We start from the raw sequence: 221,194 nt of genomic DNA, 5'->3' as shown, positions 1-221,194 counted from the left end.
AGTCCGGGGTATAAATCATAATTGGCACTGGCTTTACAAGCACCCTGTTGAGTTCTCAAAGAACAACCACACACCGACCAGAAGCCCCACCTCAGTGGAACCCCAACCGGGGCTTTTCGTACCGTGTCCCCGTTGCTCTCGCGCCGGGCACTTTTACTACGTTACCTCACCGTCTTCGCCGTGTCAAACCGTGTGTCCCGGTCTGTCATGCTTCGTACGGGTCAGCGCCGGCGCACTCACGCAGCAGCGAACCGCTGCGTCAGGTCGTCGGATTCGGCAAGCCGGCCGCTGCGATCTCCCGCAGTCTCGCCCGGTTCCCTGCCGGTCGTGAACCTTACCCGGTCGGCTTCGCCGCACCAAATCCGCCTCGCGGCCGATCCGGCGAGCCCCGCCCGGACCGCGTCTCCCAGGAGCGAACCCCTGCTTGACCCGGTTGCCATCCCGTTTCGGTGCTTCAGGACCTTCGTCCCGTTTGCCCCGTTCCGCGCTGGCAGAGAGAAAGTTACGCGTCTGCGGGTTTGATCGTCAAATCCACGGGTAGCGGCGCGCGTCACATTCGCGCTTCCGAGCGGTTTCCGCAGGTCAGGCCCGTTCGGCGGCAACGAGGGCTCGGTGACTGACCGCGACACGGGCACCGACGGCCTGATCTCCCACGGCGGCGGCGGCGATCACGACGTACGCCGGGCGGCGAGCCAGGCCCGGATGCCGAGGACGCCCGCGGTGGTGCCGATCGCCAGGGACGCCGCGATCAGCAGCGCGTGCACCCACAGGAAGCTGGTGGCCCCGCCGTCGCCCACCGTGCCGGACGCCCAGGACCGCGGGTCCTGCCAGATGGCCACCGCGAACCTCGGCCAGATCACCCAGGTCCAGACGCCGACTCCGACCAGGAAGAGACTCCACCCTCGCGACAGCACCATGGCAGCCGAGTATGCCAGCGCACCTGCTCAGCTGGCCGGCGGCGCGAACGCGAACGCACTGCCACACCTGGATCGGAACTGTTTCCGGCGGCAGCGGGATGGGCACTGCGAAGGGGGACAGCTGAGGACCGTCCCCTTGGAGGTGCCCCATGCAACCCTCGATCTTCAACCCCTGGGCCTGGCGTGACCCGTCCGCCCTGGCCGGCGGTTACACACAGGCCACGCCCTCGGTCACCCCGCCGGACGGTCAGGAGGGTGGGCACGACGGCCCGGACGCCCCCGGCCCGGGCACTCCCGTCGACCTGGTGGGTTATCAGGTGCAGGCGAGCGACGGGCGCATCGGCAGCATCGACGAGGCGAGCGACGAGGCGGACGCCGGGCACCTGGTGGTGGATACCGGGCCGTGGATCTTCGGCCAGAAGGTGCTGTTACCGGCCGGGACGGTGGCCCGGGTGGATCACCAGGAACGCGTCGTGCACGTCGACCGGACCAGACAGCAGATCAAGGACGCGCCACCGTTCGATCCGGATTCGACCGACCCGGAGTACCGGGACCGCATCGGTGCCTACTACGCCGACAGCTACCTCCCCCCTCCTGGCGCGATGCCGCGGGTAATCTGAGGCGGTGATCCGGACGGGCAACTGCGCACCGGAGGCGGTCGACCTGGTCGACGGCCTCCCCCACGGTGCGGTGCCCGAGATCCCGACCAGCTCCGGCGACGGCCGTGAGCAAATTCTGAACGTCCTCCGTGCCGATGGTCTGCGGTTCCGCGCCGGCGCGCGATGGCGGACGGCTCGCTGAGCCGATCCCGCTGACCGATCAGGGCTGAGCAAGCCCTGATCGGCGCGCGCCCACGCGTGACCCACCTTCGGATAACGAGAGGCACCACCATGTCCGTCGCACGAATGCTCACCGGCGACCGGCCCACCGGCCGCCTGCACCTCGGCCACTACGTCGGCAGCATCGCCAACCGGGTGAAGCTGCACCGGCGCTACGAGAGTTTCTTCATCATCGCCGACCTGCACATGCTCACCACTCGCAACCGCCGCGAGGACATCGACCAGGTTGCCGGCAACGCTCGCGAGATGGTGACCGACATCCTCGCCGCCGGGGTCGACCCGGACCGGGCCACCTTCTATCTCCAGTCGGCCATTCCCGAGGTCGGCGACCTCAACACCCTCCTGCAGAACCTGGTGACCGTTCCCCGGCTGGAACGGGTGCCCTCGCTCAAGGACATGGCCCGCGACGCCGGCAAGGAGGAGATGCCGTACGGGTTGCTGGGTTACCCGGTGCTCCAGGCCGCGGACATCCTCTGCGTCAAGGGGGAGGTGGTCCCGGTCGGCCGGGACAACGCCGCGCACGTCGAGGTGACCAGGGAGATCGCCCGACGGTTCAACCACCTGTACGGCCCGGTCTTCCCGGTGCCCGAGCTGATCCCGGCGGACACGCCGAGCCTGGTCGGCACCGACGGCGCCGCCAAGATGAGCAAGAGCCGGGGCAACTCGATCGCGCTCTCCGACGACGCGGCGACTGTGCGTCGCAAGGTGCTCGGCATGTACACCGACCCCAACCGGGTGCGGGCCGACGTGCCGGGCACGGTGGAGGGCAACCCGGTGTTCGCGTACCACGAGGTTTTCAATCCGGACCGCGACGAGGTGGCCGACCTGGCCCGGCGTTACCGGGCCGGGCGGGTGGGCGACGTGGAGGTCAAGGAACGGCTGGTCGTCGCGCTGGAGGGGTTCCTGGCGCCGATCCGGCAGCGTCGCGCCGAGATCGAAGCCGATCGGGGTCTGGTCGACCGGCTGATCGTCGAGGGCACGGAACGGACCCGCCAGGAGGTACGGCAGACCGTGCTTGAGGTACGCCGGGCGATGGGGCTGACCGGCGCGTACCAGCAGGTGCGGCGGCGGGCCGAGCGGAGTCGGCGCCGACCGGGCGCCTCGACCTGAGGCCGGGGCACCCGGTCGGCGACGTGGCGGTTCTTCCTGCTCTTCGCGGCGGCGCCGGGCGAGTAGACCGGATGAACCGCCGACCGTTATAGCGCAGAATGCGAGGATGAGGAGGATTCTCGACATTCATCCGGTGCCGGCGGGGGTGACGCACCGGACCACGATGTTCGAGATCTTCTTTGATCTGGTGTTCGTCTTCGCACTCACCCGGGTCATCACGTTCATGGCGGGGTCGCCGAGTGCGCTCACCCTGGCCCAGGGGCTACTCCTCCTGCTCCTGCTGCTCTACTCCTGGGGCCCGTACACCTGGGTGGGGAACCTGGTCCGTCCGGACGTCGGTCTCGTTCGCGCGGCCACCCTGGTCGCGATGGCGGCGATCTTCGTGGCCGCGCTGGTGCTGCCGGACGCCTGGAAACAGAGCCCGGGGTTGCTCGACGCGCCACTCACCGTGGCCCTGGCCTACGTGGTCGGCCGGGCGGTGCAGCTCGTGATCCTGTTCTGGGTGAGCGCGACGAACCCACCACTGCGCGCGACGCTGCGCTTCTTCAGCGTGCCGGTGATCCTGGCGTGGCTCCCGCTGATCATCGGTGCGCTGCTCGGCGGCGCAGGCCAGACGGCGCTCTGGACGGCCGCGTTGCTCGTGGACATCGGCGGCGCGCGGATCGCATCCGCCTTCCGGCCGTGGCAACTGGGCAGCGTGGACCACTTCACCGAGCGGTTCGGCCTGGTGCTCATCATCGCGCTGGGCGAGTCCTTGATCTCCGCTGGAGAAGGGCCACGGACGATCGCACCAGTCGGTGCGGCAGTGCTGGCCGCGCTGCTCGGCCTCACCAGCACGGTCTGCCTGTGGTGGCTCTACTTCGACCGGCTGGCGCCCGCCGCGCGGGAGGCCGTCAGCAACGTGCCGGGTGAGCGACGGGCCAGCGTGGCCGGCGACGCGTACGGGATCGGACACTCCCCGCTGATCATCGGCGCCATCTACGTGGCGCTCGGCATCGAGGAGGTGATCGCCCAGCTCACCGAGGAGTCGGCGCACCCCGGTCGGCTGGGCTGGGAGGCCGCTACCGCACTCTACGGCGGCACCGCCCTCTACCTGCTCAGCAGGTTGGCCTTCCGGCGGCTGACCGTTCGCGCGGTGTCCCCGGCGCAGGTCGTCGCCGCGCTGCTGCCGCTGCCCCTGCTGCCGATCGGCCGATCCCTGCCGCCACTGGCGGCGCTCATCCTGCTGACCGTCTTCCTGATCGGGGTGACCTGGTTCGAGCGACGGATGGACCAGCGTGACGAACGACCCGGGTCGGCACGGCCGGGTCGTTCGTGAGCGCCAGCCGCGCCTTCGGTGCCGCCCGGCCCCGAAAAACCTGCCAGGCCGTGTCGATATCCCCGACCCGTGTTCGTCGTCATGCTGTACGGCGACACGCCGCACCGAGAGGAGCCGGAACGTGAAGTACATGCTGCTGTTCATGAGTCCCATGGTCGACGGGGAGGCAGTCGGCAACGGGTGCAGCTTCGAGGACTGGATCCGCTACGACCGGGAGATGAAGGACGCCGGGGTCTGGGTCTCCGGGCATCCCTTGCAGGACCTGACCACCTGCACGACAGTGCAGGTCGGCCCCGGCGGGGAGCGCACGATCACCGACGGGCCGTTCGCCGAGACCCGTGAACTCCTCGGCGGGTACGACGTCATCGACGTGCCGGACCTCGACGCCGCGCTGGAGTGGGCCGCCCGCAGTCCCGGGGCCATCGGCACCGGATCGGTCCAGGTCCGCCCGATCGCCGAGATCGACATTCAGGTCTGACCGTGCCGGGTGAGAGGGCGGCTGTCGGGTCGTCGGTGGAGGCCGTGTTCCGGGAAGAACGCGGCCGCCTGCTCGCCTCGCTGGTGCGCCGCTTCGGCGACCTCGACCTGGCCGAGGAGGTCGCGTCCGAGGCCATCGAGGCGGCGCTGACGCACTGGCCGACCGACGGCGTCCCGAGTCGACCGGGCGCCTGGCTGCTCACCACGGCTCGGCGTCGAGCGGTGGACCGGCTGCGCCGCGACCGGGTGCTGGCGACCCGGCTCGCCGTACTCCGGGCGGAGGCCGAGCGGGCCGATCACGCGCCGCCCGCCGACGCGGATCGTGACCTGCCCGACGACCGGTTGGCGCTCTTCTTCACCTGTGCGCACCCGGCCCTGGCCGCGCAGGACCGTGGCGCCCTCACGCTGCGGTTCCTGGCCGGCCTCACCACGGCCGAGGTAGCGCGGGCCTTCCTGGTGCCGCCCGCCACCATGGCCCAGCGACTCGTCCGCGCCAAGCGGAAGATCCGCGACGCACGCATCCCGTTCCGGGTGCCGGGCCCCGACGAGCTGCCCGGTCGTCTGCCCACCGTGCTCCAGGCCGTCTACTCGGTCTTCACCGAGGGGTACGCGGCCAGCTCCGGCCCGGATCTGCAACGGATCGACCTGGCCGAGGAGGCCATCCGGCTGGGCCGGATCCTGCGCCGGCTGCTGACCGCCGAACGGGAGGTCGCCGGGCTACTCGGCCTGATGTTGCTGGTCCACGCCCGCCGCGGCGCGCGTACCGGACCGGACGGCGCCATGATCCTCCTCGACGACCAGGATCGCGGACGCTGGGACCGTCAGATGATCGACGAGGGGCGCGACCTGGTGGTTGTCGCGCTGACCGGCCGGGCGCCCGGCCCGTACGGTCTGCAGGCCGCGATCGCCGCGCTGCACGACGAGGCCGTCGACGTGGCCAGCACCGACTGGCCGCAGGTGGTGGCGCTCTACGACGTGCTGCTCGGCCTGGTGCCCTCACCTGTCGTCGCGCTGAACCGGGCCGCCGCCGTGGCCATGCGGGACGGGCCGGAGGCCGGGCTCGCGCTGCTCGACGGGTTGGCCGACGACCCGCGTCTGCGCGGGCACCATCCCTATCCGGCGGCGCGGGCCGACCTGCTGCGCCGGCTCGGCCGGTACGACGAGGCCGCAGCCGCGTACCGCAGCGCGTTGACGCTTGTCGGCACCGAACCGGAGCGCGCGTACCTGCTCAGACAGCTGAAGGCCGTCACGAGCGAGTGAGCTGTACCCTTCCCGGGTGAGTCTGCCTCTGCCTCCCGGCCCGTTCGCCGCGTACCTGTTCGACTGCGACGGCACCATCGTCGACTCGATGCCGCTGCACTACCTGGCCTGGCAGCGGGCCCTGCAGGAGTGGGGCTGCGAGTTCCCGGAGGACCTCTTCTACGCCTGGGGCGGCCGACCCACCGCCGACATCATCGTCGCCCTGAACGAGCAGCAGGGTCTGGCCATGCCGGTGGCGGCCGTCGTCGAGCGCCGGGAGAGCTACTACCAGGAGTTGCTACCGCAGCTCGCGGCCGTGCCCGAGGTGCTGGCGCACATCCACGACGCGCACCGGCGGGTCCCGTTCGCCGTCGTCTCCGGCAGCACCCGCGCGTCGGTCACCGCCTCCCTGGACGCGCTCGGCCTGCTGGACCGTTTCGACGTGCTGGTCTGCGCCGACGACTACACCCGGGCCAAGCCCGACCCGCAGGCGTTCCTGCTCGCGGCGGAGCAGCTCGGCGTACCCCCGGAGGCCTGTCTGGTCTTCGAGGACACCGACCTGGGCATCCAGGCCGCGACGGCGGCCGGCATGGCTTCGGTACGCGTGCCGCAACAGCGCACGCCCTGACGTCTCAGGCGACCGTCAGTAGGAGTTTGCCGGCGTAGGACGTCTGTAGGCGCTGGTGCGCGTCCCGCACCTTGCCCAGCGGGAACTTCTCCGCGACGTGCACCACGAACGGCCCGGCCTCGATGAGTTCGTTGAGGCGCTGCAATTGTCGTGGGTTCGATTCGCCGTCGTACGCGCGGACGACGACGCCCGGCCGTTCCTTCGGCTCCGGCTGCACCCCGTGGGCGTACGCGACCACCCCGCCATCGGCCAGCGCCTCGCTGAGCCGGTCCAGCGTCGCGCCACCGGCCATCGCCAGGATGGCGTTCACCCCGCCCGGCGCGGCATCCCGGACCCGGGCCAGCACGTCGGTCATGTCGCCGTGGCCGTCGAGGGACACGTCGGCTCCGAGCCGGGTCACCAGCGCGACGCCGTCCGCCCCGGATGCCACGGCGATCACGTTCAGCCCCTGCCGCTTCGCCAGCTGCACGGCCAGGTGGCCCTGACCGCCGCTCGCACCGAAGATGAGCAGCCACGCGCCGGCCGACAGGCTGAGCGCGTCGAGCCCGGCCAGCGCGGTCAGCGCGTCGGTGGGCATGGCACCGGCGTGTTCGGGGGGCACGCCGTCGGGCACCTTCGCCGCGTACTCCGCCTTGACCGACGCGTACTCGGCGTAGAAGCCGCCCTTCGGGCGGGTCGTGGCAGAGACGTAGACCAGGTCGCCCACGGCCAGGCTGGTCACCTTGCCGCCGGCCGCGATGACGGTTCCGGCGCCGTCGGAGCCGGGCACGATCGGGAGCGCCGAGCCCTCCGGCACCAGCACACCCTCGCGCTCGTACACGTCCCACACCCCCACGCCGGCGCTCAAGACCTTGATCAGCACCTCGTCGTCGGCGACCTGCGGGATCGGCAGCTTCCGCAGGGTGATCACCTCCGGGCCGCCGAACTCGTCCAAGGCCGCGGCCTGCATCCGCTCTGGCACATCCCCGTCAACCATGTGGATTCCCTCTCCGTGCCGGCGTCACCGTCGCAGCATGCCGGCTGGGGAACAGCTGTGGCCCGGAGCTGAGCACCGTTCACCCACAAGGACGAACGCCAGGCTCGGCAGGCGTAGCCGGGCCGGCGGCGGTGCTGGTGGTCGCCGTGATCGCGTTCGCGATCGGCCTGACCCAGCGGGCGAGAACCGCCGCCGGCCGAAGCCGGCCGAGTTGACCGGAGCCGCGATCAGGAGGTCTGCGGCTCCGGGCCACGAAGCGCCTGCTCGACGGCGTCGCGTACGCGGGCGTCCTCGCGCGCCTTGCTCTGCGCCCGGTTGCGGCGTCGGTACAGGTACGCCCCGACGAGCACGGCGATCAGCACGACGAGCACCAGCACGAGCATCCAGGGCAGGGCCCAGCCGTGCGCGGTGACCTGGACCGGCTTGAGCGAGGTGGTGGAGCCCGAGGCGTCGGTGAGCAGGGGTGTCAGGGTCGCGGTCGCGGCCAGCGAGATGGCGGGAGCCACCCCGCGTACGGGCACCGATACGTTCCAGCTCTCACCGGGAAGCAGCTCCGGTGGCGCGGCGACGTCCTCGGCCCGCACCCGCAGCAGGCCGAACGGGCCCGAGACAGTCACCGCCTGCTTACCGGACAGGGCCGCGTTGCCGACGTTGTGGACCTTGTAGGTGATGGTGGCGTCACCCTTGCTGAACGGATTGGTCGGTCCGGCGTACGTCACGTGCAGGTTCTCGATCGCGAGGTTCGGCTTCAGCTCGCCGCCCACCCGCAACTTGATCCGGATGCCGAGACGCCGGTCGACGTTGATCCCCTCAGCCTGGTCGGCCTGGGTCAGCGTGGTCAGGATGCCACCGACGTAGTCCCCGGGCGTGGCGTTCTCCGGGACACTGACCTTGAAGGGAACCTGGGCGGTCTTCCCGGGCTGGATCACGACGCTGCCGGCGTTGGGCTTCACCCAGGCGCCGATCGCGACGGACTTCTTGTCCTTGGTGAGCAGGTCGAGCTGGCCGGCGTCGGTGGTGAAGCCGTCGGCCGCGTACACGGTGAGGGTCAGTGGCGCGGGGCCGCGGTTGGCCACGACCATGGCGTCCTCGACGGCACCACCCGGGTTGACGTTGTAGCTGTAGCTGGACCGGGCCTCGCCGTAGCCGTTGGAGGCCGTCCGGACCGTCCAGGCGACGTTGCCGTCAGCGGCCAGGGCGGGACCGGCACCGACACCGACGGCCGCGACGACGGCGAGCAGGGAGAGTGCGGTCGTACGGAGGCGTGCGGCGGTCGTGCTCTTCCAGCGAGTTACGGACGGTTGCATCTCAAGTCCTCGTGGTGATCTTGGTAGTGGGTGAACCGGTGGCGGGGTAGGCCCCGAAGGTGCCTACCCCGCCGAATGGAACAGTCCGGTCAGCTGCTCAGAGCAGTGATCGTGAGGGTGGTGCGGTAGCTGCCCTTCGCGATGCTGTCCGGGATCTTCAGGTCCAGGTCGGCGCCGAGCTTGGCACCGCCGCGCGGGTGACCCTGCGCGGCCGCGGCGAGCGCGCTGGAGACCGAGAGGCCCTTGCCCTGGTCGTCGAGGGACGACAGGACCTGGGCACCGGCCTCGGCGCCCGCGCCGGCGTCGAGCACGTACGGGTTCCAACCGAGGTAGGAGCCGGAGAACTTCTTGTCGGCGTCCTGGAAGTCGCCGACGTTGGCCGAGATCGACCACGGGGCGAGCGAACGGCGGCTGTCCGACACGAGGATCGGGTTGATCTTGCCGTTGGCCTGGAAGTAGGTGCCGTTGCGCTCCTGCGCGGTACCCAGGTCGACCAGACCGTTGTAGCCGTCGATCGTCCAGCCGAACTCGCCCGGGGCCGGGTTCGGCACGTTGACCTGGATGGCCTGGCCGTCACCGTGGAACGGGTGCACGGTCACGTTGTCGACGATCGAGCCGACCGGCTGACCGTCCGGGGTGTTGACGCAGGAGAGGCCCTTCTCGACTGCCGCGTTCGGCGCCGCGCAGGTGCCGCTGCGGACGTTCGCGAGAACCAGCTTGTCGCCGCGAACCTGCACCTTGACGTAGCTGCGGACGTGCTCCTGGTTCTGCACGGAGTTGTACCAGTACTTGCCCGGGTCGAGCGGGTCCGGGCCGTTGCCGCGGATGCCCGTGCCGCTGTCGTCCGGCTTCTTGATGTCGTAGTACTTCGAGCCGGAGGCCGAGTTGGCCGTCACGTAGATGACGCCACCCGGGCCGGGGAACACGTCGGCAGCACCCGGCTTCTCGGCCGGGTTCTCCTTCTGGCCGTTCTTGATGGAGTAGCTGCGGGTGTAGCTGTGGTCGTGGCCCTGCAGCACCATGTCGACGCCGAGGTTGGAGAACGCGGTGGTGAAGTCCTCCCGCCGCTGCTTGTTGTCCGCGTCGGTCGCGTGGCTGGCCGGCGAGTAGATGGAGTGGTGGTAGACCAGCACCTTCCACTTGGCCTCGGAGCCGTGCTTGTTGATGACGTCGGTGACGTACGCGACGTGCGCCGCGTCGCCACCGGCCGAGCCGTCAGCCGGGTTGGCGTAGCTGTTGCTGTTCAGGTCGATGAACAGCACATCCTTGTGGATGAACCAGTAGTCGCCGCCGGACCGGGTCGCCTGGTCCCCGTTGTAGTACTGGGACGAGCGGTCGGTGTTCGGGGTGAAGTGGTGCTGCTCGTAGGACTTGCCGCCGACGTCGTGGTTACCGATGGTGGCGACGAAGGGGACCTGACGCAGCTGGTCGGGGGCCAGGAACGAGGTCCACTGACCCTCGTCGTTGGCGCTCTCGACGTGGTCGCCGGCGGACACCAGCAGCTCGGCGTTCGGGTTGGCCGCGGTCGCGACCTTCAGGGTGTCCTCCCAGCCGGCCTGGTCCTTCAGCCGGTCACCTGAGGAGCCGATCTGCGGGTCGCCGAAGAACAGGAAGTCGTAGTCGCCCTCGAAGTCGTGCGTCTGGAAGGCGTACGCCGGGGACCAGCTGCCCTCGGCGCCGACCCGGTACGAGTACGCCGTGTTCTCGCGCAGGTTGCTGATCGTGGCGTGCCGGTTGAACCCGGTGGTGGAGGTGTTCGCCGCGCCAACGGCGTCGAAGCTGACCGCGCCGGCCGGGAACTCGCCGTTGACGATCTCGGCGGTCGGGGCGAGCTGGATCTTCTGCGCGGTGTCGGCGGAGGAGTACCAGCTCACGATGCGCTGGGTCTCGTTGGCGCCGACGCCGAGGACCACACCGGTGATCGTGGTGGACTCGGCTGCGCTCGCGGTGGCCATCAGGCCACTGCCGAGGGCCGCGCCCATTCCGAGGAGCCCGGCTGCGACCCCGGCGACCAGGCGCCGCCGCACGAGCGCGGAGGCCCGTGTCGAGGTGCTCAATGTCATCGACATTGTTCCCTTTTCAAATAGAGAAATGGATTGTGCCTTCACCCGACGCTGGGGAAGCAATTCCACGCTTTCTCCGCCCGATGAACCAACCGTGAACGTGATCTTGCGAAAGACTGCACTTCACGAACTACTTAGCCCTACTCATGATCCAGAAATGCGCTGCACGAACCAGATCAACCCCATAATGGACACGCCCGCAGAAACAGCCCCGGTCACCCATAGGCCAGCTTTCGGCGCACGACGGCGCAGCACGAACAGCAGCGGGAAGACGACCGCGATAATCGTCAACTGAACGGTTTCGATGCCGACGTTGAACACCAGCAGCGACCACAGCAGGGTCCACGACCACGCCTCGTCGATGCCCAGCGCGCCCGCGAAGCCCAGGCCGTGCACGAGGCCGAAGCAGAACACCACGCCGAGGCGGATCCAGCCGGCCCGGTCGAGGCTGAAGTGTCCCCGCCCGGCCGTCTCCAGGTCGGTCGCGTGCTCGCCGCGCCGCCAGATCCCCCACAGGTGCCAGCCGGCGACCACGGCGATCGACATCGCGATGATCGGCTCCACGATCGCCCCCGGCACCTCCACCAGGCCGAGCGCGGCGAGCATGAACGTCACCGAGTGCGCCAAGGTGAAGCTGGTGGCCGCGAGCACGATCTCCCGAAGCCGCCGCGACCCGGCGATGAGCGCCAGCAGGAACAGGATGTGGTCGATCCCGGTCAGCAGATGCTCGGCGCCCAGGAGGAAGAACTCGCCGAACCGCTGGTACCAGGCCTGCGCTGTCGAGAAGGACGGGTTGGCGGCGTCGAGCGCCGCGCTGCCCGAACGGCCGTCGATCTCGTAGGTGACGATCGTCTTCGTGCCCTTGACGTACCCCTCGCCGTCCGGGAAGAGGCCGCTGCGCACCACGTGCTCGTCGGCCCGCTCCGAGCAGGTCCAGTCGAGCAGCAGGTCCGCGTACGGCACGCCCTCGCGCTCGCCGATCGTCGCGTCACCCACCTGGGTCGGCCGGCAGGCCGCACCCCGGGAGCTCACCGAGAACCGGTCGGAGACGTACCCGAGGACCGCCGTCGCGTGACTCCTCAGGGCGGCGGCCTGGGCAGTTGCGTCGCCCGCCTCGAACGCGGCAGTTCCCGCCTGGAAGAGCGGGTCGTCGTCACCGGCGTCCGCGGCGGACACGACGAGGAGGTCGTATTCGAGTTCCAACCCCGTCCGAATGTGACCCTCATCTCCCGGCGCAATTTTCGTGTACACAGTCGACGAGAACCCGTGCGCGGAGGCCGATTCGACACCCAGAAACGGAACCACCGCTGCGGCGAACCCGACAGCGGCGACGATAACGGTACGGCGGATGCGGCCTGACATTCCACTCCCTCAGTTGGCCAGTGCACGTTGCATGGCGTGGGTGAACACCAACCCGCACACCGGCGAACCGCCGGAGAACAAAATCCGCGAACGGCCGCCCACCGATTGCCGGTGACCGGAACTGAGATAGGAATACGAAGAAGTACGCGCACTTTCCGCCACCACCCGGAGGACGATCACCTTGCGCCCCCCGCTTCGGGCCGTAGCCATGCTGGCCGCGACCGCCGCGCTGGTCACCGCCTGCAACTCCAGCGACGACTGGTCCGAGCCACGTCCGGCGCCCAGCGCCATCGGTGCGCTCGGCCCGGGGTTCGTCGACCCCTCCACGAAGCCCGCGCCGGAGGCGACCATCACGCCGCAGCCCGGCTCGTGGGCCGACGTCCACCCGCCGAAGGACTACCGGGTCGTCCTGCTGACCAGCGGTACGGACAACCCGACCAAGGCCCTCGTGACGGCGGTCAAGGAGTGGGCCGACGACGAGCACGTCGACATCAGGACGATCGTCGTCGGCAACGCGCACGACGCCGTTCCCAACATCGCCAAGGCGATGGAGATGGGCCCGGACCTCATCGTCAGCGCGGGCAACGACCTCATCGACGGGCTCGCGCTGGTCACCCCCAACCACCTGGACGAGAAGTTCCTCGTGGTGGGCGCGGAACTGGCCGAGCCCACCCACAACGTGACGGCTGTCGACTGGGACGGCGCGTCGTTCCGCGGTGAGGGGCTCGGCATGTCCTCGACGTACGACCCGAACTCGTTCACCAAGGACCGATGCGCGGCCGCCATCCGGGCGGGCGTTGCCGCAGTTCTCAACGACCTGACCGGGCTCGTGATTTGGCTCTGACGACCGGGCTCCGCCTCGGAGTCGACGCGACAGGGTCGGGAGTGCCCGGCCGCGAGGATCGGGACGGAATTTTTGATGATCGACAGCTAGAGTGCGGCCGACACCCCCCTCATCGGAGATGACGTGAACCGCATACCGTCGAAATTCTCGCGCCTCGCCGCGGCGACAGCGCTGCTGGCAACGGCCACCCTCTTCAGCGCCCCACACGCGGCCGTCGCCGCCGAGCCGCTGCCAGACTTGTTCGTGTCGTTCCAGAACGAACCCGTTGCCGAGATCGACAACAACGGCAGCACCATCGGCATGTACGTCTACAACTACGGCGAGGCCCCGGCGACGGCGGTGACCGTCACCCTGGACCTGAGCAAGGTCTCCGACGCGGTCACCGCGTCCGTGCCGGACTACAGCGACTGCAAGCTCGCCGACACCACCGTCACCTGCAAGGTCGGAGCGCTCAACGCCGGCCAGGTCGAGTCCGTCTACCCCCTGACGCTCACCAGCCGCCAGGGCGCCGCCCCCGGCGACGCCGGTTCGGTCACCGTCACCATCGACGGCGCCGAGGACGACATGGCACCGGGCAACGACACCACCTCGTTCCCGGTCACGGTGCTCGCGTCCGGCCCCGATCTGGTCGCCGCCGCACAGGACCTGAACGACAAGAAGACGCCTGTCGGCCCGGGGAACACCGTCCCGCTGTATGCGGGCGTCGGCAACGAGGGCGACACCGCCGCCAAGAACTTCACGGTACGCGTGGGTGTTCCCACCGGCGCCACGTTCGCCGAGCGGTACAGCGACTGCACCTACACCGACTACTACCCGGACGACATCGGCGAGCCTTACGTGTACGGGCCGAGCGAGGTCAGTTGCGTGGTCCCGACCACCCTCGAACCCGGTGACGGTCTGCTCTTCTTCGACGACAAGACCGGGAAGTCCCTCTTCAACATCGAGTTTGGCCGCAACCTGGACGGCCCGAGCGAGAACTACGGCTCGGTGGATGTCGCCCTCGCCGGGCAGGAGCGCTCCGCCAAGGGCAACGCGGGCACCAAGGGCACCGGGCCGTCGTTCGCCGAGGCTGTTCGTAAGCTCGCCGCGAAGGGCGCGAAGGGCGACCTCGCGCGGCAGCGCGCGGCGGAGGGCGAGCTCGACGAGTCCGACAACTACGCCTGGTTCGGGTTCTGGAGCAAGCCGAACACCCTCGACATCTCGGTGGCCGCGCCGGCCGTGAAGGGTGCCGTCGGTCAGACGGTCAACGTCGCCTACGAGGTCGTCAACAACGGTCCCTCCGACGGCGGCGGCCCGTCAGTGATCATCACGGCGCCGACCGGCACGGTCCTGCTGCCCAGCGACTGGTGCTACACCGACGGCACCGAGCACGAGACGTTGCCGGAATCGGCCAAGCTCCGGTGCAATTTCGAGAGCGAGTTCCCGGCCACGGCTTCCGGTTGGGGCCGGATCAAGTCCACTGTCCAGGTGAAGATCAAGTCCGCTCCGGGCACCGACGGCACGATCGTGGCCCGCAGCGTCACCGCGGCGTCCGAGTCCAAGCCGGAGAACAACACCGCCCGGATCGTCATCACCAGCGGCAGTGCCGGCGGCGGCACTGGCGGCGGTGACGACGAGGGCGGCTCGGGCGGCGGCCTGCCCGTCACCGGCGCACCGGCGGCCATGCTCGCCGGCGGCGGTGTGGCGGTGCTCGCGCTCGGTGCCGCGCTGCTCGTGCTGTTCCGCCGTCGCCGCGTGGTGTTGCAGATCCCGCGCGACTGACTAAGCAACAGGTGACAGCGGGGGTGGGCCATTCTGGCCCACCCCCGCTGTGTTGCCGGTGTGCAGGCCGCTCACCTCGGTCCGCGGTCCAGGAACTCGTACGTGGTGGTGAGGCCCTCGGGCAGGTCGGGGACCAGGGCGTTGGTGCCGTCGACAACCTGGACGTAGCGCTTGCCCTGGAAGATCGAGTAGCTGCCGTCGGGCACCTGATCGATCCGGAAGAGCTGCGTCGAGGCGGCGGCATCACATGCCCGGCCGCGTACGCTGCCCGGCGCGGCGTCGTGCACGACGGTCATGCAGACCGCGTCGGCACCTGACGCCAGGAGGATGCGGTACCTGTCGCCCTCGGGGCGCAGAACCCACAGCGCCCGGTCGTCGATGCCCGGTTCGGTGGTCGCCCGCACCTGATCGCCGGCGCGGTCGAGCGCCAGCGCGGCTCCGCCCATGCCGGGCAGCACGATCTGGACCTGCCGCCGGCCGCCGAGGATCTCCTGCGGTCCCGCCGAGGCGGTCACGGACGGGACCACTGGCGGCGCGACAGGGGTGGCCGGGCCGGCACCCGGCGTCTCGACGTTGTTCCGCGCCGACAACAGGGTGGTGCCAGCGGCGATGGCCACCACGGCCAGCCCCGCCGCGCCGACGGCCGCCCGACGTCGTCGACGACTGTCGCTGCGACGCCGCAACGTCTGCGCCCCCGGCAGCGTGGCGACTCGCCGGACCTCGTCCACGATCGCGGTGAGATCGTCGCGCGGATCAGCCATGGGAGGTCTCCTCCTGGTGCGGATCGGTCAGCAACCCGGCCATCGCTCTCCGACCACGGGCGAGGTACGTCTTCACGGTTCCGACGGGGGCCTGCATCTCGGCTGCCACCTCCGCGACGCTGAGATCGTTGAGGTGGTGCAGCACGACGGCCCGCCGCTCGTTGGCGCTCAGCCGTTGCAGCGCCTGCAACAGCGCGACGTGGTCCTCGTTCAGTCCGGGCACGCCCTGGTCGACAGCTGCCCGGCGGTGCGCGCGTACCCGGTTGAACGCCTTGCGCCAGCTGCTCACCGCGATCCGGGAGGCCACCCGGCGGACCCACGCCTCCGGACTGTCCGTCTCCCGGACCGTCCGCCACCGCTGCCAGGCCCGCATGAACGCCTCGGCGACGGCGTCCTCGGCCTCGGCGCGGTTGCCGGTGAGCGCGTACACGTGACCCACGACCCGACCCGCACAGGCCGCGTAGAGGGCGTCGAACTCTTCGGCGTCACGCATCCGACAGGTGCCCTCCCATGCCTCGTCCGCTGGTCACCGCCGCATGGAACTCGCCCCGGTTCACCTGTCGAGTCGGCGCGGGGCGTAATTGTGGCCTCTGTCACACGGTAGTGATCAACCTAACGACCTGGCCGGGCGTCATCGTGCCGACCCGGGAGACGCCCGTGGCGGAGAGGACGATGTGCGACGACGGCAACGACGCGCCCTGACAGCCGGCGTACTCGCGACCGCGCTGGTTGCGGCGGGCCTGACCGCCCAACCGGCGAACGCGCAGGAGACGCCGGCGGCCACCGCTCCCGGCACCACCGGGACCTTCACCCTGATCACCGGGGACCGGGTCTCGCTCGACGCGGCGGGTCGCCCGCAGATCCAGCGCGGGCCGGGTCGGGCCGCCATGCGGTTCGTGAGCAGCCGGGAGGACGGTCACCAGTACGTCGTCCCGGTGGACGCGATGCCACTGGTGCGTGACGGGCGGCTCGATCGACGCCTGTTCGACCTCACCACGCTCGGCGAGTTCGGCTACGACGACCGGGCGGCCGAGTTGCCGCTGCTTGTCGCGTACCCCGAGAACATGGCGGCGCCGGCACGGACCGCAACCACCGGGGGTGCCGGCCGCGTGCGGGCCGACCTCCCGGCCGCGCACGCGCTCGCGGTCCGGGCGGACCGGGACGACCGGGCGACGCTCTGGGCGTCGCTCACCCGGGGTACGCCGTCCGCGCGCACCCTCACCGCCGGGGTCACCCACATCTGGCTGGACGGCAAGCGCAAGGTCTCCCTCGATCGCAGCGTGCCGCAGATCGGTGCCCCGGCGGCGTGGCGGGCCGGTTTCGACGGCACCGGGGTCACCGTCGGGGTGCTGGACACCGGGATCGACGCCAGCCATCCCGACTTCGCCGGCCACCTCGCCGAGGTCCGGGACTTCACCGGCGGCGGCGACCCGAGCGACGCGGTCGGCCACGGCACCCACGTGGCGTCGACGATCGTCGGCAGCGGCGCGGCCTCCGGTGGCAGGTACCGAGGTGTGGCGCCGGGGGCGAAGCTGCTCGTCGGCAAGGTCTGCGCCACCACCGAATGCCAGGACTCGGACATCATCACCGGCATGCAGTGGCTCGCGCCGCAGACCCGGGTGGTCAACCTGAGCGTCGGCGGCGACGACGCGCCCGGCCTCGACCCGCTGGAGACCGCGGTCCAGGAGCTGAGCCACAGGTACGGCACCCTCTTCGTGGTCGCGGCCGGCAACGAGGGGAAGCCGAAGTCGGTCTCCTCGCCGGCCTCCGCCGACGACGCCCTCGCCGTCGCCGCGGTGGACGCCGACGACCAGCGGGCCTACTTCTCCAGCCGGGGCCCACGCGTCGGCGACAACCACATCAAGCCCGAGATCAGCGCCCCGGGTGTCGACATCGTGGCCGCCGCCCCCGGCGGCGACTACGCCACCATGTCGGGTACGTCGATGGCGACTCCGCACGTGGCCGGAACCGCCGCGATCCTCGCCGGGCAGCACGCGGACTGGACCGGCCCGCAGCTCAAGGCCGCCCTGATGGACTCGGCCAAGCCGACCGGGGCGGACACCATCTACGAGCAGGGCGCCGGCCGGGTGGACATCGCCCGCGCGGTCGCCCAGCCGGTCGCGACCGACATCGCCGCCATCGACTTTCCGGTGCAGCGTTGGCCGCACGCCGACGACCGCCCGATCACCCAGGTCGTCGGTTACCGCAACACGGGCACCGCGCCGGTCACCCTGACGTTGGCCATCGCCCCGGCCCCGGCCGGCATGCTCACCGTCAGCCCGGCCACGCTCGTGGTGCCGGCCGGTGGTCGCGCCGAGGCGACGATCACTGTGGACACCCGAGTGGACGCCCCGGACGGCGTCTACCAGGGCGCGTTGACCGCGACCGGTGCCGGCGACCTGCGGGTACGGACGCCGTTCGTGCTGAACCGTGAGATCGAGAGCTACGACGTACGGCTCGACCACACCGGACGCGACGGCAAGCCGGCCACCGAGTACACGACCGTGGCGGCGAACCTGACCACCGGTGAGTTCAGCACCCTCGCCGCGGCACCGGGTGGCGGCGTCCTGCGGCTGCCCAAGGGTCGGTACGCGTTGTACAGCACCATCCACGAGGGCGACGTGTCGACCCTGCTCGCACAGCCGGTCCTGGACGTCCGCGGCCCGGTCACCGAGGCGGTCGACGCCCGTAGCGCCAAGCCTGTCGCGTTGACCCTTCCCCAGCGCGACGCCGCGCCGACCTCGATCAACGTGAGCGCCAACTGGGACGACGGCATGCGCTACCCGGGCGTACAACTGAGCGGAGTGTCGTTCGCTGACGTCTTCTTCGGCCGGATCGGGCCCGCCGTCGCGGCTCCCGAGTTCACCGCGACGCTGGGCATCGGGCTCGCGCGACCGGGCAAGGACCGCACCTTCCGGAACAGCCCCTACACCTACGACCTGGCGTACGTCGGCAAGGGCGACATGTTCACCGGACTGACCAGGAAGCTGTCGCCGAACAACCTCGCCACGGTCAAGACGACCTACCGCAGCCAGTCCACGACGACGACGGCCACCCGGTTCCACCGCGCCTCGGCACCCGGAGGATCGGGTCCGATCGGGTCGAACACGCCGATCGACCTGCCGTTCAGGGGCACCGAGTACTACAACACCGATGGCGGCATCGTCTGGACGTCCACCTTCGCCGAGGGGGACAACCTGACGGCACAGGAGTCCACCTTCAGGCCCGGGCGCACGTACACCCAGACCTGGAACGTGGCGCCGTTCGGGCCCACGGTGACCCAGGCACCGACCCTGTCACCTCTGGGGTACGCGGGCCGCGACGGCGACACCATCTCGATCGCGTCGGTGCCCCTGTTCGGCGACGCGGCAGGTCGCCCCGCGAGCCGCGACGACCAGCCGGTGCGGTTCCGGCTGCTTCGCGACGGTAAGGAGATCGGCACCTCGGACAGCGCGTGGGCCGATTTCGCGGTGCCCGCCGGGAAGGCCACCTACCGTCTGGAGGCGACCGCCACCCGAGGTGCCCCGGACACCCTGTCGACGTCCGTCTCGGTGGCCTGGACCTTCACCTCGGCGCACACGACGTCGCCGGAGCGGTTGCCCCTGACGACGGCCCGCCCGACACCCGTGCTCGACGACACCAACACGGCACGGACCGGCCGGATCATGGCGATCCCGGTGGCGTTGGACCGGCAGGCCGGCTCGAAGGCCGCGCCCAACCGCTCGCTCGGCGTGGCGGCGTCGTTCGACGACGGCCGGACGTGGGTCGCGTTGCCGGTGCTCCGGAACGTCGCTCTCATCGGTCACCCGCGGCGGGCCGGATACGTCTCGCTGCGACTGACGGCCACCGACACCGCCGGCAACACGGTCACGCAGACGATCCAGCGGGCCTATCGGATCGGCTGACGCCCTACCCGGTCCGGGGCGGCGCTGCGTGAGCCGCCGCCCCGGACCGAACCGCGGTGCCTCAGGCGGTGAGGGCGCCGTCGACCGCGATGGCTGCGCCGCTGATGAAGGTGGCCTCGTCGCTGAGCAGGAACGCGGTGAGCGCGGCGACCTCGTCGGAGGTGCCGGCTCGCCCGGTCGGCTGCGCCGAGAGGTAGCGCTCCGCGATCTCCGGGGCCTGGCTGACCACGCCCTGCCAGAGCGGCGTGTCGATCAGCCCGGTGACCAGGGCGTTGACCCGCACCCCGGAGCGCGCCACGTCGAGGGCCGCCGAACGCGTCAGACCGATGACCCCGTGCTTCGACGCGTTGTAGGCGGCCTGCGTCGCGTCCCCCTTCACACCGGAGACGGAGGCGTTGTTGACGATCGCGCCACCACCGGAGGCGATGATCGCCGGGAGCTCGTACTTGAGGCCGTAGAAGACGCTCGTCAGGTTGAGGGCGAGCGACAGGTGCCAGTTGTCGCTGTCGGTCTCACGCACGCTGGCCATCGGGCCACCACCAGCGTTGTTGAACGCACCGTCGAGCCGCCCGTACTCCGTCACCGCGGCGTCGACGAGCCGCGCCATGTCCTCCTCGACAGTCACGTCGGTGGGCACGAAGAGGGCGCTGCCGCCCGCGTCCCTGATCTGCGCGACAACCTCCTCGCCCCGGTCCTTGTCCCGGGCGCCGATGACCACACGAGCCCCTTCCGTGGCCGCCCGCTGGGCGAACGCCAGGCCCATGCCCTGCGTACCGCCGGTCACGACCAGCACCTTTGATTCCAACCGTCCAGACATCTCGTCTCACATCCATATCGACTGGTGGCCGCCACGGGACCCGCGGGGCTTAGCGAGACGGAACGCTAACCTTTTCTGGAACGTTCGACAAAGTAACGCCACTCACAGTAGTCGGGTCGCTGAGGCCCAAGTTCTCCAAGAGTGGCGGCAAGTCGCCCCAAATGATCCTGTAACCACCCGCACATTCTGTGGTGGTCGTTCCACAACGTCGTTAACGTTGGGCGGGTCGCGTAAATCCGTGCAAATCACTCTTAGGGAACAGTCATGCCCACAGGTCGTACCGCCCCGGCGTCCCAGCGGTGGAGGGCCCTGTTGTTCATCTCCATCGCCCAACTGATGGTGGTGCTCGACGGGGCGGTCATGAACATCGCGCTCCCCTCGGCGCAACAGGCGTTGCACTTCACGGACGGGAGCAGGCAGTGGGTGGTGACCGCGTACGGCCTGGCCTTCGGCGGTCTGCTGCTGGTCGGTGGCCGGATCGGTGACATGGTCGGACGCAAGCGCACCTTCCTGATCGCGCTGGCCGGCTTCGCCATCGCCTCGGCGATCGGCGGCCTGGCCGTCAACGCCGCGATGCTGCTGCTCGCGCGGGCACTGCAGGGTGTGTTCGCGGCCCTGCTCGCGCCGGCCGCGCTCTCGTTGCTCTCCCTGTCCTTCACGCAACCGAGGGAACGCGCGAAGGCATTCGGCGTGTTCAGCGCGGTCTCGATCGCCGGCGGCGCCGTCGGCCTGATCGTGGGCGGGCTGCTCACCCAGTACCTGAACTGGCGTTTCGCGATGTTCGTCCTCGTGCCGATCGCGGTCATCGGCATCCTGGGCGCCAGTCGCACCGTGCACGACGACGGCGAGCGACACCGTGCCCGGCTCGATGTCCCCGGCGTCCTGCTGGCCAGTTCCGGACTGGTCGGCCTGGTCTACGGGTTCAGCGTCGCCGAGAGCCACGGATGGTCGGCTGGTGTGACCATCGGATCGTTCACCGCCGGGGTCCTGTTGTTGGCGACCTTCGTCGTGGTGCAGGCGCGGGTCACCTCCCCGCTGCTGCCACTGCGCGTCCTGACCGAACGCAACCGGGCCGCCGCGTACCTCTCGGTTGGCCTTGCGATCGTCAGCATGTTCGGGATGTTCCTCCTGCTCAGCTACTACTTCCAGCAGGTCAAGGGATGGTCGCCGGTGATGGCCGGCCTGGCGTTCATGCCGATGGCCGTGCCGCAGGCCATCGGGGCCACGCAGATCGGCGCCCGACTCGCGCACCGGATCGCCCCCCGGCCGATCATGGTCGGTGGTTACCTCGTCACCGCGGTCGGTCTGGTGCTGCTCGCCTCGCTCGACACGGGCAGTGGCTTCCTGGAGATCGCGTTCGCCGAAGCCGTGATCGGGCTCGGCATCGGCACCGCGTTCATGCCCGCGATGAGCATCTCCACCCACGGCGTCGAACCCAGGGACGCGGGTGTCGCCTCCGCGATGATCAGCTCGTCACAGCAGGTCGGCGGGTCGATCGGTACCGCGCTGCTGAACACCATCGCGACCAGTTCGGCCGCGACCTACCTGGTCTCGCACGGCGGCCCGGCGGCGCGAGCCCAGCAGCGGAACGAGGCACTGATGCACGGCTACTCGGTCGCCTACTGGGTCGCCGTCGGATTTGTGGTCGCGGCGGCCCTGGTCTCGGTAGCCATGGTGAACGCCGGCGCGCCGAAGCACGTCCCGGCCCCGACGGACGCCCTCGGGGACGTCACGCCGGTGCCCGTGCACTGATCCCTCTCGCGCTCGTCGATCCGGCGCGGTGACCGAGGACACGGTGCACTGACTCCGCGGAGAGGGTGGAATCAGGGGTGTGAGCAGAGAAGGCACCGGCGAGTGACGTCGTGAGGTCCACCTTTTCGACAGGCGATCCGGGTTCGTCCAACGCCGGCACGACGCCCGCGGCGAACGAGCCGGTCCGACTGACGGCCGCTCACCGGCAGCGCTGGGCGGTGGAGACCATGGCCGTCGCGCCCGACGACCAGGTGCTGGAGATCGGCTGCGGTCGGGGAGCTGCCGTCTCCCTGGTCGCCGGCCACCTCACGACCGGCCGGATCGTCGCCATCGACCGCGCCGCGACGATGGTGCGGCTCGCGACCCAACGGAACCTGAGCCACATCGACGCCGGCAGAGCCGAGATCCGGCGAGCCGGGTTCGAGTCGGCCGACCTTCCGACCGACCACTTCACCAAGATCTTCGCGGTGAACGTCAGCCTCTTCTGGTTGGGTGACGCGGCGCAGCAGATCGCTCGGATACGCAGCCTGCTGGCGCCGGGAGGCCGCCTCTACGTCTTCGGCGAGCGACCCACCGACGCGCACGCCACCGCGAACCTCACCGCGACCGAGTTGCTGCTCGAAACCCACGGTTTCGCCACGACCACATCGAGCGCCACCCGTGGCCAGGGCCAGGTGCTGACCTGCGTCACCGGCACGCCTGTCGAATGATCTCGGGTGTGACCACACCGGCAAAAATGAGCCGGGCGGGCTCGGCGTGACGCCGAGCCCGCCCGTTCCGGGTCAGTCGAGCTTGATCAAATCGTGTCAGCGCTGCAGGGTCAGCAGACCCGGCCGGTACGGCAGGAGGCCGTAGTCCACGCCGTCAGAGCTGGGGGAACGGCCCTGGTACAGCAGCTGCAGGTTGCAGGCGTCGACGGTCATCGTCTGGTCGGCGTTGGTGCGCAGCAGCTCACCGTGGCTGATGTCGTTGGTCCAGGTCGCGCCGCTGTTGACCTTGCCCGCGAACGGGTTGCTCTGCGACGCGGCCTGCGGCGTCCACGAACCGTTCAGGCTGGTGGCCGTGAACGAGCGGAAGTAGCGGCCCGTCGAGCCGATCGCCTCGACGATCATGAGGTACTTGTTCAGACCCTGCAGCTTGTAGACCTGAACGGCCTCGAACAGGTTGTTCTGCGTGTCGCTCATGATGGTCGTGTAGCTGCTGCCGAAGTTGCCCGGGAAGTTCCCGATCGGCATGCTGGCCCGGTAGATCTTGCCGTTGTCGCCGGCGAAGAAGAGGTACATGTTCGTACCGTCACCGATGACCGTCTGATCGATCGGACCGGTACCCGAACCCGTGATGCTTCCGGTGAACAGCGGCTGCGCCGCGGACCAACCGTTCGGGTTGGTGGGGTTGGTCGAGGTCCGGTAGGAGAACGCCGTGCCACCCCACTGGTAGGTGAGCACCCAGATGTTCTTCGGCGCGAAGTAGAACAGCGACGGCGCGACGGTCCCCGAGTTCATCCCGGTCTGGGTGGCCGAGGCCATCTGCGAGTAGTTCGAGAAGAGGCTGAAGTTCATCGAACCCCAGCTGCTACCGAAGTCGTGCGTGGTCGCGTAGACCAACTGCTGGCCGTTGTACGGGGCGACCGTGAAGTCCTTCAGCGACACCCAGCCGGACTTCGGGGTCGCCAACACCCCGGTGGAGGACCACCGGTACGTCGAGGGAAGGTCGCACGTGCCGCCCGGCGGCGGAGTCGTCGTCGGCGGCGTGGTTCCGTCGACGCGAACGAACTGCCACTGCTGGTTGGTGCCGTTCCAGTCGTCGTACTGCACGATGTTTCCGCCGTCGGCGGTCGAGGCGCCCTGCACCTCCATCACCTTGTTGCTGTTCCGGTTGATCAACCGGACGTAGCCGCTGTCCGAGTCGGCCAGCCGGAACTGCTGGTTGGTGCCGTTGAGGTCACTCCACTGCACGATGCTGCCGCCGTTGGCGGTCGAGAAGCCCGAGACGTCCAGCACCTTGCCGGACAGCCGCGACTTCACCCGGTAGTAGCCACCACCGGAGTCGACGAACTGCCACTGCTGCTGGTTGCCGTTGTTGCGGGCCCACTGGGTGATCCGGGCGCCGTCGTTCGTGGCCAGGTTGTAGACGTCCAGGGCCTTGCCGCTGTTGCGGTTGACCAACACGTACCACGCGTTCGTGTCGACCGACGCCGCGGCGGCGGGTGACGACACCACCGCTACGGCTGCGCCACCGACCATCAACGCTGCCGCGCTGGCGGCGATGAGGCGGGGCAACCACCAACGTCGCTGCCGCGAGGGCGTTGCGATAGATGGAGACCTATCGAGGGCAGACATGATCCTCCTCCAGTGACCAAGAGCCAAACGGCCTGCCCGAGGGTGGGCGTACCGCGACGCGTGGCCGAGCGCGCAGGCGTCAAAAGTTAGCGTTAACAAGATGCCCACGAGCGCTAGCGCACGCCTGATTCGAGATCGACGAGGCAGGGCTTGCCCGGAAAGCCAAGGTGTCGTCGTCCTTAGGCATCGACTGTGAGCGATAACATGCCGTTCGTCAAGACGTAACTTGCTGGGAACATCAGCCGGAGACGGGCCGCGGATCTTGACGCCGGGCGTCTTCAGCCGACTTCCCGCAGGCACCGCTCCGGATCCCCGGCGCAGACCACTGATGCGCCCTTGAGGACGCGTCAGGCGCGCGTTAACATCGACGTTTGCGCATTGCTCGTAGTGCCGACAAACTCGGCCCGACGCGTCCCCGGCCGGAGCGTCGACGACGTCGACGGCCGGTCCCTTGGACCACGTCCATCGCCCTCAGGCGACGGGGTACGCCCGAGTCAGACCGCGCCTCGGTCGACCAGACTGAACGTGGTGTCGAGCGGGGCGTCGCCGAGAAACTCGACGTAGATCTCCCTCTTGGTCGGGCTCCACTGCACCGGGCCGTACTCCTCGTTGATGATGGAGTAGGAGGGGCGCCCCTTATCGTCCCGGCCCTCACGGAAGATCGTGAACAGGGTTGCCTTGGTGGGCCGACAATCGACTCCCACAAGCGACTTGTTTCCCTCTGAATCGACCTTGACCCCGAGGCACGGTCGGTGGGCGATCTCCGGGTTGGTGGACTTGATCATGTAGTCGACACCTACCGGTTCGAGCACGAAGAGAGCATCCTTGCCGGTTCCCTTGCCGACCTCGACTTCACCGTGTGACGGAAGCGCCAGGTCACGGTCGATCTCCACCGCGTGCAGCAGGAATCGCCGCTGACCGGCCAGCATGGCCCGGGTCGGGTCCACGCTTGTCGACGGTGACGCGGTCGGCGTACCCGATGCGGGCGCGGACGCGGTGACCGGCGGCCCGCTCGTCGCCGGGCTACCGCTCGACGTTGAGCCGGCCCGGTCCGGTGTGGACTTCCCACCCAGCAGTTGCGGGCCGAACAGGAAGGCGGGCACCAGCACCGCGATCACCGCAGCCGTCGCCCCCAACGCGGTGAGCCAGCCACGCCGGCGCGAGGCCGCCCGACCGGCCGTGGCCAGACCCGATGACATCGACGGCTGGCCCTGGCCACCACCGGCAGCAGGCGACACACTCGCCATCGGCGTCGCGCCCAGGAGTTGGGCCGGCCCGGCCGCACCCCCGGGAGACGCCGCGGTCAACAGGGCGTCGAGCAACTCCCGAGCGGTGGGCCGTGCAGCGGGATCCTTCTCCAACGCCCGGGAGACCAACTCCCGCAACGGCCCGCCGAGCCCGGTCAGGTCCGGCGGTTGGGTGAGGATCCGCATCGCGGTGGCGGTAACGGAATCACCCCCGAACGGGCTGCGGCCGGTCGCGGCGTGGGCGACCAGGGCACCCCAGGCGAAAATGTCAGCGGCCGGGCCCACCGGACGGCCGGACGTCGTATCGAATCGCTCCGGAGCCATGTACGAGACGGTCCCGACCATGTGGTTGGTCCGGGTGTGCTGGCTCGTCGCCTCGAACGCACGGGCGATGCCGAAGTCGATGACCTTGGTCCCACCAGGTGCGACCAGGACGTTCGCCGGCTTCAGGTCGCGGTGGATCACCCCGGCACCGTGGATGGCGGTGAGCGCGGTGGCCACCCCGACCGCGATGCTGTGCAGTTGCGCCGCCCCCAGCGGCCCGTGCTCCCGGACCACCTGGGCCAGGCTGGGACCGTCGACGTACTCCACCACCAGGTACGGCGGGTCATGGTCCGGGTCGGCGTCCAGGACCTCGGCTGTGCAGAACGGTGGAACCTGGCGGGCGCGGTTCACCTCACTACGGAACCGACCCCGGAACTCCTCGTCGTGCGAGAGCTCCGGACGGACGACCTTGACCGCCACCCGCCGCCCCTGCGGCGAGCGGGCCAGAAAGACGGTGCCCATGCCGCCGTCGCCGAGCCGGTCGAGCACCTCGTACCCACCGAGGCGTGCCGGGTCACCGGGACGCAAGCCGACGCTCACGCCGCGACCACCGCGCGAACCGATCCGCCCATCACCGTTCCCCTTAGGTCACTCCGATGCCGGCCGCAGCCTATCGCCCGCTCACCGAGGCCCGTCGATGCCCGTCCAGGAGTGGGCAACGACCGGAGCTCTGGGCACGTTCCACCACGGCGCGCTGCCGGCCAGCTCGGGTCCGGTGGTCGGACCATCTGCGATCCGACCACCGGACGCGACCGCACGAGCTATCGGCGGCTCCACTGCTGGTTGGTCTGGCCGGTGCAGGTCCAGAGAACGAGCTTCGTGCCGTTGGCCGTACCCACGTTGTAGGGGTCGAGGCAGAGGCCGGACTGCACCCCGGTGATGGTGCCGTTGGCGTTGACGTTCCACTGCTGGTTCGTTCCGCCGTGGCAGTCGTAGATGGTGACCAGGGTGCCCGGGGAGGTCCCATAGCCCGCGGCGTCGAGGCACTTGTTGCCGTACACGGTCAGCGCCTTGCCGCTCGTGTAGGTCCACTGCTGATTGGTGCGGCCGTGACAGTCCCACAACTGCACCTGGGTGCCGTTGGTGGTGGAAGAACCGGGGACGTCGACGCAGCGACCGGACAGGGCGCCCACGATGGCGGTGGTGGTCTGCCCGCCGCCGCTGCCCGGGTCGCCGATGCTGCCGGGCACCGACTGCAACGCGCTGTACCAACGGGCAGCCATCTTGTCGTAGCCGCCGGACGTGGGGTGGACGCCGTCGATCAGGTCGGCGGTGGTGAGGGCGCTGTGCATGTCGACCAGGCGTACCCGCTTGCCGGCGTTCACCTTGCTCTGCACGATGCCGGGGATCGCCGCGTTGAAGGTACGGGCGGCCGCCTCCTGGTTGCTGTTGGAGAGCGGGATGATCTGCGCGACGAACACTTCCGCGTTGGGAGCCGTGGCGGTGATCCGGTCGATCAGGGTGGAGAGCCGGTTCGGCGCGGTGCTCACGTTGTAGTTCTGCAGGATGTCGTTGGTGCCGATGTGCAGCAGGACGGTCTGCGGCCGTTGGGTGTTCAACCAGCCGACGATGTTGGCGTCGATCTGGTCGATGCGCCAGCCGGGATGGCCCTGGTGGTCGTGGTCGCCCAGGCTGGCCGGCCCGTTGAACTGCGACCCGACGAAGTCCACTGTGTATCGGCCGTTGACGAGGCGCTGCCAGAGCCCGATGCGGTACCCGCCCGGCACCTGGGTGCCCTCGGTGATGGAGTCGCCGATAGGCATCACCCGCACGCCGCCGTTGGATTCCGCGTTGGCCGGACCGGTCGAGGTCAGCACCCCGGCGAGGACGACACCGAGTGCGGCGGTGGCCGCGAGCCATCTTGCCCTCGTACGCATAGATTTCTCCCCTGCAGTGGTAGTGCTGACCGAGGAGTCAGGCCGTCGCGACCGCCGCGACATCGGCATGACGATGCCGTCGCAGCACTGGGACGGATTGTTAACGCTAACAGCGATTCATGTAAATTCTTGTCGCTGATTTGGCCTACGTCAAGCAAGCGAAGCGCGTCCCGTGCCGTCGAGCCAGTGGGCGGGGGTGATGGGCGCCCTGGCCGGGAGGGCGGATGGGCATGGTGGGGCGGCTGGGACGCTAGAGGCAGGCACCCCGAATATAGGGTTTTTTCGCATAAGGCCGGTTATCGCGAGGAATGCTCGACTACGTTCGCCTTGGTGGCGACAACCCATTTGTCACCTTCTGCACGGACTGTGACGTGCGGAGACATGGTGTACGAGAAGGGCTAGGTAGCTCGATGTCCAACTATCTACACCCGAACATGAGCGAAGTAGCGACAGGTCAGGCCCCGCCGCCGAAGAGGCGTCGGGCGCGCTGGCTCGTCGCCGGCGTGGCCGGGTTGACCGGAGTGGTCGGCCTGGCCGCCTTCACCCCGGCGGGAGTGAGCGGGGCGACCGGAAAAAGCGGCAGCAACACGGGTACGCAGCTCCTCGCCGACGGCAGTCGGGGCAGCGGCGACGATCACGGCGGCCAGGACCCGGGCGGCCAGGACGGCAAGGACCACAAGAAGGGCGACGACCATCGGGACGGCAGGGGCGACGACTTCCGGTCCGTACCCTGCAACGCGGACGAACTGATCGCGGCGATCGTCCGCGCCAACGCCGACTCCGGGGCGAAGCTCCGGCTCGCCGAGAAGTGCACCTACACGCTCAACAGGTCCGCACCCCAGCCGCCGGTGCCCTTCGGTGCGGTCGGCCTGCCGATCATCACCCAGCACGTCGTGATCGACGCAAACGGATCCACAATCGTCCGCGCGGCCAACGCCACCCCCTTCCGGATCCTCGAAGTTGGAGCCGGCGGCGACCTGACGCTGCGCGACGCGACCATCAAGGGCGGCCTGGCCGAGGGTGGGATTGGCGCCGGCGGCGGTGGCATCCGCGTCGACATCGGCGGCAGGGCCACCATCGAGAACACCGACGTGGTCTACAACCACACAAACGGCACGGGCGGTGGTATCGCCAACTTCGGCGTCACGAAGATCCTCGGCGGGAACGACCACGACAAGGACAAGAAGAAGGACGGCGGCAGCAACATCAGCAACAACAGCGCCCTGTACGACGGCGGAGGTGTCTACAACAACGGCAACCTCACAGTGCAGAACACCCGGCTGAGCTACAACAACACGATCGGGGTCTTCAGCATCACGCCCATCGGCGGTGCGGGTGGCGGGCTGTCCAACAGCAGCGTCGCCGTCCTCGACAAGGTCCACCTGGACAACAACACCGCGGGCTTCCGCGGCGGTGGCATCCGCGGCGGCATCAACTCCACCACCGAGGCCAGGAACGTCGAAGTCAACGACAACCGAGCCAGCAGCGAGGGCGGCGGAATCTTCTCCGACGGCGTCTTCCAACTCAAGCACGGCAAGATCCACCACAACGAGGCCGGCCAACGCGGCGGCGGCGTCTTCAACCAGATCGGCCAGTTCGTGGCCGAAGAGACCCGGATCAGCGAGAACACCGCCAGCACGAACAGCACAATCGAACACGGTGGCGGCGTCTACAACGGCAGCGGCACCGTCGTACTGCGGCGCAGCCACGTCGACCGGAACCGGGCCATCGGCTCCAACTCCCAGGGCGGCGGCATCTACAACAACGCCACGCTCACCCTCACCGAAAGCAAGGTCACCGACAACATCTCCATCCTGGCACCCGGCGGGATCTTCAACGACGGCGGCCAGGTCACCGTGGACCAGAAGACGGCGATCACCGGCAACCGGCCCACCAACTGCGTACCCAGCTCGCCCCCGGTGCCCAACTGCTTCGGCTGACCATCTGATCACCCCGGCAGTCGGCTCGGCTCGGCTCGTAAAAGTAGGGCCATCCGGTCCCGCACAGGTTCGGTCACGAAGATCGCACCTGGGGCGGGACCGGATGCCGTCAGGTCTCGACGATGTTGTTGTTCTCGTCGATACCGTGGCTGCGCCAGTAGACGTCCCACTCGTCGTCGACGTGCTGCGGGACCTTGCCCTCCGGGTAGCGGACGTACGGCGGGGTCGGCTCCTGCCCGTCCGGGAAGCAGGCGCTGCCTCCCTGCCCTCCCACCGCGATGGCCGGATACTCGCCGCCGGCGCAGATGCTCTCCTGGAACGAGCACCCGGTGGTGGCCAGCAGCCCACCCAGGCCAACCGCCGCCAGGGCGATCACAATTCGCGTTCGCATGGGAGAGATTCTGGTCGCCCCGGCCGCGCCTGCCATCCGCACGCGTACTCACCTCGCGCCGCCAGCACCGGCCTTTCCTCGTCTAGGGCTGGACGTCGTTGGAAAGGTTGATCCGGATCTCCGTTTTGCGGTATCCGGCGCGACCGAAAGCGGCCGCCATAGGCGCGTTGCCCATGTCGGTGGTGGCGGTGATGCGCGACTCCCCGTTGGTCGCGTGAAGGCGTGTGATTTCGGCGAGCACCTCGTCCACGTAGCCGCGCCCACGGAACTCCGGCACCACCCCGAGATAGCCGACGTTCACGTTGTACGGGGTCGCTGAGGGAATCGCCATGCCCGCCACCTCGCCCTCGCGCGTGTAGGCGATCCGCCACCACTCCCGCTTGCCCGGCGCCGAGAGATAGAAATCCATCTCCTCGCGCGCGGTTGCGTCCACGCCCTTGGCGGCCAGGTTCGCACGTGTCTGGGCATCCAGGCTGCCCTCGGCGATTCTCCTGAACACCGCGAGGAACTCCTCGTCGGAGGCCTCGGTGAACCGCAGCCTGCCAGCGGCGGGGGGCACCCCGTCGGCGGGCGCCCACTCGAACTGCAGCCGCTCCACCTCGCGGGTGAGGCCCGCCGCATGCGCCGCCGCCCGTCGCCACTCCACGGCCGCCAAGGTGGCCGGATCGTCACGCCAGCCACCGGTGACCTTGATCGAGTACTCCACCGGCTCCGGGAACCCGGCCAGCGCGGCCCTGATCAGCTCGGCGGCGACGGCGGCACGGTCGCCCACGGCTGGATCCACGTCGAGACAGTCGAGCGCGACCGGATGCGGGCTGTCCTTCGGCCCCCACCACAATGCCCGTCCCACGACCTGGCCGTCGTGCTCGGCGATCCATGTCCATTCCGGCCGGTACATGTCCTCGGCCAGTTCGGCCAGGTAACGGTCGGCGGGGATCCACCCAACGGGCTCGGTCACGATCCACCGGGTCACGTGGTCGAGGTCCGCGGGGGCGGTAGCGCGGTAGGAGATCACGTGCAGAGGCTAGCGAAGCTCAGCACCGTGATTCGCGGGCCCAGGGGACCGGCTCCCTCACGGAACTCCGGTCGTACTTCTTGCGCTTCTGGAGGTTGTCGGTCCTGATTGTCGACGTCGCTAGCCTCAGGAGAGGCCCCTCGGCGGATTGAAGACGGAGGAGGCCATGGCGTTGCGGTTCGAGCATCGCGACACCGAGATCGACGTGAGCCTCGTCGACCGCGTGTGGCGCACCCGCTCTGACGCGGCGGAGACGATGACGTCCGCGGCACGCACCTGCTGGCATCTGATCCTCTCGCGGGCGCAGGGACGCCTACTCGACAGCCTGCGCGGGCCGGAAACGAGGGCGTGATCAGCAGGCTCGACGGTGACGCCCCCGGGCGGTAGATGGACCATCTCCAGAGGTCACCCTCGGCGACTCTCCGTAACCGTCAGCCAGCGTCAGCGGCCGGGTTCGCGCATCCATGGGTGCACGAAAAACGCCCCTCTGGTCGACTTCCGTCGATGGCCAAAGAGGCGTTTTGCCTGCTCAACTGCTGTGCGCCCGAAGGGACTCGAACCCCTAACCTTCTGATCCGTAGTCAGATGCTCTATCCATTGAGCTACGGGCGCTTGTGCTCAGCCAGTGTACACACCCGGCTTTCGCGCGGAGACTCCGGGATTCGAACCCGGGAGGGGCTTTAAGACCCCAACCGCATTAGCAGTGCGGCGCCATAGACCAGACTAGGCGAAGTCTCCCCGGTGATCCTCAGACCACCGCGCCCGAGGATACAGGTCGCCACCCACCGGGGGCAAAACGACTTCCTGGGTACGCCCAGCAGAGCCCGTCCGCCCCGGTGATTCTCCGCTGTGCGTGGGCGTGATCGGGACTACGCTCCATCGATATGCAGGAGCAGCCGCCCAGCGAGTCGACCCGTCGAGAGCCTGCTGAGCGAGCGCGTCAGCGCTCCCCTCGGGCCACCTTCAGGCCGCCGACCGTCGCCGAGGAGCCCACCGGGACGGTGGAACCTGAGAAGGCGGCACCGCCGGCAGCCCCGGCGAGCCAGCGTCCTCGACGGGCCAAGGCCGCCCCGGCGGTGCTCTTCCAGCCTCCCGAGCCGGACCGCCCCCTGCCTCGACAGCCTCGGCGCGCACCGACCGAGTTGAGCTCCGAGGCGAGCGCGGAGCAGCCGGAACAGCCCGGCGGCGGCCAACCGGGCCCCGCAACAGGCGTCGCACCGACACCGCCGAAGGCCCGGCGCACACCCGTCCGCAAGGCTGCCCCCGGGACGGCAGTCGAGACGCCCACCGAGGTGACCCCGGCCACGCCGGCACCCCGCAAGCGTGCCGCCAACCCCACCAAAGCCGCAAAACCGACAGCCGCGAGCGCCGCCGAAGCGCAGAGCACCACCAAAGCCGCGAGCGCCGCCGGCGAGGCGAGCACCACCACGCCAGCGGTCCCGGCCAAAGCGCCAAAGACCACCAAGCGCGCGGCCACCCCACGCAAGAGCACCACACCAACCAAGAGCACCACGCCAACCAAGAGCACCACGCCGACAAAACCCGCCCCCGAACCCGTGGCCGCACAGCAGACGGAACCCAGGGCCGCGCAGCAGACGGCGCCCGCCGAGCAGCAGACGGCGCCCGCCGAGCAGCAGCTGGCCCCGGCAGAACCCGCCGTGCGGCAGGTTGAGCCCGCTCTGGGGCGTACCTCGGAATCGGAGCTGCGCGCGGTCGCCGCGCGCGTGCTCGACCACCCCGGCTTCGCGCCGGAGTTGTTGGCCTTGGCCGCGGTGCGGGCGCTCGGGCCCGGCGCGGCCGGATGGGCCCTGGGTTTGCGCACCCGGTATCCGGACGCCTCCGCGGACGGCCTGGCCCGGTTGGCCACCCGGCGGTTCGTCCGCTCGGCGGGTGCGGGTGGGGCGACCGCCGCGTTGGCCGGTTTCTTCGCGCCGCTGGCCGAGTTGGTGGCGGTGCTGTGGACGAGCTCGGAGCTGGTGCTGCACCTGGCCGCGGCGTACGGCAAGGATCCGACGCATCCCGACCGGGCCGTCGACCTGCTGGTGCTGACGCAGGTGCACCCGGATCGGCCGAGCGCCGAGGCGGCCCTGGCCGCCGCCGAGACGGCGGGTGACCCGGTGGAGGGGGCGTGGCCGCGGGCGGCGGAGGCGGCCTGGCGGTTGGCCGCGCCGCTCACCGCGCAGGCCGGCGGTTGGGTCGCGTTGCGGCTGGTGGCCCGGTTGCTGCCGGGTGCGGCGGTGCTCGCGGCGGCGTTGGGTGACGCGGCCGCGGCGGACCGGCTCGCGGCCCGAACGGTGGCCGTCTACCGACCCGACCGGCGTTGACCTGTCAGAGCCAGTCGAACCACTCCCGGGGCAGCAACGAGTAGCCGACGAAGGCGAACACGTCGAGCACTGTGTGCGCGATGACCAGCGGCATCACCCGCCGGGTGCGCAGGTAGAAGAGGCTGAACACCACGCCCATGATCGCGTTGCCGACGAACGCGCCGAGGCCCTGGTAGAGGTGGTACGAGCCGCGCAGCAGCGCGCTGGCCGCGATGATCGCGGCCAGCCGCCACTGGAGCTGGCGCAGCCGGGTGACCAGGTAACCGACCACGATCACCTCTTCCAGCACGGCGTTCTGCACGGCGGCGAGGATCAGCACCGGAACCGCCCACCAGACCGACGGCAGCGCGGCCGGCACCAGCGTGGCGTTGAGGCCCAGGTGGGCCGCCACCCAGAACAGCGCCAGCCCGGGTAGCCCGATCAGCGCGGCCAGGCCGGCTCCGCGCGCCACGTCCTGACCGGGCCGCCGGACGTCCAGGCCGAGGGTCCGTGCCGGGTCGCCGGGGTCACGGCTGAGCAGGTGTACGGCGAGGAGCACCGGCAGCAGCGCGAACACGATGCCGAGCAGCTGGTACGTGAGGTCCAGCCAGGGGCGGGCCGACGCCGAGGTGTTCAGCGAGGCGGTCTGCTTGGAGAGCGGACCGTCGGCGGTCAACTTCGCGATGATCGACACCATTGCGTAGATCGCGGACTGGCCGAGGGAGAGGCCGAGGACCAGCAGCGTCTCGGTGCCCAGCAGTCGGCGGGACACCGGGCGGGTCAGCTCAACGGTCACCGCACCACTCTGCCCGACGTGGGGTGCCGGTGACATGGCCGACCGGCCACCGTGAGCCGATCGCACATTCTGTGCGACCACTCGACACTCTCCGTGGAGATTCTATGGGGGCCCGATCTGCTGCCGTTTGGAGTAGGAGCCCCCGTGGACGACCTCGCGCGGTTGCTGAAGGAGAGCTGGACCCTGGTCGAGGACGACAGGGCCCCGCTGACCGACCACTTCTACGCCCGAGTGTTCCTGCTCGACCCCGCCCTGCGGCAACTCTTCCCGGTGCAGATGGCCGGCCAGGGCGACCGCCTGCTGGAGGCGATCATCGCGGCGATCCACACGGTCGACGACCCGGAGAGCTTCGACGAGTTCCTCCGGGCGTTGGGCCGCGACCACCGCAAGTACCACGTCGACGACCGGCACTACGCCACGATGGGGGTCGCGCTGTTGGACGCGTTGCGCAGCACCGCCGGCGACGGTTGGAACCTGGAGTACGACCAGGCGTGGCGCGAGGCGTACGCCGCGATCGCCGCCCTGATGGTGGCCGGGGCGGCGGCCGACGACGACCCGCCGTTCTGGCACGCCGAGGTGCTCACCCACCAGCGGTACGGCCCGGACACCGCCGTGCTGACCTGCCGGGCGTTGCAGCATCCGCTGCGGTGGCAGGCCGGCCAGTACATCAGCCTCGAGGCGCCGCGCCACCACCCCCGGGTGTGGCGGAACTACTCGGTGGCCAACGCCCCGAACGACGACAACGTGCTGGAGTTCCACGTGCGGTCGCCGGGTGCCGGCTGGCTGTCCGGCGCGCTGGTACGTCGGGTGCGGCCGGGCGAACTGCTCCGCCTCGCGGCGCCGATGGGGTCGATGACCCTGGACCGCTCGTCGGAACGGGACATCCTCTGCGTAGCCGGCGGGGTCGGCCTGGCGCCGATCAAGGCGCTGGTGGAGGAGTTGGCAAGCTTCAACCGGACCCGGTGGGTGCACGTCTTCTACGGTGCTCGGCAGGCGGCGGACCTGTACGGCCTGACCGGGTTGCAGGAGCTGGTCGCCGCACACCCGTGGTTGTCGGTCACCCCGGCATGCAGCGAAGATCCGGACTTCGACGGCGAGTCGGGCGACATCGCGGACGTGGTGGCCCGGTACGGCCCCTGGACCACCCACGACTGCTTCGTCTCCGGCTCGGCCCGGATGGTCCGCTCCACCCTGCGGGTGCTCGCCGCGGACGAGGTGCCGCAGCCGCAGATCCGCTACGACACCTTCGGTGACCTCTAGACGTTCCTCCCCCCACACCGGGGCGCGTGCCCCTGCCCCCTGGGGCACGCGCCCCGGTCCCTCGTTGGTCAGTAGCGCCAGGGATGCCCGGTCTCGCGGTACTCCTCCACCGGCACCAACGGCACGCCGGGCGCCATCCGGTCGACGTAGAGCCGGCCCTCCAGGTGGTCGATCTCGTGTGCGACCAGCCGGGCCATGCCGAACTCGAACGACGTGATGATCTGGCTGCCGTCCCACTGGGCGTGCTCCACGTCCAGGCGCAGGGGCCGGGGCACCAGACCTCGGTGGTCGAAGAAGGAGAGGCAGCCCTCGTACTGCTCGTCGGTCTCCAGGTCGGCGTCGACCACCCGGGGGTTGAGCAGCACGACCGGCTCGGCCGACCGGTCGGGGGGTCGCACCACGGCCGCCGCGCGATCGATGCCGAACTGCGGGGCGGCGACACCCACCCCCTTGCTGAACGGGTGCAGCTCGTCGAGCCGGGCCAGGGCCATGGTGAGCCGGTCGGCCACGTCCCGGGCGACGTGTTCCTCCGCCGGCAGGTCGAACGGTCGGGTGCGCTGGCGGAGCAGGTCAGCCCCGCGTTGCACGATGCCGAGGCCGCGCATCCGGTCGCTGGCTCGGACCCGGGCACCGCCGGGGCCGGTGTCCGGTTCGGTGTCCGGGCGGGCACGAAAACGCCACTGCATCCGGTAGCGGGCGTTCAACGGCGGGTCGTCGGTCTGCCAGTCGTAGACCGCCCGGTCACCCTCGTCGTGACGCTGCGGCGCCGTCCGCAGCGGGCCCTCCTCCGCGCTGAGCGAGGTCTCCACGCCCCAGACCTGTGGGTCGAGCGCCGCCGGCAGGTCCAGGCGTACGGCGAGCTGCCGGGTGGGCAGCCGGACGGCTCGCTGGAACCAGGGGCCCCACTTGTCGTGCCCGACGCTGTACGCGTACTCGATGGTGGCCCGGTCGCCCGGGTAGAGGGGGAAGCGCCGCTCCCCGTTCTCGAAGAGCAGCCAGATCTCCTTGAACGCGTCCCGATCGTGTTTGGCTCGCCAGTGCATCGGCTCCGGGTCGCCGCCGCCGCCGTCGTCTCGACGGGCCTGTATCTGCAGCTCGGCGAACGTCAGGGGGTGCTCCCGGTGGTGCCTGTTGGAGCGGCCGGGGTCGTTCGGGTAGCGGTCGACGGCGACCCGGACCAGGTAGCGGGTGACCGGTTCGGTGCCGGCGTTGTACAGCTCACGGTGGATGACGCACCGGTAGCCGTCGTCGGTGTGGGTGAGGGCGGCCAGTTCCCGTTCCACGACCAGGCCGGTGCCGGGTGGCAGCCACTGTCCCGGCAGGTGTGGCTCGCGTTGCGGCTGACCCGCCCGGGCGTGCCGTAGGTCGTCGTACTCCCGGAAGCGTTGCCAGATCGCACCGCTGGCCTCCAGGACGGCCTCCGCGCGGCGGGCGAAGTCCTCGGTCGGGCGGTGCCGGCGCCCCTCGACGTGGCTCACGTAGGACGGGTCGAACCCCATCAGGACGGCCAGTTGCTTCTTGGACAGCCCGCGCCCGGTCCGTTGTCGGGCGAGTTCGGCCGCGAAGGAGTCGGCAGCCCGTTCGAGGGGTGAGGTCGTCATCAGCTTCCTCGTGGCCGGGGATATAAGTTTCACGTTCCGTACGCGAGCACACACGCATGTGGCATGTTTTCGACACACCACTTGACAATTCACCGATGGCCGTCGATCGCGCGGCAGCGTTTTCCAGCACCGACTCCGGGTAGTACGCGGAGCACTACTTTCGCCGGGTGCGGGGGCTCAGCGTCGGAGATGTGACCAAGGTGAGCCTTCCCTTACGCACAGGGGGCTGGTTAGGCTAGCCTTAGCTCGGGACGGCACTGGTTCGTCCGCCGGGGGCACACTTCCTCGGTCACGCAGACGGGGGACGACTCAGGTGACAGCGGTGATGCCACGGCGGGAGGCCGCCACCACGCCGCTCGCCCCCGTCACCGCGGCGCTCCGAGCCATGTTCGGCACCGACGACCTTCCCGGGCTCGCCCGGGGCCTGCTTGTCGACGACGAGCTCGGCTGGGCGCCCGCCACCACCCTGATCGACGGCAGCCGACTGCCGGAGCTGCTGAACGGCGCCGCCGTCCGCTGGGGCGGCACCCCGCACGCCTGCGCCGCGCTGGCCTGGAAGTCGTACAGCTACTGGGCGGCGCTGCCGGTCGTGCTCGGCTGGGCCTCCGCTCGCCGGGTGCCGCTGCTCGATCCGGCCCACCTGCTGATCCACTTCGAGGACCACCGGCAGCTGCTCACCATGGGCCTGCGCCGGGGCACCACCGTGGCGGTCCTGCCGAACGACCCGCTGGCGCTCGCCGGCCTGCCGGAGGTGCGGGTCGTCGCCGACGAGGCGGAGCTGCTGGCCGTACTGCGCGCGTCCCTGCTCGACGCCCACCTGGCACCGCTCATCACGGCGATCCAGTCCGAGGTCCGGGTGGGCACCCGGACGCTGCTCGGCTCGGTCGCCTCCGGCATCGCGCACGGCATCCTGCGGGCCGCGGACGGTCTGCCCGGCTCCACGGTGCAGAGCATCGACACCCTGCTCGGCGCACTCGACCTGACCGACCTGGTCGAGCTGGTGCCCGGCCCGACAGGTGAGCCGACAGTGCAGCGACGCACCTGCTGCCTCGCCTTCACCCTGCCCCGGCCGAAGGTCTGCCAGGGCTGCTGCGTCCGCTAGACCGGGCTCGTCGGCAAGATCGGGCTCGTCGGCACGGGTCAGTCGGTGAACGAACGGACGTCCCACACCCACACGCCGCCGGTGAAGACCGGTTGGATCCCGGTCAGCTCGGTCATCCCCCGGCGCAGCGCGGCCTCCTGCTCGTGTGGCCCGAGGATGACCACCCCCGCCCGCCAGTAGCGCAGGTCGTCGACAGCCTGGACCCGACCCTGTGGGGTGATCGGCGGCACCGCACCGGTGCGTCGGATGGTCGCGAAGAAACTGCTGGTGGGGCGGGGAGTCGCACCGAACAGCGCGACCTTCGGCGGGTCGGCGTTCGGCCGGGTGTCCGGGCCGAGGAAGTAGCCACGGGCCAGTGGCATGTCCAGTCGGGTCGACGCCGACCAGCGCAGCGGCTCGGCGTAGGTGGTGTCCGGCAAGGGCAGGGTCACCACACTGCGCCCACCGGCCACGTACGGACGCCACGCCCCACTGGTCACGAAGCTGGGAACCGGGTCGAGGTGAGCCACCGGCAGCGGGGTGGGGACGATCGGCAACAGGGCCATCGTGAGTACGGTGGCGGTGACGAAGCGGACCTGCACCCGGGCGCCCGGGTGCGCGCCGGCCAACTCGCGGGCCCGTTCGGCACCGTAGGCGAGCAGCAACCCGATGATCGGGGTGATCGCCAACGCCCAGCGCGTCGGCACCACCGAGTGCAGGATGGGCAGGTTCTCCAGCGCCGCCCAGGGGCCCGGCACACCCGTACCCCGGTTGTCGAAGCGGACCTCCCGACCCAGCGAGAGCAGCGCGAAGAGCAACCCGAGCGCGGCCAGGGCGAGCACCACGATCGAGCGGCGCAGCCACCAGACCAGGGCGATCACCAGTACCAGCAGCGCCCAACCGAAGAAGCTGTTCTCCTCGGTCGGGTTCTTGGCCAGGCCCGCGGCGGTGCGCGCACTGCCCGCGAGTGATTCCCGGGAGTAAGCGACGAACGAGGCCAGGTCGCTGGAGTAGCCGCGGATCAGGCGGGACAGCCCGGAGTACGCGTCCGGTCCGAAGAACTGGACATACAGCGGGTACGCCAGCAGGAGCCCGGCGACCCCGGCGGCGACGGCCAGGCCGGCGAGGAAGGGTCGGGCCCGCGATCGCAGATCCGCGCGGCCGATGGCGAGCACCGCGATGATCACGCCGAGCCCGATCGCGGTCATCAGCAGGATCTCCAGGTTGAGGAACGCCTGCCAGACGATGACGAGCGCGAGGAGGACCCCGTTGCGCAGCCACCGACCCGGTTCGCCGAGCCGCAGCGTGCGCCAGATGATCAACGGGACGACGAACTGCGACACGATGTTCGGGTGCCCATTGGCGTGCGAAACCATGGCCGGCGCGAACGCGCAGAAGCCGGCGCCCAGCCACGCCGGTCCCCGGCTGCCGATCAGCACCCGCGAGAGCAGGAAATACCAGGCCGTGGCAGTGGCGATCATGCCCGCGGTGAGAAAGATCAGAAACGACGCCCGCGGTCCGAACAACAGGGTGACAGGCGTCATTGGCAGTGAAATGGATAATACGGACGTATTGGCCATAAGATTCACGCCGTCGGGGACGTTCATCTGATTGGAATGGAACGGATACGCAAAGTGCGTGACTACTCGCGCACCGTGGGCCATCATCCATTCAAACTGCGACTGATCGGACTGGTTGTCCCGCACATCGCTGTCCGGGTCCCACCAGAGTCGACAGGTGACCCACAGGCCGAGCACCACGAAGCTCAGCACGGCGGCCAGATCTGCCCACCTCCCCCTGCGGGCAGGCCGAGCGACACCGGAGGCCCCCTCCGCCGACGACACGGCGGCCGGGCCGCCACTGCCGCTGGGCACGTCCGGTTCAGGAGTAGTCATGACAATTCATAGGGTAGTCAGCGTAAGGCACCGCCGTGACATGTTTCGGGGTACTGCCGTACTATGTGCCGGGTTCGCCGACCGCCGATCACGAACCCACCCCCCGACCACAATTCGGCCACCCCGATGCCCCGATTCTTTCGCCGTTCCAGCGGATGATTCACTCTGTCGGTCCAGGCACGGGTCGAGTTCATATCGTGAGGAATCGACGCATGGCAGAAATCACTGGGGATCAGCGCGTTCAGTCCGAGGTGCTGGAAGGCCTTGCGACAGCTGTCAACCACCGTCGCTGGTTCATCGAACTGGCCGTGCCGTACCTCGGCGACGACCCGATCGAGATCGGCAGCGGCCTTGGTGACTACGCGCTGGAATGGTCAGAGCGGCTGCCCCGGTTCACCGCCACCGAGGCCGACCCGGACCGGCTGGTGCAGCTCAAGGAGCGCCTCGCCGACCGCCCGAACATCGACGTCCGGCAGATGCTGCTGCCGCACAACGACCGGGGCGACTACAGCGCCGCCGTCTCGTACAACGTCCTGGAGCACATCGAGGACCACGTGGGCGCGCTGCAGAGCATGCGCGACCTGGTCCGACCCGGCGGCGCCGTGATCATCATCGTGCCCGCGTTCCAGTTCGCGATGGGCCCGGCCGACATCGCCACCGGGCACGTCCGCCGCTACACGAAGAAGACGCTCGGGGCAGCAATGACCGACGCCGGCCTGACCATCGAGAAGATGCACTACGCCAACGCGCTCGGGCTGATCGGCTACTTCATGGCCACCAAGGTCTTCCGGCTGATGCCGAAGGAAGGGCCCATGGTCAAGGTGTACGACACCCTCGTCCTGCCCGCCACCAAGGCCGCCGAGCAGCTCGTACGCCCACCCTTCGGCCAGTCCGTCTTCGCCGTGGCCCGCGTCCCAGCCTGACTCACCCGGACAGCGTCACGGGCCCGGACCGCGACTCCTGCCCCCGGTCGATCATGGAGTTGTGGTGCCCGTTATGGGGCTCGTCGGGTGTTTTGTTGCCCACCACAACTCCATGATCGACGAGACTGGCCGTCTACGCCGTAGCACCGCGCCGCACGGTCACGAGCAAGATCGCGGGGTACGGATCACTCCTTGATCTGGTAGGTCGGGCGAATTACCGCCCTCGCCAGGGTGTGGAACGTGAGGTTGAAGCCGACGTAGGCGGGACTGGCATCCGGGGTCAGGTCCAGCCGGTCGACGTCCAGGGCGTGCACCGCGAAGACGTACCGGTGCGGGCGGTCGCCGGGCGGCGGGGCCGCCCCGCCGTAGCCCTGCTCGCCGTAGTCGTTGCGGACCGAGAACGCCCCGCCGAGGTCGGTGCCCGCCGCGCCGCCGGCCCCGGTGGGCAACTGGGTGACGCTGACCGGCACGTTCACCAGCACCCAGTGCCAGAACCCGCTGCCGGTCGGCGCGTCCGGGTCGTAACAGGTCACCGTGAAGCTCTTCGTCTCGGCGGGGAAGTCCGACCAGGTCAGCTGCGGCGAGACGTTGTCGCCCCCGGTGCTGCCATGCGCGTGCCGGGCGTCCATCGGCTCGCCGTTCTGCACGTCGTCACTCGTCAGCGTGAACGAGGGCAACGTCGGCAGCAGCTCGTACGGGTCCGGGGCGATCGGTCGTTCCAGGGTCATGGGGACGCGTCCTTCCGATGTGCGGAGATACCAGCCCCTTCTTACCCCGCCACGGCCCTCCCGACGACCGGAAGCCGGCGCTGACCCAGTGTGGTTTCGCAGAGCTACGTTTGAGGTTCGGGCAGCGTTCCGCAGGGGGACATCGTGGCCGGCATCTGGCGGGACTTCGCGGTAGCCGTCATCACCGCGTTCCGCCGCCGGGACGAGCGAGCCATCGCCGACGAACGCCGACGCGCGGTCGAGCGACTGGCCGAGGAGACGATCCGCCGCGAGCGGCGGGCCACCGACCCGCCGGAGTGACCGAGAGGCGGGGTGCCGGACCGCCGGAGTGACCGAGAGGCGGGGTGCCGGACCGCCGGAGTGACCGAGAGGCGGGGTGCCGGACCGCTTCCGCTCACCCGCACCAGATCACCTCGATATTCAGGAAACCGTGGCATCCGAGCGAGTCGAACACCCCGACATCCTGAAACCCGAGTCGATCAACCCGTGTTTCGTGGCGGAGGGTGTGGGATTCGAACCCACGAAGACATCGCTGCCTTACCGGTTTTCAAGACCAGCGCCATCGGCCACTAGGCGAACCCTCCTGGGCCGCCACCCGTGGGCGTACGGCCACGCATAGTCTGCCACGGCTCGCTCCGGGCGGCCCGGCGTCCCTCCCCGGTGCGCCGGCCAGCCGGTCTGCTGGGTCCACTGTGGGCTGGAGGGTGCGCCTGCGGCACCCGGTGGGATCGGGAAGACTGGGCCCATGCGAGCAATCACGATTCCGCAGCCCGGTGGACCCGACGCGCTGGTCTGGGCCGAGGTGCCCGACCCGGAGCCGGGCCCGGACGAGGTGATCGTGGATGTGCGGGCCAGCGGGGTGAACCGCGCTGACCTGCTGCAACGGCAGGGGCACTATCCGCCGCCGCCGGGCGCGCCCGCGTACCCCGGGTTGGAATGCTCTGGGGTGATCACGGAGGTTGGCGCGGGGGTCGCCGGTTGGGCGGTCGGGCAGCAGGTCTGCGCGCTGCTGGCCGGCGGCGGGTACGCGGAGCGGGTTGCGGTCCCCGCTGGGCAGTTGTTGCCGGTGCCGGCGTGTGACCCGGTCGACGCGGCGGCGCTTCCCGAGGCGGCCTGCACGGTCTGGTCGAACCTGGTCCGGGTGGCGCGGCTCGGTGCGGGCGAGACGCTGCTGGTGCACGGCGGGGGCAGCGGGATCGGCACCTTCGCCATCCAGCTCGGCGCGGCCCTCGGTGTGACAGTGCTGACCACCGCGCGGGAGGCCAAGCACGCCCGGCTGCGCGAGCTGGGCGCGGCGCACATGATCGACTATCGGGAGCAGGACTTCGTCGAGGAGGTCCGTCGGGTCACCGACGGGCGCGGCGTGGACGTCGTCCTCGACATCATGGGTGGGTCCTACCTGGGGCGGAACGTCTCCGCGTTGGCCACCGGCGGTCGGCTCGTGGTGATCGGAATGCAGGGTGGGCGCAAGGCCGAGTTGGATCTCGGCGCGCTGCTGAGCAAGCGGGCGAGCGTCACCGCGACGTCGCTACGGTCCCGACCGCTCGCCGAGAAGGCGGAGATCGTCCAGGGCGTACGGGACGAGGTGTGGCCGCTGGTCGAGGCCGGCCGGATCCAGCCGATCGTGGACCGGCGGCTGCCGATGACCGAGGCGGCGGAGGCGCACCGGCTCATCGAGTCGAACGAACACTTCGGCAAGGTGCTGCTCACCCGCCCGACTGGTGGGGGTTCGGCCGTCAGCTGAGCAGGCCCGCCGGGCCGGGTCGGCCGTCAGCTGAGCAGGCCCGCCGGGCCGGTTCGGCCGTCAGCTGAGCAGGCCCGCCGGGCCGGGTCGGCCGTCAGCTGAGCGAGCTTGCCAGCGTGGGGTCGTCGGTCGGTCGGGGCAGCACCAGCCGGGCGCCCGGGCCCTCGCCGGCCAGGGTGTCCCCGGGGTTGTTGAGCATGCAGCGCTGCAGGGACAGGCAGCCGCAGCCGATGCAGCCGTCCAGGTCGTCGCGGAGCTTGGTGAGCAGCCGGATCCGCTCGTCCAGCCGGCTTCGCCAGCTCACCGAGAGCCGCGCCCAGTCCTGCGGGCTCGGTGTGCGGCCCTCGGGGAGCGAGTCGAGTGCCGCCCGGATCTCGTCGAGCGAGACGCCGACCTGCTGGGAGATCCGGATGAACGCGACCCGCCGCAGCTCGGCGCGGGCGTAGCGGCGCTGGTTGCCGCCGGTGCGGTCGGCGCGGATCAGCCCGAGCCGCTCGTAGTAGCGCAGCGCCGACGGTGCCACCCCGGAGCGGGCGGACAACTCACCGATCGTCAAAAGATCCGGCATCCCCAGGTCCTTGAGTTGAAGTGCACTTCAACTCACACAGTAGTGGCATGACCACCACACTGACCACCGACACCAGCACCCGACTGCCCGGGCTGATCCGACGACTGACCGGCGACGAGAAGCACGCGCCGAGCGCGCACTCCACCATCGACGTGCTCCAGGTGCTCTACGACCGGGTGTTGCAGGTCACCCCCGGCAGCATCGACGACCCGGAACGGGACCGGTTCCTGCTCTCCAAGGGCCACGGCCCGGCCGCCTACTACGCGGTGCTCGCCGCGCACGGCTTCATCCCGGCCGCCTGGCTCGACGACCTGGCCGGGCCGGACAGCCGGCTCGGCCACCACCCGGACCGACGCCTGGTGCCCGGGGTCGAGATCAGCTCCGGCTCGCTCGGGCACGGGCTCGGGCTGGCCGTCGGCACCGCGCTCGGCCTACGCGCCCAGGGGCTGCACAAACCCCGGGTGTACGTGCTGCTCGGCGACGCCGAACTGGACGAGGGATCCAACCACGAGGCGATCGCGTACGCGGGAGCGACAGGCCTGGACAGCCTCACCGCGGTCGTGGTCGACAACTCCTCGGCCAGCTACGAGTGGGCCGGTGGCATCGCCAGCCGATTCAGCGTCAACGGCTGGACCGCCGACACCGTGAACGGTCGGGACCACGACGCCCTGTACGCGGCGCTGACCGGGCACCGGCCACGACACCCGCACCTGGTGGTAGCCCGCACCGAGAGCAAGGGATGACCGACATGCGTACCGCCTTCATCGACACCACCACCGCGCTCCTCGACGAGGACCCACGTACCGCACTGGTGCTTGCCGACATCTCGGTGAGCCAGTTCGCTTCGGCCGGCCACCGACACCCCGACCGGGTGCTCAACGTGGGCATCCGGGAGCAACTGATGATCGGTGTGGCCGGCGGGCTCGCCCTCACCGGGCTGCGCCCGATCGCGCACTCGTACGCGACGTTCCTGGTGGACCGGGCGTACGAACAGATCAAGTTGGATCTGGACCACCAGGGCGTGGGCGCCGTCCTGGTCAGCATCGGCGCGTCGTACGACGGGTCGGCGGAGGGCCGCACCCACCAGTCGCCCGGTGACGTGGCGCTCTTCGACTCTCTCGGCGACGGCTGGACGGTCCGGGTGCCCGGCCACCCGGCCGAGGTGACGTCGCTGCTTCGCGACGCCGCGACCAGCGACGATCCGATCTACCTGCGGCTCTCCGAGCAACGCAACGCCGAGGCGTACCCGGATGCCACACGGCTACGGGTGCTGCGGCGGGGCCTGGCGAACGCGCCGCTCGTGGTGGCGGTCGGACCGATGCTCGACCCGACCCTCGCGGCTACCGAGGGGATGGACGTGACTGTGGCGTACACCCACACGCCCCGGCCGTTCGACACGCGTGGGCTGCGGGCGCTCGCCGGCACCGACGTGGTGCTTGTCGAGCCGTACCTGGCGGGCACGTCGAGCGCGGTCGTCAGCCGGGCGCTGGCGGACGGACCGCACCGGCTGCTCGCCCTCGGCGTGGGTCAGACCGACCTGCGGCGGTACGGCGATCCCGCCGACCACGCCCGGTGGCATGGTCTGGACGCCGACGGCCTGCGGCGGTCGATCAGCGCGTTCCTGGGGTCAGTTGGCGGCTGAGACGGCGGGGCGGCGGCGAGCGCGCTCGCGCCCGAGGATCCAGATCGCCTCGACGCCGTCCTTCCAGGTGATCTTCTTGCCCTCTTCCCGGCCGCGCGCCCGGTAGCTGATCGGCACCTCGTACGGGCGGATCCGGCGACGCAGCAGCTTGCCCGTCACCTCCGCTTCCATGCCGAAGCCGCGCGAACGCACCTCGAGCGACCGGTAGAGCGCCACCGGCATCAGCTTGAAGCAGGTCTCCAGGTCACCGATGTACGAGTTGAACAGCACGTTGGCCGCCATGGTGACGCCCTTGTTGCCCATCACATACCAGAAGCTGTAGGCGCTGTGGCTGCCGAAGGTGCGATTGCCGTAGACCACCGTGGCCCGCCCGTCGAGCACCGGGTCGAGCAGCTTGGGGATGTCCTGCGGGTCGTACTCCAGGTCGGCGTCGAGGATGACCATGTAGTCGCCCTCGGCGCTGTCGACGGCCGTCTTGATGGCGGCACCCTTGCCGGCGTTGCGCTGGTGGGTGATGACCCGCAGGCGGGCGTCGTCGGCGCGACCGAGGACCTCGCCGGTGCCGTCCCGGCTGCCGTCGTCGACGACGACCAGCTCGATCTCGCAGGGATAGTCAACCGCCAATGCCTGCTTGAGGGCATCCGCGATGCGTTCTTCCTCGTTGTAGACCGGCATGAGGATCGAGAGCTTCACGGGGATCTCCACGGTGGCGGCAACACGTCGGCCATAGCCTAGCCTGGTTGGTTTGTTAACTGCGTACCGCCACCGTGGGGCAGTCGGCGCGGCGGGTTCAGACCAATGGTGTTTACTTCCGCCATGTCGGCTGCCGGCTCCCTGCTCGCGGCGGTTCCTGCCGCCGCGGTGCTCCTGCTCACCGTCGCGACGCGGCCGCGCGAGATTGACGCGGTGGCACCGCTGCGGCTCGCCGTGGTGCGCGCCGTCCTGCTCGCCGGGGCGTACGCGGTGCTCGTCGTCGAGGTGCTCGGCGCGTCGCACGCGCTGACCCGACCGGCGTTCTCCGTCGCCTGGCTGCTCTTCCTGGTCGCTGCCGCGACGGCGGCCGGTCTGCGCCGGCGACGGGCGAGCCGCCTCGGGCAGCCGCCCGCCGCCGCACCGGTACCGGTACCGGTCGGCGCCGCACCGTTGCCGGTCGGCGCGGTGCTGTCCGGTGGCAGCCCCGACGTTGCCGCCCCGACCGCCGAGCGCGGTGAGCCGGACCCCGCGCCGACCCGCGCCGGCCGGGGGCCCGCCGGCCTGCTCGCCGCGGCGGTCGACACCTGGCGTACGGCCCGACCGGGCGAGCGGCTCCTCGCCGGCACGGTCGCCGGGCTGGTCCTGGTGGAGTTGCTGGTCGCGCTGCTGGCCGAGCCGAACAACTTCGACTCGCAGACCTACCACCTGCCGAAGGTGGAGCACTGGGTGGCCCAGGGCGACCTGGACTTCTGGCCCACCGCCATCCACCGGCAGGTGACCATCCCGCCCGGAGCCGAGTACCTGCTGCTGCACCTGCGTCTGCTCACCGGCGGGGACCACCTGCACAACCTGGTGCAGTGGGCGGCCGGCGTGGTCTGCCTCCTGGTGGCCGCACGGATCACCGCCCAGCTCGGCGGTGGCCGGCGGGCCCAGTTGCTCACCGCGTTCGTGTTGGCGACCACGCCGATGGTGGTGCTCCAGGCCACCAGCACGCAGACCGACCTGATCTGCGCGGCGTGGGTGGCCTGCGCGGCGACCCTGGCGCTGGACGGGCTGCGCCGAAGGACCGGCTGGGGCACGCTGCTCGGGTTGGGGGCGGCGACCGGGCTGACCGCGGTGACCAAGACCAGCGGCCTGATGGCGGTCGGCCCACTGCTGGTGCTCTGGGGGTTGGCCCAGCTGAGGCTGGCCCGGATGGATCAACCAGCGCCGACTGGTCCAGCAACGGTCGGCGGGGGTCGGCGGTCCTGGCCGGTCGGCGGGCTGGCCCGCACGGTCGGCGGTTCGGTGCTGATCCTGGTGGTCGCGGCGGTGGTGGTCGGCCCGTTCCTGGCCCGGGTGACCGCCGAGTTCGGGCACCCGCTGGGGCCGCCCCGGCTGCGCGAGTCCATCCCGATGGAGCGGCACGACCCGGCGTCGATAGTGGTCAACGCGCTGCGGATCGGGCACACCGCGTTCGACACGCCACTGGCGCCCCTGCGTCGGGCCGGGGCCGACGTGATCATCAGCGGCGCCGAGGCGATCGGGGTCGACCCGCAGGACCGCGCGATCACCTTCGGCCGGGAGCTCTTCCCGGAGCCGGCCTGGTATCCGGACGAGGACCGGGTGGCGTTTCCGCTGGCCGGGGCGTTGGCGGTGATCGGCGCGGTGATCGCGCTCGCCCGACCACGGCGGATCGCTCCCGAACGGGCCGGGTCGCTGCGGGCGTACGCCGTGGTGGTGCTGACCGCCGCGCTGCTACACACCGCGATGATCAAGTGGCAGCCGTGGGGCAACCGTCTGCTGCTCTACGCCGTGGTGCTCGCCGTGCCCCTCGCCGGCCTCTGGCTGGACGCGCTCCTGCGCAACCGCGCGGGTGGGCGTCGAACGGTTGCCACCGTGGCGGCCGTCAGCGTGCTGGCCGCCTCGGCGCTGGCCGGCGTGCTCGCGCTGTCGTACGGCTTCCCGCGCCGGCTGGTCGGCTCCGGCTCGGTCTTCACCACCTCGGACTGGGACACCCGCTTCCTGCGCCGCCCGCAGTGGGCCGACGAGTTCCGCTGGGCGGCGACCGCGGTCCGGGACAGCGGTGCGCGGCGGATCGGGCTGGTGCAGCAGAACGACAACTGGGAGTACCCGTGGTGGTTGCTGCTGCGGCAGCCCGACGGCGGCTCACCCGACCTGGTGGCGTTGCAGTCGGTACTGCCGGAACGACCGCCGACCGATCCCTCCTCGGTCGACGCGATCGTCTGCACCGGCAGCAGGGCGGCCTGCGCCAAACTGGTCCCGGCCGGCTGGCGGCTGGAGTTCCGCGACTACGTCGGCTACGCCCTGCCGCCGGGCCGCTACTGACGAGGGCAGGGGCCCTGGCGTCGACCAGGGCCCCTTCGCTTCACTTTGCGCGGGGAATGAGGACGAGCCGGGCCACACCCTTGTCGCCGTCCTTCGCGCCGGCGACGCCGAGCGTCGCGCCGACCTTGACCTCGTTCGGCTGCACGGTGGCCCGCCGCTCGACCACCCGTAGGTCGTCGCCGAAGGTCCAGGTCATGGTGAAACCGTCGGTGGACTTGACGGTCATCGAGTCGCCGTCGACGGCGGTCACCTCGCCGCGCTGCACGGCGACTGTCTGCGTACCGCCGTCCTTCGTCTTCACCACCGCCTCGCCGTGCAGGGTGTTCTTGCGCAGCAGCACGCGGGCCTGGCGGCGCTTGCGCCACTCCTCGCCGCGCTTGTCGCGGGCCTTGTCCCGCGCGCTCGGGGACGCACCCGGCGTCGGGGTGGCCGGCGCGGCGACGGTCTGCACGTCCAGGTCGTCGGCGTCGAAGCCCATCGCGGTCAGCGCCTGACCCTCGACTCCCATGGCGGCGGCGACCTCGACGGCGACATCCCGGGCGGGCTGGCTGGCCACCTCGGCCGCGCCGCAGCCGCTGACGCCCAGCGCGACCGCCGCGAGCAGTGCCGTGGTGCCGGTGGCGATACCCCAACGTGGCATGACTCTCCCTCTCGTCCGTGGAGCCCTCAGCCTTCCCGGGAACGACGAGCGGAGCGTCAGGCCGACGTTCGGGTCAGGTAAGGATCACCGGGCAGTCGGACGGTGAAGGCGGCACCGCCCTCCGGCGCGTGCCCCGCGGCGATCTCCCCGCCCAACCGGCGAACCAGCCCGGCGGCCAGCGCCAACCCCAACCCGCTGCCCACCTTGCGCACCCCCCGGTACCGCTCGTGCAGCGCACCGCGTTCGAAGGCCACCGCCAGGTCGTCGTCGGTGAAGCCGGGCCCGCCGTCGCGGACCTCCAACACGCCGCCGTGCGCCGGGTCCGCGCCGGCCGGCCGGACCGCGAGCACCACAGGCGACCCCGGGGGTACGACCCGCAGCGCGTTCTCCAGCAGCCCGTCCAGCACCTGCCGGATCCTCCCCGGATCGGTGTACGCGGGCACCGGCTGACCGGGCGTCTCCACCCGGAACGACACGCCGACCGCCGCGCACCGACCGGACCAGGTCGGCTCCGCGTCCACTGCCAGTTGGGTCAGGTCCACCGGCACCGGGTCGAGGGGGAAGTCGGCGGCCTCCAGCCGGGCCAGTGCCAGCAGGTCACCGATCAGCCGGTCCAGGTGTTGGGCCTCGGCCAGCACCGTCCGGCCGGTGTCCACCGTGTCGTCGGCGCCGAGCACCCCGTCGGCGAGCGCCTCGGCGTACCCTCGGATCGCGGTCAGCGGGGTGCGCAGCTCGTGCGAGACGGAGAGCAGGAACTCCCGCTGACGACCCTCGCTGGTGGCCAGCGCGGCAGCCAGCCCGTTCAACGCCTCGGCCAGGTCGGCGACCTCGTCCGGCGGCTCGACCGGCACCCGGACGGCACGGTCACCGGCGCGCAGCCGGGCGGCGGCGGTGGCCGCGACACGGATCGGCCGGGCCAGCCGGCGGGCCAGCAGCAACCCGGCCACCACCCCGGCGGTCAACCCGGCCAGCAGCGGCAACCAGAGACTGAGCAGCACCCGGGCCCACAGCCCGTTGGCCAGGGGACGGGAGAGCACCACCCCGTTGCCGCCGGGCAGGGCCCGCCCCTCGACCAGGGCCCGCTCACCGTTTACCGAGCGGCGAGCCGACACATTGCGGCCCTGCCCGATCCGCTGCACCACCCGCGGTGGCAGACCCGCCCGGTCGACCGCCCCACGCCGGATCAGGTACGCGTCGATGCCCTGGTCACGCAGTTGCTGGATGAGCCGTTCCTCGTCGGCGCTGCGACCCCGGTCGAGGCGGGTGCGCAGCACCTCGGCCGCGAGCCGGGCCTGGGCGGCGAGCGCCTCCTGCTCGCTCCGCTCCGCGCCACGGATCGCCAACGGCACCGCGACGATGGCGGTGACCAGCACCGACACCAGCGCCACCGCGCAGGTGACGAGCACCGCGCGGGCGGTCAGGGTACGACCGAATCGGGCTCGTCGAGGTGCCGCGGGTGGGGTGGCGCCGACCACCGGCAGGGCCATGGTCGGCGACTCGACGTGCCCGGGCCGGTCAGGCATCGACCGCGTACCCCACGCCGCGATGGGTCCGGATCACGCTCGCCGCGCCGAGTTTCGCCCGCACCTGGGCGACGTGCACGTCCACCGTCCGGGTGCCGGCGTGCGCCGCGTAGCCCCAGACCCCGGCCAGCAACTCCTCCCGGGTGAAGACCCGGCCGGGCCGACCCATCAGGTGGGCCAGCAGGTCGAACTCGGTGGAGGTGAGCTGCACCGGGGCACCGGCGGCGGTGACCGTGCGGCGGGCCGGGTCGAGTGTCACCGGGCCCACGACACGTGGTCGGTCCGCGCCCTCCGGGCCGCCGGCGGATCGGCGCAGCACCGCGCGCACCCGGGCGACCAGCTCCCGTGGGCTGAACGGCTTGGTGACGTAGTCGTCGGCACCCAACTCCAGGCCGACGATCCGATCCACCTCGTCGTCGCGGGCGGTGAGGAAGAGGACCGGGGTCCAGTCGCCGGCCTCGCGCATCCGACGGCAGATCTCCGTGCCGGGTAGGCCCGGCAGCGCGATGTCCAGGACGCAGGCCACCGGACGCAACCGGCGGGCCGCGCTCAGACCGGCCTCGCCGTCACGTTCCAGGTGGACGCCGAACCCGTCCCGGGCGAGGTACAGCCGGACCAGGTCGGCGATGGCCGGCTCGTCCTCGACGACGAGGACGAGCCCACGATGCGGTGGTTCGACGGTCACCGGCCCATGATTGCCGACCCGGTGGGTTCGGCGCGATCGGTGCGTGTTCGAGTTCGGTAAAGGCGGTGCGACACCGGCTGAGGTGTCAGTTCACCAGGACGGGGCGAACACCCCGGGCCGCGCGGCGGCCGGCGCGTCACCGATGCTGGCCACGACCCGTGCGCCGGGCGGTCGCAGGCGGGTTCGGAACGCCTGGTTGAGCAACGCGTCGAGCTGCCAGACCTGCTTCGGGTGGCTCGTCCGGATCAGGAACCGCTCGCGGATCCCGTCGATCGCGGTGGCCGCCATCTCGACCGACTGCAGCCGCGGGTCCGGGCTCCAGGTGACGTTGCTCAGCTCGCGCAACTCGGTGTTGAGGTGCAGGCGCAGCCGGTGCAGGAGGCGGGTCTGCTGGGTCACCACCAGACGGCGGTGCGTGAGCAGTAACAGGTAGTCGCCGGTGACCGGGCGGTCGGGGCGGCTGCAACGGGTGACCAGGATGGTGGCGTCACCGGAGCCGACGCAGCGCCGGAAGACCGGCATGTGCCGGCTCACCGTCTGCACGGCCAGGCCAGCCTCGGCGGCGGCCGGGAGGAACGTTCGGGAGAAGACGTCCATGACCTGCCCAACGACCTCCCCAGCAGGGTGACGTGGGTCACGCGAGACTTTTGGAAGTTCCACGCCGCATGTCGCACTGCCTGTCCGACTTCCGACTCAGACGGATCATGGTCAGGAGTTGGGCTGAAGTGGGCTGGCGGCGAACAGCTCCTCCAGCCAGCCCGGGACCGCGTCGGCGTACTCGGCGCGGGACTCCTCGGCGGTGTCCAGTGCTCGACGCCAGGACAGCGACCGGCTCACCGGCCCCAGGCCGATCGCGAGGTCGGCGGCCTCGACGAGGGTCCGGCGGTCGTACCTGTCGGTCCACGCCTCCAGGTACGCGTCACGCAACCGAACCAGTTGAACGTCGTCGGCGGCGAGCTTCCGGGCGTGCCCGATCGAGCGCAGGGTCACCAGCAGCGTGCCGAACGGGTGCGCCACCGAGGCGTCACCCCAGTCGAAGTAGCGGTACCCGGCGTCGCCGGCGAAGACGTTGCCGTCGTGCAGGTCGTCGTGTTGCACGGTCGCCGGAATGCCGAGGTCGGCGAGCCGGCGGCACCGCTGCGCGTACGACGGCAGCTCGGCCCGCAACCGCTCGTGCATCTCCGCGCCGAGGCCGCCCTCGGCGCCGGTCAGCAGCGCCCCGTGATCGTCGAGCAGCTCGACGAAGAGGCCGGCCAGCACCTCCGGGCGCTGATCCGGCACGCCCAGGGCGACCAACTCGTCGGCGCGCGAGGCGCTGGCCAGTTGCAGCGCCGCGTACCCGGGCAGCGCCCGCTCCCAGTGCGCCAGATCGGGGTCACGTGCCAGCACGTCCCGCAACGACTCGCCACCGTCGGGCAGCAACGACCAGCCCCGCGCCGGGTCCACCGCGATCGGCGTCAGCACCCGGTCGGGCGTCAACTCGGCAAGCGCCGCGATCAGGACCGCCTCGTGCACCGTGCCCGGGTTGTTGGCCTTGAACCAGACCGGGCCGTCGTCGGTGGGCACCCGCCACACCAGCGACCAGGGACGCACCCGGGGCTCCACCAGCCCGGTCACCCGTCGGCCGGCACGGGTCAACTGCGCGTCGACCCAGGACCGGGCCCGCACCTGCCACTGCTCGTCGGACCAGTCGGAGGCGCGCTCACCGGCGATCGTCGTCACGCTGGCACCCTAGGTGGCCCTCCGGCGTCGAGGCGAGGAGTTTCCCGCAGGCGTCAGACCAGCTCGACGATTGTGGCGTTGGCCATGCCGCCGCCCTCGCACATGGTCTGCAGGCCGTAGCGGATCCCGTTGTCCCGCATGTGCTGGAGCATGGTGGTCATGATCCGGGCCCCGGAGCCGCCGAGCGGATGACCGAGGGCGATCGCCCCGCCGCGCGGGTTGAGCCGCTCCGGGTCCGCCTCGGTCTCCGCCAGCCAGGCCAGCGGCACCGGGGCGAACGCCTCGTTCACCTCGTACACCCCGATCTCCTCGATGCCCAGCCCCGCGCGGCGCAGCGCCTTAGCGGTGGCCGGGATGGGCGCGGTCAGCATGGTGACCGGGTCGTCGGCGGCGACCACTGCGGTGTGGATCCGGGCCAGCGGGCGCAGGCCGTGCCGGCTGGCCCAGTCGGAGGTGGTCACCGCGAGGGCCGCGGCACCGTCGGAGATCTGGGACGCGGACCCGGCGGTCACCACGCCGTCGGCGCGGAACGGGGTGGCCAGCTCGCCCAGCTTCTCCAGCGAGGTATCCCGGCGGATGCCCTCGTCGGCGGCGAACTTGCCGCCATCGGTGAGCGGCACCGGGGCCAGCTCCGGGTCGAACGCGCCAGCGTCCTGTGCGGCGGCAGCCTTCTCGTGGCTGGCCAGCGCGAACTCGTCGAGCTGGGCACGCGAGAGCCGCCACCGCTGGGCGATCAGCTCGGCCCCGACCCCCTGGTTGAACGGCAGCGGCGCGTCGTCGGCGAAGCCCTCGACACCCCGGTAGCGGGCGCGCAACTGGTCGCTGAACGGCATGCCGCCGGCCACACTGGAGCCCATCGGCACCCGGGTCATCGACTCGACGCCACCGGCGACCACCAGGTCGGCCTGGCCGGAGAGCACCGTCGCGGCGGCGAAGTGCAGGGCCTGCTGGCTGGAGCCGCACTGCCGGTCCAGGGTGGTGCCGGGCACCGTCTCGGGCCAGCCGGCGGCGAGCACACCGTTGCGGGCGATGTTCCACGACTGCTCGCCGACCTGGGACACACAGCCCCAGAAGACGTCGTCGACCTGGGCCGGGTCGAGCCCGGTGCGCTCGGCGAGGGCGCGCAGCACGTGCGCCGAGAGATCGACCGGGTGGACGCCGGCGAGGCTGCCCTTGCGCCGCCCGACCGGGGTACGTACCGCGCCGACGATGACCGCGTCACTCATGTTTACTCCCCGGTAACTTGGGCTGCCCCGATCCTACGCCGGCCGTCCCCCACGGCACCGCCCCAGACCCTCCCGCGTCGATCATGGAGTAGTGGTGGGTAGAAGTTTCCACTTCGCACCATATGCGGGGCAGCACAACTCCATGATCGACCCCACGCGAGGCTACGATCCGGCGGACCGCTGGCATGCTGGGCGGGTGGATGAGACCTCCCCGGCCCGGCAGTGGCGAGTCCCGGCAAGCCTGCCGGCGGCGAAACTCGCAGGTGCGGTTCTGCTGATCGCGCTCGGGTTGCTCTTCGCCGACGGCGACGCGGTCCGGCTGGCGCTGGCCCTTCTGGCCGCCGCCGTCGTGGCCGGCTCGGCGGTACGCGACCTGATCGCGCCGGTCCGGTTGGCGGTCGATCCGACCGGACTCACAGTCGTCCACGGGTTCGCCGGCCACCGGCTGCTGCCCTGGACGACCATCGAGGCGATCACGGTGGATCGTCGACCGCGGCTGGGGCTGACGTCCGAAGTCCTGGAGATCGACGCCGGCGAGTCGCTGCACCTCTTCGGCCGATTCGAGCTGGGCACCACCCCGGAAGAAGTGGCCGCCGAGCTGCGCGCCGCCCGCCCTGTCAGGTGAGCAGCTGGGCGGTTCGGAAGAGCACAAGCGCCAACAGGACCAGCAGGATGATCGCCCCACCGGCAGCCTGCACCAGCGTCCGCCGGCCACGCGGCGCGTACGCGAGCACCAACGCCATCAGCCCGCCGACCACCAGCCCGCCCAGGTGCCCGGGGATGGAGATGCCTGGCACGGCCAGCGTGAACACCAGGTTGATCACCAGGATCGGGATGATCCGGGAGATGTCCCGGCCCAACCGGCGCTCAATGATGATCAGCGCGGCGAAGAGACCGAACACCGCGGTCGACGCGCCGACCGTGGCCGCGTTCTGGGCGCTGAACAGGTAGGCGGCCACGTTGCCGCCGAGGCCCGCGATCAGGTAGAGCGCGGCGAACCGCACCCGCCCGAGGTTGGCCTCAAGCGACCGGCCGAGCACCCACAGCGCCCACATGTTGAGCAGCAGGTGGAGCACGCCGTAGTGCAGGAACATCGCGGTGACCAGGCGGTAGTAGTCGCCGTCGGCGATGCCGTCCGGCAGGAAGCCGGGCGGAGCGAGGCCGTACACCGCACCCCACCTGGTCAGCGGCGTGCTTTCACCCATCAGGCCGCCGAAGCCGGAGCCACCCACCGCCGCGTTCCCGCTCCTGGCGGACGCGATGGAGAGCAGCAGGAACAGCACGTTCACGGCGATCAACGCCTTGGTGACATAGCCGTGCCGGCCGGCCGTACCGCCGCCGAAGGCGGTACGCGCCGGCCGGACACTGCGACGTCCCTGGTCGACGCACTCCGGGCACTGATGCCCGACCGAGGCCTCCCGCATGCAGTCCGGGCAGATCGGCCGGTCACAGCGGGTGCACCGGACGTAGGTCTCCCGGCCGGGGTGCCGGTAGCAGACCGGGGTGGTCGGTGGAGACTCGCTCACCGGGCCGACCCTCCGTCCACCACACGGTTTACCGGCACCGGCCGTGCTCCGGAGCGCTCAATCATGCGAGCAAAGGTACCTCGCTTGTCGCTCAGGAAGCGGACCGCTCGATCTCGACCCGCTCGATGACGACGTCCTGGAGCGGACGGTCGCTCGGACCGGTCGGGGTGCTCGCGATCGAATCCACGACCTTCACCGAATCCTCGTCGGCGACCTGGCCGAAGATGGTGTGCCGGTTGTTGAGGTGCGGCGTCGGGGACACGGTGATGAAGAACTGCGAACCGTTGGTGCCCGGTCCGGCGTTCGCCATCGCCAGCAGGTAGGGACGGTCGAACCGGAGCTCCGGGTGGAACTCGTCGGCGAACTTGTAGCCCGGTCCGCCCCGACCGGTGCCGGTCGGGTCGCCCATCTGGACCATGAAACCGCTGATCACCCGGTGCGAGATGGTGCCGTCGTAGTACGGACCGTTGCCCGGCTGACCGGTGCGCGGGTCGGTGTACTCACGGTTGCCCTCGGCCAGGTCGACGAAGTTGCGGACGGTCTTCGGCGCGTGGTTCGGGAAGAGCTCCAGCCGGATCGGGCCAGCGTTGGTGTGCAGGGTGGCGTAGACAGCCTCGGCCACGGGTACTCCTCACTCGTTGGTCAGTTCCATGCGGATCCTCCCATGTGCCCGATCTGGCATCGCGGAGGCATCCGAAGGTGGAGGATGACGAAGGAACAACTCCCAGGAGGTAGGACCGTGTTTGGATTCGGGCGGCGTAAGTCCCAGGGGCAGTTGGCGAAGGCCGAGCTGAACCAGAGCATCAGCCACCTGATGTCGGCAGCCAACCACGCCGCGAAGGGTGCCGGAGCGACCGTCGGCCCGCGGGTCCAGGTGGCCCGGGGCTATGTCGGACCGACCGCGGTGAAGGTACGCGACCGCGCGGCGACCGGCTGGGGGACGACTCTCACCACGCTGGCACCGCTGGCGGCGGCTGCTCGTGACGGCGCCGCGCAGGCAGGGCCGCTGACCAGGAAGGCCAAGTCGAAGACCATGCGGATCACCGGTAAGAAGAAGCAGCCGCGCCGTCGCGGCTCGATGATGACCGGCCTGTTGGCGGCGGGCGCCATCGCCGGTCTGGCCGGCGCGGTCGCGCTGCGTCGCCGCCGGGAGCAGCAGGAGTGGGCCGAGTACGACCCGACCCGCGGCACCCTGGAGCCGATGCGCGACGAGGTCGACTCGATCGAGGTACGTACGCCGTCCGCCACCCGGGGGTCCGACGGTTCAGCGATGTCCGGCGCGGCGGGGATGACCGGCGCGGGCAGCTCGGCGGTGGCCGGCGGCTCGAGTGTCAGCACCACCGCCCCGGCCAAGCAGACAGGTGTCCGCCCGACCGACAAGGTCCCGTCGGTCGCCGAGGGCGCCACCGACGTCTCCGGTCGGCCGACCGACGACCTCACCAAGGCGCTGGGCAAGGACACGGCCCGCACCAACGGCCGCCGCTGACCCCAGCGGCAGCGCATCCGGCGCCGACGAGCGGGCTGCCCCCGCTCGTCGGCGCTCTCGCGTGAGCGGCCCGGGCCTCACGCGGAGCGGCCCTTTCGCAAGATCCACTCGGGTTCAATGAAGTCGGGGTGTCCAGCGCTGCGGGATGCCGCGACTTCACGAAAGCCGAGTGGATCATGGTGCCGGTCCGGCGGCGGAGCGGGCTGAAGCGCCACCGCCGCGCGGTCCAGGTCTAGAGCCAGCCGTTGCGGCGGAACCAGCGGTAGAGGGCCAGTGAGACGCCGAGCATGAGGGCCAGGGCGACCGGATAGCCGTACGTCATCTTCAGCTCGGGCATGTTGTCGAAGTTCATGCCCTCGACGCCGGCGATGGAGGTCCAGACGGCGGCGATGGCCGCCCACGCGGCGATCTTGCGCATGTCGTTGTTCTGGTCGACGGTGACCTGGGCCAGCCGCGCCTGGAGGATCGAGTTCAGCAGGTCGTCGTAGGAGTTCACCTGCTCCACGGTGCGGCTCAGGTGGTCCTGCACGTCCCGGAAGTACTTGCGGATCTCCTTGGGCACGTCCCGGTTGACCTGGGACGTCAGCGTCATCAGCGGCCGTTGCAGCGGCACCACCGCCCGCTTGAACTCCACCAGCTCCCGCTTCATCTGGTAGATCCGCTGGATCCGCCCGTGGCCGTTCCGGTCGAAGACCTCCGCCTCCAGCACGTCCAGGTCGTCCTCGATCTGCTCGGCCACCTCCAGGTAGAGGTCGACCACCCGGTCGGTCACCCCGTACGCCACCGCCCACGGACCGTGCAGCAGCAACTCCTGCTTGGTCTCCAGGTCGGCGCGGATCGGGGCAAGCCGGCAGGCGTCCCCGTGCCGGACGCTGATCACGAAGTTCGGGCCGATGAAGAGCATCACCTGCCCGGTCTCCACGACCTCGGAGTTCTCGGTCAGCTCGGTGTGCTCGCAGTAACGGGCGGTGCGCAGCACCAGGAAGACGACGTCGCCGAACCGCTCCAGCTTGGGGCGCTGCTCGGCCTTGACCGCGTCCTCGACGGCCAACTCGTGCAGGCCGTAGGTCTCCGCGATGGCGGTCATCTCGGCCAGCTCCGGCTGGTGCAGACCGATCCAGACGAAGCCGTGCTCCTCGCGGCGAGCCGCGGTCAGCGCCTCCGCGTACGTCCAGTCGCCAGGCTGCCGCTTGCCGTCGACGTAGAGCGCGCAGTCGACCACCGCGCTGCGGCCGGTGCCCGTCGGGGCCGCGACGGGCGGCGAGCCGTCGGCGTTGAGGATCCGGGTCATCGCCCGCACCGGCGAGGGCCACGCCCGAGGCCGCAGGACCCGACCGGTGGTCGACGGTGCCGTCCGGTCCCGCTCTGTCCGATCCGTCATCGCGTCACCTCCCGCGCTCAGCTGCGGCTTGCAGGCTACGCCGACTGCGGTCGAGGACCGGTGTGACGGCGGTCGCGTGGCGGGGGCGGCGCCGAGTGGGCCGGGCCGCATCGGGGGGTGTGCGGGGACGACACGGCCCACCCGGCACCTGTGGGGGCGGGAGGTGATGCTGCCGCGTCAACCCGGGCGGGCCGGCGCGGTGGCCGGGCGGTGATTTCCGCAGCTGACGGGGTGACGCTCGCAGCATTGTGGGCCAGCCGGCCGCCCGGAGGGGAGCCCCGGGACGGCCGGCATCGTCGTTCTGTCGGGAACCCGACAGTTAACTCAGCTGCGGACGGCCTCGACGGCCTCCGCGAGCCGCCGGACACCCTCGTCGATCCGGTCGGCGGTCACCGCGGAGAAGGCCAGTCGGAGAGCGTGCCGCCCGCCGTCCAGCATGAAGTCGCTGCCCTTGACCACGGCGACCCCGCGCTGGGCCGCCGCCGGGGCGAGCCGGTCGACAAGCACGTCCTCCGGGAACTCCACCCAGAGGAAATAGCCGCCGTCGGGCTCCACGAACCGCGCCTGCGGCAGGTGCCGGCGCAACGACTCGGCGAGCACCCCGGCCCGCTCGCCCAGCGCCGCCCGGACCGTCTCGATCGAGCGGTCGATGTCACCGGAGACGCAGAACTGGTGCACGATCGCCTGGGACACCATCCCGGGCGAGATGTAGAGGCTCGTCGCGTTCTTCGCGATCGAGGCGATCAGGTCGGCCGGGCCGACCAGGTAACCGACCCGCACCCCCGGGCAGACCGTCTTGGTGAAGCTCGACGCGTGCACCACCACGTTGCGGGTGTCCAGCGAGAGCATCGACGGCAGCGCCTCGCCACGGAAGCGGACGTCCGCGTACGGGTCGTCCTCGAAGATCGTGAACTCGTACTCGGCGGCCAGGTCGAGCAGCTCCCGGCGCTTCTCCAGGGACAGCGTCATGCCGGCCGGGTTCTGGTAGTTCGGGATGACGTGCGCGAGCCGCGGTCGGACCCCGGACTCCAGCAGCTTGCGCAGCTCGGCAGTGTCCAGGCCATCCGGCTGGACCGAGATGCCGTGCAGCTCGCTGCCCATCCGCTGGAGGTTGAGCAGCGTCCGGTCGTACGTCGGGCGTTCCACCACCACCGCGTCGCCAGGGCGGACCAGGTGGTCGAAGAGGAACGCGTCGGCCTGGAGGGACCCGTTGGTGACCAGCACCTGGTCGGCCTCGACCCCGTGCTTCTCGGCGATCCACTTTCGCAACGGGAGGTATCCGACGGAGGTGCCGTACGCCGTCACCCCTGCGGGGTCGGCGTCGAAGGCGCGGACGGCGGCGGCCTTGAGCCCCTCGACATCGACGATGTCCAGCGAGGGAGCCCCACGGGCAAAGGAGATCAACTGCTCGGCGGTCATGGATGTTGAGCGTACGGGCGGCGATGGGGAACGCGCGGACGGCACGGCGATGTCCGCATCCTGAGCCACCGGGTCGGGTGACCCCACGTGACCGGTCGGCGGCAGATCAGACCGGAAGGGCGAGCGCGTCGTGCTGCGCGGCCCGGGAAAGTCCCTCCAGCTGCACGCCGAGCGCGTCGAGGAGCTGACTCCAGTCGAAGTAGGAACGCCAGGCGGTGATCCGACCCTTGCGGGCCCGGACCACGTCGGCCACCTCCCAGCTCACCAGGCGGCCGGTGGGCGCGACGGTGCCGTACGGCGAATGCAGGGTGCCGGTGTGGGTGCCGGTCAGACGCAGCTCGACCGCGGCGCCACCGGCCGTTCGGACCGCGCCCATCGGGTCGACCCGCAGGTCGGGAAAGGCGCCGGTCCAGGTGCGCAGCAGCGCGGGCAGCTCGATCGGACGGACCGTCACGCCCGGCATGGCGTAGAACGCCTCCGGGGCGTAGAGATCCGGCAGCCGGGCCACGTCCCGGCGCAGGAGCATTGCGTACTGCTGCTCGACCAGCCGCTCCGCGTCGCGCATCGGGACCTCCCCCACGGGCCACGGCATCTCCGCGCCCGTGTGGGATGTCTACCCATCGATCCGGCCCGGCACACCACCCCCGGTCAGGTCGTGGCGACCGCCTGGCTCTCGGCCCACACCCGCATGATGTCCCGGACGGAGATCACGCCGGCCACCTCCCGGCCGTCCAGCACCACCAGGTGCCGGAACCCGCCCCGGGCCATCGCCGCGGCGGCCTCGGCCACCGTCCACTCCGGCCCCGCGTAGACCACGTCCCAGGTCAGGTGGGCTCCGGTGCGCTCCACGTCGCAGTCCAGGCCGGCGCCGATGGCCTTCAACACGTCGCGTTCGGTCATGATCCCCACCCCCTCGGAGTCCGGGTCGATCACGACCGCCGACCCGACACCGCGGGCCGACATCATCCGGGCCGCCTGGCGGAGCGTGTGCTCCGGACCGACGACGAGAACCTGGCTGGACATCGCATCCCGTACCTGCATCACGCATCACCCCTTTGGGACGGTGGCATTCGGTACGGACATGGTGGTCGGTGGATGTTTCCGGGACAAGAGCGGCATCGCACATGCTGCGGACGCTGGCTACTGTCGGATGGTGTCCACCGAGCCCCTGCGCTGCGCCGGCGCGCTGATCGTCGACCATGACGGCCGCATCTTCTTTCAGCGCCGCTCACCACACCGACGTCTCTTTCCCAACTGCTGGGACATCGTGGGTGGCCACCTGGAGCCGGGCGAGGACATCGACGACGCACTGCGCCGGGAGATCACCGAGGAGACCGGCTGGGTCCTCTCCCACGTCCTCGGCCAGGTGGGCGAGTACAGCTACGTCGGCGACGACGGCCTGGCCCGGACCGAGCACGACTTCCTGGTCCGGGTCGACGGTGACCTCGACCGCCCGGCGCTGGAGGCCGGCAAGCACACCGAGTACCGCTGGCTGGCCGAGCACGAGGTGACGCTGCTCGACGAGCACCGCGACGTCAACGACGGGTTGATCCGACGGATCGCGGAGGAGGGCTTCGCCGTCCTGCGGTCGATCGGTCTGTGAACACCATCGAGCTGGCGCCCCACCGGATCGCCGGGCTGCTCGCGCCGGCCGTGGACCGGACCGTCCGCGCCGGCATCCTGGCCGGCCGGGACGGTGGTGGCGCCGAGTTGTCCCAGCGCTACGGCGGGGTGACGGCTACCGGCTTCCTGGTCGACCTGCGCACCCGGCTGGCCGCGCCCGGCGGCGCGGTCGACGGGCCCGGGTTCGCGGCGATCACCCGCTACCAGGACCCGGTCGCCTGCCGGCGAACCGTGGACAAGCAGGTGGCACACGGGATGATCTACCGCGGCCCGGACGGCGCCCTCGCCGCCACCGAGCGTGGCGCCGCCTTCCTCGCCGAGCTGTACCAGGTGCACGCCGAGGTCACCGAGGAGCTGTGGGCCGGGCACGACGACCGGGTGGCCCGGCTGGTGGCCCTGCTCGGCCGACTGCTGTCGTACGCCCTCGTGCTGGCCGACGAGGAGGGGGACCGGGGCGGGTCGGCCTTCGCCGCGCTGGCGCCCCCGTACGAGCCGGACGGCACCCCGTCGGGCGTGCTGCTGCTCAACCGGCTCAGCGCGCTGCGCCACCACCGGGCCGACGCGCACGCTGCCGCCTGGGCTGCCGCCGGGCACACCGGGTCGAGCATCGCCGCCCTGCCGGCCGGCCCCGAACGGCTCGCCATCGAGCTGGAGACCGACCGGCGGGCCGCCGGCCCGTACGCCGCGCTCAGCGCGGAGGAGCGCCTGCTGATGCTCGCCGACCTGGCCGCACTGCCCGGCTGACCCGGTTGGCCGGAGCGGCGCACCCGGCCGGGGCTATCCTCCAGCGGTGACGGGAGCAGGACGAGGGAGGATGTCGCGATGATCGGAATGGTGCTCGCGGCCGGAGCGGGACGACGGCTGCGCCCGTACACCGACACCCTGCCCAAGGCGTTGGTGCCGGTGGACGGCGAGACGACGATCCTGGACATCGCGCTGGGCAACCTCGCCGAGGTCGGGCTCACCGACATCGTGATCGTCGTCGGCTACGCGGCCGACGCCGTCCGCGAGCGGCAGGCCGACCTGGAGAAGCGGTACGGGGTCACGCTCACCCTTGTGCACAACGACAAGGCCGAGGAGTGGAACAACGCCTACTCCCTCTGGCTCGCCCGGGAGTACTTCGCGCGCGGGGTGCTGCTGGTCAACGGGGACACCGTGCACCCGGTGAGCATCGAGAAGACCCTGCTGGCCGAGCGCGGCCCGGGCATCCTGCTCGCGGTGGACACCCTCAAGCCGCTGGCCGAGGAGGAGATGAAGACCACCTTCGACGCCGCCGGCCAGCTCACCCGGATCACCAAGATCATGGACCCGGGCGAGGCGTACGGGGAGTACATCGGCGCAACGCTTATCGAGCCGCAGGTCGCCGACGCCCTCGCCGACGCGTTGGAGGCGACCTGGCGACGGGACCCGAACCTCTACTACGAGGACGGCTACCAGGAGTTCTCCGACCGGGGCGGAGAGGTGCGGGCGGCACCGATCGGTGACGTCCCGTGGGTCGAGGTCGACAACCACGCCGACCTGGCCCGCGCGCGGGAGATCGCGTGCCGCTACTAGCTCGGAGCGTCCTCACCCCGCTGCACATCGACGTGCGGCGGGGGGCGGTGGCCGACCTGGGCGCAATCCTGGCCGACGGGCGGATCTCCTCCGGGGGCGACGTAGCGGTGGTGGTCGGCCCGGGTCAGGGCGCCCAGATCGCGGAGCTGATCCGACCGTCACTGCGCTCGGCGGACGTGTTCACCGTCTCCGGTGGCACGTTGGACGCCGCCGACGACCTGGGCGGCAAACTCCGCGCCCGGTCGTACGACGCGGTAGTCGGCATCGGCGGCGGCAAGACCATCGACGTGGCCAAGTACGCGGCCACCCGCCGAGGGCTGCCGATGGTGTCGGTGGCGACCAGCCTCGCCAACGACGGGATCGCCTCCCCGGTGGCCAGCCTGATCACCGACGGGATCAAGGGCTCCTACGGTGTGCACATCCCGATCGGGGTGATCGTCGACCTGGACTTCGTGGACAGCGGCCCGGACCGACACAACCGGGCCGGCATCGGCGACGTGATCAGCAACATCAGCGCGCTGGCCGACTGGGAGCTGTCCCGGCAGGTACGCGGTGAGCCGGTCGACGGGCTGGCCGCCTCGCTCTCGCGCGCGGGCGCCGAAGCGGTGCTCAATCACCCCGGCGACATGAGCGACGACGCCTTCGTGATCGTCCTCGCCGAGGCGTTGATCTCCAGCGGCCTGGCGATGGCCGTCGACGGCACCAGCCGGCCGTGCAGCGGCGGCTGCCACGAGATCATGCACGCGGTCGACTCGCTCTTCCCCGGCACCGCCTCACACGGCGAGCTGGCCGGGCTGGGCGCGCTGTTCTGCACCTGGCTGCGCGGAGACCTCCGCCGCTTCGGGGAGATGTCGGCCTGCCTCGCCCGGCACGGTCTGCCCCGGCTCCCCGCCGAGGTAGCGCTCACCGACGACCAGTTCATCGAGGCGGTGCAGTTCGCGCCACGTACCCGGCCGGACCGGTACACCATCCTCGAACACCTGGCACTCTCGCCTACCGAGACCCGCGAGCGGCTGGCAGACTACGCCGGTGCAATCCGCGACCAGCTTGGCTGACCCCCGTCCCACCGTCGCCGACTTCCACCGGGTGAACCGGGGCGGTGGCCTGTTCAGCGAGTCGATCAGCCAGTGGCTGGGTGCCGTCTTCGCGCTCGTCGCCCAGCGGCTCGGGCTGCGACCGACCGCGTTGACGATCACCAACCTGGTGCTCGGGCTGGCCACCTCGGTCACCGTGGTGGCGCTCGCCGGCCCGGTCGCCGCCGGGGACGTACCGGCCTGGGTGGTCGGCCTGCTCGCCCTGGTCGGCTGGCAGGTGGCGTACTCCCTGGACTGCGCGGACGGGCAGTTGGCCCGGGTGACCGGCCAGGGCAGCGCGGCCGGCGCCCGGGTCGACATCCTCTGCGACGTGGCCGCGCAGATCGCCCTGGTGGCCGCGCTCGCCGCGACCGCCGTGGCGCAGGAACCCTCCACCCCGACCTGGCTGGTGGCGACCTTCGCGGGCACCTGGATGGTCAACCTGGTCACGTCGGTGATGCAGGCCGGCCCGAACGCGGCCAGCATGGTCACCTCGACCTCGCTGCCGGTGCGCCTGGTGAAGCTGGTCCGCGACTACGGCGCGGTGGTCTTCGTGGCCGCCCTGGTGCTCGCCGTGGCCCCCGCGCTGGTCCTCTGGGTGATTGTCGCCTTCACGATCGTCAACGGTGGCTTCCTGCTGGCGAGCATCGCCTTCTCGGCCCGCGCCTCCCTGCGCTGACCCACCCGCCCCCGCGGCGCGTGCGAGACCTGCGCACGTTCCGCGATGTTGCTGCCTCCGACGCCGGGGAGGCACCACCATCCCTGATTTTGCGCAGATCATGCCGCGCGGGTCCGCTGCGCCTGCCCGCTCCGCCGGTGTGGCGCGAGTCCCGCCCCAAGATCGCGCTCGTTCCAGGAAGTAGGCCCCACCAAGCTCCGGGAGGCCACTAGATCCTGGATCGAGCGCGATCTTGACGGGTCCCCTGCCTCGGGTATGCCCGGCGGCGTGACAGGACCAGCGCGGGTGATTCCGGTACGGGCAGCGCGGGGGGCGGCCCAGGGCGGCGGGTCAGACGTGGTTGGGAGTACGGGCCAGGCCCGCGTAGATGTCGAGAAGCTGCTTGGTGACCACGTCGGGGTGGAAGATGCGCTCGTAGCGGGCGCGGGCGGCCATGGTCAACCCGGACGCACCGGCGCGGGCCACCGGCAGCGCGGCCGCGAGCGCGGCCGGCTCCGGGGCGACCACCCAACCGGCCTCGCCCAGGCCGATCCCCGCCGGCATTGGTGACCCGCCACCGCCCCCGGCGACCGCGGAGGCGTTCTCGGCGGGACCGGTGCCGGCGGGCTCGCGCGGGGCGTCGGCCCCGACCAGGTACGGAATGCCGCCCAACGCCGTACCGAGCACCGGCCGGCCGCTCGCCAACGCCTCGATGATCACGGTGGGCAGCACGTCGTGCCACATCGCGGCGACGATCACCACCGCGCTCGCCTCGACGGCGGCCTGCACGCCGGCCCGGTCGAGCTGACCGAGGTAGACCACGTCGGGTCGCTCGGCGGCGGCTGCCTCCACCAGCGGGCGCAGCTCACCGTCGCCGGCCACCCGCAGCGTGCCCAGCGCACCCACCGGATGCCGTCGCCAGGCGTCCAGCAGCAGGTCGACACCCTTCTCCGGGGAGAGCCGGGCCATGTAGAGGAACCCGTCACCGAGCGGCGCCGGCCGACCCGGGTCGGGTACGGAGTTCGGCTTCACCACGATGCGTTCGTCTGGAATGCCGTACTCGCGGAGGTGGTCGGCGATCGCCGAGGTGAGCGCGATGTACCGATCCACCGAGCGCCAGGTGCCCCGGTGCACGGCCAGGGTGGTCGCCATCAGCGCGCTCTGCGCCGCCGAGTCGCGGTAGCAGCGGTGCTTGATCGCCGGCACACCGAACGCCCGACCCTTGCAGTCCTGACAGATCACGCCGTCGCGGAAGTAGATCCCCGACGAGCAGACCTGCCGGTAGTTGTGCACCGTCTGCACCACCGGCACGCCATGCCGGTGCGCGGTCCGCACCACCCAGGGCGAGAGCAGGGGGTACGGGTTGTGCAGGTGCAGAACGTCAGGTCGGTGCTCGGTGAGCAGCCGGCTCAGGTCGTGCTGGGCGCGCGGCGCCCAGATCGGCGAGATCGGCAGCAGCGCCTTCGCCACCTTCGACATCGACGGGATCTCGTCCGAGCTGCGGATGAAGGGCAGCACCTCGACGCCGGCGGCGGTGAGCTGCGCGATCTCCGAGTCGACGATCGTGTTCTCACCGGAGGGCTGGGCTTCCCGGTACCGGTTGTGTGCCACCACGATTCTCACGGAGCTTGCCTCTCGTTCGCGATTGCGGGACTCGCAAGCTCATTCCTCACGCTCACGGCAAAGAAGGCTACCGTTATGTCGTGCCCGAACTACCGGAGGTTGTGTCGTGCCCGAACTACCGGAGGTTGAGGCGCTCGCGGGTTACCTGCGTCAGCGCGCGGTGGGGCGGCGCGTCGATCGGCTGGAGATCGCCGCGATCAGCGCCCTGAAAACGTACGAGCCGGCGCCGACCGAGGTCGCCGGCCGGGCGGTGGTCGACGCCAGTCGGCACGGCAAGTTCCTCGATGTCCTCTTCGAGGGCGGTCTGCACCTGGTGGTGCATTTGGCCCGAGCAGGCTGGCTGCACTACCGGGAGGCGTTCCCCGCCACCACCCCCCTGCGTCCGGGCAAGGGCCCTATCGCGGTGCGGGTACGCCTGGATGACGGTTCCGGCTTCGACCTCACCGAGGCGGGCACCCAGAAGAAGCTGGCCGCATACCTGGTCACCGACCTCGCGGCGGTCCCCGGGGTGGCCAAGCTGGGCCCGGACGCGCTCGCTGCGGATCTGCCCACCTTCGCCGAGCGGCTGCGAAGCCGGCGGGGGCAGGTCAAGGGGGTGCTGACCGACCAGTCGGTGCTGTCCGGGGTGGGCAACGCGTACTCCGACGAGATCCTGCACGCCGCGAAGCTGTCCCCGTTCGCGATCACCGATCGGCTCACCGACGCCCAGCTCGCCACCCTGCACGCCGCCACCCGACAGGTTCTCGGCGACGCGGTCGAGCGTTCCCTCGGTCAGCGGGCCGCGGAACTCAAGGGCGAGAAGCGCTCCGGGCTGAAGGTGCACGCCCGCACCGGGCTGCCCTGCCCGATCTGCGGGGACACCGTGCGCGAGGTGTCGTTCGCCGACTCCAGCCTCCAGTACTGCCCGACCTGCCAGACCGGCGGCAAGCCGCTCGCTGACCGTCGGTTGTCCCGTCTCGTACGGTGAGTAATTCCACTCGGTGGTTACGCAACGGAATCACCCTCACTGAGTGGAAGCTCCGGTCCGCCTGTCTCGTCCCCCGTGCATCCATCGGTATAGTGGCCCGGTCCCCGGCTTTTGAAATGGTGCGGAGCCGGCCAGATCCCGCCGGCACCATCGGTCGCCAATCTCCTTCGGGGCGGCGACCGGTTCGGCCCGCGTGGGAGACTGGGACGGTGGGCGACCCGGGCCTTCACGCCGAGTGAGCGGCCCGTGTCATGCGGGAGGACATGGGTGAGGTGACGGCAAGCCTCCAGCGCCCGGTAACCAACGAAGGCCGGAGCAGACTCGTGCGGCACGTCGACAGCTTCGAGATCCAGCCGCCGACGCCGCCTACGCACAACGGTGTACCCCGGTCGGCGTGGGCCAGGGCGCGACGCCGTGTCTCCCGTTGGCACCGCCCCTACACGGCGATCCTGCTGCTGCTCGACTTCAGCGCGGCCGCATTCGCCAGCTGGATCGCGATCCAGCTCTTCGACCAGGCCGCCTCCGGGTTCTCCGGCACCAAGCAGGACCCGACCTGGTTCCACACCATCTCCTACCTGCTGCTCCCGCTCGGCTGGGTCGTCATCCTCTGGGGCAACCGGGCGTACGACAGGCGCTATCTGGGGCTCGGGCCGGACGAGTACAAGCGGGTGATCCGGGCGTCGGTGACGGTGGCCGCGAGCGTCTCCTTCCTCGCCTTCGCCACCGTGACCCAGCTCTCCCGGTTCACCGTGGGCACCGCGCTTGTCGGTGCGGCGCTGCTGATCCTCTGGGGTCGGTTCGTGGCCCGGTGGGCCCTGCACTACATCCGCCGGCAGGCCGGCCAGGCCGCGCACCGGATGGTGCTGGTCGGCACCCTGCCGGAGTGCCTCGAGGTCTACGCGGCGGTCACCCGCAGCCCGTCCGCCGGGCTGATGCCGGTCGCTATCCACATCACCAACGGGTACGCGGCGGCCCGCGGAATGCCGACCCCGGTGCCGGTGTACGCCGGTCGCGACGTTCTGGCCCTGGTCCGTGAGGTCGGCGGCGACACCATCGCCGTCTGCGGGTCGGCCAGCGCCGAGCCGGGCGAGCTGCGCCGGTTGGCCTGGCAGCTGGAGGGTTCCGGTGTCGACCTGGTGGTCGCCCCGCAGCTCACCGACATCGCCGGCCCTCGGGTGCACATCCGGCCGATCGAGGGTCTGCCGCTGCTGCACGTCGAGGAGCCGACCCTCTCCGGGCCGGCGCTGCTGGCCAAGAACCTACTGGACCGGGTCGCCGCCGGCCTCGGCCTGCTGCTGCTGACCCCGCTCTTCGTGGCCATCGCCGTGGCGATCCGGATCTCCGACCCCGGGCCGGTCTTCTTCCGCCAGCCCCGGGTGGGGCATGAGGGGCGCACGTTCCGGGTGTGGAAGTTCCGGACCATGTACGTCGACGCCGAGGATCGGCTGGCCAGTCTGGTCGACCGGAACGAGACCGACGGCATGCTGTTCAAGATGAAGGAGGACCCTCGGGTCTTCCCGGTCGGCCGCTTCCTGCGGGCCACGTCACTGGACGAGCTGCCGCAGCTGATCAACGTGCTCTGGGGCGAAATGTCGCTGGTCGGGCCGCGCCCGCTTCCGGCCGACGACGGTGACTTCCTGGGTGATGTGCGCCGCCGACTGCTGGTCCGTCCCGGCATGACCGGGCTGTGGCAGGTCTCCGGCCGCTCCGACCTGTCCTGGGACGAGTCGGTCCGCCTGGACCTCTACTACGTCGACAACTGGTCGCTCGCGTACGACCTGAGCATCCTGTGGCGCACCGTCGGGGTGGTGCTCGCCCGCAAGGGCGCGTACTAGAGGGTTGGCGCGCCGGCTCGCAGGGGCGAGGATCGCTGCGTGGCTGCCAACCTCTCCGCCGTGGTCGGCGTCGTCTCACTCGTCACCGCGCTGACCGCAGCCCTGTTGGCGGTGCTGCGGCTGCGGGCCCGCCGTGGCATCGCCACCGCCACCCAGCGGGCGACCTACGAGGTGCTGCACACCGCCGGCCTGGCCGCCGAGCCGCTGCGGGCGGGGTTGAGCGAGGCGGGCGCGGCGAAGGCCGTACGCCATCTGCGGGCCCTGGTGGGCGCGGCCGGGCTGGCGCTCACCGACGCCGACCGGCTGCTGGCCCTCGACGGGCGCGGCACGCACCACGGTCAGCAGTTGCTCGCGGCGGCCCAGCGGACGGTGGAGACCGGCCGCTCGACGGTGCTCGGTGAGCAGGATCTGCACTGCGACCGGGTCGACTGCCCGATCCGCGGTGCGGTGGTCGCACCGTTGCTGGCGGCGGACGGCCGGGTGGTGGGCGCGCTGGTGGCGGTCGCCGATAGCCCACCGCCGCCAGGGCTGGTGCAGGCCACCCTGGAGACGGCGCACTGGGCCGGCAACCAGCTCGCCCTGGCCGAGCTGGACTCGTCGCGGGAGCGGCTGGCCCGCGCCGAGATCCGCGCGTTGCGCGCGCAGATCAGCCCGCACTTCATCTACAACGCGCTGACCGCGATCGGCTCGTTCGTGCGCACCGATCCGGAGCGGGCCCGGGAGTTGATCCTGGAGTTCGCCGAGTTCACCAGGTACTCGTTCCGGGCGCACGGGGAGTTCACCACGCTGGCCGAGGAGCTGCGGTCGATCGACCGCTACCTGACCATCGAGCGTGCCCGGTTCGGCGACCGGTTGCAGGTGCGGTTGCAGATCGCCCCGGAGGTGTTGCCGGTGACGCTGCCGTTCCTCTGCCTCCAGCCGTTGGTGGAGAACGCGGTTCGCCACGGGTTGTCCCGCAAGCCGGGCACGGGCATGGTGAGCATCGAGGCCCGGGACGCGGGCGCCGAATGCCACATCACGGTGGAGGACGACGGAGTGGGAATGGACCCGACCACGCTGACCGCCGGCATCGCCGAGCTGGCCCGCGGCACCGGCGACCCGGGTGACGACACCGGCCAGCACGTCGGCCTCTCCAACGTCGACGAACGGCTGCGGTCGGTCTTCGGGGACCGGTTCGGCCTGGTCGTGGAGACCGGGCTGGGCTCGGGCACGAAGGTGAGCATGCGGGTGCCGAAGTTCCACCCCGGCGTACGGGCGGGGTCGTGAGTGAGCGCACCGGGACGGGCGCGGTGAACGCGACCGGGTTCCTGCGCGTCCTCGCGGTCGACGACGAGCCACCCGCGCTCGACGAGTTGGCGTACCACCTGCGGGCCGATCCCCGGGTGGGCCGGCTGCACACGGCCGGGGATGCCACCGAGGCGCTGCGACTGCTGCGCGACGGCGACGTGGACGTGGTCTTCCTGGACATCCGGATGCCCGGCCTGGACGGCATGGAGCTGGCCCGGGTGCTGCGCCGCTTCGCCCGGCCGCCGGCGATCGTGTTCGTCACCGCGTACGACGACGGCGCGGTGGACGCCTTCGACCTGGGCGCCACCGACTACGTGCGGAAACCGGTTCGCGCCGATCGGCTGGCCGAGTCGCTGCGCCGGGTGATCGGCTCGCGGGTCGTGCCGTCGCACCCGGCGGCGCTGGCCCGCGCGGAGGAGGACCCGACCATCCCCATCGAGTTGGCCGGCACCACCCGGATGCTGCCCCGCTCGGCGGTGCGGTGGGTGGAGGCGCAGGGGGACTACGCCCGGTTGCACACCGCGGAGGGGTCGCACCTGGTGCGGGTGTCGCTGGCCACGCTCGCGGAGCGCTGGGCCGATGCCGGTTTCGTCCGGGTGCACCGGTCGTACCTGGTGCAGTTGAAGTTGATCGCGGAGTTGCGGCTGGTCAACTCCGGTTACGTGGTGGTGATCGACTCGACCGAGCTGCCGGTGAGCCGGCGGCACACCCGGGAGCTGAAGGACAAGCTGGTCAGGGCCGCGAAACAGGACTGGAGTCGCTGAACCGGGAATGGGAGCAGCCCTACCGTACGTTGTACGCTAGTCCGTACGACTTCCGGGAGGCCTGCCTTGACCGAGACCCAGTTCGACGCCGAATCCGAGTTCGACAGCCAACTCGACCGACTGGTGCAGCTCGGCTACCCCGCCCTCGCCGGGCTGACCGAGACCGCCTTCCGCGACCTCGTCGCGCCGCTGCGGGCCAGGGCCGTCGAGGGCACCGCCGATCTGCCCGCCCCCACCGACGCCCGAGTGCCGTTCCTGCTGGTCACCACCCGGGACCTGATCGGGGTGCCGGAACGGGTGCGGCTGACCACCCTGGCCGGCAAGCACAAGCCCGGCGTCGTCGACCGGAACTACGCCGAGGACGACCTGCCCCGCTTCGACCCGATCAAGGAGTTGGAGACGCCGGCCGGGCCGGCGTACCTGCTCTTCGACGTCGACCGGGGCGAGGAGTTCCGCAACCTGGCCCCGGCCACCGCCATGGAGGGGATCACCGCGCAGGGCCGGCTGCCACTCACCATCGACGAGGGGCTCGCCTTCATCACGCTGCACCCGGCCGCGCTCGCGAGCAACAGGTGCTTCTCGCTTGTCGGCTCCCGCTGCGGCGACAAGCGGGTGCCGGCGCTCTGGATCAGCCAGGGCGCACCCAAGCTGGGCTGGTGCTGGTACGGCAACCCGCACACCTGGCTCGGCTCCGCCTCGGCCCGGCCGGAGCGCATCGGCCTGGGGTGATCGTCGGGGTCAGAAGATGTCGGCCAGCGGCAGGGCGAGGGGGAACGGCTGCTCGGTGCGGTAGACCTCGCCGACCGGCAGAACGGCATGCTCGCGGTAGCCGCCTGCGCCGTTCACCAGCACGGTAAGGATCTGCTTGCGGGGCTCCACCAGCCAGTAGCGCGGAATGCCGGCGGTCGCGTACTCGTGGTGTTTGAGCACCAGGTCACGGCCGGCGTTGCTCGGCGAGATCACCTCGACGACGAGGAGCACCTCGGCCGGGTCGAGCGCGGCACCGCCGCTGTCCAGTGCGCTCTCACTGGCGACGAAGAGATCGGGTACGAAATACGACGAGCGCTTCGCGCTGACCCCGATGTCCTGACCAACGAGCACACCGGCGGGGGCCTGCCGGTCGAGGATCCGGCGGAGGCGGTTGGCGACCGCGCCGTGGAAGACGTCCGCATGGGGGGACACGAGCAGACTCCCGTCGAAGATCTCGTAGACCTGGTCGTCCTCGGGGAGGCTCTGGAGGTCGTCCACCGTCCAGGCGTCGCCCCAGCCGGGCCGGGCAGGGTTGGTCACCGTCACACCTCCTCTCTACCGGACCACAGTGACAGCTCGGTCGGTTGTCCACAACGAGCCTGCGGAGTTGCCACACGTCAGCCGGCACGGTTCCGGAGTTATCCACAGGCGTGAGCGGTTCTCCACAGGTTGTTCACAACGCAAACCACTGATCTCCACGGCCGCTCCCTACAGTCAGGACCCATGAACGCACGCCGGGTACTGATGCTCACCGCCCGGGACGACGAGACCGCCCTGCTCGTGGGGCTGGCGGTCGGCGCGGACGACTACCTCACCAAGCCGTTCTCGATGCGGGAACTCACCGCCCGGGTGCATGTCCTGCTGCGTCGGGTGGAGCGGGCCGCCGCCACGCCGCCCGCCATCCGCCTCGGCGACATCGAGCTCAACGAGGCCGAACGACGGGTCCGCCGGGCCGGGTCGGACGTGCACCTCACCCCGACCGAGTTCGACCTGCTGGTCCACCTCGCGGGGCGACCTCGCACGGTGCTCCCCCGGGAACGGCTGCTCGCCGTCGTCTGGGGATGGGGTGACGGAAGCGGCACCCGCACCGTGGACAGCCACATCAAGGCGCTGCGCCGCAAGCTGGGCGCGGATCTCATCCGCACGGTGCACGGGGTCGGGAGCGGGCCCGGCGGTTCTCGACACGATCCCGGTGAGCTCCAGCGTGACCGACTGCCCCGGACTGCGAGGCTGGTGAGCGTGAACGCTTGACAATCGCGTGGGGCGGGCGAGACTGCCGGGGTGGCCAAGCAACTCCCTGACGTGGGGTCGGGCGGTGCGGTACCGCCGCCCCGGCGGTCCCGGATCGTGCTGGCCGAGATCACCAGGCAGGACACCCGCGCCGAGCGGACTCGCGCCGAGTTGGCCCAGCAGACCCAGGTCGGCGAGGCGCTGGTCCGTGGCCTGGTCCGGGCCCAACTCGCGCTGGCGCTGCGGCTGTCCCTGGTGGTGGCCATCGGGTTGGGCGGGTTGCCCTGGCTGTTCGCGATCGCGCCCTCGCTGGGCCGGACCACAGTCGCCGGCATCAACCTGCCGTGGCTGCTGCTCGGGGTGGTCTCCTTCCCGTTCCTGATCGCCGTGGGCTGGGCGTACGTGCGGCTGGCCGAACGCAACGAACAGGACTTCACCGACCTGGTGCAACGGCCGGAGCGCTGAGGTGGTCAACGACTTCGTGGTCCCGGCCATCGTCGCGGTCACCCTGGTCACCGTGGGGATCGGGTTCTACGGGCTGCGGTTGGCCCGGACCACGTCCGACTTCCTGGTGGCATCCAGGGCGATCAGTCCGACGTGGAACGCCGCCGCCATCGGCGGGGAGTACCTGTCGGCGGCGAGCTTCCTCGGCATCGCGGGGCTGGTCCTCAAGTACGGCGTGGACGTGCTCTGGTATCCGGTCGGGTTCGCCGCCGGCTACCTGGCCCTGCTGCTCTTCGTGGCCGCGCCGCTGCGCCGCTCCGGGGCGTTCACCCTGCCCGACTTCTGTGAGCTGCGGCTGGGGTCGCGTCGACTCCGCATCCTGGCCACCGCCTTCGTGATCTTCATCGGTTGGCTGTACCTGGTGCCGCAACTCCAGGGCGCCGGGTTGACCCTGGCCACGGTGGCCGGCTCCCCGTACCCCCTCGGAGCCCTGCTGGTGGCGGCAGTGGTCACCGCGAACGTGGCGTTGGGCGGAATGCGCGCGATCACCTTCGTGCAGGCGTTCCAGTACTGGCTCAAGCTGACAGCTCTCGCCGTACCTGTGGTCTTCCTGGCCCTGCAGTGGCAGGCCGACGGCCGCCCGGCGGTGACCCCACCCGACGGGCCGACGTTCCGGGCCGCGACCACAGTCGTGGTCGAGCACCGCGCGACCCTCACCCTGCCCGACGGTGACATCCGGGAGGTACGCCCCGGCGACGAGCTGACCTTCGCTGCCGGTGATCCGGTGCCGGACGTGTCCGGGGTGGCCACCGATGCCAACGACTGGTTGCTGCCCAGCGCCGCCGGGGACGACGACCGTGGCCTGTTCGCCACGTACTCGCTGATCCTGGCCACCTTCCTGGGCACCATGGGCCTGCCACACGTGCTGGTGCGCTTCTACACCAATCCGGACGGCGCGGCGGCCCGCCGGACCACACTTGTCGTGCTGGCCCTGGTCGGCGCGTTCTACCTGTTGCCCACCCTGTACGGGGTCCTCGGCCGGATCTACACCCCGCAACTGCTGCTCAGCGGCCAGACCGACGCGGTGGTGGTGCTGCTGCCCGAAGCGGCCCTGGGCGACGGGCTGCTCGGGCGGCTGCTCGCCGCGCTGGTCGCCGCGGGCGCGTTCGCGGCGTTCCTCTCCACCTCGTCCGGCCTACTGACAAGCGTCGCCGGGGTGATCTCGACGGACGTGCTCGGTCGAGGCTCGGTACGCGGTTTCCGGCTGGCCACCGTCATCGCCGGTGGTGTGCCGGCGGTACTGGCGCTGCACGTCTCCGGACTGGACGTGTCGCAGGTCGTCGGGCTGGCCTTCGCGGTCGCCGCGTCGAGCTTCTGCCCGCTGCTGGTGCTCGGAATCTGGTGGCGCGGGCTGACCGACGTGGGCGCCACCGCCGGCGTGGTGGTCGGCGGCGGCGCGGCGATCGGCGCGGTGCTGGTCACCGTGCTCGGCCCACCGCTGTCCGGCTGGCCGGCCACGCTCATCGCGCAGCCGGCCGCCTGGACGGTACCGCTGGCCTTCACCGTGATGGTCGCCGTGTCGATGGCGACCCGCCGGCGAGCCCCGGCCGACGTTGCCGCCACCATGCTCCGCCTGCACACCCCGGAAGCCCTCCGGATGTGAGGACGGGGGGCTTTGTCCGCCTCGGGGATGATCGCGGGTCCGCCCGCCGCCGGACGGCGAAATTAGCCGGCGGCGGATAGCGTCGGCTCCATGACTGTTGAGCACCCCGCGCTCGCACTGCGTGGCCTGGCCAAGCGGTTCGACGGCACGGTCGCGGTGGCCGGCGTCGACCTGGACGTCCCCGCCGGTTCCTTCTATGGCCTGCTCGGCCCGAACGGCGCCGGCAAGACCACCACCCTGTCGATGGCGGTCGGGCTGCTGCGACCGGACGCCGGCTCGGCCGGGGTGCTCGGGCACGACGTCTGGCAGGACCCGGTGACCGCCAAGCGGCTGCTCGGCGTGCTGCCCGACGGGGTCCGGCTGTTCGACCGGCTGACCGGGGCGGAGCTGCTGGCGTACAACGGGTTGTTGCGGGGAATGAACCCGGCGGTTGTCGACCAGCGGGCCGCCGAGTTGCTGGACGTGCTGGCGCTCGGCGACGCCGGTCGGACGCTTGTGGTGGACTACTCGGCGGGCATGAAGAAGAAGATCGGCCTGGCCTGCGCGCTGCTGCACGGCCCTCGGGTGCTGGTGTTGGACGAGCCGTTCGAGGCGGTCGACCCGGTCTCCGCCGCGCTGATCCGGGACATCCTCACCCGGTACGCGACCGGCGGTGGCACCGTGGTGTTCTCCAGTCACGTGATGGAGGTGGTGGAGCGGCTCTGCTCGCACGTGGCGATCCTGGCCGGCGGCACCATCAAGCGGGTCGGGACCATCGACGAGGTCCGGGGCGGTCGCTCGTTGGAGCAGGTCTTCGTCGAGGTGGTCGGCGGGCGCACCGCGACCGGCGAGGAGCTGTCGTGGCTCTCCCGGTGAGCGCGGACGCCACCCCCGCCGCGCCCGTACGGTCGGTCTCCGCTCGACACTTCGCGCGGCTCAAGCTGCGGGTGATGGGCAACAACTTTCGGGGCCAGGGCTGGCGAATCGCCCTGTTCGTCGGCGGCGCGTTGCTCGGGCTCTGGTTCGCGGCCAGCGGTTTCTTCCTCTTCGCCGCGCCGGGCCTGAGCGGCAACGGCACGTACGCGGTGCTGGTCGCGGCGGCCGGTGGTGGGCTGCTGGTGCTCGGTTGGCTGCTGCTGCCACTTGTCTTCTTCGGTGTGGACGAGACACTGGACCCGGCCCGGTTCGCGCTGCTGCCGCTGCCCCGGCGCACGTTGGTGACCGGCCTCTTCGTGGCGGCCCTGATCAGCGTGCCGGTGCTGGCGGCGCTGATCGCGTCGTTCGGGCTGGTGCTGACCGCCTGGTCGTTGGGCGGCTGGTCGGCGGGTCTGGTCGCCGTCGTGGGGGTGCTCGCCGGGCTGCTGCTCTGCGTGGCCGCCAGCCGGGCGGTGACCAGCGCCTTCGCCACCATGTTGCGGTCCCGACGGGTCCGGGACCTGGCGGCCGTGCTGCTGGCGGTGACGGCCGCGCTGCTCGGGCCGTTGCAGGTCTTCGGCCTGGCCGCGCTGCGGGAGGCGGACTGGACCCGGCTGGCCGATGTGGCGACCGTGATCGGTTGGACGCCGCTGGGCGCTCCGTGGACCGTCGGCATCGACGTGGCCCAGGGTCGGGTGTGGGCGGCACCGGTCAAGTTGCTGATCACGGTGCTGGCGCTCGGCGCCCTGCTGGCCTGGTGGTCCCGGTCGATCGAGTCGGCGATGGTGGGTGCGGCGAGCGCAGGTAAGGCCCCGGTGCGACGCGGGGTTGCCGGTGGCGCGGTCGCCCAACTGTTTCCCCGGGTCGCCGGCTGGGCCGGCCGGGACCGGTTCGGCGCCCTGGTCGCCCGGGAGGCCCGTTACTGGTGGCGGGACGCTCGCCGTCGGGCCAACCTGATCACGATCGCGGTGGTCGGCATCTTCGTGCCAGTGATGATCAACGTTACGGGCGGGGACTTCGCGGCCATGGGCGACGAGGGGTTGACGGCGGCGGCCAACGACAGCTCACCTGTCGTGGTCACCATCTCGATGCTGTTCGTGGGCGTGCTCGCCGCCGTCACGCTGGCCAACCAGTTCGGCTTCGACGGCAGCGCGTACGCCGCGAACGTGGTGGCCGGGGTGCCCGGGCGGGTCGAGCTGCGGGCCCGGATGACGGCCTTCTCGCTGTACGTGCTGCCGATGTTGGGCGTCGTCGCGGTGGTGCTGTCGGTGCTGCTCGGTCGACCGGGTTGGATCGGGCTCACCATCGGCAGCCTGGTCGCCACCTACGGCGCCGGGCTGGCGGTGAACTGCCTGGTGTCGGTGCTCGGGGCATACTCGCTGCCGGAGACGAGCAACCCGTTCGCGATGAACAGCGGCGCGGGCCTGACGAAGGGGCTGCTCACCCTGCTGGCCATGCTCATCTCGGCGGTCGCCGCGGTGCCGATGGTGGTGGCCGCCGCGCTGCTCGGTGACGCGTGGCTCTGGCTGGCCCTGCCGGTCGGTGCGGCGTACGGGCTGGGCGCGGCACTGCTGGGCGCGTACGTGGCCGGCGACGTGCTGGACCGACGTCAGCCGGAGCTGCTGGCCACGGTCACGCCGCGCCGTTAACCGGAGCGCCGGCCGGAGCCCTGGGCGGCGTCGGCGACGAAGCCACGCCAGGCGGCCGGAGCGAAGGTGAGGGTCGGCCCGGAACGATCCTTGCTGTCCCGGACCAGGACGACGCCGGGCAGGTTGTCCGCCACCTCGACGCAATTGCCGCCGGAGTCGGTCGACCGCGTTGACGTGCGCCAGCGTGGCTCAATCATCGTCATGGTGTCACCTTTAGCTTCCGGATCAGATCCATTGAGGCGCCTGTGGAGAGCGCCTCGCCGAGCAGACTATCCCACTTGCGATCAATCAATCCGATCATTTCGGGGTCATCCATGACGTTTCCGCGAGCCGCATTCTCCAGGTAGAGCACCCTGTCTCCGTCCGGCAAATCGGCGAACACGAACCCACCGCCGAGGCCGACATGCTCGCCCACGCTCAGTGGGATGACGTGCAGCCGGACGAACGGCAGGTCTGCCACCTCAAGCAATCGGCCAAGCTGGGCATCGAGCACGGCAGGGCCGCCCACCGGCCGGTGAAGGCCCATCTCGTCCACCAGAAAGACGCAATGCGGCGGCATATCCCGGGACAGCAGCAGTTGGCGTTCCAACCGAACCGCGACAAGTTCGTCGACGACAGCCGGCGGATGCAGACCACCAGCCGAGATAACAGCGCGCGCGTATTCCTCGGTCTGGAGAAGACCGGGCACGAGGCATGCCTCGAAGGCACGTAGGCGCGTCGCCTGTTGCTCGTATCCACGCCAGGGGACGAACCAGGATGGACCGTGTTCCTGGTCGGCCGCTTTGAGGAGTTCGGCGAGGAGGCCGCCGGTGGCTAGGGCCTCGTCGGCGGCGACCGCGAACTCCATGGTCGGCCGACGTCGGCCGGTTTCGATGGCGGCGACCGTGGATGGACTCCACTTGGTCAGCGTGGCCAGAGCCTCCTGGGACACCTCGGCACCGGCTCGGGCGGCCTTCAACGCCCGCACCCACATCTCGACGTTCATCCTTACCTCTCCGGTAAGTACGTGACCCCGCTGCGTAGTAAGCCCTGGAATCCTCCCCTCTCCGCGCCCATCCGTCCAGGGTGGATGACACGCGGCCCGGCCGGTGGAGGCGACGTCCCGGCGACTGGGTCCTGCGTTCGGGCCGCCCCGGTCATCCCCCGATCGGGGCGGCCCTCGTCGACTGGGAGGAGATCAGCCATGTTCGGGTTCATCCGTGGCAGGAACGGGGCGCGGTGGTCGTACCGGAAAAGGAACGTTGCCGCGCCGGCGGCCGCGCCGGGCGCGACTGGAGCGGAGCGGTCGGCAGGCCCGCCGGATCAACCACCCGCGTGGGCGAACGGGCCGACGGTGGCCCTGCCGCGACCCGGCCGGGCCGGTTGGCTGACCCCGGCGCAGACCTGGCGCGCGAACGGTGGCCACTGGTGAAGCCCGCGGCGCGGCCAGCGGATCGGACCTCGGACCACGCAAGCGACCGGACGGCGCATCGCACCAGGGATCGGTGTGTCACCGCGAGCGTGATGACTCTCAGGCATCAATATGACTCAGAGGCATCACGGTCATTCGGGTATCGCCCTCCGCCGAGCGGACCGCGCCGCAGCCGGGCGACTCCAAGGCCCCGGACGGCCGGAGGGCCAAGGTGAGCCGGCCACACCTGCCGATGCGGCCGCTGTGGCGGTGTCGGGGCTGCGGCGCGCTCTGGCCGTGTCAGCCGGCGCGGCTGGCGCTGCTCGCGGAGTACCGGCACGACCGCACCGCGCTGCTGTTCTACCTGGGCACGCTGATGGCGGAGGCCGGTGATCAGCTCGCCCGGCTCAACGGGCGCCCCGCCGACCTGCACGCGCGCTTCCTTGGCTGGGCGAGGGTCCGGGGCGGCACAATGTTTCACGTGAATCATGAGCCGGGTGCCGAGATCCACCACACCGACCCGTTCGCGGTGCCGACCGGGCAGCGGTCGCCGGTACGCCGACTGCGTGGCCGCCTCGCCGCACCGGTGACCCTCTGGACGGCACCCGGCCCGGCAGGGCTGACCGTCTCGTCGACCCTGGTGGCCGAGGGGGAACCGGACCGGCTGCTCGGGCTGATCGACCCGGAGTCCGACCTCTGGGCCGCCGTCGAGGAGTCGGGTCGGTTCGCCGTCACGCCGCTCGGCCCGCCGCACCGGCAACTCGCCGACCGGTTCGCCGGCCTCTTTCCCGCCCCGGGCGGGCTCTTCGCCACCGGCGCGTGGATCGAGACGCCGTACGGGCCGGTCCCGGCGGACGCCGCAGGCTGGGCCGGGTGCCGGCTGGACACCGCCCGGGAGTACGGCTGGGGCCTGCTGGTCGAGGCCACGATCGAGGCGGTCGACCTGGCCGAGGAGGCCACCCCCCTGTTGCACTACCGCGGTCGCTACCACGAGCTGCCGGCCTGAACGGACGCCTCGCCCGAGGGCGACCGATCACCGCAGTGACCTGAGTCACTTGGCGCAGCCAGCCAACCGCTCGGCGCACTCGCCGACCGGCGTCGATCTCAGCCTTCCCTGTCGGGGAGTGCGCTCTTTACGGTGCGCGAAACTCCTCTGACGCCTGTGAAGGTGGTGATCCACAAATGTCCACGGACACACCCGCTCCGGCCGCTTCCCAGTCGGACAAGTACCTGGCCGTACAACGGTCGGACGAGTTCGCCGGGCTGCGGCGTGCGCTGCGCGGCTTCGTCTTCCCGATGACCGTCGCTTTCTTCCTGTGGTATGCGCTCTACGTCATTCTCTCCGCGTACGCCCGGGACTTCATGGGCACGAAGCTGTTCGGCAGCAACATCAACGTCGCGCTGGTCTTCGGCCTGCTCCAGTTCGTCTCCACGTTCCTGATCGCCTGGCTCTACTCCCGGTACGCGGACCGGAAGATCGACCCCATCGCGGACCGGATCCGCGCCGAGATCGGGGAGGTGACCCGTGAAGACGGTTCACGCGGTTGAGACGTTCCTCGCGGCTGAGGCGGGCAACCACACCGCCCGCAACCTGACCATCACCCTCTTCCTGGTCTTCGTCGCGGTGACCCTGGGCATCACCATCTGGGCCAGCCGGCAGACCAAGACGGCGACCGACTTCTACGCCGGCGGCCGGTCCTTCTCCGGCTTCCAGAACGGCATGGCGATCGGCGGCGACTACATGTCGGCCGCCTCGTTCCTCGGCATCGCCGGCATCATCGCGCTGTACGGCTACGACGGCTTCCTCTACTCGATCGGCTTCCTGGTCGCCTGGCTGGTGGCCCTGCTGCTGGTCGCGGAGCTGCTGCGGAACTCGGGCCGGTACACGATGGCGGACGTGCTGGCCTTCCGGATGCGTCAGCGTCCGGTGCGTACGGCGGCGGCGGTCTCCACCATCACGGTGTCGATCTTCTACCTGCTCGCGCAGATGGTGGGCGCCGGCGCGCTTGTCGCGTTGCTGCTCGGCATCAAGCCGGGGACGACCTTCCTCGGCATGGACGCGTCCACCGCGAAGATCGCCACCATCATCATGGTCGGCGCGCTGATGATCATTTACGTCACCGTGGGCGGCATGAAGGGCACCACCTACGTGCAGATCGTCAAGGCGTTCCTGCTCATGGGCGGCGCGCTGCTGATGACCATCCTGGTGTTGGCGAAGTTCAACTTCAACCTGTCGGCGCTGCTGGGCCAGGCGGCCGAGGCATCCGGCAAGGGCAGCGCGTTCCTCGAACCCGGCCTGCGGTACGGCGTGGAAGTCGCCGGCAACTCGACGCAGACCTTCTACAACAAGGTGGATCTGCTGTCCCTGGGTATCGCCCTGGTGCTCGGCACCGCCGGCCTGCCGCACATCCTGATCCGCTTCTACACGGTGCCGACCGCGAAGGCGGCCCGTAAGAGCGTGCTCTGGGCGATCGGCATCATCGGCACCTTCTACCTGCTCACCCTGGCCCTCGGCTTCGGTGCGGCGGCGCTGGTGGGCAGCCAGGCGATCACGGCGCAGGACAAGGCGGGCAACACCGCCGCGCCGCAGTTGGCCGAAGCGCTCGGCATCGACTTCTTCGGCGGCGAACTGGGTGGGGCAGCCCTGCTGGCGATCATCGCGGCGGTCGCCTTCGCCACCATCCTCGCGGTGGTCGCCGGGTTGACGCTGGCCTCGTCGTCCAGCCTGGCGCACGACTTCTACGCGAACGTGCTGAAGAAGGGCGAGACGTCGGAACGGCAGGAGGTGCGGGTCGCCCGGATCTCGGCCCTGGGGATCGGCGCGGTGTCGATCGCCCTGTCGATCTTCGCGCAGAACCTCAACGTGGCGTTCCTCGTGGCGCTGGCCTTCGCGGTCGCCGCCTCGGGCAACCTGCCGGCGATCCTCTACAGCCTCTTCTGGCGGCGGTTCAACACGTCCGGCGCGGTGTGGGCGATCTACGGCGGGCTGCTCTCGGCCGTGCTGCTGGTGTTCTTCTCGCCGGTGGTCTCCGGTGCGGCGACCTCGATGTTCCCGGACCACGACTGGCAGTGGTTCCCGCTGTCCAACCCGGGCATCCTCTCCATCCCGTTCGGCTTCCTCTGCGGGTGGATCGGCACGATCATCTCCAAGGAGCACGACGAGGACAAGTACGCCGAGCTGGAGGTGCGCGCCCTCACCGGCTCTGGCGCCCACTGATCGCGGTACCTGTCGAGGGGCCCCCTGCTGACGCGCGACGTCAGCAGGGGGCCCTCCCGCGATTTCGGGGCTCGGTAGGCTGAGCGGTATGAAGGTTGCTGAGCGCTTTGGTTCCGGTCACCGCGTCCTCGTCACCGGCGGAGCTGGCTTCGTCCCGTCGCACCTGGTGGACTCGCTGATCGCCCGAGGTTGCACGGTGGTGGCGCTGGACAACTTCGTGACCGGCTCCAAGGAAAACGTCGCCCATCTGCTTGATCGGCCGACCTTCACCCTCGTCGAGGCGGACATCTCCGAGGGCCTGCCGACCCACCACCCGGCGTTGGCCGAGCGGTTCGACGCGATCCTGCACATGGCCTCGCCGGCCAGCCCCACCGACTTCGCCCACCTGCCGGTGGAGATCCTCCGGGTCGGTTCGGTCGGCACCCTGCACCTGCTGGAGCGCGCGGCCGCCGACGGCGCCCGGTTCCTGATGGCCTCCACGTCCGAGGCGTACGGGGACCCGAAGGAGCACCCGCAGCGGGAAACCTACTGGGGCAACGTCAACCCGATCGGGGTCCGCAGCGTCTACGACGAGGCCAAGCGCTTCTCCGAGGCCGCGACGATGGCGTACCACCGCTACCGCGGGCTCGACGCGGCGATCGTCCGGATCTTCAACACGTACGGCCCGCGGATGCGCCCGGACGACGGCCGCGCCATCCCCACCTTCATCTCCCAGGCGCTGCGCGGCGAGCCGATCACCGTGCACGGCACGGGCAACCAGACCCGGTCCATCTGCTTCGTCGAGGATCTGGTGCGCGGCATCCTGCTGCTGCTCGACTCGACCGAGACGGGCCCGGTCAACTGCGGCACCGAGCACGAGCTGACCATGCGGCAACTCGCCGAGTTGATCGTGTCGCTCTCCGACAGCACCTCGAAGGTGACCTATGTCACCCGCAGCTCGGACGACCCGGAGATGCGCCGGCCGGATCTCACGCTCGCCCGTGAACTGCTCGGATACGAGCCGTCGGTCGCGCCCGAAGATGGCCTTCGACGCACGATCGAGTACTTCCGCGCGCGGCTAGGGTAACCGGATCTTCGCGTACGGCCTGCCGCTGAGTGTCGCCTGAAGGCGGCGGTGGCTCTCGCTACGTACCCTGAGTTACATGTCCGCGACCTCGTCTGCCGGCGTCCCACATCCGTACCTGCACCGCAGCGCCGGGCGCGCGTCGGTGCCCGGCCCCGACCGGGGCGCCTCCGGGCGTGCGCGTCCGACCGAGGCGCGCTTCTACCCGTCGTACGACGAGGAGCAGCCTCGGTCCGGCGGCCCGACAGGCCCCGGCGGGCCCGGCGGCCCGGGTGGCGTCGGTGGGCCGGGGCGGCGGGGCCCACGGCCGCGTTGGGGCCGGATCGCCCTGGTGGCCGGGGCCGCGGTGCTGGTGCTGGCGCTGCTCGGCAGCGTCGGCGCCTGGTTGTACGCCCGCAACCTCAACAGTGACCTGGCCCGCACCGACCCGTTCGCGGAGATCACCGGTGGTCGGCCGGCCAAGACCGTCGACGGCGCGCTGAACATCCTGCTGGTCGGCAGCGACTCGCGGGATCCGGACGCGCCCGTCGACAGCAAGAGCCAGTGGCGGGCCGACACGATCATCGTCATGCACATCCCGGCCGACCACCAGGAGGCCTACCTGGTCTCCATCCCCCGGGACCTGTACGTGCCGATCCCGAAGAGCGCCGGCGCGGCCTGTGACTCCGGCTCCCGCGCGAAGATCAACGCGGCGTTCGCGTTCGGTGGGCTGCCGCTGGCGGTACGCACCGTGGAGTGCTTCACCGACGTTCGGATCGACCACGTGATGGCGATCGACTTCGGCGGTTTCAAGGAGGTCACCGACGCCCTCGGCGGGGTGGACCTGAAGGTCGAGCGAACCGTCACCTCGATCCACAAGCCGTACCGGACGTTCACCAAGGGCACCAACCACATGGACGGCGCGGAGGCACTGGACTGGATCCGGCAGCGCAAGCAGTTCCCGGACGGGGACTTCGCCCGGATGCGGCACCAGCAGGAGTTCCTTCGGGCACTGATGGACAAGGCGGCCAGCACCGGCACGCTGGCGAACCCGAAGAAGCTCAACGATTTCCTCAAGTCGGTGACCGCGGCCGTAACCGTCGACCAGACTTTCTCGGTTACAGACATGGCGCTGCAGTTCCGTAACCTGCGCGGCCAGAACCTCACGTTTGTGACCAGCCCGAACTCGGGCAGCGACACGATCAACGGCGAGTCGGTGGTGGTGTCGGACCGGGAGAAGGCGCTCGCGATGTACCAGGCCATGTCGGCGGACACGATGGCCGACTGGGTCAAGGCCAACCCGCCGAAGAGCAACGACGGCGGCTGAGCGCGGCCCGGGGGCACCAGCCGTTCGGGTCATCGAACAGCGACGATCGACTGAGTGTGCGAAATTCGACGTCCGGATTGACCCGGGATGAACTCGCCAAGTCGATTTGATGTACGTACAGTGGTGCCGCCCCCTCCTGATCACGAGCTGGAGCACGCATGCCGGTTCAGGCCAGTCGTCGCCCTTCTTCCCCCGGGTCCACCGCCCCCAGCGGTCGAGTCGCTGCGGCCATCCCAGCTCAGGCACGCCCCTCGGGCGGCGGGCCGGGTGCCCGCCCGCCCGGCAGCGGCGGTGGTGGCGGCGGTGGCGACCGCCCAGGTGGTGGCGGGTCGAAGAAGCGGACCAAGCGCAAGGACCCGCTCTGGGCCAAGCTGACAGTGGTCTTCGGTGCCGTGCTGATGCTGAGCAGCGGGGTGGCCATCGTCGGCAGCAAGGCCCTGATCGGGCAGGCGACCGGCGGCATCGCGAAGGGCAACCTGCTGGGTGAGGCCGGCAAGTCCGACGCCGAGGGCGGCGCGAGCCTGGACGGCCCGATCGACATGCTGCTGCTCGGCGTGGACGCACGGGAGCGCTGGGCCGCCGACGACGTTCGGTCGGACAGCATCATCATCCTGCACATTCCGGCCACGCACGACCAGGCGTACCTGATCTCCATCCCCCGGGACACCGAGGCGCAGATCCCAGCGTTCAAGAAGAGCGGCTACGGCGGCGGCAGCGGGAAGATCAATGCCGCGTTCCAGGCTGGTGCCGCCAACGGTGGCGGCTGGGAGGGTGGCGCCCAGCTGATGGCCCAGACGATCAAGCGGCTCACCGGGGTCAGCTTCGACGGCGCGGCGATCATCAACTTCGGTGGCTTCAAGAACGTCATCGACACTCTGGGCACGGTGCGGATCTGCGTCAGCCAAGAGGTCAAGTCGCTGCACATGTCGTACGTCGACGGCAAGCCGATGTGGAACGCGGACGCCAAGAAGACCGGCAAGCAGCGGACCCCGGTGGTGCACAAGAAGGGCTGCCAGGAGATGGAGGGTTGGGCGGCGCTCGACTACTCCCGCCAGCGCAAGACCCTCAAGAACGGCGACTACGACCGGCAGGCGAACCAGCAGCAGCTGATCAAGGCGATGGCCAAGAAGGCCACCGCGGGCGGGATGTTGACCAACCCGGCCAAGATGAACCAGCTGATCAAGGCGGCGGGCGGCTCGCTCGTGCTGGACACCGGCGGCGTGGCCATCGAGGACTTCATCTTCACCATGCGCGGGGTCACCGGCAACGAGCTGACCATGCTGAAGACCAACAACGGCACCTTCAACGCCAACGGCAACAACACCGAGGGCCTGAACGAAGAGACCATGGCGATGTTCCGGGCCGTCAAGCAGGACAAACTCGCCGAGTTCGTCTTCACGCACCCCGAGGTGATCTCCACCCGCAAGTGAGGGCCGTAGTCGCGGAAAGCCAGCGACGACCTCGTCACCGCCCGTAGCCTGACGTGAGCAGGTTTCACGTATCGGCTGCGGGGAGGCGGTCACGTCCAGGTGGGGACGGAACGCGGCGGGTCGGGCCGGAGCGGCCCCGTCCGCCCGGCCACGTAACGCCCGCGGGTCGCGGATCCTGCTCGGCGTCGGCCTGGCCCTCGTGCTGCTGGCGGGGCTCGCCGTGGCCGGGCTCAAGACGCTCAGCCACCGGTACGACCGCACGGTGGCCAAGGAGCAACTGCTCGACCCCGACGCCCGCACCGAGCGCACCGACCTGGACGGGCCGCTCAACTACCTCCTGGTCGGCTCCGACCGGCGCCCGGGCGGCAGCGGCCCGGACCAACGCTCGGACACCATCCTCATCGTGCACGTCCCCGCCGGGCAGCGGGAGGCGTACCTGGTCTCCATCCCGCGTGACCTGCTGGTCGCCATCCCGCCGGCGAACGGCTTCGGCGGCGGCCAAGACAAGATCAATGCGGCGTACGAGCACGGCGGCGGCGGGCAGGCCGGCGCCCAACTGCTCTCCGCCACCCTGCACCGGCTCACCGGAATCCGGTTCGACGGCGCCGCCCTGATCGACTTCTCCGGCTTCCGGAAGGTCATCGACCTGCTCGGCGGGGTGCAGATGTGCGTGGACACCGAGGTCCGCTCGATCCACACCAACCGTGTCTTCCCCACCGGGTGCCACCAGATGGACGGGGCGCAGGCGCTTGACTACGTTCGACAGCGATACGACCTGCCCGGCGGAGACTACGACCGGCAACACCACCAGCAGCAGTTGCTCCGGGCGATGCTGGACAGCGCCGGCCGGGCGGACCTGCGGAGCAACCCCGTCAAACTGGACCAGGTGCTCCGGGCGGTCGGCGGCTCGTTGACCGTCGACACCAACGGCGTACCCCTGGAGGACCTGCTCCTCGCGCTACGCGCGCTGCCGCCCGACGGGATGCGCGGCGTCCAGGTGCCCTCCTCGCCGCAGACCATCGACGAGGTCTCGTACGTGGTGCTGGACAACGGGGGCAACGGGCTCTTCGAGGCTCTTCGCGGCACGCGGGTGCCGGCCTGGGCGCAGGCCAACCCCCACTGGGTGACCCGGTTGTGACGGTGCCGACGGCCCGGCCGCTGCCGAACCGGGCCAGGAGGATCTAGTGTTGCTTCCTGTGTTCGGACCCCAGGTTCCCACCGTGCCCGTGACCGAGATCGCCGCCGAGACCTACCTGCTGGACGTGCGGGAGGACGACGAGTGGGCGGCCGGCCACGCGCCCACCGCCCACCACCTGCCGATGATGGAGCTGCCGGCCCGCATGGCCGAGGTGCCCACCGACCGGGAGGTGGCGGTCGTCTGCCGTTCCGGCGGGCGCTCCGCCCAGGTCGTCGCCTACCTGATCAACAACGGCTGGGAGCAGGTGCGCAACGCCGACGGCGGGATGCGCCAGTGGGCTGCGGTCGGCCGACCGGTGGTCGACGCGAACGGGCAGCCCGGCCAGGTCATCTGAGGACGGCGGAATGGGCGGGCCACTGGTCTTCGCGCACCGCGGCGCCTCGTACGACCTACCCGAGCACACCCTCGCCGCGTACCTGCGCGCTCTCGACGAGGGCGCCGACGGCCTGGAGTGTGACGTCCGGCTGACCCGGGACGGGCATCTGGTCTGTGTGCACGACCGACGACTCGACCGCACCAGCAACGGTCGCGGCCTGGTCAGCGCCCGTACGCTCGCCGAGCTGGACGCCCTGGACTTCGGCTCGTGGCACCCGGGCAGCGCCCCGAACGGCGACCTGCCGCCGGACGAGTCGCACACCCGGCTACTGACCCTGGCCCGGCTCCTGGACGCGGTGCTCGCCGCCGGTCGGCCGGTCCGGCTGCTCATCGAGACGAAGCACCCGTCCCGCTACGGCTCGCACGTGGAACGGCGGCTGGTCAGCCTGCTGCGCCGGTACGGGCTGGCCGACCCCGCGCCGGACGACCCGGTCCAGGTCACCGTCATGTCGTTCTCCCCGCTGGCGGTCCGCCTGGTGCACGAGCTGGCCCCGACGCTGCCCACCGTGCTGCTGCTGGAGCTGTTGCCGCGCTGGTTTCCGTTGAGTCGGCTGCCGTTCGGCGCCCGGGTCGCCGGGCCGGGCATCGACCTGGTCCGGGCCCGCCCGCAGCTGCTGCCCGCACTGCGCGCGGCCGGCAACCAGGTGTACGTCTGGACTGTCAACGAACCGACCGACCTGGAGCTGGTGCTGGCCGCCGGGGTGGACGGGATCATCACCGACCGCCCGGCGTACGCCCTCGCCCGGCTGAACCGCTGACCCCATCGGCGGGCGGGGGGTGCCCAAAACCGGGTCGGCGGGGCAGACTCGGCACATGCCGGAGCGTATCGATTTTCCCGCTCTCCTCGCCGGCCACACCGTCGTGATCGAGATGATCAACTCTGGGGACGCGGGCCTGCCGGTCCTCACCCAACTGCTCCGGGTGGCCCAGCCGGCGCTCGGCGCGGCCGGGATGGCGTTCGTCGAGTTCGGCCCGACCGGCGGTCGCGTGATCGCCGCGACCGGCGCGGCGGAGTGGGCCCTCGGTCGACCGCTGGCGGTCGACGACCCGGACACCGTCCGCCTGCTCTCCGGGCCACGGGTGAGCCAGGTGCGGGTGGGTGACCTCAACGGCAAGCTCGCCGGCGAACTTGCCGGCAGCGGCCTGCGCCGAATGGTGGTCTCCCGGGCCGAGATCGGCGGTCACACAGTCGGCAGCCTGCACGCGCTCTATCCGGGCGATGACGAGCCGGGCACCGAGCAGCAGGGGGTGGTCGCCTACCTCGCCTCCTGCGTCGGGCACATGTACGGCGACCAGAGTGGCCTGCCGGTGCACGGCGACGGCCCGGTGGTGGCGGCCCTCGCCGACGGGCTCGCCGTCGTCGACCGGGACGGCCACGTCCGGCTCTGGAACCCGGCCGCCGCCCAGGTCACCGGCCGGACGGTCGAGCAGGCGCTGAACCACCCGCTGCCGTTCCCGCTGCCGCCCTCCGGGCAGGTTCGGGACCACCGGATGCCGGACGGCCGCTGGCTGCGGATCACCTCCGGCGACCTGCCCGGCCCGGGCACGTTGCGGGTCGTCACCTTCCGCGACATCACCGACCAGCAGCGCCGCGACCACGACCGGGAACTGTTCGTCGCGGTGACCAGCCACGAGCTGCGCACCCCGGTCACCGTCATCAAGGGGTACGCGGACACCCTCACCGACCACTGGGAGTCGCTGACCGAGGTCGACCGACGGCAGGCGGCTCGGGTGATCGGGCAACGCGCCAACGAGCTGGCCCGACTGGTCGATCGTCTTCTCAGCTCGGCGGCCGAGGCGGGGCCGGGCGACGACCCTCCCACCCCGTTCGACCTCGGCGAGGCGCTGCGCTCCGCCGTCGTGGACCTGCCGGCCGAGTTGCGCCGCCGGCTGGTGCTCCGCCTCCCGGGCGATCTGCCCAAGGCGCTCGGTCACCGGCCCAGCCTGGCCACCGTGCTTACCGAGTTGACGACAAACGCCGGCAAGTACTCGGCACCTGACTCTCCCATCGAGATCACTGCTTCCGGCGACGGTCGACTTGTGGCGTTCCGGGTCAGCGACCAGGGCATCGGCATCCGACCCGAGCACGTGGAACGGGCGTTCGACAGGTTCTGGCAGGGCGAGTCGGGCGACCGTCGCGGTTACCCGGGGGCCGGGCTCGGCCTCTATCTCGTCCGCAGGATCGTTGAACAACAGAATGGATGGGTATCCCTACGTCCGAGGACCGGCGGCGGTACGGTCGCAGAGGTGCGGCTACCACGCGGTTGACCAGGGGTGGCGCGACGTGGAGGCGACGGTGGCAGCGGCAGCGACGGCAGCAGCGAGGGATCGATCCTGGTGCGTGGTGGTTCCCCACCACCCGGGCGGGGCACGGCTGGCCCGACACCGGCTCGCCGCCGAGCTGGCGGACGTCGTACCCCCGACGCTCCTCGCGGACCTGATCGCGGTGCTCGCGGAGCTGGTGGGCAACGCGGTGCGGCACGCCAGACCTCTGCCCGGCGGCGTGATCCGGGTTGCCTGGCAGCTGCGGCCGTCGGCCGAGGGCGCACGAATCCAGTTGCGGGTCACCGACGGCGGCGGCCCGGGCGCCGGGCCACGGCTGCGGACGGCCAGCCCGGACGCGGCGGACGGGCGCGGGCTGCACATCGTGGCCGGCCTGGCCAGCCGCTGGGGTGTCGAACAGGACGGCATGGGCCAGCGCGTCTGGGCGGAGTTCGACCCGGTGCCGGCACCCCGACCCGACCTGGTGCCGGCGGGCTGAGTGTGGCTCGGGCGGGTCCCGGCCACGGCGAGCCGCCCGGGGCTCTAGGCTGTGACGCCGTGAGTAAGCGTCGAAAGAGCCAACGCAGCGCCACCGACACCGCCCCTCGTCGCGAGAAGGTGCGGGACGTCTTCGTGCCGCGTCCGTTCGACGGGCTGGTCGACGAGTCCGAGTGGATCGCGCTGCGTGAGTTGGTGCCCGCCGCCTCCGCCCCGCTGCGGCTGGCGCCCGCCCTGGTCGAGGAGTTCGGTGACCGGGAGGCGACGCTCGCCACGGTGCTGCCGATGGCCGCCCCGGCGATCACCAAGCCGGACGGCCGGGTGCTCATCGGTCTCCAGCGCCACCAGCAGTCCGGCGACGTCTCCCGGGATCTGGCCGACGCGTTGCTCAGCGCGCTGCGCACCGAGCCGGGCGGCCAGGTGGCCGTGCCGCCACTGCCCGGCCCCGGCCCTCGTCTGCAGGACATCCTCGTGGACGGTCCACTGGACATCACCATGCACGACGGTTTCGACTTCTGGCTCGACCCCGGGGCCGCCGACGATCCGACCGTCCAGGCGTCGCTGGAGCGGGCGAACGCGGCCATCTACCCGACGGTCCGGTTGACCGCGGCGAAGGCCGCGTACTGGTGTCAGGTTCCGGAGAAGGCCCACGTGCGCTGGGTGCTGCCGGACGACGAGGACGCCGCGCTCGACGCGCTGGCCCGCCTCGGCGCGGCCGGCACGCTGACCCTCGGCGAGCAGACCAAGTTCGCCGGCATGTTCCGCGCGCACGGTCGACTCGTGCCGGTCTGGGACCTGCCGGAGGAGACCCCGGCGGCGGAGTGGGAGGAGCCGGTGACGCAGTTCGCCAAGCGGTACGCGGAGGCGCTCACCGTCACCGACCCACTCGACGCCGCCGGCCGTCGAGCCCGTCATGGGCTGCTCGGCCGCCAGCTCACCCTGCGCTGAGCCCGTCGCCCGGTTCAGCCGGCGACGGGTAGCGGGTCGCGGCTGATCGGGCAGGACATGCAGCGCGGTCCGCCGCGGCCGGAGCCCAACTCGGAGCCGGCGATCGGGATCACATCGATGCCGGCCCGCTCCAGTTGGGCGTTGGTCTCGGTGTTGCGCTCGTAGCCGACGCAGAGCCGGGGAGCCAGCGCGAGGGTATTGTTGCCGTCATCCCACTGCTCGCGTTCCGCGGTGACCGGATCCAGCCCGGTGTCGATGACCCGGAGCAGGTCGAGGTCCATCGCGTCCGCGGCGGCCCGTAGGAACGGTGCCGGCCCGTCCACCCGCGGGTCCTCGCCGTCCGCCCCGGCGATCACCGTGTACGCGGACAGCGCGCTCGCGATGTTGGGATACATCAGCACGGCGTCCACGTCGACCATCGTGCACACGGTGTCGAGGTGCATGGTGGCGCGCTTCTGGGCGATCGGCACCACCAGGATGGTGTGGGCCAGGCCGGCGGCGAAGACCTGCCGGCTGAGACGTTCGGCGCCGGCCGGGGTCGTCCGCTCGCCCACCCCGACCGCCAGCACCCCGGGTGCGAGCAGCAGCACGTCCCCGCCCTCCAGGTGCTCCAGGCCGGGGCGGTAGACGAACTCGGTGCCGGCGAACCGGGGGTGGTGGCGGTAGATGGCGTCGGTCAGGGTGGTCTCGCGGCGGCGGGCCGGCATGGCCAGGCTGGTGACGCCGACCCGGTCGCCGATCCACAACGACGAGTCGCGGGTGAACAGCAGGTTGGGCAGCGGATCGATGACGAAGTCGTGTCGGTCCATCATCGTGTAGACCAGTCCGCCCGGTCGCTCCGAGCTGATCCGCAGCTCCTCGTGGGCCAGCCCGGCGGTGAGCACGTCGGCCAGGGCGGCCGGGTCCAGGTAGGCGAGGTGGTCGGCGACGCGGGAGCGCAGGGTGTCGCCGAGCCGTCGGGAGCGCAGCACCTGCTCGGTGAGTTCGGCCCGGGCGTCCGCGACGGCAAGCGTCTCGGCCAGCAGGGTGGCGAGGTAGAGCACCTCCACGCCGCGCTCGCGAAGGGCGGCGGCGAACGCGTCGTGCTCCTCCTGGGCGCGCCCCACCCACGGGATCGCGTCGAACAGGAGCGAGTCGTTGTTGCGTGGGGTGAGCCGGGCCAGTTCGGGGCCGGGCCGGTGCAGTAGTACCGTGCCGAGCCGTCCGACTTCACTGTCGACGTAGTGGGTCACTCCCGCAGCGTAGGGCAGGGTTTAGCGGCATCCGAGAAAAGAACTGTGGATGAATATGGCATTCATCCACAGTCACTCCGGCGCTCCGGCTTGCCGAACACCGGTAGTGGCAACGTAGGGTAGTGAGGACATAACTTCGAGGGACCTTTTGCCGGAGGTCGCGATGACTGTCTTTCCCGCACGACGAGCCGCACCGTCCGCTCGGGCACTGCCGCCCGTCGCGGTGCCACACCCCCGCGTCGAGGCGCCGGGGGTTCTCGAGCCAGTCCGTCCGACACCGCTCGAATGGGCCCGCCGCCGTCGGGCCGAGCGGGGCGCACGCCGCCTGGAGGCGGCCGGGGCACGGGCGTTGGGCCAACTCGATCATCTCGGGCCCGCCTGGCACGTGATCGAGTGGCCGCGCACCGACGTGACAGACGTCCTCGACCGCGCTCAGGACGACCGGGCCGGGTTCCTCGCCATCGGGCCGAGCGGTCTCTTCGCCGTGACCATCGCCGACCACGGCCGGGCCAGGGTGCTCGTCGCCGGAGACGTGGTGCAGATCAACGGCAAGCGTCCCCCGTACGTGGCCGAGTCCCGCCGGGACGCCAAGCGGGCCAGCAAGGCGCTCTCCGAAGCGGTGGGGCTGCCGGTTCCGGTGACGCCGGTGCTGACCTTCGTCGGCTCCGGCGTGATCAGCGTCTACGGCCTTCCGAAGGACTGCCTGATGGCCACCCACCGGGAACTGGACCGGCTGCTCGTGGCCGGTGGCAGCCGGATCAGCCCCGCCACCGCCGAGAAGCTTTCCCGAGTCGCACAGCACCCCGCCACCTGGCTGAACGGCACGTACCGTCCAACTGCCGACTACCGGTGGTACGACGAGGGCCGAACGGCCGCTGACAAGCCGGCCCACCGCCGGTAACGTCACCGGCGACGCCACGCGACTCCGGTCCCCCCGTTCACCTCACCGGTCTCCGCGCCGTCACCGGTCGCTGCGGTCAACGCCGCGCCCCGGTGACCCGGTGCGCTCGGTGATTCGTCGGCGACCCGCTAGCGTGGACAGTCGATCGGTGCACATAGGAGGCGCGGTGGCCCACGTCGAACTTTCGCTCTCGGAAGCGTTCGTGCCGGCGGCGCGGGCGTCGACAGAGCCGGAGTCCGACAATGTCGGCCAATGGTCGTCGACAGTCTCCCGGGCCGATGAGCCGTGTCTGCTGATCGACGCCGACACCCGGGTGGTGGCGATCTCCACGGCCGGCTGCGAGCTGCTCTGTCTCGGTGAACCGGACGGGCTGATCGGCCGACCGCTGCTCGACGGCGGGCTACGTCTGCTCGACTTCACCGCCAACCGGGGCGAGCTGACCGAAGCCGAGATCGACAAGATCCCGCCCCTGCTGGCGCTCTCCTCCGGCCGACTCGCCCGTGGGCTACTCCGGGTGCAGGCCGCCTCGGCGAACAGCTCCGACGCGACAGTCGACGCGATCTCCACCCCGGTGCTCACCGACGGCACCGTCGCTGGCTCACTCACCTTCTTTTCCGAGGTCTGACCTGCGGCGGAGTGTGTCCTTCGCCGCACGCGGCGTTGCCGGCGTCGGCCGGTACGAAGGCCGTAGGGTGCCCTCATGCTCGATATCGATCTGCTGCCGGGGGAATACGCAGTGTGTCGGTTGGCCGCCGGCACGACCCTGCCGTACGCGCTGTCGAGCGGGCTGAGCGGCGCGGACGTGGTGACGGTGAGCTGGACCTCCGACGGGATCTCCGTGATCTGCCCGGCCGACCGGGCACCGGCGCAGGCCGTGGTGGAGACGACCTGGCGCTGTCTACGGGTCACCGCCCCGGTGGCGCTGGCCGGCACCGGCAGCCTGGCCGCGCTCGTCGACCCGCTCGCCGAGGCACGGGTCAGCGCCGTCACGTTCTCCACGTTCGACACCGACTATCTGCTGGTGCCGACCGTCCGACTGACCGAGGGCAGGGCCGCGCTCCAGCGCGCCGGGCACCGCGTCACCGGCTGACCTTCACCCGATCGGCCGCTCGCCCTACGATGGGCACGGCCACCCCGGCCGCGACGAATTCTCCGATGTCCCGAGGATCGGCCCGTGCCGTTCACCCCACCCCACCCCGCGTCCCCCTCAGCGCGGACGACGGTTCACACCCCATCGGCGACTCCTGGCCGGCCAGCCGACCGCGTTCCTGCGCGTACCCTCGCCCGAGTCCTGCCGATGGCCGTCGCGGCGCTCGGCGTCGCCGTGCTGGCCGGCTGCGGCGCCCCACCCGGGCTCGGAGAGCCGACCGGCGTCCCCACCCACACCGCGACCCCGACGACGACCGGCCCGAGCACCGCACCGGCGACCCCGCCGGCCACCACACCGTCTCTCGGTACGGTCACGCCCACCCCCGACGCCGGGTTGGTCGCGACGGCCTGCCGCAACGGGCCGACCGGGCAGCGGGTGCTGCAACTGTTGCGCGGCCGGGCCGGAGTGCTGCCGGCGAACGTCCGGGTCAAGGTCCGCACCGGGCCGCTCTGCGCCGGCGACTGGCAGTTCACCGTGCTGACGGTGACCGGGCACGAGGAACTCCAGGTGGTCACCCGGGGCGAGCCCAGCGCCCCGGTGCTGGTCACCGCAGGTACGGACGTCTGCACCATCGAGGTACGCGCCACCAGCCCGGCCGGGATCCGCGCCCTCGCCTGTGACGCCGGCCCGGCCAACGGGCCGGGTGCGTAGGCTGATCAGCATGCCGGGAACACCGCCGACACGTTTCGTCTACCTCGGGCCGGAGGGCACCTTCGCCGAGCAGGCCCTGCGCTCCGTGCCCGCCGCCGAGCGCGGCACCCGTACGCCCGCGCGCAGCGTCGGAGAGGCGCTGGACAGCGTCCGCGCCGGCGACGCCGACGCCGCGCTGGTGCCACTGGAAAACTCGATCGGCGGCGCGGTGGGCGTCACGCTGGACGAGATGGCCGAGGGCGAGCCGTTGGTGATCACCCGGGAGGTGATCCTGTCGGTGGAGTTCGTGCTCGCCGCGCGGCCCGGCACCTCGCTGACGTCGATCCGCGCCGTGGCGGCCCACCCGCAGGCGTCCACCCAGTGCCGGGGCTGGCTGCGCGACCACCTGCCCGACGCCGTGGTGGTCGACGTGCTCTCCAACGGCGCGGCCGCAGCCGGTGCCGGCGCGGGCGAGTACGACGCGGCGATCTGTGCACCGATCGGCGCCGCCCGGCACCGACTCACCACACTCGCCGACAAGATCGCCGACCACCCGGACGCGGTGACCCGGTTCGCGCTGGTGTCCCGGCCCGGGCCGCCACCGCCGCCGACCGGTGACGACCTCACCTCGCTCGCGGTCTACATCGCTCACGACCGGGTCGGCGCGCTGCTGTCCGTGCTGATGGAGTTGGCCGTCCGGGGGGTCAACCTGACCCGGATCGAGTCTCGTCCGACCGGCGAGGCGCTGGGCCGCTACGTCTTCTTCCTGGACTGCACCGGCCACGTGGTCGACGTACGCCTCGGCGAGGCGCTGCAGGGGCTGCGCCGGGTCTGTGCCGACGTCCGCTTCCTGGGCTCCTATCCCCGGCACCGGTGGGCCGAGGTGGGCGAACGCCCGGTCCCCGCGCCGGCGGGCCTCTCCGACGTCGACTATGCCGACGCGGCGGCCTGGTTGGCCCGACTGCGGACCGGTGAGTTGACCTGACCGGGGCGGGGCGCCCCCCGAAGATCAGGAGCGCCCGCGCCGCTGCGGTCAGCTCAGCAGACCGCCGAGCAAACCGCCCTCCTGCTGCTGCTGGCCGCTGCCCAGGACCGGCGGCTCCTCGGACGGCTGCACCACCACGAAGCCCTGACCGGCGAAGCTCATGGTGAACGACTCACCGGTGCGACGGCCCAGCAGCGTGCCGAGGCCGAGCTGCTCGGCGCGGTGGTAGCCGGTCTGGAGGTTGGCCGACCAGCAGACCGCGGCCTGCGGGTCGACGTACGTCGGTGCGTCCACGTTGAGCACGACCGGGGTGCCCTTGGTGGTGATGGCGATGCGCCCGTAGCCGCTGAACACACAGTTGAAGAGGCCGGACGAGGACGCCATCCCGGCGCCGCCGACCATCCTGATGTCGTACTGGAGGGTGGAGTCGAAGGCGAGCACGCTGCTGCCGTTGATGGAGAGGGCGTCGCCCGGCTCCAGGTCGATGATGTGCACGTCCTTGGCCAACTCGGCGAGGAAGACGTCGCCCTGGCCGGAGACCTTCATCAGCGGGACGCCCTCGCCGGTGAGCTTCTGCTTGAGGAACTTGCCGAGCCCGCCTGAGCCCAGCGCCTGGAACTGCACATTCCCCTGGTAGGCAACCATCGACCCGACCCGGGCCATCGCCTCGCCGTTGAGCTCGATCTTCAACATCTTGGAGTTCTGCAACCGCATGCCGGGCTGCGCGGACTCCTTCTCCAGATTCTCCGCGGAGAACAGCTCGCTGCGCATGAAAGGGCCTCCTGAATAGGGTCGCGTTCGCTGCACCGACGGTAGGCGACCACGGCAAGCACCGGCCATCGGCCGGGCGGCACGGTCGGACGGGCGGCGGGTTCAGCCCCAACCGAGGGCGTGCAACCGCGCGTCGTCGATGCCGAAGTGGTGCGCGATCTCGTGCACCACTGTCACCGCCACCTCGTCGATGACGTCCTCGTCGTTGTCGCAGATCCGCAGGATCGGATGGCGGTAGATGAAGATTCGGTCGGGCAGCACCCCGGAGTAGTCCCAACCGCGCTGGGTCAGCGCATGCCCCTCGTAGAGGCCGAGCAGGTCGACCTCTCCCGGTGGCGGGTCGTCCTCGACCAGGATCACCACGTTGTTCATCAGGCCGAGCAGTTCTTCGGGCACGTCGTCGAGGGCCTCGCCGACCAGCTCCTCGAAGCGCTCACGGCTCATCTCCACCGGCACCTCGCCCATTGTGCCCGAAGCGGGGGCACGCGGCCCGTCCTGCTGAATGACCGTGGCCGTCAGCCCGCACATGCACGGAAGAAGCGACCACCCTGGACCGGGCGGAGGCTCCTTCCGTGGACGTGCGGTGTGGGTCGACTCGCTCAGGCGGCCAGGCGGGCGCTGAGGGTGATCTCGGCACCCGGCGAGAGCAGGCGGGAGATCGGGCAGTTGGCCTTGGCGGCCTCGGCGAGCTTCTGGAACTCCGCGTCGTCGATCCCCGGGACCTGGCCGACGGTCTCCAGGTCGATCCGGGTAACGCTCATGCCGGCGTCGGTCTTGTCGAGGTGCACCTTGGCGGTGGTCTCGACCGAGGTGGCCGTCGAGCCCGCGTCGGCAAGCGCCTTCGAGAACGCCATCGAGAAGCAGCCGGCGTGCGCGGCGGCGATGAGCTCCTCGGGATTGGTGCCCTCACCCTCCTCGAAGCGCGACTTGAAGGAGTAGTTGCCGGACAGGCCGCCCTTACCGGTGCGGATGGTGCCCGCGCCCTCGGTGAGATTGCCCTGCCACTGTGCTGAAGCGGTACGGATTGGCATGAGACAAACGCTAGCGGAAAGGCGCCCGCCGAGCGACAGACCGGCGCGCTCACCGGCCCTGCGATCCCTGTCACCGCCAGCTTGCTGTGCCATGATGCGACGCAGGTCCGTGACCGGCGGAAGGGTGGCTGATGTCCGAGGAGCTTCCAATCCCGCGGCAGGGCGACCGATCCGAGGCCCCGGCGGTGATCGAGTGGGGTGCCGTCGACCCGGCTCCGCGACGCCGGTTCAGTTGGTCCCTGGCCGACTTCGCGCAGGATCCTCGGTTGCCCCTGCTGCTCGCCGGGCTGGGCGCGGTGGCGGCGATCGCCTCACTCATTGGTGAGTGGCTGGTGTTGAGCCTGCCCAACGGCGGGCCCGAGGGGAACACGACGATCGAGGTGCCCGCCGGGGTGTCCGAGGTCGGCGGCTTCGGGGTCGGCTACCTGATCGGGCTCCTCGCCCTGGTCTGCACCGTGGCGCTGGCGTTGCGCGGCACGGCTGCCGTACGGCCCAACGCCCGGCTGGCCGGTCTCACCCTGGCCGGCGCCCTGCTGGCGTTGCTGGTCGCCGCCGCGGCCACCCTCAACGACCCCGGGCAGCGAAACTTCCTCTACTCGTCCGAGAACGGCTTCCGGGCCGAGTACGGCCGTGGGCTGGTGATGGCGTTCGCGGCCTGTGTGCTGTTCGCGGTCGCCCTGCGGCTGGCGCCCGCCGCACCCGCCGGCGCGTTCGGATCACCAGACGATGACCGGCCCGCCGACGCGCCAGCACCCCGACCCTGGCGTCGCCGCCGGGACCGCGACCCGATCGAGGACGGCCTGCCGGCCCCAGCCGACCTGACCGTCACCCCCGCCGCCCCCTTCGCCCGCCCCGACCCCCAGCCCTAACCCACCCCACCCCCACTGCGCCGATCTTGCAGTTGCTGTCCCGATAGGGCACATACCACGCAGAACGGCAACCGAAGGTGCAAGATCGCGGGGAGGGTGGGGCGGTGGGGCCGCACGCGGGGACATCTCACGGGTGCTCGGGGTTGGCGTCCGATTCGCCTGGAAGCCATGGTTGGGGCCCGTTTCGCGAGGTACGGTTGCTGCCCGCCGTCATACCGGGCCTCGGTTTCCTTGGCCAGGGCAGGTGCGACGGCGGCGGGCGAAGGAGGAACCATGACCCGCCCGGGACTGCCCAAGTTGATCGCGACCGACCTCGACGGAACGCTGGTCCGCAGCGACGACACCGTCTCCGCGTACACCCATGGGGTGCTCGACCGGGTGCGCGCCGCCGGGATTCCGGTGGTCGGCGCGACCGGACGCGGCCCCCGCTTGACCGAGTTGACCCGCAACGACATCCGCGCCGCCGACTTCCTGGTGATGGCCGGCGGTGGCTGGGTGGTCGACCAGAGCGACCCGAGCGGCCCGGTGGTGCTCCGCGACGAGCGGCTGCCCGCCGAGGTGCTGGCCCGGCTCCTCGCCGACCTGGAGGCGGAGGTCGGCCCGCTGACCGTGATGGTCGAGGCGTCCGACGAGAGCGACGCCCCGCTGTGGGGCGACTACCACGAGAGCTGGCCCTACCAGGACCGCTTCGAGGCGCGCACTCGCGACGAGTGCCTCGCCTGCGACGTGATCAAGGCCTTTGCCCGGACCGCCGACCACCACGTGGACGAACTGCTGGCGGTGGCCCGCCGGATCATCTCGCCGCAGGTCGCCACACTCACCCAGGCCGGGCTCGGCTTCATCGAGATCTGCCCGCCCGGCGTGGACAAGGCGGCCGGGCTGACCGTTGTGGCGCAGGCCCTCGGGGTCGACCCGGCCGACGTGCTGGTCTTCGGTGACATGCCCAACGATCTGCCGATGTTCGAGTGGGCCGGCTGGTCGCGGGTGGCCGTGGCCAACGCCCACCCCGCCCTGCGGGCCGTCGCCGACGAGGTGACCTTGCGCAACGACGACGACGGGGTGGCGGTGTATCTCGACCGGCTACTGTCCCGGTAATGGGAGACACGCCCCGCCTCATCGCCACCGACATCGACGGCACGCTGATCCGCGACGACCACAGCGTCAGCCCCCGCACCGCCGACCTGCTCGCGCGGATCTCCGCGCGAGGCACGCCGGTCGTCCTGGTCACCGGCCGTCCGGTCCGCTGGCTGAAGATGGTGTACGACCAGCTCGCCCAGCCGCTGCCGGCGGTCTGCGCGAACGGCGCCGTGGTCTACGACCCGTTCGAGGACGAGGTGGTACGAGCTGACCCGCTCGCGCCGCAGCACCTGGCCGAGGTGGCCCGGCGGCTACGGGCCGAGGTGCCCGGGATCAGTTTCGCCGTGGAGATCCTGGACAGCCGGGAGATGCGGCACGAGGCGCACTACCCGCTGCGCTGGGACGTCGACCCCGACGGCATCAGGGCGATCGAGACGCCGGAGGAGCTGCTCTCGGTGCCGGCGGTGAAGCTGCTCGCCCGAGCCGGCGAACAGGACCCGGACGCCTTCGCCGAGCTGATCGCCACGGCGGTGGCGGGGTTGGCCGAGGCGACGCACTCGTCGTCCTCCGGGCTGGTGGAGATCTCCGCGGCCGGGGTGACCAAGGCGGCGGGTCTGGCATGGTACTGCGACCAGCTCGGGGTGGCCGCGGAAGACGTGGTGGCCTTCGGCGACATGCCCAACGACGTGCCGATGCTGACCTGGGCCGGGCGTGGCGTGGCGGTGGCCAACGCGCACCGCGCCGTCCTGGCGGTCGCCGACGACGTGACGACGGCGAACACCGAGGACGGCGTGGCGGCGTACCTGGAGAAGATCTTCGGGGTGGACTGAGGTCAGAGGTACTGGCCGGTGTTGTGGCCCTCGCCGCCGCCCGGCTGGCCGATGCCGGGCATTCCGGGGACGACCCCGCCGGGGCCGCTGGGCAGCGCCTGCCGGCCGCCGCGCATCTGCTCCAGCTGCACCCGGGCGGCCATCTGCTGGGCCACCAGGGCCGCCTGGATGCCGTGGAACAGGCCCTCCAGCCAGCCGACGAGCTGGGCGTGGGCGATCCGCAGCTCGCCCTCGCTGGGGGCCTTGTCCTCGGCGAAGGGCAGCGAGATGCGCTCCAGCTCGTCGCGCAGCTCGGGGGCGAGGCCCTCCTTGAGCTCGACGATCGACCGCTCGTGGATCTCCCGCATCCGGTTGCGGCTGGCGTCGTCGAGAGGTGCGGCCTTCACCTCCTCCAGCAACTGCTTGATCATGCTGCCGATCCGCATCACCTTGGCCGGCTGTTCGACCAGGCGGGTCGGGTCCTCGCCCTGGCCCTCGTCGGTCTGCATGGTGCCGATCGGCCGGCCGTCCGGGCCGACCACGACAACGGTGCCGGAGTGGCCGGGCTCGTCGGGGTCGGGCTCGTCGTTCTGTCCAGCTGAGCGCGCTTCGGTCATGGGGTCCATCTTTACCCAGCGGGCGCGAGCCATGCCGCCCGGGACCGACTCCCGGGGCCGAACCACCCGGGCGGGGCGAGCTACCGTCGCGCCATGTCTGTCGACCCCCGCGCCGTGTTGACCCGGCCCGCACCGGAGCCCGACCGGACCGTGGCGTACGGGGATCACCCGGATCAGGTGGCCGATCTGCGTCTCCCGGCGGGGACGGGGCAGGCACGGCCGCTGGTCGTCGTGCTGCACGGCGGTTTCTGGCGGGCCGAGTACGACCGGCGGCACACCGGCCCGCTGGCCGCAGCCCTCGCCACTGCCGGCTATCCGGTGGCACAACTGGAGTACCGCCGGACGGGGCAGCCGGGAGGCGGCTGGCCGGGCACCCTGACCGACGTACTGACCGGGGTGGCCGAGCTGCCGGTGCTGGCGGCCGAGGCCCTACCCGGCCGGGTGAGCCCGGACGCGCCGATCCTGGTCGGGCACTCCGCCGGCGGCCACCTGGCGCTGTACGCGGCGGCCACCGCCCCGGCGACGGTGCGCGGGGTGCTCGCCCTGGCCCCGGTGGCCGACCTGGGCGAGGCGTACCGGCGAGATCTGGACTCGGGCGCGGTCGCCGCGCTGCTCGGCGGCGGCCCGGCGCAGGTCCCGGACCGGTACGCGGCCGCGGATCCACGGATGTTGGTACCGATACGGACACGGACAGTAGTTGTGCACGGCTCGGACGATCATCAGGTTCCGGCGGACATGAGCAGGGTTTTCGTCACGGAGGCACGTGCCGCAGGTTCCGATATTTCCCTTGTCGAACTGCCTGGATGTGAGCATTTCGGGCTGATCGACCCGGAGTCCGTCGCGTGGCCCCAGGTCCTTGCCGTGTTGCGGTCCCTGCACGATGATCACTAGCCATTGACGCAGCGTCGCGGACCAGGTAGAACGCCGGAGGGGCGGTGTTCGGCCCTGTAACGCTCCTTGGAAGGAACTCGGTGTCGCAGATGAATCGCAGGCGGGCGCTCCAACTGTTGGCCGCGCTCGGTACCACCGGGTTCGTCGCCGGGTGTGGCTCAGACGGTGATGCCGAACCGACCGCCGACCGGGGCCCGGTCAAAATCGGGTTGATCACGCCGCAGGCCGGTGGTTTCAAGAGCATCGGCGACGACATCACAAACGGCTTCCAACTCTTCCTCGACCTGCACGACCAGCGGCTGGGCGGCCACCCGGTGGAGCTGCTGACCGCCGACGAGGGCGACACCGCGAAGACGGGCAAGGCCGCCGTCGAGGGCCTGCTCAAGCAGGGCGTGTTGGCGCTCACCGGCGTGGTCAACTCGGCGGTGATGGTCGGCATCCGGGACACCGTGGAGCAGGCCCGGGTCCCGCTGATCGGCTCCAACGCCTCACCGAGCAGCCTGCAGAGCGTCTTCTACATCTGGCGGACCTCGTACGTGCTCGACGAGGCCGGCAGGGCGCTCGGCCGCTACCTGCGCGACCAACTGCCGGCGAACGGCCGCGTCGCGATCATCATGCCGGAGAACGTCGGCAGCCCGGACGTGGTCCGCGGCTTCCGGGAGGACTTCGGCACGAAGGACCCGCGGATCGGCGACCCGGTGACCTACACCAGCGCCACCTCCAACCCCGGCAAGACGACGTACTCCTCGGACATCACCAGGGCGCTGGCCAAGAAGCCCACGGCGGTCTTCTGCTTCTTCGCCGGGGCGGCCGCTGTGGAGTTCATCAAGCAGCTGCGCGAGAAGTTCGCCGGGCCGATCTACGCACCGGGCTTCCTCACCGAGGGCACCGTGCTGGAGAACCTGAAGGACAACGCGCTGGGCATCCAGACCGCGCTGAACTACTCGGCCGACCTGAACAACACGTCGAACCGGGTCTTCGCCTCGGCGTACCGCAAGAAGTACCAGGTCACCCCCACCACGTACGCGATGGCTTCGTACGACGCGGCGCAGGTGCTCGACCAGGCCATCCAGCTGACCGGCGGGAAGCCCACGCCGCAGCAGGTCAACCTGGCCCTGGGCAAGATCGGCCAGATCGACAGCCCGCGCGGCATCTGGCAGTTCAACCAGCCGCGTACCCCGCAGCAGAAGTGGTACCTGCGCGAGGTGCAGCGCGACGGTCAGGTCATGTCGAACGTGCTGATCAACGAGCTGGCCACGCTGGGCTGACCGTCCACCCGAAGCACGATTCGGGGCCGGTCTCCCAGTGGGAGGCCGGCCCCGAGACGTTCGCGGGTCAGTGCCGCAGCTCGGCGATGCAGCACTTCACACTGCCGCCGCCCTTCTTCAACTCGGCCAGCTCGACGGGGACCGGGGTGTACCCGGCCGCCTTGAGCTTGCCGGCCAGGCGGGTGGCCTCGCTGTTGAGCACCACGTTCGCGCCGTCGCTGACCAGGTTGAGCCCGAACGCCAAGGCGTCCTCGTCGTCGGCGATCACCGCGTCCGGGAAGAGTTGGGTGAGCACCCGCTGGCTGGCCGCCGAGAACGCGCCCGGGAAGTAGGCGATGTTCGCGTCGTCGATGGCCGCGAGCGCCACGTCCAGGTGGTAGAAGCGGGGGTCGATCAGCCGCAGCGACACCACCGGGCGACCCAGCGCCTCCTGCGCCTCCGCGTGCGCCGGGATCTCGGTGCGGAAGCCGTGCCCGGCCAGGATCAGCCCACCGTGCGCCTCCGGCACGTACGCGAAGTCGCCCTCACCCTCGTTGGTCTCGCCGGGTGCGATGAACCGCCAGCCCTGCGCCTCGTAGAAGGCGTGGTGGGCGGCGGCTTCGGCGGCCCGCTGCTCGTGCTTGAACCGGGCGCCGTAGACGCTGCCGTCCACCACGAAGCCGCCGTTGGCCGCGTAGACCATGTCGGGCAGGCCCTGCTCGGGGGTGAGCAGGTGCACGTCGTGACCGAGGCCGACAAGCGTCTCGCGCAGCCGGTCCCACTGCTTGACGGCCAGGTCGCGGTCGACCGGGGTGGTCACGTCCATCCACGGGTTGATCGCGTACTCGACTGTGAAGTACTCAGGTGAGCACATGAGATATGTCCGCTTTCGCGGGAAACGCTGCTGGTTCACGGTCACCAAGAGTAGGTACCGTAGAACTTTGAAAACAGCCACAAGTGTTGCTTCCCAGAGGCGGATCGTTGCAGATAGACGCGGTAGACCAGCGGATCATTGCGTTACTCGTCGCGGACGCCCGCGCGTCCTACGCCGACATCGGCGCTCGGGTGTCACTCTCCGCCCCAGCGGTCAAGCGTCGGGTCGACCGGCTGCGATCCGCCGGCGTGATCAGGGGATTCACGGCAGTCGTTGATCCGGCCGCCGTCGGCTGGACGACGGAGGCCTTCGTCGAGCTGTTCTGCGCCGGCCGGACCACCCCGGCGCAGATCGGCGTGGCCGCCCGCCGACACCCCGAGGTGGTCGGCGCCTACACCGTCTCCGGGGAGGCGGACGCCCTCGTGCACCTGCGCGCCGCCGACATCGCCCATCTGGAGGCAGCGCTGGAGCGGTTGCGTGCCGAGTCCTTCGTGACCTCCACCCGCAGCACCATCGTGCTTTCCCGGCTTGTCGAATCGCCAGGCGTCGGCCCGTCCCCCGGCGCCTCTTGACCTCAACCCGGGTTGAGGAGATGGACTGACCCCGAGTGGGCGGGGCAACCCATCGAGGGCGGGGAGATTGTCATGCGGGCGATTTGGTTACGTGAGTTCGGCGGGCCCGAGGTGCTGGTGCCCGGCCCCGCGCCCGACCCGGTGCCCGGCCCCGGCCAGGTGTTGATCGACGTCGCGCACGCCAACATCACATTCGTCGAGACGCAACTGCGCGCCGGTCATCCCGGCCCGTTCCGCCTCACCCCACCGCTGATCCCCGGCAACGGCGTCGGCGGGGTCATCACCGCGGTCGGGTCGGATGTCGACCCGGCGCTGACCGGGCAACGGGTGGTCAGCGCCACCGGAGGTTCCGGCGGTTACGCCGAACGCGCGGCCGTGGACGCGTCAGCGCCGATCGCGGTGCCGGCCGGGTTGGCACTGGACGAGGCGGTGGCGCTGCTGGCCGACGGCCGGACCGCCACCATGCTGATCGAGGCGGTCGGCGTCCGCCCGGGTGACCGGGTGCTTGTGGAAGCCGCGGCCGGCGGAGTCGGCAGCCTGCTTGTGCAGCTCGCGGTCCGGGCCGGAGCCCGGGTGATCGGCGCGGCCGGTGGGCGACGCAAGGTGGACCTGCTACCCGGCCTGGGCGCCGAATTGGCCGTCGACTACCTGCTGCCCGAGTGGGCCGAGCAGGTCCGCGCTGCGGTGGGCGGGGTCGACGTGGTGCTCGACGGGGTCGGCGGTTCGACGGCCCGGACCGCCTTCGACCTGCTCTCGCCGGGCGGCCGAATGGTCAGCTTCGGGTTGGCGAGCGGGGAGTGGTCCCCGGTGTCGGCGGAGGCCGCCACCGCACGGCAGGTCACCCTGGTCCGGCCGGACGTGCCACCCGCGCGGCTGCGGGCGTACACCGAACAGGCCCTGACGGACGCGGCGGCCGGCCGCCTGCGACCGCTCATCGGCCAGCGGTTCCCGCTGGAACGCGCCGCCGACGCGCACGCCGCCATCGAGGCGCGCGCGACGGTCGGCAAGACCCTGCTGGACGTGGGCTGACCAGGCTCAGAGGTACATGCCGGTGCGGTGCTCCGACTCGTCGCGGCGGACCGGCTTGTCACCCTCACCGAAGAACCGCTTGCCGCCGAACTCGCCGTGCAGACGGTCGTCCAACTCGTCGGCGAGACCGGTCATCACCTGCACCGCCAGCATCAGATGGGTCGCCTGGAAGTTGCGGCCGAACACCGGGATGGACGCCCAGACCGTGTCGTCGGCGCAGTAGAGGCGGCCGATCGGCATCCGGTTGGTCAGTTCGGAGAGCTTGACGTAGAGCCGCTCGGTCGGCTCCACCTCGGTGAGCACCGGGGAGAACACGTCCACCAGGGGCGGGTTGTCCCGCACCCGCACGAAGACCATCGCCGAGCCGGCACGGATGGTGATGTCACCGTCCGAGTCGATCTGCAACCGCTCAGTGTCCGACTTCAACATCGTGGACACCACGGTACGGACCCGGTCGGCCAGGTCGAGCACGTCGTCCTGCTCGACCTGCGCGGCGGCCGCCTCGGCCAACGCCTCCTCCAGGTCCGCCTCGACGTCGGCGTCCGGACCGAACTCGCTGCGCGCGGTGCCCAGCGGGTCCAGGGCCAGCGGTTCGCCCTCGGCGTCGTGCACCAGATAGACCAGGAAGGCCGGGTGCGGAGCGCCGTAGACGTCGCGCAGCGTGCGGGAGAGCAGCGTGGCGACCTGGGTCGACTCGGCAGTCGTGGCGTTCAGCCCGAAGGAACCGCCGGAGCCGGCGACCACCCCGGGCGGGGACCAGCCGAGCGCGACCATGTCCGCCACCGCGCCCCGATCCAGTCGGTAGCCCGCCGGAAGCGCGGCGTTGCCGACCGCGCGGGCGGACAACACGTGGTCCGCGTCCACGTCGACGCTTATCGAATAGACGGCGTCCCCGGTGCCGGAGGCGGTGGGGTCCAAGGTCACGTCGAGGTGCGCGCCGACGGGAAGCTCCCGCAGCCGTACGGCGAGCGCGCGGGCGAACTCCCGCCACGCCTCGGTCACCTTCGCCCGCAGATCGGTGGTGCTGGGCTCGTCGAGCAGGATCGATTCCGCCGGCTCAGTCGAAGCGCCGGGCAGCTCACCGTGCGGCGCCGAGGGGTGGTCAGCCGTCATGATCGCCTCCGTCCGTCACGATCACCCTACCCACGCCGCCCGTGGGCCGAATCAGCCCGGACCGGGATCGGACAGCGGCGGTCAGGGGGCCGTCGGGTCCGCGGAGTCGGCGCCCAGCGCGACCGGCCAACTGCCCGCCAGCGCGCTGAGCCGGGCCGCGACGTCCGCCGGCTCCGCGCCCCGGCCAACCGCCAACCCCAGGAGGTACGCGGTGACCGGCGCACCCGGACGCAACACCTGGTGGGCGACGTCTCGGGCCAGATCCAGCACCGCCGGCACCGGCACCCCGGCCGGGTCCAGATCCAACTCGGCGCACACCGCCGTGACCCAGTCGTCCATCACCGTCATCGCGCCCACTCCTCCGCCCGGCGTACGTCCTCGTCAGTGTCGCAGTCGAACCACGGCGGCGGGCCCTCGCCGGACCAGGCCACCTCCCGCACGACGAGACCGGCCAGTAGCGCCCGGATCGAGGCTCCGGACAGACTGCCGCCCCGCTCGACCGTCAACCGGTGCACCGCCGTCCGCAGCGCGGCGACCCGCCAGACACCGCAGAGCGACTGCCGCCGCCCGTTCCCGTCCACGAAGCACACCCCGTCGGGCCCTCGCTCACCGTCGAGGCCGCTGCCGGCCGGCGTCGCCCGAGCGAGGCCGCTGGCCGACGGCACCGGAGAAGGGCCGCCGCCGGCCGGTGCGGGGCCGCCGCTGGCCGGTGCGGGGCCGCCGCTGGCCGGTGCGGGGCCACCCGCCGGTTCGGTGTCGGGGTTCTCGAGGTCGAGATGCTTCAACAGTTCGCCGATCGCGGCCCGGGTGAGCAGCGGCAGGTCGGCGGCGAGCAGCGCGACCACGCTCACGCCGGGATCCAGCAGCGCCAGGCCGGCCGCCGCAGCCGCGACCGGGCCCCCGCCGGGCGGATCCTCCCGGACCACCAGCACACCCGCCGGCACGGCGTCGACCGCACCCACCAGCACCCGCGGCGTCGCGTCGCCGACGGCGGCCAGCACCCGGTCACGCATCGGCCGCCCACCGACCGGACGCGCGGGCTTGTCGATCCCGCCCATCCGTCGAGCGGCCCCACCCGCGAGCACCATGGCGGCGTACGTCCCCACCCGCCCACCGTAGCCGTGCCGGCACTCGGTCAGGCCAACCCGACCCCTCTCCCTGTTGATCATGAAGTTATCGCTCGACACGCCGACGGCACGCGCGGACAACTTCATGATCAACGCCCGGGGATGGGGGTGGGCGGGGGTCGGGTGGGGGTGGGGTGGGGTGGGGGTGGGGTGGGGCGGGGGGTTGGGGGTGGGGCGGGGGGTTGGGGGTGGAGGATGGCGGGATGGGACGGGCGACTGATCGGCGGGGCGTACTCCGCATCGACCTGGACGCGGCGACCTCCGGGCGCGGGTCGGTCCGCCGACCGGACACGCTCGCCGTGGAGGAGCCGCTGGAGATCCGGGTCGGCGCGGCCGGCCCCGGCCGACGTCGACCGCTCGCCGTCACCATGCGCACCCCCGGCGACGACCTGGACCTGGCCATCGGGTTCCTGCTGACGGAGGGGCTGATCCGGTCGACCGACGACGTGTTGACCGCGCAGCTCTGCGCCGGAGCGGAGACACCGAACACGTACAACGTGGTGGACGTGGTGCTCGCCCCCGGCGTGCCGGAACCGACCACCGACCCGTCCCGGAACTTCTACACGACCAGCTCCTGCGGGGTCTGCGGCAAGGCCAGCATCGACGCGGTACGCACCCGGTCGCTCTTCCCGGTCGCGGAGGATCCGCTCAGCGTGCCGGCCACGCTGCTCGCCGAGCTGCCCGACCGGTTGCGCGCCGCCCAGCGCGGCTTCGATCGGACCGGCGGGCTGCACGCGGCGGGGCTGTTCACCCCCGACGGTGAGCTGGTGGTCCTGCGGGAGGACGTGGGCCGGCACAACGCCGTGGACAAGGTGATCGGTTGGGCCGTACGGGAACGCCGGCTGCCGCTCACCGGGCACCTGCTGCTGGTCTCCGGGCGGGCCAGCTTCGAGCTAACCCAGAAGGCATGGATGGCGGGGTTGCCGCTGCTGGCCGCGGTGTCCGCCCCGAGCACCCTCGCCGCCGAACTGGCGGACGAGGCGGGGATGACACTCGTCGGCTTCCTGCGCGGGCGAACCATGAACGTCTACACCGGGCCGCACCGGATCACGGTGGAGCAGCCGGCCTGACCCCACCGGCCCGTCAACGACCGATCCGGTCGATCAGGTCGAACAGGGCCAGCCGTGCGGCGGCGTCACGGGCGATCAGGAAACCTGCGATGCCGAGGATCCAGCCCAACGCGCTGCCCGCCTTCGTGACGATCCAGGTGTTCAGGCGGGCCAGCACCGGCTCGACCAGTCGCGGACGGGCCACCCTGGCACCCAACAACAACACCGCCGGCAGCACCATGACCAGGCAGTACCCGGTGAGCAGCCCCACCACGCCCGCCGCTCCCACCCCCGAAGTGGCCAACAGACCCACCGCACCGAGGTACGGGAGCATGGTCGCCACCTCGGCGAGCGCCGCGAGCAGTGCGAGCCCGATCAACCAGCGGGCCGACGAATCACCGGCGGTGGCCCGGTCCCGCCAGCGCAACACACCACCGGTACGGGGACGCCGCTTGCCGTCGTAGCGAAAACTGAGCGCCAGCATTCCAACGCCCAGGACGAGCTGCGCCCAGAGGACGCCCCGGTTGTCCAAAGCGCCACCGAGCGCGTCGCCCAGCGTGCTGCCTCCCCAGACCAACAGCAGCCCGACCCCGAGGTAGAACGCCGCGACGGTGGCGAGGTAGCCCAGGATCCGCCGGACGTTGACCGGCCCGGGGGCGAGCAGCAACCAGACCGGGATGAAGAGGGTGCCGATGCTGGTGCTGTCGATCAACGCCAGCCCGGCCAGCGACAGCAACAACTCGGGGGTCATGTCGTACCAACGCGGTGAACGGCCACGAGATCATTCTCCGGTGGCGGTGACCCTGCCGCGTCGGCCGTGAACAGGAGCAACGCGTACATCCTTCGACGGAGGAGCCGTCACGCCAGGTCGAGGATGCTCCAGTTGGTGGGGAGTACCTCCGCCGCCACAGTGGGTCGCACTGTCGCGTAGTGCGCCTCGTGGGTGAGTGCCGCACGGGCGGCCTGGCCGAACGAGATGTCTCCGGCCGCGGCGCGGGCCAGCGTGCCGGTGTCGCGCACGTCCTCGGCGTCGAGTGGCAGCAGTCGGATCATCGGGGCAGTCACCATCAGGGCCAGTAGCGCGGCATCGATCTCGTCGGCCACGCCCGCGAAGGCGACAGCCAGGCAGGTCGCGGGGATGGCCACCTGTCGACCCTCGTCGGCGACCGCCAGCATCAACTCCCCCACGGAGACGTTGCCCTCGATGTAGGCCGTCAACGCCGACGCGTCGAACACGACAGCGATCTGATCGCTCATCCGGCGCGTCCCAACATCCGGCGTCCCTCGGCCAGAGCGTCCGCCGGGATGGGCGTCGCCAGACGCTCCCGCCATCGCGCCCTGCCCGCCTCGGTCACCTCGATGCCGGCTCGCCGCAGCACCTCGTCGAGGTGACCGCGAGCCATCTGCACCCGTACCGCCGCGGTGATGGCGGCCGAGACGTTGGGCTGCTGGTCGAGCCACTCCGCGACGTCGTCGGGGAGGCTCACGGAACGCTTGACTGTCACGCCCGCCAGCCTAGCAACCTCGGTAGCACCGGTGGTATTACCGCGCTGATGGCGGGGCCGATCAGCGGCGGCCACGTCGGCTCCGTTTGCGGGGGCGGACGACCCCGGGCATCCCGACCGACGGCCAGCCGTCCAGCTCGGCCGGGGGCACGCCACGCCGGAGCAGGTCGTCCAGCAACAGGGCGAGCGAGTAGTCGGGGTGCAGGCTGAGCGTGCGTTCGAGCGCGACCGCCGCCAACGCGCCCTGTCCGGCGCGCCAGGCGGCGAACGCCAGCAACGCACCGGGAGCGGCGGCCGCCTCCGGCTCGGCCCGGCGCAGCACGTCGGTCCAGAGGGCGATGTCCCGGTCCCGACCGTCGGTGCGTTCCCAGGCATGATCGCGGACCGGCAGGTGGGTCATCAGCAGGGTCAGCCAGGCCACCTCGTCGTCGTCGAGCCGTTCACCACGCCGCTGCCGGCGCTGGGCCTCGCGGACCGCCACCACCCCGGCGGAGCGCAGCGCCCGAGCGCCGAGCCTGTCGCTCTCGGGCGCCTGCTCGATCAACTCGGCCAGTCTCAGCTCGGCGCGGGCGGTGGCCGCGCTGGCCGCGTCCCTCGCCGGACCGTCCACCGGTGCCACCTGCGCCACCAGGGCGGCCCGGTCGGGGAGTGCGACCTGGCCGGCGAAGACCGCCGAGGCGGTCACCCGGTTGACGGTCGGGTCGTAGCGGCGACCCTCGGGCGGGCAGCAGTCGGGCTCGGTGCAGAGATAGGACCACCAGCGGCCGTCGGTCACCCGCAACGCGTCGAGCACGTGCAGGCCGAACTCGCTCAGCGCGTCGCACACCGCGTCCACTGCCGGAGTGACCCTTTCCGGTTGCCCGTAACCCACCACGGTGGCGGCCTCCGCGCCCTGCCGGCGGATCACACCGGCCAGATGCCCGGCCAGCCCGCCCGAATCGCTCGGGTCGGGCAGGTCGGCGCGGGCGGCAAAGGTGATCTGTCGGCCGACCAGCGCCACGGCGACCACGCTGTCGGTGGGGTGAAACCCGAGCAGGTACGGCACAGCGGCGATCAGGTCGGCGGGTGAACGGACGGCGAGCTGAGGGCGTTCGGTCGAGGTCATGTCGGAAGCCTGCGGCGGGGGTACCGGGCCCTGCCACCCCTGTGGACGACACGCGGCTTATCCACAGTTACTGTGCGTGTTTTCCCTGCTCATGCCACACCTACGAGTGCGCAGAGAGCGCCGATGTCGTCGGGCGACACCTGGCTGTCGTAAGGAGCGGTTACCGTGCGCTGATGGACCTGGCGTACCTGCGCGCGCATCCGGCACACCTTCCGACCTTCCGGACCCACCAGCGGCTCCGGGAGACACCGGTCGCCGGTGGCAACATCTGCGCCGCCGCCCGGCTCACCCTCGACGACGGCCACTCCGTCTTCGCCAAGTCCTGGCCGGAGGGCGCCGACCGACAGGCGCCGGAGGGCTTCTTCGCGGCCGAGGCCGCCGGCCTGCGCTGGCTGCGGGAGGCGGGCGCGGTGGCCGTACCCGAGGTGATCGTGGTGTTGCCGGAGCTGCTGGCGCTCGACTGGGTGGAGCCCGGCGAACCGACGCCCGAGGCCGCGGAGCGCTTCGGCCGGGAGTTGGCCGGGCTGCACCGCGCTGGCGCGACCGCCTTCGGCGCGACCTGGCCCGGTTTCATCGGCTCGCTTCCACAGGACAACACCCCCACCGGCGGGCCCTGGTCGACGTGGTTCGCCGAACGGCGTCTCACCCCCTACCTGCGACGCTCGGTCGACGGTGGCGCGTTGACAAGTGCCGATTCCGCACTGGTCGAGCAGGTGATCGATCACCTCGACGGGCTCGGCGGCGACGAGCCACCCGCGCGCATCCACGGCGACCTGTGGCCGGGCAACGTGCTGTGGGGGGCCGACGACCGGGCCTGGCTCGTCGACCCGGCGGCGCACGGTGGGCACCGGGAAACGGATCTCGCCCAGCTCGCCCTCTTCGGCGGCATCCCCCACCTGGATCGGGTGCTGGCCGCCTATCAGGAGAGTTGGCCGCTATCGGCCGGCTGGCGTGAGCGCGTGCCGTTGCATCAGCTGCACCTCCTGCTCGTGCACACCGCGCTCTTCGGCGCCAGTTTCCGAGATGTGGTCGTCCAGACCGCCCGTGCCGTCCTGGGCCGGGCCGAGCGCGCTACGGTCGACAGGTGAGCGCCGCCCCGGGGACCGACGGCGTCCTCGTCGACCGGTATGGCCGCGTCGCTCGGGACCTGCGCGTGTCCCTCACCGACAAGTGCAACCTGCGCTGCACCTACTGCATGCCAGCAGAAGGGCTGCCCTGGCTGGCCGGCCCCGAGTTGCTGACCGACGAGGAGATCGTCCGGTTGGTCCGGGTGGCTGTCGAGCTGCTCGGCGTGACCGAGGTGCGGTTCACCGGCGGTGAGCCGCTGATCCGACCCGGGCTGGTCGGCATCGTGACGGCGGTCGCCGCCCTCGAACCCCGCCCCCGGATCTCGCTGACCACCAACGGCATCGGCCTGGACCGGCTGGCCCCTGCGTTGCGGACGGCCGGCCTGGATCGGGTGAACGTCTCACTCGACACCCTGGATCCGGACCGGTTCACCGGGCTCACCCGCCGCCCCCGCCTGGACGCGGTGCTGGCCGGGCTCGCCGGGGCGGCAGCCGCCGGGCTCAGTCCCGTAAAGATCAATTCAGTGCTGATGCGTGGTGTCAACGAGGACGAGGCGCCGGCGCTGCTCCGCTTCGCCCTCGATCACGACTACCAGCTGCGGATCATCGAGCAGATGCCGCTGGACGCCCAGCACGGTTGGGCCCGCGACACCATGGTCACCGCAGAGGAGATCCTGGCGTCCCTGCGTACCGTGTTCGATCTCAGCCCCGACCCGGCCGAGCGCGGCGCGGCGCCGGCGGAGACCTGGCTGGTCGACGGAGGTCCGGCCCGGGTCGGTGTGATCGCCAGCGTCACCCGCCCCTTCTGCGGTGACTGCGACCGCACCCGACTGACCGCCGACGGCCAGGTCCGCGCCTGTCTCTTCGCCACCGAGGAGTCGGATCTGCGCGCCGCGCTCCGCGCCGGCGTGGACGACGACGAGTTGGCCCGGCGCTGGCGTACCGCGATGTGGGGCAAGCGCGCCGGGCACGGCATCGACGACCCCACCTTCCTCCAGCCGACCCGCCCGATGTCCGCGATCGGCGGTTGAGCGTGGAGGGGACAACGCTGACCGTCCGCTACTTCGCGGGCGCCCGCGCCGCGGCCGGCCGCGCCGAGGAGGCCCTCCCCGCGGGGCGGTCCCTCGACGACCTCACGGCCGAGCTGACCCAGCGCCACGGCGACCGGCTCGCCGGGGTGCTGCGGGTGGCGAGTTTCCTCGTGGACGGCGTCACCTGTCATGATCGTCAGGCACCCCTACCGGCCGGGGCCACGATCGATGTCCTGCCCCCGTTCGCGGGCGGCTGAGGGAGGCGCACACATGATGGCGGTTGTGGGGTTCGTGGCTGTCCTGGCGCTGGTCACCGGTCTCATCCACCTCTACCTGTGGAAGCGACTCGTTCGGGACACCACCACGCCGGGCCGCTGGCGACGGATCGGCGGAATCGCCGCCCTGGTGCTGGCCCTGCTCGTGCCGGTCACCCTCGCCGGGACGCAGGCCGGGCTCTACTGGCTCGCCTGGCCGGGCTACCTGTGGCTCGCGCTGATGTTCTACCTACTTGTCGTACTTGTCGTGCTGGAAGTCCCGATGCTGGTCACCCGGCTGGTGCTGCGCCGCCGGGTGGTTGCCGCGGAACCGACCACCGCGGCGCCCGAGCCGGTGCTGGTCGGCGCCGCCGGGCCGTCCGAGCCGCCGGCCGCCGGCGCCGCCACGGCACCGGACCACGACCCGTCCCGCCGGTTGCTGCTGGCCCGTGGGGCGGCCATCTTCGCCGGCCTCACCGCCACCGGCATCACGGGGTACGGCATCCGCACGGCGCTCGGCCCACCCCACCTGGACCGGGTGCGGATCCCGCTCGCCAAACTCCCCCGCAGCATGGACGGTCTGCGCATCGCCACCGTCTCCGACATCCACCTCGGCCCGCTGCGCGGCCGGGCACACACCGAGCGCATCGTCGCCGCGATCAACCGGCTCGACGCGGACATCGTCGCGGTCGTCGGTGACCTGGTCGACGGCTCCGTCGCCGAACTCGGCTCGGCCGCCGCGCCGCTGCGCGACCTGCGCTCGCGCTACGGCAGCTTCTTCGTCACCGGCAACCACGAGTACTACTCCGGGGTGGAGGAGTGGGTCCAGGAGGTCGACCGGCTCGGTCTGCGGGTGCTGCAGAACCGGCGGCAGGAGATCCAGGCCCGGGGCGGTGTGCTCGACCTGGCCGGCGTGAACGACCTCACCGGGGCGGGCACCGGCCTCGCCGCCGGCCCGGACTTCGCCGCTGCCCTCGGTGACCGCGACCCGAGCCGTCCCGTGGTCCTGCTCGCGCACCAGCCGCTGGCGGCCAAGGAGGCGGCCCGGTACGGCGTCGACCTGCAACTGTCCGGGCACACCCACGGTGGGCAGATGGTGCCGTTCAACCTGGCCGTCAAGCTGGAGCAGCCGGTGGTCAGCGGGCTCGGCGAGGTCGACGGCACCAAGGTCTACGTGACAAACGGCGCCGGTTTCTGGGGGCCGCCCGTCCGGGTCGGCGCCGAGCCGCAGATCAGTCTGGTCGAGCTGCGCTCGGCATAGCGGACGTCACGTCCGCGCGTGGCGGCCGGTGGCCGGCGCGGCGGGCGTGACAGGATGCGGCGTGCCCCCGTTCAGCGCCGTACCCCCCGGTGGCCTACCGCCATTCGTCGCGGACCTGCACATCCACTCGAAGTACTCGCGCGCGTGCAGCCGTGACCTCACCCTGCCGAACCTCGCGTGGTGGGCCCGGCGTAAGGGCATCGGCCTGCTCGGCACCGGCGACTTCACCCACCCCGCCTGGTACGACCACCTGCGGGAGACGCTGCGCCCGGCCGAGCCGGGGCTCTACCGGCTCGACCCGGAGGCGGAACGGGACATCGCCCGTCGGCTGCCACCCCGGCTCGCCGGCACGGCGGAGGCGGACCCGGTCCGTTTCATGCTGAGCGTGGAGATCTCCACCATCTACAAGCGGGACGACCGGACCCGCAAGGTGCACCACCTGATCTACCTACCGGACCTGGACGCGGTGGCCCGGTTCAACACCGCGCTCGGCCGGATCGGCAACCTCGGCTCCGACGGCCGGCCGATCCTCGGACTGGACTCCCGCGACCTGCTGGAGATCACCCTGGAAGCCAGCCCGGACGGCTACCTGGTGCCGGCGCACATCTGGACGCCCTGGTTCTCCGCGTTGGGCTCGAAGTCCGGCTTCGACGCGATCGCGGACTGCTACGCCGACCTGGCCGAGCACATCTTCGCCGTGGAGACCGGGCTCTCCTCCGACCCCGCGATGAACTGGCGGGTCGGCAGCCTGGACGGCTATCAGTTGGTGTCCAACTCGGACGCGCACTCACCGCCGGCTCTCGGCCGGGAGGCGACAGTGCTGACCACCGAACGGGACTACTTCGCCGTTCGGGAGGCGCTGCGCACCGGTGCCGGCCTGGCCGGCACCATTGAGTTCTTCCCGGAGGAGGGCAAATACCACGCGGACGGGCACCGGCTGTGTGGGGTCAACTGGTCTCCGGAGCGCACCCGGGCCGCCGACGGGCGCTGCCCCGAGTGCGGCAAACCCCTCACCGTGGGTGTCCTCAGCCGGGTCGAGGAGCTGGCCGACCGCCCGGCCGGGCACCGGCCGGCGCACGCCCGGGACGTCACCCACCTGGTGCCGCTGGCCGAGATCCTCGGCGAGATCAACAAGGTGGGTGCCCGGTCGAAGAAGGTCGAGGGACGGCTCAACGAGCTGCTGGCCGCACTCGGCCCCGAGCTGGAGATCCTCACCACGACGCCGTTGACCGACATCGAGCAGGCCGGTGGTGAGCTGCTCGCCGAGGGCATCGGGCGGTTGCGGCGCGGCGACGTCCGCCGGGTGCCCGGCTACGACGGCGAGTACGGCGTGATCACGCTCTTCGACCCGGCCGAGCTGGGCGCGCAGGAGACACTGTTCGACGTACCCGTGCCGGCGCAGCGACGGCCCACCGAGCCGGCTCCCCGAGTCGCGGCCAAGCGCCCGGCGGCGGCGAAGTCGGAGCCGAAGCGGAAGCCGGTGCCGACCCCCGCGCCGCCGATCGCGTCGCCGCCGTCTCCGCACGAGCCGTTCGAGCCGATGCTCTCCGGCATGGAGGAGGTCGGCACCGGCCTGCTGGACCGCCTGGACGCCATGCAGCGGGTGGCCGCCTCCGCCCCTGGCGGCCCGCTGCTCATCGTGGCCGGTCCGGGCACCGGAAAGACCAGGACGCTCACCCACCGGATCGCGTACCTCTGCGCGGAGCTGAACGTCTTTCCGGAGCACTGCCTCGCGATCACGTTCACCCGCCGGGCCGCCGAGGAGCTGCGGCACCGCCTGGACGGCCTGCTCGGCCCGGTCGCCGAGGACGTCACAGTGGGTACGTTCCACGCGCTGGGGTTGACCATCCTGCGGGAGAACGCCGGCACGGCGGGCCTTCCGGCCGACTTCCGGATCGCCGACGACGCCGAGCGGGCGGCCGCCCGCACCGAGGCCGGCGACGACGGCGCCGCCTACACGTCGCTGCTGCGCAAACAGGATCTGGTCGACCTGGACGAGCTGGTGAGCCTGCCGGTGCAGCTGCTGCGGGCCGACCGGAAGTTGGTCGAGCGGTACCGGGACCGCTGGCGGTGGATCTTCGTCGACGAGTACCAGGACGTCGACGAGGTGCAGTACGAACTGCTGCGGCTACTCAGCCCCGCCGACGGCAACCTCTGCGCGATCGGCGACCCGGATCAGGCGATCTACTCGTTCCGGGGTGCCGACGTCGGCTACTTCCTGCGCTTCTCCGAGGACTTCACCGACGCCCGACTGGTCCGGCTGAATCGCAACTACCGCTCGTCGGCCCCGATCCTGGCCGCCGCCGTGCAGGCCATCGCACCGTCCTCGCTGGTCCGGGGCCGACGACTGGATCCGGCGCGGCTCGACCCGGAGGCCCCGCTGGTCGGGCGTTACCCGGCGGGGTCCGTGGCCGAGGAGGCCGACTTCGTGGTGCGTACCGTCGACGACCTGGTCGGCGGGTTGTCGCACCGCTCACTGGACTCGGGCCGCATCGACGGCCGCTCCACCTCGCTGTCGTTCTCCGACATCGCCGTGCTGTACCGCACCGACGCGCAGGCCGCCCCGATCGTGGACGCCCTGACCCGGGCCAACATCCCCGTACAGAAGCGTTCCCACGACCGGCTGCGGGATCGGCCGGGGGTGGCGGCCATCGCCCGCGAGCTACGACACGCCGACGGTCTGGCCGGCTCGCTGGCCGCCCGGGTGCGGCTGGCCGGTCAGGTGGTCGCGGAGCGGTTCGCCGTGCCCACCCTGGACGGCGCGGGCAGCGCGGTCCGTCCCGACGACGTCCGCTCGGCCGTGGACCTGCTGACCCCGTTGGCCCGGCGCTGCGGCGACGACCTGGAGACCTTCCTGTCGCAGTTGGCCACCGGCGCGGAGGTGGACGCGCTCGACCCGCGCGCCGAGGCGGTCACGCTGCTCACCCTGCACGCCGCGAAGGGCCTGGAGTTCCCGGTGGTCTTCCTGGTCGGCGTCGAGGACGGGCTGCTGCCACTGCGCTGGCCGGGCTCGACGCCCGACGAGGACGCCGTCGCCGAGGAGCGCCGGCTCTTCTTCGTGGGCCTGACCCGGGCCCAGGACCGGCTGTACGTCAGTCACGCCGCCCGCCGCACCCGCCATGGCGCCGAGCGCGACTGCGCCCCGTCGCCGTTCCTCGGCGCCATCGACCCGGGCCTCTTCGAACGTTTCGGCGAAGCCGAACCCCGCCGCCCCAAAGACCGCCAACTCCGCCTGATCTGAGCCCCACGCCCCACGCCCTGCCGCCCCACGCCCGTCGATCTTGCACTTTCGGTCGCTGTTGTGCGTGGGATGCACCTTATGTCGGCGCAGGAACTGCAAGATCGACAAAGCTGGGAGCGGGCCTAGGTGAGGAGGGTGGCTAGCCAGGCTCCGGTCAGCAGGGCTGGGCCGAGGGGTAGCAGGGTGTTTCGGTGTACCTTCCGGGCGGCGAGCAGACCGAGCGCCAGACCGCCGTGCAGCAGGTGTGGCAGGACCAGCCCGGTGAGCAGGGCGTCCCGACCCAACCAGCCGAGTGGCAGGCCGAGGACGGCGGCTAGTTTCACGTCCCCGAAACCCAGCCGGGAGCCGGGCAGCAGGGCCAGCAGCACGTGCGCCGCGCCCGCGACCGCCGCACCACCCAGCGCGCCGAGCAGCCGGCCGGGAACGCCGGACAGCAGCGCCGCGACGGTCAGACCCGCGAGGGCCAGCAGCCCGGCAACGAGGACCAGCGGGTCGGGCAGCCGCAGGCAGGCCAGGTCGACCCGCGCCAGCACCAGACCGACCGGCGCGACCGCGAGGAAGACCGGCAGCGCCGGGTCGTCACCCACGGCGACGGCAAGGCCGACGAAGACGCTGGCCGCCACCATCGGGTCGACCCAGGGCCGCCAGGCCGGCTGCGGCCCTGGAAACGCCGGTGGCCGCGCACCCGCAGTGGCGAAGCGCAGCGACACCAGGGGTACGACGAGGCCGACCAGCGCACCGAGCAACCCGATCGACACCAGCGCGGCGGCCGACATGGGCCGGACCTTACTGGCGGTCACGCAGCGGCGTGTGCCCCGATCGTGATCCCGTGCCCGCCCGACGTGGCCGTTCGGTGGTCACCACCAGGGCGACCCCGGCGACGATGACGGCACCGCCGAGCAGCACCTGCGGAGTGATCGGCTCGGCCACCAGCAGCGCCCCGAGCGCCACCGCGACCGCCGGGTTCACGTAGGCGTACGTCGACACCAGCGAGATCGGCGCTTTCTGCAGCAGCCAGACGTACGCGGTGAAGGCCACCAGCGAGCCGGCCACCATGAGGTAGCCCAGCGCCAACCAGGACCGGGTGCTGACCGCCGCGGGGTGGAAGTCGGCCAGTTCGCCCCGAGCGGCGGCGACGACGGCCAGCACCAACGCGCCGGCCACCATCTCGTACACCGTGGCCACGAAGGGGTCGGCGGGCATCCTGATCCGTCCGGACAGGAACGACCCGACCGACCAGCAGGCGGCCGCCGCCACCACGGTCAACGCCCCGAGCAGCGGCACCGCTGCCGAACCACCGCCCGGCAGCACCAGCAGGACGAGGCCGACGAAACCCAGGGTGACCCCGGCGAACGTCCAGATCGGCGGCCGATCCCCGGTTGCCGAGCGCAACAACACCACAAGCAGCGGCACCGTGGCCACCAGCAGCGCGGCGATCCCGGACGGCACCGCCACGCCCGGCGGCCCCGACTCGGCGAGCACCACCAGGCCGTTGCCGCCGGCGAGCAGGAGCACCCCGACCAACGCGGCTGAGCCGAGTTGCCGCCGGTCCACCCGCAACGCGCCGGGGCCTCGACGCAGTCGCAGCACCACCGCCAGGATCAGGCCGGCAACGGCGAAGCGCAGGGTGGCCGACAGCAGCGGAGGCAGCGTCTCCACGGCGATCCGGATGGCCAGGTAGGTCGACCCCCAGAGCAGGTAGACCACGATCAACGCGGTCCAGATCAGGGTCGGCGTGGTGCTGGCGCGACCGCCGGCGAGGGCCGTGGCACTTGGTGAAGGTGAGCTCATCAGTGGACCACGCTACGGTGACCTCGGAGTCCGCGTCGCGCTTTGGTGGCCGGCCTCTCACCACTCGTGCAGGAGGGCGGCATGACGAACTACGGACAACCGGGGGGCGGCCACCCGGGGTCCTGGCGTGGCCAGAGACCCGACGAGACGCCGGGTCGCCCGGTGCAGCAGCCCTACCCGCCCGCGCCGGAGACCTACCCACCGGCGGTCCCGTCGTACCCGCCCGCACCGCAGGGCACTCCCGGGCCGTACGGCGGCCCACCCACCCCGCCCTATGGTCCGGCGCCCACCCCGCCCTATGGTCCGGCGCCCACCCCGCCCTACGGGACGGAGACGCCCTACGGCCACGAGCCCCGCGCACCCTACGGCGGCCCGTACCAGCCGAGCCCGGCGTACGGCGAGCCGCCGTACCGGGCCGACGAACCGTACGGCGAGGATCCGGCACCGGGCCGGCGGGGTCGGGGGCCGCTGATCGCGGTACTGGCGGTCGTACTGCTGGTGGTGGCCGTCGCCGGCACGTTCTGGTTCCGCCGAGGCCAGAGCGACCCGACGCCGGCAGCCGCGCCGAGCAACTCGGCCGTTGCCGGTGAGCCCAGCGCGGACGCGGCCGAGCCCGCGCCGAGCGCCGCCGCGCCGGAGTCGTCGGCCGATCCCCGGTTCGCGAAGGTCGGTCAGTGCGTCCGCAACGACGGCACCGCCGGCGGCAAGCCGAAGTTGCTGATCAGCGGGTGTACCGCCAAGTCGTACGAGGTGTTGAGCCGGATCGACGGCCCGACCAGCGGCGAGCGGGACGCCGAGGCCAAGTGCGGCAAGGTCGAGGGCTACACCAACTGGTATTTCTTCGACAGTGAGCTGGACACTCTCGACTTCGTCCTCTGCCTCAAGCAACGCTGAGACCACCCACCCCCGGGGATGACATGACGACCTACGGACCTACGGGTTCCGATCAGCCGGACGACCCGTACCAGCGCCCGCCCAGGGAGCCGGACAGCTCACCACCGGTCGACCCGACCCTGCCCCAGTGGGGCGCCCCGCCACCGGCTGAGGACCCGACCCGGCAGCAGTGGGGTCCGCCACCGACCGGTGCGGAGCCACCCACGGCACCCGTGTGGGCGCCGCCGCCCACCAACCCGGAGCCGCCGACCGAGCCGATGTGGACGCCGCCGCCCACCTCGGGTCCGGGATACCCACCGCCCGGCCCGTACCCGCCGGCCGGGCCGGCACCCGGTCAGCCGGCCGGCCCGATACCGGGTCAGCCGCCCGCGCCGTGGGGTCAGCAGCCTCCGGGCGGCTACGGGATGCCGCCCGTCCCGCCGGCGAAGAAGACCGGCCGCAACGTGGCTCTCATCATCACGGTGGTGGTGCTGCTCGTGCTGTGTCCGTGCCTCGGTCTGGCCGGTTGGGCGGTCTGGAAGGTCGCCGACGCCGGCAGGGACGCCGCGCGTACCCCGTCGACGAGTGCCCCGGTCGCTCCACCCGCTCTGCCCAGCGACGCCCCGACGTCGGCCGCGCCGACCCCGGACGAGGAGTTCGCGAGGGGTGACTGCGTGGTGAACGACGGCAGTGAGGACAACGCGGAGCTCCGTAAGGTGCCGTGCGGCCCGAACACCTACCAGGTGCTGCTGCGGATTCCGGCCACCACCGACGGCGACCGGTGCGAGACGCTCGCGCCACAGGCGACCGCGAACTACGTGCACGACAACTCGATCGACCTGTTCGACTACGTGCTCTGCCTGAAGAAGCGGTAGCCCGATCGGGAGTGCCGGTACACCGATTGCCAAAACTAGGGCTGTCTAGCGTGGACGCTAGACAGCCCTAGTTTGCGCTCGACGGTTTCGACACGCCGGTAGCCCCATCTATCCATGTCTAGCCTCGCAGCTAGATGGCCCGATAATCTGCGATGCGTGGATCCGGTCCGCAACCCGTACGCGCCGGGCGCCGGCCAGCGTCCGCCCGAACTTGCCGGGCGGGGGCGGGAGCTGGACGTCTTCGACATCGTGCTCGAGCGCATCGCCCGGGGTCGCCCCGAGCGCAGCCTGATGCTCACCGGGCTGCGCGGCGTCGGCAAGACGGTTCTGCTCAACACCCTCCGGTCGCAGGCGATCAACCGGCTCTGGGGCAGCGGCAAGATCGAGGCTCGACCGGACCAGTCGTTGCGTCGACCGGTCGCCGCCGCACTGCACATGGCGGTCCGGGAGCTGGCCCCTCGCCACCGCGCACCGGATCGGATCGACGCGTTCCTCGGCGTCCTCAAGGCGTTCGCCCAGCGCTCCACGCCGACCGGCCGAGCCGGTGCCGCCACGAAACTGCGTGACCGGTGGCAGCCCGGCATCGACGTGCCGGCCGCCAGCGGTCGGGCCGACTCCGGTGACATCGAGATCGACCTGGTCGAGCTGTTCAGTGACGCCGCCGCCGTGGCCAGCGACGTCGGCACCGGCATCGCCATCTTCATCGACGAGATGCAGGATCTCGGCCCGGAGGACGTGTCGGCGCTCTGCGCCGCCTGCCACGAGCTGTCCCAGCTCGGCGCGCCGCTGATCGTCGTCGGCGCCGGCCTGCCGCACCTGCCGGCCGTGCTCAGCGCCGCCAAGTCGTACTCCGAGCGGTTGTTCCGCTACCAACGCATCGACCGGCTCGACCGGATCGCCGCCGACCGTGCGCTCTGCGCGCCCGCCGAGCGCGAGGAGGTCGAGTACGAGCAGAAGGCCCTCGACCTGCTCTACGAGAAGTCCGGCGGTTATCCCTACTTCGTCCAGGCGTACGGCAAGGCGACCTGGGACCACGCGCCGCGCTCGCCGATCACGGCCGCCGACGTGCGGGTCGCCGCGCCCGAGGCGGAGGCCGAGCTGGCGGTCGGGTTCTTCGGGTCCCGGTTCGAACGGGCCACTCCCGCCGAACGCGAGTACATGCGGGCGATGGCCACGATGTCCGCGGTGGAGGGCGAGCCTGGCGCGGTGGTCCGTGACGACATGGACGCCGCGGTGCCCACCGCGGAGATCGCCCGTGCCCTCGGCCGCAAGCCGGCCAGCCTGTCCCCAGCCCGGGACGCGCTGATCAAGAAGGGCTTGATCTACTCCGGTGAGCGGGGCACTGTCGCCTTCACGGTCCCGCACTTCGGCAGGTACCTGCGGACGCAGCCGGCCTGACCGCCGGCCGCCGCGTCGACCCGGTCAGACCTTCGACCAGGGCGCCGGAAAGAGCACCTCACCGCGAGGTGGAGGGCCGTCCTCGCTGGTCGACGGAGGCAGCACCAGTGCCTGCCACGGCTCACCGAGGCCGGCCCACGGGCCGGTCAGGCCCAGCTCACTCGCCGGGCCGAACCCGAACCGGCGGTAGAAGGCCGGGGCACCGAGGACGACGACCAGCCGCTCGCCCAACTCGGTGGAGGCGTCCAGGGCGGCCTGCACGACCGCCGTGCCGTGCCCGACACGCTGCCGGTGCGGCGCGACCGCCACCGGGCCGAGCGCCAGGACGGGCACGTCCGAGCCGCGTTCCGGCCGCAGACGCACCCGGGTGAGCAGCGCGTAACCGACCACCTCACCGCCGTACTCCGCGACCATGGCCAGCTCCGGCAACCAGGCCGTGGTGTCGCGCAGCTCGGCGACCAAGCTGACCTCCGGCGGCGTCGCCACGTCCGGGCGGGCGAAGGCGGCGGCCAGCACGCGGCGGACCGAGCCGGCGTCGGCCGGGTCCTCGGGGCGTAGCCGCAGCGTGGTCACCCGCGCGACGTTACCCGCCAGCGCCCGTCCATCCGTGACGGTCGCTCGATTCGGCGTGGCGTACGTGTACGAACACCAATCCGATCCTGCGGTTGCCCGGGTAGCGAGCGCCGCGACGGGGTATGACTGATCCATGACGCCCGTACGCTCCCTCGCCCGCGCCATGCTGAGCGGCATCTTCGTGGTCACCGGGTATCGCAACTTCCGTAACCCCGGCCGGCTCGCGGTGGCCGCCCGACCGGTGACCGACAAGGTCGCGCCGATGCTGAAGAAGGCACATCCGAGCTTCCCCACCGAGACCGAGACGTTGATCCGGCTCAACGCGGCCGTGCAGGTCAGCGCCGGTCTGATGCTGGCGTCCGGCCGGTTCAGCCGACCGGCGGCGCTGGTCCTCGCCGGCACGCTGGTGCCGGTGACCATCGCTGGGCATCCCTTCTGGAACAACGACGACCCGATCGCCAAGAACAACAACCAGATCCACGCCCTGAAGAACCTCGGGCTCCTCGGCGGTCTGCTGCTCGCCGCGGCGGACACCGGCGGCAAGCCGGGTCTGCGGTGGCGGACGGGTCATCGCATCGGCCACTCTCGACGTTCCATGCAGCGCGCCGTCCGGACCGCCCGACGCGAGGCCCGAATCGCCGTCCGCTCCGCGTCCACCGCACGTCGACTCCCCGGCTGACCTGCGTCGATCCCTCCCTGTCTCACCCCCACCCCCCGCTAAGGCCACGAATTACCTGAACCACCCGGTAGGCGTTAACGCGGTGGAAATGTCAAAAACATGTGTGGGATCGGACACGGTCGCATAACGCGGGAGGCACTGACGTGAGGCGCCGTTCTAGGCTCCGTGCAGGACCTGGACGGGTAGGACGACCTTGGTACGGGGGTGGCCACGCCATGCCGACGGCTGTCGGTAGACGGGCGGACCGCCTCGCCCCAATCCAACGTGTGACACGCGGGCTTGACCGCGTGACGCGCGGGATCGATCGCAGGAACGTCGTACGGGGCGCCATCGTGGCCGCCGTCGCCTACGCCGCATGGCTCGCCATCGGCACCTTCGGGCGGCCGTACAACTTCTTCGACATGAAGATCTACCACGGTGCCGTGGTGTGGTGGGCGAGCGGTCACGAGCTCTACGAGTTCATCGCGCCCGGAACCACTCTCGGGTTCACCTACCCACCCTTCGCCGGGTTGGTCATGCTGCCGATGGCGCAGCTGCCGATCGGCGCGGCCGGCTTGGTCAACGCCGCCGCCAGCATCGCCGCGTTGGCGCTGGTGCTGGCCGGGTTGCTCCGACCCATCGTGGACCGGCTGGGGTGGCCACTGTGGTTCACCGTGGCCGTGGCGGTGCCGCTCGCGGTCGCCATCGAGCCAGGTCGGGAGACGCTCGGCTACGGCCAGGTCAACATCCTGCTGTTCGCCCTGATCATGGCTGACCTGATCGGCCTTCGCTGGCGGTCCCGCCGAGGCACCCACTACGCCGCCACCGACGGCCCACTGCTGCGCTTCGTCTACGGCGGGGCGTGGGCCGGGGCCGGCATCGGCCTCGCCACCGCGGTCAAGCTCACCCCGGCGCTGTTCATCGCCTACCTGCTGATCACCCGTCAGTGGCGGGTGGCGGCCACCGCCATCGGCACCACCATCGGCGTGACGGTGGGGACCTTCGCGATCGTCGGTGACGAGTCGCGGACCTACTTCGGCAGCGTGCTGTGGCAGACCGAACGCGTCGGCGCGGCGGACATGACACCCAACCAGTCCCTCGCCGGTCTGCTCGCCCGGCTGTACGACTCGATCGAGACCCCGGGGCTGCTGTGGCTCGCCTTCTCGGTGCTGGTTCTGGCGCTGGGCCTGTCCCGGGCGGCCAGTTCCCGCGCCGACGGTGACGAGCTGACCGCCTTCACGTTGGTCGGCCTCACCGCGAACGTGATCAGCCCGATCTCCTGGACGCACCACCTGGTCTGGGTGATCCCGGCCATCATCGTGCTGGCCGACGCCGCGGTGCGTCGCCGCGAAGCCAGTCGGGGGATGCCGCAGCGCACCGGCCAGGGGCCGATCTTCGGCGGGCTACCGGGGGTCAACGGGCTACGCCCGCCGATCTGGTACCCGACGCTGACCGGGCTGCGCCACGGCGTCGCGGCGCTCGGGCTCTATCTGCTATTCCTGATCTCTCCGATCTGGCCGTACGAGCACCAACTGCCGGAGATGTCGCACTACCAGGACGGCCTGTTCGGAGCACTTATGGAGAACTCGCTCGCGCTCGCGCTGATCGTGCTGGTCGCCGCGCTGCCGTGGCGTCCAGGCGCGGAGCCGGCGTTCTACGGCGACCGGCTCGCCAGGGCCGTGGTGGTCAACGGCCACCGCTGAGCGCTCAGGGGCAGTTGACCCATTCCTCGGTGCCGTCGGTGAAGACCTGCCGCTTCCAGATCGGCAGTCGCGCCTTGACCTCGTCCACCAGCCGGGCGCAGGCCGCGAAGGCAGCCGCCCGGTGCGCGGTGCTCACCGCGGCCACCAGCGCCACGTCCCCGATCGCCAGGGGGCCGACCCGGTGCGACACCGCCACCGCGTAGACGTCGGGCTCAGCGGCGATCTCGGCGGCCACCTCGCGCAGCACCTGGGCGGCGCTCGGGTGGCCTTCGTACTCCAGGCTCGTGACCTGGCGGCCGTGGTCGTGGTCGCGGACCACGCCCTGGAACGACACCACGGCGCCGGCCCGGCGGTCGGCGACCGCCGCCTCGTGCGTGGCGAGGTCGAGCGGCTGGTCGGTGACCTCGCCGAAGGTGATCGTTGGTGCGGTCACGACGCACGCTCCCCGGGAAACAACGGCAGTGGCACGATCGGCACCCGGTCGCCCGGCTCGCCGCTGGTGCCGGGTCGGATGACCGCGAACCCGTCCGCGCCGGCCAGGCCGCGCAGCATCGCCGAGCCGACGTGGCGGACCGGGGACGCGACGCCGGCGGCCCGATCCAGTCGGACCAACGCCAGGTGGGTGTGGTCGCCGCGACCGGGCACCGTCTCGGCCAACGTGGCCTGCGGCAGCACCGGCATCGACCGGCCCTGGAGGCCGGCGAGCAGCGGGGCGACCAACGACACCAGCGCGACGATGGCGGACTGCGGGTTGCCCGGCAGCCCGGCCACGAACCGGGCTCGCCCGTCGGGGCCGGTCAGCCGGGCCAGCAGCATCGGGAAGCCGGGGCGGACCGCCACCGTGTTGACCACGTAGTCGGCGCCGAGCGCCTCCAGGGTCGGGTGCAGGTGGTCGACCGGGCCGTTCATCGTGCCGCCGGTGGTGCAGACCAGGTCGGCGTTGGCCAGCGCCGAGCGCAGGGCCGCCACGTGCGCGGGCAGCGTGTCGGCCACCGGGCCGACCACGTCGGATGGGCGGACCTGGCAGCCGTACCGCCGCAGCCACGCCGGCACCGCGGGGCCCAACGCGTCGCGGACGCGACCGGCCGCGGGTGGGCCCGCCGTCAGCAGCTCGTCGCCGAAGACCAGCAGCGCGGCACGCGGCGCCCGCCGGACCCGCAGCGTGTCGTGCCCGCAGGCGGCCGCCAGGCCGATCACCGCCGGGTCGACAGGCGTGCCGACCGGCAACAACTCCTCATCGGCGTACGCCTCCTCGCCGGGTTTCCGCCACTCGGGCATGGCTCGGGGAACGCCGCTGACCAGGCCGTCAGCCCTCGTCGACTCTTCCACGCGCAGCACAGCGGTGGCACCCTCGGGCACCATCGCGCCGGTCGCGATCTCGACGGTCGTGTCGTCCTCGGTGAGTGGCGCGGGGGTGCTGCCGGCCAGGACCCGGCCGACGACGCGCCACGGCCCTCGGCCGCGCACCGCCCAGCCATCCACGCTGGAGGTCGGGAACGCCGGCAGGTCGGTGCGGGTGGCCAACGGCTCGGCCAGGGTCGACCCGTCGGTGTCGACAAGTGGTCGGGCGACGGCGGGCAGCGCGGCGGCCAGACCGACCGCGTAGACCCGCGAACGCGCTTCTTCCCACCCCGCTGGCGGGGGTGCGGCGACCCGATCCGCGGTGGGTGCGGTTTCCGTGCTCACCGACCGAGCCTATCGGCACGGACCGACACCCGTCCGAGCCTGGCGTGCACCGGTCAGTGGTCCCGCCACGAAGCGGTCAGTGGTCCCCGCCGCGAAGCTGGTCGACGGTGTGCCCGAGGATCGGCCCGAGGACGGCCAGGCCGTCCCGTGCGCCACCGGTCGAGCCGGGCAGGTTGACCACAAGCATCCGGCCGGCGACCCCGGCCAGACCCCGGGACAGCACCGACGTCGGCACCCGGTCACGACTGTGCGCGCGGATCGCCTCGGCGATGCCGGGGATCTCGTAATCCAGCAGGCCCCGGGTCACGTCCGGGGTCCGATCCGACGGGGTCACCCCGGTGCCCCCGCTGGTCAGCACCACGTCGACACCGTCGGCGCGGGCGGCCCGCAGGGCATCGCCGACCGGCTCGCCGTCGGGCACCACCACCGGGTCGTCGACCTGGCAGCCCAGCTCGCGCAGGCCGGCCACGAGCAGCGGCCCGCTGGTGTCGGCGTAGACACCGGCCGCGGCCCGGTTGGAAGCGACGATCACCCGAGCCCGGATCATGGCCGGTCCTCCGGGCGAACCCACTCGCCGGTCTTGCCGCCCTCCTTGCGCAGCACCCGGACCGCCTCCACCGAGGCCGCCGGGTCGACCGCCTTGACCATGTCGATCAGTGCGAGACCGGCGACGGCGACCGCTGTCAGTGCCTCCATCTCCACCCCCGTCCGGTCCGCCGTGCGGGCGGTGGCGGTGATCTCCACGGTGTCGGTGGTCAGCCGCAGGTCGACGGTGACGCCGTGCAGGGCGATCGGGTGGCAGAGCGGGATCAGATCCGGAGTGCGCTTGGCCCCCATGATCCCGGCCAACCGCCCGACGGCCAACGCGTCGCCCTTGGGCAGCCCGTCGCGATGCAGCAGGTCGATGACCTCGGGTGTGGTCCGCAAACGGCCGGCCGCGACGGCCGACCGGCCCGTCACCGCCTTGGCGGAGACGTCGACCATGAGGGCCGCGCCGGCGCGATCGACGTGGCTGAGCTGCGCGGGTTCGGTCACGGTCGTGAGCCTATCGGTGCGGTACGACGGCGATCGGAAGGAGCGGCGTCACGCTGACGACCGCACCGGGTGCTGACGGCGCAACGCCCCCGACGCCGCTCCTCCCTCACAGACCCGCCGCCGAGGTCGCTGGGGGGGACCTGGCAGCGGGCGGGTGTCGACGACCCGGTTCTGCCCAGGGGCAGAACCTCCCCCGTTCGCCGATACGGCCGGTAAGTTACCGGGCCGGCCGATAAGAAATCGATAAGCGACGTTCAGGCTGGTCAGCGTTCCGCGACCAGGGCGGCGTCACGCACCTCGGCGAGGCGGCGTTCGGCCTCGAAGCGCTCCGGCACACCCATCCGCCGGAAGATCGCCAACGCCCGCTCCCAGTGCCGTCGGGCCTCGACCGGGTCCGCGCGGACGAAGTGTTCGGCAAGCCCGGCCAGCGCCCGACCCTGCTCGTACGGGTTAGCGACCCGTTCGGCGAGCTGCAGGCCCCGACGGTGAGCCTCGAGGGCCGCCGGCCCATCTCCACACAGCAGCAGCGTCAGGCCAAGATCATTGAGGGCGATGCACTGCGCGTGCCGCTCGCCCGACTCGACGGCCAACTCGAAGGCGGCCAGGTGCTGGCGTCGGGCAAGGTCCAGTTCGTTGAGCCCTCGATACGCGACTCCCAGGACGTTGCGGGCCTCGGCTTCGCCGTACCGGTGACCGGTGCGGCGGAACAACGACAGCGAGGATTTCAGCAACAGCACGCCCTGCCTGTGCTGCCCGACGCGAACGCGCACCGCCGCGAGATGGCTCAGCGCGTTGGCCAAGTGGTAGTAGTCCTGATTGAGCCGCGCCTGGAACAGGTGCTGTCGGTGAATCTTGAGGGCCTCGTCCCAGCGGCCCAGCAAGGCCAGCGCGATACCGAGATTCGGCAGGGCCAACGGCACCCGGTTCTCGTAGAGTCGGCGCTCGGCCAGACTCTGCCGTCCCATCGCGACGGCCTGCTCAAGGTTGCCGCTGAACAGGTGGACGACGCTCAGATTCGAACGGAGTCGGGCCAACTGCCGCCAGTCGCCAGACTCGCGGCAGAGCGAGATGGCCGCGTCCAGATGAGTGGACGCGAGACGGTGAGAGCCCGTCTTCACCAGGGCCGACGCGAGATAGTTGTGCATCGAGACGATGGCGGGTTGGTGTTGGAGTGCCGTCGCCGAGGCGAGGCCCGCTCGATGGGTGACGAGAATGTCGTCGAAGTGGCCCCGTACATGGAGAAAGCGCCAGAGGGCCCGGGCGAGCTTCCAGACCTGATGGTGCAGGCCATGCTCGGCACCGAGGCCCACCAGCATGCCCAGATTCGTGCGCTCCCGCTCGAGCCAGGCAACCCCCGCCACGATCTCTGGGCCGGTCAGGTCGGGACGCGGCGGCGGACCTGCGCCGACCTCCTTGCGGACGTCGACGAACTGGTGCAGCTCCGAAGAGGCCTGCAGAGTGGCGTGCAGGGCGAAGTCCAGGAGACGCGCCACGGCCGACATCACGGCTTCGGGTGTCTCGGAAACCAGGCACTGTGCTCGCGAGTACTGCCGCAGGAGGTCATGGAGGCGGTACCGGCCTCCCTCGACCTCGTCGACCAGGTGCAGATCAACCAGATCATCGAGCAGCTTGGCGACGACATCGAGCGGCAGGTCGAGCAGGGCCGCGACCATCTCCGCGCTGTGCTCACCCGGATGGATGCTCAGCATCCGGAACGCCCGTTGGGCGGGGGCGGGCAAAGGCCCATACGAGGTGGCGAAGGCCCTCGCCAGGGTCCGGTCACCGACCTGGAGTTCGTTCACCGCTGGCGGATCGGCTGCCAGGCGAGCCGCCAGATCCGCGACCCGGCGCGCAGGTCGGTGGGCAAGGCGCGACCCAGCGAGCCGGATCGCCAACGGAAGGTGCCCGCAGCGACGCACGACCTCTGCGGCCGCCGCCGGCTCCTCGGCGATCCGCTCGACGCCCGCAGTCTGCGCGAGCAGTTTCAGCCCCTCGTCGGGAGTCATCAGGGGCAACGACTCCGGCGGGCCGACGTCCAGGTCAGCCAACCGTCGACGAGAGGTCACCAGGACGACCGCGCCTGGCGACGCGGGCAGGAGAGGAAGGACCTGGTCACTGCCCGCCGCGTTGTCGAACACGACCACCGCCCTGCGGCTTTCCAGCTCGCGCCGCCACAGCTCCGCCCGGGCGTCGAACTCGGCCGGTATCCGCTCCGCGGGTACGCGCAACTGACGGAGCAGTGCGGCCAGCGCGGCCGACGGCTCGATTCGAGTGGTCTCGCCGTCGCCGCAGAGGTCGATGAACAGGCTCGCGTCCCGGTACCGCTCCGACAGGCGGCGAGCGAGATGCACGGCCAGGGTCGTCTTTCCGCTGCCTGCCATGCCGTCGATCACGTGCACCGCCGAGACTCGTTCCTCGACCCGACGGGTCTCCGCCAGCAGTCGCGACACCACCTCCTCCCGACCAACGAAGTCGGTTACCGCGCGAGGAAGGTGATCGACAGGCGCACGCCGGTGCCGTTCTTCGGCCGGGGCGGGCGTACCCGCAGCGAGCCCACGCGCCGGGAGCGGACGCGGTGCGACGCTGATCGCCGACTCGCCCACCGAAGCCTCAGTGCGGATCTTCACGCGCAGGCCCTGGATGTCCGGGCCCGGTTCGATGCCCAACTCCTCGGCCAACGTCGTCCGGACCTCGTCGTACACGACGAGCGCCCCCGCGTGATCGCCTCGCTCGTAGAGCGCCCGCATGAGCAGGACGTACGCCGGTTCCCGGAGGGGATGACGAACAATGACCTCCCGCAGCAGCGGAATCGCCGAGTCGCTTCGCCCTGACCTCAACTGCGCCTCGGCGAGAAGTTCCACGGTCAACAGCCGCTCCTCGTCGGCAGCGGCGGTTCGGGAGGTGAGGACGGGCCCGAGCGGGACGCCGGCGAGCATCGGGCCGTGCCACCGAGCCAACGCGTGCCCCAGTAGCTCACGGGTGCGGTCCAGGTGGCCAGCCGTCAGCGCTTCCCGACCCGCGTTCAGCTCCGACTCGAAGCGAAAGACGTCGACCCGTTCCGGGTCCACGACGAGTCGATAGCCGTTGCGTTGCCGCTCGATAGCACCGCGACCGGCTGGAAAAGCCTCGAAAGCCCGGCGCAGATTGGCAGCATAGGTCCGGACATTAGCTACCGCCGATCGCGGTGGGCGATCGGCCCATAGCTCATCGACGAGGTCGTCCACCGTCACCAGGCGCCCGGGCTGAACAGTGAGCATCGCGAAGATTGCCTGCTGTTTGGGTGTACCGAGGCGCAGCGTGCGGGTAGACAGTTGCACCGAAAGGCCGCCCAGAACCTGAATCTCCACCCGTCCCCGCCAGCCCTATCAGGTATTCAGCCGATCACGCAACGGAGTGTACGACCCCGTGCGGTGGCGCACCGCTTACGGGGCGATACGAACGGCCGTTGGGTGTCCAGGAGTGCCGCGAGGAGCTGCTCGAATGCCAGTGCGGGAGCGCACGATGTCGGCGGCAAGTTGCACCTCCCCCTGCGGCGGGCGCTTATCCACCCGTCCGCGCCAACGACCCCGCCGAAGGCTCGCACCATTACCTGCCCCCCGCTGGGCACCCTCAGCCGCGTCAACTCTGCCCATGCCGCCCTTACGCCTGACCAAACTCCGGATGAGGCAACTCCTGAAGAGCCCCCAGACTCAAGGAATGGCGGGTCACATAACCTCGTCAGATACCGTCCGCAGTTGCAAGGTGCCACTTGAATCCAACGCCGGCATGCTCGACCGCACTCCGTTCAGTAACGATGGACAGAACGTGATAAACGGGCTTCAACTTGGCTAATGTTGCGCATACCGACATTTATTTCTCCTAACCTGCCCTTCCTCCTCTTAAGCTGCCTTTCGGAAGATGACCTCCCCATCACGGGCAGGTACTCCAATTGGCTTAGCGGGAGAAGGGGGCAACGCGATGCGTGGCACCGACTGGAACTGACAAGTTCGACACAGGACTTCTGAGGGCCCGGGCAGTAGGCTGCGAGAACGCGCAGGCAGTCCTTCGGGAGCGGCATGACCCTTCCTCAGCGACGAGAGATTGAGACCGATCGGCGGCTGTTGCTGCTCGTCGGTCTCGTCGTCGTTGTTGCCGCAGTCATCATCGTCACCGCACTTCCGGCAGCGTTGGGCTCGGCACAGTCAGCCACCCCGAGCGACGCTGGGGTCGTCGTCATCCTCACCCTCATGATCGCGTTGGGCACGCTGGTCAAGGCCCGGGTACGGATCCGATCGACGACCCAGTCGATCAGCTGGAACGAGACAGCGATCATCGTCGGTGCCGCCATCGCTCCGACCCCCGTGGTCGTGCTCTGCACCGCGGTCGGCATCGCCCTCGCCTCACTTCGCCTCACGCCGATAAAGCTGACCTTCGGCATCGGCAAGAACGTCATCGTGGCGTGGGGCGCCGGCACGACGCTCGCGATGACGACCTGGACCTGGCCGCCCACGGGGGCCTCCCCCCTGATGCTGCTGGGGCCGTTGGCGCTCGCCTACCTGGTCGCGGCGCTCCTGGACGACCTGCTCGCCATTCCGGTCATCGCCCTCGCCTCCCAGACCAGGATCGCGAAGCACTTCCGCAGCAATCTCGACCTTCGACTCGCAGGCTTCGCCGTACGGTTCGCCGTCGCGGCCTGCACGCTGCTGATCATCCGACTGGATCCCCGCCTGCTGCTCGCGGTCCCACCCCTGGTCCTGAGCCTGCACCTGGCCTACTCAGCGCGCATCCGGGGCCGCACCGAGCAGCAGGCGTGGCAACGGCTCGCCCGCACCACCGACGCGCTCAACGTGGTCGACCTGGACAACGTCCTCACCACCGCCGTCACCCAGGCCGCCGAGTTGTTCTCCGCCGACGAGGTCGAGATCGAGCTGCGCGACGGCGGCCGCACCGTGCGCGGGGGCACCGGCGGCATCACCTTCGACGGCCGCACCGGCACGCCCACCGACGTGGACGGCACGGTCATCCCCGCACCGCTGGAAGGACATGACCGGACCGTCGACGTCGGCGTGCTTCGACTGCGCTTCCGCGGCCCGGTGCAGCTCTCCGAGCGGGAGCAGTACACCCTGCGTACCTTCGCCTCCGCGCTCTGCACGGCCGTCCGCAACGCCCAGGCGTACGCCGAACTGGCCCGGGTCGCCGACGAGCACGCGTACGCGGCCTCGCACGACGCACTGACCGGCCTGGCCAACCGCCGGCACCTCCTCGACGAGGGCACCGAGCAGTTGAGCACCCGGCACGCCGACGGGGTGACCGCGCTGGTGCTGATCGACCTCAACCACTTCAAGGAGGTCAACGACACGCTCGGGCATGCCGCCGGCGACCAGGTGCTGGTGCAGGTGGCCGACCGGCTGCGGGGTGCGGCCCAGGCATCTGACCTGGTGGCCCGCCTCGGCGGCGACGAGTTCGCCGTACTCCTGCGGGGTCTGCCGGCCCCGGCGGTCGCCGCGCACCGGGCCGAGACGCTGCTCGCCGCCCTGCACGAGCCGTTCGAGTTGGACGGCATGCGCATCAGCGTCGAGGCCAGCGGCGGGATCTCCGGCGCCCCGTCCAACGGCGGCATGGCCGAGCTGCTGCGCCGCGCCGACGTGGCCATGTACCAGGCGAAACGGGCCGGGCAACGGATCTCCACGTACGCCCCGACCCGCGACACCGCCGACCTCGGTCGCCTCACCCTCGGCGGTGACCTGCCGCGCGCGGTCGCCGACCACGAGTTCGTCGTCAACTTCCAACCGATCGTCGACCTGAGCACCGGTGCGGTGACCAGCGCCGAGGCGCTGGCCCGCTGGCACCACCCCACCCACGGCCTGATCGACCCGCTGCGGTTCCTGGAGGCGGTGGAACGGTCGGGCCTGCTACCGGCCTTCGCCGAAGCGATCCTCGACCAGGCGCTGATCGCGGCGGTAAGTTGGCGCGACGCCGGCTTCGACGTACCGGTCGCGGTCAACGTGTCCCCGCGCAGCCTGCTCGACGCGCGGTTCCCGGGCTCCGTCCTCGCCCGCCTCCGCGCCCACGACCTACCGCCGGACCGGCTGGTCCTGGAGTTGACCGAGACGCTGACCCTCAGCCAACTCGACGTGGTCGACCGGGTGCTCAGCCGACTACGCGACGAGGGCGTCCGGTTGGCGTTGGACGACTTCGGCACCGGCTACTCGTCTCTCTCCCTGCTCTCCCGGATCCCGGTACACGAGTTGAAGATCGACCGGAGCTTCGTCACGACGATGGAGAGTTCGGCGGAGGCCGCAGCCGTCATCCGCTCCACCCTCGACCTGGGTCGCAGCCTCAACCTGGACGTGGTGGCCGAGGGGGTGGAGAGCGAACCGCAGCGCCGGGCCCTCTGGGAGTTGGGCTGCGTCGCCGGCCAGGGGCACCTGTTCGCCCGACCGATGCCATCCGGCACCCTGCTCGCGGCCATGCAGCGCGGCTCGGGCGGCCGACCGGGCACCCTCGCCGCGCCGCTGCACGACGCCGGGGCGGTGATCCGGTTGAACCAGAACCGCCGCCAGGCCGGCCGGTCCAGACCCGACCGCCTCCCACACCTGCCCGCCTGAGCAGGCATCGGCCCGCTGCGCAGGCAGCCCGGTCTGCCAGACTGTCGCGCGTGATCGTCGACGACCCGACCGCCCACCGCCGTCACCGGCACTGGCGGACGCTCGACAACGCCTCCGGCGGACTCGCCCTCGACCTGGGCCTCTACGCCGTCTCGGCCGCGTTCGCCGCGATCACCGCGGTCACGTCGACCCTCCTGCCGCACCGTGCCTGGGGTGCGGTCGCCGCCGTCGGCTACCTGCTCGCAACGCTGACCGTGATCGCCCAACTCCTGTTGCGTCGACGCATCCCGACCTCCCGGCTGACCGGTCTGCCAGCCCGCTGGGCGGTCACCGGTCTCGCCTGGGCGGCCACCACACTGCTGCCCCTGGCCTGGCAGGCCATCGACCGGGCCGGCGGCCGCACCGACCGGGCCCAGGAAGAGGTGCTGGTCGTGGAACAGGCCGGCAACCGCCTCCTGGAACACGGCACGCCCTACCTCGGGCCCGACGCGATCGCCGCCCTGCCACCCGGCGAACAACTGATGGGCTACACCCCGTACCAACCCGGCATGGCGATGTTCGGCCTACCCAGAGCACTGCTCGACACCTGGTGGACCGACTCCCGGGTCTGGTTCGCGGTGGGCACCGCGCTGGCGCTCGCCCTGGCCGTGGCCGCCCTCCGCGGAACACCGACCACCGCCGGCCAGGCCACCTCCGCCGCCACCCACCGACGCGACGCCGCCCTGCTGCGCGGCGTGCAGGCCGCCACCGTACTGCCGATCTGTGCCCTCACCCTCGCCACCGGCGGCGACGACCTACCCGTACTCGCGCTCTGCCTGCTGGCCCTCGCGTTCGCCGCCGCCGACCGACCCGGCCGGGCCGGCCTCGCGGTCGGGCTCGCCGGCGCGCTGAAGCTGTTCGCCTGGCCGGTCGCCCTGGTCCTGATCGTCTGGGGCCTGACCCGGCGCGCCGGGCTCCGAGTCGCCGCCGGCGCCCTCGGCCTGCCCATCGCCGCACTACTGCCGGCGCTGCTGGTCGACCGGGACGCCCTGACCGAGAACGTGCTCCGCTTCCCCCTCGGCCACGGGCTGGTCACCAGCCCCGCGCAGTCCCCGTTCCCCGGCTACCTGATCGCCAGCGCGCTACCCGCCGGCCGGCTGGTCGCCGCCGCGCTGCTGGTCGCCGCCGGCGTGGCCATCGCCGTCCGGCTCGCCCGCCGCCCGCCCCGCACCGCCGTCGCCACCGCGCTCATCTGCGGGTACGGGCTACTCGCCGCCATCGTCCTGATGCCCACGACCCGCTTCGGCTACCTGCTGTACCCGCTGGCCCTGCTGACCTGGGCACCCGCGCTACGCCACCCGGTCGACGCGCCGGCCGCCCCGGTTCCCGACGAACGCTCCGGTCGGACCACTTCGGCGTAACTGCCGGGCGGAACGGTGCGTCAGGGCGTAGACCTGAAGGCATGACGACGTACCGCGACCGGGCCGACGCGGGCCGGGTGCTCTCCGAACGGCTCACCGCGCTCATCGGCGAACCGGACGTCGTCGTCCTCGGCCTCGTCCGTGGCGGCGTGCCGGTCGCCCGGGTCGTCGCCGAACGCCTCGGCGCCCCACTTGACGTACTTGTCGTCCGCAAGCTCGGAATGCCGTGGGCCCGGGAGGTCGCCTTCGGCGCACTCGGGCCGGGCGGTGTCCAGGTGCTCAACGACGTGATGGCCAGCCGACTCAGCAGCGACGACATCGCCGAGGTCCGCCATCGGGAGCAGGCCGAGCTGGAACGCCGGGAACGGCTCTACCGGGGCGGTCGCGCACAGGTGGACCTCACCGGGCGGACCGCGGTCATCGTCGACGACGGCCTCGCCACCGGCGCGACCGCCCGCGTCGCCGTCGAGGTCGTCCGCCAACTCGGGGCACACCGGGTCGTGGTCGCGGTCCCGGTCGGCGCACAGGAGGCGTACGAGCTGCTGAGCGCCGAAGCCGACCAGGTCATCTGCGCCCAACGCCCATCCGACTTCGGCGCGGTGAGCGTCTACTACGACGACTTCCACGAGGTGTCCGACGAAGAAGTCACCGAGGCGCTCACAGCAACTGCATAGGTCCACCGGGTACCGTCGGGCGATGAGTAGCCTCACCTGTCCCAAATGTCACGGAGAAATGCGCCAGTACGAGCGCAGCGGCGTCGTCATCGACCAGTGCGGGGAGTGCCGAGGCATCTTCCTGGACCGCGGCGAGCTGGAGAAGCTGTTCGAGGCGGAGGCCAACTGGAGCAGCCGCCAACAGACCGGCGGCGCGCCAGGGCAGCCCGCGCAGCAGCCGGCCGGCTACCCGCCGCCGCCGCCCCCGCCGCACCAGCCCGGCTACGGCGCCGTCCCGCCGCCGCCCCCGCCCGCCCACGGCTACCCGCCGCAGCCCGCCTACGGCCACCCGCAGCAGCAGCACCACGGCTACCACGGCCACTACCGGCAGAAGAAGCGCAAGGGCTTCCTCGACGAGATGTTCGGCTGAGTCCAGGCCGACCTTCCGCCCGGGTCGATCCACGCGTCGGCCCGGGCACACCACCCGGGCCATTGATCGTTGGCCGGCGCGACGCTTCATGCGAGGCTGAATCGCATGACCACGATCCGACCGGACGAGGCGCTGACCCAGGCGTACGACGGGATCACCGCGGTGGTCGGTCGCCTGGACGACGCCGGCCTGCAACGAGCCACCCGCTGCCAGGGCTGGCTCGTCGCCGACCTGCTCCTGCATGTGCTCGGCGACGCCCAGCGGGCGCTCGTCACCCTGGCCAGCCCCGTCGACGGCCCCGCCGACGTCGACGACGTGAGCTACTGGCGTGACTTTCCCGGCAACGACGACGCGGACGCCCGGCACGCCTGGTGGGTCCGCCGGTCAGCTGCCGCCTTCGACCGTCCGAGCGGGATCGTCGACCTCTGGCGGGACACCGCCCCGGCGGCGGTCCGCGCCGCCGCGTCAGCCGACCCCCAGGGGTACGTGACCACGCAGGGACACGTGCTACGCGTACCGGATTTCCTCGCCACCCTGACCACCGAGGCCGCCGTCCACCACCTGGACCTGACGCTGGAACTGCCCGACGCGCCGCCGCCCGGCCCGCTGGCGGTACGCGTCGCGGTAGCGACCATGGACGGCCTACTCAGCGACGACACCGTTCGACCCACCGCGTGGGACGACCACGACTTCCTGCTGAAGGCCACCGGGCGCGTCCCGCTGACCGACCGGGACCGACTGGAGCTGGGCGAGTCGGCTGGCTGGTTCCCACTGCTCGGCTGACCGGTGACCGGTTGCCGCGTCGGTCAGCCGATGGCCATGTCGACGAAGCGGGACAGGTGCAGCTGGGCCGCGACGGTCACGGTGTCGGTAGGCCCATTCCGATGCTTGGCAACAATAAAATCCGCCTCCCCGGCCCGCGGCGACTCCTTGTCGTAGTAGTCGTCGCGGTGCAGAAGGATGACAACGTCGGCATCCTGCTCGATGGAGTTGTGGGTGGCGATGCCATTCGCGATGAAGTTGTGCTTCCCGAGCACGGTCGCGTCGAACACCTCCTGCTCTCCGATCGACTCGATAGAGACGATCGAGTCCCAGAAGATATCGTTCGTGGCGTGCAGGTCCAGGTCGGCTGCATCAAGAACGGCGGCGACCGCCGCCAGCCGGGACCGGCTGGGCGCATGCTTCCAGAGGGTGCTGCCGCAGAACTGGGTGCCGACGGCCTTGGCGAACTCACGGTGAGTCATACCCTGCTCGACCAAGATCTCCTTGACTCTGACCCACACCTCTCGTGGCACGGTGTCGACGTTGGTGTTGCTCTCCGTCAACTCCAGCGCGGCGAGCAGAGCGGAACAGCCCTCCGACCGCTGCCCATAGACGCCAATCTCGCGCAGGAACCTCAACTGGTCATCCCTACCGGAGATGTCGAGCGTGTACTGAGGGCGATGCCCCACGACCGGTACGACCTTCAGACGGGCCGTAATGCCGTACCTCAGGAGCAGTCGAGAGATGTCCTCAAGCATTCGTCGGCTCGTGGACGCGAAATAGACGCGCCCTCCGCGGCCTGAGCCGTTGACGGTCACCGAACCATCCGTGGCCCACAGGTGCCGCAGGAAGGCGGTGATCTGCGCCTTCGGCAGGCTGAAGACGCTCGAAGGGAGAAACTTCTCGTGTGATCTCAGGCCGAAGAGACCCAGGTCGTCCAGCCACGCCGCGATGGGGTTACGCCGACCGCGAGCCAGCCGATAGGGCGCAGGCAGTCGGAGGGTGGTCACCCGCGCCGCCGCATAGTCGTCGCGCACGGCGGTGATCCCGAAGTGCTTCGCCGCTTCCGCGACAGCCTGCAGGTTCAGCTCATCGCCGCTTGCGTATCGGATGGGTTGGCGCCGTACGAACGAGCCGTCGCCCAACAGGTGAGCCAACATGACGACCTCCGCGTCGGCCCATGGGCGGGTAACCATTGGCGGCGGTAGGTGGCGTGGCGTGGCGATGCGATCTCCGGGCGACAACTCACCGAGTGGCACCCAACCGGTGAACGCGAGGAAGGGGTGATTCGCTGTGGCATCGATTTGTTTGCCCGATGCCAGCGTCAGCCGGAACACCTCGCGGCTACCGCTCGGGAAGACGTGGGTCATGGTGCGGGGCGTGTACCGAAGGCTCTCGTCCAACGCCCAGACCGGGATGTCTTTTGCTTTGTTTGACAACAACTCACCGAGCGTGATCTCGGTGTTGTCATCCGCTCGAACCACGCGGGTCTCCGCCGTGAGGCAGCCCGATTCCCGCAGATCGGACAGCTGGGGTCGCTTGTCGGTGCGCTGCTCGGGGCCACGGTTCAGCTGACTGACCGCAATCACCGGGCACTCGACCTCCTTGGCCAACAGCTTCAGGCCACGGGACAGGTCGGCGACCTCCTGCTGGCGGCTCTCGGTGCGCTTCGGCGAGGTCATCAGCTGGAGGTAGTCGACCACGATCATCTTGAGGTCGTGCCGCTGCTTGAGTCGGCGGGCCTTGGCCCGGATCTCCATCAGGTTCATGCTCGGCGTGTCGTCCACGAAGAGCGGCGCCTCGCTGATCTCACCCATGCATCGGGCCAGCTTGGTCCAGTCGTCGTCGGAGAGCTGGCCACTGCGCAGCACGTGCAGCGGCACCCGCGCCTCGGCGGAGAGCAGCCGCATCACGATCTCGACCTTGCTCATTTCCAGCGAGAAGATGGCGGCGGCCTGATTGGCGCGAATCGCAGCATTTCGGGCAAAGTCCATGCTTGCCGTGCTGTTGTGGGTGGGGATCATGGCCCGACTGGCCAGGTAGAGATGCTCGGGGTTGTCGACCGTGACGCACCGGACCGGCACGCTGGGCACCGGCCGGACGTCGACGATGAACCGAGAGGTCGTCCGAACATCCGAGTCGGTGCGGCGGCGTTCGGCGTGCGCATCCCGCTTCCGCTTGAGGCGGAAGACGACGTCCGGCGTGGAGAAGTTCAACATGTACGCGATGGATGAGTCGGGAGTGCGGCCGCGTACCGGCTTGGCGTTGACCGTGCAGCGGTAGCCGAGGCTGACGATGAGTTCGCGCACGTCCTCCGCCAACCGCTTCGAGGTCGACGTGTACTGGAGATTGCCGGCGGGGGCGACGGTCCCATCGGTGTCCATCAGCCCAGCGAGCAACGCCCGGCGCTGGGCCTCGGAGCCGCGCAGATAGACGCCCGGGATGTGCTTGTTACCCGCCACCCCGATCTGACGCAACAGCCCGAGGAAGGACCCGTTCCGGCTGTGGCAGTCGGCGCACTTCATGGTCGCTGGATTCTCACGCAACGCCCGGGTCGAAATGCCGCAGTCCACGCAGACGCCGATTCCACGAGCGGCAGGCATGGACGGCACCAGGATGGTGTAGAGCATCGGTCCGCTGGGCCGGACGGTGAACCCGTCCGCCTCGACGTGCGTGACCATCTCCGGGTCCGCGGTGGTGAAGCGGCTGGCGCTGGTGTGGCCGTCACCGAGCCACGCCCCCAACGTGTAGGGCGGAATCAGTAGATCCTGGCCGGGAAGCTGAAGGGGTGCGCTGTTCAGTACAGCGTGGTTGAGCCGGCGTTCGACGGAGTCGGTACGCAGCGTGGCCGCGATTTCGGCAGTGGTGACGACGCCGTCGTGGTCGGCGCGGCTGCCAGCATTGACCTCCCGCTCGGCTCGCTCCAGAAGCGCGCTCAAGAGCGGACCGGCCGGATACCCGGGCGCCGTCCAGTTCTGTGGCTTGCCGTTGCGGACGATGGGACGGCTGATCCGGCCAACCGACCCGACCTCACGGGCGACGGTGTGCAGGACATGCCGGAACTCCGGCCCTACCTGCTCGGTTGTGTCGAAGAGTGTGATCGGCTGGTTCCGCAGGGGGCTCAGCCGCTCATGTGCCGCACGTACGTTTGCCAGCGAAGATTCGGGCCAGTGCCGCCTCTGCCGCGCCGGTTCCTGTCGCCGGATCGCCCGCGTGGTCGTCTTCCACAAGTGCTCAGCGTCCGCCACGATGACGGTGCCGTCGGAGAACTCGACCTCGTAGCAGGGACGGTCGCGCATCACGTCGAAGGCGTGTGTGACAGTGGTCGGTGAGCCGTCCGCAGCCAGTAGCTGATCGCCCGCCTTGACCTCGCCCATCGTGGTCCAGCCGTTCGGGGTCGGCAGTGGGGTGTCGAGCGCGAGCGCCTTGCCCAAACCCGGCCTTCCGGCCACGATGATCAGCTGTCCGGCGTGCAGGCCGTTGAGCAGTCGGTCCAGGTCGCTGAAGCCGGTCGGCACGCCGGTCATCATGCCGCCGGTCGCGCCCACCGCCTCGATCTCGTCCAGGGTCGGCTGCAACATGTCGGCCAGGACGGCGAAGTCCTCGCTGACCCGGCGTTCGGTGACGTCGTAGACGGCCTGTTGGGCCAGGTCGACGACGTCGTCCACGTCGCGGCTGCCGCCGCTGGCGGTGCCGTAGCCCAACTGCACGATCTTGGTGCCGGCCTCGACCAGCCGGCGCAGCACGGCCCGCTCACTGACGATGCGGGCGTAGTACGCCGCGTTCGCGGCGGTGGGCACGCTGGCGATGAGAGTGTGCAGGTACGGCGCCCCACCGATGCGTACCAGATCCCCGGAGTCGGCGAGCGCCGCCGCGACGGTGATCGAGTCGGCCGGCTCACCGCGGCCGTAGATGTCGAGGATGATGTCGAAGATGGTGGCGTGCACCGGCCGGTAGAAGTCGTTGGTCTTGAGGATCTCGACGACGTCGGCGATGGCGTCCTTGGAGAGCAGCATGCCGCCGAGGACGCACTGCTCGGCGGCGACGTCCTGGGGCGGGGTCTTGTCGAACTGGCCGTCCCGCTGCGAAGGCGATTGGCCTCCGCCGGAGCGTGGCTCTGCCCGCATGTCGTCGGTGACCGACACGGGTCCCCCCTCCACTGCGCCGGATCCAGTCCCAGCTCTACCGCTGGGGTACGACACTTCCGTCCGACCGGGCCGGTCGATCGGGGGCCATCGCCGGCGGTCGAGGGCCAACCATACGGACCCCGAGGTCAGAGACTCAACAACGCCGGTGGACGAGCCTCGGGACAACCTGTGGATCCCGGGGGACAGCATGTGCGCAGCGTGTGCACAGCCTGTGGACAACCATTGGGGAATTCTCAGCTGCAAGTCGTTGACCTGCGAAAACATGCTCCCCAGCCTGTGGAGGAGAATATTTCGGTCAGGCCTGTGACACGATCGTCCCGTACTATCTCCAGCGAACGGCTACACCTGGACAGCGGATTCCGCTTTCGGTTCAGAAGGGTCACACTCCGGCCGTGAATTACCGGGACTGGGGACGCGGCGACGGCAGCCCGCGCGAGCGCCAGCCAACCGCCTCGTGGGGTGAGCGCGCGGCGCCTGTTCCGGTTGATCCCTACGACGAGGACGGGCGCTACCGCACCTCCAGCCGCAGGCGTGCGTTGGACCGCGGCCAGGACGAGCCTGTCGACGCCTACCTGCCCCGGTGGGCGTTGGAGTCAGGGGTCCGGCACGCGGACGGCGGCGGTCGCCACGCCGCACCTGACGAGGACGAGGACGAGCCCGAGCGGCCGACGTCCGGCGCGGGCCGGAGGTCCGCCGAGCCGTCGAGTGGTCGGCGGCGGGGCAACGAGACGCGTCGACGCGAGCAGGCAGCGATCGGCCCGGCACCCGACTCGGACCACACCCGAGAGTGGACGCTCGACCGGCCGCAGGATCAGGGGTACGCCGGCCGCCGACGGGCCGACGCCGGGGAGGACGAGCCGGTCTCTGGCACCGCCTCGGACCGGCGTCCCCGCCGCGCATCCGTTGGCCGTCCGCAGGTGATCTGGTCGGGCGGGGAGTCGGATCCCGCCCCGACCGAGCAGGTTCCGGAGCAGGAGCCGAGCCGTCCCAGCCGGCGTAGCCGACGTGCGGCAGAGGAGTCCTGGTCCCGTCCGGCGGCCGACCCGTGGGCCCGCGGCTCGGAGCGGGTGGCGGAGCCCGAACCGTCGTACCCGCCCGCGGTGGACCCGTGGGACGCCTCGGGCGTGCACGCGTGGCCGCCTGCGGCCGGCGCGGATGGCGGGGACCTGAGCGGGCAGTGGTCGGCGGTGGAGAGCGTCGGTGGCTGGGAGCGGTCGGACCGCACCGGCCAGTGGGAGCGGTCCGCGATCGAGGATGAGCAGCTGGACCGTACGCTGCCGCCGCGCTCTGATCGGGCGGTGGCGGCCGAGGGGTGGCCGAGCCGGGAAGACGGATTCTGGTCCGGCACTCGGCTGGCCGATGACGACCCGCGGTGGGCGGATCCTCCGACGTCGGCGCCCCGGTCTCCGGTGGTGGGATACACCGCTCCACGACCGCGCAGCGCGCCTGCGCCGCGTGCGGGTTCGGGTTCGGGTGCGCCCTCCCGGCGTCGGGCGGACCGGCCGGCGGTAGGAACGGCGTCGGTACGTCGGCGGGTCGAGTCGGCGGCCACGGGTGCGTGGGCGCGGCGGCTGGAGGACGACCTGCTGGACCCGGATCCGGGTGGGTCGGTCCGGCCACTGCTGTACACGGCGGCCTGTTACCTGGTGCCGGCGATGCTGATCTTCGTCTGGTTGTTGACGTTGGACAGCCAGGCGCCAGCTGGTTGTGTGACCGACATCAGCGGGGGCGGGTGCGACTCGGCCCGGTCCCGGGCATTGGAGTCACTCCTGGCCGGTTCGCCGCGCTTCGGATTGGCGCTGGTGAGCAGTCTGGTGGTGGCGGCGCTGCTGCGGCGGGTCGGCACGACGTGGCGCTCGGCGACCATCGCGGTCGCCGCCGCGGTGGTGGGCGGCGGCCTCTCCACGGTGCTGATCAGCGCGGTGACAGGCCAGCCCATCGGATGACCCGGCGGGCCCGGCCGGGGCCAGACCGGCGGGGCCAGGGCCGGCGGGGGCCAGGGCCGGCGGGGGCCAGGGCCGGGCGGGGCCAGGGCCGGGCGGGGCCAGGGCCGGGCGGGGCCAGGGCCGGGCGGGGCCAGGGCCGGGCGGGGCAGGCCGGACGAGGGCGGGCGGTGCCGCGTCGGACGACGTACGCACGAGGGCCCGCACCGATCGCTCGGTGCGGGCCCTCGTGGTGGTGTTGCGGACGTCAGCCCTGAACGACGTTCAGGTTGAACGACGCGGTCACCTCGGGGTGCAGCTTGATCTTCACCGGGTAGGCGCCTGTCGACTTGATGTGACCGGGCACCTCCAGCCGACGCCGGTCGAGGACCGGGCCGCTGGCCGCCTTGACGGCGTCGACGATCTCGGCCGGGGTGACCGAGCCGAAGAGCCGTCCGCCGTCGCCGGCGCGGACCTTCAGGTTGACCTTGAGACCCTCGAGCTGAGCCTTGACCTCGTTGGCGTGGTCGAGGTCGCGGATCTCGCGGGCCCCACGGGCCCGCTTGATGACCGTGACCTGCTTTTCCGCGCCCTTGGTCCAGGCGATCGCGAAGCCCTGCGGCAGCAGGTAGTTACGGCCGTAGCCGTTCTTGACCTCGACGATGTCGCCTGGGGCACCGAGGCCGGACACTTCCTGAGTCAGGATGATCTTCATATCGGTGCCTCCTCTCAGCGGGTGGTGGCCGTGTACGGCAGGAGCGCCATCTCACGGGCGTTCTTGACCGCACGGGCGATCTGCCGCTGCTGCTGCGAGGTAACGCCCGTCACCCGACGAGCGCGGATCTTGCCGCGATCGGAGATGAACTTGCGCAGCAGCGCGGTGTCCTTGTAATCGATGTAGGCGATCCCGTCCTTGTCGAGCGGGTTCACCTTCTTCTTGGGCTTGCGCAGTGCCGCAGCCTTGGCCGTTGCACGTGCTCCTGGTTTGCGATCGCGAGCGCTAGGCGCCATTAGAACGGTGGCTCCTCGTCAAAATTGGCGCCCGAACCAGCACGCGCGGGAGAGGGAGAGGGAGCAGCCGAAGCCCAGGGGTCGTCGAAGTTGCCTCCGCCGCCGCCCTGGTTGCCACCGCCACCGCCGCCACCGAAGCCGCCGCCACCGCCGCCGGAGCGGGACATCTTCTGCACCTTCGCCGTGGCGTAGCGCAGCGACGGGCCGATCTCGTCGACCTCAAGCTCGATGACAGTGCGCTTCTCACCCTCGCGGGTCTCGTACGACCGCTGACGCAGCCGGCCCGACACGATCACCCGAGCGCCACGCTGCAGCGACTCGGCGACGTGCTCGGCGGCCTGCCGCCACACGGTGCATGCGAGGAACAGCGGCTCGCCGTCCTTCCATTCGTTCGACGCCTTGTCCATGAAACGGGGCGTCGAAGCGACTCGGAACTTGGCGACCGCAGCCCCGGAGGGGGTGAACCGCAACTCGGGGTCATCGGTCAGATTGCCGATGACCGTGATGGTGGTGTCTCCTGCCATGACCATCTCCTCGCGCACTCAGCGTCTCGTCGTACAGGCTCGCAGAGCCGTACGACAGAGTCGTGGAGGCTGATCCGGACGAACCGGGGTTGGATGCTCTAGCGCATTTCCGGTCGGATGACCTTGGTGCGCAGCACGGACTCGTTGAGGCGCAGCTGACGGTCCAGCTCGGCCACCGCAGCAGGCGTGGCCTGCAGGTCGATGACGGCGTAGATGCCCTCAGCCTTTTTGTTGATCTCGTACGCGAGGCGCCGACGGCCCCACACGTCGGTCTTCTCAACCGAGCCACCCGCGGTCCGAATCACGTTCAGGTACGTGTCGAGCGACGGTGCGACGGTGCGCTCCTCGAGGCTGGAGTCGAGGATGACCATTAGTTCGTAGTGACGCAAGACGTGCTCACCTCCTATGGGCTAAGCGGCCACGGTCCTTCCGTGGCAGGAGGTCTTGTGTCGCTGCCCGCACGCGCCGGGGGAACCCGGCCGGACGCGGACAACCTGACCAGGATACCCGGTCCCAACGATCATGCCCGGGGTGGTCAGGGCCGTGCCGGGACGTGCCGACGGGGGCCCACCGCACGACCGTCAATCGGCCGGTGGTGGACCCCCGTCTACGAGGCCGCGGGGCGTCCGGTCCGCATTCCTTGGGTGGGACCTGGGGAGGAACGACCACACCGATGAGGTTGGACCGAAGACGCCCCGCGGAGCTTTATCGTGTTGTTATCTGACGATACAACAGCACTCGTACCGTGTCGGGGGGAAAAGCACAATTTTCCGAGATTCGTCTTCGCTCGGTAGCAGCTGTGCGAAGGGGCCGCCCCCGCCGTGCCGGGCCGCACGGCGGGAGTGACCTCGCTGTCGGCCGTCGACCGCCGGTCGCCGTGTGCGACGCTCACGTCGCTGGCGGCACCGGGATGCTGGTCGCCGGTTCTAACCCATCAACGATCGTCGGTCCCTCCGGTGACGCGACACCGGCCCGGCCGTCGCCCCGACCGTCGGGGTCGCGACGTAGGCTCGCTCGCATGCGTATCGGAGCCCATGTCGACTCGACCGACCCGCTGGCGGAGGCGGCCGCCCGGTCCGCCGACACCGTTCAGTTCTTCCTCTCCGACCCTCAGGGTTGGAAGGCGCCCAAGCCTCGCGAAGATGCCGAACGGCTGCGCGCTGCCGAGGTCGACCTCTACGTGCACGCGCCGTACGTCATCAACGTGGCCACTCTCAACAACCGCATCCGGATCCCGAGCCGAAAGCTGCTGCTCGGGCACGCCAACGCGGCCGCCGCCATCGGCGCCAAGGGCCTGATCGTGCACGGCGGGCATGTCAACGCGGGCGACGACCTGGCCGTCGGCTTCGACAACTGGCGCAAGACCTTCGCGTACGCGGCGGACTCCGGCGGTTTCGGCGTGCCGGTCCTGATCGAGAACACCGCCGGTGGCGACAACGCCTGCGCCCGTCGGCTGGACGCGCTCGCCCGACTCTGGGACGCCATCGGTGACCACGAGGTCGGCTTCTGCCTGGACACCTGCCACGCGTACGCGGGCGGCGAGGAGCTGCTCGGCCTGGTCGACCGGGTCAAAGCGATCACCGGGCGCATCGACCTGGTGCACGCCAACAACTCCAAGGGCGCGTTCAACTCCGGCCAGGACCGACACGACAACCTGGGCGGCGGGACGATCGACCCGGAACTGGTGGTGGCGGTGATCCGGGCAGCCGGCGCGCCGGTGGTCGTCGAGACACCGGGCGGGGTGACCGGCCAAGCCGCCGACATCGACTTTCTGCGTGCGCAGCTCGGCGCGGAGAGTCCTGCGGCATGACGAGCGGACAGCCCGGGACCGGCAACGCCCGGCCCACCCCGACCGGCGCGGACGCCGAGAGCCGGTCCGCCACCACGGCCGCGGCGGGTGCACTCACCCAGCCGGCTCGCACCTCCGACAAGGTCCCCACCGAGACCGCCGCGGGTCAGTCGCCAGCGCGCGACGGCGGAGCGACCGGAGCCGTCCCGAACGGCGACCCCGCGACCAGCAGGCCCGCCAAGAGGAACGCGGCGCGGCGCGGCGACAAGAGAGGCAAAGCGGCCAAGCAGGACGGCGCCGCCAAGCAGGACGCTGCAATCAAGCAGGGCACCGCCGACAAGCAGGGCACCTCCGACAAGCAGGGCACCGCCGACAAGCAGGACGCCGTCGAGGACGGCACCGCAACCAGCGACAGCACACCCAAAGACAGCGACGCATCCAAGAGCAGCGACGCCTCCAAGAGCAGCGCCCCGGCCAAGAGCAGCGCCCCGGCCAAGGACGGCGAGGCGGTGGGCGGCGCGGCCACGGACGGCGAACCGGCCAAGGGCGCGGAGACGGGTGACGCCGACGGCAAGGACAAGGCCGACGGCAAGACGAAGCCGGTCGGCCCGGAGCGTTGGGAGGCGTTCGCCTCCGCGCCGGAGCCGCGGCCCTCCATCTTCAGTCGGGCGAGCCGAGCCGTCGGCCGGTTCCTGATCCACGAATGGACCCTGGCCGCCCTCGGCGCGTTGGCACTGGCCGTGCTGATGACCTGGCCGACGCTGCGCTATCCGCGCTACACCCTCCCGCAGGACTACTGGGACCCGAGCCTGCAGGCCTGGCAGATGGCCTGGTCCGGGCACATCCTGCTGGCCGACCCGGCGCGCCTGTGGCAGTCCAACACGTTCTTCCCCGAGCTGTGGAGCTTCGCGTTCTCCGACACGCTGCTCGGGTACGCCCCGGCCGGAATGCTCGGCAGCGGCCCCGAGGACGCCGTGCTGCGCTACAACATCATGTTCGTGCTGGCGCACGCGCTCGCCACGCTCGGGGCGTACGCGCTGGCCCGGCAGCTCGGGGCTGGCCGGATCGGTGCGGCCGTCGCCGGGGTGAGCTACACCTACGCGCCGTGGCTGCTGGCCCAGGCCGGGCACCTGCACGTGCTCTCCAACGGGGGGATCCCGCTGGCGCTGGCGATGTTGGCGCGCGGGCACGGGTGGTCCCTCCGACACGGCTACCGGCCGGAGCGCCGGCATGACGGTTGGGTCTACGCCGGTTGGCTGGTGGCGGCCTGGCAACTCAGCCTCGGTTTCGGCATCGGGCTGCCCTTCGCGTACTTCCTGGCCGGCGCGGTGCTGGTCGCCGCCGTCCTCTTCTTCGCGCGGCGGCTGCGCACCGGGCAGGCCGTTCCGTTCGGTCGCCGGTTGTTCGCCGCCGACGTGCTCGGCGGGGTGTTGTTCGCCGGTGTCGGTCTGCTGATGGCGTTCCCGTTCTTCAAGGTGACCGAGCTGCACCCGTACGCCGAGCGCACCATCGGCGACGTCAGCCTCTTCTCGCCGCCGGCGTCGGGCTTCGTGACGGCGCCCGCGGAGTCGCGGATCTGGGGCGGGTTGCACGAGGGGGCCCGGGCGGCACTGCCGTGGCACCCGGAAATGACTCTGCTGCCGGGCTTCGTGCTCTACGCGCTCGCCGCGGGCGGGCTGTTCTTCTCGGTCTGGCGGCTGCGGCACCGGCTGTTGCTGCTCGCTGGGGTGCTGGTGACGATGGCCTTCGCGATGGGCACCCGCTTCTTCGACGGCACCTTCACCTACGTGCCGCTCTTCGAGCACCTGCCGGGCTGGAGCGCGCTGCGTACCCCCGGGCGGTTGATGCTCTGGACCACGTTGTTGCTCGCCCTGCTCGCGGCGGGCGCGGTCACCGCGCTCACCGACCGGGTCCGCGAGTTGACCGCGCAGCGGATCCCGTCGTGGCCGGGGCCGTGGCTGCGGATGGCGACCCTGCTGCCGCTGTTGCTGGTCACCGTCGAGGGCCTGAACACCACCCCGCATCCGGTGGTGCCGACCCAGCCGGCCGCGATGCGTTCGGCGGAGGGGCCGTTGTTGGTGCTGCCCAGCAATCAGAGCCTGGACCAGCACGTCATGCTCTGGTCGACAAGCGGGTTCCCCGACGTGGTCAACGGTGGCAGCGGCTTCACGCCACGCCAGCTCGACGACGTCCGTCGGGTGAGCCAGTCGTTCCCGGACCAGACGAGCGTCGACTACCTGCGCACGCTCGGCGTCCGCACGGTGGTGCTGCTGCGCGGCCAGGTCACCGGCACACCGTGGGAGATCAACATCGACGCGCCTGTCGAATCGCTCGGCATCAGCCGGCAGGACGTCGGCGACGCTGTCGTCTACCGCCTGTGAAGCTTTAGGGCGGGTTTTCGGGGGAGCCCGCCCGACTCCGGGCGGTCAGGCTTGATCCCCACGCCGGGCGGGCTCCCCCGAAAACCCTGACCTCGTCCGGGCCGCGTCGGCCGGTGGGGTCAGGTGGTGATGGGTTCCACGGAGGGCTCACTTCTCGCGGGGCGGCGCCAGCGGTCCACCCAGGGGGCGTCTGGTGCGCCGTCGAGAACGCCGCCGTCCGGATCGTCCGGGTAGGTGGCCCGCACCGCGTCCTGCTCGGGGTGCAGGATCTCCTTCACGACGAACACGCAGAGCACCACCACGGTGGCCAGCCGCAGCGTCGAGGCCAGCACGAACACGCCCTCCGGGAAGACCGGACGGCTGGTTGCCGCGCCGAGCAGTTCCCCGTAGAAGGCGACGAAGTAGCAGACCTCGGCGATCTGCCAGGCCAGGAATGCGCCCCACTTCGGTCGGGCCAGCACCACCAGGGGCAGCAGCCAGAGCACGAACTGCTGCGACCAGACCTTGCTGAAGATGAGGAACGCGGCGACCACCAGGAAGGCGAGCTGAGCCAGCCGCGGTCGGCGCGGCGCCCGCAGCGCCAGCACGGCGACGCCGAGGCAGGCCAGCCCGAACAGCGCGTACGAGATGGTGTTGAGGGCGGGGATGTTGGCGTTGAGCCACTCGAACGGGCCGAGGTTGGCGGGGTCGTTGCCGACCTTGCCGTCCAGGTAGCGCCCGATGTACCAGAGCGTTCCCCAGTCGATCGGTCGGGTGGTGTTCAGCTCGAAGAACCGGTCCCAGTTCTCCGGGTACGCGCGCGCGGCCGGCAGGTTGACCAGTACCACGGCCGCGATCGCCGTCCCGGTGGCGATGAGCGCGGCACGTATCCGGTCGGCTCGCAGCGCGAGGATGAGGATCGGCCCGAGCAGGAACAACGGCCATAGCTTCGCCGCGCCGGCGAGCCCGAGCAGCACGCCGGCCGCCGCCGGTCGTTTTCGAGCCCAGGCCAGAAGGCCGAAGGCGGCCAGCCCGATGGCGAGCAGGTCCCAGTTGACGGTGGCGGTGAGCACCAACGCCGGGGCGAGTGCGAACAACGCCGCGTCCCAGGGTCGTCGGCGGCGCAACGCCAGGATCACCCCCACCGTGGCCACCGCGAGCGCGCCCAGCACCAGCGCGTTGAGGTTGTAGAACCACTGGCCCTGGTTGATGCTCGGGTCGCCGTCACCGATGGCGTGCACCGGCAGGCCCAGCGCGCCCATGAAGTAACCGGTCAGCACCGGGTACTCGACCGGGTGGTCGCGGTAGGGCACCTTGCCCTCGTTGAGCCCTTCGGCGTAGTAGAGGGCGAGGACGTCGGTGTAGCAGAACCGGGTGTACTGGACGTTGTTCTGCCAGGCGCCGTTCTGGCAGGGCGATTTCTGCACCCAGTGCAGCGCGAGCGTGAGGCACACGAGCGCCAGCACGATCCGCACGGCCGTCCAGAAGCGACGTTCGCCACTGGCCGGTCGGTCCAGCGCGGTCGCGTGGTCGCCCAGCGGGCCGCCGATGACGCCGGAGATTCCGCGGACGAACCCGTCCGAGCGGGACGGGTGATCAGTGGTGCCGGCGTCGTCGATGCCGGGCGTCGACTGGGTGCTCATGAAGAGGCATCCTGCCGTACGACAGGGGTGCTCGTCCCGTCCCGGCGCGGAGTTCCGGGTACGAAAACGCCGCCGCCGGCCGGGACCTGTCGTCCGGCCGGCGGCGGCGTCGTGTGCTGGCGCGTGTCAGTCCCGGTTGGGTGGCAGGCTGGGCAACAGCCCGCCGCCAGCACCACCGTTTCCGCCGCCCCCGGGATTGCCGCCAGGGTTGCCACCAGGATTACCGCCGGGGTTGCCCCCAGGGTTGCCGCCGGGATTGCCCCCAGGGTTGCCGCCCCCGTTTTGGCAGAACAGGTCGATAAGCGGGTTACAGGGAGGGTTCTGACCCCCCGGGTTGGTCGGTGGCGGCGGCGGTGGTGGTGGCTGCGGCGCTTCACCGTTTCCGGCGTCCTTGTCGCCGATGTTCGCCGCCGGCGGGAAGTCGAGCTTCGGTTTGCCCTTCAGCGCCTCGTTCATGAACCGCTCCCAGATTGCACCGGGGAGGTTGCCACCGCTGACCTTGGTGTGACCGTCCTTGAGGATGAGCGGCTTCCGGGCCTGCACGTTGCCCACCCACACGGCGGTGGCCAACTGCGGCGTGTAACCGATCATCCAGGCGTCGCCGTTGTCCTCGCTGCCGTCCTTGAGTTCCCAGGTGCCGGTCTTGGAGGCTGCCTTGCGGCCGTCGTCGAGCCGGTGGTTGACGGCCGCCGGGTAGTCCTCCAGCACCGACGTCACGTCGTCCACCACGCTCTTCTCGATCCTCCGCTTCGAGTCGAGCTTCTCGCTGTAGACCTTGTCCCACTTACCTGTGGTCGGGTTCTGCTTCTCCACCGAGTACAGGAAGTGGGCCTTGTTGTAGACGCCCCCGTTGGCGAACGTGGCGACGCCGTTGGCGTGGTCCAGCACGGTGATCGGGTACTGACCGTAGCCGACCACGTTGAAGAACGGCTCCGGCGTGATGTCCTTCGGGTCGCTCTTGGTCAGGTCGTAGGCCTTCGCCGGGTTGGTGTCGGTGCGCCACATGGCGGTGACGCCCGCCTGCTTGGCCATGTCCACGACCTTGTCCGCGCCGATCTCCTCGGTGACGTAGTAGAACGGCACGTTCAGGGACTTGAGCGTGGACACCCGCAGCGTGCAGGAGTTGCCGCAGGAGGGGTTGTCGGTGCCGGCGTTGCTGACCTTGAAGGTGCCCTCCGGCTTGAAGGCCTTGCCCTTCCAGCGAGACTCGAGCGCCTTCTTCTCCTTGAGCGCGGCCGCCAGGGTGTAGATCTTGAAGCTTGAACCGGGCGAGTGACCGCCGCTGATCGCCCCGGTGGAGTCGGTGTTCTTGCCGGCGTAGTCGGTGCCGGTGCCGTTGTCACCGCCGTAGTACGCGACGACCCGACCGTTCGTGGGGTCGATCGACACCACCGCGGCCATGATGTTGCTTCGCTGACCGGCCAACTCCGAGCCCTTGGACTTGCGCTGGGCCGTCGCGACCGCCGCCGCCTGAATCTTGGTATCGACTGTGGTCCGGATTCGGTAACCGCCGGCCATCAACGCCTGGGAGCACAGCGGCTTGGCATCTGTCACCTCTGCGTCCTTCTCGACGCAGATGCCCCTGTCCCGCATCTCTTGCCGGACGTAGTTGATGACATTGCCGTACGGGGTGTCGACGCCGAAGTCGACGCCGATGCCGCCCTTCTTCGGGGCCTTGAGGGTCTTCGTCGGGTACGCGGCAGGCCGCGGCTCCTTGCCGGGCACGCCGAGCCAGCCCTCCTTGACCATGCCCTCGATCACGTAGGTCCAGCGGTCCTGGGCGGCGGTCGGGTTGATCGCCGGGTCGAATCCCTGGTGGGTGGAGCTGGGCTCCGGCTGCTTGATCAGGGCCGCGAGCACCGCACCTTCGGCCGGATCGAGCTTGCTCACCGACTTGCCGAAGTAGGTCTGCGCCGCGGCCTCGATGCCGTAGGCACCCCGGCCGAAGTAGATCACGTTGAGGTAGTGCTGCATGATCTCTGGCTTCGTGTACTCGTCGTTGAGCTTGGAGGCGAAGATCGCCTCCTTCACCTTCCGGGCGTACGTGTCGTCCTTCAGGTTGTCGTAGGCGTTACGCGCGTACTGCTGGGTGATGGTGGAGGCACCCTGCTTGTCGCCGCCGGAGAGGTTGTTCCAGCCGGCGCGGGCGATGCCCTTGTAGTCCACACCGGAGTGTCGGTAGAAGTTCCGATCCTCGGCTGCGGCCACCGCGTTCTGCACGTACTCCGGAATCTGGTCGATGGTGACCAGGGTTCGGTTCTGATCGCCCACCTTGGCGATGATCGTCTTGTTGTCGAAGGCGTACAGGGTGGTCGCCTGCGGCGGCGTGATCTCGTCCGGAAGCACCACGCTTGTCGAGTAGTAGGTGAACCCGACCACGCCGATGCCGGCGAGCATGATGAAGACGGCGAACCCGGCGATCAGCAGGTTCATCCGCTTGCGCTTCTTCGCCCGCGCCGCAGCGCCCGAGTCACCCGGACCACGACCGCCCCGACCTGGACCGCCCGGCCCACCCGGCCCGTTGGGCCCACCGGGGCCGCCCGGCCCACCGGAGACCGGTGACACGCTCGCCCTGGCGACCGCCGCACGGCCACCGACCGAGGCGGAGCCGACGCTGGCCCGGCCCGCCGAGGCGGTGCCGACCGAGGCCGCACCGACGGAGGCGGCACCGACCACGGCCCGACCTGCCGGTGCGCCCGGCGCCGGGGAGACGGGTACCGACGCCCGACCGGCGCCGGCGCGGCCAGCGGCCACACCCGGTGCCGGGGACACCGGCACCGACGCCCGACCGGCCCGACCGGCCGCTGCCGAACCCACCGAGGCGGAACCGGCGGCCGCACCGCCACGCGGCGGCACCGAGGCCGCACCACCGACAGTGGCGCGACCACCGGCGGCCCGCGGCGTCACCGAGGCGCGGCCCGGGGTTGCCGCGCCGCCCTCCGAGGCTGACCAGCCGCTCCCACCGGAGTCACCGCCGGGCCGGCGGTACGCGTCGTCCGCGCCCGGTCCGGGGTCACCGTCTGGACCCGAGTACTGGGTCCGTCCGCGCGCAGAACTGGGATCGCCGTACGAGTTCATTCCTCACACCCTGCCGGTCGCGGTGGGGCGCAGCTGCGCCGCCACCGGGTTGCCGTGAGTTGCTTCACCCGGGGCGCCGGCACGCGGGTGCCAGCCGACCAGGGTCATTGCCGTATCAATCGGGCCAATCGGACCAACAAGCGGTCGACCGTCCCGGGTTTCGCCTGCGGCCCCGGGGCCGGTACAACCAGCTGAGATCACCGTTGCGCCTCTCGCCTCCGCCGGCCGGTGCCTTCGGCGCCCGCCGCGTCCTGCTCGCTCGTGCCGTCGCTGTCGCCGGTCAGCCCGTCCCGGCCGAGCAGGTACTGCTCGACGAGATGGTTCCAGTCACAACCGAGGCACACCTCCACCACGAAGACCTGAAACTCACGCAGCGTCATCGCCAGCACGGGCAACTCGGTAAGTGTCCGGGCCTGCCCGGCGGACTGCTTGAGTTCGTCACCGTAAATGTAGTGGACGAGGGTCAGGTTTTCGCTGCGGCAGATCGGGCAGCGCCTGTCGGTCGGCTCGCCGTGGAAGCGAGCGGCGTTCTTCAGGTACGGCGACGCGTCGCAGACGTCGTACGTGCCGACTCGGCCGGCCAGGAGCTCACGCAGCACTGCTCGCTTCTGAAGCGAGTAGTCGACGACCTGGCGCTGCGTACGCATGCGGAGAAGGGTACGCGGTCCGGCCCGAGCAGGCGACCACGCTCACAATCCGTGACGACAGCATCTCGGAACGGGGGTTTGCCCTGGCCCGCGCGAGCCGCTAAGTTGCGATGTATCGGTCCGATACATCGCGGCGGTTACCACTCCACGCCGGAGGGTAAAGAGAGGGTGGCCAGTGCTTGAGTTCGCCATCCTCGGCCTCCTGCAGGAGTCTCCGATGCACGGCTACGAGCTGCGCAAGGAGCTAACCGCCAAACTCGGCGCGATCCGGGCGGCGATCAGCTACGGCTCGCTCTATCCCACGCTACGCAGGCTGCAGGCGGCGGGATGGATCACCGAAGCTGCTGAGACACCCGCCACTGCCGAGGAGGTTCCCGCGCTCACCAGCCGACGAGGTCGGGTGGTGTACAAAATCACCGCGGAAGGCAAGGAACGCTTCGCCCAGCTGATCGCACAGGCCGGGCCCGAGACGTACGACGACACGGGCTTCGGGGTGCACTTCGCGTTCTTCGCCCGGACCGACCAGGCGACCCGACTGCGCATTCTGGAGGGTCGCCGCCGCAAGATCGAGGAGCGTCGCGAAGGGCTTCGTGACGTGCTGGGCCGGGCGGCCGAGCGCCTCGACGCTTACACGCTGGAACTGCAGCGCCACGGCCTTGATGCCTGTGAGCGCGAGGTCCGCTGGCTGGAGGAGCTCATCGCCAACGAGCGCTCCGGCCGAGCCCCGACGGTCCCGAACATCGGGACAGCCGGCGGCCGACGAGAAGACAACAGCCCGCCTCCGCCTGGAGAGACCAGGAATGAGCGGCCGTGACAGAAAAGAAGGAGGCAGACGCTATGGGCTCCGTCCGCGTCGCCATCGTCGGTGTGGGTAACTGCGCCTCGTCCCTGGTTCAGGGCGTCGAGTACTACCGGAACGCCAACCCGAACGACCGCGTCCCGGGTCTCATGCACGTCGCCTTCGGCGACTACCACGTCAACGCCGTGGAGTTCGTCGCGGCATTCGACGTGGACGCCAAGAAGGTGGGCATGGACCTCGCGGAGGCGATCGTCGCCAGCGAGAACAACACCATCAAGCTCTGCGACGTGCCGCCGACCGGCGTCAGCGTGCAGCGCGGTCCGACCTTCGACGGTCTGGGCCAGTACTACCGCGAGATCGTCGAGGAGTCGGACGCCACCCCGGTCGACGTGGCGCAGGCGCTGCGCGACGCGCAGGTCGACGTGGTCGTCTGCTACCTGCCGGTCGGCTCCGAGCAGGCCGCCAAGTTCTACGCCCAGGCGGCCATCGACGCCGGCTGCGCGTTCGTCAACGCCCTGCCGGTCTTCATCGCCTCCGACCCGGAGTGGGCCCAGAAGTTCACCGACGCTGGCCTGCCGATCGTCGGTGACGACATCAAGAGCCAGGTCGGCGCCACCATCGTGCACCGCGCGCTCGCGAAGCTCTTCGAGGACCGCGGCGTCGAGCTGCTGCGCACGTACCAGCTCAACTTCGGCGGCAACATGGACTTCATGAACATGCTGGAGCGCAAGCGACTGGTCTCGAAGAAGATCTCGAAGACCCAGTCGGTCACCTCGCAGATCCCGCACGAGATGAGCAAGAGCGACGTGCACATCGGCCCGTCGGACCACGTGCCGTGGCTGGACGACCGCAAGTGGGCGTACATCCGCCTGGAGGGCCGCTCGTTCGGTGACACCCCGCTCAACGCCGAGCTCAAGCTCGAGGTGTGGGACTCTCCGAACTCGGCCGGCGTCATCATCGACGCGGTCCGGGCCGCGAAGATCGCCCTGGACCGGAAGATCGGCGGCCCGATCCTGTCGGCCTCGTCGTACTTCATGAAGTCCCCGCCGGTGCAGTACGCCGACCACGACGCCCACCAGGCCGTCGAGGAGTTCATCGCCGGTGAGGTCACGCGCTGACGCGCTGAGTAACAAGCAGGTCGAAGGGCCGGGTCCCGTGCGGACCCGGCCCTTCCGCGTGGGTCAACTTCCCCGGGGTACGAGAGCCGTCCCGTGATCACCGCCACCGTCTCCGGGACCACGGGCGACAGCGCGGCTATCGATAATCGAGATATGGCCTCCCGCACCGGCACCACAGCGACAGTCCCGCAACCGGTCCGACCTCCTCGGCCGCGCACCGTCGCGCTGGCCTCCCTGCTGCTGGCCCTGGCCGCCGTCGCGCAACTGGCCGCACTGCCACTCGGCTACTGGCACCAGGACTTCTTCCACACGGCCGCCAGGTCCTTCGAGGCAACGGACGGGGTGGCCTTCGCCGCCCTGGGCAGCACCGCCGATCTGGCGGCTGACCTGTTGACCGCGGTGCTGGCGATCGGACTCCTCACCCTGGCCGCAGCCAACGTCGTGGGCGTGAACGCCGCACGGATCGCCTCCTGGGCCTCGGCGCCCCTCCTCGCCTGCTGCGCCACCGTCGGGGCGGTCCGGTCTCCGCGGCCGCTCTACTCCATCTACTCCGCCGAGAACATGGACCGGATCACCGCGATGGCACGGGACGACATGCCGAACTGGCTGGAGCCCCTGCTGCTCACCCTGGGCCTGGGCGCGCCGGTGGCGATAGTCGTGGCGCTGGTCCTGCTGGCCCTGCCACCGGCCGACGCGTTCTTCCGGCCGAAGACCCCGGTCGACCCGCCATGGCCCGTCCGGACCTCACCAGCCGCCGGCCCGGAAGGGTCGCCCAGCGCCGGGTAACGCCTCCACCGGGAACAGACGCCACTGCGGGGCGCCTCAGGACCAGGCGTGCCGCAGCGCGACCCCGGCCTCCAACTCCAACAGCTTGACCTTGCGGGGCAGGCCCCCACCGAAGCCGACGAGCTTGCCGCCCGCGCCGACGATCCGGTGACACGGCACGATCACCGGGACCGGGTTGCGGTTGCAGGCCACTCCCACCGCCCGTGCCGCTCCGGGATCGCCGACCAGGCGCGCGACCTCGCCGTAGGTGAAGGTCTCCCCGTACGGAATTCGCGTCATCTCCCGCCACACGGCGCGCTCGAAGTCGGAGCCGCGCGGCACCGACACCGGGACGGTGAACGCGGTCAGCTCACCGGCGAAGTACGCCCGCAGTTCGTCGACGGCCTGCCGGGACAACGCGTGGTCGGGCTCCCCGACGGCCGCCTCGACCCGGCCGAAATGCGCGCCGCAGACGCTCGTGCCGTCGGTGGCGACGGAGAACTCACCGATGGGTGAGTCGAGCACGGTCCAGCGCATCCACCCATTCTCCCTCTCTGTCGCGGACTCGTTCGCCGGCCCGGCTACCAGCGTCCTGCCGGGCCGTTCAGCGTTGCACGGCATCGATACCGTCAAGGTCGTGGCAACGGGGACGCTCATCTTTCTGATCATCGGCGGAGCGGGCATCGGCGTGCTCGCGCTCGCCCTGCTCGGCACCGAGTTGTTCCAGTTCGGGCACGCCGACGTGGACGGGCCGATCTCGGTCGAGACGGTCGCCGGCTTCGCCGGGGCGTTCGGGTTCGGTGCGGCCATCGTCAACGAACTGCTCGGTGCGCGTACACCCGGGTTGGTGGCCGGGGCGGTGGCCGGCGGCGTGCTCGCGGCCGTGCCCACCGGCTGGTTGGCGTCCCGGCTGAGCCGGGCGGCCCGGAACATGCGCACCGACCCCACCCCCACCCGCGACGACCTGGTCGGCGCGCTCGGCCTGGTCGTCACCCCGGTGCCGGCCAACGGGTACGGCGAGGTCCGCATTCGCCTCGCCGGCCAACCGGTCAAGCTCAGCGCCCGCGCGGACCAGCCGATCCCGCTCGGCGCCCAGGTCTTCGTCGTGCAGGCGCTCAGCGAGACAAGCGTGCACGTCGAGACCTACTGACTTCCCCCTCGTAGACGGGACTCCTTGTATGGCCCTCCTCATCGCCATTGGTGGCGCGGTCCTCCTCGCGCTCATCCTTGTGCTTTTCGTGCTCTCCCGGATCAAGGTGGCCGGCCCGAACGAGGCGTTCATCGTCACCGGACGCAAGGGCCGCACCACGCAGACCGCCGACGGTGGGCGGTCCACCGACAACTCCGGGCAGAAGGTCGTGCTGGGCGCGTCGGTCTTCGTCCTGCCTGTGGTGCAGAAACTCCAGTCGCTCGACCTGTCCAGCCGGCGGATCGACGTCGGCATCCGGGGCGCCGTGAGCAAGCAGGGCATCCGCGCCGACCTGCACGGCGTGGCGATCGTCAAGGTCGGCGGCACCGAGGACGCCATCCGGGCCGCGGCCCAACGGTTCCTGCACCAGCAGGACGAGATCGACAACTTCACCCGGGAGGTGTTGGCCGGCGCGCTGCGCTCGATCGTCGGCCGGCTCACCGTCGAGGAGGTCATCCGGGACCGGGCGGCATTCGCCAGCGCGGTCGCCGAGGAGGCCGAGCACTCGATGACCAACCAGGGTCTGGTGCTGGACACCTTCCAGCTCCAGGACATCCTCGCCGAAGGCTCCTACCTGCAGGACCTGGGCCGGCCCGAGGCCGCCCGGGTGCTCAAGGACGCGGCGATCGCCGAGGCGCGGGCCCGGCAGCAGGCCGAGCAGGAGCGGCTGCTCGCCGAGGAGGCCATCGCCGAGGCGAACCGCAACCTTGCCCTCAAGCAGGCCGGCATCCAGGCCGAGATCGACGCGGCGAAGGCGAAGTCCGCGGCGGCCGGACCGCTCGCCCAGGCCGAACGGGACCAGGCGATCCTCTCCGAGCAGCAGAAGGTCGCCGAGCGCAACGCCGAACTCAAGCAACGCCAACTCGACACCGAGGTGCGCAAGCCGGCCGACGCCGCCCGGTACAAGGTGGAGCAGGAGGCCGAGGCGTCCCGCAACGCGGCGGTGCTGCACGCCGACGCGCAGCGTCAGTCCGTCATCGCCGCCGCACAGGCGTCCGCCGAGCAGGCCCGCCTCACCGGTGAGGGTGAGCGGGCCCGACGGGCCGCGCTCGCCGAGGCCAACGCCATCGAGGGCGCCAAGGAAGGTGAGGCCGAGCAGCGGCGGCGCTCCGCCATCGCCGAGGCTGTGGAGCGGGAGGGCCAGGCCGAGGCCGCGGCGATCCTGGCGAAGGGTGAGGCCGAGGCCGACGCGATGGCGCGCAAGGCCGAGGCGTTCGCCGCGTACGGCGAGGCGGCAGTGCTGGACCTGCTGGTCAAGGTGCTGCCGCAGGTCGTCGAGGCGGCCAGTGCGCCGATCGGGGCGATCGACAAGATGACTGTCATCTCCACCGACGGCGCGTCGTCGCTCACGAAGTCGGTGGCCGGCAACGTGGCCCAGGGCCTCCAGCTCGGCAGCGACCTCACCGGGATCGACCTGCCCGGCCTGCTGGCGCGGCTCGGCTCGGCTTCCACCCCGGCCGGCAACGGCGCCGCGTCCGTCGACGGTACGACCGTCGAAACCCGCTGACGACGTACGCCGATGGGCGCCACTCCCGGTTCGGGGGTGGCACCCCTCGGCGTCGATCGTCGCGAGGCTCGAAGCGCTAGGTGATCAGGCCCTCGGCGCGGGCCCAGCGCAGCAGCTCCGCCTCGGCGGCGTCGCGGTCCAGCGGGCCGTGCTCGAGGCGCTGCTCCTTGAGGTGCTTCCACGCCCGCCCGACCACCGGCCCCGGCGGCACGCCGAGCAGCTCCATGATCGCGTTGCCGTCCAGGTCGGGTCGAACCCGCGCCAGATCCTCCTCGGCGGCGATCCGGGTGATCCGGTCCTCCAGCGCGTCGTAGTCGGCCGCGAGCTGGGCGGCCTTGCGCCGGTTGCGGGTCGTGCAGTCCGAGCGGGTCAGCTTGTGCAGGCGGGGCAGCAGGTCACCGGCATCGGCGACGTAGCGGCGCACCGCCGAGTCGGTCCACTCGCCCCGCCCGTACCCGTAGAAGCGCAGGTGCAGCGCGACAAGCGCCGTCACCTGCGCGGTGACGTCCTTCGGGTACCGCATCGCCTTCATCCGGGCCTTGGTCAGCCGAGCCCCGACCACCTCGTGGTGGTGGAAGCTGACCCGACCGTCGGACCCGACCGCCTTCGTCGCCGGCTTGCCCACGTCGTGCAGGAGGGCGGCCATCCGCAGGATGAAGTCGCAGCCGTCCTCCTCGTGGGAAACCGCGTTCTCGACGACAGTCAACGTGTGCTCGTAGACGTCCTTGTGCTGGGCGTGTTCGTCGATCTCCAGCTTCAGGCCGGTCAGCTCCGGCAGGAACCGCTCCGCCAGCCCGGTGTCGACAAGCAGCCGCAGCCCGGTGATCGGGTCCGCGCCGCAGAGCAGCTTGGTGAACTCGTCGCGGATCCGCTCGGCGGTGATCCGGTCCAGGTCGGCGGACATCTCGGCCATCGCCACGTGCACGTCCGGGTGCACGGCGAAACGCAGCTGTGCGGCGAACCGGGCGGCCCGCAGCATCCGCAGCGGGTCGTCACCGAACGACTCACCAGGCGTGCTCGGGGTACGGATCACCTTGGCCGAGAGGTCGGCCAGCCCGCCGTGCGGGTCGGTGAACCGGTGCTCCGGCAGGCTCACCGCCATCGCGTTGATCGTGAAGTCGCGCCGCTTCAGGTCCTCGTCGAGGCTTGTGCCGTACACCACCACCGGGTTGCGGCTGACCTGGTCGTACGACTCCGCACGGAAGGTGGTGATCTCCAGCCGGAGGCCGTCGCGCTGAGCGCCGATGGTGCCGAACTCGCGACCGGTCTCCCAGATCGACTCGGCCCAGCCCTTGATGATCCGCAGGGTCTCGTCGGGGTGCGCGTCGGTGCAGAAGTCGAGGTCGTCACCGAGCCGACCGAGCAGGGCATCCCGTACCGAACCGCCCACCAGGTGCAGCTCGTGACCGGCGCGGACGAAGCGGCGGCCCAACTCGTCGGCGACCGGGGACACCCGGAGCAGTTCGGCGACGGCGTTGCGCTGCGCGGCGGTGAGTTCGCGGCGGTCGGCGGCGTGAGGAGCTGAGGCTTCGGACATGGGATCGCCAGCTTATCGGGCCGGGGTGTGATCCGATCCGCCGGGCGCGGGTAACGGGTGGGGGTTGACTATGGTCTGTGGCGTGCGGGTCGGTGTCCGGCTCGACGTACCCCTGGGAGGCTGGAGATGAGCGGCGGGCTCTACCGCAGCGCCAACGCCGCGAACGATGGCGGCGCCGACATCCGTCCCGGGGACGGCGCCACGTTCATCTCCGCCGAGCCGCTGAACCAGCCGGCCATGGAGTCGACCGCCCCACCGCAGGAGCAGGTAGGCGAGGCGAGCGCGGCGACCAACAGCGCGGTGATGGCGATCGGCAGCCTGGTCAGCCGGGGTACCGGCTTCCTGCGCACGTTGGCGTTGACCGCAGCGCTGGGTGGGGCGCTGGTCGGCGACGCGTACACCACCGCGCAGATCCTGCCCGGCATGGTCTACGAGTTCCTACTCGGCGGCATCCTCACCAGCGTGCTGATCCCCGTGCTGGTCCGCAGGCGCAGGGTCGACACGGACGGCGGTCAGGCGTACGCCCAGCGGCTGCTGACCCTCGCGGTGCTGACCCTGGCGGGAGCGGCCCTGCTGGCCGTGCTGTCGGCCGGCCTGCTGACCAAGCTCTACGCCGGCGACGACACGGGCGACGACTTCCGGGACGTGGTCAAGGCACTGTCGTACCTGATGCTGCCGATGATCTTCTTCACCGGTCTCAGTGCGCTGATCAGCGCGGTGCTCAACACCCGGGGGCACTTCGCGGCCCCGATGTGGGCGCCGATCCTGAACAACATCGTGGTGATCGCCACCGCGGGCCTGTACATCGCGATCTTCGGCGCGAAGATCGTCAAGCCGGAGGACATGACCACCGGCCGGATTCTGCTGATCGGTGGCGGCACCCTGCTCGGCGTCGCGATCCAGGCCGCCGGGCTGCTGCCGGCGCTGCGCAAGGTCGGCTTCCGGTGGAAGTTCCGGTTCGACTTCCGCACCCTCGGGCTGCGCGAGCTGGGACGTCTCGGCGGCTGGATGTTCTGTTACGTCGCGGTGAGCCAGGTCGGCCTGATCGTGCTGTTCAACCTGCTGAATCGGGCAGGCAAGGAGAACGCGGCCGGCCCGCTGATCTACAACAACGTGTTCCTGCTGCTGATGATGGCGCACGGCATCATCGCCGTATCGATCATCACTGCACTGATGCCCCGGATGAGCGCGGCCGCCGCCGACGGTCGGTACGCCGACGTCGCTGCCGACCTGTCCCGGGGCACGCGCACCGTCTCGGCGGTGCTCGCCCCGATCGCGGTCTGTTACGCGGTGCTGGCGACTCCGCTGGCCGTGGCGCTGTTCCGCTACGGCGCGTTCAGCGACGAGAACGCGGCGGACACCTCGCTGGTGTTGCTCCTGGCGGCGCTGGCGTTGGTGCCGTTCGCGATCAGCCAGCTCTTCACCTTCGCCTTCTACGCCCTGCCGGACACTCGTACCCCGGCGCTGATCAACATTCCGGTGGTGGCCCTGCGGATCGGCGTGCAGGTGGTGCTCTACGTCGCCTTCGCCGCCCACTTCGCCGCGGCCGGGATGATGATCGGCAACGCCGTGTCCTACCTGGCGGCGGCCTTTGCCTCCGCCTGGTTGCTGCGGCCCCGCGTAGGCCGGATCGGGATGGGCGCCATCCTGCGCACCCTCGGCCGAGTGGCGGTCGCCGCGTTGGGGGCCGCCCTGGTCGGCCTCCTCGTCGTGAGCCTTCTGCCCGGCGGCGACCGGCCAAGTTGGATCCAGGCTGTCGTGCAGTTGGTGATCGGTGGCGCGGTGATCGGCGGGACTTACCTGGGTCTTGCCATGCTGCTGCGGATCGGGGAGATCACCGAGGTGGTCGGCATGGTCCGCCGGCGCCTCGGTCGCTGAAAGCCAGCATCTGATTACAACAAGTTGACACTCATACGGACCGTCACGACGGATCACCAGGCTGGGGATGCTCCTGTGGATAACTCCGCGATTCGCCGGTCAGCTACCGCTTCAGCCTGTGGATAACCAACCGTACGGCTGAGGGTGGCGACCCGATCGGTGGGAACGTACGAGGCAGCGCAAGCGCCACGTCAGCCCAGCCCCGACGTCGGTCACTTGCGGTGAAGCCGTAGATTAGCTAGTACATGTGCCAGCAACGTGGCTGACAACGGTCGTAACCGGACGAGTTCACCGACTGCCGGAATCCCGCCAGGTGCGGCGGGAAGATGACATGTCGGAGAGACGGGCAACCCGGGTAAGGTCGCTCTCGACGGGTACGGCAGGGGCCGACGCTGGGCGTCGACACCGGTCGGCCGGTTCCTTCAACGGCAGAGCGGGAAGCCACATGCCCAGCAGTTCGGGTTCATCGATCGACACGATCTCCGAGGGAGGACGGGTGACCCAGGTCGGCGAGGGTCAGGAGGCGGACGAAAGCGCTCCTCCGGTCATGACCTTCGGTGCTCCCACGGCCGGTGAAGTCCTCGCCGAGCGGTACGAGCTCGTTGAGCACATCAACAACGACAGTGCGGGTCGGCTGGTCTGGCGCGGGGTCGACGTCATCCTGCGCCGTCCCGTTGCCGTGGTGCTGCGTTACCCGGGTGGCGACTCCGCCACCGAGATGCTTCAGGCCGCCGTCGCGGCCAGCCGGGTCATCCACCCCAACCTGGTCGGCGTCTACGACGCGATCGACGAGGCCGACCGGGCGTACGTGGTGCGCGAGTGGGTCGACGGGCAGTCCCTGCGGGACCTGGCGGCCGACGGCCCCCTGGACCCGGCTCGGGCCACCGCCATCGGCAACGCCGTCGCGAGCGCGCTCGCCGCGGTGCACGCCACCGGCATGGTGCACGGCAACGTCCACCCAGGCACCGTCATGATCAGCGATGAGGGTCGCGTGGTTCTGGCCGACGCCCGCACCGACGGCGCCGACAGCCAGGAGAACGACATCCGGGCGGTCGGCGGGGTCCTCTACTTCGCGCTGACCGGCTCCTGGCCGCACGCAGAGGCGCCGTTGCGCGGTGCCACCGCCGGCCACGGTCGCGCCGCCATCCCGGACGCTGTTCGGGACGCCGGTGGCGCCATCGCGGCACCCCGCCAGGTTCGGGCGGGCGTTCCGGCGTACCTGGACGACCTGACCATGGATCTGCTCGACGCGGAGATCGCGCCGCCGTCCTCGGACGTGCTCGCCGCCGAGTTGGCGCGACTGGACGTGCCGGCCGAGGACGAGCACTACCTCGACAACAGCGGGCCGCTGCGGTTCGCCGCCGAGACCGGGGAAGAGCCGTCGCCGCTTGCCGCTGCCGGGGGTCGCAAGGTCGCCGTCGGCATTGCCAGTCTGCTGGCCGTCGCCCTGGTCGGTCTGCTGATCGGGATCATCGCCTTGGGCGGCGACGACAAGGACCCGCAGCCCACCCCGGCCGCCGCGCCGACCTCCAGTGCCCCGGCCGGTGACGCCACCCCGGCCGCCGCGACGGCGCGCAAGCTGACCGTGAAGGACGTCCGGATCATCGACCCGGACAGCAAGGACCGCAGTGAGGTCCGTGACGCCGAGAAGGTCATCGACGGTGACGAGGACAAGGGCTGGGAGACCGAGACCTACGTGAACAAGCCCAACTTCGGCAACCTGAAGAAGGGCATGGGCGTCTGGATCGACCTCGGCGAGCTGCACACCGTCAAGTCGGTGCAGGCGGTGCTGTCGGCCACCGGCGCGTCCGCCCAACTGCTCGCCGGCACGACCAAGCCGGGCGAGTCCAGCACCGGCGGTGACAAGCAGTTGGTCGCGAGCTACAAGACCCCCATCGGTCAGCCGTTCGAGGACCACGACGGCACCACAATGACGTTCAACGGCTTCGACGCCGACAAGAAATACCAGTACCTGCTGTTCTGGATCACCGAGTTGCCTCCGGCCGAGGGTGGGTTCAAGCTGGGGGTGCAGGAGATCACGGTCCAGGGGTCGTGAGCCGGGCACCACGATCCGGGCACCGCACGCACTGGACGCGGTGATGGACGGGCGCGCCGCAGCGAAGGACCTGGAGCTGCTGCGCGCGCACGTCGCCGGAGATCGGGACGCCTTCGCCGAGCTTTTCCACAGGCACCGCGACCGGTTGTGGGCGGTGGCCCTGCGGACGCTCGGCGACCGCGAGGAGGCAGCCGACGCACTCCAGGACGCCCTGCTGTCGGCGCATCGGGCGGCGGCCCGCTTTCGCGGTGACTCCGCCGTCACGACCTGGCTGCACCGGATCGTGGTCAATGCCTGTCTGGACCGGATCCGACGCCGGCAGGCGCATCCCACCGTGCCACTGCCGGACGGCAACCGGTCCGAGGACGGATCGGGCACCGGCGGGCTGGAGCCGGCGGCACCGGCAGCGGACCACGACACGGTGCTGGTGGTCCGCGAGGCGCTCGCCGCGCTACCCCCTGAGCAACGCGCCGCGCTGGTGCTGGTCGACGTACAGGGCTATCCGGTAGCCGAGGTCGCCCGCATCCTCGGCGTCGCCGAGGGGACTGTGAAGAGCCGGTGTGCCCGGGGCCGGGCGCGGCTGGCCGTGCTGCTCGGGCATCTCCGTCCTACTGCCGTCGCGACGCCTTCGACCCGGCCGGCCCCTGCCGCCCCGATCACGGGCGTGCCCGGCGTCACGCCAGGGAACCCCGGCCCGGCGGAGGGCGTCGGATCGGGGTCGGGCCGGTATCGGCAGGACGCCACCCAGGAGGACACGTGACGACCGAGGGGTTCCGGGAGGTCGACGCAGACCTCCTCGCTGACTACCTCGGCGGGGCGTTGGACGGCACCCCGCAGCAGGACGAGGTCGCCCAGCTGGTCTCCGCGGACCCGTCCTGGGCCGAGGCGTACGCGCTGTTGGTCCCGGCCGTGACCGAGGTCCGGACGGACCTGACCCGCTGGGCCGAGCCGTTCCCGGAGATGCCGTCGGCGATCACCGACCGTCTCCTGGCCGCGCTGGCCTCCGCGGAGCCGACGAACGACTCGACCGAGCACGCGCCAAGCGTCGATCCGGCCGGCGACGCGGGGACGTCGTTTGTCGTACCGGCGCAGGGCGGGTCCGGTCGCCGGGCGGCCGTCCGTACGCCCGTCGGGTCGGAGCGTGGGGCATCCACCGGTCCGGGCCGCCGCCAGCGCGGCTGGGCCCGCCGTGGCGCACCCGTGGCCGCCGCCGCGATCGCCGTCATCGCCGTCGCGCTGGGCCTCAACCAGCTGTCGATGGGCGCGTCGGACGACTCCGGCGGCACCAACGCCATGAATCGGCCGGCCAGCGCACCCGAGGACGCCGCGGGGGCCGCGGCGTTCCGCACCACCGGGCCGGCACTGCGCAGTGGTACGAACTACACCCCGCAGACCCTCGGCAACGCCTACGGCCCGGACGCCCACAGCGCACCGGTTACCAGCCGGGCGACCGGCGAGACCACCGGCGGGCAGCCGGAGGTGGATGCCGAGGGCGGACGCCGTCCCTCCCCCGACGGGTCGGACCAGCTGGCCCGGCTGACCGACGAGACCGCGCTGACCACCTGCCTGGCCGGCGTCGCGGCGGAGCACGGATCCGCCCCACTGGTGGTCGAGGCGGTGGACTACGCGCGGTTCCAGGGCGACCAGGCGCTGGTCATTCATTTCACCGATACGACCGGAGCCCGGTGGGCCTGGGTGAGCGGCCCGGAGTGCGGAGTGCCTGGGTCCGGCGCGGACAGCCGGTATTCGGCGCGGGTAGGGTGAATCCACGGTCAATGGCACGATGAGCGCCCACGTGACCTGACCCACCGGATGCCCGGCTCGGGAATCCCCGGTTCGTACGATGACGTTCTGGAAGTCAGCTGCCGGCCCCACCCAGGCGTCGGCGACTCGGATCAGCATCGGTGCTCGCGCCGACGCCGAACACACACAACTCGGGAGACGGCAGTGGACGAGGTCCGCAACCTGATCATCATCGGCTCCGGGCCGGCCGGCTACACAGCGGCGGTCTACGCCGCACGCGCCAACCTGAAGCCGCTGATCATTGAGGGCGTGCAGTCCGGTGGCGCGCTGATGACCACGACCGAGGTGGAGAACTTCCCCGGCTTCGCGGACGGCATCCTCGGCCCCGAGCTGATGGACAACATGCGCAAGCAGGCCGAGCGGTTCGGCGCCGAGTTCCTCACCGACGACGTGACCCGGGTCGAGCTGGTGGACACCGGCGACGCCGGCTCCGGCGCGGTGAGCACCGTCTGGGTTGGCCAGACCGCCTACCGGGCGCGCTCCATCATCCTCTCCACCGGTTCGGCCTGGCGGCCACTGGGCGTGCCCGGCGAGCAGGAATACCTGGGCCACGGTGTTTCCTCCTGCGCCACCTGCGACGGCTTCTTCTTCCGCAAGCAGCACATCGTGGTCGTCGGCGGCGGCGACTCGGCGATGGAGGAGGCCAGCTTCCTCACCCGCTTCGCCGAGTCGGTGACCATCATCCACAGGCGTGACTCGTTCCGGGCCAGCAAGATCATGGCTGACCGGGCGCTGAGCAACGAGAAGATCAAGGTCGAGTGGAACAGCACCGTCGAGGAGATCCTCGGCGAGGACGGCAAGGTCACCGGCGTACGGGTCCGCAACGTGCACACCGGCGAGACCAAGGTGCTGGACGTGACAGGCGTCTTCGTCGCCATCGGTCACGACCCCCGCAGCGAACTCTTCCAGGGCCAGGTCGAGATGGACGACGAGGGCTACGTCAAGGTCCACGCCCCGAGCACCCGCACCAACGTGCCCGGTGTCTTCGCCGCCGGCGACCTGGTCGACCACACCTACCGTCAGGCGATCACCGCGGCCGGCACCGGTTGTGCCGCCGCGCTCGACGCCGAACGGTTCATCGCGACGCTCAGCTGAAACAAGGAACACATCCCGGAGGAGGGGCATAGTGGGAACAACCAAGGCGGTCACGGACAAGAGCTTCGTCACTGACGTGCTGCAGGCCGACAAGCCGGTGCTGGTGGACTTCTGGGCGGAGTGGTGCGGGCCGTGCCGCAAGGTGTCGCCGCTGCTCGAGGAAATCGCCCGGGAGATGGGTGACCAGGTCACCATCGTCAAGCTCAACATCGACGAGAACCCGGAGACCGCGCGGGCCTACCGGGTGATGTCGGTGCCGACGCTCACCGTCTTCAAGAACGGTCAGCCGGTGCAGTCGATCGCCGGTGCCAAGCCGAAGGGCGAGCTGGTCCGGCTCATCGAATCGGCTCTCTGACCAGCAGAAACATCAACCGAACCCCGTACCCGCTCGCCGGGTGCGGGGTTCGGCGTCTTCTCCGCCGCGCCGCCGACGTATTTCTCGGCCCCAGCCACCTCGCCGCCCCGGAGCGCATAGCCTCAAGCCTGGGCCGCCCGGCCAGCCAGCGTCGTGCAGAGGGGGTCGTGCGTGCGTCCGATCCGACCCGGTGACCGGGGACCCGCGGTCACGGAGATCCGTACCATCCTGACCGGCCTCGACCTGCTCGCCGCCGCCGGCTCGCACAGCGACGAGTTCGACCTCGACACCGAACGGGCGGTCCGCGCGTTCCAGCAGTCGCGAGGGCTCAGTGTCGACGGCCGGGTCGGAGCGGAGACCTGGCGCGCCCTGGATGCCGCCCGCTGGCGGCTCGGCGCCCGCACCCTCTACCACGCGGTCCCCGAGCCGCTCAGCGGCGAGGACGTCCGGTCGTTGCAGGAGCGCCTGCTGGAGATGGGGTACGACGTGGGCCGGGCGGACGCCATCTACGGTGTCCGGACGTCGCGGGCGGTGGCCCAGTTCCAGCGCGAGGTAGGTCTCACCCCGGACGGTTCCTGCGGGCCGCACACGATGAACGCGCTGCGTCGGATCGGCCGCAAGGTGGTCGGTGGCCGTCCGCAGTGGCTCCGCGAGTCCGACGCGATCCGGCAGTCCGGGCCGGCGCTGGTCGGCAAGACGGTCGTCATCGACCCGGGGCACGGAGGCACCGACCCCGGCATGGTGGTGCCCGACGGCGCACTGCGCTGGACCGAGGCGGACCTGATGCACGACCTGGCCAGTCGACTGGAGGGGCGGCTCGCCGCCTCCGGGGTGCGGGTGCAGCTCACCCGAGGCCCGTCGCCCGACAGTTGCCTGCCGGACTCCGACCGCGCCCTGCTCGCCAACTCGCTCGGCGCCGACGTCTTCATCTCGCTGCACCTGGACGGCCACGCCAACCCGGATGCGGAGGGCGTCGCGACCTACCACTACGGCACCGACAACGGGGTGACCTCCGCGACCGGCGAACGCCTGGCCGGGCTGGTACAGCGGGAGATCGTCGCCCGCACCGGGCTACGGGACTGCCGCACCCACGCCAAGACGTGGGAACTGCTGCGCCTGACGCGGATGCCCGCCGTCCGGGTCGAGGTCGGCTACCTCACCTCGCCGACCGACCGCGCCCAGCTCGTCGACCCCCGGTTCCGGGACCGGGTGGTGGAGGCGATCGTGGCCGCGGTGCAGCGGATGTACTACCCGATCGAACGGGACGTCCCGACCGGATCGCTCGACGTCAGCGAACTGCGCGCAGTCGTGACCGCCGGCACGGTGGTCGACTGATCCGCCGACGCGTCAGCCGTTGGTGGAGCGGGTGGCCGGGGCGGGACGGACCGGCCGGAGCAGAGTCTCCGGGCTCATCGATCCGAGCAGCTTCTCCAGCGCGTACTCGACGTCGGACTTCCAGCTCAACGCCGTACGCAGCTCAAGGCGCAACCGAGGGAAGCGCGGATGCGGCCGCACGGTCTTGAAACCCACGGAGAGGAAGAAGTCGACAGGTGCCACGCAACCGCCGGCGGGGTCGTCCGCGTCGCCGAACTTGGCGTCGCCGAACGCCTCGATGGCCTTGATCCCACGCTTGGTCAGATCCCGGGCGACACCCTGCACCAGCATCCGGCCCAACCCGCCGCCGGCGAACGCGGCGACCACGTTGGCGGTCATCAACAGTGCCGCGTCCGCCGAGACCGGTGAGGTCGGGAACGCCATCGAACGGGGCACGTACGCGGGCGGGGCGTACATCACGAAGCCGGCCGGCATGCCGTCGACGTACGCGAGTTTGCCGCAGGAGCCCCACTCCAACAGCGTCTGGGAGACCCACGCCTCCTTCTCCAGGCCCGGATCGCCGGCGGCGCAGGCCCGGTCCGCGGAGACCGGATCGAGCTCCCAGTAGACGCATTGCCGGCACGGGCGCGGAAGGTCTTCCAACGTGTCGAGGGTCAGGCTGACCAGACGTCGCGACATATGGAGCATCCCCACAATAGGCTCGGTGGTGAGACCGGCATGGAACGACAGCGCCGCCTTCCTGCCCCCGACGAGCGATCGTACGCCGCCGATCGGCGATACGGGAGGGGACGCGCAAATGCCCACCGCAGTGGGGGACGCCCAGGACGGTCCGCCATGTGGTCGATCTGCTTCGGTACGGCAGCAGCACGGCTCTGGCGGACTACCATCGACAATCGGTGTGCCCGCCGCCATGGTCAGCGGTGTGCGGGGTACCCGGAGCGGGAGCCACCCGAGCAGCGATCGAGGTGAGGTCATGACCGGCACGACACTCGACGACTACACCGACCGGTACGCCCGGCGGGTACGCGGGATGACCGCCTCGGAGATCCGAGCATTGTTCGCGGTGGCCAGTCGCCCGGAGGTCGTCTCGCTCGCCGGCGGCGCACCGTACATCGCCGCCCTTCCGCTGGACGCGGTCGGTGAGATGCTCGGCCGACTCGGCTCCGAGCACGGCGTGACCACCCTCCAGTACGGCATCGGTCAGGGCACCCTTGAGCTGCGGGAGCGGATCTGCGAGGTGATGTCGCTCTCCGGGATCGACGCCGCGTGTGGCGCTTCCCCGGAGGACGTCGTGGTCACCGTGGGCGGGCAGCAGGCACTGGACCTGGTGGCCCGGCTCTTCCTCGACCCGGGTGACGTCGTGCTCGCCGAGGGGCCGACGTACGTCGGCGCGCTCGGTGTGTTCCAGGCCGCCCAGGCGCAGGTCGTCCACGTACCGATGGACGCGGACGGGCTGATTCCGGAGGCCCTGGAGACCGCAATCGCCGACCTGGCCCGCGCGGGTCAGCGGGTGAAGTTCCTCTACACGATCCCCACCTACCAGAACCCGACAGGCGTGACGCTCAGCGAGGAGCGCCGGGAACGGGTGCTCGACATCTGCGAGCGCGCCGGCCTGCTCGTCGTCGAGGACGACCCGTACGGTCAGCTGGGGTTCGAGGGTGAGGCCCCGGCCCCCTTGCGGGCCCGCCGCCGGGACGGCGTCTTCTACCTCAGCACGTTCTCCAAGACCTTCGCCCCCGGGCTGCGGGTCGGCTGGATCCTGGCGCCGCACGCGGTCCGCGACAAGCTGGTCATCGCCAGCGAGGCGCAGATCCTCTGCCCCAGCGGTTTCGCCCAGGCCGCGGTGGCCACCTATCTGGGCACGATGCCCTGGCGTCAGCAGCTCAAGGTCTACCGCGAGGTCTACCGGGAGCGCCGGGACGCCCTGCTCGACGCGATGGCCGACCTGATGCCCGAGGGCACCAGCTGGACCACGCCGGCCGGCGGTCTGTTCGTGTGGGCCACCCTGCCCGACGGGCTCGACTCGAAGGCCATGATGCCGCGCGCGGTCGCCGCCCGGGTCGCCTACGTCCCCGGCACGGGCTTCTACGCCGACGGCACCGGCACCGGCGCCATGCGGCTCAACTTCAGCTTCCCGCCGCCGGAGCGGATCCGCGAGGGCGTCCGCCGGCTGGCCGGTGTGATGGAGCAGGAGATCGCCATGCGCCGGGTCTTCGGCGCCGTGGGTGGCGCCGCCGGCCGACGCGGCCGGGCCGGCTCCGACGTGCCCGGGCCCGACTTGGCATGATGCCGGCATGGGTACGACCGCCGAGCACCTCCTCGTGACCGATTCCGCCGTCTCGGCCGACCTGCGCGTCGTGGTGCTCGCGGGTGGGCTCTCCTACGAACGGGACGTGTCGCTGCGCTCCGGTCGTCGGGTGCTCGACGCGCTGCGCGCCGTCGGGGTGGAGGCCGAGCTGCGAGACGCGGATGTGGCCCTGCTACCGGCGCTCGCGGCCGACCCGCCGGACGCGGTGGTGATCGCGCTGCACGGCGCGACCGGCGAGGACGGCTCACTGCGCGGGGTGCTGGACCTGTGCGACATCCCGTACGTCGGCTGCGACGCTCGGGCCTCCCGGGTCGCCTGGGACAAACCCTCGGCCAAGGCGGTGCTCCGCGAGGCCGGCATCCCCACCCCGGACTGGGTGGCGCTCCCGCACGATCGCTTCTCCGAGCTTGGCGCGGTCGCCGTCCTGGACCGGATCGTCGACCGTCTGGGCGTACCCCTGATGGTCAAGCCGGCGCAGGGTGGGTCCGGGTTGGGCGGGGCGGTGGTCCGGGACGCCGCCGCACTACCCGCCGCGATGGTCGGCTGCTTCGCGTACTACTCCACCGCGCTCGTGGAGCGGTACGTGCCGGGGATGGATGTGGCGGTCTCCGTCGTCGACCTCGGCGACGGCCCGCAGGCGCTGCCGCCGGTGGAGATCGTGCCGCGCAACGGCGTGTACGACTACGCCGCCCGCTACACCGCTGGGCGGACCACCTGGCACGCCCCGGCCCGACTGGACCCGGAGGTGGCCGCCACGGTCGCTGACGTGGCCCTCGCCGCGCACACCGCGCTCGGTCTACGGGATCTCTCGCGCGTCGACGTGATCGTGGACTCGGCCGGCCAGCCGCACGTGCTGGAGGTCAACGTCTCGCCGGGCATGACGGAGACCTCACTGCTTCCGCTCGCCGTGCAGGCGGCCGGGCTGGACTTCGGCCGACTCCTCGGCACCCTGGTCGCCCGAGCAGCGGCCCGCCTCACCACCCACTGACCCACCCGCCAACGCGTCGGACCGAGCGGCACCGCGCGCGGGGGTCCGAACCATGAGGTTGGCCTGTGCGAGCCCAACCTCATGGTCGGTTCCCGATCAGCGGTTCGCGCGTGCGTCGGGTGTGTCGTTGCCAGTTGTGGGCGCGGCTGCGCCCGGGGTGCTGGTGCCTCCGACGCCGTTCTCGGGAGTGGTCTTCCTGACGGCCTCACCGGCGGCGTCTCCGTCGTCGGTGTCCGAGGCAGCCGGGTTGGCGGAATCCGAGGAAGCATCGTCGGCGCTTCCCTCCGCCAAGCCGACGTGGGGTCCGTCGGTAGGCGTCTCTGCCGCGCTGACGCTGCCGTTGGGCTCCTCCGTCGCGGTCGCTGCGCTGCTGCCGGTCGCTGCGCTGCTGCCGGTCGCTGCGCTGCTGCCGGGAGCGACGGTGGTGGAGTCCCGGCCGGCGGAGGCCGGGGTGCCGGAGGCCGGGGTGCCGGAGGCCGGGGTGCCGGGCAGGTTGGTGGGGGACGTCGTCCGGGCGGGCTCAGTCTCCGGACCGGTGACCATCGCCGTCCGAGCAGCTTCAGGCGTCCGGTCGGCATCGGCGGTCGCCGTTGAACCGACGTCCGTGTCCGCTGTCGCCGCCCCGTTGGCGACGGCCGGATCGGACGCGGAGTCGAGCGCTGGTTCCGGGATCTCCTCCGCTGCCTCGATGACCGAGACCGTCTCAACCCCGGCTGCGGCCGCTGAGGCAGCCTCCGCGGCGGCAGCGGCATCCGCGGCCGCGGACTGCGCCAGCAGACTGGACGGCGCCTGCCACTGGATGCGGGGCGGCTCAGCGAGCGGACGGCCACCGAACTCGGCCAGCCAGGCGGCGACCAGCGCCAGGTTCTCCCGCCACTGCGCCTCGGAGATCGGCGGCAGGATCGAGTCCCACAGGGACAGGAACGTGCCCCGCAGCTGAAGGCGGCCGTACGGGCGAGCGAGGAACCACATGTGCAGATGAGCCGAGCCGTCGCCCCAGCGATTGACGTGCACCCGCGCCACGCCGTCGAGCGACCGGATGGCCCGCTCCAGACGTACGGTCATCACCCCCAGCTCGGCGGCGAGCAGGTTCGGCAGGTCACCGAGGTCGAGGTGGGTCCGCGATTCCAGGATGAGCACCATCGGCAGGCCGGTGGGCCGGTCCATGGCGCGGACCCGCCACCGCTCGCCCACCCAGATGTAGGCGTCGTCTGGTGCATTGCAGGCGGTGCATTCCCGGAGACCCTCGCCCTTCCGGGGCGGTTCGACCGGGACCGGATCATCGAGTTGCTTCACGTGGAGGTCGCCCTCGAAGGGAAATGACGGCCACTGGGTGAAGTCCGGGACTGAGGGAGGGGTGTCGTGCACGACGCTGACCCTAACCGAGTCTGGCACCGCTGTCCCTACCCGTTTGAGCGGTCCGGGGACGACCGGATCGGTGCCCGCCGCCCGACGGGCGTGCGTGGTCGCGCGGGCACCGAGAGGCGTTATCCACAGGCTGCCGAGATCCTGAACACAGGCCGTCATCCACAGGCTCACACCCGCTCCCACGCGCTGTTTCACGTGAAACGGGGGGTGCCTGTGGACAACCGGTGTGGATAACTTTTCGGCCGGTCGGTCGTTGTCGCCGAGCCGCTAAACCGGCGAGATTGATGGTCGCCGGCGGGAGACCGACACGGGCGCGCGCTCCGATCGCATCGCATGCCGCAGCCGGCATGGCAGGTCACCCGCCGACCGACCACTCGCGGCTGCTCGGGCACGCGTCGGCGTTGTTGGCTGGTCCGTTCGCGGCGCCGCCTCTGCCTCGAACCCCCGGCCCGATACGCCAGGACGTCCCGGCCGCTCTGGACGCCTCTGGACGCAGCGGGAGATCGCAACCGCCAGCACCGCTGTCGCACGTCCGAGGGGCGTGCGACTTCGCCTCATCGCCCAGCCGGTTTCGATCGACGCCACGGGAGCCGGTGCCGCTGTTTCACGTGAAACCGAGCATTCAGGGTGGCGTCGCCGGGCAGCCAATCGCCCAGTGCCCTCGGGTTCGGCTTGGGCGCGCTCATGCCGATCTGTCCTGACGGACCTCAGCACATGCCTCGGCGCGCCCGAGGATCACAACGGAGGGGCGTTACGCGCCACTCAGCGGCTCGCTGGCGCTTCGGAGCGGGGCAGGGGTGGTTGCGGTCGAGTGGACCATTCCGAAGCCTTCTGCGGCCCGCGTAGAGGATCGACTCGTCACTCACCGCCGCGCTCGCCCACGATCGGCCTCCACTGCGTCCGCCAATCCGCCGCTCGCCGTCCACGTTCGTGCTCCGATCCGCCGATCCGCCGCTCGCCGTCCACGTTCGCCGCCCCCGTGCGCTCGATCCGCCAATCCGCCGATCCGCCGATCCGCCGCTCGCCGCCCGCGCTCGCGCCCGCCGCCCGCGCCCGCCTCCAACCGCCTCCACCGCGTCCGCCGATCCGCCGATCCGCCGATCCGCCGCTCGCCGCTCGCTGCCCGCGCCCGCCGCCAACCGCCTCCACCGCGTCCGCCGATCCGCCGCTCGCCGTCCGCGCTCGCCGCCCGCGCTCGCGTCCAATGGATCAGCCGCCTCCGACGAACCCGTCGCCCGCCGGCTACCTCGGCAGAGCGCGCCGGCGGGTTGCGGTCCCGGACATGCGAGCCAGCGCGAGCTGTCCACCCACGTAGTCCGGTGGTCTTCATCCCTGCGGTCGACATGACGCCCGGCAGGCCGAGCAAGCCGAGGACGATGCCGTCCTATCGGGCACGCCGACTCCGCGGATGGCCGGGACAGCCGCGTGTTTCACGTGAAACGTCGACGACCCGAATGCAGAACGGCCGCGCCCCCTCCGGGTAGCGCGGCCGTGGGCGAGAGGGGTGGGCTCAGTCCCCGCCCTCCTCCTGCTGTACGCCGATGATCCCGACGATCCGCTCAAGGTCGTCCACCGTCGCGAACTCGATCGTGATCTTGCCCTTGCTCCGGCCGATGTCCACCTTCACTCGGGTGTCGAACCGATCGGACAGCCGGTCTGCGAGATCGGTCAGGGCCGGCGCGTGCGCCTTGGGTCGCCGCTTCGCGGCTTGACCCTTCGCCGGTCCGTCGTTCAGTGCCAGGGCGACGATCTCCTCGGTCGCCCGGACCGACAGCCCTTCGGCCACGATCCGCAGGGCCAGCTGTTCCTGTGCCTCCGCCTCGTCGAGGCTCAGCAGAGCGCGGGCGTGCCCCGCCGACAGGATGCCGGCGGCGACTCGACGCTGCACCTGTGCGGGCAGATTCAGCAGTCGGATCGTGTTGGAGATCTGCGGGCGACTCCGGCCGATCCGGCGGGCCAACTCCTCATGGGTGGCTCCGAACTCCTCCAGCAGTTGCTGGTAGGCGGCGGCCTCTTCGAGAGGGTTCAGGTTGGCCCTGTGGATGTTCTCCAGCAGAGCGTCTCGGAGCATGGCGTCGTCACGGGTGTCCCGAACGATCGCCGGGATGCTCTCTCGCCCCACGGCCTGGGCGGCCCGCCAGCGCCGCTCGCCCATCACCAGTTCGTACTTCTCGTCGTCGAGCTGCCGCACGACGATGGGCTGAAGGAAGCCGACCTCCTGGATCGAGGTCTTCAGCTCCTCCAGGGCCTCCTCGTCGAAGACCTGGCGGGGCTGCTTGGGGTTGGGCATGATCGAGTCGACCGGGATCTCGGCGAATCGAGCACCGGGCACCGGGCTGAGCACCGGCTCCGGCTCGTGGACCGGCGCTCCGGCAGGCACCGCAGCGACGGCGACGCCGCCCGCGTCGTCCACATGCTCGATCTCCGGCTCGGCGGTCGCGGTGCCAGCGGCGGCCGGCGCCGGCCCGGTCGGGATCAGCGCCCCAAGGCCCCTACCCAGACCGCCCCGAGGACGGTTCTTCATGCCACGCCTCCCAGCGATTCGTCCGCACTACGCATTCCGGCCCACCGGCTCCTTGACGCCCCGCTCGGCGATCTCCTGGGCGGCCTCGAAGTAACTCGTGGCACCCCGCGAACCGGGATCGTAGGTCATCACCGACTGGCCGTAGCTCGGCGCCTCGGAGACCCGGACGTTGCGGGGGATGACCGCCTGGAGAACCTTGTCGCCGAAGTGGTTCCGGACGTCCTGCTCGACGGCGTCGGCCAACCGGGTGCGACGGTCGTACATGGTCAGCAGGATGGTGGAGACGTCGAGCTTCGGGTTGAGGTGCTGGCGTACCAGGTTGATGTTGTTGATCAGCTGGTTGAGCCCTTCCAGCGCGTAGTACTCGCACTGGATCGGGATCAGCACCTCCTGCGCGGCAACCAGGGCGTTGACCGTGAGCAGACCGAGCGAGGGCGGGCAGTCGATGAAGACGTAGTCGAACTCGCCCGGGTAGGCGGCGATCGCCCGGTCCAGGCGCGACTCCCGTGCCACCACCGATACCAGCTCGATCTCCGCGCCGGCCAGGTCGATGGTCGCGGGTACGCACCAGAGGTTGGGGATGCCCTCGACCGCCTGTGCCACCTCGGCCAGCGGCACGCTGTTGATCAGGCAGTCGTACACGTCGGGGATTCCGGTGTGGTGTGGGACGTTGAGCCCGGTCGAGGCGTTGCCCTGCGGGTCGAGGTCGACCACGAGCACCCGGTTGCCGTGCAGGGCGAGTGCCACCGCAAGGTTGACGGTGGTGGTGGTCTTACCCACGCCGCCCTTCTGGTTGGCGACGCACATGACCCGGGTCCGGTCCGGTCGAGGCATGGTCACCTCGCCACTGGGATTCAGGATCTGCACGGCGCGCATCGCCTCCATAGCCAACGGTGGGTCATCCTCTTCGCGCGTCGGGGTTTCACGTGAAACGTACGTGGGGTCGGCCGCCACGGCGGCCAACGACTCGGTCGAAGCGACAGGCGCGTCGGCGACCACCGGTGCGGCGTCCCGAACGACGGCCGCCGTGGGTTGGTGCGGGACCGCCGGCTCGAAGCGAACCGCCGCGGAGGTGTTGCGGCGGCCCGAGGTCGACCGCACGTCGGCGGCGTTGACCGGTCGACTCGACGTCTCCGGCGTCCGACGAACACTCGCCGGCTCTGGAACGGCCGAGCCCTCCGGCCGCCCGGCGCCCGACGCCGGGTCGAGCACTGCCGGCGGATCGCTGTCGGTAGGTCCGGTCGATGGCCCGGTCGCGCCGGGCGACCAGCTCGGGTAGTCGGTTTCACGTGAAACGGGATCGCCTGTCGACCCGGTCACGCGTGGATCGTCGTACCTGCCGTCATGCACCTGTCATCCCTGCCCGCTTCGGATGGTCGGTCCGCGCCCCGGTCAACTTGGCCGCATCCACGCCCGCAACCCGGAGCGTACGGCCCACGGGAGCGGTCGGAGACCCGCGACGTCCGTCACCCGCTCCACACTATCGACGCGCGGTCAGCCTACGGCGGACGGGCGCGGCCGGTCCACGTCGGGTTCTCATCCCCTCGTCCATCCGTACCGGTACAACGAGGCAACCCACCGGCCGGAAGCCCGATGGCGCGAAGTGTCACCCTCGGCGGGAGCGCCCGCCCCGTGCGCGCTTCTTGGCCGCCGGGCGGGCAGGGCCGACCATCCGCTCGCGCACGATCTCCACGACGGTGGTGGGTGGGTCGATCACCCCGACGCCGCAGAGCCGCACCGCCGGTTCCCCGCCGCCGAGTCGCGCCACCACCTCGGCGTGCTCCTCGATCTCGGCGGCGGCGGACGACCCCTTGAGCGCCAGCAGACGGCCACCGCGAACTGCCAGGGGAAGGCTCCAGCCCGCGAGTCGATCCAGGGGTGCGACCGCGCGCGCGGTCACCACGTCTCCGCTGATCGGCTCCCGGCCGCTCGATCCGCTGGCCGCCTCGTCGGCCCGACCGCGGAACACCCGCACCGACTTGGCCAGGCCGAGTCGTTCGACGACCTCGATCAGGAACGACGTCCGTCGGGCCAGCGGCTCGATCAGGGTGACCGTGAGGTCGGGGCGAGCGATGGCCAGCACGAGACCCGGCAGACCGGCGCCGGAGCCGACGTCGAGGACCGTCGCGCCGGACGGGATCCGTTCGGCGACCGCGGCACAGTTGAGCAGGTGCCGATCCCAGATGCGGGGGGCCTCCCGAGGGCCGATCAGACCGCGGACCACCCCGTCGGTGGCCAGCAGTTCGGCGTACGCGGCGGCCAGGTCGAGACGATCGCCGAAGAGGGTGAGCGCGGCCGGGGCCAGCTCGGGCGGCAACGCCGCGTCGGCCGGCGACGGGGTGGTGTCGGGTCCGGCCAGTTCGGCATCGGCAGCGGAGGTGGCGGGGCGGACAGCGGACGGCCCGGGCGGCGTGCCGCCCGGGCCGGACACGGCCTCGGCCGTGATGTCGTCGTGGGTCACCCGGTCAGTCCGCCGGCCGTACGACGATGCGCCGGTTCGGCTCCACACCCTCGGACTCGCTCGCCACGCCGGACATGGCGTTGACGACGTCGTGCACGCACTTGCGCTCGAACGCGGACATCGCCTCCAGGCGAACCGGCTCGCCGTACTCCTTGACCTTCTCGACGGCGTTCTTGGCGACCGCGGCGAGTTCCTTGCGGCGGTTCGCCCGGTAACCGCCGACGTCGAGCAGCAGACGGCTCGGCGTACCGGTCTGGCGGAAGACGGCGAGGCGGGTCAGCTCCTGGAGCGCCTCCAGGGTGGCGCCGCGCTGACCGACCAGATTCTGCAGCCGCTCACCGACCACCTCGACCATCGGACGGCCGGCGGCGACCAGCTCGTCAATGTCGCCGTCGTAGTCGAGGATGTCGAGCAGGCCCTCGACGTAGTCGGCGGCGATCTCGCTCTGCCGGAACAGGTCGCCCTCGCCCACAGCCTTCTTCACCCGGGTGCCAGCGGCGGTGTCGGTGTCGTCGTCCGCCTCGGTGTCATCGGCTTCGGTGTCGTCGCCGTCCACCGCGAGCGTGGTGGTCTCCTCCTCGTCCAGGGACTGCTCGGCGCGGGGGATGCTGGTCTCGGTCACGGTCTCATCTCCGTACTCGCTCGGCCGGACCGTCGGGTCCGACTGGTTTCCCGGGGCCGGCTGGAGGTCGCCGGTGCCCACGGGCACGTCTGTACGGGCAGTGTCGCCCGTGGCCGCGCGGTGCGCGGTCGGTTCCACCCGGCGCCGGCCGTACGGCGGCTGCGCGGTGCGGAACGGGCCGCCGCCGGTGGTCCGGCGGCGGCCCTCGCAGGTCAGCCCTGCCGCTTGGCGGGGCGGCTCTTCTTCGGGTTGTTCGTCGGCTTGGCGCCCGGCTTCGGCCCGGCCACCTTGGGCGCGGCCGCCTTCACCGGTGCCGGCGGGGCCGTCTTGCCACGACCGAACAGGCCACCGGACTTGGCGGGCTGCACCGGGTTGCGGCTGGCAGCGGGGGCGACGGCCTTCTTGGCGGTCACCGGCGGCGGGAACTTCCGCAGCACCCACTGCTGCTGGCCGAGGGTGAAGAGGTTGTTGGTGACCCAGTAGATGATGACGCCGATCGGGAAGATCGCGCCGGAGATCAGCAGCGACGCGGGGATGCCGTAGAGCATGAGTCGCTGGATCATCCGCTGCTGCGGGTCCTCGGCCCAGCCGGTCTTGAGGATCATCTGACGGCTGGTCAGGTAGGTGGTCGCGATCATGACCAGGACCAGGATGCCGGCGATGACCTTGACGGTGCTGCCGGTGGCGCCGAGACGGGCCAACTCGTCGGCCGTCGAGCCGAACTTGCCGGCGATCGGGGCGGTGAAGAGCTTCGCCTGCGAGGCGCTCTCGAACTGGTCGACGCTCCACCCGTACAGGGTCTTGCCCTGGTTCGCCGGGTCCAGTCGCTTCAAGGTGTGGAAGAGACCCAGGAAGACCGGGATCTGAAGGAACATCGGAAGGCAACCCATGAGCGGGTTGGCCTTCTCCTTCTTGTAGAGCTCCATCATTTCTTTCTGGAGCGTCTCCCGGTCACCCTTGTGCTTCTCCTGAAGCTCCTTGACCTTGGGCTGGAGCGCCTGCATCGCCCGCTGCGACTTGATCTGCTTGACGAAGACGGGGAACAGGATCACCCGGACGGTGACCACCAGGAAGATGATGGACAGGATCCAGGCGAAGTTGGTGCCGATCACCGCGCCGACAGGCACCCCGATGGCGTCCCAGGCAGAGTGCCAGGTCAGCAGGATCCACGAAATCGCGTAGTAGATCCAGTCGAGACTCAGACTCAATTCGGGGCTCCAGTCACATCAGCACGGCGGCGGCCGCCCGGCTCCGGCACCGGGTCATGTCCACCAGGGTGAAAGGGGTGGCAGCGCAACAGCCGCCGGACCGCCAGCGTGGCTCCCCGGAGCGCGCCGTGCCGAACGATCGCCTCCTGGGCGTACGCACTGCACGACGGGTAGAACCGACAGCGGGCCGGCAGCGCCGGACTTATCCACCGACGGTACGCGATGATGGGCGCGATCAGCACCCTGGCACCTGTTGTCCGTGGGTGTGGTCTGGTCTTCTCGGTGCCGGTCATCGGGACCGCCGCTCGCGGGGCGACCGGGCGACCGCGATGGCGGCGTCCAGGTCGGTGGCGAGCCGAGGGTACGACGCCTCCGCCGCTGCGGGCAGCGCTCGGACGACCAGGGTGCTGCCGGCGGGTAGCGCGGTCAACCGTTCCCGGACCAGCGCCCGCAGTCGACGCCGGACCCGGTTACGGATCACCGCGTTACCGACCGCCTTGGACACGACGAAGCCGGCACGGGACGGCACGGACGACTGCTCCGCACTGTTGTCCCGTACCGGCTCCGGCGAGGTCGGTGTGCTGGGGTCGGCGGTCACCGGCACTGCCAGGTGGACCACGACGGCGCCACGTCCGGCGCGTCGGCCACCGCGAACCGCTGCGGCGAAGTCAGTGCTACGCCGCAGTCGCTGCGCGGCGGCCAGCACGACTGCCCACGTCCCCTGGACCGGCCCGGTCGGCTCAGGCCGACAGGGTGGTGCGACCCTTGGCGCGACGGCTCGACAGGATGGCACGGCCGGCACGGGTGCGCATGCGCAGCCGGAAGCCGTGGGTCTTCGCGCGCCGGCGGTTGTTCGGCTGGTAGGTGCGCTTGCTCACGTCAGGCTCTCCGTTTTCGTACGCGCCCCGCGCGACGGGATCGCCGGGGTCGTGTGGTGGTCCAGGCCACCTCGACGGTGGCCCACGATCGGTGCTGTCCGGCGGAGCGGGACCTCGGCGATGCGGGGATGCGACCGCGGACAGCAAGCACCCATCACCCTAGCAGAGGGCGAGAAAGCAACCGTTCCAGCCTACGCAGGGGTGCAATGACCGTCAAACACCCCGAGCAGCGGACAACGGGACGCGCCCGAGGCCGGAGGGCGGTTTTCGCTGATGCCGACAAGGGCGCCGCGGCGTCGCCGGTTGATGGCGCAGGGACAACGCTGTTACCGTGCCCGATTGCGGTGAGCGTCGGAAGCTCCGATCGTCGCGCAGGCAAGACCGGACAAGGCAGTGAATCGTTCGGCACGGTGAACCCGCTTCAGCGCCCGTTCAGGCAGGGGCAGGTGCCACCCGCGTCCGGCGGCGGCCACAATCGGTCGGTACACAGGCTGTGGATAACTTGTGGATGACCACCGGTCGACCGTCCGGGTGGGGGTGTTGTTCCACCCGCGAACGCGGCGGGCCCGGGACGGCCGGCTGGCAGACAGCGGCGGCCGGGAGCAGAGGCGAGGGGGTGGCACGACGGTGGCCGGTACAACCGACCTTGCCGCAGTGTGGTTAGCGGCGACCGACGAGCTCGCCGATGAGATCATCTCCGCCCAGCAGCGTGCCTATCTCCGCCTGACCCGGCTGCGAGCGATCGTCGAGGACACCGCACTGCTCTCCGTTCCGGACGCGTTCACCCGGGACGTCATCGAGTCACGGCTGCGTCCGGCGATCACCGAGGCCCTCACCCGCCGGCTCGGCCGACCGATCCAGGTCGCCGTCACCGTTCGGGTGGCCGAGGACGCCACCGGCCGACCGGCCGGCACCGTCTACCGCAGCGCCCCGGAGACCGGGCAGCTCGACATCGACGGCCCGGGCGTCGTGTCGTTCGACGACGACCAGGGTGCTCGGTCGTCGGCCGACGCGATGATCCCTGAGCAGTCACCCGCACCGCGTATGCCCGATCAGGTGGCGCCGCCCGCGCCGGCGGGTCCGCCGCTCGCGCCGCCGGTCGACGGGCATCGCTCGGGGCTGATTCCGGCCAGCAGGGACGGGCAGGAGGCGTTGTTCAGCGCCGCCTTCGCGGAGCCCATGCGTCCGCCCCGTCCGGGTCCGGACCGGCGCGGCTACGACGAGCAGGCCGCCCGCCTGGACCCACCCGGCCCGGACACCCGGCCCTACGAGCCCCGCTACCGCGAAGACTCGGCGTCACCGCGCGACCAGCACGTGATCCGCTCGCTCCCCCGGGACAGCGGAACGGACAGCGGCCCGGGCCGCAGCGCGGTGGACCATCGGGCCGGTGGTCGCGACGACCGCCGGTTGCCAGGTGCCGACACCGGTGGCAACCGGCTCAACCCGAAGTACATGTTCGAGACGTTCGTCATCGGCTCGTCCAACCGCTTCGCCCACGCGGCGAGCGTGGCGGTGGCGGAGTCGCCGGCCAAGGCGTACAACCCGCTGTTCATCTACGGGCACTCCGGGCTGGGCAAGACCCACCTGTTGCACGCCATCGGGCACTACGCCACGACGCTCGGCAACGCCCGCTCGGTCCGGTACGTCTCGACCGAGGAGTTCACAAACGACTTCATCAACTCGCTCCGGGACGACAAGACCAGCGCGTTCCAGCGGCGCTACCGCGACGTCGACATCCTGTTGATCGACGACATCCAGTTCCTGGAGAACCGCGAGCGCACCCAGGAGGAGTTCTTCCACACCTTCAACACCCTGCACAACGCCAACAAGCAGATCGTGATCACCTCCGACCGGTCGCCGCGCCAGCTCGCCACGCTCGAGGACCGGATGCGAACCCGGTTCGAGTGGGGGCTGCTGGCCGACATCCAGCCGCCCGATCTGGAGACCCGGATCGCGATCCTGCAGAAGAAGGCGGCGCAGGAGCGGATGTACGCCCCGCCGGACGTGTTGGAGTTCATCGCCTCTCGGGTGTCGAACTCGATCCGGGAGCTGGAGGGCGCGCTGATCCGGGTGACCGCGTTCGCCAGCCTGACCCGGTCGACCGTCGAGCTGTCGCTGGCCGAGGAGGTGCTTCGGGACTTCATGCCCGACGGCGCCGGTCCGGAGATCAACGCGGACCAGATCATGGCCTCGACCGCTGACTACTTCGGGGTGAGCCTGGAGGACCTGCGCGGCCAGTCCAGGTCCCGGGTGCTTGTCAACGCCCGTCAGGTGGCCATGTACCTGTGTCGGGAGCTGACCGAGCTGTCGCTGCCCCGGATCGGGCAGGCGTTCGGTGGCCGGGACCACACCACGGTGATGCACGCCGACCGCAAGATTCGCCAGCAGATGGCGGAGCGCCGTTCGCTGTACAACCAGATCGCCGAGCTGACCAACCGGATCAAGCAGAACAGCTGAGGCGTACGACCGCCGTCGCGGCGGTGCACAGCCCGGGACACGCCCGGCCGGATCTCCGGCCGGGCGCTCTTTTTTGGTCCTCCAGCTGGACTCTCGACATGGTGTAGGCCACAGCATCGAGGCCGTGACCGCCTCGACTGCCACTCGTTGTCCACAGCTCGTTATCCACCGTCGGTGGATAACTACGTTCCGTCTTTCCGTGGTTACCCACAGGCTGTGGAGAAACCCTGTGTACGAAGCTGTGGACGCCTGGGGACGACGGTCAGGTTGTCCACCGAAAACGATCAACCTGTGTACGAGCTGTTGAAGGTTCTGGGGATGACGGCAATGGTGATCTTCACCGCCGTCCACAGGCTTGGGGAGAAAGTCGGTGGATTACCGGTGGACAACCGGTGGACAACGGTGGACAACCGGCCGTCGGCGTCGGGCTGTGGACACGCAAGCCGGTTGTACCCCCGGTTCTCCACAGATAAATCACCGGTGGATAACCTGTCTGAGCTGCGCAGACTCGGCTTATCCACAGTTTGCACAGGTGCGATGAAGACGATGAGTTATCTCTTCTAAGAGAACAAAAACCAATCATCACCGTTGGGCTTTCTGTGGATCGGGCCGAACGCTGTCGGATCAGCCGGTCAGCATCGACACGATCCATGGGGTCGGGCGCACAGCCGATGTCCCCGCGCCCTAAGGTGCGATGGGTACCCGCACGGTCGGGCGGGACGGTAGGCAGCGGTCGGCATGAGAGAGTTGTCGCTGACGTCGACGCGGAGGCATTGATGAAGTTCCGAGTGGAGCGCGACGCGCTCGCCGAGGCTGTGGCGTGGACCGCGAAAAGCCTGCCCAACCGGCCATCCGTACCGGTGCTCGCCGGGGTGATGCTGCGCGTCACCGACGGCAACCTGCGGGTCTCCGGGTTCGACTACGAGGTCTCCAGCCAGGTGACCGTCGAGGTGCAGGGCGACGCCGACGGCGCCGCGCTCGTCTCCGGCCGCCTGCTCGCCGAGATCACCAAGGCGTTGCCGGCCAAGCCGGTCGACATCGCCGCGGTCGGCGCACACCTCGAGTTGGTCTGCGGCAGCGCCCGGTTCACCCTGCCCACCATGCCTGTGGAGGATTACCCCGCGCTGCCCGAGATGCCGCAGAGCGCCGGCACTGTCGACGCCGCCGCGTTCGCCACAGCTGTGTCCCAGGTGGCCATCGCGGCCGGCCGCGACGAGACGCTGCCGATGATGACCGGCGTCCGCGTCGAGCTGTCCGGCGACACGCTGTCGATGCTCGCCACCGACCGTTACCGGTTGGCGCTGCGCGAGATCCAGTGGCGGCCGGACGACCCCGAGGTGAGCATCAACGCCCTGGTGCCGGCCCGCACCCTGAACGACACCGCCAAGGCTCTCGGCCCGATCGGCGGCGAGGTCACGCTCGCCCTCGCCCAGGGCGCCGCTGGCGAGGGCATGGTCGGCCTGGCCGGCGGCACCCGACGCACCACCAGCCGTCTGCTCGACGGCGCCAACTACCCGCCGGTGCGGTCGCTCTTCCCGGCCACGCACAACGCCGCGGCCAGGGTGCCGGTCAGCACGCTGATCGAGGTGGTCAAGCGGGTCGCGCTGGTCGCCGAACGGACCACCCCGGTGCTGCTCAGCTTCAGCGCCGACGGCCTGGTGGTCGAGGCCGGCGGTTCCGAGGAGGCACGGGCCAGCGAGGCGATGGAGGCCACCTTCACAGGTGACCCGCTGACCATCGGCTTCAACCCGCAGTACCTCATCGACGGTCTGGCAAACCTGGGCGCCCAGACGGCCGTGCTCTCGTTCGTCGACGCCTTCAAACCCGCGGTGATCTCTCCCGCCGGCGAGGATGGCGAGGTCATTCCGGGGTACCGGTACCTCATCATGCCGATCCGCGTCTCGCGCTGATCGCGCCCAGCAACACCAGAACCACGGAGGTAGAAACACATGCAGCTCGGGCTGGTAGGACTCGGCCGTATGGGCGGCAACATGCGGGAGCGGTTGCGTTCGGCCGGGCACGAGGTGGTCGGTTTAGACCACAACGCGCAGATCAGCGACGTCACGACCGTCGCGGGCCTGGCAGAGAAGCTTGAGTCCCCGCGAGCGGTCTGGGTCATGGTGCCCGCCGGTGTCACCGACGCGACCATCGACGAACTCGCGGAGGTCCTCGGCGAGGGCGACATCATCATCGACGGTGGCAACTCGCGCTTCAGCGACGACGCGCCGCGCGCCGAGCGGCTCAACAAGCGGGGCATCGGCTACCTGGACGTCGGGGTCTCCGGTGGCGTCTGGGGCCGGCAGAACGGCTACGGGCTGATGGTCGGTGGCTCCCAGGAGCACGTGGACCGCCTGATGCCGATCTTCAACGCGCTCAAGCCGGAGGGCGAGTTCGGGTTCGTGCACGCCGGCCCGGTCGGCGCCGGGCACTACTCGAAGATGGTGCACAACGGCATCGAGTACGGGCTGATGCACGCCTACGCCGAGGGCTACGAGCTGATGGCCGCCTCGGAGCTGGTGACGAACGTGCCGGGTGTCATCAAGTCCTGGCGGGAGGGCACCGTCGTCCGTTCGTGGCTGCTCGACCTACTGGACCGGGCGCTCGACGAGGACCCGGAGCTGGCCGACCTGAGCGGTTACACGGAGGACACCGGCGAGGGCCGGTGGACGGTCGACGAGGCGGTCCGGCTGGCCGTCCCGCTGAACGTCATCACCGCGTCGCTGTTCGCCCGGTTCGCCTCGCGGCAGGACGACTCGCCCGCCATGAAGGCCGTCTCCGCGCTGCGTCAGCAGTTCGGTGGCCACGCCGTCCACAAGTCCTGAGCGGTATCCACAACCTGTGTATGTTCACCGGCTGGAACTTGTCGACTTCCGCTCGTACGAGCGGGTGGCCGTCGACCTCCAGCCGGGGGCGAACGTCCTGATCGGCGCCAACGGCGTCGGCAAGACCAACCTCGTCGAGGCGCTGGGCTACGTGGCGACCCTGGACTCGCACCGGGTCGCCACCGACGCGCCTCTGGTCCGGATGGGCGCCACCTCCGCGGTGATCCGCTGTGCGGTGGTGCACGAGGGCCGCGAGCTCCTGGTCGAGCTGGAGATCGTGCCCGGCAAGGCCAACCGGGCCCGGCTGGGCCGCTCACCGGCGCGGCGGGCCCGGGACGTGCTCGGGGCTCTCCGGCTCGTGCTCTTCGCCCCGGAGGACCTTGAGCTGGTCCGGGGCGACCCGGCCGAGCGCCGCCGCTACCTGGACGACCTCCTGGTCAACCGGCAGCCCCGCTACGCGGGCGTGCGGGCCGACTACGAGCGGGTCGTCAAGCAGCGCAACGCCCTGCTGCGCACCGCGTACCTGGCCCGCAAGACCGGTGGGTCGCGGGGCGGCGACCTCGGCACCCTCGCGGTCTGGGACACCCACCTGGCCCAGCACGGCGCGGAGTTGCTCGCCGGCCGCCTGGAGTTGGTGGCCGCGCTCACCCCGCACGTGGCCAAGGCGTACGACGCGGTGGCCGCCGGTCGGGGTGCGGCGGGCATCGCCTACCGACCCTCGATCGAGCTGGCCGAGCCGACCACCGACCGGGCCGCGCTGGCCGAGGCGCTGACGGCGGCCCTGGCCGCGTCCCGCTCCGCCGAGATCGAGCGGGGCACCACCCTGGTCGGCCCACACCGCGACGAGTTGGCGCTGAGCCTCGGCCCACTGCCGGTCAAGGGGTACGCGAGCCACGGCGAGTCGTGGTCGTTCGCGCTCGCGCTGCGGCTGGCCGGGTACGACCTGTTGCGCGCGGACGGCATCGAGCCGGTGCTGGTGCTCGACGACGTCTTCGCGGAGTTGGACACCGGCCGCCGGGAGCGGTTGGCGGAGCTGGTGGGCGGGGCGAGCCAGCTGCTGGTCACCTGCGCGGTGGACGACGACGTGCCGGCCGCCCTGCGCGGCACCCGCTACCAGGTCGGCGAAGGGACGGTACGCCGTGTCGGATGAGCCACGCACCGAACGACCGGCGGCAGGTGACGGCCCGGCTGCGCGTACTCCGAAGGCGGCGGGAGGATCGGCGGGCGGTGAGCCGGCGGCGGCCGCCAGCGGGCCGGAGCTGGCCCGTGCGGTGCTCGACGCGGCGCTGTCGCGACGGCAGGCGGCGGCCCGCGCCCGGCGTGCCCCCGGCGGCGGCGATGCTGCCGGCGGTTCGGGGCGGCGGTTGCGCGGCTACTCCGGCCCCGGCCCCGACCCACGTGATCCGCAGCCACTCAGCGCGGTGCTCAACCGGTTGGTGAAGGCGCGTGGCTGGCAGCAGCCGGCGGCCGAGGCCACCGTGTTCGGCGCCTGGGAGCGGGTCGTCGGCGCGGAGGTCGCGCAGAACAGTCGGCCGGTGAAGTTGGAGAACGGCGAGCTGACCGTGGAGGCGCGTTCGACCGCCTGGGCCACCCAGCTGCGGCTGCTGGCCGGCTCGCTGCTCAAGCAGATCGCCAGCGAGGTCGGCCACAACGTGGTACGCAAACTGCACATTCACGGCCCGGCCGCGCCTTCCTGGGGGAAGGGTCCACGCCGGGTACGCGGGCGGGGCCCGCGCGACACGTACGGCTGAGTCGACCCCTCAGCCGCGCCGGTCGGCCTCGCGGGCTGCCCGCTTGCGTTCCCGCTGTTCCCGGGTGAAGCGCTTGCGCTCGGCCAGGTCGCGTTTCCACGCCTCGCGGGCCTCGGCCGAACCTCCCTGCACCGCGCCCTGCACACCCTCGGCCGGTCCGGCGAGGTGCCGGAAGGCCCAGCGCATCAGTCGGCCACCCTCGCCCTGGGCTCTGGTGACCGCGTCGTCCTCGCTCATCTGCCGCCCTCTTCCCCGCGTCGCCTCGCCGGGTCTCACCCGTCGCACGAGGAGACCGTTGGGGCGCCAATGGTTGGTGTACCAATGATCGGTACGATAGTCATCGTGCGGAGAGAGGGCAACCGATGAGCGAACGACCGGACGGCGGCGACCCGCTGGCCCTGGAGCAGCAGGTCTGCTTCGCCCTCTCGGTCGCCGCGCGCAGCGTGGTGGCCGTCTACCGGCCGCTCCTGGAACCGATGGGGCTGACCCACCCGCAGTACCTGGTGATGTTGGCGCTCTGGCAGCACGCGCCGTTGTCCGGCCGCGACCTCAGTCGCCTGCTCCAGCTCGACCCGGGCACGCTGTCACCCCTGCTCAAGCGGCTGGAAGCGGCCGGCTACCTGCGCCGGGAACGGGACCCGAGCGACGAACGCAGCCTCGCCGTCACCCTCACCGCGAGCGGCGCGGCGCTGCGGAGTCAGGCAGAGCTGATCCCCGCCGCGATCGTGCAGCGACTCGGGCTGCCCGTCGAGGACCTGCAACACCTGCACGCGGTGCTCACGCAGTTGATCTCGGCCGCCAGCCGGCCGGCCACCCCGGAGACCGACGGGGCGGCTCAGGCGTCGGCGTAGACGGCGAACCCGCGCTCGGCGCAGCGTCGGTAGAACGCGGCCAGCACGCCCAGCTCGGCGCACGTGAAGTTCCACTGCGGCGGGTCACCGCGCTCGTCGCGCAGAGCGTCGAGCCGGCTCTCCAGCCAGCGCAGCTGCTGCTCGGCCAGCCGACCGTCGCCGAGCAGCGAGCGCAGCACGGTGCTCACCGACTCGAAGGTGACCGCCTCGCCGTTCGGGCGGTGCGCGGCCACGAACCTCTCGATGCCGCTCGCGATCCAGGAGCAGCCGTCCGGGTCGATCACCGGGTCCTCGTCCTCGGCGGCCGCGTCTGTGGCGTACAACACACCTTCGAGACCGAGCAGCAGATCCACCAACTCGGTGTACGCGGTCGCCCGGATGGTGCCGGTCTTCGCGATCAGCTCGGCCAGCGCCGCGGTCGGCGCGGAAATGCGCGGCAGGTCGACGATCTCGCCGAAGTCGACGAACTCGGCAGGCGCGACCGGATCGTAGAAGCGGCCGGTCCGCGGCCAGTGCACCGCGACGTTGTCCAGCCCCATCTGTCACCTCTTAAAGAGCACGTGTCGGGTCGATCGGGTCGATCGTCCCGGTTCCAACCGGTAAAGATCAAGGCTGGTTCCGGGGCGCCGCAAACGTACGGCACTGACGCTTCGGCCGCGACCCCCGACCCGCCCGACCGCGGGTCAACCCGTTCCGGGGCGGCGCGTGCGATGGGAGCCTGGCGTGTGGGGGGAGTCGTGGGCGATGGGGTTCTGCCGGCTATGGACTTCTCAGCCGCCTCGCTGAGGGTGCCGAGTGGTGGTTCTGTCCTCCGCGCACAGTAGGATTGACAGCGAGACGAAGACCCGGTGCGGGAGTGGGACGGGGCCGATGGCCCAGATTCATTCTCCACGTCGGGTCGAGCCGATCGCGATCCGCGGGCAACCGCGGCGACCGGCGCGTTCGACCCGCTGTCCGGAGATCTCCGGCGCCGGTCCGCGCGCCGACGTCGCGTCCTGTCCGCCGAACCCGCGCCCGACGCGCCCTACCGGCGTGGCTGACGCGAGAAAGTGGCCGAGGGTGGCAGCGCAGGACAAGCAGGAGTACGGCGCAGAGTCGATCACCGTTCTCGAGGGGCTGGAGGCGGTTCGCAAGCGGCCCGGTATGTACATCGGGTCCACCGGCGAGCGCGGTCTGCACCACCTCGTCTGGGAGGTCGTCGACAACGCGGTCGACGAGGCGCTGGCCGGTTACTGCGACACCATCGACGTGGTACTGCTCGCCGACGGCGGCGTCCGGGTCACCGACAACGGCCGTGGCTTCCCGGTCGACCTCCACCCGAAGCTCAAGAAGCCGGGTGTCGAGGTCGCGTTGACCATCCTGCACGCCGGTGGCAAGTTCGACGGCAAGGCGTACGCGGTCTCCGGCGGCCTGCACGGCGTCGGTGTCTCCGTGGTGAACGCGCTCTCCACCAAGATGTTCGTCGAGATCCACAAGTCGGGCAACGTGTGGCGGCAGCACTACACCAACTCCAAGCCGAGCCCGCTGGAGAAGGGCGAGACCACCGACCGCACCGGCTCGGCAGTCTCCTTCTGGCCCGACCCCGACGTCTTCGAGACCGTCGACTTCGACTTCCAGACCATCTACCGGCGCCTGCAGGAGATGGCCTTCCTCAACCGCGCCCTCCGCATCCACCTGCTCGACGAGCGGGTGGCCGAGGAGGAGGACGGCCGGCAGCGCGAGGTCACCTTCTACTACGAGGGCGGCATCGCGGACTTCGTCCGGCACCTCAACGCCTCGAAGAGCCCGATCCACAAGACCGTGGTCGAGTTCGAGGCCGAGGAGGAGGGCATGTCACTCGAGATCGCCATGCAGTGGAACGAGTCGTACGGCGAGTCGGTCTACACCTTCGCCAACACGATCAACACCCACGAGGGCGGCACCCACGAGGAGGGCTTCCGGTCCGCGCTGACCAGCGTGGTCAACCGGTACGGCACCGACAAGAAGCTGCTCAAGGGCGACGAGAAGCTCTCCGGCGAGGACATCCGCGAAGGGCTCGCGGCGATCATCTCGGTCAAGCTGGCCAACCCGCAGTTCGAGGGCCAGACCAAGACCAAGCTGGGCAACACCCCGGTGAAGAGCTTCGTGCAGCGCGTCTGCAACGACCGGCTTGTCGACTGGTTCGACCGCAACCCGGCCGAGGCCAAAATGATCATCACGAAGGCCTCCCAGGCGGCCCGGGCCCGGATCGCCGCGCAGCAGGCGCGCAAGCTGGCCCGGCGCAAGTCGCTGCTGGAGTCCGGCTCGATGCCGGGCAAGCTGGCCGACTGCCAGTCGACCGACCCCCGCGAGTCCGAGGTGTTCATCGTCGAGGGTGACTCGGCCGGTGGCTCGGCCAAGCAGGGTCGCGACCCACGGACCCAGGCGATCCTGCCGATCCGCGGCAAGATCCTCAACGTGGAGAAGGCCCGGATCGACCGGGTGCTGAAGAACAACGAGGTCCAGGCGCTGATCACCGCGCTGGGCACCGGCATCCACGACGACTTCGACATGGAGAAGCTGCGGTACCACAAGGTGGTGCTGATGGCCGACGCGGACGTCGACGGCCAGCACATCCAGACGCTGCTGCTCACCCTGCTGTTCCGCTTCATGCGTCCGCTTGTCGAGATGGGCAACGTCTACCTGGCCGCCCCGCCGCTCTACAAGATCAAGTGGAACAAGAAGGGCGACGACGCCCAGTACGCGTACTCCGACCGCGAGCGGGACGGTCTGATCGCGCTGCGCCAGCAGAAGAAGCCGAACGCCAAGCCGGACGACATTCAGCGCTTCAAGGGCCTCGGCGAGATGAACTATCCCGAGCTGTGGGAAACCACGATGAACCCGGCGACGCGTACCCTGCGTCAGGTCACTCTCGACGACGCGGCGACCGCCGACGAGTTGTTCAGTGTGCTGATGGGTGAGGACGTCGAGGCGCGCCGGTCGTTCATTCAGCGCAACGCCAAGGACGTGCGGTTCCTGGACATCTGACGGACTGCGGTGGGTCGGCCGGGCAGCGCCCGGCCGATCCGGCGGTCCACAGAGTTATCCACAGCTTGGCCGGTATCCACAGCCGTTATCCACAGCACGAAAACGACTCTGAGTCTGATAAGGGTATACAGTGACCGATTCTCCCGAGTCCACACCGAACGAGCCCGAGGTCCCCGCCGAGGCCATCGCCGCGGTGGTCGCGCACGACCGGATCGAACCGGTCGGGCTCGAGGTGGAGATGCAGCGCTCCTACCTCGACTACGCGATGAGCGTCATCGTCGGTCGCGCGCTGCCGGACGTCCGGGACGGCCTCAAGCCGGTCCACCGCAAGATCCTCTACGCGATGTTCGACTCCGGCTACCGCCCGGACCGTGGCTACGTGAAGTGCTCCCGCGTCGTCGGTGACGTGATGGGTCAGTTCCACCCGCACGGCGACTCGGCGATCTACGACGCGCTGGTCCGGATGGCGCAGCCCTGGTCGCTGCGCTACCCGCTGGTCGACGGCAACGGCAACTTCGGCTCGCCGGGTAATGACCCGGCTGCCGCGATGCGATACTGTGTTGTCGGAAATGTCCGGATTCGCACCGCCGACGGCAGTGTGCGGATCGGCGACGTCGTGCCGGACGCGGCACCGTCCAGCGAGACCGACATCGACCTCAAGGTCCGCGACCGCAACGGCGACCTGGTCCGCGCCTCCAAGTTCTTCCACTCCGGCGAGCACCCCACGCTGCGGCTGCGCACCCGCGAGGGGTACGAGCTGTCCGGCACCCACAACCACCCGGTGCTCTGCCTGGTGGACGTCGCCGGTGTGCCGACCCTGCTGTGGAAGCTGCTGGCCGAGATCTCCCCGGGCGACCGGGTCGTTCTCCAGCGCTCGGTGCCGGACGAGATCGGCTACCCGATGCTGGAGCACGTCGAGGCGGCCGTTCTCGCGGGCGCCTTCGTCAGCGAAGGTTGGGTTTCCGAGGGCCGTGCCGGGTTCAACAACGTCGACCGCGAATTCTTCGTACGAGTGCTCGCGGCCTACGACCTGGCCGTCGGTGGGCCGCGCTACGTCAGCGAGCGGGTCATCGCCTCCGGCAGCACCCTGCACGAGCTCGACGTGCAGAACCTCACCGCGCTGAACAAGAGCCTCCTCGGTGACCTGGTAGGGGCGCGTAGCGCCGCGAAGTTCGTTCCCGAGTTCGTCTGGCAGGGGCCGGCTGCGGTCAAGCGCGCGTTCCTCCAGGCGCTCTTCGAGGGTGACGGTTCGTCGTCGCTGCTGCCGCGCAGCACCATCCAGGTTTCGTACTCGACACGCAGTGAGCGGTTGGCCCGCGAGGTCCAGCAGTTGCTGCTGGAGTTCGGCGTGATCAGCCGGCAGACCCACCACGACAGCGGCGAGATCAAGGTCGTGGTGACCAACCGCCGCGACGCCCGGATCTTCGCCGCGCAGGTCGGCTTCCTCGGCCGCAAGCAGGCCAAGCTGGACGCCGAGCTGGCCCAGGTGCCGGCGAGCAGCACCGCGCTCTCCAGCGACCACGTGCCGCTGGTCGGTGACTTCATCCGCGAGCACGGCGCGACCCGGTGGACCGAGCGGGACTGGCTGCGCCGGCACAACGTGGACCGGGTGGAGCGCTGGGAGCGGGACCGCGACGAGATCGCCGCCCGGATCACCAACACCGAGGTGCTCGACGTGGTCGAGCCGTTGGTCGACGGTCGGTTCTACTACGCCGAGGTGGCGCAGATCACTGACGCCGGCGTCCAGGCGGTCTACAGCGTCCGGGTCGACACCGACGACCACTCGTTCGTCTCCGACGGCTTCGTCAGCCACAACACCGAGTGCAAGCTCGACCCGCTCGCCATGGAGATGCTGCGGGACATCGACGAGGACACCGTCGACCTCCAGGACAACTACGACGGCCGGGCCAAGGAGCCCACCATCCTGCCGTCGCGGATCCCCAACCTCCTGGTGAACGGCTCCGAGGGCATCGCGGTCGGCATGGCCACCAAGATCCCGCCGCACAACCTGCGGGAGATCGGCGCGGCGGTGCAGTGGTGCCTCGACAATCCCGAGGAGGACGAGGAGACCACCCTCGAAGCCCTGCTCGGCATCGTCAAGGGTCCGGACTTCCCGACCTACGGCCTCATCGTCGGCCAGACCGCGATCCAGGACGCGTACCGCACGGGCCGCGGCTCGATCCGGATGCGTGCCGTCGTGGAGGTCGAGGAGGACAAGCGGGGCCGCCCCTGCCTGGTCGTCAGCGAGTTGCCCTACCAGGTCAACCCGGACAACCTCGCCGAGCGGATCGCCGAGCTGATCAAGGAGGGCAAGCTCGCCGGGATCGCCGACATCCGTGACGAGTCGTCCGGGCGTACCGGCATGCGGATCGTGCTTGTGCTCAAGCGCGACGCGGTGGCGAAGGTCGTGCTGAACAACCTCTACAAGCACACCCAGCTCCAGGAGACGTTCGGCGCCAACATGCTGGCCCTGGTCGACGGGGTGCCGCGCACGCTCAACCTGGCCCAGTTCATCCGCTACTACGTCGAGCACCAGATCGACGTGATCCGCCGGCGGACGGCGTTCCGGCTACGCAAGGCCGAGGAGCGGGCGCACATCCTGCGCGGCCTGGGCAAGGCGCTGGACGCGTTGGACGAGGTGATCGCCCTGATCCGGCGTTCGCCGACCGTGGACGACGCCCGGCAGGGCCTGATCCGGCTGCTGGAGATCGACGAGATCCAGGCGACCGCGATCCTGGACATGCAGCTGCGCCGGCTCGCCGCTCTGGAGCGGCAGCGGATCGTGGACGACCTGGCCAAGCTCGAGATCGAGATCGCCGACCTCAAGGACATCCTCGCCAAGCCGGAGCGGCAGCGGCGGATCGTCTCGGAGGAGCTGGGCGAGATCGTCGCCAAGTGGGGCGACGATCGGCGGACGCAGATCATCCCGTTCGACGGCGAGGTCTCGATGGAGGACCTCATCGCCCGTGAGGACGTGGTCGTCACGATCACCCGCACCGGGTACGCCAAGCGGACCAAGGTCGACCTGTACCGCTCGCAGCGGCGCGGCGGTAAGGGCGTCAGTGGCGCCACGCTGCGGCAGGACGACATCGTCAGCCACTTCTTCGTCTGCTCGACCCACGACTGGATCTTGTTCCTCACGAACAAGGGCCGTGTCTACCGGGCCAAGGCGTACGAGTTGCCGGAGGCCAGTAGGGTAGCCAAGGGCCAACACGTGGCCAATCTGCTCGCCTTCCTACCCGACGAGCAGATAGCGCAGATCATTGAGATCCCGAACTACCAGGTAGCCCCCTATCTGGTACTGGCCACGAAGAACGGCCTGGTGAAGAAGACGCGGCTCGAGGAGTTCGACTCCAACCGTTCCGGCGGCATCATCGCGATCAACCTGCGCGATGAGGACGAGCTGGTCGGTGCTGCGTTGGTTGCGCCGGAGAACGACCTGCTGCTGGTCTCGAAGAAGGCGCAGGCGATCCGGTTCAACGCCTCGGACGAGGCGTTGCGGCCGATGGGCCGGGCCACCTCGGGCGTGATCGGCATGCGCTTCACGGACGACGACGTCCTGCTCGCCATGGAAGTCGTGCGGGAAGGTTTGGACGTTCTGGTGGCCACGAACGGGGGATACGCGAAGCGGACCCCGATCGAGGAATACCCGGTGCAGGGCCGGGGAGGTAAGGGCGTGTTGACTGCAAAGATCACCGAACGGCGCGGTGGTCTGGTTGGCGCGGTGGTGATCGATCCGGACGACGAGCTGTTCGCGATCACCAGCAACGGTGGTGTCATTCGGACTCCGGTGAAGCCTGTACGCCGTACGCGTGACCGGAACACAATGGGGGTCAAGCTGATGGACCTCCCGGACGGCGTGACTATCGTGGCGATTGCTCGCAATGCCGACGAGCCTGACGAACAGGACTAGTTGAATGACGGAGACACAGGCGAAGTCGGGGAACACGGGGACCTCGGCCAACCCGGTCGACGAGGAGGCCGCCAAGGGCGGCACACCAGCGACCGGCCGCGCGGCCGTAGGCCGGGCGACGGTCCCCGCCGACGCGCCTGCCCCGAAGTTCACCAGGGCTCCAGGTATGACACCGCCGCCGGAGCAGCCTGGCGAGGACGGCGGCGGGTCAGGCGACAAGACCGAGGCGTCCAGCGCCGAGGCGCCGACGTCGTCCGCCGCCGCCAACCCTCCGGGGCCGGCGGCGGCGCCCTCGGCCCGTCCGGCCACCACCCAGCCGATCGGTGTCCGACCCGGTCAGGCGACGGCAACCGGGTCCACCGGCACCCAGCCGCGGATCACACCCGGGATGACCCAGCCGCAGCCGGACGCGGCGCGTACGGCTGCGACTGCCGGCCGACCGGTCAGCGGCGGTGGCCTGCCGCCGGGGATCGGCAACGCGTCCGCCGTCGGGGCCGCCCGCGTGGGTGACGCGGTGCGTGCGGCACGTACGTCGGTCAGCTCGGCCGCCTCCCGCGGGCCGCGCCGGGCCCGGCTGAACCTGAAGCGGATCGACCCGTGGTCCGTGATGAAGTTCGCATTCGCGGTGTCGGTGGTGCTCTTCATCGTCGTCGTGGTCGCCACCTCGGTGCTGTACCTGGCGCTGGACGCGATGGGTGTGTTCCAGAGCGTCAACGAGAGCCTGAGCGACCTGGTCAACGCCGGCGGTGGGCAGAGCACCAGCGGCTTCCAGATCACCGCCAAGGGCGTGATCCTCAGCTCGGCGCTGATCGGCCTGGTCAACGTGGTGTTGTTCACCGCGCTGGCCACGCTTGGCGCGTTCGTCTACAACGTTTGCGCTGACCTGGTCGGCGGGATCGAGCTGACCCTCGCCGAGCGGGACTGAGCCACCGGGACGCCGGAGCACCGCGGAATGCGGTCGCTCCGGCGTCCCGTACTCAGGTAGGTTTTGCCGGCGACGACGAGCCCGGCTCGCAGGTTCGGACCCCGATTTGGGGCCGGCAGTGCGGATGGGTTAATCTTGCTCGTCGCAACGCGGGGCTATAGCTCAGTCGGTTAGAGCGCAGAGCTGATAACTCTGAGGTCGATGGTTCGATTCCATCTAGCCCCACCGCAAGTCGTCCGACGGTAGCCGAGCGCGAGGGGTCGCCCCATGTTCAAGAAGCTGCTGATTCTGGCTGGCGTCGTCGGCGTAGCCGCCGTCGTGTTCAACAAGATCAAGGCGTCGAACGATGAGCGTGCCCTGTGGCACGAGGCGACCACCGCGCCCGATCTGCGCTGACGTCGAGCCCGGCGACGAGTGATCGTCGCCGCGACCGCTCACGGGGCCCTAGCTCAACTGGCAGAGCACTGCCTTTGCAAGGCAGGGGTTAGGGGTTCGAGTCCCCTGGGCTCCACCAGCACTTTCCTTGCCGAACGGTTCCGGTTCGTTGGTGGCGCGATGCCGTCCCCGCCAGCGACCGACGATCTCAGTAGCATGCTGAAATGTCTCGAGCGGTGATCTTCGACCTCTTCCATACCTTGATCCACGGGGTCGACGAGGAGCGTGACCGGGTAGTCGGCGAGATGGCGGTCATGGTCGGCGTAGCTCCGGCCGAGCTGGTCGCCGCGTACCACGCCACCTGGCGGGATCGGCTGGTCCGGTGGGACGTGGAGGAGACGATCCGCATCCTCGCCGGACGCCTCGGCGGCACGCCAACGAACGAACAGGTGACGCGGGCCGGTGAGCATCGGCGAGCCCTCGGACGCCGAGTGCTGGACAGCGTCTCCACCGCCACTCTGGACGTGCTCGACGCGCTACGCGGCGACGGGCATCCGCTGGCCCTCATCAGCAACGCCACCTCGGACACTGCCGAGCCATGGCCGCAGAGTCCGCTCTTCCGACGGTTCGATGTCGCGATCTTCTCCTGCGATGTCGGGCTGGCCAAGCCCGACCCGACGATCTATCACCTCGCTGCCGAGCGCCTCGGCGTTGAGCCGGCGGAGTGTGTCTTTGTTGGCGACGGCGCAGACGGTGAGCTGGCCGGGGCGGCAGCAGTCGGTATGACCGTCTTCCGGACCACGGAGCACAACGACACCGATCCGGGTTGGGGTGGGCCGGCTTTCGCTACCCTGGGCGACCTGCCCGCCATGCTCCGAGAGCCGTCCGGCACTCAGCGCGTCGCACGTGTGCGTCGCGCGGCGACGTAGCGGCGGATCTTCTCGGCGGTTCCGCAGTCGTCCATGCTGCACCAGCGGCGACTGCGGTTCTTGCTCTCGTCGACGAAGATGAAGCGGCAGCCTCCGCATCCCTTGATCCGGTCCAGCGGCCCGTCGGTGAGTAGTTGGACAGCTGCGTGCGCCACTGGCCGTAGCGGCCGGACCAGCGTCCGGTCATCCCGCCAGGCCCACCCGAACGTGCTTCCGCCCTCAAGCTGTGCGTGGGCGAGCGCGTCGGCTTCGTCGTCTCGGAGCTGGGCCAGTGCGCGTGCGCTCGGACTCGCCCCGGCGGCCAGCGGTCGGAATATCTCGTCGAGGTTGTCGCGGGTGCGCTGCGCTCGTGCGAAGACAGCGTGGGCACCGTCTGGATCGGTGCGAGACAGTTGGCGCATCGCCGTCGCCTCGGTGTCGGTGAGGGCGCCCGCGTACACGCCCCAGGCGACCAGCCCTGGATAGCCCGTGAGCACGTCGTCGTCCACGGGCCCGGTGGGTGGGCCGGTGCGGGTGTTGACGAAGTCCAGGGCGAGATTGCCGCCCACCAGGTGCATCCGCCTGACGCCCTCATCTGTTTCCATCAAAGTCGACTTTACCAGTTGACCCTGCGCCGAGGCATCACTAGCTTGTTGCTGGCATACATCTTTTAGCCGGTAACAGTGGGGAGCGTCGAATGGGTCGCGGACGGGCAGTGGGCGCGCTGATCGGCCTGTCCGGGGGGACGTTCCTCTACACCACCGCCGAGGCGCTGCCGATCGGGCTGCTGCTCCCGATGGCCACGGACCTGGCCGTCTCACCGTCGCAAGTGGGCATGCTCGTGACCGCGTACGGTGCGGTGGTCGTCGTCGCCTCGATCCCGTTGACAGTGCTGGCCAGGAAGGTCCCTCGTCGGCGACTCCTGTCGGTGCTCCTGGCCGGCTTCGTCGTCAGCACCGCGACGACGGTGTTCGCGAACACGTTCCCGCTGCTGCTGGCGACCAGGATGGCAACGGCGGCGACCCATGCGTTGTTCTGGGCGGTAGTGGTTCCGGCCGCGGCCGAGCTGTTCCGACCCGCACTACGCGGGCGGGTGGTCGCGATCGTGTTCGCCGGCGGCAACGTCGCCCTGCTCCTGGGAGTGCCCGTCGGCACCTGGCTGGGCGAACGGGCCGGCTGGCGCATGTCGTTCCTGGCGGTGGCCGGGCTCGGCGCGGTTGTGCTCGTCGCGGTGGCCACGCTGCTGCCCTCGACGTCCCCCGACCAGGGACATGCCGCCCGGGGCGCGACGCCCGACGTCTACCGCTTCTGGCTGCTGGTCGCGGTGGCCGTCCTGACGACCGCCGGCGCCATCGCCGCCTACACCTACGTCGCCCTCTTCGTCACCGAGGTCAGCGGGTTCGCCGCCTCGTCGGTCGGGGCCATCCTGCTGGCGCGCGGTGTCGCCAGCGTGCTCGGGATCCTCGCCGTCGGAGCGGTGGTGGACCGCAGCCCGTGGCTCGCTCTGGTCGCGACCGTCGCGCTGCAGTCGGTGGCACTGCTCGGGCTGTACGCGCTCGGGCACCGGCCGTCGGTGGCCGTCGGCCTGCTCGCTCTGGCCGGACTGGCGTTCGCGGCGTTCACCGCGGCGCTCGGAGGCGTCGTGCTGCAGGTGGCGCCGGGGCGCTCCGATCTCGCTGCCGCCACCCTCTCCGCCGCGGTCAACGTCGGCATCACCGGTGGCGCCCTGGTCGCCGGACTCGCGCTACCCAGCCATGGCGTGCACAGCACGGTGCTGATCGGAGCCCTGCTCGGCGTCGTCGCTCTGCTGACGGTCGCCGCCGGTTTCGCCCGGCAGGCGGCGATCGGCGTAGCCCGCTGAAACCGCTCCCTGTCGGCCGGCCGCCGGAACCGACTGGTCAGGCGGGTAGGTTCAGGGGTCGGAGTGCGCGATCCGGACGGCGATGCCGTCGAGGATCAACTCCAGCCCGAGGGAGAAGTCCGCGTCGGCGATCGCCTCGTCGGGGGTGTCGGACGGCGGCGCCTCGAACAGCGTCGAGGAGAACAGCCGGGCCGTCTCGGGGAAGCGGTCGGGATTGACGAGTCGCGCCAGCGCACGGCCGTAGTCGCGTTCGGCGTCGGCCTGACCCTGGCCTTCGGCTCTGCCCTCGGCGAGTTCGCCGTACTGGCGCACCGATTGGACCACGTAGCCGCTGATCAGCGACATCGCACCGATCTTGTGCGCCCAGTCCAGGAGGGTGCCGGACATGATCGCCAGCGCGGCCTCCATCCAGGCGATCTGGTGCGGCCCGGAGGGTGGGCCGGCGGCAGGCACGCGCGTCAGCCACGGCCGACGCTGAAGCACCGCGCGGTGTGCGAAGGCCCAGCGGCGTAGCCCTTCCCGCCAGTCGGGGGCGGCGATCGTCGGTGGTGGGCCCAGCGCAGCGTCGGCCATGAGGGTGAGCAGTTCGTCCTTGGAGCCGACGTGCCGGTAGAGCGACATGCTCGTGAAGCCGAGGCTCTTGGCGACCTTGGGAAGCGTCACGCCGTCGAGCCCGTCCCGGTCGGCGATCTCGACCGCCGCGGTGACGACCACGTTGACGTCGAGGGACGCGGGCCGTCCGAGACGCGACGACTCCGACATTCCCCACAGCCGGCGCAGCGGCGCCGGAACGAAATCGTCGCTGGTCATGGGCTCCCACGTTCGCCCCGGAAGGTTACGTCCACATCATGACAGACAGCATTAGTGTACTAGTGATACTTTCTCTCTGAAACTAAAGCCGAGACGCGGGGAGACGACGACCATGAGCATTGACACCGCACCACGGACATCGAGAGGGCCGGTGCTGCGCGCCGAGCGGGCCCTCGCGCCGGACCTGGCCCGGGGAGCGATGCTGCTGATCATCGCGCTGGCCAACGTCGCCGGAGTCGTCTTCGCCGGCGAGCCGGGCCTGGACGCCACGCCGGAGGGCGTCGACCGCGGCCTCAACTTCCTGCTCTTCGAACTCGTCCACGCCCGCGGCTATCCGGTCTTCGCCGTGATGTTCGGCTACGGGCTCGTCCAACTCGCCCGCCGCCAGGACGCCTCCGGTGCCACTCCGAAGCAGGTCCGCTCCGTGCTGTTGCGCCGCAACCTCTGGCTCGTCGTGTTCGGGTTCGCGCACGCCGCGTTGCTGTACTACGGCGACTTCCTCGGGGCGTACGGGATCGTCGGGATCGTGATGACCCTCTTGCTGCTGCGCCGCGGCGACAGGTTCCACCGCATCGTGCTGGTGCTCTGGGCGCTGTCGGCGGCCGAGGTACTTGTCATCGGCGCCCTGGTGGTGAGCGGCATCCTCGGCGGGTCGGGCGGGTCTGCCGCGCTGCCGTCGGGCCACGTCGACTCCCTCGCCGCGCCCGATTACGTCGCGTCCATGCTGGATCGCCTCGGCGAATGGCCTGTGCACACGCTGACCGTCCTGCCCTTCATCATGATCGCCTGGCTGGGCATGTGGGCCGCTCGCCGCCGTGTCCTCGAAGAGCCGACCCGGCACCGGACCCTGCTCACGTGGACCGCCGCCCTCGGCCTCGGCATCGCAGTCGCCGGCGGCCTCCCGGCAGCCCTGGTCAGTGCCGGATGGCTGCACGTCGACGAGTCGGCGGCCAGTCTGATGCTGCTGCTGCACGGGGCCAGCGGCATGTTCGCCGGCCCGGGTTACGTGGCCGTCTTCGGGCTGATCGCCATGCGGGCGCACCGATCCGGCCGCGTCGTCGGCGCGCTCTCCGCCCTGGGCCAGCGTTCCCTGTCGGGATACCTGTTCCAGTCCGTGGCCTGGCTCGTCCTCCTGGCGCCCTTCACGCTCGCCCTCGGCGACCGTTTCGGCAGCCCCACGGTGACCGGTCTGCTCATCGCGGTGGCCGTCTGGCTCGCGACCGTCCTGATCGCCCGTCAGCTCGACAAGCGCAAGCGCCCCGGCCCCGCCGAGGTCGTCCTGCGCCGCCTGACCTACGGGCCACGGACCTGATCGCCGCCTAGCCGGAGTAGCCGGGCGGCGGTCAAGCCGTGGAGCCGCCGTCCGTCGCGGGTTGCCCGGCGCCCGCACCTGTGGAGGTGGGCGGATGTGCCTCCGGGAGGCGTTCGATCAGCTTCGTGAGCGCGCCGTTGGCGAAGGTGGCGCCGAGCGCCGACCCGGCTCCGATGGTCCAGCCCACCGGCCCGAGCGGGGTGCAGCCGAAGAACTGGCTCACCCCCGGCGTCTGCACCACCACGACGAGCACGCCCAGCGACGCCGCCGTGGAGGCCAGCACGGCCGGGCTGGTGCCGCCGGCCAGGATGGTCTGCCCGAGCTGGGTGCCGACCAGGGACACCAGGGCGACCGTACCGGCCCGTTGCCGGCGTCCGGTGTAGCGGGCCAACGTCCAGCCCGCGGTCGCGCCCAGCGTGGTGGCTGCCGCCCGCAGCCCGATCTCCCTGGTGAGGCTCTCGCCGAGCGCCGTGTCCGGGCCCTCCCGGAGCAACGCGTCGGTGCGGTCCGAGGCGGGTGGCCGGACCGCGATGGCCAGCGCCGGCGCCAGGTCGGTGAGCAGGTTGACCAGCAGCAGTTGTCGTCCGGTGAGCGCGGAGCGGCCGGTCGCCGCGGCGGTGAGCACACTGAACGCGATCTCGCCGAGGTTGCCGCCGACCAGGATGCTGAGCGCGTGCCGCACCGACGACCACATCGCCCGCCCTTCGATCAGGGTCGCGATGATGGTTTCCAGCCGGTCGTCGGTGACCACCAGGTCGGCTGCGGCGCGGGCGGCCGGGGTGCCCCGTTGGCCGAGGGCGATGCCGACGTCAGCCAGCCGGATCGCCGGGGCGTCGTTGGCACCGTCACCGGTCATCGCCACGGTCCGCCCGCACTTCTGCAACGCCTGGATGATCCGCACCTTGTGGGCCGGGGTGCAGCGGGCCACCACATCGGTGTTGGCCAACCGCTCGGCGAGCGCCTCGTCGTCCAGTTGGTCGAGTTCAGCGGCGGTGACCACCCGCTGCTCGTCGTGCTCGCTGATGGTGGCGGCGATCGCCTCGGCGGTGGCCGGATGATCACCGGTGATCATGATGGTGTGCACGCCGGCCTGCCGGATCCGGCGTACCGCCGGGGCGGCGCTCTCCCGCACACCGTCCGCGAGGGCCAGGAAGCCCACGAAGGTGAGCCCTCGAACGTCGGAGTCGGTCACCTTCGGGTCGTTCACCGGGCACTCCGCGACGGCCAGGATCCGGTTTCCCGCACCGGCCCGGTCAGCGAGCATCCGCTCCAGCTCCGCACGGCCGGCGTCGTCGAGCGGCTCCTGGCGACCGTCGGTGCGTCGGGACGAACAGCGCGGCAGCACCGTCTCCGGAGCCCCCTTGACGCTCAACAACAGGTGACCGTCGGTCTGTCCGATGCTCGCGTGGTAGCCACGGGACGGCTCGAACGGCAGCCCTCCGGCAGCCTGCCAACCGGCGGCACCGGTCTGCTCCACCACCCCGGCCTCCCCGGCGCCCCGCCGCACCGCCCGGTCGGTCTGCAACGCCAGCTCCTCCGGACCCTTCGCGGCGGGAGTGGCCCGCAGCGCCGCGGCCAGCGTCATCCGGAGTCGGTCGTCCAATCGGTCCACCGGGGCGTACCGGTCACCGACGCCGTCACCGACCCCGGCGAGCAGCAACTTGCCCTCGGTGAGGGTGCCGGTCTTGTCGAAACAGAGCACATCCACCCGGCCCAGCGCCTCGATCGTGCGCGGGTTGCGGACCAACGCGCCGTGCTCGGCCAGCCGCCGGGCCGCGGCCAGCTGCGCCGCGCTGACCAGGAACGGCAGCCCCTCCGGCACCGACGCCACGGCGAGGTTCGCGGCGGTCGCGGCCGTTTCGGCCAGGGGTACGCCTCGAAGCAGGCCCGCGCCGGCCACCGCCACCGCCGAGCCGGCCGCCAACGGGATGGCGGCGCTTGTCAACGCGCCGAGCCGAGCCTCCACCCCACTGGCCGGGGGTGCCTGCCGTACCAGGGCCAGGCTGCGCCCGGCCTCGGTGTCGTTGCCGGTCGCCACCACCACGGCGGTGCCGTGCCCGGCGGCGACGGTGGTGCCCTCGTAGAGCATCGAGTGTCGGTCGGCGATGGCGGCGGCCACCACAGGTCGGTTGGACTTGGCGACCGGCAGCGACTCGCCGGTCAGCGACGACTCGTCGGCCTCCAGGCCCACCGACTCGAGCACCCGGCAGTCGGCGGGTATCGAGTCACCCGGTTCGACGGTGATGACGTCCCCGAGGACCAGGTCCTCGGCGGCGAGAACCTGCTCGGCACCGTCCCGACGGACCCGTGCGGTCACCGCCGACCGCGACAGCAACTCCGCCAGCGACCGTTCCGTGTTGCGCTCGTGCACCGCCCCGATCAGGGCGGACCCACCGACTACGCTGCCCACCAGCGCGGCGTCGACAAGTGAGCCGAACGACGCGGAGAGCACCGCGCCGGCGGCCAGCACCGGCGTGAGCGGGTTGGACAACTCGTCCACGAAGGCGCGCAGCAGCCCACCACTGCCGGGTGCGCCGCCGCCGTTGTCACCGGAGCCGTGGCGTCGGCGCTGCGCTTCGGCGCTGGCCAGGCCGTCGGGGGTGGAACGCAGGTGGTCGAGCACGGTGCCGACCGGCATCAGGTGCCAGGCGGTTGCCACCGGCGCCGGGGTGTCCGACTGGTCGTGCAACCGGCGGGCCTGCCAGACCCCGTTGGCGAAGGCCAACCCGGCGGCGCCGTTGACCGCGACGAGCGCCCGATGTGGCAGCTGGGGCGGTGGGGCGGTGAACGCGCCAAGCGCCCCGAGGCCGGTGCCGGCCATGGCCAGCCTGATGTTCTGCTGGGCCGTTCGCCGGGCCACCCCGGTCGCCTCGATCACCAGTGCCACCACCCGCAGGTCGGCTCCGACCAGCAGGTGCGCGCCCCACGGCGGCAGCTCCTCCGGCGCGGCGAACCCGAGACCGCAGTCGGACGCGCCGAGCGCCTGCCGGTCCGCGGAGACCAGCATCACCACCGCGCCGTCGCGCTGCAACGCGCGTACCGACTCGGGCAACTGGTCGCCGCCCGGGAGTATCGCGTCGGCGAAGCCGTACCGCTGCTCGTCGCCGCCGGCGACGAGCAGCCGCAGGCCGGCGTGTCGGGCTGCGGCGGGCAGGCCGTCGACGCCGGGCGCGGGTTCCGGCTCGACCCGCAACAGGGCGGCGAGCCGGTCGCCGTGGGCGAGGCCGAGGAGTCGGCCGCCGGCGGAGCGCAGCCGGGCCGCGTCCGGGATGTCGTCCGCGTCGTTCGCGGGCATCCGGTCCAGCGGCCCGAGCCGCCAGCCGTCCGCCGCACGGGAGGCGGCCGGATCGTCCGGGTCGAACAACGCGAAGGCCCGCTCGGCCACCTGGTCGACGTCCGCGTCGGACGCCGGCGCCAGATCGGCCAGTACGCCCCGGTCGGAGCCGAGCACCGCGGCGTCGAGCACAAGCGTGTCGATCCGGTCCAGTTCGCGCAGCACACTCCGGTCCATGGCGATCACTCCGCGCCGGGCCAGCATCCGGCCGAGCTGGGCCGCGTACCCCTCCCGCCCGCTGCCGGGCGCCTTCGGTAGCGCGGACAGGCCCAGCGCGGCGGCCCGCTTCGGCCCGGCGAACGGCACCGCCGCCGCGCCGGCTGCCGCCCCCGCGGCGAGCATGCGGTTGATGTACCGCTCGACCGGGCCGTCCGGCTTCGGCCGGGGGCGGTCGATCACCGGCCAGCGGGCGGTGGCCCGTTCGGCGTCGCCGGTCAGCCGTGGCTCGGCCTTCTCCCAGGCGGAGAGTTGGGCCCGATCCTCACTCCACTGCACGATCCGCTGGGCGCCGTCCAGGACGATCCCCGTCCAGCGGCCGGTCAAGCCCTGCACGATCGCCTCGGCCAGCGGAAACAGGATGTCGGCACGCGGGTCGGAGCGCAGCCGTTTGCCGATGAACTCGTGCAGCTTCGGCTGAAGATCCACTGCGGAGAGCAGGCCGGCCACCTCGCCGGGCAGCGGCGCGAACGGTAGGACCCTTGTGGCCGCCGAGATGGTCAGGCCCAGCGCGTCCGAGGCGAGCGCGCCGAGGGTGCGCGGGGTTCGCGGACCCTCCTCCGGCGGGTGCGGCGGCGGGATCTCCGGGTCGGGTTCGTGGTCGCAGGTCCGCTCGATCCGGTCGATCGTGGCGATCAGGTCGCGCAACGTCGGCTCGGGGGTCTGCACGGCGACCACCACCCGGCCGGAGGGTGCGTTGACCCGTGCCCAGGCGACCCCGGGCAGCCGCTCCAGCGCGCCCTCCACCTGACGGGCCAGCCGGTTCCCGCCGTCCTGGCAGACACCGTGCACCTCGATGTGGTGCCGGCCCGGTCGGGACCAGACCCGACGCCGCGTCAGCCCGGCCGTCCGGGCCAGCCGGGTCGCGGCCGAGCTGACCGTCCGGGTGGCCTCGCCGACCAGGTGCGGCACACCGAAGGACGGCAGGATGCGGCCGGCAGCGCGACCCGCCGCCGTCATCGAGGCGTACGGCTGGACGGACGCCGGCCCGGCTCCCTGTTGCCGCTGATCCTGACCTTGCCCATGTCGTCCTCCCACCGCGCTCACGTCCGGCGGCCTGGCTTCCCGACCTGCCATCCGTTATGCCCCCTGAGCGGCGGAATTTTCCGTCGTCGCTGGCGCATGGACGGGATGGGCCGTGGAATCCGACGACCTTCACCGGACACGGGGAGGCCGGCATGAGCACGCTGACGCGACATCTCAACGGTTCGCGCGAGAACGTCCAGATGTACAACCGGCGGTTCCACCTGCCGATGCTGGGTGAGGTGGCGGTGCCGCCACCGGACAAGGTCGTCTACTACGCCGGGCTCGGGGTGCTCGCCGCGCTACAGGTCATCGAGTGGCCGATCGCCGTGGTGATCACCGCCGGTCACCTGTTGGCAGACCAGCATTTTTCCGGCCTGGTGCGCGGTTTGGGAGAGGCGCTGCAGGAGGCCTGACGAGAGCCGGGTCACCGGACGGTTGACATGAATCCGGGTTGAGGTCGCATGCTCGGTCGATGCCGAGCACAGCCGTCACCGCCGCACCCACCGCACCGGGACTCTTCGCCCCCCGGCTGCGCGCGATGACGGTGGGCAGCGTCGCGTTGATCTCACTCCTCGCGTTCGAGGCGTTGGCGGTTGGTACGGCGATGCCGACCGTCGCCCGCAGCCTGGACGGGCTGGCGCTGTACGGGATCGCGTTCGGTGGCCCGTTCGCCACAGGTGTGCTGGCCATGGTGGTCTCCGGCATCTGGTGCGACGCCCGAGGTCCTCGTGGGCCGATGTGGCACGGCGTCGGCTGGTTCGTGGTCGGTCTGCTGATCGCCGGGACCGCCCCCGTGATGAGCGTGCTGGTCGTCGGGCGCGTCGTGCAGGGTTTCGGCTCCGGACTGCTCTCGGTCGCGCTCTACGTGATCGTCGGGCACGCGTACCCGCAGGAACTGCACCGGCGGATCTTCGCGGCGTTCGCGGCGGCGTGGGTCGTACCGTCGCTGGTCGGGCCGGCGGTCGCCGGCCTGATCGTGCAGTACCTGGGCTGGCGGTGGGTCTTCCTGGCGGTGCCGGCGGTGGCGGTGCCGGCGGTGCTGCTGATCCATCCCGGCCTGCGGTCGTTGGCCCGAAGTGCGGCAACGAGCCCGCCGGCGGGTGCGGCCGCGCGGATCGGTTGGGCTTGCGGGGCCGCGGTGAGTGCCGCACTGCTGCACATCGGGGGACAGCAGCGCGGCGCCACAGCCCTGGTGCTTGTCGCGTTCGCCGTGGTCGGTCTGCTGGCCTGTGCCCCGCGCCTGCTGCCGGCCGGGTTTCTCCGGGCGGCGCGAGGGTTGCCCACCGTCGTGGGGCTGCGTGGCCTGGCATCGGCGGCCTTCGTCGGCGCCGAGGTGGTCATTCCGCTGATGCTCTCCCGGGAACGGGGCCTCTCGCCGACCGCGGCCGGGCTGGTCCTGACGGTCGGCGCGTTGGCGTGGTCGGTCGGCTCCTGGTTGCAGGGCCGGATTCCGGTGCCGTCGTCGCGGGCCAGCCTGCCGCGCGTCGGGCTGAGCTGCATCACGCTGGGCACGGCAACTGTCGCTTTGGCCGTCCGGCCCGAGCTGCCGGTGGCCGTCGCCGTGGTCGGCTGGGCGGTCGCCGGTCTGGGCATGGGCCTGCTCTATCCGTCGTTGTCGGTGCTCACCCTGGAGTTGTCCGCACCGGGTGAGCAGGGTCGCAACAGCTCGTCACTGCAACTGAGCGACTCTCTGTTCGCGGCGACCGTGCTCGCGCTGACCGGGGCCGTGTTGGCGGCCGGAAGTGCCCCAGGCCCGGCCAGCTACGCGACGACGCTCGTGGTGACCGCTGCGCTGGCGCTGCTCGGGGCGCTGCTGGCCGGCCGTGTCGTGGCGGATGGAGGCATGCGCCCGGCCGGGTGATCCACGGATTCGGCCGCGTCCCTCCTGCTCGTGCCGGAAGGATGACGGGCGATGAACTTCCTGACCATCCTGCCGCTCGCCGTGGTCATGGTCGCCGGTACGCAGTTGGTGGTGGCGGTCTTCCTGGCCTCGTCGGATCGGCCCCGGGCGGCGTCGCTGGGCTTCCTCGCGGGCGCGGGGCTGGTGGTGGCCGCCGGGGTGACGGTGGCGTGGTCGTTGACCCGGCTGGTGGGCGGAGTGGCGGCCGACGCCAGCGCCGTCGCCGGGAAGGTCGATCGCGGCCCCACCATCGACCTGGTGGTGCTGGCCCTGCTGGTGATCCTGGCCGTGCTGATCTGGGTACGCCGGAACCGCTCCGGACCGCCGCGCTGGCTGGGGAGCATCGAGCGCGCCGGCCCGCCGCAGGCGCTACGGCTGGGTGCGCTGCTCTTCGTGGCGACGCCAACCGACGACCTGACCATGGCCACCGTCGGAGCGAGTGTGGCCCGGCACGATCTGCCGTGGTGGCACCTCGTGCCGTTCGTGCTGCTCACCGTGCTCCTGCTGGCCCTGCCCCTGCTGGCGTTGCTGCTGCTCGGGAACAGTGCGGCGCGGGTGCTGACCCGGATGCGGGAATGGGCCGAGGCGCACGCCTGGATCGTCAACGAGATCGTGATCGCGTTCTTCGCGCTGCTGACCGTGTTGGACCTGATCCGGTCGGGCTGAACCGTCGCACGCCGTCGCGGGATCTCGCTCGCGGACACGTACGGGGGAACCGGCCGGAAATGAGAGCAACAACGGTTCACGTTCGTCTTACCGTGACGCCATGTTCGCTGTCGTCACCACGGTGATCCTCTACGTCTTCGGCTTCGTCTTCCTCTACGGCGTGATCCGGCTGGGTGTCCGGCACGCGTTCGAGGATCTGGAGCTGCAACGGGCCAAGGCCAGGCGCGAGGAGGAGTTGGCGGCTGCCCGCGACCGCTCCTTCATGCGCGACAACGCTTTCCTCGCCGGCAGTTGAGCGCCGGATCGATCCGGCCCGGGCCGGCGGCGTCGCCGGCTGGGCGGGGAGCCGTCGGGCGGTTCAGCGTCGCGGATGCGAGGATCGCACCCGTGATGGGAACGCTGAAGACCGAACCGGCCCGTGCCCGCCTGGATCTGCTCGCCCCGCCGGTCGCGGAGGCCATCGCGCAGTGGCCGGCCGACGCTCCCGTGGACGTCAACGACGTGTTGGTCGCGCCGATCGACGCCGACCTCGCCGACACCGCCGCGTTCTGCGCGGCGTACGAGGTGGGGCTGGATGTGTCGGCCAACTGTGTCGTGGTGGCGGGCAAACGTGAGGGCGTGGTCCGCTACGCGGCCTGCATCGTGCTGGCCACGACGCGAGCCGACGTGAACGGGGTGGCCCGCCGGGCGCTGGACGTTCGCAAGGCGAGCTTCGCCCCGATGGCCGACGCGGTCGAGTTGACAGGCATGGAGTACGGCGGCATCACCCCGATCGGGCTGCCGGCCCAGTGGCCGATCCTGGTGGACGCGCGGGTCATCGCCACACCGCACGTGATCGTCGGGTCGGGCGTACGGCACAGCAAGATCGCGCTGCCGGGGCCGGCGTTGGGTGCGCTGCCGGGAGCGCAGGTGGTGGAAGGGCTGGCCAGGCCGGTCTGACCAGGCATCGATATCGATGTTGTTGCACGTGAAACATCGTGATCATCGATGCGTGGTGCCGGCCGCCGGTGACTCAGTGTGAGTGGGCTGCGGCCTCGCGCTGCTCGACCTCGGCCAGTGCGGCGAGCAACGTCTGCACCTCCTGTGCGCCGGAGACCGCGTACTTCCCGGCCAGGACGAAGGTCGGCACGCTTGTGATGCCCAGGTCCCGGGCGGCGGCCAGGCTGGCCGCGACGTCGGCGACGCGCTCGTCGGAGTCGAGGAACCGGCGCGCGTCGGCCGCGTCCAGGCCGATCTCGCCGGCCAGCGTGGCCAGCGCCTCCCGTGACCCGACGTCGACACCATGGTTGAAGTGCGCCTGGTAGAGCGCCTCCACCATCTCGGCCGCCAGGCCCTGGTCGGTCGCCCAGGACACCAGCCGGTGCGCCTCGAAGGTGTTGGCGATCACCGCGTGGTCGTAGTCGAGCCGCAGCCCGTCGGCCGCCGCGACCTGGATCACGTGGTCGACCATCTGCCGGGCGCGCTCCGGGCCGCCGAACTTGCCGGCCAGCGCCTCCACCAGCGGACGGGGCTCCGGCACCGGCGACGGGTCGAGCTGGAACGGTCGGTAGCGGACCGTCACCTCGCCCTGGTAGCTGGCGAGGGCCTCATCCAGGCGGCGCTTGCCGATGTAGCACCACGGGCAGATGACGTCCGCGTAGATCTCGATCTCCATGACCGGTGGCAACCTCGCGGTCAGCCGAGTTGTTCCCGGATCTGCCGCTTGAGACGGCCCAGGATCGCCGTGCCGCCGCGAATCCGCAGCGGGCTGATCGCCTGTGCCAGGCCCATCCGCTGGTAGAGGTCGTCCGGCACGGCCAGCACCTGCTCGGCGCTCGCGCCCGCCAGCCCTTCGGCGAGGATCCCGGCGAACGCCCGAGTGGTCGGCGCCTCCGGTGGGCAGTCGAAGAGCGTCTCCACGGTGCCTTCCGGGGTCACCCGGGCGCGCAGGAAGAACGCCGTCTGACACTCGGGCACCTGTTCCATGCCCTCGCGCTCCGCAGCGCCCTCCGGCAGCGCCGGGATGACGTCCGCGTACTCCAGGAGCATCTCCAGCACCAGGTCGCGCGGCGCGTCCGCGAACTCGTCGACGATCTCGGCCAGTCGGGCCGGCATGTCAGCCATGCGTCGAGGCTACCGCCGTCGTGCCGGGGCCCCGGTCACACCGTCGGCGACTGCTCGCTGATCTCGCTGAGCGCGCTGGTGGGGTCCAGTTGCATGGCCAGGTCGCCGAGCGAGACGATCCCCACCAGCTTGCGGTCGCTGTCACAGACCAGCACACGTCGGATGCCCCGATCCCGCATCAGCGCCGCCGCCTCACCCGCCGTGCAGTGCTGTTCGATCATGACGACCTCGCGGGTGACGATCGAACCGATGGTGGTGGCCGCGGGGGAGCTGTTCTCCGCCACGGCCCGCACCACGATGTCCCGATCGGTGAGCATGCCGGCGAGGCTGGCGCCGTCGGTGACCACCACATCACCGATGTCCGCCTCCTTCATCACCCTGGCCGCCTCGTCCAGGGTGGTCTCTGCCGGCAGGTACACCACCTGCTTGGTCATCACGTCGCTGACCCGGTAACCGGTCATCAGAGCCTCCGAAGACGTTTCCACCCGATCCGACTGCACTACCCAGTGACGCGGCAGCTACACCAGGCTCGCACGTTCCTGGCGTACCTCGTGGACGAGTCGATCCACCAGACCGTCCAGCGGCAGCTCGGTGCGCCCGTCACCGGCCCGCTCGCGCAGCTCGACGTACCCCTCGGCGAGTCGGCGGCCGACCACGACGGCCCGGGGGATGCCGATCAGCTCGGCGTCGGTGAACTTGACCCCGGCCGAGACGTGCGTGCGGTCGTCGACAAGCACCCGCAGGCCGGCGGCGGCCAGGCGCCCGCCGAGCTCCAGCGCCGCGTCGAGCTGCGGACCCTTGCCCGCAACCACCAGGTGTACGTCACACGGCGCGATCGCCGCCGGCCAGACCAGCCCCCGGTCGTCGTGGTGCTGCTCGGCGACGGCCGCCACCGCCCGGGAGACCCCGATGCCGTAGCAGCCCATGGTCGGCCGGACCGGCTTGCCGGCCGGCCCGAGCACGTCGACCGCGAAGGCATCGGTGAATCGGCGGCCGAGCTGGAAGATGTGCCCGATCTCGATGCCCCGCCGGATGGTCAGCTCGCCCGACTCGCAGTCCGGGCACCTGTCGCCGGCGCGCACGTCGGCCGCCTCGATGGTGCCGTCGGGTGTGAAGTCGCGTCCGCACACCACGTCGGTCGCGTGTCGGCCCGGCTCGTTCGCCCCGGTCAGCCAGGCCGACCCGGTCACCACCCGAGGATCGACCAGGTAACGGATGCCCAGCTTGTCGAGCAGTTGCGGTCCGATGTAGCCGCGTACCAGCTCCGGACGGTCGGCCCACTCCTCGAAGACGGTCACCTGCGCGGGATGCAGCGCGGCACCGACCCGCTTCAGGTCGACCTCCCGGTCACCGGGCAGCCCGATCACCAGCGCCTCGGCCCGGTCGGCGCCCGGCTGACGGACGGACAGCACGACGTTCTTCAGGGTGTCGGCGGCGGTCCAGCCGTCCCGACCGCCCAACCGACGGGCGTTGGCCAACTCGACAAGGCTCGCGATCGTCGGCGTTTCCGGAGTGTCGTGCACCTCGACCGCCGGCTGCCTGCTCGGGTCACCGGCGCTCGGCGCACGGGTGGCCACCGCCTCGGTGTTGGCCGCGTAGTCGCAGGAGGTGCAGCCGACGAAGGTGTCCTCACCGACAGGCGTCGCCGCCAGGAACTCCTCCGACGCGGAGCCGCCCATCGCGCCGGACATCGCGTGCACCACCGCGTAGTCCAGACCCAACCGGTCGAAGATTCGCTGGTACGCGGCGCGATGCCGCCCGTACGCGTCGCGCAGCCCCGCCTCGTCCAGGTCGAAGGAGTACGCGTCCTTCATCAGGAACTCCCGGCCGCGCAGCAGCCCGGCACGCGGCCGTGCCTCGTCGCGGAACTTCGTCTGCACCTGGAACAGCGTCACCGGGAAGTCCCGGTACGAGGTGAACAGGTCCTTGACCAGCAGCGCCGCCATCTCCTCATGGGTGGGCGCCAACAGGTGCTCGGCACCGCGCCGGTCGGCGAGGGTGAAGATGTCGTCGCCGTACTCCGTCCACCGGCCGCTGGTGCGGTAGGGCTCGGCCGGCAGCAGCGCCGGGAAGTGCACCTCCTGGTCGCCGATCGCGATCAGCTCGGCGCGTACGACCTCGGTGATCCGATCCAGCACCAGCTTGCCCAGCGGCAGCCAGGTGTAGCCGCCCGGTGCGGCACGACGGATGTAGCCGGCGCGCAGCAGCAGCCGGTGGCTCGGCACCTCCGCGTCGGCCGGATCCTCGCGCAGGGTCCGCAGCAACAGGGTCGACATGCGTAGCAGCATCCGCGCAGCCTAGAGCTTGTGCGCCCGGCCCAGCGATCCAATTCGGTCCGATGCGGGGCGTCACTGTCGGACCGGTACGCCCGACGTTGCTGATGCCTGTGAGTCATCAGGATGACTCACAGGCATCACGCTCATCAGGGCATGGTCGACCGGCGGAGGCCCAACCCGCTGTCACCCCGGACGATCTGGCCCGCCAATGACCTCCGCCACGTCGCCGGATCGGGGCACCGTCCGCAGCGCCTGCGGTGACAGACTGGTCGCCGCAGGCAACGGGTGGCGTGAGGGAGGCGCGGGTGCGCTGGCGCAGTTTTGTCGCGGTCGGGGACAGCTTCACCGAGGGTATGGACGACGCGTACCCGGACGGCACCTACCGGGGCTGGGCGGACCTGGTGGCGACCCGGCTCGCCGCCGACGCGGGCCCCGACTTCCGGTACGCCAACCTGGCCATCCGGGGCCGGCTCTTTCCCAGCGTGGTCGCCGAGCAGGTGCCCTCCGCGGTGGCGATGAAGCCGGATCTGATCAGCTTCGCGGCCGGTGGCAACGACGTGCTGCGGCGCACCTTCGACCCGGACACGCTTGTCGCCCGCTTCGACGAGGTGGTCCGGCAACTCCGCTCAGGCGGCGCGGACGTGCTCCTCTTCCGGTTCGCGGACGTGATGGCCCGACTGCCCGGCCAACGCCTCGTCGCCCCCCGGGTGCAGCTGCTCAACCAGGCGGTCGGTGAAACCGCCGAGCGGCACGGCGCCATCATGGTCGACCTGTACGCCGACGACACGTTCCTCAACCCGATGCTCTGGAGCACCGACCGGTTGCACCTCTCCCCGGCTGGCCACCGACGGGTCGCCGGGCAGGTGTTGAACGCCCTCGGGGTTGGCTGCGACGAGGAGTGGCTGATGGTCCCGCCGCACCCGGCGCCGTCACCGTGGCTGGCCGCCCGCGCCGCCGACCTGCGGTGGGCCGGACGCCACCTCGCCCCCTGGGTGAAGCGGCGGTTGACCGGTCGGTCGTCCGGCGACACGGTGACGGCGAAGCGCCCGCAACTCGGGCCGCTCGTCGACTGAGCGTGCTCACCCTGCACACCGCGGCGCTGCTGCGCCATGACCGGGACGACGAACCGGTGCCGGAGCACGCCGTGCTGGTCAGTGGTGACCGGGTCGAGGCCGTCGGCCCGCTGGCCACCGCCGGGCCTGAACTGGCCCGGTCGTCTCCACTGTGGAGCGTGTCGGTCGAATCGGGGTAGCCCGATGTCCGCCATCGTCGATAGCATCCGCTGCCCCCGCTGATCGGAACGCGGGGACATCGGGGAAAGGTGGATGAGGGATGACCCTCATACCTGGCAAGACGACCTCCGCAAGACCGGTCCGGGCCCTGCTGGCCATGGGGCTTTCCGTGGCGGTCGCCGCCGGGACGCTCACGCTCACGGCCGCTCCGGCCGCAGCGAACGCGCTCTCCGTCGGCGACAACAACCCACCGGGTGTGCCGACCGAGCTGCAAACCTCCGGCAGGCCGTGCACGACGGCCGAGCCGTACCAGTTGTGGCAGAACGACAACCTGGACCTCTCCGCCATCCTGCACGACCCGGACATCGACGGGAGCGGTGGCACCGACCGGTTGACCACGACCTTCGCGCTGTGGCCGGTCGACGAGCCGGCGGCTCGGATCGAACGGTTCGGGTACAACGGTCGGGAAGGCGATCGGGAGAGCGGCCTCTTCGAACGGGAAACGCTCACCCACGACCGGGTGTACGCGTGGCAGGTCCGGGCGACCGACGGTTGGGCAGCCGGCGAGTGGAGCGGCCTCTGCTATCTCCGGACCGACTTCCAGGGCCCCGAGATCGCGCCGGTCGTCACCTCCACCGACTTCCCCGTCGAGGGCTGGCACCCGGCGCTGGCCGGCCAGTTCACCTTCGACGCGGCGGCGACACCGGACGCGGTCGGCTTCCGGTACGAGCTGCTCGGCGGCGACGGCGTCCACGTGGTGTCGGCGGACCAACCCGGTGGCTCGGCCACGGTCACGCTCCGCCCGGATGCGGGACCCAACACCCTCGTGGTGTGGAGCCTTGACGCGGCCGGGAACCTGTCGCCCGAGGCGCGGTACGAATTCCGGGCCAGCGACGTCGCGCCGATCATCACCGGCAGACTCACCGAGGTCGGCGTGCCCACCACGTTCACCGTGCAGCCGCAGATGGCAGGGGTGGTCGGCTACCGGTTCCAGCTCGACGGCGACCCCGAGCAGACGGTCGAGGCCGCGGCCGACGGCACCGCCGCGCTGACCGTCACCGCGACCCGGGGCGGCAACCGGACGCTCTCCGTGACCAGCCTGACCGCCGACGGCGTGACCGCCACCGCGACGAGTACCTTCGTGCTGTCCACCACCCCGAAGATCACCGCGACGGTCTATCGGCAGGGCGGCACCAGTGGGGGGCCGGGTGTGCCTGGTGTCTTCACCTTCACCCCGCGCCAGCCTGACGTGGTCAGCTACCGCTACAGCTTCAACACGGTGACCAGCACCGTGGCCGCGGCGGCCGACGGCACCGCGTCGGTGACCTGGGCACCCACGAAGGCCGGGCTGACCATGCTCACCGTTTGGAGCATCGACCGGAACGGCACCCAGTCGGCTTCGGCGTCCTTCATCTTCTTCGTCGGCAACCCGCCGCCGAGCAACCCGGCCGGCGGCCCGGGCCCGGCCGGCGGTCACTGATCCGCCGATCGGCCGGCCGGCCCACCACCCCGTGCGGGTGGTGGGCCGGTCCCGTTACAGCGGTCGTCGACGGCGATCCGGCGTACCTTGGGGATCATGTCTGTGCCGAACGATCCCGATCCCCGCCTCCAGTCGTACGCGGACCCGCAGCGGCTGGTCACCACCGAGTGGCTGGCCGAGCACCTGGGCGACGAGGGCCTCGTCGTCGTCGAGTCCGACGAGGACGTGCTGCTCTACGAATCCGGTCACATCCCCGGTGCCGTCAAGGTCGACTGGCACCTGGAGCTGAACGATCAGGTGACCCGGGACTACCTGGACGCCAAGAGCTTCGCCGAGCTGTGTGCCGCGAAGGGCATCGGCCGGGGTGACACGGTCGTCTTCTACGGCGACAACTTCAACTGGTGGGCCGCGTACGCCCTCTGGGTCTTCTCGCTCTTCGGCCACGCCGATGTGCGACTGCTCGACGGCGGCCGGCAGAAGTGGATCGCCGAGGGACGCGAGGTGACCCGCGACAAGCCGGCTCGTCCGCGCGCCGACTATCCGGTGCCGCTCCGTGACGACGCGCCGCTGCGGGCCTTCCGTGAGCAGGTCATGGCGCACATCGCCTCCGGCCGGCCACTTGTCGACGTCCGGTCGGCGGGTGAGTACACGGGCGAGATGCTGCACATGCCGGACTACCCGCAGGAGGGCGCGCTGCGCGGTGGGCACATCCCGGGCGCGGTCAGCAAGCCGTGGAAGTCCGCCGCCAACGAGGACGGCACGTTCAAGTCCGCCGACGAACTGAAGGCGATCTACGCCGACCAGCTCGGGCTGAGCCCCGACGACGACGTGATCGCGTACTGCCGGATCGGCGAGCGGTCCAGCCACACCTGGTTCGTGCTGCGGCACCTGCTGGGCTACCCGCAGGTGCGCAACTACGACGGCTCGTGGACCGAGTGGGGCAACCTGGTCCGGGCACCCGTGGTCCAGGGTGACCAGCCCGGCGGCCTGGCCGCCTGACTGACCCGCCGGCCTCGGCGCGTGGACGTAGGGGGGAAGCGGGGTCGGCGGGGGGGTGAGGCAGCGAGTGAGATAGCGCCGCGGGGAGGCCGGACGACGCCCGGGACCCCGCC

Annotated in this window: 203 protein-coding genes, 5 tRNA genes and 4 pseudogenes; 123 read left to right on the top strand and 89 right to left on the bottom strand. The window is 70.8% G+C overall.

The genetic code is table 11. The features are described from left to right. Positions 1-668: 668 nt before the first annotated feature. A complete protein-coding gene (locus tag ACLQ3B_RS11415) occupies positions 669-917 on the bottom strand; it encodes an SCO4848 family membrane protein (RefSeq protein WP_425779771.1) in 249 nt (82 codons plus the stop codon). 149 nt (positions 918-1,066) lie between these two features. On the opposite strand from ACLQ3B_RS11415, the gene ACLQ3B_RS11410 reads away from it, so the two are divergent. The 7 genes from ACLQ3B_RS11410 to ACLQ3B_RS11380 all read left to right on the top strand — a co-directional run bounded on the left by ACLQ3B_RS11410 (position 1,067) and on the right by ACLQ3B_RS11380 (position 6,528). Beyond that, positions 1,067-1,537 (top strand): PRC-barrel domain-containing protein, encoded by a 471-nt coding sequence (locus ACLQ3B_RS11410; RefSeq protein ID WP_425779770.1) that lies wholly within the window; start codon positions 1,067-1,069, stop codon positions 1,535-1,537. Between the two features lie 4 nt (positions 1,538-1,541). Beyond that, a complete protein-coding gene (locus ACLQ3B_RS11405) occupies positions 1,542-1,718 on the top strand; it encodes a hypothetical protein (protein WP_425779768.1) in 177 nt (58 codons plus the stop codon). 89 nt (positions 1,719-1,807) lie between these two features. Beyond that, on the top strand, positions 1,808-2,866 hold the full coding sequence (gene trpS / locus ACLQ3B_RS11400) for a tryptophan--tRNA ligase (RefSeq protein WP_425779767.1): 1,059 nt from the start codon (positions 1,808-1,810) through the stop codon (positions 2,864-2,866). Between the two features lie 106 nt (positions 2,867-2,972). Further along, on the top strand, positions 2,973-4,184 hold the full coding sequence (locus ACLQ3B_RS11395; protein ID WP_425779765.1) for a low temperature requirement protein A: 1,212 nt from the start codon (positions 2,973-2,975) through the stop codon (positions 4,182-4,184). 130 nt (positions 4,185-4,314) lie between these two features. Next, positions 4,315-4,662 (top strand): YciI family protein, encoded by a 348-nt coding sequence (locus tag ACLQ3B_RS11390; protein ID WP_425779901.1) that lies wholly within the window; start codon positions 4,315-4,317, stop codon positions 4,660-4,662. Between the two features lie 2 nt (positions 4,663-4,664). Continuing rightward, complete coding sequence (locus tag ACLQ3B_RS11385; protein ID WP_425779763.1) at positions 4,665-5,921, top strand: RNA polymerase sigma factor; 1,257 nt, start codon at positions 4,665-4,667, stop codon at positions 5,919-5,921. A gap of 16 nt (positions 5,922-5,937) precedes the next feature. Next, the gene (locus ACLQ3B_RS11380; protein WP_425779761.1) at positions 5,938-6,528 is read left to right on the top strand and encodes an HAD family hydrolase; all 591 of its coding nucleotides are present in this window, start codon (positions 5,938-5,940) and stop codon (positions 6,526-6,528) included. Positions 6,529-6,532: 4 nt separating this feature from the next. Here ACLQ3B_RS11380 and ACLQ3B_RS11375 read toward each other — a convergent pair whose 3' ends face one another. The 4 genes from ACLQ3B_RS11375 to ACLQ3B_RS11360 form a co-directional block, all read right to left on the bottom strand. Then, the gene (locus ACLQ3B_RS11375) at positions 6,533-7,504 is read right to left on the bottom strand and encodes an NADP-dependent oxidoreductase (protein ID WP_425779759.1); all 972 of its coding nucleotides are present in this window, start codon (positions 7,502-7,504) and stop codon (positions 6,533-6,535) included. 227 nt (positions 7,505-7,731) lie between these two features. Continuing rightward, entirely contained in the window at positions 7,732-8,811 is a 1,080-nt protein-coding gene (locus ACLQ3B_RS11370; RefSeq protein WP_425779757.1) for a WxL protein peptidoglycan domain-containing protein, read from the bottom strand. Between the two features lie 89 nt (positions 8,812-8,900). After that, complete coding sequence (locus ACLQ3B_RS11365) at positions 8,901-10,874, bottom strand: fibronectin type III domain-containing protein (RefSeq protein ID WP_425779755.1); 1,974 nt, start codon at positions 10,872-10,874, stop codon at positions 8,901-8,903. Positions 10,875-11,018: 144 nt separating this feature from the next. After that, complete coding sequence (locus ACLQ3B_RS11360) at positions 11,019-12,077, bottom strand: HupE/UreJ family protein (RefSeq protein WP_425779753.1); 1,059 nt, start codon at positions 12,075-12,077, stop codon at positions 11,019-11,021. A 340-nt stretch (positions 12,078-12,417) separates the two neighbouring features. Between ACLQ3B_RS11360 and ACLQ3B_RS11355 the strand changes: the two genes are divergently transcribed. Together ACLQ3B_RS11355 and ACLQ3B_RS11350 are read left to right on the top strand one after the other, a co-directional pair. Beyond that, positions 12,418-13,080 (top strand): hypothetical protein, encoded by a 663-nt coding sequence (locus tag ACLQ3B_RS11355; RefSeq protein ID WP_425779751.1) that lies wholly within the window; start codon positions 12,418-12,420, stop codon positions 13,078-13,080. Between the two features lie 123 nt (positions 13,081-13,203). Then, entirely contained in the window at positions 13,204-14,841 is a 1,638-nt protein-coding gene (locus ACLQ3B_RS11350; RefSeq protein WP_425779749.1) for a peptidase, read from the top strand. A 71-nt stretch (positions 14,842-14,912) separates the two neighbouring features. On the opposite strand, the gene ACLQ3B_RS11345 is transcribed toward ACLQ3B_RS11350, so the two are convergent. Both ACLQ3B_RS11345 and ACLQ3B_RS11340 read right to left on the bottom strand, forming a co-directional pair. Continuing rightward, positions 14,913-15,602 (bottom strand): hypothetical protein, encoded by a 690-nt coding sequence (locus ACLQ3B_RS11345; RefSeq protein ID WP_425779747.1) that lies wholly within the window; start codon positions 15,600-15,602, stop codon positions 14,913-14,915. Beyond that, positions 15,595-16,095, bottom strand: a complete 501-nt coding sequence (locus tag ACLQ3B_RS11340; RefSeq protein WP_425779745.1) for a sigma-70 family RNA polymerase sigma factor — start codon at positions 16,093-16,095, stop codon at positions 15,595-15,597. The genes ACLQ3B_RS11345 and ACLQ3B_RS11340 overlap by 8 nt, the downstream gene beginning before the upstream one ends. A 181-nt stretch (positions 16,096-16,276) precedes the next feature. Here ACLQ3B_RS11340 and ACLQ3B_RS11335 point away from each other — a divergent pair, with 181 nt between their 5' ends. Next, positions 16,277-19,507 (top strand): S8 family peptidase, encoded by a 3,231-nt coding sequence (locus ACLQ3B_RS11335; protein WP_425779743.1) that lies wholly within the window; start codon positions 16,277-16,279, stop codon positions 19,505-19,507. A 61-nt stretch (positions 19,508-19,568) separates the two neighbouring features. On the opposite strand, the gene ACLQ3B_RS11330 is transcribed toward ACLQ3B_RS11335, so the two are convergent. Continuing rightward, on the bottom strand, positions 19,569-20,291 hold the full coding sequence (locus ACLQ3B_RS11330) for an SDR family NAD(P)-dependent oxidoreductase (RefSeq protein WP_425779742.1): 723 nt from the start codon (positions 20,289-20,291) through the stop codon (positions 19,569-19,571). Positions 20,292-20,588: 297 nt separating this feature from the next. On the opposite strand from ACLQ3B_RS11330, the gene ACLQ3B_RS11325 reads away from it, so the two are divergent. Both ACLQ3B_RS11325 and ACLQ3B_RS11320 read left to right on the top strand, forming a co-directional pair. Then, entirely contained in the window at positions 20,589-22,076 is a 1,488-nt protein-coding gene (locus ACLQ3B_RS11325; protein ID WP_425779741.1) for an MFS transporter, read from the top strand. A gap of 110 nt (positions 22,077-22,186) precedes the next feature. Continuing rightward, positions 22,187-22,786, top strand: a complete 600-nt coding sequence (locus ACLQ3B_RS11320) for a class I SAM-dependent methyltransferase (protein ID WP_425779739.1) — start codon at positions 22,187-22,189, stop codon at positions 22,784-22,786. A 96-nt stretch (positions 22,787-22,882) separates the two neighbouring features. Here ACLQ3B_RS11320 and ACLQ3B_RS11315 read toward each other — a convergent pair whose 3' ends face one another. From ACLQ3B_RS11315 to ACLQ3B_RS11305, 3 genes are all read right to left on the bottom strand, one after another. Continuing rightward, a complete protein-coding gene (locus ACLQ3B_RS11315) occupies positions 22,883-24,415 on the bottom strand; it encodes a non-reducing end alpha-L-arabinofuranosidase family hydrolase (RefSeq protein ID WP_425779737.1) in 1,533 nt (510 codons plus the stop codon). A gap of 494 nt (positions 24,416-24,909) precedes the next feature. Continuing rightward, positions 24,910-26,526, bottom strand: a complete 1,617-nt coding sequence (locus ACLQ3B_RS11310) for a serine/threonine protein kinase (RefSeq protein ID WP_425779735.1) — start codon at positions 26,524-26,526, stop codon at positions 24,910-24,912. A gap of 221 nt (positions 26,527-26,747) precedes the next feature. Continuing rightward, a complete protein-coding gene (locus tag ACLQ3B_RS11305; protein WP_425779733.1) occupies positions 26,748-27,863 on the bottom strand; it encodes a ricin-type beta-trefoil lectin domain protein in 1,116 nt (371 codons plus the stop codon). 410 nt (positions 27,864-28,273) lie between these two features. Here ACLQ3B_RS11305 and ACLQ3B_RS11300 point away from each other — a divergent pair, with 410 nt between their 5' ends. Further along, complete coding sequence (locus tag ACLQ3B_RS11300; protein ID WP_425779731.1) at positions 28,274-29,803, top strand: right-handed parallel beta-helix repeat-containing protein; 1,530 nt, start codon at positions 28,274-28,276, stop codon at positions 29,801-29,803. A gap of 109 nt (positions 29,804-29,912) precedes the next feature. Here ACLQ3B_RS11300 and ACLQ3B_RS11295 read toward each other — a convergent pair whose 3' ends face one another. Together ACLQ3B_RS11295 and ACLQ3B_RS11290 are read right to left on the bottom strand one after the other, a co-directional pair. Then, a complete protein-coding gene (locus ACLQ3B_RS11295) occupies positions 29,913-30,194 on the bottom strand; it encodes an SCO0607 family lipoprotein (protein WP_425779729.1) in 282 nt (93 codons plus the stop codon). An 82-nt stretch (positions 30,195-30,276) separates the two neighbouring features. Further along, entirely contained in the window at positions 30,277-31,209 is a 933-nt protein-coding gene (locus ACLQ3B_RS11290) for a GNAT family N-acetyltransferase (RefSeq protein ID WP_425779727.1), read from the bottom strand. Positions 31,210-31,375: 166 nt separating this feature from the next. On the opposite strand from ACLQ3B_RS11290, the gene ACLQ3B_RS11285 reads away from it, so the two are divergent. After that, a complete protein-coding gene (locus ACLQ3B_RS11285; RefSeq protein WP_425779725.1) occupies positions 31,376-31,561 on the top strand; it encodes a hypothetical protein in 186 nt (61 codons plus the stop codon). Positions 31,562-31,748: 187 nt separating this feature from the next. Here ACLQ3B_RS11285 and ACLQ3B_RS11280 read toward each other — a convergent pair. Further along, positions 31,749-31,821: transfer RNA gene (locus ACLQ3B_RS11280), tRNA-Arg, on the bottom strand. Between the two features lie 35 nt (positions 31,822-31,856). Next, a tRNA-Ser gene (locus tag ACLQ3B_RS11275) sits at positions 31,857-31,947 on the bottom strand. Positions 31,948-32,210: 263 nt separating this feature from the next. Between ACLQ3B_RS11275 and ACLQ3B_RS11270 the strand changes: the two genes are divergently transcribed. Further along, on the top strand, positions 32,211-33,533 hold the full coding sequence (locus ACLQ3B_RS11270; protein WP_425779723.1) for a hypothetical protein: 1,323 nt from the start codon (positions 32,211-32,213) through the stop codon (positions 33,531-33,533). Between the two features lie 4 nt (positions 33,534-33,537). Here the strand turns inward: ACLQ3B_RS11270 and ACLQ3B_RS11265 are convergent, their stop codons facing one another. Beyond that, on the bottom strand, positions 33,538-34,308 hold the full coding sequence (locus ACLQ3B_RS11265; protein WP_425779721.1) for a CPBP family intramembrane glutamic endopeptidase: 771 nt from the start codon (positions 34,306-34,308) through the stop codon (positions 33,538-33,540). 144 nt (positions 34,309-34,452) lie between these two features. On the opposite strand from ACLQ3B_RS11265, the gene ACLQ3B_RS11260 reads away from it, so the two are divergent. After that, positions 34,453-35,568, top strand: a complete 1,116-nt coding sequence (locus tag ACLQ3B_RS11260) for a globin domain-containing protein (protein ID WP_425779719.1) — start codon at positions 34,453-34,455, stop codon at positions 35,566-35,568. 68 nt (positions 35,569-35,636) lie between these two features. Here the strand turns inward: ACLQ3B_RS11260 and ACLQ3B_RS11255 are convergent, their stop codons facing one another. Continuing rightward, positions 35,637-37,169: a peptide deformylase gene (locus ACLQ3B_RS11255; protein WP_425779717.1), complete on the bottom strand. Its 1,533-nt coding sequence runs from the start codon at positions 37,167-37,169 to the stop codon at positions 35,637-35,639. Positions 37,170-37,494: 325 nt separating this feature from the next. Between ACLQ3B_RS11255 and ACLQ3B_RS11250 the strand changes: the two genes are divergently transcribed. Continuing rightward, positions 37,495-38,271: a hypothetical protein gene (locus tag ACLQ3B_RS11250; RefSeq protein WP_425779715.1), complete on the top strand. Its 777-nt coding sequence runs from the start codon at positions 37,495-37,497 to the stop codon at positions 38,269-38,271. A 38-nt stretch (positions 38,272-38,309) separates the two neighbouring features. On the opposite strand, the gene ACLQ3B_RS11245 is transcribed toward ACLQ3B_RS11250, so the two are convergent. Continuing rightward, positions 38,310-40,145, bottom strand: coding sequence for a hypothetical protein (locus ACLQ3B_RS11245; RefSeq protein ID WP_425779713.1), 1,836 nt, complete (start codon positions 40,143-40,145; stop codon positions 38,310-38,312). A gap of 212 nt (positions 40,146-40,357) precedes the next feature. Here ACLQ3B_RS11245 and ACLQ3B_RS11240 point away from each other — a divergent pair, with 212 nt between their 5' ends. Continuing rightward, positions 40,358-41,068 carry a class I SAM-dependent methyltransferase gene (locus ACLQ3B_RS11240; protein ID WP_425779711.1) on the top strand — a complete coding sequence of 237 codons (711 nt, stop codon included), beginning with the start codon at positions 40,358-40,360 and terminating at the stop codon, positions 41,066-41,068. 185 nt (positions 41,069-41,253) lie between these two features. Here the strand turns inward: ACLQ3B_RS11240 and ACLQ3B_RS11235 are convergent, their stop codons facing one another. Then, a complete protein-coding gene (locus ACLQ3B_RS11235; RefSeq protein ID WP_425779709.1) occupies positions 41,254-41,796 on the bottom strand; it encodes a YbhB/YbcL family Raf kinase inhibitor-like protein in 543 nt (180 codons plus the stop codon). A 144-nt stretch (positions 41,797-41,940) separates the two neighbouring features. On the opposite strand from ACLQ3B_RS11235, the gene ACLQ3B_RS11230 reads away from it, so the two are divergent. Beyond that, on the top strand, positions 41,941-42,096 hold the full coding sequence (locus ACLQ3B_RS11230; RefSeq protein ID WP_425779707.1) for a hypothetical protein: 156 nt from the start codon (positions 41,941-41,943) through the stop codon (positions 42,094-42,096). A 194-nt stretch (positions 42,097-42,290) separates the two neighbouring features. On the opposite strand, the gene ACLQ3B_RS11225 is transcribed toward ACLQ3B_RS11230, so the two are convergent. After that, positions 42,291-42,380: transfer RNA gene (locus tag ACLQ3B_RS11225), tRNA-Ser, on the bottom strand. 161 nt (positions 42,381-42,541) lie between these two features. On the opposite strand from ACLQ3B_RS11225, the gene ACLQ3B_RS11220 reads away from it, so the two are divergent. Further along, a complete protein-coding gene (locus ACLQ3B_RS11220) occupies positions 42,542-43,540 on the top strand; it encodes an NAD(P)H-quinone oxidoreductase (protein ID WP_425779705.1) in 999 nt (332 codons plus the stop codon). 94 nt (positions 43,541-43,634) lie between these two features. Here the strand turns inward: ACLQ3B_RS11220 and soxR are convergent, their stop codons facing one another. Continuing rightward, positions 43,635-44,108, bottom strand: coding sequence for a redox-sensitive transcriptional activator SoxR (gene soxR, locus ACLQ3B_RS11215; RefSeq protein WP_425779704.1), 474 nt, complete (start codon positions 44,106-44,108; stop codon positions 43,635-43,637). A gap of 47 nt (positions 44,109-44,155) precedes the next feature. On the opposite strand from soxR, the gene ACLQ3B_RS11210 reads away from it, so the two are divergent. Together ACLQ3B_RS11210 and ACLQ3B_RS11205 are read left to right on the top strand one after the other, a co-directional pair. Further along, positions 44,156-44,851 (top strand): transketolase, encoded by a 696-nt coding sequence (locus ACLQ3B_RS11210; protein WP_425779702.1) that lies wholly within the window; start codon positions 44,156-44,158, stop codon positions 44,849-44,851. A 5-nt stretch (positions 44,852-44,856) separates the two neighbouring features. Continuing rightward, positions 44,857-45,750, top strand: a complete 894-nt coding sequence (locus ACLQ3B_RS11205) for a transketolase family protein (RefSeq protein WP_425779700.1) — start codon at positions 44,857-44,859, stop codon at positions 45,748-45,750. On the opposite strand, the gene ACLQ3B_RS11200 is transcribed toward ACLQ3B_RS11205, so the two are convergent. Next, positions 45,736-46,443, bottom strand: a complete 708-nt coding sequence (locus tag ACLQ3B_RS11200) for a glycosyltransferase family 2 protein (RefSeq protein ID WP_030487790.1) — start codon at positions 46,441-46,443, stop codon at positions 45,736-45,738. The two genes, ACLQ3B_RS11205 and ACLQ3B_RS11200, sit on opposite strands and share 15 nt — an antisense overlap. Positions 46,444-46,566: 123 nt before the next feature. Between ACLQ3B_RS11200 and ACLQ3B_RS11195 the strand changes: the two genes are divergently transcribed. Then, positions 46,567-48,771 (top strand): ArnT family glycosyltransferase, encoded by a 2,205-nt coding sequence (locus ACLQ3B_RS11195; protein ID WP_425779698.1) that lies wholly within the window; start codon positions 46,567-46,569, stop codon positions 48,769-48,771. A gap of 40 nt (positions 48,772-48,811) precedes the next feature. Here ACLQ3B_RS11195 and ACLQ3B_RS11190 read toward each other — a convergent pair whose 3' ends face one another. From ACLQ3B_RS11190 to ACLQ3B_RS11165, 6 genes are all read right to left on the bottom strand, one after another. Continuing rightward, the gene (locus tag ACLQ3B_RS11190; RefSeq protein ID WP_425779696.1) at positions 48,812-49,411 is read right to left on the bottom strand and encodes a hypothetical protein; all 600 of its coding nucleotides are present in this window, start codon (positions 49,409-49,411) and stop codon (positions 48,812-48,814) included. 56 nt (positions 49,412-49,467) lie between these two features. After that, positions 49,468-50,934, bottom strand: coding sequence for a sensor histidine kinase (locus tag ACLQ3B_RS11185; RefSeq protein ID WP_425779694.1), 1,467 nt, complete (start codon positions 50,932-50,934; stop codon positions 49,468-49,470). Next, on the bottom strand, positions 50,927-51,619 hold the full coding sequence (locus tag ACLQ3B_RS11180) for a response regulator (protein ID WP_425779692.1): 693 nt from the start codon (positions 51,617-51,619) through the stop codon (positions 50,927-50,929). Before ACLQ3B_RS11180 ends, ACLQ3B_RS11185 begins: the two co-directional genes overlap by 8 nt. A 90-nt stretch (positions 51,620-51,709) precedes the next feature. Beyond that, entirely contained in the window at positions 51,710-52,216 is a 507-nt protein-coding gene (locus ACLQ3B_RS11175) for a hypothetical protein (protein ID WP_425779690.1), read from the bottom strand. A gap of 111 nt (positions 52,217-52,327) precedes the next feature. Then, positions 52,328-53,341 carry an aminoglycoside phosphotransferase family protein gene (locus ACLQ3B_RS11170; RefSeq protein ID WP_425779689.1) on the bottom strand — a complete coding sequence of 338 codons (1,014 nt, stop codon included), beginning with the start codon at positions 53,339-53,341 and terminating at the stop codon, positions 52,328-52,330. 53 nt (positions 53,342-53,394) lie between these two features. Then, positions 53,395-54,567 carry a thiolase family protein gene (locus ACLQ3B_RS11165; protein WP_425779688.1) on the bottom strand — a complete coding sequence of 391 codons (1,173 nt, stop codon included), beginning with the start codon at positions 54,565-54,567 and terminating at the stop codon, positions 53,395-53,397. 196 nt (positions 54,568-54,763) lie between these two features. Between ACLQ3B_RS11165 and ACLQ3B_RS11160 the strand changes: the two genes are divergently transcribed. Further along, positions 54,764-55,192: a PH domain-containing protein gene (locus tag ACLQ3B_RS11160; RefSeq protein ID WP_425779686.1), complete on the top strand. Its 429-nt coding sequence runs from the start codon at positions 54,764-54,766 to the stop codon at positions 55,190-55,192. Here ACLQ3B_RS11160 and ACLQ3B_RS11155 read toward each other — a convergent pair. Together ACLQ3B_RS11155 and ACLQ3B_RS11150 are read right to left on the bottom strand one after the other, a co-directional pair. Further along, positions 55,185-56,093 carry a rhomboid family intramembrane serine protease gene (locus tag ACLQ3B_RS11155; RefSeq protein WP_425779684.1) on the bottom strand — a complete coding sequence of 303 codons (909 nt, stop codon included), beginning with the start codon at positions 56,091-56,093 and terminating at the stop codon, positions 55,185-55,187. The two genes, ACLQ3B_RS11160 and ACLQ3B_RS11155, sit on opposite strands and share 8 nt — an antisense overlap. Positions 56,094-56,184: 91 nt before the next feature. Continuing rightward, entirely contained in the window at positions 56,185-56,715 is a 531-nt protein-coding gene (locus ACLQ3B_RS11150) for a peptidylprolyl isomerase (protein WP_425779682.1), read from the bottom strand. Between the two features lie 84 nt (positions 56,716-56,799). On the opposite strand from ACLQ3B_RS11150, the gene ACLQ3B_RS11145 reads away from it, so the two are divergent. Beyond that, positions 56,800-57,579 (top strand): hypothetical protein, encoded by a 780-nt coding sequence (locus tag ACLQ3B_RS11145; RefSeq protein ID WP_425779681.1) that lies wholly within the window; start codon positions 56,800-56,802, stop codon positions 57,577-57,579. Between the two features lie 232 nt (positions 57,580-57,811). Here ACLQ3B_RS11145 and corA read toward each other — a convergent pair whose 3' ends face one another. From corA to ACLQ3B_RS11125, 4 genes are all read right to left on the bottom strand, one after another. After that, the gene (gene corA, locus ACLQ3B_RS11140; protein WP_425779679.1) at positions 57,812-58,960 is read right to left on the bottom strand and encodes a magnesium/cobalt transporter CorA; all 1,149 of its coding nucleotides are present in this window, start codon (positions 58,958-58,960) and stop codon (positions 57,812-57,814) included. Between the two features lie 324 nt (positions 58,961-59,284). Beyond that, entirely contained in the window at positions 59,285-60,379 is a 1,095-nt protein-coding gene (locus ACLQ3B_RS11135; RefSeq protein ID WP_425779677.1) for a PLP-dependent aminotransferase family protein, read from the bottom strand. 106 nt (positions 60,380-60,485) lie between these two features. Next, positions 60,486-60,944, bottom strand: coding sequence for an ester cyclase (locus ACLQ3B_RS11130; protein ID WP_425779675.1), 459 nt, complete (start codon positions 60,942-60,944; stop codon positions 60,486-60,488). Positions 60,945-61,027: 83 nt separating this feature from the next. Continuing rightward, a complete protein-coding gene (locus ACLQ3B_RS11125; protein ID WP_354969780.1) occupies positions 61,028-61,420 on the bottom strand; it encodes a CBS domain-containing protein in 393 nt (130 codons plus the stop codon). Between the two features lie 109 nt (positions 61,421-61,529). Here ACLQ3B_RS11125 and ACLQ3B_RS11120 point away from each other — a divergent pair, with 109 nt between their 5' ends. From ACLQ3B_RS11120 to ACLQ3B_RS11100, 5 genes are all read left to right on the top strand, one after another. Then, positions 61,530-61,982: an NUDIX domain-containing protein gene (locus ACLQ3B_RS11120; RefSeq protein WP_425779673.1), complete on the top strand. Its 453-nt coding sequence runs from the start codon at positions 61,530-61,532 to the stop codon at positions 61,980-61,982. Next, complete coding sequence (locus tag ACLQ3B_RS11115; protein WP_425779671.1) at positions 61,979-62,746, top strand: hypothetical protein; 768 nt, start codon at positions 61,979-61,981, stop codon at positions 62,744-62,746. The genes ACLQ3B_RS11120 and ACLQ3B_RS11115 overlap by 4 nt, the downstream gene beginning before the upstream one ends. Positions 62,747-62,824: 78 nt before the next feature. Continuing rightward, positions 62,825-63,556 carry a sugar phosphate nucleotidyltransferase gene (locus ACLQ3B_RS11110; RefSeq protein WP_112583845.1) on the top strand — a complete coding sequence of 244 codons (732 nt, stop codon included), beginning with the start codon at positions 62,825-62,827 and terminating at the stop codon, positions 63,554-63,556. Continuing rightward, positions 63,544-64,611: an iron-containing alcohol dehydrogenase family protein gene (locus ACLQ3B_RS11105; protein ID WP_030331652.1), complete on the top strand. Its 1,068-nt coding sequence runs from the start codon at positions 63,544-63,546 to the stop codon at positions 64,609-64,611. The genes ACLQ3B_RS11110 and ACLQ3B_RS11105 overlap by 13 nt, the downstream gene beginning before the upstream one ends. Then, positions 64,586-65,308, top strand: a complete 723-nt coding sequence (locus ACLQ3B_RS11100) for a CDP-alcohol phosphatidyltransferase family protein (RefSeq protein WP_425779669.1) — start codon at positions 64,586-64,588, stop codon at positions 65,306-65,308. Before ACLQ3B_RS11105 ends, ACLQ3B_RS11100 begins: the two co-directional genes overlap by 26 nt. Positions 65,309-65,638: 330 nt before the next feature. On the opposite strand, the gene ACLQ3B_RS11095 is transcribed toward ACLQ3B_RS11100, so the two are convergent. Beyond that, positions 65,639-66,910, bottom strand: coding sequence for a glycosyltransferase family 4 protein (locus ACLQ3B_RS11095; RefSeq protein WP_425779668.1), 1,272 nt, complete (start codon positions 66,908-66,910; stop codon positions 65,639-65,641). Between the two features lie 106 nt (positions 66,911-67,016). Between ACLQ3B_RS11095 and ACLQ3B_RS11090 the strand changes: the two genes are divergently transcribed. The 5 genes from ACLQ3B_RS11090 (at position 67,017) to ACLQ3B_RS11070 (ending at position 72,492) form a co-directional block, all read left to right on the top strand. Continuing rightward, positions 67,017-67,877 (top strand): Fpg/Nei family DNA glycosylase, encoded by an 861-nt coding sequence (locus tag ACLQ3B_RS11090; protein WP_425779666.1) that lies wholly within the window; start codon positions 67,017-67,019, stop codon positions 67,875-67,877. A 263-nt stretch (positions 67,878-68,140) separates the two neighbouring features. Further along, on the top strand, positions 68,141-69,712 hold the full coding sequence (locus tag ACLQ3B_RS11085) for a sugar transferase (RefSeq protein ID WP_425779899.1): 1,572 nt from the start codon (positions 68,141-68,143) through the stop codon (positions 69,710-69,712). Positions 69,713-69,751: 39 nt separating this feature from the next. After that, positions 69,752-70,978: a sensor histidine kinase gene (locus ACLQ3B_RS11080; RefSeq protein ID WP_357708605.1), complete on the top strand. Its 1,227-nt coding sequence runs from the start codon at positions 69,752-69,754 to the stop codon at positions 70,976-70,978. Positions 70,979-71,001: 23 nt separating this feature from the next. Continuing rightward, on the top strand, positions 71,002-71,763 hold the full coding sequence (locus ACLQ3B_RS11075) for a LytR/AlgR family response regulator transcription factor (RefSeq protein ID WP_425779897.1): 762 nt from the start codon (positions 71,002-71,004) through the stop codon (positions 71,761-71,763). 66 nt (positions 71,764-71,829) lie between these two features. Continuing rightward, positions 71,830-72,492 carry a DUF5701 family protein gene (locus ACLQ3B_RS11070; RefSeq protein ID WP_425779664.1) on the top strand — a complete coding sequence of 221 codons (663 nt, stop codon included), beginning with the start codon at positions 71,830-71,832 and terminating at the stop codon, positions 72,490-72,492. A gap of 9 nt (positions 72,493-72,501) precedes the next feature. Here ACLQ3B_RS11070 and ACLQ3B_RS11065 read toward each other — a convergent pair whose 3' ends face one another. Then, positions 72,502-73,053 carry a Uma2 family endonuclease gene (locus ACLQ3B_RS11065; RefSeq protein ID WP_425779662.1) on the bottom strand — a complete coding sequence of 184 codons (552 nt, stop codon included), beginning with the start codon at positions 73,051-73,053 and terminating at the stop codon, positions 72,502-72,504. 198 nt (positions 73,054-73,251) lie between these two features. Between ACLQ3B_RS11065 and ACLQ3B_RS11060 the strand changes: the two are divergent. The 5 genes and pseudogenes from ACLQ3B_RS11060 to ACLQ3B_RS11040 all read left to right on the top strand — a co-directional run. Further along, positions 73,252-73,674, top strand: a pseudogene (locus ACLQ3B_RS11060) (response regulator transcription factor); the annotation flags it as partial. 120 nt (positions 73,675-73,794) lie between these two features. Next, positions 73,795-74,208: a hypothetical protein gene (locus ACLQ3B_RS11055; RefSeq protein WP_425779660.1), complete on the top strand. Its 414-nt coding sequence runs from the start codon at positions 73,795-73,797 to the stop codon at positions 74,206-74,208. Position 74,209: 1 nt separating this feature from the next. Then, positions 74,210-75,850 (top strand): cation acetate symporter, encoded by a 1,641-nt coding sequence (locus ACLQ3B_RS11050; protein WP_425779658.1) that lies wholly within the window; start codon positions 74,210-74,212, stop codon positions 75,848-75,850. Positions 75,851-75,940: 90 nt separating this feature from the next. Continuing rightward, positions 75,941-76,705, top strand: coding sequence for an ABC transporter ATP-binding protein (locus ACLQ3B_RS11045; RefSeq protein WP_425779656.1), 765 nt, complete (start codon positions 75,941-75,943; stop codon positions 76,703-76,705). Next, entirely contained in the window at positions 76,690-78,393 is a 1,704-nt protein-coding gene (locus ACLQ3B_RS11040; RefSeq protein WP_425779655.1) for an ABC transporter permease, read from the top strand. The genes ACLQ3B_RS11045 and ACLQ3B_RS11040 overlap by 16 nt, the downstream gene beginning before the upstream one ends. Here the strand turns inward: ACLQ3B_RS11040 and ACLQ3B_RS11035 are convergent. Then, the gene (locus ACLQ3B_RS11035) at positions 78,390-78,596 is read right to left on the bottom strand and encodes a DUF397 domain-containing protein (RefSeq protein ID WP_425779653.1); all 207 of its coding nucleotides are present in this window, start codon (positions 78,594-78,596) and stop codon (positions 78,390-78,392) included. The two genes, ACLQ3B_RS11040 and ACLQ3B_RS11035, sit on opposite strands and share 4 nt — an antisense overlap. After that, complete coding sequence (locus ACLQ3B_RS11030) at positions 78,593-79,378, bottom strand: helix-turn-helix domain-containing protein (RefSeq protein ID WP_425779651.1); 786 nt, start codon at positions 79,376-79,378, stop codon at positions 78,593-78,595. Before ACLQ3B_RS11030 ends, ACLQ3B_RS11035 begins: the two co-directional genes overlap by 4 nt. A 658-nt stretch (positions 79,379-80,036) precedes the next feature. Between ACLQ3B_RS11030 and ACLQ3B_RS11025 the strand changes: the two genes are divergently transcribed. The 12 genes from ACLQ3B_RS11025 (at position 80,037) to ACLQ3B_RS10970 (ending at position 92,080) form a co-directional block, all read left to right on the top strand. Beyond that, entirely contained in the window at positions 80,037-80,789 is a 753-nt protein-coding gene (locus ACLQ3B_RS11025) for a flavin reductase family protein (RefSeq protein ID WP_425779895.1), read from the top strand. 176 nt (positions 80,790-80,965) lie between these two features. Continuing rightward, complete coding sequence (locus tag ACLQ3B_RS11020) at positions 80,966-81,331, top strand: DUF485 domain-containing protein (protein WP_088950720.1); 366 nt, start codon at positions 80,966-80,968, stop codon at positions 81,329-81,331. Beyond that, complete coding sequence (locus ACLQ3B_RS11015; RefSeq protein WP_425779649.1) at positions 81,309-83,000, top strand: solute symporter family protein; 1,692 nt, start codon at positions 81,309-81,311, stop codon at positions 82,998-83,000. Before ACLQ3B_RS11020 ends, ACLQ3B_RS11015 begins: the two co-directional genes overlap by 23 nt. A gap of 88 nt (positions 83,001-83,088) precedes the next feature. After that, the gene (locus ACLQ3B_RS11010; RefSeq protein WP_425779647.1) at positions 83,089-84,066 is read left to right on the top strand and encodes an NAD-dependent epimerase/dehydratase family protein; all 978 of its coding nucleotides are present in this window, start codon (positions 83,089-83,091) and stop codon (positions 84,064-84,066) included. 76 nt (positions 84,067-84,142) lie between these two features. Beyond that, a complete protein-coding gene (locus ACLQ3B_RS11005) occupies positions 84,143-85,369 on the top strand; it encodes an LCP family protein (RefSeq protein ID WP_425779645.1) in 1,227 nt (408 codons plus the stop codon). 158 nt (positions 85,370-85,527) lie between these two features. Beyond that, positions 85,528-86,799 carry an LCP family protein gene (locus ACLQ3B_RS11000; RefSeq protein WP_425779643.1) on the top strand — a complete coding sequence of 424 codons (1,272 nt, stop codon included), beginning with the start codon at positions 85,528-85,530 and terminating at the stop codon, positions 86,797-86,799. A 199-nt stretch (positions 86,800-86,998) separates the two neighbouring features. Next, positions 86,999-87,937, top strand: coding sequence for an LCP family protein (locus ACLQ3B_RS10995; RefSeq protein ID WP_425779642.1), 939 nt, complete (start codon positions 86,999-87,001; stop codon positions 87,935-87,937). A gap of 58 nt (positions 87,938-87,995) precedes the next feature. Continuing rightward, a complete protein-coding gene (locus tag ACLQ3B_RS10990; RefSeq protein ID WP_425779640.1) occupies positions 87,996-88,331 on the top strand; it encodes a rhodanese-like domain-containing protein in 336 nt (111 codons plus the stop codon). Positions 88,332-88,341: 10 nt separating this feature from the next. Then, a complete protein-coding gene (locus tag ACLQ3B_RS10985; RefSeq protein WP_425779638.1) occupies positions 88,342-89,130 on the top strand; it encodes a glycerophosphodiester phosphodiesterase in 789 nt (262 codons plus the stop codon). Between the two features lie 55 nt (positions 89,131-89,185). After that, on the top strand, positions 89,186-90,640 hold the full coding sequence (locus ACLQ3B_RS10980) for a PAS domain-containing sensor histidine kinase (protein ID WP_425779636.1): 1,455 nt from the start codon (positions 89,186-89,188) through the stop codon (positions 90,638-90,640). A gap of 73 nt (positions 90,641-90,713) precedes the next feature. After that, positions 90,714-91,133: an ATP-binding protein gene (locus tag ACLQ3B_RS10975; protein ID WP_425779635.1), complete on the top strand. Its 420-nt coding sequence runs from the start codon at positions 90,714-90,716 to the stop codon at positions 91,131-91,133. 59 nt (positions 91,134-91,192) lie between these two features. After that, the gene (locus ACLQ3B_RS10970) at positions 91,193-92,080 is read left to right on the top strand and encodes a DUF5926 family protein (protein ID WP_425779633.1); all 888 of its coding nucleotides are present in this window, start codon (positions 91,193-91,195) and stop codon (positions 92,078-92,080) included. Positions 92,081-92,094: 14 nt separating this feature from the next. Here ACLQ3B_RS10970 and ACLQ3B_RS10965 read toward each other — a convergent pair whose 3' ends face one another. Beyond that, positions 92,095-93,312, bottom strand: coding sequence for an arginine deiminase (locus ACLQ3B_RS10965; RefSeq protein ID WP_425779631.1), 1,218 nt, complete (start codon positions 93,310-93,312; stop codon positions 92,095-92,097). Positions 93,313-93,475: 163 nt separating this feature from the next. Between ACLQ3B_RS10965 and ACLQ3B_RS10960 the strand changes: the two genes are divergently transcribed. The 5 genes from ACLQ3B_RS10960 (at position 93,476) to pheA (ending at position 96,978) form a co-directional block, all read left to right on the top strand. Further along, positions 93,476-94,213 carry a hypothetical protein gene (locus ACLQ3B_RS10960; protein ID WP_425779629.1) on the top strand — a complete coding sequence of 246 codons (738 nt, stop codon included), beginning with the start codon at positions 93,476-93,478 and terminating at the stop codon, positions 94,211-94,213. Between the two features lie 166 nt (positions 94,214-94,379). Then, a complete protein-coding gene (locus ACLQ3B_RS10955; protein WP_387175126.1) occupies positions 94,380-94,838 on the top strand; it encodes a hypothetical protein in 459 nt (152 codons plus the stop codon). 75 nt (positions 94,839-94,913) lie between these two features. Then, on the top strand, positions 94,914-95,303 hold the full coding sequence (locus tag ACLQ3B_RS10950) for an ACT domain-containing protein (RefSeq protein WP_425779627.1): 390 nt from the start codon (positions 94,914-94,916) through the stop codon (positions 95,301-95,303). Positions 95,304-95,510: 207 nt separating this feature from the next. Further along, positions 95,511-96,014 (top strand): hypothetical protein, encoded by a 504-nt coding sequence (locus ACLQ3B_RS10945; protein ID WP_425779625.1) that lies wholly within the window; start codon positions 95,511-95,513, stop codon positions 96,012-96,014. Between the two features lie 10 nt (positions 96,015-96,024). Next, positions 96,025-96,978, top strand: coding sequence for a prephenate dehydratase (gene pheA / locus ACLQ3B_RS10940; protein WP_425779623.1), 954 nt, complete (start codon positions 96,025-96,027; stop codon positions 96,976-96,978). 48 nt (positions 96,979-97,026) lie between these two features. Here the strand turns inward: pheA and ACLQ3B_RS10935 are convergent, their stop codons facing one another. The 3 genes from ACLQ3B_RS10935 to ACLQ3B_RS10925 all read right to left on the bottom strand — a co-directional run bounded on the left by ACLQ3B_RS10935 (position 97,027) and on the right by ACLQ3B_RS10925 (position 98,780). Then, positions 97,027-97,749: an AIM24 family protein gene (locus tag ACLQ3B_RS10935; protein ID WP_196920294.1), complete on the bottom strand. Its 723-nt coding sequence runs from the start codon at positions 97,747-97,749 to the stop codon at positions 97,027-97,029. A 102-nt stretch (positions 97,750-97,851) separates the two neighbouring features. Beyond that, a complete protein-coding gene (locus ACLQ3B_RS10930) occupies positions 97,852-98,199 on the bottom strand; it encodes a metallopeptidase family protein (RefSeq protein ID WP_425779893.1) in 348 nt (115 codons plus the stop codon). A 149-nt stretch (positions 98,200-98,348) separates the two neighbouring features. After that, a complete protein-coding gene (locus tag ACLQ3B_RS10925) occupies positions 98,349-98,780 on the bottom strand; it encodes an OsmC family protein (protein ID WP_425779621.1) in 432 nt (143 codons plus the stop codon). Between the two features lie 131 nt (positions 98,781-98,911). Between ACLQ3B_RS10925 and ACLQ3B_RS10920 the strand changes: the two genes are divergently transcribed. The 3 genes from ACLQ3B_RS10920 to ACLQ3B_RS10910 all read left to right on the top strand — a co-directional run bounded on the left by ACLQ3B_RS10920 (position 98,912) and on the right by ACLQ3B_RS10910 (position 101,556). Next, positions 98,912-99,649 (top strand): hypothetical protein, encoded by a 738-nt coding sequence (locus ACLQ3B_RS10920; RefSeq protein ID WP_425779619.1) that lies wholly within the window; start codon positions 98,912-98,914, stop codon positions 99,647-99,649. A 273-nt stretch (positions 99,650-99,922) separates the two neighbouring features. Further along, positions 99,923-100,744: an HAD family hydrolase gene (locus tag ACLQ3B_RS10915; protein WP_425779617.1), complete on the top strand. Its 822-nt coding sequence runs from the start codon at positions 99,923-99,925 to the stop codon at positions 100,742-100,744. Beyond that, positions 100,744-101,556: an HAD family hydrolase gene (locus tag ACLQ3B_RS10910; RefSeq protein ID WP_425779615.1), complete on the top strand. Its 813-nt coding sequence runs from the start codon at positions 100,744-100,746 to the stop codon at positions 101,554-101,556. Before ACLQ3B_RS10915 ends, ACLQ3B_RS10910 begins: the two co-directional genes overlap by 1 nt. Before the next feature lie 2 nt (positions 101,557-101,558). Here the strand turns inward: ACLQ3B_RS10910 and ACLQ3B_RS10905 are convergent, their stop codons facing one another. Continuing rightward, entirely contained in the window at positions 101,559-102,161 is a 603-nt protein-coding gene (locus tag ACLQ3B_RS10905) for a bacterial proteasome activator family protein (protein ID WP_425779613.1), read from the bottom strand. A gap of 84 nt (positions 102,162-102,245) precedes the next feature. Between ACLQ3B_RS10905 and ACLQ3B_RS10900 the strand changes: the two genes are divergently transcribed. After that, a complete protein-coding gene (locus ACLQ3B_RS10900; RefSeq protein ID WP_425779611.1) occupies positions 102,246-103,043 on the top strand; it encodes an alpha/beta hydrolase family protein in 798 nt (265 codons plus the stop codon). Positions 103,044-103,123: 80 nt separating this feature from the next. Further along, a complete protein-coding gene (locus ACLQ3B_RS10895; protein ID WP_425779609.1) occupies positions 103,124-104,311 on the top strand; it encodes an ABC transporter substrate-binding protein in 1,188 nt (395 codons plus the stop codon). Positions 104,312-104,378: 67 nt separating this feature from the next. Here the strand turns inward: ACLQ3B_RS10895 and ddaH are convergent, their stop codons facing one another. After that, entirely contained in the window at positions 104,379-105,212 is an 834-nt protein-coding gene (ddaH, locus tag ACLQ3B_RS10890) for a dimethylargininase (RefSeq protein WP_425779607.1), read from the bottom strand. A 59-nt stretch (positions 105,213-105,271) separates the two neighbouring features. Here ddaH and ACLQ3B_RS10885 point away from each other — a divergent pair, with 59 nt between their 5' ends. Together ACLQ3B_RS10885 and ACLQ3B_RS10880 are read left to right on the top strand one after the other, a co-directional pair. Continuing rightward, positions 105,272-105,736: an Lrp/AsnC family transcriptional regulator gene (locus ACLQ3B_RS10885; RefSeq protein ID WP_425779891.1), complete on the top strand. Its 465-nt coding sequence runs from the start codon at positions 105,272-105,274 to the stop codon at positions 105,734-105,736. A gap of 72 nt (positions 105,737-105,808) precedes the next feature. Further along, complete coding sequence (locus tag ACLQ3B_RS10880) at positions 105,809-106,765, top strand: zinc-binding dehydrogenase (RefSeq protein WP_425779606.1); 957 nt, start codon at positions 105,809-105,811, stop codon at positions 106,763-106,765. Between the two features lie 6 nt (positions 106,766-106,771). Here ACLQ3B_RS10880 and ACLQ3B_RS10875 read toward each other — a convergent pair whose 3' ends face one another. The 3 genes from ACLQ3B_RS10875 to mobA all read right to left on the bottom strand — a co-directional run bounded on the left by ACLQ3B_RS10875 (position 106,772) and on the right by mobA (position 108,984). Then, complete coding sequence (locus tag ACLQ3B_RS10875) at positions 106,772-107,878, bottom strand: T3SS (YopN, CesT) and YbjN peptide-binding chaperone 1 (protein WP_425779604.1); 1,107 nt, start codon at positions 107,876-107,878, stop codon at positions 106,772-106,774. 81 nt (positions 107,879-107,959) lie between these two features. Then, positions 107,960-108,226: a DUF6457 domain-containing protein gene (locus ACLQ3B_RS10870; RefSeq protein ID WP_425779602.1), complete on the bottom strand. Its 267-nt coding sequence runs from the start codon at positions 108,224-108,226 to the stop codon at positions 107,960-107,962. Further along, complete coding sequence (gene mobA / locus ACLQ3B_RS10865; protein ID WP_425779889.1) at positions 108,223-108,984, bottom strand: molybdenum cofactor guanylyltransferase; 762 nt, start codon at positions 108,982-108,984, stop codon at positions 108,223-108,225. The genes ACLQ3B_RS10870 and mobA overlap by 4 nt, the downstream gene beginning before the upstream one ends. 224 nt (positions 108,985-109,208) lie before the next feature. Between mobA and fdhD the strand changes: the two genes are divergently transcribed. After that, positions 109,209-110,075 carry a formate dehydrogenase accessory sulfurtransferase FdhD gene (fdhD, locus tag ACLQ3B_RS10860; RefSeq protein WP_425779600.1) on the top strand — a complete coding sequence of 289 codons (867 nt, stop codon included), beginning with the start codon at positions 109,209-109,211 and terminating at the stop codon, positions 110,073-110,075. A gap of 13 nt (positions 110,076-110,088) precedes the next feature. Here fdhD and ACLQ3B_RS10855 read toward each other — a convergent pair whose 3' ends face one another. The 4 genes from ACLQ3B_RS10855 to ACLQ3B_RS10840 all read right to left on the bottom strand — a co-directional run bounded on the left by ACLQ3B_RS10855 (position 110,089) and on the right by ACLQ3B_RS10840 (position 112,664). Next, entirely contained in the window at positions 110,089-110,805 is a 717-nt protein-coding gene (locus ACLQ3B_RS10855; RefSeq protein WP_425779598.1) for a GAP family protein, read from the bottom strand. A gap of 107 nt (positions 110,806-110,912) precedes the next feature. Beyond that, positions 110,913-111,311 carry a hypothetical protein gene (locus ACLQ3B_RS10850; protein WP_425779597.1) on the bottom strand — a complete coding sequence of 133 codons (399 nt, stop codon included), beginning with the start codon at positions 111,309-111,311 and terminating at the stop codon, positions 110,913-110,915. Beyond that, positions 111,308-111,559, bottom strand: coding sequence for a hypothetical protein (locus tag ACLQ3B_RS10845; RefSeq protein WP_357178564.1), 252 nt, complete (start codon positions 111,557-111,559; stop codon positions 111,308-111,310). The genes ACLQ3B_RS10850 and ACLQ3B_RS10845 overlap by 4 nt, the downstream gene beginning before the upstream one ends. A 61-nt stretch (positions 111,560-111,620) precedes the next feature. Further along, positions 111,621-112,664: a DUF4192 domain-containing protein gene (locus ACLQ3B_RS10840; protein ID WP_425779595.1), complete on the bottom strand. Its 1,044-nt coding sequence runs from the start codon at positions 112,662-112,664 to the stop codon at positions 111,621-111,623. Between the two features lie 173 nt (positions 112,665-112,837). Here ACLQ3B_RS10840 and ACLQ3B_RS10835 point away from each other — a divergent pair, with 173 nt between their 5' ends. From ACLQ3B_RS10835 to ACLQ3B_RS10815, 5 genes are all read left to right on the top strand, one after another. Further along, positions 112,838-113,752: a fructosamine kinase family protein gene (locus ACLQ3B_RS10835; RefSeq protein ID WP_425779593.1), complete on the top strand. Its 915-nt coding sequence runs from the start codon at positions 112,838-112,840 to the stop codon at positions 113,750-113,752. Next, positions 113,749-114,762: a GTP 3',8-cyclase MoaA gene (moaA, locus tag ACLQ3B_RS10830; RefSeq protein WP_425779591.1), complete on the top strand. Its 1,014-nt coding sequence runs from the start codon at positions 113,749-113,751 to the stop codon at positions 114,760-114,762. Before ACLQ3B_RS10835 ends, moaA begins: the two co-directional genes overlap by 4 nt. A gap of 2 nt (positions 114,763-114,764) precedes the next feature. Further along, a complete protein-coding gene (locus tag ACLQ3B_RS10825) occupies positions 114,765-115,019 on the top strand; it encodes a MoaD/ThiS family protein (protein WP_425779589.1) in 255 nt (84 codons plus the stop codon). A gap of 13 nt (positions 115,020-115,032) precedes the next feature. After that, on the top strand, positions 115,033-116,277 hold the full coding sequence (locus tag ACLQ3B_RS10820) for a metallophosphoesterase (protein ID WP_425779587.1): 1,245 nt from the start codon (positions 115,033-115,035) through the stop codon (positions 116,275-116,277). Positions 116,278-116,338: 61 nt separating this feature from the next. Then, on the top strand, positions 116,339-119,518 hold the full coding sequence (locus tag ACLQ3B_RS10815; RefSeq protein WP_425779585.1) for a UvrD-helicase domain-containing protein: 3,180 nt from the start codon (positions 116,339-116,341) through the stop codon (positions 119,516-119,518). Positions 119,519-119,640: 122 nt separating this feature from the next. Here ACLQ3B_RS10815 and ACLQ3B_RS10810 read toward each other — a convergent pair whose 3' ends face one another. Both ACLQ3B_RS10810 and ACLQ3B_RS10805 read right to left on the bottom strand, forming a co-directional pair. Further along, positions 119,641-120,318, bottom strand: coding sequence for a prepilin peptidase (locus tag ACLQ3B_RS10810; RefSeq protein WP_425779583.1), 678 nt, complete (start codon positions 120,316-120,318; stop codon positions 119,641-119,643). Next, positions 120,305-121,309, bottom strand: coding sequence for an EamA family transporter (locus tag ACLQ3B_RS10805; protein WP_425779581.1), 1,005 nt, complete (start codon positions 121,307-121,309; stop codon positions 120,305-120,307). The genes ACLQ3B_RS10810 and ACLQ3B_RS10805 overlap by 14 nt, the downstream gene beginning before the upstream one ends. A 435-nt stretch (positions 121,310-121,744) precedes the next feature. On the opposite strand from ACLQ3B_RS10805, the pseudogene ACLQ3B_RS10800 reads away from it, so the two are divergent. The 3 genes and pseudogenes from ACLQ3B_RS10800 to ACLQ3B_RS10790 form a co-directional block, all read left to right on the top strand. Further along, positions 121,745-122,203 (top strand): annotated as a pseudogene (locus tag ACLQ3B_RS10800) (LppU/SCO3897 family protein); the annotation flags it as partial. 404 nt (positions 122,204-122,607) lie between these two features. Beyond that, positions 122,608-123,057, top strand: a complete 450-nt coding sequence (locus ACLQ3B_RS10795) for an LppU/SCO3897 family protein (RefSeq protein WP_425779887.1) — start codon at positions 122,608-122,610, stop codon at positions 123,055-123,057. Between the two features lie 156 nt (positions 123,058-123,213). After that, on the top strand, positions 123,214-124,455 hold the full coding sequence (locus tag ACLQ3B_RS10790) for an ATP-binding protein (protein WP_334500205.1): 1,242 nt from the start codon (positions 123,214-123,216) through the stop codon (positions 124,453-124,455). Positions 124,456-124,479: 24 nt separating this feature from the next. Here ACLQ3B_RS10790 and ACLQ3B_RS10785 read toward each other — a convergent pair whose 3' ends face one another. Beyond that, a complete protein-coding gene (locus tag ACLQ3B_RS10785; RefSeq protein WP_425779579.1) occupies positions 124,480-125,028 on the bottom strand; it encodes a GNAT family N-acetyltransferase in 549 nt (182 codons plus the stop codon). A gap of 133 nt (positions 125,029-125,161) precedes the next feature. Between ACLQ3B_RS10785 and ACLQ3B_RS10780 the strand changes: the two genes are divergently transcribed. Both ACLQ3B_RS10780 and ACLQ3B_RS10775 read left to right on the top strand, forming a co-directional pair. Beyond that, on the top strand, positions 125,162-125,707 hold the full coding sequence (locus ACLQ3B_RS10780) for a DoxX family protein (protein ID WP_425779577.1): 546 nt from the start codon (positions 125,162-125,164) through the stop codon (positions 125,705-125,707). 215 nt (positions 125,708-125,922) lie between these two features. After that, positions 125,923-127,389, top strand: a complete 1,467-nt coding sequence (locus ACLQ3B_RS10775) for a glycosyltransferase 87 family protein (RefSeq protein ID WP_425779575.1) — start codon at positions 125,923-125,925, stop codon at positions 127,387-127,389. Positions 127,390-127,393: 4 nt separating this feature from the next. Here ACLQ3B_RS10775 and ACLQ3B_RS10770 read toward each other — a convergent pair whose 3' ends face one another. From ACLQ3B_RS10770 to ACLQ3B_RS10745, 6 genes and pseudogenes are all read right to left on the bottom strand, one after another. Then, a complete protein-coding gene (locus ACLQ3B_RS10770; protein WP_196920325.1) occupies positions 127,394-127,822 on the bottom strand; it encodes a molybdenum cofactor biosynthesis protein MoaE in 429 nt (142 codons plus the stop codon). Then, a complete protein-coding gene (locus ACLQ3B_RS10765) occupies positions 127,819-129,075 on the bottom strand; it encodes a molybdopterin molybdotransferase MoeA (RefSeq protein WP_425779573.1) in 1,257 nt (418 codons plus the stop codon). Before ACLQ3B_RS10765 ends, ACLQ3B_RS10770 begins: the two co-directional genes overlap by 4 nt. Positions 129,076-129,151: 76 nt before the next feature. Beyond that, entirely contained in the window at positions 129,152-129,622 is a 471-nt protein-coding gene (locus ACLQ3B_RS10760) for a MogA/MoaB family molybdenum cofactor biosynthesis protein (protein ID WP_425779571.1), read from the bottom strand. Then, complete coding sequence (gene moaC / locus ACLQ3B_RS10755) at positions 129,619-130,110, bottom strand: cyclic pyranopterin monophosphate synthase MoaC (protein WP_425779569.1); 492 nt, start codon at positions 130,108-130,110, stop codon at positions 129,619-129,621. The genes ACLQ3B_RS10760 and moaC overlap by 4 nt, the downstream gene beginning before the upstream one ends. Before the next feature lie 263 nt (positions 130,111-130,373). Further along, positions 130,374-133,178: a BTAD domain-containing putative transcriptional regulator gene (locus tag ACLQ3B_RS10750; protein WP_425779885.1), complete on the bottom strand. Its 2,805-nt coding sequence runs from the start codon at positions 133,176-133,178 to the stop codon at positions 130,374-130,376. A 15-nt stretch (positions 133,179-133,193) separates the two neighbouring features. After that, positions 133,194-133,427, bottom strand: a pseudogene (locus ACLQ3B_RS10745) (AfsR/SARP family transcriptional regulator); the annotation flags it as partial. A gap of 738 nt (positions 133,428-134,165) precedes the next feature. Between ACLQ3B_RS10745 and ACLQ3B_RS10740 the strand changes: the two are divergent. The 5 genes from ACLQ3B_RS10740 (at position 134,166) to ACLQ3B_RS10720 (ending at position 139,963) form a co-directional block, all read left to right on the top strand. Further along, positions 134,166-136,697 carry a putative bifunctional diguanylate cyclase/phosphodiesterase gene (locus tag ACLQ3B_RS10740; RefSeq protein ID WP_425779568.1) on the top strand — a complete coding sequence of 844 codons (2,532 nt, stop codon included), beginning with the start codon at positions 134,166-134,168 and terminating at the stop codon, positions 136,695-136,697. Between the two features lie 50 nt (positions 136,698-136,747). Further along, complete coding sequence (locus ACLQ3B_RS10735; protein ID WP_425779566.1) at positions 136,748-138,097, top strand: glycosyltransferase 87 family protein; 1,350 nt, start codon at positions 136,748-136,750, stop codon at positions 138,095-138,097. A 41-nt stretch (positions 138,098-138,138) separates the two neighbouring features. Further along, complete coding sequence (locus ACLQ3B_RS10730) at positions 138,139-138,771, top strand: phosphoribosyltransferase (protein WP_425779564.1); 633 nt, start codon at positions 138,139-138,141, stop codon at positions 138,769-138,771. Positions 138,772-138,793: 22 nt separating this feature from the next. Further along, positions 138,794-139,180 carry a zf-TFIIB domain-containing protein gene (locus ACLQ3B_RS10725; protein ID WP_425779562.1) on the top strand — a complete coding sequence of 129 codons (387 nt, stop codon included), beginning with the start codon at positions 138,794-138,796 and terminating at the stop codon, positions 139,178-139,180. A 105-nt stretch (positions 139,181-139,285) separates the two neighbouring features. After that, on the top strand, positions 139,286-139,963 hold the full coding sequence (locus tag ACLQ3B_RS10720) for a maleylpyruvate isomerase N-terminal domain-containing protein (protein WP_425779560.1): 678 nt from the start codon (positions 139,286-139,288) through the stop codon (positions 139,961-139,963). A 23-nt stretch (positions 139,964-139,986) separates the two neighbouring features. Here the strand turns inward: ACLQ3B_RS10720 and ACLQ3B_RS10715 are convergent, their stop codons facing one another. Next, positions 139,987-143,958, bottom strand: a complete 3,972-nt coding sequence (locus ACLQ3B_RS10715; RefSeq protein ID WP_425779883.1) for a replicative DNA helicase — start codon at positions 143,956-143,958, stop codon at positions 139,987-139,989. A 524-nt stretch (positions 143,959-144,482) separates the two neighbouring features. Here ACLQ3B_RS10715 and ACLQ3B_RS10710 point away from each other — a divergent pair. Next, positions 144,483-146,036: a hypothetical protein gene (locus ACLQ3B_RS10710; RefSeq protein WP_425779558.1), complete on the top strand. Its 1,554-nt coding sequence runs from the start codon at positions 144,483-144,485 to the stop codon at positions 146,034-146,036. A 244-nt stretch (positions 146,037-146,280) separates the two neighbouring features. Here the strand turns inward: ACLQ3B_RS10710 and rplI are convergent, their stop codons facing one another. From rplI to rpsF, 4 genes are all read right to left on the bottom strand, one after another. Next, the gene (rplI, locus tag ACLQ3B_RS10705; protein ID WP_425779556.1) at positions 146,281-146,727 is read right to left on the bottom strand and encodes a 50S ribosomal protein L9; all 447 of its coding nucleotides are present in this window, start codon (positions 146,725-146,727) and stop codon (positions 146,281-146,283) included. A gap of 14 nt (positions 146,728-146,741) precedes the next feature. After that, positions 146,742-147,023, bottom strand: a complete 282-nt coding sequence (gene rpsR / locus ACLQ3B_RS10700; RefSeq protein WP_051723758.1) for a 30S ribosomal protein S18 — start codon at positions 147,021-147,023, stop codon at positions 146,742-146,744. Next, a complete protein-coding gene (locus tag ACLQ3B_RS10695; protein WP_196928964.1) occupies positions 147,023-147,565 on the bottom strand; it encodes a single-stranded DNA-binding protein in 543 nt (180 codons plus the stop codon). The genes rpsR and ACLQ3B_RS10695 overlap by 1 nt, the downstream gene beginning before the upstream one ends. An 80-nt stretch (positions 147,566-147,645) precedes the next feature. Continuing rightward, positions 147,646-147,936: a 30S ribosomal protein S6 gene (gene rpsF / locus ACLQ3B_RS10690; RefSeq protein WP_036391391.1), complete on the bottom strand. Its 291-nt coding sequence runs from the start codon at positions 147,934-147,936 to the stop codon at positions 147,646-147,648. A 629-nt stretch (positions 147,937-148,565) separates the two neighbouring features. Between rpsF and ACLQ3B_RS10685 the strand changes: the two genes are divergently transcribed. Both ACLQ3B_RS10685 and ACLQ3B_RS10680 read left to right on the top strand, forming a co-directional pair. After that, positions 148,566-149,357: a deoxyribonuclease IV gene (locus tag ACLQ3B_RS10685; protein WP_425779554.1), complete on the top strand. Its 792-nt coding sequence runs from the start codon at positions 148,566-148,568 to the stop codon at positions 149,355-149,357. Continuing rightward, positions 149,354-151,717 carry a hypothetical protein gene (locus ACLQ3B_RS10680; protein WP_425779552.1) on the top strand — a complete coding sequence of 788 codons (2,364 nt, stop codon included), beginning with the start codon at positions 149,354-149,356 and terminating at the stop codon, positions 151,715-151,717. Before ACLQ3B_RS10685 ends, ACLQ3B_RS10680 begins: the two co-directional genes overlap by 4 nt. A gap of 119 nt (positions 151,718-151,836) precedes the next feature. On the opposite strand, the gene ACLQ3B_RS10675 is transcribed toward ACLQ3B_RS10680, so the two are convergent. Both ACLQ3B_RS10675 and ACLQ3B_RS10670 read right to left on the bottom strand, forming a co-directional pair. Further along, the gene (locus tag ACLQ3B_RS10675; RefSeq protein WP_425779550.1) at positions 151,837-153,339 is read right to left on the bottom strand and encodes a glycosyltransferase family 87 protein; all 1,503 of its coding nucleotides are present in this window, start codon (positions 153,337-153,339) and stop codon (positions 151,837-151,839) included. Between the two features lie 126 nt (positions 153,340-153,465). Then, positions 153,466-155,772, bottom strand: coding sequence for a transglycosylase domain-containing protein (locus ACLQ3B_RS10670; protein ID WP_425779548.1), 2,307 nt, complete (start codon positions 155,770-155,772; stop codon positions 153,466-153,468). On the opposite strand from ACLQ3B_RS10670, the gene ACLQ3B_RS10665 reads away from it, so the two are divergent. Continuing rightward, positions 155,735-156,475: a hypothetical protein gene (locus ACLQ3B_RS10665; RefSeq protein WP_425779546.1), complete on the top strand. Its 741-nt coding sequence runs from the start codon at positions 155,735-155,737 to the stop codon at positions 156,473-156,475. The genes ACLQ3B_RS10670 and ACLQ3B_RS10665 overlap by 38 nt on opposite strands. Before the next feature lie 139 nt (positions 156,476-156,614). Here the strand turns inward: ACLQ3B_RS10665 and ACLQ3B_RS10660 are convergent, their stop codons facing one another. Further along, positions 156,615-157,064, bottom strand: coding sequence for a DUF5318 domain-containing protein (locus ACLQ3B_RS10660; RefSeq protein ID WP_196920347.1), 450 nt, complete (start codon positions 157,062-157,064; stop codon positions 156,615-156,617). Positions 157,065-157,239: 175 nt separating this feature from the next. Here ACLQ3B_RS10660 and ACLQ3B_RS10655 point away from each other — a divergent pair, with 175 nt between their 5' ends. The 3 genes from ACLQ3B_RS10655 to ACLQ3B_RS10645 all read left to right on the top strand — a co-directional run bounded on the left by ACLQ3B_RS10655 (position 157,240) and on the right by ACLQ3B_RS10645 (position 159,767). After that, positions 157,240-157,878 (top strand): PadR family transcriptional regulator, encoded by a 639-nt coding sequence (locus ACLQ3B_RS10655; RefSeq protein WP_030331823.1) that lies wholly within the window; start codon positions 157,240-157,242, stop codon positions 157,876-157,878. 23 nt (positions 157,879-157,901) lie between these two features. After that, positions 157,902-158,981, top strand: coding sequence for an inositol-3-phosphate synthase (locus ACLQ3B_RS10650; RefSeq protein WP_238669615.1), 1,080 nt, complete (start codon positions 157,902-157,904; stop codon positions 158,979-158,981). Between the two features lie 153 nt (positions 158,982-159,134). Further along, positions 159,135-159,767, top strand: a complete 633-nt coding sequence (locus tag ACLQ3B_RS10645; protein ID WP_425779543.1) for a hypothetical protein — start codon at positions 159,135-159,137, stop codon at positions 159,765-159,767. 36 nt (positions 159,768-159,803) lie between these two features. Here the strand turns inward: ACLQ3B_RS10645 and ACLQ3B_RS10640 are convergent, their stop codons facing one another. Then, positions 159,804-160,283: a methylated-DNA--[protein]-cysteine S-methyltransferase gene (locus ACLQ3B_RS10640; RefSeq protein WP_425779541.1), complete on the bottom strand. Its 480-nt coding sequence runs from the start codon at positions 160,281-160,283 to the stop codon at positions 159,804-159,806. A 55-nt stretch (positions 160,284-160,338) separates the two neighbouring features. Between ACLQ3B_RS10640 and ACLQ3B_RS10635 the strand changes: the two genes are divergently transcribed. After that, on the top strand, positions 160,339-160,896 hold the full coding sequence (locus tag ACLQ3B_RS10635; protein ID WP_425779882.1) for a hypothetical protein: 558 nt from the start codon (positions 160,339-160,341) through the stop codon (positions 160,894-160,896). Positions 160,897-160,924: 28 nt separating this feature from the next. Then, entirely contained in the window at positions 160,925-162,442 is a 1,518-nt protein-coding gene (locus ACLQ3B_RS10630; protein WP_425779539.1) for a flotillin family protein, read from the top strand. A 76-nt stretch (positions 162,443-162,518) separates the two neighbouring features. Here the strand turns inward: ACLQ3B_RS10630 and ACLQ3B_RS10625 are convergent, their stop codons facing one another. Beyond that, positions 162,519-163,979 (bottom strand): CCA tRNA nucleotidyltransferase, encoded by a 1,461-nt coding sequence (locus tag ACLQ3B_RS10625; protein ID WP_425779537.1) that lies wholly within the window; start codon positions 163,977-163,979, stop codon positions 162,519-162,521. A gap of 126 nt (positions 163,980-164,105) precedes the next feature. Here ACLQ3B_RS10625 and murJ point away from each other — a divergent pair, with 126 nt between their 5' ends. From murJ to ACLQ3B_RS10590, 7 genes are all read left to right on the top strand, one after another. Beyond that, positions 164,106-165,857, top strand: coding sequence for a murein biosynthesis integral membrane protein MurJ (gene murJ / locus ACLQ3B_RS10620; protein ID WP_425779535.1), 1,752 nt, complete (start codon positions 164,106-164,108; stop codon positions 165,855-165,857). Between the two features lie 445 nt (positions 165,858-166,302). Next, positions 166,303-167,913 (top strand): protein kinase family protein, encoded by a 1,611-nt coding sequence (locus ACLQ3B_RS10615; protein ID WP_425779534.1) that lies wholly within the window; start codon positions 166,303-166,305, stop codon positions 167,911-167,913. A 43-nt stretch (positions 167,914-167,956) separates the two neighbouring features. Continuing rightward, positions 167,957-168,673, top strand: a complete 717-nt coding sequence (sigM, locus tag ACLQ3B_RS10610) for an RNA polymerase sigma factor SigM (RefSeq protein ID WP_425779532.1) — start codon at positions 167,957-167,959, stop codon at positions 168,671-168,673. Continuing rightward, positions 168,670-169,677: a hypothetical protein gene (locus ACLQ3B_RS10605; RefSeq protein ID WP_425779530.1), complete on the top strand. Its 1,008-nt coding sequence runs from the start codon at positions 168,670-168,672 to the stop codon at positions 169,675-169,677. Before sigM ends, ACLQ3B_RS10605 begins: the two co-directional genes overlap by 4 nt. A gap of 183 nt (positions 169,678-169,860) precedes the next feature. Further along, positions 169,861-170,811, top strand: a complete 951-nt coding sequence (gene trxB, locus ACLQ3B_RS10600) for a thioredoxin-disulfide reductase (RefSeq protein WP_425779528.1) — start codon at positions 169,861-169,863, stop codon at positions 170,809-170,811. 31 nt (positions 170,812-170,842) lie between these two features. Beyond that, entirely contained in the window at positions 170,843-171,166 is a 324-nt protein-coding gene (gene trxA / locus ACLQ3B_RS10595; RefSeq protein ID WP_124819929.1) for a thioredoxin, read from the top strand. Positions 171,167-171,337: 171 nt separating this feature from the next. After that, positions 171,338-172,501 carry an N-acetylmuramoyl-L-alanine amidase gene (locus tag ACLQ3B_RS10590; protein WP_425779526.1) on the top strand — a complete coding sequence of 388 codons (1,164 nt, stop codon included), beginning with the start codon at positions 171,338-171,340 and terminating at the stop codon, positions 172,499-172,501. Between the two features lie 12 nt (positions 172,502-172,513). Here ACLQ3B_RS10590 and ACLQ3B_RS10585 read toward each other — a convergent pair whose 3' ends face one another. Then, on the bottom strand, positions 172,514-173,179 hold the full coding sequence (locus ACLQ3B_RS10585) for a GNAT family N-acetyltransferase (RefSeq protein WP_110564833.1): 666 nt from the start codon (positions 173,177-173,179) through the stop codon (positions 172,514-172,516). Between the two features lie 295 nt (positions 173,180-173,474). On the opposite strand from ACLQ3B_RS10585, the gene ACLQ3B_RS10580 reads away from it, so the two are divergent. Together ACLQ3B_RS10580 and ACLQ3B_RS10575 are read left to right on the top strand one after the other, a co-directional pair. Further along, positions 173,475-174,788: a PLP-dependent aminotransferase family protein gene (locus ACLQ3B_RS10580; protein ID WP_425779524.1), complete on the top strand. Its 1,314-nt coding sequence runs from the start codon at positions 173,475-173,477 to the stop codon at positions 174,786-174,788. Between the two features lie 7 nt (positions 174,789-174,795). Beyond that, the gene (locus ACLQ3B_RS10575) at positions 174,796-175,797 is read left to right on the top strand and encodes a D-alanine--D-alanine ligase family protein (RefSeq protein WP_425779522.1); all 1,002 of its coding nucleotides are present in this window, start codon (positions 174,796-174,798) and stop codon (positions 175,795-175,797) included. 776 nt (positions 175,798-176,573) lie between these two features. On the opposite strand, the pseudogene ACLQ3B_RS10570 reads toward ACLQ3B_RS10575, so the two are convergent. The 9 genes and pseudogenes from ACLQ3B_RS10570 to rpmH all read right to left on the bottom strand — a co-directional run. Continuing rightward, positions 176,574-176,940: pseudogene (locus ACLQ3B_RS10570) on the bottom strand (hypothetical protein); the annotation flags it as partial. Between the two features lie 1,735 nt (positions 176,941-178,675). Then, positions 178,676-179,689 (bottom strand): ParB/RepB/Spo0J family partition protein, encoded by a 1,014-nt coding sequence (locus ACLQ3B_RS10565; RefSeq protein WP_425779520.1) that lies wholly within the window; start codon positions 179,687-179,689, stop codon positions 178,676-178,678. A gap of 27 nt (positions 179,690-179,716) precedes the next feature. After that, on the bottom strand, positions 179,717-180,790 hold the full coding sequence (locus ACLQ3B_RS10560) for a ParA family protein (protein WP_425779518.1): 1,074 nt from the start codon (positions 180,788-180,790) through the stop codon (positions 179,717-179,719). Positions 180,791-181,295: 505 nt separating this feature from the next. Then, entirely contained in the window at positions 181,296-182,150 is an 855-nt protein-coding gene (gene rsmG / locus ACLQ3B_RS10555) for a 16S rRNA (guanine(527)-N(7))-methyltransferase RsmG (RefSeq protein ID WP_425779516.1), read from the bottom strand. 4 nt (positions 182,151-182,154) lie between these two features. Beyond that, entirely contained in the window at positions 182,155-182,772 is a 618-nt protein-coding gene (locus tag ACLQ3B_RS10550) for a protein jag (protein WP_425779514.1), read from the bottom strand. A 212-nt stretch (positions 182,773-182,984) separates the two neighbouring features. Further along, positions 182,985-183,974, bottom strand: a complete 990-nt coding sequence (gene yidC / locus ACLQ3B_RS10545) for a membrane protein insertase YidC (protein WP_425779881.1) — start codon at positions 183,972-183,974, stop codon at positions 182,985-182,987. A 2-nt stretch (positions 183,975-183,976) separates the two neighbouring features. Beyond that, positions 183,977-184,273 carry a membrane protein insertion efficiency factor YidD gene (gene yidD / locus ACLQ3B_RS10540; protein ID WP_425779512.1) on the bottom strand — a complete coding sequence of 99 codons (297 nt, stop codon included), beginning with the start codon at positions 184,271-184,273 and terminating at the stop codon, positions 183,977-183,979. Next, complete coding sequence (gene rnpA / locus ACLQ3B_RS10535) at positions 184,270-184,686, bottom strand: ribonuclease P protein component (protein ID WP_425779510.1); 417 nt, start codon at positions 184,684-184,686, stop codon at positions 184,270-184,272. Before rnpA ends, yidD begins: the two co-directional genes overlap by 4 nt. 34 nt (positions 184,687-184,720) lie before the next feature. Further along, on the bottom strand, positions 184,721-184,858 hold the full coding sequence (rpmH, locus tag ACLQ3B_RS10530) for a 50S ribosomal protein L34 (RefSeq protein ID WP_007453904.1): 138 nt from the start codon (positions 184,856-184,858) through the stop codon (positions 184,721-184,723). A 504-nt stretch (positions 184,859-185,362) separates the two neighbouring features. Here rpmH and dnaA point away from each other — a divergent pair. The 6 genes from dnaA (at position 185,363) to ACLQ3B_RS10500 (ending at position 191,888) form a co-directional block, all read left to right on the top strand. Beyond that, a complete protein-coding gene (dnaA, locus tag ACLQ3B_RS10525; protein ID WP_425779508.1) occupies positions 185,363-187,315 on the top strand; it encodes a chromosomal replication initiator protein DnaA in 1,953 nt (650 codons plus the stop codon). 291 nt (positions 187,316-187,606) lie between these two features. Then, complete coding sequence (locus tag ACLQ3B_RS10520; protein WP_425779506.1) at positions 187,607-187,879, top strand: hypothetical protein; 273 nt, start codon at positions 187,607-187,609, stop codon at positions 187,877-187,879. A gap of 212 nt (positions 187,880-188,091) precedes the next feature. Then, positions 188,092-189,225 carry a DNA polymerase III subunit beta gene (gene dnaN / locus ACLQ3B_RS10515; protein WP_124817404.1) on the top strand — a complete coding sequence of 378 codons (1,134 nt, stop codon included), beginning with the start codon at positions 188,092-188,094 and terminating at the stop codon, positions 189,223-189,225. Positions 189,226-189,264: 39 nt separating this feature from the next. Next, entirely contained in the window at positions 189,265-190,137 is an 873-nt protein-coding gene (gene gnd, locus ACLQ3B_RS10510) for a phosphogluconate dehydrogenase (NAD(+)-dependent, decarboxylating) (RefSeq protein WP_425779503.1), read from the top strand. A gap of 16 nt (positions 190,138-190,153) precedes the next feature. After that, a complete protein-coding gene (recF, locus tag ACLQ3B_RS10505; protein WP_425779501.1) occupies positions 190,154-191,287 on the top strand; it encodes a DNA replication/repair protein RecF in 1,134 nt (377 codons plus the stop codon). Next, entirely contained in the window at positions 191,277-191,888 is a 612-nt protein-coding gene (locus tag ACLQ3B_RS10500; RefSeq protein ID WP_425779499.1) for a DUF721 domain-containing protein, read from the top strand. The genes recF and ACLQ3B_RS10500 overlap by 11 nt, the downstream gene beginning before the upstream one ends. Positions 191,889-191,897: 9 nt before the next feature. Here ACLQ3B_RS10500 and ACLQ3B_RS10495 read toward each other — a convergent pair whose 3' ends face one another. Further along, the gene (locus ACLQ3B_RS10495; protein ID WP_425779498.1) at positions 191,898-192,125 is read right to left on the bottom strand and encodes a hypothetical protein; all 228 of its coding nucleotides are present in this window, start codon (positions 192,123-192,125) and stop codon (positions 191,898-191,900) included. Between the two features lie 125 nt (positions 192,126-192,250). Between ACLQ3B_RS10495 and ACLQ3B_RS10490 the strand changes: the two genes are divergently transcribed. Next, positions 192,251-192,739, top strand: coding sequence for a MarR family winged helix-turn-helix transcriptional regulator (locus tag ACLQ3B_RS10490; RefSeq protein ID WP_425779496.1), 489 nt, complete (start codon positions 192,251-192,253; stop codon positions 192,737-192,739). Here ACLQ3B_RS10490 and ACLQ3B_RS10485 read toward each other — a convergent pair. After that, positions 192,724-193,278, bottom strand: a complete 555-nt coding sequence (locus ACLQ3B_RS10485) for a hypothetical protein (RefSeq protein WP_238657701.1) — start codon at positions 193,276-193,278, stop codon at positions 192,724-192,726. The genes ACLQ3B_RS10490 and ACLQ3B_RS10485 overlap by 16 nt on opposite strands. A gap of 520 nt (positions 193,279-193,798) precedes the next feature. Here ACLQ3B_RS10485 and gyrB point away from each other — a divergent pair. The 7 genes from gyrB (at position 193,799) to ACLQ3B_RS10450 (ending at position 201,887) form a co-directional block, all read left to right on the top strand. Continuing rightward, positions 193,799-195,745: a DNA topoisomerase (ATP-hydrolyzing) subunit B gene (gene gyrB / locus ACLQ3B_RS10480; RefSeq protein ID WP_266304100.1), complete on the top strand. Its 1,947-nt coding sequence runs from the start codon at positions 193,799-193,801 to the stop codon at positions 195,743-195,745. A gap of 130 nt (positions 195,746-195,875) precedes the next feature. Further along, positions 195,876-199,658, top strand: coding sequence for an intein-containing DNA gyrase subunit A (gyrA, locus tag ACLQ3B_RS10475; protein ID WP_425779494.1), 3,783 nt, complete (start codon positions 195,876-195,878; stop codon positions 199,656-199,658). A 4-nt stretch (positions 199,659-199,662) separates the two neighbouring features. After that, positions 199,663-200,583 (top strand): DUF3566 domain-containing protein, encoded by a 921-nt coding sequence (locus ACLQ3B_RS10470; RefSeq protein ID WP_425779492.1) that lies wholly within the window; start codon positions 199,663-199,665, stop codon positions 200,581-200,583. A gap of 151 nt (positions 200,584-200,734) precedes the next feature. Beyond that, positions 200,735-200,808 (top strand) — tRNA-Ile (locus ACLQ3B_RS10465). A 42-nt stretch (positions 200,809-200,850) separates the two neighbouring features. Beyond that, positions 200,851-200,979, top strand: coding sequence for a DLW-39 family protein (locus tag ACLQ3B_RS10460; protein WP_209444550.1), 129 nt, complete (start codon positions 200,851-200,853; stop codon positions 200,977-200,979). A gap of 42 nt (positions 200,980-201,021) precedes the next feature. Then, positions 201,022-201,097 (top strand) — tRNA-Ala (locus tag ACLQ3B_RS10455). 85 nt (positions 201,098-201,182) lie between these two features. After that, complete coding sequence (locus ACLQ3B_RS10450; RefSeq protein WP_425779490.1) at positions 201,183-201,887, top strand: HAD family hydrolase; 705 nt, start codon at positions 201,183-201,185, stop codon at positions 201,885-201,887. Here ACLQ3B_RS10450 and ACLQ3B_RS10445 read toward each other — a convergent pair. After that, positions 201,851-202,471 carry a CGNR zinc finger domain-containing protein gene (locus tag ACLQ3B_RS10445; protein ID WP_425779488.1) on the bottom strand — a complete coding sequence of 207 codons (621 nt, stop codon included), beginning with the start codon at positions 202,469-202,471 and terminating at the stop codon, positions 201,851-201,853. The two genes, ACLQ3B_RS10450 and ACLQ3B_RS10445, sit on opposite strands and share 37 nt — an antisense overlap. Positions 202,472-202,563: 92 nt before the next feature. On the opposite strand from ACLQ3B_RS10445, the gene ACLQ3B_RS10440 reads away from it, so the two are divergent. Continuing rightward, positions 202,564-203,727, top strand: coding sequence for an MFS transporter (locus ACLQ3B_RS10440; protein ID WP_425779486.1), 1,164 nt, complete (start codon positions 202,564-202,566; stop codon positions 203,725-203,727). Between the two features lie 51 nt (positions 203,728-203,778). On the opposite strand, the gene ACLQ3B_RS10435 is transcribed toward ACLQ3B_RS10440, so the two are convergent. Continuing rightward, positions 203,779-204,537, bottom strand: coding sequence for a TetR/AcrR family transcriptional regulator (locus tag ACLQ3B_RS10435; RefSeq protein WP_425779484.1), 759 nt, complete (start codon positions 204,535-204,537; stop codon positions 203,779-203,781). A gap of 112 nt (positions 204,538-204,649) precedes the next feature. Here ACLQ3B_RS10435 and ACLQ3B_RS10430 point away from each other — a divergent pair, with 112 nt between their 5' ends. Then, a complete protein-coding gene (locus tag ACLQ3B_RS10430) occupies positions 204,650-205,849 on the top strand; it encodes a DUF418 domain-containing protein (RefSeq protein ID WP_425779483.1) in 1,200 nt (399 codons plus the stop codon). Between the two features lie 31 nt (positions 205,850-205,880). On the opposite strand, the gene ACLQ3B_RS10425 is transcribed toward ACLQ3B_RS10430, so the two are convergent. Continuing rightward, on the bottom strand, positions 205,881-210,359 hold the full coding sequence (locus tag ACLQ3B_RS10425) for an HAD-IC family P-type ATPase (protein WP_425779482.1): 4,479 nt from the start codon (positions 210,357-210,359) through the stop codon (positions 205,881-205,883). 218 nt (positions 210,360-210,577) lie between these two features. Here ACLQ3B_RS10425 and ACLQ3B_RS10420 point away from each other — a divergent pair, with 218 nt between their 5' ends. The 5 genes from ACLQ3B_RS10420 to ACLQ3B_RS10400 all read left to right on the top strand — a co-directional run bounded on the left by ACLQ3B_RS10420 (position 210,578) and on the right by ACLQ3B_RS10400 (position 213,930). After that, the gene (locus tag ACLQ3B_RS10420) at positions 210,578-210,838 is read left to right on the top strand and encodes a hypothetical protein (protein WP_425779480.1); all 261 of its coding nucleotides are present in this window, start codon (positions 210,578-210,580) and stop codon (positions 210,836-210,838) included. 59 nt (positions 210,839-210,897) lie between these two features. Further along, positions 210,898-212,286, top strand: a complete 1,389-nt coding sequence (locus tag ACLQ3B_RS10415) for an MFS transporter (protein ID WP_425779478.1) — start codon at positions 210,898-210,900, stop codon at positions 212,284-212,286. Positions 212,287-212,337: 51 nt separating this feature from the next. Beyond that, positions 212,338-212,991, top strand: a complete 654-nt coding sequence (locus tag ACLQ3B_RS10410) for a GAP family protein (RefSeq protein WP_425779476.1) — start codon at positions 212,338-212,340, stop codon at positions 212,989-212,991. Between the two features lie 100 nt (positions 212,992-213,091). Next, entirely contained in the window at positions 213,092-213,286 is a 195-nt protein-coding gene (locus tag ACLQ3B_RS10405; RefSeq protein WP_425779474.1) for a hypothetical protein, read from the top strand. A gap of 95 nt (positions 213,287-213,381) precedes the next feature. Continuing rightward, positions 213,382-213,930, top strand: a complete 549-nt coding sequence (locus ACLQ3B_RS10400; RefSeq protein WP_327043298.1) for a YbaK/EbsC family protein — start codon at positions 213,382-213,384, stop codon at positions 213,928-213,930. 73 nt (positions 213,931-214,003) lie between these two features. Here the strand turns inward: ACLQ3B_RS10400 and ACLQ3B_RS10395 are convergent, their stop codons facing one another. From ACLQ3B_RS10395 to ACLQ3B_RS10380, 4 genes are read right to left on the bottom strand one after another with little or no spacing between them, the layout of a single operon-like run. Then, complete coding sequence (locus tag ACLQ3B_RS10395; RefSeq protein ID WP_425779472.1) at positions 214,004-214,645, bottom strand: DsbA family oxidoreductase; 642 nt, start codon at positions 214,643-214,645, stop codon at positions 214,004-214,006. A gap of 20 nt (positions 214,646-214,665) precedes the next feature. After that, positions 214,666-215,094, bottom strand: a complete 429-nt coding sequence (locus ACLQ3B_RS10390; RefSeq protein WP_425779470.1) for a SufE family protein — start codon at positions 215,092-215,094, stop codon at positions 214,666-214,668. Positions 215,095-215,129: 35 nt separating this feature from the next. Further along, entirely contained in the window at positions 215,130-215,555 is a 426-nt protein-coding gene (locus ACLQ3B_RS10385) for a CBS domain-containing protein (RefSeq protein ID WP_030487636.1), read from the bottom strand. Between the two features lie 57 nt (positions 215,556-215,612). Next, positions 215,613-217,382 (bottom strand): proline--tRNA ligase, encoded by a 1,770-nt coding sequence (locus ACLQ3B_RS10380; RefSeq protein WP_425779468.1) that lies wholly within the window; start codon positions 217,380-217,382, stop codon positions 215,613-215,615. A 293-nt stretch (positions 217,383-217,675) separates the two neighbouring features. Here ACLQ3B_RS10380 and ACLQ3B_RS10375 point away from each other — a divergent pair, with 293 nt between their 5' ends. From ACLQ3B_RS10375 to ACLQ3B_RS10360, 4 genes are all read left to right on the top strand, one after another. Then, positions 217,676-218,443, top strand: a complete 768-nt coding sequence (locus ACLQ3B_RS10375; protein WP_425779466.1) for an SGNH/GDSL hydrolase family protein — start codon at positions 217,676-217,678, stop codon at positions 218,441-218,443. Positions 218,444-218,445: 2 nt separating this feature from the next. Continuing rightward, the gene (locus ACLQ3B_RS10370) at positions 218,446-218,622 is read left to right on the top strand and encodes a hypothetical protein (protein WP_425779464.1); all 177 of its coding nucleotides are present in this window, start codon (positions 218,446-218,448) and stop codon (positions 218,620-218,622) included. An 80-nt stretch (positions 218,623-218,702) separates the two neighbouring features. Then, positions 218,703-220,082: a hypothetical protein gene (locus ACLQ3B_RS10365; RefSeq protein ID WP_425779462.1), complete on the top strand. Its 1,380-nt coding sequence runs from the start codon at positions 218,703-218,705 to the stop codon at positions 220,080-220,082. Between the two features lie 96 nt (positions 220,083-220,178). Next, positions 220,179-221,081, top strand: a complete 903-nt coding sequence (locus ACLQ3B_RS10360; protein WP_425779461.1) for a sulfurtransferase — start codon at positions 220,179-220,181, stop codon at positions 221,079-221,081. The last annotated feature ends 113 nt before the right edge of the window (positions 221,082-221,194 follow it).

The organism is Micromonospora sp. DT53 (assembly GCF_049841535.1).
Lineage (GTDB): Bacteria > Actinomycetota > Actinomycetes > Mycobacteriales > Micromonosporaceae > Micromonospora.
The sequence above is the reverse complement of the archived record's forward strand: the minus strand, read 5'-3'. Positions and strand labels throughout refer to the sequence as shown.

What these genes read in the sequence shown, in the direction of transcription:
- ACLQ3B_RS11345 (WP_425779747.1), bottom strand. Translation starts at nt 15,602, where the DNA reads ATGGCTGATCCGCGCGACGATCTCACCGCGATCGTGGACGAGGTCCGG.
- ACLQ3B_RS11120 (WP_425779673.1), top strand. Translation starts at nt 61,530, where the DNA reads ATGGTGTCCACCGAGCCCCTGCGCTGCGCCGGCGCGCTGATCGTCGAC.
- ACLQ3B_RS11325 (WP_425779741.1), top strand. Translation starts at nt 20,589, where the DNA reads ATGCCCACAGGTCGTACCGCCCCGGCGTCCCAGCGGTGGAGGGCCCTG.
- ACLQ3B_RS10880 (WP_425779606.1), top strand. Translation starts at nt 105,809, where the DNA reads ATGCGGGCGATTTGGTTACGTGAGTTCGGCGGGCCCGAGGTGCTGGTG.
- ACLQ3B_RS11190 (WP_425779696.1), bottom strand. Translation starts at nt 49,411, where the DNA reads ATGCCACGTTGGGGTATCGCCACCGGCACCACGGCACTGCTCGCGGCG.
- ACLQ3B_RS10665 (WP_425779546.1), top strand. Translation starts at nt 155,735, where the DNA reads ATGATGAAGACGGCGAACCCGGCGATCAGCAGGTTCATCCGCTTGCGC.
- ACLQ3B_RS11205 (WP_425779700.1), top strand. Translation starts at nt 44,857, where the DNA reads ATGCGTACCGCCTTCATCGACACCACCACCGCGCTCCTCGACGAGGAC.
- ACLQ3B_RS11245 (WP_425779713.1), bottom strand. Translation starts at nt 40,145, where the DNA reads ATGACTACTCCTGAACCGGACGTGCCCAGCGGCAGTGGCGGCCCGGCC.
- ACLQ3B_RS11165 (WP_425779688.1), bottom strand. Translation starts at nt 54,567, where the DNA reads ATGAGTGACGCGGTCATCGTCGGCGCGGTACGTACCCCGGTCGGGCGG.
- ACLQ3B_RS11375 (WP_425779759.1), bottom strand. Translation starts at nt 7,504, where the DNA reads ATGGTTGACGGGGATGTGCCAGAGCGGATGCAGGCCGCGGCCTTGGAC.
- ACLQ3B_RS10415 (WP_425779478.1), top strand. Translation starts at nt 210,898, where the DNA reads ATGCCGAGCACAGCCGTCACCGCCGCACCCACCGCACCGGGACTCTTC.
- ACLQ3B_RS11340 (WP_425779745.1), bottom strand. Translation starts at nt 16,095, where the DNA reads ATGCGTGACGCCGAAGAGTTCGACGCCCTCTACGCGGCCTGTGCGGGT.
- ACLQ3B_RS10420 (WP_425779480.1), top strand. Translation starts at nt 210,578, where the DNA reads ATGAGCACGCTGACGCGACATCTCAACGGTTCGCGCGAGAACGTCCAG.
- ACLQ3B_RS10870 (WP_425779602.1), bottom strand. Translation starts at nt 108,226, where the DNA reads ATGACGGTGATGGACGACTGGGTCACGGCGGTGTGCGCCGAGTTGGAT.
- ACLQ3B_RS11130 (WP_425779675.1), bottom strand. Translation starts at nt 60,944, where the DNA reads ATGCGCGACGCGGAGCGGCTGGTCGAGCAGCAGTACGCAATGCTCCTG.
- ACLQ3B_RS10395 (WP_425779472.1), bottom strand. Translation starts at nt 214,645, where the DNA reads ATGGAGATCGAGATCTACGCGGACGTCATCTGCCCGTGGTGCTACATC.
- dnaN (WP_124817404.1), top strand. Translation starts at nt 188,092, where the DNA reads ATGAAGTTCCGAGTGGAGCGCGACGCGCTCGCCGAGGCTGTGGCGTGG.
- ACLQ3B_RS11125 (WP_354969780.1), bottom strand. Translation starts at nt 61,420, where the DNA reads ATGCAGGTACGGGATGCGATGTCCAGCCAGGTTCTCGTCGTCGGTCCG.
- ACLQ3B_RS11135 (WP_425779677.1), bottom strand. Translation starts at nt 60,379, where the DNA reads ATGACCGCCGAGCAGTTGATCTCCTTTGCCCGTGGGGCTCCCTCGCTG.
- ACLQ3B_RS11210 (WP_425779702.1), top strand. Translation starts at nt 44,156, where the DNA reads ATGACCACCACACTGACCACCGACACCAGCACCCGACTGCCCGGGCTG.
- fdhD (WP_425779600.1), top strand. Translation starts at nt 109,209, where the DNA reads ATGGGACGGGCGACTGATCGGCGGGGCGTACTCCGCATCGACCTGGAC.
- ACLQ3B_RS10645 (WP_425779543.1), top strand. Translation starts at nt 159,135, where the DNA reads ATGGCCTCCCGCACCGGCACCACAGCGACAGTCCCGCAACCGGTCCGA.
- ACLQ3B_RS11000 (WP_425779643.1), top strand. Translation starts at nt 85,528, where the DNA reads ATGCCGGTTCAGGCCAGTCGTCGCCCTTCTTCCCCCGGGTCCACCGCC.
- ACLQ3B_RS10390 (WP_425779470.1), bottom strand. Translation starts at nt 215,094, where the DNA reads ATGGCTGACATGCCGGCCCGACTGGCCGAGATCGTCGACGAGTTCGCG.
- rpsR (WP_051723758.1), bottom strand. Translation starts at nt 147,023, where the DNA reads ATGGCGCCTAGCGCTCGCGATCGCAAACCAGGAGCACGTGCAACGGCC.
- ACLQ3B_RS11030 (WP_425779651.1), bottom strand. Translation starts at nt 79,378, where the DNA reads ATGAACGTCGAGATGTGGGTGCGGGCGTTGAAGGCCGCCCGAGCCGGT.
- ACLQ3B_RS10900 (WP_425779611.1), top strand. Translation starts at nt 102,246, where the DNA reads ATGTCTGTCGACCCCCGCGCCGTGTTGACCCGGCCCGCACCGGAGCCC.
- soxR (WP_425779704.1), bottom strand. Translation starts at nt 44,108, where the DNA reads ATGCCGGATCTTTTGACGATCGGTGAGTTGTCCGCCCGCTCCGGGGTG.
- ACLQ3B_RS10640 (WP_425779541.1), bottom strand. Translation starts at nt 160,283, where the DNA reads ATGCGCTGGACCGTGCTCGACTCACCCATCGGTGAGTTCTCCGTCGCC.
- ACLQ3B_RS10565 (WP_425779520.1), bottom strand. Translation starts at nt 179,689, where the DNA reads ATGAAGAACCGTCCTCGGGGCGGTCTGGGTAGGGGCCTTGGGGCGCTG.
- ACLQ3B_RS10925 (WP_425779621.1), bottom strand. Translation starts at nt 98,780, where the DNA reads ATGCCAATCCGTACCGCTTCAGCACAGTGGCAGGGCAATCTCACCGAG.
- ACLQ3B_RS10905 (WP_425779613.1), bottom strand. Translation starts at nt 102,161, where the DNA reads ATGGACCCCATGACCGAAGCGCGCTCAGCTGGACAGAACGACGAGCCC.
- ACLQ3B_RS10445 (WP_425779488.1), bottom strand. Translation starts at nt 202,471, where the DNA reads ATGGAAACAGATGAGGGCGTCAGGCGGATGCACCTGGTGGGCGGCAAT.
- ACLQ3B_RS11185 (WP_425779694.1), bottom strand. Translation starts at nt 50,934, where the DNA reads ATGCCTGACCGGCCCGGGCACGTCGAGTCGCCGACCATGGCCCTGCCG.
- ACLQ3B_RS10585 (WP_110564833.1), bottom strand. Translation starts at nt 173,179, where the DNA reads ATGTCGCGACGTCTGGTCAGCCTGACCCTCGACACGTTGGAAGACCTT.
- ACLQ3B_RS10840 (WP_425779595.1), bottom strand. Translation starts at nt 112,664, where the DNA reads ATGACCTCGACCGAACGCCCTCAGCTCGCCGTCCGTTCACCCGCCGAC.
- ACLQ3B_RS11395 (WP_425779765.1), top strand. Translation starts at nt 2,973, where the DNA reads ATGAGGAGGATTCTCGACATTCATCCGGTGCCGGCGGGGGTGACGCAC.
- ACLQ3B_RS11285 (WP_425779725.1), top strand. Translation starts at nt 31,376, where the DNA reads ATGGCGTTGCGGTTCGAGCATCGCGACACCGAGATCGACGTGAGCCTC.
- ACLQ3B_RS10425 (WP_425779482.1), bottom strand. Translation starts at nt 210,359, where the DNA reads ATGACGGCGGCGGGTCGCGCTGCCGGCCGCATCCTGCCGTCCTTCGGT.
- ACLQ3B_RS11415 (WP_425779771.1), bottom strand. Translation starts at nt 917, where the DNA reads ATGGTGCTGTCGCGAGGGTGGAGTCTCTTCCTGGTCGGAGTCGGCGTC.
- ACLQ3B_RS10960 (WP_425779629.1), top strand. Translation starts at nt 93,476, where the DNA reads ATGACTGTCTTTCCCGCACGACGAGCCGCACCGTCCGCTCGGGCACTG.
- ACLQ3B_RS10440 (WP_425779486.1), top strand. Translation starts at nt 202,564, where the DNA reads ATGGGTCGCGGACGGGCAGTGGGCGCGCTGATCGGCCTGTCCGGGGGG.
- ACLQ3B_RS10365 (WP_425779462.1), top strand. Translation starts at nt 218,703, where the DNA reads ATGACCCTCATACCTGGCAAGACGACCTCCGCAAGACCGGTCCGGGCC.
- ACLQ3B_RS11045 (WP_425779656.1), top strand. Translation starts at nt 75,941, where the DNA reads ATGACTGTTGAGCACCCCGCGCTCGCACTGCGTGGCCTGGCCAAGCGG.
- ACLQ3B_RS11195 (WP_425779698.1), top strand. Translation starts at nt 46,567, where the DNA reads ATGTCGGCTGCCGGCTCCCTGCTCGCGGCGGTTCCTGCCGCCGCGGTG.
- ACLQ3B_RS10795 (WP_425779887.1), top strand. Translation starts at nt 122,608, where the DNA reads ATGCCGCCCGTCCCGCCGGCGAAGAAGACCGGCCGCAACGTGGCTCTC.
- ACLQ3B_RS10410 (WP_425779476.1), top strand. Translation starts at nt 212,338, where the DNA reads ATGAACTTCCTGACCATCCTGCCGCTCGCCGTGGTCATGGTCGCCGGT.
- ACLQ3B_RS11305 (WP_425779733.1), bottom strand. Translation starts at nt 27,863, where the DNA reads ATGCGTACGAGGGCAAGATGGCTCGCGGCCACCGCCGCACTCGGTGTC.
- ACLQ3B_RS11300 (WP_425779731.1), top strand. Translation starts at nt 28,274, where the DNA reads ATGTCCAACTATCTACACCCGAACATGAGCGAAGTAGCGACAGGTCAG.
- ACLQ3B_RS10985 (WP_425779638.1), top strand. Translation starts at nt 88,342, where the DNA reads ATGGGCGGGCCACTGGTCTTCGCGCACCGCGGCGCCTCGTACGACCTA.
- ACLQ3B_RS10625 (WP_425779537.1), bottom strand. Translation starts at nt 163,979, where the DNA reads ATGTCCGAAGCCTCAGCTCCTCACGCCGCCGACCGCCGCGAACTCACC.
- ACLQ3B_RS10650 (WP_238669615.1), top strand. Translation starts at nt 157,902, where the DNA reads ATGGGCTCCGTCCGCGTCGCCATCGTCGGTGTGGGTAACTGCGCCTCG.
- ACLQ3B_RS10910 (WP_425779615.1), top strand. Translation starts at nt 100,744, where the DNA reads ATGGGAGACACGCCCCGCCTCATCGCCACCGACATCGACGGCACGCTG.
- ACLQ3B_RS10575 (WP_425779522.1), top strand. Translation starts at nt 174,796, where the DNA reads ATGGGTACGACCGCCGAGCACCTCCTCGTGACCGATTCCGCCGTCTCG.
- ACLQ3B_RS11410 (WP_425779770.1), top strand. Translation starts at nt 1,067, where the DNA reads ATGCAACCCTCGATCTTCAACCCCTGGGCCTGGCGTGACCCGTCCGCC.
- ACLQ3B_RS11020 (WP_088950720.1), top strand. Translation starts at nt 80,966, where the DNA reads ATGTCCACGGACACACCCGCTCCGGCCGCTTCCCAGTCGGACAAGTAC.
- ACLQ3B_RS11220 (WP_425779705.1), top strand. Translation starts at nt 42,542, where the DNA reads ATGCGAGCAATCACGATTCCGCAGCCCGGTGGACCCGACGCGCTGGTC.
- ACLQ3B_RS11250 (WP_425779715.1), top strand. Translation starts at nt 37,495, where the DNA reads ATGCCACGGCGGGAGGCCGCCACCACGCCGCTCGCCCCCGTCACCGCG.
- ACLQ3B_RS11085 (WP_425779899.1), top strand. Translation starts at nt 68,141, where the DNA reads ATGGGTGAGGTGACGGCAAGCCTCCAGCGCCCGGTAACCAACGAAGGC.
- ACLQ3B_RS10855 (WP_425779598.1), bottom strand. Translation starts at nt 110,805, where the DNA reads ATGACCCCCGAGTTGTTGCTGTCGCTGGCCGGGCTGGCGTTGATCGAC.
- ACLQ3B_RS10715 (WP_425779883.1), bottom strand. Translation starts at nt 143,958, where the DNA reads ATGCTGCTCTCCAAGGACGCCATCGCCGACGTCGTCGAGATCCTCAAG.
- ACLQ3B_RS11390 (WP_425779901.1), top strand. Translation starts at nt 4,315, where the DNA reads ATGCTGCTGTTCATGAGTCCCATGGTCGACGGGGAGGCAGTCGGCAAC.
- ACLQ3B_RS10950 (WP_425779627.1), top strand. Translation starts at nt 94,914, where the DNA reads ATGCTCGATATCGATCTGCTGCCGGGGGAATACGCAGTGTGTCGGTTG.
- ACLQ3B_RS10740 (WP_425779568.1), top strand. Translation starts at nt 134,166, where the DNA reads ATGACCCTTCCTCAGCGACGAGAGATTGAGACCGATCGGCGGCTGTTG.
- ACLQ3B_RS10980 (WP_425779636.1), top strand. Translation starts at nt 89,186, where the DNA reads ATGCCGGAGCGTATCGATTTTCCCGCTCTCCTCGCCGGCCACACCGTC.
- ACLQ3B_RS11175 (WP_425779690.1), bottom strand. Translation starts at nt 52,216, where the DNA reads ATGGACGTCTTCTCCCGAACGTTCCTCCCGGCCGCCGCCGAGGCTGGC.
- ACLQ3B_RS11035 (WP_425779653.1), bottom strand. Translation starts at nt 78,596, where the DNA reads ATGACGATGATTGAGCCACGCTGGCGCACGTCAACGCGGTCGACCGAC.
- ACLQ3B_RS10630 (WP_425779539.1), top strand. Translation starts at nt 160,925, where the DNA reads ATGGCCCTCCTCATCGCCATTGGTGGCGCGGTCCTCCTCGCGCTCATC.
- ACLQ3B_RS11025 (WP_425779895.1), top strand. Translation starts at nt 80,037, where the DNA reads ATGCGGCCGCTGTGGCGGTGTCGGGGCTGCGGCGCGCTCTGGCCGTGT.
- ACLQ3B_RS11145 (WP_425779681.1), top strand. Translation starts at nt 56,800, where the DNA reads ATGACGAAGGAACAACTCCCAGGAGGTAGGACCGTGTTTGGATTCGGG.
- ACLQ3B_RS10460 (WP_209444550.1), top strand. Translation starts at nt 200,851, where the DNA reads ATGTTCAAGAAGCTGCTGATTCTGGCTGGCGTCGTCGGCGTAGCCGCC.
- ACLQ3B_RS10820 (WP_425779587.1), top strand. Translation starts at nt 115,033, where the DNA reads ATGATGGCGGTTGTGGGGTTCGTGGCTGTCCTGGCGCTGGTCACCGGT.
- ACLQ3B_RS11370 (WP_425779757.1), bottom strand. Translation starts at nt 8,811, where the DNA reads ATGCAACCGTCCGTAACTCGCTGGAAGAGCACGACCGCCGCACGCCTC.
- ACLQ3B_RS10685 (WP_425779554.1), top strand. Translation starts at nt 148,566, where the DNA reads ATGCGTATCGGAGCCCATGTCGACTCGACCGACCCGCTGGCGGAGGCG.
- murJ (WP_425779535.1), top strand. Translation starts at nt 164,106, where the DNA reads ATGAGCGGCGGGCTCTACCGCAGCGCCAACGCCGCGAACGATGGCGGC.
- ACLQ3B_RS10915 (WP_425779617.1), top strand. Translation starts at nt 99,923, where the DNA reads ATGACCCGCCCGGGACTGCCCAAGTTGATCGCGACCGACCTCGACGGA.
- trpS (WP_425779767.1), top strand. Translation starts at nt 1,808, where the DNA reads ATGTCCGTCGCACGAATGCTCACCGGCGACCGGCCCACCGGCCGCCTG.
- ACLQ3B_RS10435 (WP_425779484.1), bottom strand. Translation starts at nt 204,537, where the DNA reads ATGACCAGCGACGATTTCGTTCCGGCGCCGCTGCGCCGGCTGTGGGGA.
- ACLQ3B_RS10720 (WP_425779560.1), top strand. Translation starts at nt 139,286, where the DNA reads ATGACCACGATCCGACCGGACGAGGCGCTGACCCAGGCGTACGACGGG.
- ACLQ3B_RS10580 (WP_425779524.1), top strand. Translation starts at nt 173,475, where the DNA reads ATGACCGGCACGACACTCGACGACTACACCGACCGGTACGCCCGGCGG.
- ACLQ3B_RS10920 (WP_425779619.1), top strand. Translation starts at nt 98,912, where the DNA reads ATGTCCGAGGAGCTTCCAATCCCGCGGCAGGGCGACCGATCCGAGGCC.
- ACLQ3B_RS10935 (WP_196920294.1), bottom strand. Translation starts at nt 97,749, where the DNA reads ATGCGCAGCGAGCTGTTCTCCGCGGAGAATCTGGAGAAGGAGTCCGCG.
- ACLQ3B_RS10615 (WP_425779534.1), top strand. Translation starts at nt 166,303, where the DNA reads ATGCCCAGCAGTTCGGGTTCATCGATCGACACGATCTCCGAGGGAGGA.
- corA (WP_425779679.1), bottom strand. Translation starts at nt 58,960, where the DNA reads ATGACGGATCGGACAGAGCGGGACCGGACGGCACCGTCGACCACCGGT.
- ACLQ3B_RS11365 (WP_425779755.1), bottom strand. Translation starts at nt 10,874, where the DNA reads ATGACATTGAGCACCTCGACACGGGCCTCCGCGCTCGTGCGGCGGCGC.
- ACLQ3B_RS10670 (WP_425779548.1), bottom strand. Translation starts at nt 155,772, where the DNA reads ATGAACCTGCTGATCGCCGGGTTCGCCGTCTTCATCATGCTCGCCGGC.
- ACLQ3B_RS10385 (WP_030487636.1), bottom strand. Translation starts at nt 215,555, where the DNA reads ATGACCGGTTACCGGGTCAGCGACGTGATGACCAAGCAGGTGGTGTAC.
- ACLQ3B_RS10805 (WP_425779581.1), bottom strand. Translation starts at nt 121,309, where the DNA reads ATGAGCTCACCTTCACCAAGTGCCACGGCCCTCGCCGGCGGTCGCGCC.
- ACLQ3B_RS10760 (WP_425779571.1), bottom strand. Translation starts at nt 129,622, where the DNA reads ATGATCCGGGCTCGGGTGATCGTCGCTTCCAACCGGGCCGCGGCCGGT.
- ACLQ3B_RS10945 (WP_425779625.1), top strand. Translation starts at nt 95,511, where the DNA reads ATGGCCGTCGCGGCGCTCGGCGTCGCCGTGCTGGCCGGCTGCGGCGCC.
- ACLQ3B_RS10380 (WP_425779468.1), bottom strand. Translation starts at nt 217,382, where the DNA reads ATGCTGCTACGCATGTCGACCCTGTTGCTGCGGACCCTGCGCGAGGAT.
- ACLQ3B_RS10485 (WP_238657701.1), bottom strand. Translation starts at nt 193,278, where the DNA reads ATGGGGCTGGACAACGTCGCGGTGCACTGGCCGCGGACCGGCCGCTTC.
- ACLQ3B_RS10470 (WP_425779492.1), top strand. Translation starts at nt 199,663, where the DNA reads ATGACGGAGACACAGGCGAAGTCGGGGAACACGGGGACCTCGGCCAAC.
- ACLQ3B_RS10660 (WP_196920347.1), bottom strand. Translation starts at nt 157,064, where the DNA reads ATGCGTACGCAGCGCCAGGTCGTCGACTACTCGCTTCAGAAGCGAGCA.
- ACLQ3B_RS10430 (WP_425779483.1), top strand. Translation starts at nt 204,650, where the DNA reads ATGAGCATTGACACCGCACCACGGACATCGAGAGGGCCGGTGCTGCGC.
- ACLQ3B_RS10450 (WP_425779490.1), top strand. Translation starts at nt 201,183, where the DNA reads ATGTCTCGAGCGGTGATCTTCGACCTCTTCCATACCTTGATCCACGGG.
- ACLQ3B_RS10875 (WP_425779604.1), bottom strand. Translation starts at nt 107,878, where the DNA reads ATGACGGCTGACCACCCCTCGGCGCCGCACGGTGAGCTGCCCGGCGCT.
- ACLQ3B_RS10495 (WP_425779498.1), bottom strand. Translation starts at nt 192,125, where the DNA reads ATGAGCGAGGACGACGCGGTCACCAGAGCCCAGGGCGAGGGTGGCCGA.
- ACLQ3B_RS10835 (WP_425779593.1), top strand. Translation starts at nt 112,838, where the DNA reads ATGGACCTGGCGTACCTGCGCGCGCATCCGGCACACCTTCCGACCTTC.
- ACLQ3B_RS10850 (WP_425779597.1), bottom strand. Translation starts at nt 111,311, where the DNA reads ATGAGCGATCAGATCGCTGTCGTGTTCGACGCGTCGGCGTTGACGGCC.
- ACLQ3B_RS10400 (WP_327043298.1), top strand. Translation starts at nt 213,382, where the DNA reads ATGGGAACGCTGAAGACCGAACCGGCCCGTGCCCGCCTGGATCTGCTC.
- ACLQ3B_RS11315 (WP_425779737.1), bottom strand. Translation starts at nt 24,415, where the DNA reads ATGTCTGCCCTCGATAGGTCTCCATCTATCGCAACGCCCTCGCGGCAG.
- ACLQ3B_RS10360 (WP_425779461.1), top strand. Translation starts at nt 220,179, where the DNA reads ATGTCTGTGCCGAACGATCCCGATCCCCGCCTCCAGTCGTACGCGGAC.
- ACLQ3B_RS11110 (WP_112583845.1), top strand. Translation starts at nt 62,825, where the DNA reads ATGATCGGAATGGTGCTCGCGGCCGGAGCGGGACGACGGCTGCGCCCG.
- ACLQ3B_RS10490 (WP_425779496.1), top strand. Translation starts at nt 192,251, where the DNA reads ATGAGCGAACGACCGGACGGCGGCGACCCGCTGGCCCTGGAGCAGCAG.
- pheA (WP_425779623.1), top strand. Translation starts at nt 96,025, where the DNA reads ATGCCGGGAACACCGCCGACACGTTTCGTCTACCTCGGGCCGGAGGGC.
- ACLQ3B_RS10675 (WP_425779550.1), bottom strand. Translation starts at nt 153,339, where the DNA reads ATGAGCACCCAGTCGACGCCCGGCATCGACGACGCCGGCACCACTGAT.
- sigM (WP_425779532.1), top strand. Translation starts at nt 167,957, where the DNA reads ATGGACGGGCGCGCCGCAGCGAAGGACCTGGAGCTGCTGCGCGCGCAC.
- ACLQ3B_RS11235 (WP_425779709.1), bottom strand. Translation starts at nt 41,796, where the DNA reads ATGACCCTGGAACGACCGATCGCCCCGGACCCGTACGAGCTGCTGCCG.
- ACLQ3B_RS10775 (WP_425779575.1), top strand. Translation starts at nt 125,923, where the DNA reads ATGCCGACGGCTGTCGGTAGACGGGCGGACCGCCTCGCCCCAATCCAA.
- ACLQ3B_RS10780 (WP_425779577.1), top strand. Translation starts at nt 125,162, where the DNA reads ATGACGCCCGTACGCTCCCTCGCCCGCGCCATGCTGAGCGGCATCTTC.
- yidD (WP_425779512.1), bottom strand. Translation starts at nt 184,273, where the DNA reads ATGACCGGCACCGAGAAGACCAGACCACACCCACGGACAACAGGTGCC.
- ACLQ3B_RS10680 (WP_425779552.1), top strand. Translation starts at nt 149,354, where the DNA reads ATGACGAGCGGACAGCCCGGGACCGGCAACGCCCGGCCCACCCCGACC.
- ACLQ3B_RS11005 (WP_425779645.1), top strand. Translation starts at nt 84,143, where the DNA reads ATGTCCGCGACCTCGTCTGCCGGCGTCCCACATCCGTACCTGCACCGC.
- ACLQ3B_RS10730 (WP_425779564.1), top strand. Translation starts at nt 138,139, where the DNA reads ATGACGACGTACCGCGACCGGGCCGACGCGGGCCGGGTGCTCTCCGAA.
- ACLQ3B_RS11010 (WP_425779647.1), top strand. Translation starts at nt 83,089, where the DNA reads ATGAAGGTTGCTGAGCGCTTTGGTTCCGGTCACCGCGTCCTCGTCACC.
- ACLQ3B_RS11240 (WP_425779711.1), top strand. Translation starts at nt 40,358, where the DNA reads ATGGCAGAAATCACTGGGGATCAGCGCGTTCAGTCCGAGGTGCTGGAA.
- ACLQ3B_RS10725 (WP_425779562.1), top strand. Translation starts at nt 138,794, where the DNA reads ATGAGTAGCCTCACCTGTCCCAAATGTCACGGAGAAATGCGCCAGTAC.
- ACLQ3B_RS10405 (WP_425779474.1), top strand. Translation starts at nt 213,092, where the DNA reads ATGTTCGCTGTCGTCACCACGGTGATCCTCTACGTCTTCGGCTTCGTC.
- ACLQ3B_RS11295 (WP_425779729.1), bottom strand. Translation starts at nt 30,194, where the DNA reads ATGCGAACGCGAATTGTGATCGCCCTGGCGGCGGTTGGCCTGGGTGGG.
- rplI (WP_425779556.1), bottom strand. Translation starts at nt 146,727, where the DNA reads ATGAAGATCATCCTGACTCAGGAAGTGTCCGGCCTCGGTGCCCCAGGC.
- ACLQ3B_RS11255 (WP_425779717.1), bottom strand. Translation starts at nt 37,169, where the DNA reads ATGACGACCTCACCCCTCGAACGGGCTGCCGACTCCTTCGCGGCCGAA.
- gnd (WP_425779503.1), top strand. Translation starts at nt 189,265, where the DNA reads ATGCAGCTCGGGCTGGTAGGACTCGGCCGTATGGGCGGCAACATGCGG.